This window comes from Streptomyces sp. NPDC042346 (assembly GCF_055581845.1).
In genome coordinates this window covers 1-222661 of sequence record NZ_JBVJEH010000007.1, presented here as the reverse complement: position 1 = coordinate 222661, position 222661 = coordinate 1, and the positions used below count along the sequence as shown (strand labels likewise).

Below are 222661 nucleotides of genomic sequence, written 5' to 3'. Positions count from 1 at the left end.
CGGAGGTCGGGAGCGCCGCCCGGGGCCGTGAAGGTGACGTCGGCGGCGGGCACGGTGACCTCCGCGTCGCTCCCGAGGGCGTACGCCGCGACCCGGGAGACCGTCGCGGCCGGTACGGCTTCGCTGACGCCCGGGACCGCCGGGCAGTCCTGGGTCGCGTGGGCGTCGTACGGCACGACGACGCGGTAGCCGCGCGCCAGGGCCGTACGGGCGGTCGCCTGTACGCACATCTCGGACATCACGCCGCAGACGGCGACGGACCGGACGCCCGCGTCGGTGAGCACGCCGCCCAGCGGGGTCTCGTGGAAGCCGTCGTCCCGGGGCTTGCGGATCACGAACTCCCGGGGGCCCGGCTCGACGGGATGGTGGAGCTCCCAGCCCGGTGTGTGGGGTTCGTCCTCCGCTCCGGGCTGCCCGTCGTTCTGGAGGTGGACGACGAGCGCGCCGTCCCTCCGCGCCCGGGCGATCAGGTCCGTCGTCCGGTCGACGAGCCGGCCGGCCGCGGGCACGGCCCCGTCACCGACGACGAAGGCGGACTGCACGTCCACGACGATCAGGGCGTCCACGGGCTGCGTGTGCTGGGTCATCCGGCCATGATCGCGCCCACGGGCTCCGCGGCTCCACAAGATTTCGGCCGACCGCGGGCCTGATCCTGGCGCCGGGATCCGGCGCCAGGGACGCGTACGTCACCGGCCCGGCCTGACGCGTGACCACCACGGTCCACGGCCGGAGTCGGATCCCCCTTCTCCGCCGGCGTTCGCCTGCGCCAGGAGACGGCGGCCCGAGACTCCGGTCGCGAGCAGGCCGGTGACGAGGGCGAGGAGCGAGATGCCGGGGCCCGACGTCCAGTCGACGGACCGGGCGTGGACGGCGAGGACGACGGCGGTCGCGAGGGCCACCGCCGGGACGGCCGTGAGGGCGGGGCGGATACGGGCCAGGTCGTCCTCGACGAGGGAGCCGAGGACGCCGACGCCGAGCGCCAGGGCCCACACGCCGAGGCCCTGCGCGTCGGCGCGGTTCACCGTCCACGGCACGAGGGGCCCCCAGAAGGCGGGAAAGGCCAGCAGGCCCGCGCCGATGCCGAGCCATCCGGAGCCGAGGACCGCGAGCAGCGGCTTCGACCAGCCGGGCAGCGGTGCGACGCGCGGGCGCTCGGCCCCGGCCGACGGGGCGGGCCTGCGGTACTGCGCGGCGAGGCACACGACGGCGGCGAGCGCGAGCAGCCCGAGCGTGGCGACCCAGCCGAGGCTGAACAGGGCGAGGAACAGCGGGCCGCCGTGGACGGCCTGGAGGGAGCCGCCGTTGAGCAGGCTCACCGCGAAGAGGCCGACGAGGACGATCACGAGCGGCAGGACGAGGGTCCGCGCCTCCTCCCAGACGCGGGCCCGGCCGAGCGTGAACAGCGCGGGCGCGACCCCCGCCATGGCGGCCCCGAGAAGACCGGGGCTGAGCGCCGCCGGGGACACCCAGGCGCCCGCGACGTGGCCGGCCAGGCTCGTGACGGCGAGCAGGGCGCCCACGGTGAGGCTGATGCCGCCCACGACGCCGCTCAGGATCACCACGGCGGGCGAGAGTTCCCTGCCGTCGACCGCCGGGCCGGCGACCGGGGCGGCGACCGGGGCGGCGGCCGCGCCCGCACCGTGACCGTGGACCTCCGGCGCATCCGCGGTGCCCATCAGTGGTCACCTTCCTTCGTGGCAGTGGCAGTGGCGACGGCAGGGGCGGTGGCGGCCGCGACGGACAGCGCGTCCGGGGCCTCCTCCGCACGTCCGGACGGGGGCGGCGGCGGCGGCGGCGGCGGCGTGAACGCCCGCTGCCGCTTGAGGAGTTCACGGGCGTACAGCACGCGCAGGCTCACCACGGTGACGGCCGCGTAGGCGAGCATGCCGCAGCCGATGCCGACGCCCGCGATCAGGGCCGTGAGCCGGTCGAGGCCCATGGTCCGCTCCAGTACGGGCACCGCCACCGCCGAGAACGCGGGGGCCAGGCACAGCGCCGCCAGGTGCAGGCGCCACTCCTCCCGCGCCCAGTGCGCGCCCCGCGCGCCCGCGCGTGCCGCCCGCACCGCGATGACGCCGTACGTGACGGCGTACGGCACGGCGTAGGCGAGGAGCAGTCGGCGCCCGCCGGCCCCCTGGTCGAGGAAGGCGACCGTGATCCAGGCCAGTCCGGCGGCGCCCGCGAGGTGGACGGCGACCAGGACCGGCCGCGGGCACCACGTTCCGGTCAGACCGGGGACGGTGCCGCGCCGGTCGAGCGCGCGGGACGCGAGCAGCGCGCCGAAGGAGACGAGGGACCCGAGGTGCATGATCGCGACGCGGTTGACGTCCTGGAGGGAGAGCCCGGGATAGAGCGCGGGCAGGAACCCCCATTCGAGGCGGAGCAGCGGCGCGGTCATCAGGAAGCCGTAGCAGAGCAGCATCCAGCGCTGATGCAGGTCCGGGAGGCCGCGGACGGCGGCGAGGACGCCGAGGGTCACGCTGCCGACGGTGCCGATCAGGATCGTGGCGAGGACGATCCAGAACGCGGCCCCGCTGAACGCCTGTTCCGGCGGGGTGCGGACGAGGTACAGGGCGGCGCCGGCCATCGACACGTACACGGTGACGGCGAAGACGGTCCCGGCGATCCGGTGCAGCCGGATCCGTCGCCGTACCGCCGAGAGCAGCTGTACGGGGCCGAGCAGCATCAACAGGCCGCCGAGGACGGAGTGCAGGATCAGCGGGGCGAGGCTGCGGCTGTACGGTCCCATCCGGTCGCGCACGGCCTCGGCCACGAACTCCGGGGAGACGGACCGGCCGAGGAGCCACTCGCCGACGGCGGGTGCCCCGGGGCTGGCGTAGGGCCAGAGTTCGGTCGCCGCGATCGGCGCGTACGCCAGGCAGACGACCGTGACGGCGAGGGCGGCGGCCCTGCCTCGTCTCGTGCTTGTCGGACGCCCCACGGCGGATCCCCCTCCGAACGCGCGATAGTCCTATCTGGACTATGGAGGAAGGTAGAGCGGGGGACGACCGGGGTCAACCGGTCGGTAACAAAGTCGGGCGACAAAGTCGGGCAACGAAGGGGTCAGGGCTCACGGGACTCGACCCATTGCCAGAAATCGACCATCATCCGCTCGTACCGGATACCGAACTCCAGCGCCTCGCGCTGCCCGCGCGTCAGCAACTCCCCCACGCCCTCAGCCAGTTCCTCGTACTCGCCGAGGGTCCGCCGGTGCTCCTCGACCTGGACCGGGGCGTGGACGCGCGGGCTCGCGCCGAACCACAGCTTGAGGATGCCGCGTTCACGCGCTTCGACCGGGACGAAGGAGGAGTCGGCGAGCCAGCCGCGCAGGGCCGCCGCCCCCTCCTCCGTCAGCTTCATCAGGCGCCGGTTCCGGCCACCGGGCTGACGGACCTCCGACAGCAGACCGGCCTCCAGGAGCCGGTCGCACTGGGCGTAGACCTGCGCGTGGGGCATCGACCAGAACGGGGCCACGGTCCGCGCCGCCTCGACCTTCACGTCGTACGGACTGGCCTCGCCCAGCTTGTCGATGATGCCGAGCACGAGGAAGGAGGGCGTGGTCAAGCGGACTTCAGACATGCCGCGACGGTATCGCGGCGGTCATCGGGACCGGCCGCGGAAGCGGTCACGGGTCCGGTCACGGAAGCGGTCGCGGGGACCGGCCGCAGAAGCAGTCGCGGAAGCGGTCTCGGGGACCATCCTCGGAGTACGTCACTCCGCCCGCAGCGCGCGCGCCGTGCTCGTGCGGGCCGCCCAGCCCGCCGGGAGCAGCGCGCCGGCCGTCGCGATCACCACGCCGGCGGCGGCGAGGAGCGCCAGCAGCGGCGTCCCGTACACGTCGATGTCGGCGGGCGGGATCGTGGTGCCGACCGCGCGGCCCATCGCCGGCATCACCCAACGGTGCAGCCCGACGCCCAGCGGGACGCCGACCGCGCCCGCCACCAGGCCGATGCCGCCGACCGAGGTGAGGACCTGGGCCACCGCCTGACGCGGGGTCATCCCCAGGGCCTTGCAGACGCCCAGGTCGCGGACCCGCTCACGGGTGTCGAGGACCACCGTGTTGAACACCCCCAGACAGGCCACCACGACCAGCATCACCGTGAGCATGACGATCAGTGCCTGCATGGCCCGGATCACGCTCGACTTGCCCTCCTCGGTCACGGCGGCCCGTGCGCCGAGCGGGGACACGGCGGCGTTCAGGCGCTCCGCGTACGCGGCGGGGTCCGTGCCGGGGGTGACGGTGACGGCGAAGTCGCCCGGCAGGTACCGGGGGTCGAGCGGGGCGACGGAGGCGGCGGCCGTCCGCAGGGTCATGCCGCCGTCGCCCAGGTCGAAGACCTCGCCGACGATCCGGACGCGAACCGTCCGCCCCTGTTCGGACAGGGCGACCGACTCCCCCACCCGCAGGCCCGTGGCGCGCAGGAACCGCGTCGCGGCGACCGCCTCCCCGGTGGCCCCGAACCATCGGCCCGTGACCATCGTGTGGCGGCTCCCCGCCGTGTCCCCCTCGTACGCGACCAGCGGCGCGCCGCCCTTGAGCCCGGCCACGCCGATCTGCGTGCGGGCGGTCCGGTACACGGACCCGGTCCCCGGGAGCGCGGCGGTGGCCGCCGCCACGGCCGCCGGGTCGGCGGGCTTCCCCGGCATCCCCGTGCCAGGACCCGTGCCCGGACCCTCGCCGGAACCCTCGGGCGGGGCCACGGTGCGGACGGTGACGTCGCCGCCCCGGTCGGGATCCCCGTCGGCCTTCACGGCGACGAGCGTGCTGCCGAGCCCCACCGCGAAGGTCACCGCGAGCGCGCCGAACGTCACCGCAGCGGCCGTCGTCACCGAGCGCGCGGGGCGGGCGAAGGGCGCGGCGAGCCCCAGGGTGACCGGGCGGGGCAGCGGCAGCCGTCCGAGGAGTCCGCGGATCCGGCGGCCCCGGGCGCCGCCGGCGGCCGGACCGACGCGCAGGGCCGTCGCGGTCGGGAGCCGGGCCGCCCTCAGCGCGGGGCCGAAGGCGGTCACGGCCACGACGGCGAGGGCGGCGGCGGGCACCACGAGGTCCACCCAGAGGGGAATCGGCTCCGTGCCCGTGCCGTACGCCTCCGCCACCTCCGCCATGAGGGGCACGGCGAGGACGTTGCCGAGGGCGACGCCGAGCACGGCCCCCACCGAGCCCGGGAGCAGGGCCTGGGCGACGTACGCCCGCCCGATCTGGAGCGGGGTGAAGCCGACGGACTTCAGGATGCCGATCCGGCGGGTCGCGGCGCTGACGGCGCCGCTCACCACGACGGAGATCACGAGGATCGACATCGCGAGACCGAGGAGGGCGAAGGCGGCGACGAAGGGGACGAAGGCCGCCGTGTTCTCCTGGGCGGCCTCACGGACGTCGAGGTACGACTGGGTCCCGGCGACCGCGCCCGCGGGGACGGCGGCGACGACGGCCTCCCGCCCCGCCGCGACCTCGGCGCGGGTGTCGGCCCCGGTGAGCCGGTAGAGCATCTGGTACGCGGGGGATCGCGCCCCGGCGAGGGCCGTGAGCTGGTCGGGTACGACCCAGGCGTCGGCGCTCGCGCCGGCGGTCGCGGCGATGCCGACCACGGTGAGTTCGGTCGTACCGGCCGTCATCCGGTCGCCGAGGACGAGACCCGGCGGGCGGGCCCCCGCCTCCAGGACGATCTCCCCGGCCGTCCGGACCCATCGGCCCTCGGACAGGCTCACCGCGTCCACCGGCGCGTCGGCGGAGGACCGGCCGACCACGGTCAGGGGCGGCGGTTCGAAGCCGGGCGGCACGTCCCCGTCGCCGCGCAGGCGTACGGAGACGAGGGCGAAGGGACCGGCCGCCGCGGCCACGCGGGGCGCCCGCGCCGTGGCGGCCAGCCGGTCGGCGGTGACGGCGGAACCGTCGAACTCCACGGTCAGATGGGCCCCGTGCTGGCGGGCGAAGGCCCGGTCGAAGGGGGCGGCGGAGGCGACGAGGAGGCCGACGGCCAGGACGGCCGCGGCGACCGAGAGCAGCGTCGTCAGGACCATCACGGCGGTCTGCGTCCGGCGCCGGCCGACCCCGGCACGGACGACCCGGCCGAGGGCCCCGCCACGAGCACGGCCCGAGAGGGCAGCCGCATTCGTCCCGACACCGCCGACACCGGCACCGCCCGCACCACCCGCACCACCCGCACCGGCACCGCTCGTACCGCCGCTCATCGGGTCACCGCGCTGACGTCCCGGGCGATCCGGCCGTCGACCAGCTCGATCGTGCGGGTGGCGCACGCCTCGGCCAGGGCCAGGTCGTGGGTGACGAGGACGATGGTCTGTCCTTCGGCGTTGAGCTCGCGCAGCAGCTCGCGGACGTCCGCGCCCGACGCGCTGTCCAGCGCGCCCGTCGGCTCGTCGGCGAGGAGCAGCGGCGGACGGTTCATCAGGGCGCGGGCGACGGCCACCCGCTGCCGCTCGCCTCCGGAGAGGCGGCCGGGGTGGGCCCGGGCGTGGCGGGCGATGCCCAGCCGGTCGAGGAGTTCGGCGGCCCTGGCGGTCGCCCCTGCCCGGTCGGTGCCGGCCAGTTGGGCCGGGAGCAGCACGTTGTCGAGGACGGTCAGGTCGTCGAGGAGGTTGAAGAACTGGAAGACCATGCCGATGCGGCTCCGCCGGTACTTCGCGCACGCGGCCTCGCTCATCCGGTCGACGCGCAGTCCGTCCACGGTCACCCGCCCGCTGCTGGGGCGGTCCAGTCCGGCGAGGAGGTTGAGCAGGGTCGACTTGCCGCTGCCGGAGGGCCCGAGGACGGCGAGCGCCTCGCCGCGCCGGACCCGCAGGGTCAGCCCGGTGAGGGCGGCGGCTCCGTCGTCGTACGTCCTGCCGACCTCGCTCAGGTCGATCAGGTCTGTCGGATCCATTGGCTCCCTCGGATCCCCCGGCTCCATCGGATCCTTCGGGCGGCGGGGTGGGACGGACACGGGCACGGGTGCTCCAGGGCTCAGGGGCCGGCAGGGGGACGCCCCGACGCTAGGAGCGGCCGGGCCGCGGGCGCGTCGGTCGCGGTGCCGAAGATCCGTACCGCCCGCGGCGGAGGCGTGGCGGCGTCATCCCCGCGATGTACGCCTCCGGGCCGCGGACCTGCGTCCCTGGGGTGATCCGCTCGCACCCCGCCCTTGCCACACTGGCCCGGTGAGCAGGTACGAGGCATTCATCGGGCGGGTACGCGGGCCACGGAGCCCGGGGGCGCCGACCCCGCTGTCCCGCTGGGCGTGGGCGGCCGACGGGCTGCTCGCCCTGGCGCTCGCGGTCGCGACCGTCATCGGCGACCTCAACCGCTCGTGGGTGGAGGTGCGGGACGACCCGGCCGACCTGCCGGCCCCGGCGCTGGTCCCGGCCCCGGTCCCGACCCCGGTACACGGCGAACTGCCCTCGCTGCCACCGCTTCCCGCGGTCCCGGTCCCGGGCAATCCGGCGACCGCGCCCCGTCCCGTGCCCGCCGTGGAGTACGTGCTGCCGCCGGTCGAGGCCTGGGAGATGGCGGCGGCGGTGCTGACGGCCCTGCCCCTGGTGCTGCGCCGGCGGTTCCCGCTCGCCGTGTACTGGGTGGTGACCGGGGCGGCGGTCCTGTTGCACCTCGGCGACGTCTCGGCGGACGCGACGAAGGTCACCTTCGTGTCGGGTCTCGTCGCGGCGTACAGCGCGGCGATGTACAGCCCGCACCGGAAGTCCGTCCTGGTCTCGCTCGCGGCCGGTGCGGTGCTGTACGCCGTCGTGCCGCTGGTGCCCGAGGTGGACGACGGCCTCGTGCTCGTCCTCGTCCTGCTCCCGCTGGCCCTGGCCACGCACGGCGTCCATCTGTGGCGACAGCGGACACGGGCGCTGCGGGCCGAGCAGGAGGCGGCGCTGCGCCGGGCGGTGGAGGCGGAGCGCGCCCGGATCGCCCGGGAGCTCCACGACGTGGTCACCCACAACGTCAGCATGATGACGATCCAGGCGGGTGCCGCGCGCATGGTCCTCGACGGCTCTCCGGAGCAGGCACGGGAGGCGATACGGGCGGTGGAGGAGGCGGGGCGGACGGCGATGTCGGAGCTGCGGCACGTGATGGGGCTGCTGACGATGGCCGCGGAGGGTCCCGATCCGGCGGCCGACGCGGACCTCGCGCCGCAGCCGGGGCTCGACCGGCTGGCGGAGCTGACGGACCGGGTGCGTTCCTCGGGGGTGCCGGTGGAGGTGGAGGTCCGGGGCGTCCCGTACGCACTGTCCGCCGGAGTCGACCTCGCCGCGTACCGGGTGGTGCAGGAGGCTCTGACCAATGTGGTGAAGCACGCGGAGGGCGCCGGGGTCTCCGTCGCCGTCGAGTACGGCCACGAGCGGCTGCTGGTGGACGTATCGGACACCGGCGGGCGGCCGCGGCTGACGGCCGAACCGGAACCCGGCGGCGGCCACGGCCTGCTCGGTCTGCGCGAACGGCTCTCGATCTACGGCGGTACGCTGCACGCCGGCGGCCGCCCGGGCGGCGGCTACCGGGTCCACGCGACGATTCCCCGGGAGGCTCCGTGACCGTGACCGACACCGGCGCACCGCGTGTGGTGATCGCCGACGACCAGGCCCTGGTGCGGACCGGTTTCCGGATGATCCTCGCCGCCGACGGCATCGAGGTGGTCGCGGAGGCGGCCGACGGCGACGAAGCCGTTTCGGCGGTCCGCAGGACGCGGCCGGACGTCGTCCTCATGGACATCCGGATGCCCGGCACCGACGGCCTCGAGGCCACGCGCCGGATCCTCGCGGAGGAGACCGCGCCGCCGAGGATCGTCGTCCTCACCACGTACGACCTCGACCGGTACGTGTACGCGGCGCTCGGCGCCGGCGCGAGCGGCTTCCTGCTGAAGGACGTCACGCCCGAGCACCTGACGGCGGCGGTCCGGCTCGTCCGCTCCGGGGACGCCCTGCTGGCACCGGCGATCACGCGCCGGCTGGTGGAGCGGTTCGCCGGGCCCGGTACGCGGACGGCTCCCCTGCACCGCGATCTCGCCACGCTGACGCCGCGTGAGCTGGAGGTCCTCGAAGCGCTGGCGCGCGGGCACACCAACGCCGAACTGGCCGCGCGGTTCCGGTTGAGCGAGGCGACGGTGAAGACGCACGTCGCCCGCATCCTGTCCAAGCTCCGCCTGCGCGACCGCGCGCAGGCGGTCATCGCCGCCTACGAGACCGGGCTCGTCACCCCTGGCTCGGAAGGCCGGACCCCGGGCGCTCCCGGGGCCCCGTAGCCGCCGGACGGTCCCCGGGCGCCGCCGCCTCGGGACGGAGGAGCTCGCCGAGCGCCGTCAGGCGGATGAGCCGGAGGATCCACGGCTGGTCGCAGATCAGCCGCCAGCGGGCGCCCCGCGCCTGGACCCGCCCTGCGCAGTGGGCGAGCAGGCCCAGACCGGTGGCGTCGCAGAAGGTGAGCCGGCGGATGTCGACGGTCAGGGCCTCGGACTCGCGGACGAGGGCGTCGAGCTCGGGCCGCAGGTGCCGCACCAGGACGAGATCGAGCTCACCGTGGAGCACGGCGACGGTGAGTCCGCCGGTCGAGCGGACGACGAGGTGCGGGTCGTGACGGGGAATCAGGTGCATCGGACGCTCCACAGGGTGGGTCCATGTGTCCCGTCGAGCCTGGCCGCGTCCGCGCCGGGAGGGACGTTTCGCCTCGGCCACTGTCACCTGAACCGGTGAATAAGCGGGCCGCTCGGAGCGGCCGGCCTTCGCGGTTCCGCACACACGAGCGAACGGGCGCGCCCGGTGCTCGCGGACCTCAGGAGCGCCGCAGGGGCGGCCGGGTCAGCGTCGTCCATGCCCGCAGCAGCCATTCGAGCGGTCCGTACCGGTACCGGCGGAGCCACCATCGTGCCCCGACGGCCTGCGCCGCGAAGAGCGCGAGGGCGATCGCGAGGACGCCCGGCGGCGGCACCCGGCCCACCAGGGCGGCGCCGTAACCGGTGAACAGCAGGGCGCAGACGAGGGACTGGGTGAGGTAGCCGGTCAGGGTCATGCTCCCCACGGGCCCGAGCACGGCGGTCGTCCGCCCGCCGTGCCGCCCCACGGCCAGCCGGAGGACGGTCGCGGCGTACGCGGCGGCCAGCAGCGGGGCCGTGGCGACGTCGATCCCGAGGGCCAGGACCTGATAGGCGCCGCCGGGGTGCACCAGGCTCGCGTGGGCGTACACCAGGCCGCCGAGCAGTCCGACCGTGAAGCCCGCCCACTGGAGCCGGACCAGGGTCCTGCGGTGAGCGGCGAGGTCTCCGAGCACCCGTCCCCGCCCGGCGGCGAGGCCGAGGAGGAAGGCGGCCAGCGCGGCCGGGGCCTGGAAGAGGACGAGCAGGAAGGCCACGTCGGGCAGCTGGTCCAGATGGGCCCCGATCACGGACGCGGGTCCGCCGCGCAGCGCCTCGGCGGCCCGCTCGGCACCGGCCGCCGCACCGGGATCCGCTCCCGCGCCGCCCGCCGCGTGCACGGCGAGCGCGAGGAGGACGTACGCCGCCGCCGTGGCGGCGAAGAGGACGACGGCGGTACGGACGGCGGCACGGGGCCGGAGCCGCCGGGCGGCGAGCAGGACGAGGCCGAGGACCGCGTACGTGGTGAGGATGTCTCCGGGGAAGAGGAGGACGGCGTGCAGCGCGCCGAGCACGAAGAGTCCGGCCAGGCGCCGCAGGAAGCGCGGGGCGAAGGGGGCGCCGCTCCGCTCGGCGGAGTCGAGCTGGAGGGTGAAGGCGTAGCCGAAGAGGAACGAGAACAGCAGGAAGAACTTGGCCTCGAAGAACACGGCGACGAACCACCGGACGGCCCCGTCGAGCGGCGCGTCGAAGCCGGGGTCCTCGATCCCGGTCCCGTGGTAAGTGGAGGCCAGGTAGCCGATGTTGACGACGAGGATGCCCAGGAGCGCGAATCCGCGCAGGGCGTCGACGTGGGCGAGCCGCGGCGCGGCTCGGGTGGCCGGGGTGGCCGGGGTGCCGGCCGGGTGATCGGTCGCGGCGTCGGGTGTGGTGGTCACGGGGCTCCTCCGGGGCGGTGCGTCGAACCCTCGACGGGAAAACTATCGAATCAGAAACGCTCGTATCAAGAATGAACGTTATAGACTCGATCAGGCAAGGGGCGCACGCACAGGACCGCAGCGCCCGAACCGCGACGAACGAGGTGCTCCGATGAACGCGACGACGGTGGTACGCCGGGGCGTACCGGAGGGCGGTGCGGCACCTGTCGCCGCGCTGTACTGGGAGGCGTTCGGGCGGAAGCTCGGCGCCGCGCTCGATCCGCCGGACAAGGCCCGTGCGTTCCTCGCCGCCCACCTCCACCACGACCGGGCCGTCACCGCCGTCGTCGACGGCGAGGTGGCCGGGGTCGCCGGCTACCGGCTCGGCGGGCGCGGCCTGGTGGGCGGCGGTGCCGGGGACGTCCTGTCGGCGTACGGCGTGCTGCGCGGACTGCACCGGGTGGCCCTGCTGGCGCTCCTCGAACGACGCCCCGCCCCCGGTGAGCTCGTGATGGACGGCATCGCCGTCGCGCCCGGACACCGCGGCGCGGGCATCGGCACGATGCTGCTGCGCGAGATCGCGGCCGTGGCGGCCGAGGCCGGCTGCCGCCGGATCCGGCTCGACGTCATCGATGTGAACCCGCGGGCCCGCGCCCTGTACGAGCGGCACGGCTTCACCGCCGTCCACACCGAACGGACGCCGTACCTGCGCGAGTTGATGGGCTTCGGCGCCGTCACCACCATGCACCGGCCGGTCACGGCGGCCGACGCGTCCCCCGGCCGGGAGGCGCGATGACCCCGGACGCCGCAGCCCCCGACTCGTCCCCCGACTCCTCCGCGGTCCCCGGCCCCTCCCCCGTCCCCGACCCCGCCCCCGTCCCGACGCGCATGCTCGTCCACGCCCTCGTCCGCGAGGACGGCACCGTGGACGCCGGCGAGCTCTACACGGTGGCCGGTCTCCTCGGCATGACCGACCAGCAGGTGCGGCTCTGTGTGAAGCGGCTCGTCGCCGAGGGACGGTTCACCCACGAGGGCCGCGGCCGCAAGGCGGTGCTCCGCGCGGTCGCCGACGCCACCGGCGCGTACGCGCCGGACGCCGCGTACGTCCGCCTCGCCTACCGGCAGGACCACGGGCTCGCCCCGTGGGACGGCGTGTGGCACCTCTTCGCCTTCGCCGTCCCCGAATCCGAGCGCGCCGCCCGCGACGCGCTCCGCGACACGCTGCTCCACCTGGGGGCCGCCCCGCTCCACGGCGGTCTGTACGCGTGCGCCCACCCGATCGGGCCGCTCGTCGAGGCCCGGGCCCGCGAGCTGGGAGTCGCCGCCGCGGTCACCTCTCTGACCAGCACCGATCTCCGTGTCGGCGGGGTCGTCGACCCGCCGGCCCTCGCCGCCGCGCTCTGGCCGCTGGACGGGATCGCGGCCCGCCACGACGAACTCGCCGACTTCGCCCGCTCGTGCCTCGACCGCCTCGGCCGCCCGGAACCGCTCGCGTCCGCCGAGCGCCTGAGCCTCGCGGTCCGGCTCGCCGCGGTCTTCTCGTACGCGATGACGCCGGATCCGCTGCTGCCCGCCGAGCTCCTCCCCCGGCCCTGGCCGGGCACCCGGGCCCGGCACCTCATGGCGACCTGCTGGACCGCGCTCGCGCGCCACCCCGCCACGAACGGCAGCACCCCCCTCCCGCGTCTCTTCGCCCTCTACGAGGACCTCGCGGGATAGGGGGTGCCGGGAAACGCCGTACGGCTCCGGGATCAGCCGGCGAACTCGGCCATCCACGCCTCGACCTCGTCGGAGGTGCGCGGCAGGCCGGCGGACAGGTTCTCGTGGCCGTTCTCGGTGACGACCAGGTCGTCCTCGATGCGGACGCCGATGCCGCGCCACTCCTCGGGCACGGTCAGGTCGTCGGGCTGGAAGTACAGGCCGGGCTCGACGGTGAGCACCATGCCCGGCTCCAGGAGGCCGTCGACGTACTCCTCGTTCCGCGCGTGGGCGCAGTCGTGGACGTCCAGGCCGAGCATGTGGCCGGTGCCGGCCATCGTGAAGCGGCGCTGGAGGCCGAGCTCGTACGCGCGGTCGACGGGGCCCTCGATGAAGCCCCACTCGACCAGCTTCGCGGTCATGCTGCGCTGGGAGGCCTCGTGGAAGTCGCGGTACCGGGCGCCGGGCTTGACGGCGGCGAAGCCGGCGGCCTGGGCCTCGTACACCGCGTCGTACACCTTGCGCTGCACGTCGGAGAAGGTGCCGCTGATCGGGAGGGTGCGGGTGACGTCGGCGGTGTAGAGGGAGTTCGTCTCCACGCCGGCGTCGAGCAGGAGCAGCTCGCCCGGGCGCACCGGTCCGTCGTTGTCCGTCCAGTGCATGATCGTGGCGTGCTCGCCGGCGGCGCAGATCGAGCCGTAGCCGAGGGCGTTGCCCTCCAGGCGGGCGCGGCGGAAGAAGGTGCCCTCGATCCACCGCTCGGACGTCGCGACGGCGCGGGAGAGCTCCGCGACGCAGTCGGTGAAGCCGCGCACGGTGGAGTCCACCGCCTTGCGCATCTCGCCGATCTCCCACGCGTCCTTGACGAGGCGGAGGTCGCTGAGGGCCTCCTCCAGCTCGTAGTCGCGGTCCTCGTCGGTGGTGACGGCGGCCTCCAGGGCCGGGTCGTGACCGCGCACGATGCGGGTGGGGACGTCGGTGGAGGCGGCGGACAGGTCCGCGGCGATCGTGCGGACGTCGCGACAGGGCAGGCCGAGGACGATCTCCGACTCGGCGAGCGAACGGCGTCGGCCCATCCACAGCTCCGCCGTGTAGCCGATCCAGAACTCGTCGTTGTCCCGGCTGTCGCGCGGCAGCTGGTAGCAGTAGGCGTCGTGGCCGCCGTCCGCGCGGGGTTCGAGCACGAGGGCGCCGTCGCGGGCCTGGTCGCCGGTCATGTGCACGTAGCCCGTGTACGGGCGGAACGGGTAGGTGTCGTCGTTCGAGCGGGTCTTGAGGTTGCCGGACGGGATCACCAGGCGCTCGCCCGGGAAGAGGGCCGAGAGGGCGGCGCGGCGGGCGGCCGCGTACGGGGCCTGCTCGTCGGCCTCCAGGCCGTGGCGCTCGGTGTCGGCCCACCCGGTCCGCATGAGGGCGGAGAGCTCCTCGGAGACGCCGTCGTAGAGCCCGTTCTTTCGACGCTTCGCCATGCGACGCACCTTCTTCTCGCTGGGTTCCTCGGCCGCCGGTCCTTGGCGGCTCACGGACAGTACTGCGCCGAACGCGCGCCGGGTGCCCAGGACCGCCAGTGGCACAGATCGGCCATCGGGCAGCCCTCCCATGGGTGCGGAGGGGCTGCCGGGCCGTCGATAATGCGGTGCATGGCGAACGCGAAACTCGGCGAGGCCCTCCGGCTGCTCGGGATCGACCACGACGCGGGACGGGTGTACCTGAAACTCCTGGAGCTGGCGCCCGCCCCGCTGAGCGCGGTCGGTGCGGCGGCCGGTCTGGAGGGTGCGGCGCTCTCGGCGGCGTACGGGGCCCTGGTCGACGCGGGTCTCGCGAGCGCGGCGGTGGAGGGCGAGGACGTCGTGGCGCCGGTGCCGCCGGCCGCCGGTCTGGAGATCCTCGGCCGGCACCGGGCGGCCGAGCTCGACGAGTCCCGCATCACCGTCGGGGGCGCGTTCGAGGCGTTCCGGAGGCAGCGGCTCGCCGGGGAGACCGACCACCTCGTAGAGATCGTCACGGGCGAGGCGATCGGTCTCCGGATGCGTCAGGCGTGGGCCAGTGCCCGCCATCAGATCCGGCAGCTGGACTCCCCGCCGTACTTCCCCCTGCCCGGCGCCACCGAGGACGCGCTGGCCACGCTGGCGCGCGGGGTCACGCAGCGCGTCGTGTACTCGACGGAGTCGCTGGAGCTGCCGGGGAACCTGGAGTCGGCGATCGAGCCCTGCATCGAGGCCGGCGAACAGGCGCGGGTGCTGCCGTCGGTGCCGGTCAAGCTGGTGATCATCGACGATGCGTACGCGCTGGTGTCGCTGTCGATCAAGGAAGCCGACGTCCACAACACGATGCTGGTCGTGCAGCCCTGCGGCCTGCTCTCGGCGCTCGTGGCGCTGTTCGAGCAGGCCTGGCAGAGCGCCCTGCCCTTCCACGGCCACACCGCCCGCCCGCGCGGTCTGCTGCCCGCCGACCGGCGTCTGCTGTGGCTGCTCGCGGGCGGCGCGGGCGACGACGTGATCGCCCGCGAGCTGGGCATCAGCCGCCGCACGCTGTTCCGCCGGATCCAGATCCTCATGGCCCGGCTCGGCGCCACGAGCCGGTTCCAGATGGCCCTCCAGGCCCAGCGCTCCGGCTGGCTGTGACGCCGGGCCCGGTCGGCGCGCCGTAGGGGTCGGCCGGCGGCCGGGCCCGCTCGGCTCGCCGCAGGGTCAGCCGGCGGCCGGGCCCCCGAGGCGCTGCCACAGGAAGGTGTGGACGAGGGCGCTGTTGTGCGCGGCCTGTTCGTTGTCGCCGGCGCCCGCGTGTCCGCCGCCGGTGTTCTCGTGGAAGAGCACCGGGTGGCCGAGCTCCCGCAGCCGCGCCGCCGTCTTGCGGGCGTGGCCGGGGTGGACGCGGTCGTCGCGGGTCGACGTCATCAGGAGCACCGGCGGGTAGGCCGCGTCCGCCGTGAGGCGGTGGTACGGGGAGATGTCGCGGAGGTGCGGCAGATCGGCCTCGTCGTCGGGGTCGCCGTACTCGGCGATCCAGGAGGCGCCCGCGAGGAGCTTGTGGAAGCGGGTCATGTCGAGCAGCGGCACCTGGGCGACGATCGCGCCGAAGAGGCCGGGGTGGCGGGTGAGCATGGCGCCCATGAGCAGGCCGCCGTTGCTGCCGCCGGAGGCGCCGAGCATCGCCGGGGTGGTGATGCCCCGTGCGACGAGGTCCTCGGCGACGGCGGCGAAGTCCTCGAAGGCCCGGGGCCGGTCGGCGCCCAGCGCGGCCTGGTGCCAGTCCGGTCCGTACTCGCCGCCGCCCCGGATGTTCGCGAGCACGTACGTGCCGCCGCGCTCCAGCCACGCCCGGCCGGTCACGGAGCCGTAGTAGGGGGTGAGGGAGACCTCGAAGCCGCCGTAGCCGTAGAGCAGGGTGGGGCCGGGACCGGTGGTGGCGTGGTCGGGGCCGATGACGAAGTACGGGACGCGCGTGCCGTCCGGGGAGGTCGCGAAGTGCTGCTCCACCGTGAGTCCGGCGGCGGCGAAGCGGTCGGGGGCCTGCTTGAGGATCTCGGTGTCGCCGCCGATGCTCCCGCGGTACAGGGTGGAGGGCTGGAGGAACCCCGACACGTCGAGGAAGTACTCGTCGGAGACGTCGGGGTCGGTGTCGACGACGCCGACGGCGGAGAGCGGCGGTACGCCGACGAGCGGTTCGCGGGTCCAGCCGCCGTCGGGGGCGGGGGTGAGGACCTCGATGCGGGTGCTGACGTCGTGCATCGTCTCCAGGATCAGGTGGTGACGGGTCCACGCGTGCCCGGCCAGGGCCGTCCGCTCGTCCGGGGTGAACAGCACCTCGGGGGTGCGGTCGCCCGCCAGGAAGGCGTCGAAGTCGAAGGCGAGGAGGGAGCCCGTCGGCTGCCCGAGCCACGCGGACTTCAGGGTGACGATGAGGTGGCGGCGGTGGGCGTAGGCGACGGCGTCGTCGGGGACGTCGATCCTGACGAGCGTCGCGTCGGGCCGCAGGAGGTACGTCTCGCTGCGGAAGAAGTCGAGGGCGCGGCCGACGAAGTCCCGTTCGAAGCCGGGTGTGGTGTCGCGGTATCCCCAGGCCGACACGTCGCCCTGTTCCGCCTCGTAGACGAGCTCGGCCTGGTCGACCGGGGTGCCGCGGCGCCATCTGCGGACCTGCCGGGGGTAGCCGGAGTCGGTCAGCGAGCCGGGCCCCGTGTCCGTACCGACGAAGAGGGTGTCGTCGTCGATCCAGCCGGCCCGGGTCTTCGCCTCCGCCATCCGGAAGCCGTCCTCGACGAACCGCCGGGTGCCGAGGTCGAACTCCCGGACGACGACGGCGTCCCCGCCGTCGCGCGACAGCCGCACCAGCGCCCGGTCGTGGTCGGGGCGGCGTACGCGGGCCCCGTCCCAGACCCACTTCTCGTCCTCGGCGGCGGCGAGCGCGTCGACGTCGAGGAGGATCTCCCACTCGGGGGCGTCCTTGCGGTACTGCTCCAGGGTGGTGCGCCGCCACACGCCGCGGACGTGCTCGGCGTCGCGCCAGAAGTTGTAGAGGTGGGCGCCGCGCCGGACGGTGTACGGGATGCGGTCGGCGGCGTCCATCACCTCGCGGACGCGGTCCTTGAGCGGGGCGAACGCGGGGTCGGCGACGAGGACGTCGGCCGTCTCGGTGTTCCGCTCGGCCACCCAGGCGAGCGCGGCCTCGCCGGACACCTCTTCCAGCCACAGGTACGGGTCGTCGTCGCTCACACGCTGCATGGACTCAGTTCCCGTTCTCGCGTCGGAGGTGTGCCGAAAGGTGGTACTGCAGGGGCTGTCCGACCGCGGCGAGGTCGTGGCGGAAGTCGAGCGTGCCCTCGTCCGTGAGGGTGTAGCGGCGCCGGGTGGCGGTCACGTCCTTGGCCGTGGGGGTGAGCGCCACCTGATGGGTGGTGAGGTCGACCGCGCCGTCGGCGGCGGCGCCGACCAGGATCTCGGCGATGCCGGTGGGCTGGGTGATCAGCGCCTCGACGCGCCCGTCGGGCTGCAGCCGCCACCAGCCGCTTTCCCGGGCGGCGGGCCGCTGCGGCGTGCCGTCGGCGTCGACGATCCAGGCGCGGGCCTCGTAGTGGAGGAAGGGGCGCCCGTCGTGGCTGAAGGTGACCTCCTGCTCGTACGTGAACTCCTCGGCCAGCGTCGGGTACGCGCCGCGGCCCCGGCCGGTCCAGGTGCCCAGGAGACCGGTCACCGGAGCGAGCAGCGCGTGCGGCGCGGGCACCGTGTCCGGGCGGAGGGCGTCGGGGTACGGGTGCTTCCGGTCGCGGTCGAACATGAGGTGCGCTCCTGGGTCGGGGCCTGTGCCTGTGCCTGTGCCTGTGCCGGATCGCAGCTTAGGGGGTGTCCTGCCGATCGGGCCGCGAGCACGGCCTGATCGACAAGACACCCCCTCGGGCCTGTCCGTGGCTATCCCCGGCTGCGTATCAGCAGGTAGAGGAAGTACGGGGTGCCGATCACGGCCGTCATGAGGCCGGCGCCGAGCTGGGCCGGGGCGATGACGGTACGGCCCACCAGGTCCGCGGTGCAGACGAGGGCGGCGCCGAGGAGCACCGCGACGGGGACGACGCGGGCGTGCTGCCGGCCGACGAGGGCGCGGGCCGCGTGGGGTGCCACGAGTCCGACGAAGCCGATCGTGCCGGCGGCGGCGACGGCGGTGGCGGTGAGCAGGACGGCGAGGGCGAGGAAGCCGAGGCGGGCGCGTCCCAGGCCGAGGCCGAGGAGGCGCGGGGTGTCCTCGTCGAGGGAGACGAGGTCGAGTTCGGTGCGCCGGGCGAACCCGACGGCCGTGCCCACGGCGAGGACCGCGACGAGGGGGACCACGTCGGGCAGGGTCCGCCCGTAGGTGGAGCCCGAGAGCCAGGTGAGGGCCTTCGTCGCGTTGAACGGGTCGGTGAGGATGATGAGGAGGCTGATCAGGGCGGAGGCGGCGATGGCGACGCCGAAGCCGACGAGGACGAGCCGGTTCTGCTGGAATCCGCCCCGCGCGGCGAGTCCGAAGACGAGGACGGAGCTGGCGGCGGCGCCCGCGAACGCGGCGCCCGCCATGCCCCACGAACCGGCCACGGGCACGGTCGTCACGAGGAGTACGGCGCCGAGCGCGGCCCCGCCGGAGACGCCCAGGATGCCGGGTTCGGCGAGCGGGTTGCGGGTGACGGCCTGGACGAGGGTGCCGGCCAGGGCGAGTGCGGCGCCCGCGAAGAGGGCGGCGAGGACGCGGGGCACGCGGGTGTCGAGGACGAAGGTGACGGTCCGCCCGGCCTGGCCCTGGGCCCAGTTCACGACGTCGCCGAAGAGCAGCTTGCTGTCGCCGAGGAGCACGCCGGCGATGCCGACGCCGATCACGACGGCCACCAGCACGGCCGTGACGGTGAGGAAGCGGGCCCTGCTCCTGATGCGGAGCCGCTCGGTGGCGGTGGCTCCGGCCGTGTCCCGGACGCGGGTGGCCATGACGATCAGGAAGACGGCGCCGACGAGGCTGGTGACGACGCCGGTCGGCACGGAGACGGCCACGTCCGCCGGGACGAGGGCGCGCAGGAGCACGTCGGAGCCGAGGACGAGCGCGGCACCGGTGAGTCCGGCGACGGGCAGGAAGCCGCGCGACTTCGTGAAGCCCCGGAACCTGCGGGCGAGGGGCCGGACGAGCGCGGGGGCGCAGAGGCCGACGTAGCCGACGGGTCCGGCGAGGGTGACGGCGGCCGTGGAGAGCAGGGCGGCGAGGACGACGGCGGTGACCCGGGTGGCGCGGACGGGCACGCCGAGGCCGCGGGCGGCGTCGTCACCGAGGGCGAGGGCGTCGACCCGGCGGGCGAGGAGCAGCAGTCCGACGAGGCCGATGACGGCGATCGGGGCCATCTGCAGGATGCCGTCGAAGCCGTTCTGGCCGATGCTGCCCTGGTTCCAGTTGTAGAGGCCCTCGGTCTGCCGGGGGAACAGCAGGAGCAGGCCCTCGGTGACGGCGGTGAGGCCGAGGGTGAGGGCGCTGCCGGCGAGGACGAGCCGGACCGTTCCGGCGCCCAGGCCCGAGAGGGCGAGGACGACGGCCGCCGCCGCGAGGCCGCCGGCGAAGGCGAGGGCGGAGGAGGCGAACAGCGGGAGCGAGAGGCCGAAGGCGGCGCCGAGGCCGAGCGCGAAGTAGGAGCCCGCGTTGACGGCGAGGGTGTCGGGTGAGGCGAGGACGTTGCGGCTGACGGCCTGGAGGGCGGCGCCCGCGATACCGAGGACGGCGCCGACCAGGAGGCCGGCGGTCATCCTCGGCAGGCGGGAGGCGATGACGACGGAGGCGTCGGCCGGATCGGCCCGGCCCGTGAAGGCCTTCCAGACCTCCGGGGCGCCGACCGCGGCCGTGCCTTGCGTGATGTCCACGAGCGCGAGGGCCGCGACGAGGAGGACCAGGGCGGCCGTCACCGGGGCCGCGCCCGTCCGGGACGTGGCCGTCGGCGGACGGGTGGCGGGGGTGGTTGCGGTGACGGCCATGGTGTTACTTCGTCAGCGCGGTGACGACGGAGTCGACGTACGTGCTCATCGACTGGGGGCCGCCGAACATCCAGATGCCGTCGGGGAGTCGGTGCACGTTGCCCTTCTTGACGAACGGCAGGGAGGTCCACACCTTGTCCTTGGCGAGGACGCCGGTGAACGGCGTGCTGCCGGCGTCGCCGTCGTTGCCGACGTAGGCGAACTGCACGTCACCGAGCGTGGTGAGGCCCTCGACGTCGGTGGTGCCGAGACCGTAGGCGGGGTCGCCCTTGACGGTCCAGGCGTTCTTCAGGCCGAGCTTCTCGTTGACCGCGCCGATCAGCGAACCGCTGGTGTAGGGGCGGATGGAGACCTGGTTGGACATGACGTAGCCGTCGGCGAAGGCGTACTTCGTGCCGGCGAGACCGGCGTCGGCGAGCTTCTTCCTGCCCTCGTCGAGCTTGGCCTGGAACTGCTTCTTGAGCTCCTCGGACTTCTGCGTGGTGCCGGTGGCCTTGGCGATGGCGTCGAGGTCGGCGTTCATCCGGCCGATCGGGTCGGCGGCGTCGGCGGCCTTCAGCGTCAGGACCGGGGCGACCTTGCGCAGCTGCTTCACGGCGGCCGGCGGCAGGTCGGTGGTGGCGACGATGAGGTCGGGCTTCAGTGCGGCGACGGTCTCCACGCTGGGCTCGCCGCGGGTGCCGATGTCCTTCGGCTCGTTCTTGAGCGGGACGGCGGTGTCCCAGGTCTTGTAGCCCTTGACGTCGGCGACGCCGACCGGGTCGACGCCCAGGGTGATCAGGTGCTCGACGACGTTCCACTCGGTCCCGACGACCTTCTTGGCGGGGCCGTCGAGTTCGACCTTCTCGCCCGTGTCGTCGGTGAGGGTGATGGGCTCGGCGGACTTCTTCGCGTCGTCGGCGGCGGGCTCGGTGGTGCCGCAGGCCGTGAGGGCCAGGGCGGCGGCGGTCGCGATCGCCGTGGTGCTGAGGAGGCGCTTCATGAGGTGGTGCTGAGCCTTTCGCTTCGCGAGTGGTGCCGGCCGATGGCGCGGGTGCGCAGCCGTCCGGTGAGAGGGTCGGTGTCGACCTCGATGCGGATGCCGTACGTGTCGGTGAGCCGCTGCGGTGTCAGGACGTCCTCGGGGTCGCCGTCCGCGACGACCCGGCCCGCGTCGAGGAGGACGATCCGGTCGGCGACGGCCGCGGCCTGGTCGAGGTCGTGGAGGACGGCGCCGACGGCGATGCCGTGGTCGTCCGCCAGATCGCGCATGAGGTCGAGGAGTTCGACCTGGTAGCGGAGATCGAGGTAGGTGGTGGGTTCGTCGAGCAGCAGCACGCCCGTCTGCTGCGCGAGGCAGCCGGCGAGCCAGACGCGCTGGAGCTGGCCGCCGGAGAGGTGCTCGGCGCCGCGCTCCGCGAGTTCCGTGACGCCCGTCATGGCGAGCGCGCGGTCCACGGCTTCCGTGCCGCCCGGGTCGGCCCTGCCCCAGCGTCCCCGGTACGGGTAGCGGCCGAACTCGACCACGTCCCGCACGGTGAGCCCGCTGGGGGTGGGGCGTCCCTGCGTGAGCAGGGCGACGTGGCGCGAGAACTCACGGGGGCTCAGCGCGAGACCGTCGGTGGCGCCGTCGAGGACGAGCGTGGCCGTCCGTGGCTGCTGGAGGCGCGCGATGGTGCGCAGCAGCGTCGACTTGCCGCTGCCGTTCGGGCCGACGAGGACGGTCACTTCGCCGGGACGCAGCGTCATGGACGCGTCGTGGACGACGTCGACGCCTTCGTACGCCACGGTGACACCCATGGCCGAGAGTTCATGACCGTGGGGGCCGGGGGCCGCGGAGGTCTGTTCACCTGCTTGCACGTCCCGAAGGTTAGCCTAACCTTAGCGAGCGGCAAAAGAGGGGTCCGGCATCCGACCACAAGGCGAATTCCGGCCAAGCGGGCGGGTCCACGCCCCGGGACGGCCGTTGACCCGGCCCACGGGGGCGGCTACGTTCGCGTCCATGTTGCGTACAGCTCTGCTCACCACGCGCGGTCACATCGACCTGCTGCGGGTGGCCTCCGCCGCGTGTCGCCGCGGCCGCTGACGCCCCTTCACCCTCACCACCCTCACCACGTCTCCCTTGTGACGCCCTGACGCCCTGCGCCCCGGCGCCGTGCGCGCGTGCCCGCTCCGCGCCCACGCCCGCCGAGGCGCACCGTCGACGCGCTGACGGAAAGGCCCCCTCATGACCGTCCACCTGCACTGGTTCCTGCCGACCGGCGGCGACGGCCGGACCCTCGTCGACCGGCACGCCTACGCGGACGGTGGGATCACCCGGAACGGCACCGTGCCCGGCCTGCGCGCCCCCGACATCACCTACCTGACCCAAATAGCCAAAGCGGCCGAGCAGTTGGGCTTTGAAGCGGTACTGACGCCGACCGGGACCTGGTGCGAGGACGCCTGGCTGACCACGGTCGCGCTCGCCCAGCACACCGAGCGCCTCAAGTTCCTGGTCGCGTTCCGGCCGGGAGTCGTCTCGCCCGTGCTGGCGGCGCAGATGGCGGCCACGTACCAGCGGATCACCCGGGGCCGGCTGCTCCTCAACGTGGTGACCGGCGGGGACTCCGTCGAGCAGCGCCGCTTCGGCGACCGCCTCGACCACGACCGCCGCTACGCGCGCACGGCCGAGTTCCTCTCGGTGGTGCGGGGCGTCTGGAGCGGGAAGCCGTACGACTTCGACGGCGAGCACTACCGGATCGAGGGCGGGCTGACCGCCCTGCCGCCGGACCCGCTGCCGGAGGTGTTCTTCGGCGGCTCGTCCGCGGCGGCGGGCCCGGTCGCGGCGGAGCACGCGGACGTGTACCTGACCTGGGGCGAGCCGCCGTGGCAGGTGAAGGAGAAGATCGACTGGATCCGCCGCCTCGCGGAGGAGCGGGGGCGGACGGTCCGCTTCGGGATCCGGATGCACACGATCTCGCGCGACTCGGCACGCGAGGCCTGGGCGACCGCCGACCGGCTGCTCGCCGACCTCGACGCCGGGACGGTCGCCTCCGCGCAGGCGGCGCTCGGCCGCACCGAGTCCGTCGGCCAGCAGCGGATGCTGGCCCTGCACGGACGCGGCTCCCTCGACCGGGACAAGCTGGAGATCTCGCCGAACCTGTGGGCGGGGGTCGGTCTCGTCCGGGGCGGGGCCGGCACCGCGCTGGTCGGCAGCCACACCGATGTCGCGGACCGGATCGAGGAGTACCACGACCTGGGCGTGGAGCACTTCGTCCTGTCGGGCTACCCGCACCTGGAGGAGGCGTACTGGTTCGGCGAGGGCGTGACTCCGGAGCTCGTGGCGCGCGGGCTCGTCGCCCGGCGGGAAGATCCCCGACCCCCGACGAGTTAGTAGAACCGTGAACGAATTCGGTGGAGCAGCGGACCAGGCCACACCCGTGGACGTCGTCGTCATCGGCGCCGGACAGGCGGGCCTCTCGGCCGCCTTCCACCTGCGGCGCGCCGGCCTGGAACCCGACCGGGACTTCGTCGTCCTCGACCACTCCCCGCACGCGGGCGGCGCCTGGCAGTTCCGGTGGCCCTCACTCACGTACGGGAAGGTCCACGGCATGCACGCGCTGCCCGGCATGGAGCTGACCGGCGCCGACCCGGCGCGCCCCTCGTCGGAGGTGATCGGCGCGTACTTCGACACGTACGAGCGGACCTTCGACCTGCGCGTCCACCGGCCCGTCGACGTCACCGCCGTCCGTGAGGGCGACGGCGGACGGCTGCTCGTCGAGACCTCCGAGGGCGGGTACGCCACACGCGCCCTGATCAACGCGACCGGCACCTGGGACCGCCCCTTCTGGCCCCGCTACCAGGGGCAGGAGACCTTCCGGGGCCGCCAGCTCCACACGTCCGGCTACCCCGGCCCCGCGGAGTTCGCCGGGAAGCGGGTGATCGTCGTCGGCGGCGGGGCCTCCGGGACCCAGCACCTCATGGAGATCGCCGACGTCGCCGCCGCGACGACCTGGGTGACCCGGCGCGAGCCCGTCTTCCGCGAGGGCCCCTTCGGCGAGGCCGAGGGCCGGGCGGCCGTGGCGCTCGTCGAGGAGCGCGTACGCCTCGGACTGCCGCCGCAGAGCGTCGTCTCGGTCACCGGCCTCCCGCTCAACGACGCCATCCGCGCGGCCCGCGAGCGCGGCGTCCTGGACCGGCTGCCGATGTTCGACCGGATCACCCCGACCGGGGTGGCCTGGGACGACGGGCGGACCGTCGACGCGGACGTGATCCTGTGGGCGACCGGCTTCCGCGCCGCCATCGACCACCTGACGCCGCTGCGCCTGCGGGAGCCGGGCGGCGGCATCCGGGTGGAGGGGACGCGGGCGGCCCGGGACGAACGCGTCCACCTCGTCGGCTACGGCCCCTCGGCCTCCACGATCGGCGCCAACCGCGCCGGACGCGCGGCCGTCTCCGACATCCTCCGCCTCCTGGAGCGCGAGCCGGCCGTCGTGCGCTGAACGGCGTCCTTCCCGCCCGCCTCGTTCCGCGCTCCCTAGAACTTCCGGGAGAGCCGGTTGGCGTTGAACTCCGCGACGTTCTCCTGGTGGAGCGCGTAGTCGGCGGTGAAGCGGGTGTCCCCCGGGGCCACCGTGACGAAGTACAGCCAGTCGCCGTCCGCCGGGCGGATCACCGCGTCCATCGCCTGCTCCCCCGGGTTCCCGATGGGCGTCGGCGGCAGGCCCTTCCGCTCGTACGTGTTGTACGGGCTCTCGATCCTCGTGTCCGCGGTGGTCGTGTCGACGGTGCTGCGGCCCAGTGCGTAGTTCAGGGTCGAGTCCATCTGCAGGGCCATGCCCCGGGCGAGCCGGTTGTGCACGACCCGGGCGACCTTGGCCATGTCCTCGGGGCTGTCGGCCTCCGCCTCCACGATGCTGGCGGCGATCACCGTCTGGTACACGCTCATCCCGTGCGCCCGGGCGCCCTCGGCGATCCGCTCGGTGCCGAATCGTTTGCCCGCGGTCTCCGCCATGTAGCGGAGGAGCCCCTCCGGGGTGGTGGCGGCGACGACCGGGTAGGTGGCGGGGAAGAGGTAGCCCTCCGGGTTGCCCCCGGCCGCGGCGGGGAGCGGGAGGGCGGCGCCCGGTGCGGACGCGGCCTTCCGTGCCGTCCCCTCGGGGAGGCCGAGCACCCGGTCGACGGCCGTGTAGACCTGCCCCGACCGCCACCCTTCCGGGACGAGGAGGGTGCGGGGCTGTTCGGCGGCCGGTTCGTCGCCCCGGACCAGCAGGAGCGGGACGGTGATCACGGCGGCCACGGCGGCCACGGCGCCGAGCAGGAGCGCCAGGCGTCCGCGCCGGGTGAGACGGGCGCGGCGGGGAGGCCGGGGAAGTGAGGGGCGGCGGGGACTGCGCGGGGGTGCGTACGGTGACGGCTGCCGGTACGTCATGGCCGCACGCTAACCCGCCCCGTGCGGGATTCCGGGGAACCCCGCGCACGCGGCGGCGCCGCCGGCCCCCTGGGACGGGGAACCGACGGCGCCGGGCACTGCGATCGTCAGACGAGCCAACCCAGGAAGTGGAGGACGCCGGCGAGCAGATCGGTGATGACGTTCATGGTGGTGCTTCTCCTCGTACAGGTACATCAGTGGGACGGTGCGGTCGCGGTCTGCAGCCCGTCGCTCGCACTCCGTAATCTTCCGATGCCGTACGGGAGTGGGGCAACGATTCCCGGCACGATCACACGTTCTGGGGAACAACCGATCCCGCGTTCGTTTGTTCGCCCTGCCCGGCGTCCTGCCCCGCGTCCCGCTCGGCGTCCTGCCCGGTGTCCTCGGCGGCGCCCGTCACGGCGGCGCGGGCGTCCCTGCGGACCAGGGCGGCGTACCGCCCGTCCCGGGCGAGCAGCTCCTCGTGCGTCCCGCGCTCGGCGATCTGCCCCGCCTCCAGGACGACGATCTGGTCGGCGTCGCGGACCGTGGAGAGCCGGTGGGCGATGGTGATGGTGGTGCGGCCGGCCGAGAGCGCGTCGATGGCCTGCTGCACGGCGTGCTCCGTACGGGTGTCGAGGGCGCTGGTCGCCTCGTCGAGGATGAGCACCGGCGGGTCGCGCAGGATCGTGCGCGCGATGGCCAGTCGCTGCTTCTCGCCGCCGGAGAAGCGGTAGCCGCGCTCGCCGACGAGGGTGTCGTACCCCTCGGGCAGCGAGGCGATGTGCTCGTGGATCTGCGCGGCGCGCGCGGCGGCCTCGATCTCCTCGTCCGTGGCGTCCGGCTTGGCGAAGCGCAGGTTGTCGGCGACGGAGGCGTGGAAGAGGTAGGTCTCCTGGGAGACGACGCCGACGGCACGGGCCAGGGTGTCGAAGTCGAGGTCGCGCACATCGACGCCGTCGAGGGCGACACGGCCGCCGGTGACGTCGTACAGCCGGGGCACGAGATAGCTGAGGGTGGACTTCCCGGAGCCGGTGGGGCCGACGACGGCCAGGCTGCCGCCGGCGGGGACGGTGACGTCGATCCCGTCGAGGGTCGCGCGGTCCTGGCCCTCGGGGTCGTAGTGGAAGGTGACCTTCTCGAAGGCCACCTCGCCCCGGACCTCGGCGAGCCGCACGGGCTCGGCGGGCTCGGTGATGTCGACGGGCAGGTCCAGGTACTCGAAGATGCGCTGGAAGAGGGCGAGCGAGGTCTGCATCTGCACGCCGGTGGAGAGCAGGCTCACGGCGGGCCGGAAGAGGCCCTGCTGGAGCGAGACGAAGGCGACGAGCGTGCCGAGGGATATCGCGGGGCCGCCCGACTGGAGGGCGATGCCGGCGGCCCAGTAGATCAGGGCGGGCATGGCGGCCATGACGATGCCGATGGTGGACATGCGCCACCGCCCGGCCATGGAGGAGCGCACTTCGAGGTCGACGAGGCGCTCGGACTCCTCGGCGAAGGACCTGGTCAGGGAGTCGGCGCGGCCCATGGTGCGGCCGAGCAGGATGCCGCTGACCGAGAGGGACTCGGTGACGGTCGCGGCCATGGCGGCCATCTGCTTCTGGCGCTGGGTGGTGATCGCCTTGCGCTCGCGGCCGACGCGGCGGCTGATCCAGACGAAGACGGGGAGCAGGAGCAGGGAGACGACGGTGAGCCGCCAGTCGAGGGCGAGCATGGCGACGACGGTCGCGACGACGGCCGTGAGGTTGGAGACGAGCGAGGTGGCCGTGGAGGTCACGGTCGCCTGCATGCCGCCGATGTCGTTGGCGATGCGGGACTGGACCTCGCCCGTGCGCGTGCGCGTGAAGAAGGCGAGGGGCATCCGCTGGAGCTGCTCGTAGACCCCGGTGCGCAGGTCGTGCATGACGCGTTGGCCGACGGTGGTGGAGATCAGGGTCTGGAGCACGCCGAAGACGCTGGTCAGCACGGCGGTGGCGATCATGCCGAGGGCGAGCAGGCTCAGCAGCCCCGTGCGGCCCTCGGGGATCGCGGTGTCCAGGATCTCCCTGAGCAGGAACGGCGAGGCGACCGAGACCAGCGAGGCGGCGCCGACGAGGAGGCCGACGAGCGCGAGGCGGGCGCGGTAGGGACGGAAGAGCCGCAGGATGCGCCGCAGCTGCGCGGGCTCCTTGGGCTGGGCGGAGTCGCGTGGCGGAGGCGTCCAGTCGGACTGGTCGTGGGGGCGCATAGGCTCCTTCTGGAGTCAGCGGGCGGGCGATCGGCGATCGGCGATCGGGAGCTCAACGGTCGGGAGTTCGACGACCGATACAGACCCTAGCTCATTGTTACCTATACTCACAATGAACATGGTCCTGATAATGTTCCCGCTATGAGCACCTCCGACCGCCTGAGCGCGTCCGACGTCGACGGCCTCCTCGCCGAGCAGCTCCTGCGGCTCACCCGGCGCCTGCACCGCATCCAGAAGCACCACCTGGAGCCGGTCGGCATCACTCCCGCGCAGTCTCGGCTCCTGCGGACGGTCGCGCACTTCGGGGAGCCGCCCCGGATGGCCGATCTCGCGACCCGGCTCGAAGTCGTCCCGAGGGCCGTGACCAGCCTCGTCGACGGCCTGGAGGCGGTGGGGCGGGTCCGCCGGGTCCCCGATCCGAGCAACCGCCGCGTGGTCCGGATCGAGCTCACCGACGCCGGACGCGCCACGCTGCGGAAGCTGCGCAGCGCGCGCCGGGCCGCCGCAGAGGACATTCTTGCTCCATTGACCGTCGAACAGCGCGAGGTGCTCGGAGGTCTGCTGTCCGCTCTGGTCGACCGCGTTCCGGAGAGCGGCTGCTGATCCCCCGGGCGATCCCCCGGGCACGGGGGCCGCGCCGAAGGGGAGTCGTGACATGCCGCTGCTTGAGCCGAATCCGCAGGCGCTTCGTCCGGGTGTGGAGCGGAGCCCGGCGCCGGACCGGGTTGCGGAGGTGCAGTCGCGGGGGACGCCACGGCGGTTGCGTGAGGAGCTGTCGGAGCTGCTGGGTGCGGGGAAGGTGTTGTCGAAGATCTCCGATCTGGTCCGGTACGCCTCCGACGCCAGTCCGTACCGGTTCGTGCCGCAGGTCGTGGTGGTCGCCGAGGACATCGACGACATCTCCGCGATCCTGTCCTACGCACACGGCAAGGGCCGAGAGGTCGTCTTCCGGGCCGCCGGCACGAGTCTGAACGGGCAGGCGCAGGGCGAGGACATCCTGGTGGACGTCCGTCGGCACTGGGCGGGCGTGGAGGTCCTGGACGGCGGTGCTCGTGTCCGGATCCGTCCGGGAACGACGGTGGTGCGGGCGAACGCGGCGCTCGCCCCGCACGGCCGGGTCCTGGGCCCCGACCCGGCGAGCGCGATCGCCTGCACGCTCGGCGGGGTGGTGGCCAACAACGCCTCCGGCATGACGGCGGGGACCACCCGGAACTCGTACCGGATGCTGGCCTCGCTCACCTTCGTCCTGCCGTCGGGGACGGTGGTCGACACGGCCGACCCGGCCGCCGATGAAGAGCTCGCGCGCGCGGAGCCGGGGCTGTGCGCGGGGCTGATGGAGCTGAAGGCGGAGATCGAGGCGGATGCGGAGCTGACGGCCCGGATCCGGTCGAAGTTCGCGATCAAGAACACCAACGGCTACCGCCTCGACGCCTTCCTGGACGGGGCGACGCCGGTGGAGATCCTGCGGGGGTTGATGGTCGGCTCGCAGGGCACGTTCGGTTTCATCGCCGATACCGTCTTCGACACCCTCCCCCTGGACCGGAAGGTGTCCACCGCCCTGCTGTTCTTCCCCTCCCTGCCCGCCGCCGCGGCGGCGGTGCCGCTGTTCAACGAGGCCGGGGCGCTGGCGGTGGAGCTGATGGACGGCAACACCCTGCGCGCATCCGTCAGCGTGGCCGGGGTGCCGGCGGACTGGGCGCAGCTGCCGAAGGAGACCGCGGCGCTGCTCGTGGAGTTCCGGGCCCCCGACACCGCCGCCCAGGAAGCCTACGAACACGCCGCCGCCGGAGTCCTGGCCGGGCTTGATCTGGTCGCCCCGGTGGCCTCGGTGGAGAACGCGTTCACCCGCGACCCGAAGACCGTCAACGGCTACTGGAAGGCCCGGAAGGCGTTCGTGACGGCGGTGGGTGGCTCGCGGCCTTCGGGGACGACCCTGATCACGGAGGACTTCGCCGTCCCGCCGGCCCGGCTCGCGGAGGCCTGCGCCGAGCTGCTCGACCTCCAGGCCCGGCACGGCTTCGACGCCGCCGTCGCCGGCCACGCGGCCCACGGCAACCTCCACTTCCTCCTCGCCTTCGACGCCGCCGCACCGGCCGACGTCGAGCGCTACGCCGCGTTCATGGACGAGTTCTGCAAGCTCACCGTCGAACGCTTCGACGGCTCCCTCAAGGCCGAACACGCCACCGGCCGCAACATCGCCCCCTTCCTCGAACTGGAATGGGGCACCAAAGCCACCGAGCTGATGTGGCGGATCAAGGAAGTCATCGACCCCGACGGGATCCTCGCCCCCCGGATCGTCCTCGACCGCGACCCCCAGGCCCATCTGCGCGGTCTGAAGACCATCCCGAAGGTCGAGCTGATCGCCGACCCGTGCATCGAGTGCGGGTTCTGCGAGCCGACCTGCCCCAGCCACGACCTGACGACCACCCCTCGCCAGCGGATCGTCCTGCGCCGCGAGATGATGCGCCAGCCCGACGGCTCCCCCGTCGAGGCCCGGCTCCTGGAGGCGTACGGCTACGACGCGATCGACACCTGCGCCGGCGACTCCACCTGCAAACTCGCCTGCCCCGTCGGCATCGACACCGGCGCCCTGATGAAAGAGTTCCGGCACGAGAGGCATTCACCCCGCGAGGAGAGGATCGCCGCTCTCGCCGCGACGAACTTCCGCGCCGTCGAGGCCTCCGCGCGGCTCGCCGTCGCCGCCGCCGACAAGATCGGCGACCGCGTCCTGGCCAAGGTGACCGGCGCGGCCCGCAAGGCGATCCGCCCCGACCTCATCCCCGAATGGCTGCCCGAGATCCCCGGTCCGGCCGCCCGCCGCCTGCCCCGGACCCACCGGCCCGCCGCGACCGCCGTCTACTACCCCGCCTGCGTCAACCGCATCTTCGGCGCACCCGACGCCCACCACGGCCCCTCCCTCCCCGAAGCCGTCGTCACCCTCTCCGCCCGCGCCGCCCGACCCGTCTGGATCCCCGACGACGTCACCGGCACCTGCTGCGCCACCATCTGGCACTCCAAGGGCTACCGGCAGGGCAACACGATCATGGCCAACCGCATCGTCGAAGCCGCCTGGGGCTGGACCGCCGGCGGCAAGCTCCCCCTCGTCGTCGACGCCTCCTCCTGCACCCTCGGCATCGCCCACGAAGTCGTCCCCTACCTCACCGACGACAACCGCCAACTCCACGACGAACTCACCGTCATCGACTCCCTCGTCTGGGCGGCCGACCACCTCCTCCCCCGACTCGACGTCCGCCGCCGCGTCACCTCCGCCGTCGTCCACCCCACCTGCTCCATGCACCACCTCGGCGACGAGGAACACCTGACCAGACTCGCCGAGGCCTGCGCCGAAGAGGTCGTCGTCCCCACCGACGCCGGCTGCTGCGCCTTCGCGGGCGACCGGGGCATGCTCCACCCCGAGCTGACGGCCTCGGCGACGGCCCGCGAAGCCGCCGAAGTCACCGCCCGCCCCTTCGACGTCCACCTCTCCGCCAACCGCATGTGCGAGATCGGCATGGACCGCGCCACCGGCCGCAGCTATCAGTCGGTGCTGCTCTCCCTGGAGCGCGCGACCCGCCCCTGACCTGCCGTCAGCCTGCCGCGCCGCCCTCCGAAGTGGCCCCTCACCCCGCATGGTGAGGGGCCCTTCGTATGTTCGGGTGACGCGTGGTGTCCGGTTCGGCGCGACTCGATATCCGGAACAGTAAGGTCCAACTACCCGTCGCAAGAGTCCTCTCCGCGCCCTTGCGCACTGTCGTTCACCGGGGCCGGGGGGCCTGTGCGGGATTCATGAAACAGCCGTGCACACAGCTCCTGGAGGTTCCATGAACGAGCAGCTACCGCACCCCCCGAGCCGCCGCACGGTCCTCAGGACCACCGTCGGGGCGGCCGGAGCGGGGCTCGGCATCGGCGCCGTCGGCGCCCCGGCCGCCGAGGCCGCACCGGCCCCCCAAGCCGCACCGGCCGCCCAGGCCGCCGCCGGATCCGCACCGGCCGGGTCGAGGCGGCTCGGAGCGACCATGGCCGGGGTCCCGTTCGAGGGCCGTTCCACGGTCCGCGTCGGGATCATCGGCCTCGGCAACCGGGGCAACGGCATGATCGGCCTCTTCCTCGCGCTGCCCTGGGTGCGGGTGGTGGCCGTCTGCGACCCGGTGCGGGAGAAGGCCGAGCGGGCCGCCGCCAAGGTCGTCGCCGCCGGGCAGCCCGCCCCCGCCGTCTACACCCACGGCGAGGACGACTACGAGAACCTGTGCGCCCGCTCCGACCTCGACTTCGTGTACGTGGCCACCCCCTGGGACCTCCACTTCGCCATGGCCCGGGCGGCGATGCTGAACGGCAAGCACGTCGGCGTCGAGTGCCCGATCGCGATGCAGATCGACGAGCTGTGGGAGCTGGTCGACCTGTCCGAGCGGACCCGCCGCCACTGCATGCAGCTGGAGAACTGCTGCTACGGGCGGAACGAGATGCGGGTCCTGCGGATGGCGCACGCCGGGAAGTTCGGCCGACTGCTGCACGGCGCGGGGGCGTACAACCACGACCTGCGCGGCCTGATGTTCTCGCCGACGTACTACGAGGGGCCCTGGCGCCGGCAGTGGCACACGCGGCTGCGCGGCGACCTCTACTCCAACCACGGCTTCGGCCCCGTCGCCAACTACATGGACGTCAACCGGGGCGACCGGGTGGTGAGCATCAGCAGTTTCGGCACCCCGGCGCTCGGCCTGGCCGAGTACCGGGCGGAGCACATGCCGCCCGGCGACCCGAGCTGGAGCGAGACGTACATCGAGAGCGACCGGACGATCAGTCTGGTCCAGACGGCGAAGGGACGGCTCATCCGGCTGGAGCACGACGTCTCCACCCCGCACCCGTACAGCCGGATCAACAGCCTGGGCGGGACGAAGGGCGTCTTCGAGGACTACCCGCCCCGGATCTATCTGGAGCCGGACCACACGAACGACGAGTGGGCCGACTTCTCGTCCTACGCCGACGAGTTCGACCACTGGCTCTGGAAGGAGCACGCCAACCCGCCCGGCGGCCACGGCGGCATGGACTACATCATGCTCTACCGGCTGATGCAGTGCGTGCAGCTGGGGCTCGTCCCCGACTTCGACGTGTACGACGCCGCCACCTGGACGGCCCCGGTGCCGCTGAGCCACGCCTCGATCAGGGCACAGGGCGCGCCGCAGGAGATCCCCGACTTCACCCGCGGCGAGTGGTCCAGGGCCCGCCCGGGGGTGGACTCGGTCAGGCCCTCCTGAGGATCAAGCCCTCCTGAGAGGGGCGGTGCCCGGTCCCCGCGGGCGGGGGCCGGGCACCGTCGTGTTCAGCAGCGCCGCCGGTCCTCGGTGAGCGTTCCCTGAACCGTCGTCACGGTCCGGTCGTGGCACCCGTCGGAGCCGTACAGCCGGTAGCGCTCGGTCGTCGTGGCGACCGCGTGCCGCTGGTCGCGCGGGACGCCGGTGGTGTACGTCGCGTCCCCGGTGTACGTGTCGTCCAGGTGCGACCAGGAGAGGCGCCGGCCGTCGCGCAGGACGAGGGTGTCTGCGCGGTCCCCGAGGGTGAGGACCGTCCGCAGCCGGTCGCCCGCGCCGATCGTCGTCTCGCCGTCCATGGTGTACGCGCGGTCGGCGCGGGTGACGGTACGGCCGTGGGTCACGCTCTCGCGGTCGGTCCAGCGCGCGGTGAAGGCGTCCGGGTTCTCGTCCTCGCCCCAGCGGTGGACGGAGGTGTGGCCGACGGTCCGGTCGACGGCGGTGGCGACCCTGCCGTGCGAGGTGTTCAGGTGCCCGGCGACGGTGAGCCGGTGCCCGGCCTCGGTGTCGACGCGCTGCGGCGCGCTCCCGGAGGCCGCCGTGTACACGGAGGAGTTGCGCGGGACGCTCTCCTCGTGCCGGTCGAGCCCGCCGGTGACGACGCGGCTGCCCTCGTCCTGCCAGAGCAGCACGTTGGTGGGGAGGGACCAGCCGCCCAGCCCGGCCGGGACGCCGGCGACCGAGACCTCCACGCGGTGGGCGCGGCCGTCGTTGAGGACGGCGGCGAAGGGGGTCAGGTCGTAGACGATCGGCTGGACGTCGAAGGCGCGCGGGCCGGGGGTGACGTACCAGAGGAAGGGGTTGGACCAGCCGCCGGTCCAGACCGTGGGGAAGGGGGCCGCGATGCCCGCGAGCCGGCCGTCCACGGAGACGCGGACCTCGCGGTGGGGGCCGTCGGTCGCCCGGCAGGAGTACGGGGCGGCGTCGGGGACGGAGAGGTACCAGTACTCCTCGCAGCCGCCGCCGGAGCCGGTGGCGTACACCTCGGCGAGCAGCCGTTCGGTGTTGCGCGGGGTGGTGAGGGTGGAGTCGGTGAGGGGGATCACCCGGTCGGGGGTACCGGCGGCGGGTCTCACGCGGCCTTCCGCGGTGTGGAAGGTGAGGGTGACGCGGACGTCGAGGACGCCCGTGTACGTCTCGTTCACGACATTGCCGATCAGCATCTCGACGGGCTGCGGGCGGCTGAGGGTGTCGCGGTAGCGGGTGACGTCCTTCTCGACGGACCAGGTGATGCCGTCGGGCGAGGGCTGGGGCGTGGAGGTGCGGAGGATCTCCACGCCGCCGACGGTGACGTAGCCGAGGCGGTCGTACTGGCGGCCCTTGACGCTTCCTTCGAGGCGGAGGACGACCTTGTTCCAGCGGGTGCCGCACTCCTCGGGCGGGGTGTATCCGCCCTGGTACGGGGTGAAGTCGCGGAACTGCGCGGCGGCGAGGGTGACCTCGCAGCTGCGGGTGCCGGGGGTCTCGACGGGCGGGGCGGCGGTGACCGGGTCGTGCCAGTCGCTCGTGAACTCGGCGGGGGGCGTCGGGCCGTTCGGACCGTCGGCGGCGGCCGGGTGGGCGGTGAGCAGTGCTCCGGCGGCCAGGACCAGACCGCTGAGCATGCTCATGATCTTGTGTGATCTCATGGGGCGGAAGTGAAGCGCGGTCACCAGGGCTCGGTCCAGAGGACGATGAGCGGACATGGCGCGATCTGTTCCCTCTTGGGGAAAATCGATTGCCGTGCAGCGGCGAAAAAGCGAACCTTGCACGGTTTCCTCCACCGCCGCCGGGCACCCGTATCCGCGCACCCCCGTGTGCGACCCCCCGGACAGACCCGAAGACTCTGGGACGCCATGCAGATTCACGACCTTCCCTACGCCGATCCAGGGGTCCCCGATGTCCGCTCGGGCACTCGGCTCCTCCTCTGGCTCGGCCGCAACCAGCTCGGCGGGCAGGTGAAGGCCCTGCTCTGGGGGCTTCTCCTCCAGTTGGGCATCGCCGGGCTGCCGCTCGGCGTCGGCGTCGCCGTGCAGGCGGTCGTGGACCGTGACGGCGGGCGGCTCGCCCTCGCCGGGGGCCTGCTCGTGGGCTTCGGGCTCGCGATCGCGGTCGGGGACACGATGCTGCACCGCACCGCCGTCACCAACTGGATCACGGCCGCCGCCCGGGTCCAGCAGCTCCTCTCCCGCAAGACCGCCGAACTGGGCTCCGTCCTCACCCGCCGGGTCGCCGCGGGCGAAGTGGTCTCCGTTTCCACAGGTGACGTCGAGAAAATTGGATGGTTCGTCGAGGCGCTGTCCCGGTTCGCCGCGGCCGCCCTCTCCCTCGTGATCGTCTGCGTGGCCCTCGTCGTCTACCAGCCCGCCCTCGGCATCGTCGTCGCCCTCGGCGTCCCGGTCCTCGCCCTCGCCGTGCTGCCGCTCCTCCCCCGCGCGACGCGCCGGGCGGACGTCCAGCGCGAGAAGGCGGGCAAGGCCACGGAGCTGGCCTCCGACACCGTCGCCGGGCTCCGCGTCCTGCGCGGCATCGGCGGCGAGGAGCTGTTCCTCGGCCGCTACCGCGCCGCCTCCCAGGAGGTCCGCAAGGCGGCCGTGCACAGCGCGCGGATGTGGGCGCTGATCGCCGCGATCCAGGTCGTGCTGCCCGGCATCCTGCTCATCGTCGTCGTGGCGTACGGGGCGCGGCTCGCGCTCGACGGGCGGATCACGGTCGGCGAGCTCGTCACGGTCTACGGGGCCGTGGCCCTCACCCATCATCCGATGCGGAACTTCGAGGAGATCGCGATGGCCTTCTCCTTCTCCCGGCCGTCGGCGAAGCGGGCCGCCCGGGTCCTCGCGCTGACCCGCACGACCACCACCACGGACACCGCGGGCGAGGAGCGCGAGGCGACGGGCGATCTGTACGACCCGCTGACCGGGCTCCTCGCCCCGGCCGGCCGGTTCACCGCCGTCGTCTGCGGCGACCCGGACATGGCCGGACGGCTCGCGGACCGGCTCGGCGGCCACCCGACCGAACCCGACAAGGACCACACCTCGGTCCTGCTCGGCGGCGTCCCGCTGGACGAGCTGCCGCTGCCGGCGGCCCGTACGGCCGTCCTCGTCCAGGACAAGGAGCCGGTCCTGCTGTCGGGCACGCTCCAGGACCTCTTCGACGTGCCCTCATCGGGCGCGGTCCGGGCCGAGGAGGCGCTCGCCGCCGCCCAGTGCGGCGACGTCCTCGACGCGCTCGCCCAGGCCTCCGTCGACACCGAAGGGGACCCGATGCGGACCCGGATCACCGAGCGGGGCCGGTCGCTCTCCGGCGGTCAGCGCCAGCGGCTCGCACTCGCCCGCTCGCTGGTGACCGACCCGGAGGTGCTCGTCCTGGACGAGCCCACCTCGGCGGTCGACTCGCACACCGAGTCCCGGGTGGCCGAGGGCATCGCCCGGCTGCGCGAGGGCGGGACCACCGTGGTCCTCGCCTCCTCGCCGCTGCTCCTGGACCGCGCCGACCGCGTGGTCCTGGTCCACGAGGGGCAGGCGGTCGCCGTCGGCACCCACCGCGAACTGCTCGCCAAGGAGCCCCGCTACCGCGCGGTCGTCACCCGCGAGACGGACGAGGAGCTCGCCACCGCGAGCCGCCTCGACGACGAACTCGAAGCACTGGAAGGGGAAACGGCATGATCGGCCTGGCGCCACCGGAGTACGACCCGGCGGCCCCCACGACGGCGACGACGCTGCCCGTCGCGGCCGGCGCGACCGTACGGATCTACGTACGGGAGCTGCTGCGCCGCCACCGCAGGGCGTTCACCCTGCTCATCGGGGTGAACGCGGTCGCCGTGATCGCCTCGATGGCCGGCCCGTACCTCCTCGGTTCGGTGGTGGACGAGCTGAGCGCCGGGGCCCGCGACCTCCATCTGGAGCGGACGGTCGCGCTGTTCGCGGTCGCCCTGCTCGTCCAGACGGTCTTCGTGCGGCTCGTCCGGCTGCGCGGGGCGATGCTCGGCGAGGAGATGCTCGCCGATCTGCGCGAGGACTTCCTCGTCCGCTCCGTCGCCCTGCCGCCCGGCGTCCTCGAACGGGCCGGGACGGGCGACCTGCTCTCCCGGATCACCACGGACGTCGACCGGCTCGCCAACGCGATGCGCGAGGCCGTGCCCCAGCTGGCCATCGGTGTCGTCTGGGTGGGCCTGCTCCTCGGCGGGCTCGCGGTGACCGCTCCCCCGCTCGCGCTCGCGGCCCTGCTCGCGGCCCCGGTGCTGATCGTGGGCTGCCGCTGGTACTTCAAGCGGGCGCCGTCCGCGTACCGCTCGGAGTCCGCGGGGTACGCGGCGGTGGCCGGCGCGCTGGCCGAGACGGTCGACGCGGGCCGCACGGTGGAGGCACACCGCCTGGGCGCGCGCCGGATCGCCCTCTCCGACCGGCGGATCACCGAGTGGGTGGCCTGGGAGAGGTACACGCTCTTCCTGCGTTCGGTGCTCTTCCCGGTCGTCACGCTCACGCACACGACGGTGCTGTGCGGCGTCCTCCTCCTCGGCGGGGTCTTCGTCTTCCAGGGCTGGATCGACGTGGGCCAGCTGACGACGGGCGCGCTGCTCGCGCAGATGCTGGTGGACCCGATCGGGATCGTGCTCCGCTGGTACGACGAACTCCAGGTCGCGCAGGTCTCGCTGGGCCGGCTGGTCGGCGTCCGGGACATCGAGCCGGACGCGGGGGACCACGAGGTGCGGCCGGACGGGCGTGCCGTCAGCGCGGACGAGGTCCGGTTCGGCTACCGCGAGGGCGTCGACGTGCTGCACGAGGTGTCCCTGAAGGTGGCGCCGGGCACCCGGCTCGCCCTCGTCGGCCCCTCGGGCGCGGGCAAGTCCACGCTCGGCCGGCTGCTCGCGGGCATCTACGCCCCGAGGACGGGCTCGGTCACCCTGGGCGCCGCCGAGCTGGCGAAGATGCCCGCCGAGCGGGTCCGCGAGCACGTGGCCCTGGTCAATCAGGAGCATCACGTCTTCGTCGGCTCGCTCCGGGACAATCTGCTGCTGGCGAGGAACGACGCCGCCGACGCCGAGCTGTGGGAGGCCCTCGCCGCGGTGGACGCGGAGAGCTGGGTCCGGGGCCTCGACGAGGGCCTGGACACCGAGGTCGGCTCGGGCGGCCGTTCGCTGACGCCGGCGCAGGCCCAGCAGGTGGCGCTGGCCCGGCTCGTCCTCGCGGATCCGCACACGCTGGTCCTGGACGAGGCGACCTCGCTGCTCGACCCGAGGGCGGCCCGGCACCTGGAGCGGTCCCTCGCCCGGGTCCTGGACGGACGGACGGTCGTGGCCATCGCGCACCGGCTGCACACGGCGCACGACGCCGATCTGATCGCGGTGGTCGAGGCCGGCCGGATCAGCGAGCTCGGCAGCCACGACGAGCTGGTGGCGGCGGACGGCGCGTACGCGGCGCTGTGGCGGTCCTGGCACGGCTGACCCGCGCGGGTGGGGGCGCGCCGGCAGGTGCGCCCCCACCCCCTTGCCGGCCGTTCGCTCAGTAGCCGATCGTGAACCGGCGCTGGACGAAGCGGGGCAGCTCCGCCTCGTCGACCAGCGCCACGGCGGCGTCCTCCGCCGAGACGCGGCTGCGCCCGTCGGCGTCCCGGACCGGCTGGTCCTCGCCGACGCGGAAGCGGCCGGTGCGCTCGCCGGGGGCGATGTCCTCGGCGGGGCTGAAGTAGGTCCACCGGCGGTTGGAGGTGCGCAGCACGTTCAGGGCGTCCCGGTGGCCGCGTACCGCCGCCGCGTAGGCCCGGGGCAGTCCGACGGAGTCGAGGGTCTCGTGGAGCCGCTCCTCCGCGTCGGCGAGGACGACGCCGGGCTCGATCTCCAGGCTGCCGGCGCCGCCGATGACGATCAGCCGGGTCCTGGGGTGGGTCTCCAGGGCTTTGAGCAGGGCGCGGGCCGCGGTGGCGTAGACGCCGGCGTCGGCGATGGAGCGCCGCACGGTGTCGGTGAGGTCCCGGGCGGCGTTGCCGGGCTGGAAGGCGCTGATCAGGACGTCGAGCCCGGGCAGGACGGCGGCGACGGCGTCCGGGTCGAGGACGTCGAGGCTCGCCCAGGTGATGTTCTCGCGGGTCTCGGCGGCCGCCGCCCCGGTGGTGTCGCGGCCGAAGGCCCTGATGTCGTGCCCGCGCTCCAGGGCCTCCGCGACGACGCGGCTGCCGATGGTGCCGGTGGCTCCGATGACTCCGATGCGCATGACTCTCCCCTGTGTCCCCGGTGATCAGCTTCACGGCGTCGCGAGCGTGACGCCGTGAGAAAACTATACGCCGTGAAGTTCACGGCGTGCAGTTTTCCTACACCCCTCAGTGGAGCGGTAGGGTTCCCGGATGACCGGGACATCGGAAGCACGGACAGGAACGCCGCCGGCCGGCCGGGGACGCCGCGAGCGGCTACGGGCCGAGACGACGGCCGAGATCAAGGACACGGCCCTGCGGCTGATGGCCTCCGGCGGGCCCGACGCGATCACCCTGCGGGCCATCGCCCGCGAGATGGGCATGACGGCCAACGCGATCTACGGCTACTTCGCCACCCGCGACGACCTGGTCACCACGCTCATCGACGACGTGTACTCGGCGCTGGCCGACGCCGTGGACGCGGCCTGGGCGACCGCCCCCGCCGATGACGCGGCCGCCCGGATCCTGGCCTGGTCCCGCGCCTTCCGCGCCTGGGCCCTGGCCAATCCCGAGGGCTTCCGGCTGATCTACGGCGACCCCGTCCCCGGCTACCGGGCCCCGGAGGGCGGCCCCGCCCCGGACGCGGCCCGCCGGGTGTGCACCGGCCTCGCCGGGCTCGCCGCTGCGGCCTGGCCGTACGCCGAACCCCAGTACCGGGACAGCGCGTTCGCCTGGTCCGACTTCGACGCCGGACTCCTCGACAAGGTGCGGCCGGCCTTCCCCGAGCTGCCGCCCGCCGCCGTCGCGCTGGCCCTGCGCCTCTGGGGGCGTCTGCACGGCCTGGTGACCCTGGAGGTGTACGGGCACCTGCGGCGCCAGACCACGAGCCCGGACAAGCTCTTCGCGGAGGAACTCACCCAGCTCGTCCGGACCCTGGACGTCCCCGCGGCCGGCGCCTGAAAGAGCTAGAAGAAGCCGAGCGCCGAGGCTCCGCCGACCCCGCCGAGCACCATGAAGGCGGGCATGAGGACCTTGAGCTCGACCCAGCTGCCGGCCCGGAAGCGCATCCCCTTCGGCGGTCCGATCGGGTACCAACGCTTGCGGCCCACCGGGATGGGCCACAGGACCGGGCAGCCGGAGACCGTCAGGGCGTCGCCGATGTCGTGGACGAGGGCGCCCAGGACGATCGGCAGCCCCAGCCACAGGTACTCCTGGCCGGGGCCCGTGAAGAACCAGTCCGCGCCGTTGCCCGGCTTGTCGAGGACGCCCGCGAGGATCCAGGCGCTGGTCGCGCCGAGCAGCCACACCAGGACGTCGCTGGACATCCGCGCGGCCCGCCACAGCAGGCCCTCCACGGCGAGGACCAGGTGGACGAAGAGGATGGCCAGGACCGCCCACCGGCCGCCGGTGACCGCCGCGGCAGAGGCGCCCGCGCCGATCAGGACGGCCCAGAGCCAGGTGTGGGTGAGGGTGCGGTGCCCGCCGGACCTGCGGGGGTCGGCCGAGGAGCGGGTGGCCTTGTAGACGGCGTACGAGAGCTTGTCGACGATCTCGCAGAGGCCCCGGGAGACCGGCCCGAAGGCGCGGGAGATCGTCGCCGACTTGTGGTCGAGGTCGGGGGCGAGGGCGGCGCCCGCGCAGATGAGGGCCCCGACGAGCAGGACCGGCCACGGCATGGGCTTGTCGAAGGCGGCGGCAGCCGCTCCCACACCCAGCCAGGCCGCCGCTCCGGACAGTGAGTGCGCCGGTCCCATCATGGTTGCTGCCGCCCCGTTTCTCCTGCGCCGGCGCTCAGTTGACGACCGGTCGACGGACGAGCCTACCGTCCGTGATCAAGGAGGCCGGCGGCCGGTTCCCTCATCCGAGCGGAATCCAGGCAAGATGGGGGGCGTGACCCTTATCGATCAGCTTCCGCCGACCGCCGACCCCGACGCCCTCTTCGAGGCCTTCTCCTCATGGGCCGAGGACCAGGGCATCACGCTCTACCCGGCCCAGGAGGAGGCGCTGATCGAGGTGGTGTCCGGGGCGAACGTGATCCTGTCGACCCCGACCGGCTCGGGGAAGTCGCTGGTCGCGGCGGGGGCGCACTTCACGGCCCTCGCGAACGACCAGGTCACCTTCTACACGGCGCCGATCAAGGCGCTCGTGTCGGAGAAGTTCTTCGACCTGTGCAAGCTCTTCGGCACGGAGAACGTCGGCATGCTCACCGGCGACGCCTCCGTGAACGCGGACGCGCCGGTCATCTGCTGTACGGCCGAGGTCCTCGCCTCGATCGCCCTGCGGGACGGCAAGCACGCCGACATCGGCCAGGTCGTCATGGACGAGTTCCACTTCTACGCGGAGGCGGACCGCGGCTGGGCCTGGCAGATCCCGATCCTCGAACTGCCGCAGGCGCAGTTCATCCTCATGTCGGCGACGCTCGGTGACGTGGCGATGTTCGAGAAGGACCTGACCCGGCGGACCGGAAAGCCGACCTCGGTGGTCCGCTCGGCGACCCGGCCGGTGCCCCTCTCGTACGAGTACGAGCTCACACCGATCACGGACACCCTGACGGAGCTCCTGGAGACCAAGCAGGCCCCCGTCTACATCGTCCACTTCACGCAGGCCCAGGCCGTCGAGCGGGCGCAGTCGCTCATGAGCATCAACATGTGCACGCGCGAGGAGAAGGACCGGATCGCCGAGCTCATCGGCAACTTCCGCTTCACCACCAAGTTCGGACAGAACCTCTCGCGGTACGTCCGCCACGGCATCGGCGTCCACCACGCGGGCATGCTGCCCAAGTACCGGCGGCTCGTCGAGAAGCTCGCCCAGGCCGGTCTGCTGAAGGTGATCTGCGGGACGGACACGCTGGGCGTCGGCGTCAACGTGCCCATCCGTACGGTGCTGTTCACGGCGCTGACCAAGTACGACGGCAGCCGGGTGCGCACGCTGCGGGCCCGTGAGTTCCACCAGATCGCGGGCCGGGCCGGCCGGGCCGGCTTCGACACCGCCGGTTACGTGGTCGCGCAGGCGCCCGAGCACGTCATCGAGAACGAGAAGGCGCTCGCGAAGGCCGGCGACGACCCGAAGAAGCGCCGCAAGGTGGTCCGCAAGAAGGCTCCGGAGGGCTTCGTCGCCTGGAGCGACACCACCTTCGAGAGGCTGATCGGCTCCGAGCCGGAGCCCCTGACCTCGCGCTTCAAGGTCACCAACATCATGCTGCTGTCGGTGATCGCCCGCCCGGGCAACGCCTTCGACGCGATGCGCAAGCTCCTGGAGGACAACCACGAGCCGCGCAAGGCGCAGCTGCGGCACATCCGCCGGGCCATCGCGATCTACCGCTCGCTGCTGGACGGCGGTGTGGTGGAGCAGCTGGAGACCCCGGACGCCGAGGGCCGCACGATCCGGCTGACCGTCGACCTCCAGCAGGACTTCGCGCTCAACCAGCCGCTGTCGACGTTCGCGCTGGCCGCCTTCGACCTGCTGGACCCCGAGTCCCCGTCGTACGCCCTCGACATGGTGTCGGTGGTGGAGTCGACGCTCGACGACCCGCGCCAGATCCTCGCCGCGATGCAGAACAAGGCGCGCGGCGAGGCCGTCGGGCAGATGAAGCGCGACGGCGTCGAGTACGAGGAGCGGATGGAGCGGCTCCAGGAGATCTCGTACCCGAAGCCGCTGGAGGAGCTGCTCTGGCACGCGTACGACGTCTACCGGAAGTCGCACCCGTGGGTCGGCGACCACCCGGTCTCGCCGAAGTCGGTCATCCGTGACATGTACGAACGCGCCATGACGTTCACGGAGTTCACGTCCTGGTACGAGCTGGCGCGGACCGAGGGCATCGTCCTGCGCTACCTCGCGAGCGCGTACAAGGCGCTCGACCACACCATCCCGGACGACCTGAAGACCGAGGACCTGGAGGACCTGATCGCCTGGCTGGGCGAGATGGTGCGGCAGGTGGACTCCTCGCTGCTCGACGAGTGGGAGCAGCTGGCGAACCCGGAGGTCCAGACGGCCGAGGAGGCCCAGGAGAAGGCCGACCAGGTCAAGCCGGTCACGGCGAACGCCCGCGCCTTCCGGGTCCTCGTGCGCAACGCGATGTTCCGCCGGGTGGAGCTGGCGGCCCTCGACAACGTGGACGCGCTGGGCGACCTCGACGCCGAGTCCGGCTGGGACGCGGACGCGTGGGGCGACGCGATGGACGCGTACTGGGACGAGTACGACGACCTCGGCACGGGTCCCGACGCGCGCGGCCCGAAGCTCCTCGCCATCGAGGAGGACGCGGCACACGGTCTGTGGCGCGTCCGGCAGACCTTCGCCGACCCGAACGGCGACCATGACTGGGGCATCAGCGCGGAGGTGGATCTCGCGGCCTCCGACGAGGAGGGGCGGGCGATCATCCGCGTGACGTCCGTGGGACAGCTCTGAGGATCGGCCGGCTCTAAGGAGAGATGACGGTGACCAACCCCGCCGAGAAGCTCGTCGATCTGCTCGATCTGGAGCGGATCGAGGTGAACATCTTCCGCGGGCGCAGCCCGCAGGAGTCCTTGCAACGGGTCTTCGGCGGGCAGGTCGCCGGGCAGGCCCTGGTGGCGGCCGGCCGGACCACCGACGGCGACCGGCCGGTGCACTCGCTGCACGCCTACTTCCTGCGGCCGGGCCGGCCCGGGGTGCCGATCGTGTACGAGGTGGAGCGGGTGCGGGACGGCCGGTCGTTCACGACCCGCCGGGTCACGGCGGTCCAGGAGGGGCGCACGATCTTCAACCTGACGGCCTCCTTCCACAAGCCGGAGGAGGGCGCCTTCGAGCATCAGCTGCCGCCGCGGCACCTGACCGACCCGGAGAGCCTGCCGAACCTGGCGGACGAGATCCGCGAGCACCTGGGGGCGCTGCCGGAGGCCCTGGAGCGGATGGCCCGCCGGCAGCCCTTCGACATCCGGTACGTGGACCGGCTGCGCTGGACCGCGGAGGAGGTCAAGGGCGCGGACCCGCGCTCCGCGGTGTGGATGCGGGCCGTGGGGCCGCTGGGCGACGATCCGCTGGTCCACACCTGCGCGCTGACCTACGCCTCGGACATGACCCTCCTGGACGCGGTCCGGATCCCGGTGGAGCCCCTGTGGGGTCCGCGCGGGTTCGACATGGCGTCGCTGGACCACGCGATGTGGTTCCACCGGCCGTTCCGGGCGGACGAGTGGTTCCTGTACGACCAGGAGTCGCCGATCGCGACGGGTGGCCGGGGGCTCGCGCGGGGCCGGATCTACGACCGCGAGGGACGGCTTCTCGTGTCGGTGGTCCAGGAGGGGCTGTTCCGCCCGTACGCCGGCTGACGGTCAACCGTCCATCCGGGCGATGCGGGGTCCGTGCTTTCGACACCGTGGCAGGACACGTCGTTGCCTGTCTCCAGCATGATCGATTGTCCGGTCCCCTCGTTCGCCCGATGAAAGTGTGCAGTCATGTCGACCTCGACCGACCTCAAGGTCCGCGCCGTCCGCGCGGAGGACTTCCCGCAGTGGCGCGCGCTCTACCGCGGCTACGCCGACTTCTACAAGGTCGAGCAGACCGAGGAGGCCGCCGCACGCGTGTGGTCGTGGGTGAACGACCCCGGCCACGAGGTCGAGGCGCTCGTGGCCGAGGACGGCGACGGCAGGCTGGTCGGCCTCGCGCACTACCGGGCCTTCGCCCGTCCGCTCTCGGCGACCACCGGCGGCTTCCTCGACGACCTGTTCGTCGCCCCGGAGAGCCGCGGGTCCGGCGCGGCCGACCTGCTGCTCGCCGCGCTGCGCGGGATCGCCGCCGAGCGCGGCTGGAGCGTCGTCCGCTGGATCACCGCGGACGACAACCACCGGGCCCGCGCCAAGTACGACCGGCTGGCGACCCGCACGATGTGGGTCACGTACGACATGACGCCCGGCGCCTGACACCCCTACGGGGTCTGGTCGAAGCCCGGGAGGGTGTCCTGGGCGACCTCGTGGCGGCGGGAGCGGATGTCGGGGCCCGGCGGGTGGAGCTTGGCGTCACAGGTCGGCCCGAGGCCCGTACGGCGGGAGTCCGCGCCGGTCAGGGGGCGGCCGCAGAGCCGGCAGCACACCCGGTCGGATTGTTCCTCCGACGCGGAATCGATCGCGATGGCCAGTCGTTCGTCACCCATGTGGAGATCAAACCCCATTTCGACGAGGAGCGGCCCGCATGAGCCTGTACGACATCCCCCTGAAGACCCTGACCGGGGAGCCCGTCTCCCTCGCCGACTACCGGGACCACGCGGTCCTCGTCGTGAACGTGGCCTCGAAGTGCGGCCTGACCCCGCAGTACGCCGGTCTGGAGCGGCTGCAGAAGGCGTACGGGGAGCGCGGCTTCACCGTGCTCGGCGTGCCCTGCAACCAGTTCGCGGGCCAGGAGCCGGGCAGCGCGGAGGAGATCCAGACCTTCTGCTCGGCGACGTACGGGGTGTCCTTCCCGCTCCTGGAGAAGGCGGACGTGAACGGTGAGGCCCGTCACCCGCTCTACACGGAGCTGACCCGGGTCGCGGACGCCGAGGGCGAGGCCGGGGACATCCAGTGGAACTTCGAGAAGTTCCTCATCGGCAAGGACGGCGGGGTCACCCGGTTCCGTCCGCGCACCGAGCCGGAGGCCGCGGAGGTCGTCTCCGCGATCGAGGCGCAGCTCGCCTGAGGCGGAGCGCTGCCCCCGGACTCCGTCGGCCGACGGGGTCCGGGGGCAGCGGCGTTCTCAGGGGGTACGGGGGGTACGGGCGAGGAGCCGGCAGCGGGCCGGGCCCGCCGCCTGGAGGGTGATCGCGGGCGCGACCGGGACCTCGGCGTCGACGGCCTCGAACGCGTGCCGCTGGAGGATCATCGCCAGGGCGACGACCGACTCCAGCATCGAGAAGTGCTGGCCGATGCAGGCGCGCGGCCCGCCGCCGAAGGGGAACCAGGCGTACCGGGGGCGGGCGGCCTCCGCCTCGGGCGTGAAGCGGTCGGGGTCGAAGCGCTCCGGGTCCTCCCAGTAGGCCGGGTGCCGGTGGGTGACCCAGGGGGCCACGATGACGTCCGCGCCCGCCGGGATGGCGACGCCGTCGATCTCGGTGGCGGCGACGGCGCGGCGGCCGATGGCCGGCGCGGCCGGGAAGAGCCGCATGGCCTCCTTGAGGACCTGGGTGACGTACGGCAGGGAGTCCAGGTCGGCGGCGCCCGGAGTGCGGCCGTCGAGCACCCGGTCGACCTCCTCGTGCGCCCGCGCCTGGATCTCCGGGTGACGGGCGAGGAGGTGGAGGGCGAAGCCGAGGGAGGTCGCGGTCGTCTCGTGGCCGGCGACGAGGAAGACGAGGACCTGCTCGCGCAGCTCGGTGGCGCTGAAGCTGCCGTCCTCGGCGCTCTCGGCCTCGGCGAGGAGCGTGAGGAGGTCCTGTCCGTCGCCGGGAGCGCGGCCGGACTCCCGGCGGTCGGCGATGATCCGGTCGCAGACCTCGTAGAGCGCCTGGTGGACGGCTGCGGCCCTGCGGTTGCCGGGGGTGGGCCAGGTGCGGGGCGTGTTCAGCGGGGAGTAGCCGCGGCGGAGCACGTAGGCGCCGACCTCGGGGAAGCAGCGCTCGACGACCTCGACGGCCGCGTCGACGTCGGTGCCGAAGAGGATGCGGGCGACGGCGCGGAGGGCGAGGCGGGTCGTCTCCTGGAGGACGTCGACGGCGAAGGCCGCGTCCTCGTGCCACTCGTCCATGAGGGCGGTGACCTCGGCGGCGATGGCGGCGGCGTAGCCGTCGACGCGGCGCTTGGTGAAGAGCGGCTGGACGAGCCGGCGCTGCCGGAGGTAGTCCTCGTCCTGGCTGGTCAGCAGGCCGTTGCCGAAGGACTCGCGAATCTCCTGGTAGAAGGCGTTGTCCTTGCGGAAGTTGGCCGATTCGCCGGCGAGGACCTGCTGGGCGCCCTCGGCGGAGAAGACGCCGTAGACGGTGGCGCGGATGCCGGGCGGTCCCGCGGTGATCCGGACGACGTCGCCGTGCTCCCGCTGGGCGCGCAGGAAGGTGCCCAGGGAGTCGTTCTTGAGGTCGAACATGGAGCCGAGCAGCGGTAGTCCCGCGAGTTCGGGCGCTTCGGCCCGGGCGGTGGTGGTCATGATCGGTTCCCCCTTGATCGTCACCGGCGGGGCGATTCTCCCCCAGGACGCAACCCACGAGTAGACCGGGCTGAACACCCGTCCGGATATGGCCGGTTGGTCCGGCCACCGACGGCCGCAGGGCGACTGTCAGTGGCTTCTGCGAGGCTCGTTCCATGGACCGACCCGAGCTCACCCTGCAACTGACGATCGACTGCGCCGACCCCCAGCGCCTCGTGCCCTTCTGGCTGGAGGCCCTGCGGTACATCCCGGATCCGCCGCCCGCGGGACACGCCACCTGGCGGGAGTACTGGCAGTCGATCGGCGTGCCCGAGGACGAGCTGGGCGAGGACGCCGGAGAGCTGCCGGAGTCCATCGTGGACCCGAAGGGCGTGGGCCCCCGCGTCTGGTTCCAGCGGGTCCCGGAGCCCAAGACCGTCAAGAACCGCGTCCACCTCGACCTGAAGGTCGGCGGCGGCCGCGACGTCCCGCTGGCGCTGCGCCGCGAGCGGGTGGACGGCGAGGTCGCCCGTCTGACGGCGCTGGGCGCCACCATCCTGTACCCGATGGACGAGCCGAACGGCATGGACTACTACGCGGTGGTCCTCCAGGACCCGGAGGGCAACGAGTTCTGTCTCGTATGAGCCGGAGGTCAGGGGGGGCGAGGCCGGGCGGGGCGGGGCGGGTGTCCCGGGACGGCCCGCCCCGTCCTGCCTCCGCTCGTCCGCGCCCCCGCTCGTCCCCTACTTCGCCAGCGCGCGGCTGATCACCATGCGCTGGATCTCGCTCGTGCCCTCGAAGATCGTGTAGATGGCGGCGTCGCGGTGCATCCGCTCCACCGGGTACTCGCGGGTGTAGCCGTTGCCGCCGAGTATCTGGATGGCCTGGCCGGTGACCTTCTTGGCGACCTCGCTGGCGTACAGCTTGGACATCGAGCCCTCGGCCGCGGTGAAGGGCTTGCCGGCGGTCGCCATCCAGGAGGCGCGCCAGACGAGGAGGCGGGCCGCGTCGATCTGGGTGGCCATGTCGGCGAGCTGGAAGGCGACGCCCTGGTTCTCGATGATCGGGCGGCCGAACTGCACGCGGGTCTTCGCGTAGTCGAGGGCGACCTCGTACGCGGCGCGGGCGGTGCCGACGGCCATGGCGCCGACCGCCGGGCGGGAGGCCTCGAAGGTGGCCATGGCGGCGTTCTTCACGCGCTCGCCGCCGCCCGCCTTCGCCTTCTCGCGGGCCCGGGCGAGGCGCTCGTCGAGCTTGTCCTTGCCGCCGAGGAGGCAGTGGCCGGGGACGCGGACGTCCTCCAGGACGACCTCGGCGGTGTGGGAGGCGCGGATGCCGTGCTTCTGGAACTTCTGCCCCTGCGAGAGGCCGGGGGTGTTCGGCGGCACGATGAAGGAGGCGTGGCCGCGGGAGCCGAGCTCGGAGTCGACGACGGCGACGACGACGTGGACGTTGGCGATGCCGCCGTTGGTCGCCCAGGTCTTGGTGCCGTTGAGGACCCATTCGTCCTTGGCCTCGTCGTACACGGCCCGGGTCCGCATGGCGGCGACGTCGGAGCCGGCGTCGGGCTCGGAGGAGCAGAAGGCGGCGACCTTGACGTCGTTCGCGTCGCCGTACATCTCCGGGACCCAGGTGCCGATCTGCTCCTCGGTGCCGTTGGCGAGGACGCCGACGGCGGCGAGGCCGGTGCCGACGATGGAGAGCGCGATGCCCGCGTCGCCCCAGAAGAGCTCCTCCATGGTCATCGGGACGCCGAGACCGGTCGGGTCGAAGAACTGCTGGGCATAGAAGTCGAGGGAGTAGATTCCGAGCTTGGCGGCCTCCTGGATGATCGGCCAGGGGGTCTCCTCACGCTCGTCCCATTCGGCCGCGGCCGGACGCATCACATCGGCGGCGAAACCGTGCAGCCAGTCGCGGACCTGCTTCTGGTCGTCGTTGAGATCGAGCGTGAACTCGGCCATAGTTCCCTCCCAGCAGTACGTTACTTGCGGTAACAGCAGTGTGTTACCGGCGGGTACGGGCTGTCAACCTGCGGCGGAGCGGTTCGGGCCGCCCGACACCGGACACCGCGCGGGTGTTACGTTGCGACAGCCTCACGGAATCGCACGGGCGGGGAGACACGCTTATGGACATCACACACCGGACCACCGACCAGCAGAAGCCCGTGGAACAGAGGCGGCGCGAACTGCTGGAGGCGGCGGACCGGGTGGTGCTCCGGGACGGACCCAAGGCGTCCATGAACGCCATCGCGGCGGAGGCCGGCATCACCAAGCCGATCCTCTACCGGCACTTCGGCGACAAGGGCGGCCTCTACCGCGCCCTCGCCACCCGCCACACCGACGCGCTCCTCGCGGCGCTCCGGGCCGCGCTCGACGCCCCCTCGGACCGGCGCAACCGCGTCGAGTCCACCCTCGACACCTACCTCGCCTCGATCGAGGCGATGCCCCAGGTGTACCGCTTCCTCATGCACCCGGCGGAGGAGTCGCACCAGTCCGAGCAGGGCTTCGACGTCGGCCGCCACTCGGCCCCGCTGCTGCGCCGCATGGGCGAGGAGCTCGGCCAGGTCATCGCCGAGCGCGTCGACCTCGGCCCCGCCGCCGAGGTCCAGGCCCGGATCTGGGGCCACGGCATCGTCGGCATGATGCACGCGGCCGGCGACTGGTGGCTCGGCGAACGCCCCTGCTCCCGCGCCGACCTCGTCAGCAGCCTCGCCGACCTCCTCTGGGGCCGGCTCGCGGAGGCCGACGACCTCCCCGGCGGGCCCGGTTTCTAAAAGGCTCGGTTCGCCTCCGGGGCGCTCAAGCCGGGCTCACTCGCCAGGTCCCGCTGACAGGCCCCCGCGGGGTCAGCGGGAACCCTCCAGCGCGGACGCGTCGGCGCCCCACGGCTGCTTGCGGATCGTGCGCAGCAGACGTGACTTGCGCCACCCCGTCACGTGGTCGGCGTAGACCCCGCCCTCCAGGTGGTCGGTCTCGTGCTGGAGGCAGCGGGCGAAGAAACCCGTGCCCTCGATCCGTACCGGAGTGCCGTCCAGCCGGACGCCCTCCACCACGGCGCGGTCGAAACGCGGGGTCGGCGCCTCCAGGCCCGGCAGCGAAAGACAGCCCTCGGGGCCCCGGATCACGTCGCCGTCCGCCTCGACCAGCGTCGGATTCACCACATGGCCCAGGTGGCGCGTGTCCTCGTCGTCGGGGCAGTCGTACACGAAGACCCGCAGGCCCACACCGACCTGGTTCGCCGCCAGACCCACGCCGTGCGCCGCGTACATCGTGGCGAACATGTCCTCGACGAGCCGGGCCAGTTCGGGGCCGAAGTCGGTGACGGGCGCGCAGGGCGCGTGCAGGACGGGGTCGCCGAGCAGAGTCATCGCTCGAACGAGACCGGAACTGCCGGGGATGGGGCGGTTTCGCATGGCCGTAAGGGTACGGTCCGCCGTGACCAGCCTGTTTCGCACGGCCTCTCGGCGGTGCCGCTGTTCGGGCTGCTGGCCGGATCTCGATAGGCTGAGCCCGGACCGACGCAAGGAGGAACAAGAACGATGTCAGGACACCCCGGTAATCCAGAGCCGCTGTCGCCGCGCGCCAAGCTGGCCGTGACGGCGGGCAAGGCCGCGGCCGCGGTGTCGCGTGCGGCAGGTCGCGGCAGCGGATCCGTGATCGGCGGCAAGGTGGCGCTGAAGCTCGACCCGGACCTCCTCGGGCGGCTCGCGCAGCACCTGGACGTCGTCCTGGTGTCGGCGACCAACGGCAAGACGACGACGACCCGGCTGATCGCCGAGGCGCTCCGCGCCGCCGGCCCCGTGGTCTCGAACGCCCTCGGCGCCAACATGCCCGCGGGCATCACCTCGGCGCTGGCCGGCGGCTCGGACTCCAAGTACGGCGTCATCGAGGTCGACGAGAAGTACCTCGCCGGCGTCGCCCGCGACACCACGCCCAAGGTGATCGCGCTGCTCAACCTCTCCCGCGACCAGCTCGACCGCGCCGCCGAGACCCGGATGCTCGCCGAGAAGTGGCGCGAGGGCCTCAACGGCACCAAGGCCGTGGTCATCGCCAACGCCGACGACCCGCTCATCGTGTGGGCCGCCTCCTCCTCCCCCAACGTGGTGTGGGTGGCCGCGGGCCAGGAGTGGAAGGACGACGCCTGGTCGTGCCCCGCCTGCGGCGGTGTGATGCAGCGCCCGGGCGACGACTGGTTCTGCGGCGAGTGCGGCTTCCGCCGTCCCGCGCCGAGCTGGGCGCTCAACGGCGACCACGTGCTCGACCCGCACGGTTCGGCCTGGCCGATCCGTCTCCAGCTGCCCGGCCGCGCCAACAAGGCGAACGCCGCCACCTCCGCCGCGGTCGCCGCGGTCTTCGGGGTGCCGCCGCAGGTGGCCCTGGAGCGCATGTACCAGGTGCAGGCCGTCGCCGGACGCTACGACGTCGTCTCGTTCCAGGGCCGCGACCTGCGGCTGCTGCTCGCGAAGAACCCGGCCGGCTGGCTGGAGACCTTCTCGCTCATCGACGCGCCGCCGACCCCGGTGATCCTCTCCGTCAACGCGCGCGGCGCCGACGGCACGGACACCTCCTGGCTGTGGGACGTGGACTACGGGCGGCTCGCGGGCCACCCGATCATGGTGATCGGCGACCGGAAGCTGGACCTGGCGGTCCGCCTGGAGGTCGCGGGTGTGGACTTCCGCGTCTGCGAGACGCTCGACGAGGCCGTCACGATGGCCCCGCCCGGGCAGATCGAGCTGATCGCCAACTACACCGCCTTCCAGGACGTCCGCCGCCGCGTCGGCAACTGACCCGTAGAGGACTTGCAGCATGAGTGACAGCAGCCTGCGCCTGGTCTGGGTCTACCCGGACCTGCTCAGCACCTACGGCGACCAGGGCAACGTCCTCGTCGTCCAGCGCCGCGCCGAGCAGCGCGGCCTCCACGTCGAGCGCGTCGACGTCCGCAGCGACCAGCCGGTGCCGACCTCCGGCGACATCTACCTGATCGGCGGCGGCGAGGACCGTCCGCAGCGGCTCGCGGCCGAGCGGCTGCGGCGGGACGGCGGCCTCAGCCGGGCCGCGTCCAACGGCGCGATCATCTTCTCGGTCTGCGCCGGCTACCAGATCCTGGGCCACGAGTTCATCAACGACCTCGGCGAGCGCGAGGCCGGCCTCGGCCTGATCGACGTGATCTCGACCCGCGGCGAGGGTGCCCGCTGCGTCGGCGACGTCCTCGCGGACATCGACCCGCGCCTCGGCCTGCCCCAGCTCACCGGCTTCGAGAACCACCAGGGCATCACCCACCTCGGCCCGACGGCCCGGCCCTTCGCCCGGACCGTCTTCGGCAACGGCAACGGCACCGGCGACGGCACCGAGGGCGCGTACAACGACACCGTCTTCGGTACGTACATGCACGGCCCCGTCATGGCCCGGAACCCGCAGATCGCGGACCTGCTCCTGAAGCTGGCCCTCGACGTGAACGCGCTGCCGCCGACCGACGACCGGTGGTACGAGGCGCTGCGCGCCGAGCGCATCGCGGCGGCCACGCAGCCCGCCTGACGCACCCTCACGGGCTCGTACGAACGTACGGTGTCCACTGTGCGGACATCCGTTTCGGCCCCGCCACCCTGCACCGATAGGGTGGCGGGGATCCAGCCGGACGACGTGGTCCGGGAGTCGGCCCACGTTGCAAAGGTTTTTGGGCTATGCGCATTGGTGTGCTCACCTCCGGCGGAGACTGCCCCGGTCTGAATGCCGTCATCCGTTCCGTCGTGCACCGCGCCGTCGTCGACCACGGTGACGAGGTCATCGGCTTCCACGACGGGTGGAAGGGCCTGCTGGAGTGCGATTACCGCAAGCTCGACCTCGACGCGGTGGGCGGCATACTCGCCCGCGGCGGCACCATCCTCGGCTCCTCCCGGGTCCAGCCCGCGCATCTGGTCGGCGGCGTCGAGCGCGCCCGCGGCCACGTCGCCGACCTGGGCCTCGACGCCATCATCCCGATCGGCGGCGAGGGCACCCTGAAGGCGGCGAACCTCCTCTCCGAGGCGGGCCTGCCGATCGTCGGGGTCCCCAAGACCATCGACAACGACATCGCCTCCACCGACGTCACCTTCGGCTTCGACACGGCCGTCACCGTCGCCACCGAGGCGCTCGACCGGCTGAAGACCACCGCCGAGTCCCACCAGCGGGTCCTCGTCGTCGAGGTCATGGGCCGCCACACCGGCTGGATCGCGCTGCACTCCGGCATGGCCGCCGGCGCGCACGCCGTCGTCGTCCCCGAGCGCCCCTTCGACATCGACGAGCTGACCGCCCGGGTCGGCGCGCGGTTCGAGGCCGGCAAGCGGTTCGCGATCGTCGTCGTCGCCGAGGGCGCGAAGCCGGCCGAGGGCTCGATGGACTTCAAGACCGCCGGCACGGACATCTACGGCCACGAGCGGTTCACCGGCATCGCCAACCAGCTCTCCGTCGAGCTGGAGCAGCGCCTCGGCAAGGAGGCCCGCCCGGTCATCCTCGGCCACGTCCAGCGCGGCGGCACCCCGACCGCGTACGACCGCGTCCTCGCCACCCGCTTCGGCTGGCACGCGGTGGAGGCGGCGCACCGCGGCGAGTTCGGCATGCTGACCGCGCTGCGCGGCACGGACATCGTCATGGTCCCGCTGGCGCAGGCCGTCGAGTCCCTGAAGACGGTCCCCGAGGACCGCTACGCCGAGGCGGAGTGCGTGCTCTGAACCACGCCACGAGGCGAGAACCGCCCCCGGTCGCAGTCGCGGCCGGGGGCGGTTCTAGTCTGGTGCGGACAACAAGCGCGAATCGGGCTCCAGGAGTACGCAGATGGATCACAGCGGGCACGGCATGACCATGGATCTGCCGCCGTTCACGCTGGAGCGGGGCCTCGAGTTCTCTCCCGACCTCTTCTTCCTGATCGGCTGCCTCACGGCGCTCGGTCTGTACGGCTGGGGTGTGGCGCGGCTGCGGCGGCGCGGTGACGCGTGGCCGGTGAGCCGGACGGCGTTCTTCACCGTCGGCGTGCTGTCCATCGCCCTGGTGATGTGCACCAAGCTCAACGACTACGGCATGGTCATGTTCAGCGTGCACATGGTGCAGCACATGGTGATCTCCATGCTGTCGCCGATCCTGCTGCTGCTGGGCGCGCCGGTGACGCTGGCGCTGCGGGCGCTGCCGGTGGCGGGCCGGGGCGCGACGGGGCCGCGCGAGCTGCTCCTGAAGCTGCTGCACAGCCGGTACATGAAGGTGGTCACGCACCCCGGCTTCACGATCCCGATGTTCATCGCGAGCCTGTACGCGCTGTACTTCACGCCGCTGTTCGACTTCCTGATGGGCTCCAAGCCCGGGCACATCGGGATGATGGTGCACTTCCTGATGGTCGGCCTGGTCTTCTTCTGGCCGATCATGGGCGTGGACCCGGGCCCGCACCGGCCGGGCTACGTGATGCGGATGCTGGAGCTGTTCGCGGGCATGCCGTTCCACGCGTTCTTCGGCATCGCGCTGATGATGGCGAGCCAGCCGATGGTCAAGGTGTACGAGAACCCGCCCGCCTCGCTGGGGATCGACGCCCTCGCCGACCAGAACGCGGCGGGCGGCATCGCCTGGGCGTTCAGCGAGATCCCGTCCGTGCTCGTGCTGATCGCGCTGGTCTACCAGTGGTACCACTCCGAGCAGCGGCAGGCGGTCCGCATGGACCGGGCCGCCGACCGGAACGGGGACAAGGACCTGGAGGAGTACAACGCCTACCTGGCCTCGCTCCAGGCCCGGAGCCGCTGACCTGACCGCGGTCCCGGCGTACGCCGGGGCGTCCGGGGAGTAGCGCGCGCCCCCCTTCCGGGGTCACGATGGGGACGACGACTTCCGCGGCTCCGGCCGGGAGGAGGCGGATCGATGTCCGGTCCCACGAAGACGATGGCGGCGCTCACCGGCGCGGCGCTGGTGCTGACGACGACCTACACGGTGGCGCTCGGCAGCAGCGGCTGGCTCTGGTTCGGTCTGGTGGTGCTGGTGGTGGCCACGATCGGGATGGCGGCCGCCGACAGCTCGATTCCGACCGCTCCGCCCCGCCGACGCCCACCGGGCCGGCCGGGCACGACGCAGCCCTGACCGCTGACTCGCTGAGCCGCTGAGCCGCTGAGCCGCTGGGCCATTGACTCGCATGCCCGCGCCCCGCTGACCCGCGCGGTGTCTAGCCGCGCGGTGCGAGGACGACCCAGGTCTGTCCCGGGGCGAAGGTGAGGGGCGCTCCGTCCGGGGTGGTGAACGTGGTGTCCGCCGCGGCCGACGGGCGGGACCAGCGGGCCTCGTACGAGCGGCCGTCGCGCAGGACGACAGCGGTGCCGCTGCCGGTGGTCTCGGTGTACGGGGAGACCGCGCCGAACCGGTCCTGGAAGCGGGACGGACGGATCGTGACGCGCTGGACGACGACCGTCTCGGGGGTGAGGGGGCCGGAGTCCGTGGCGCGGGCCTCGCGGCCGTCCATCGCGACCCGCCAGGCGCGGTCGGCGGCGGACCAGGTGAAGGTGTAGCGGGCGGCGGGGAAGCGGACGGTCGAGGAGTCGACCGGGGTGCCGCCGCCCGGGGCGGGCCCGAAGCGGAATCCGATGTCCTGGGCGTTCTGGGCTCCCGGGTCGGTGGCGAGGGCGCGTTCCGGGAGGACGTAGAGGTTGTGCGGGGCGGCCCGGTCCGGGGAGCGCCGGAACGCCCCGGGCGCGGTGGACTCGGTGACGAGGTGCAGCGGGGCGGCGTTCAGGAGGGGGTTCAGGGCGGACTGCGCGCCCGAGTAGGCGAGCACCGGCCGGCCGAAGGGGGCGAGGAGCGAGATGTCGGATTCCCGGGCGCTGCGGACGGGTCCGGTGAGCTCGGGGAGCCGGGAGGAGTAGACGGCCAGGAGCCGGGTCACGCCGCCCTCGACCTGTTCGACGTAGACGACGTCGGCGGAGCCGAGCCCGGTGTGGGGGCGGGCCGCCGGCACGTTGTCGATCTTCACGGCGAGGACGGGGGCCGGGCGTGCGGGGAGCCCGGTGAGCGGTGAGCGGGCGGTGGGCGCGGGGGCCGTCGTGGGCGGCGTGGTGCCGGGCACGGGGGCCGTGGTGGCCGGTGGGGGCGTCGGGGTGGGGCTCGGCTCGCGCGGGCCGGGGTCGGAGCAGCCGTACAGCCCGGCCGCCGTCATCGCGCAGAGCAGCGCGGTGAGGACACGGCCGGGGCGTCTGGTCCCTCGGTGGTCCGTCATGGTGACGCTCCTCCACCAGTGGACCACGGGCCCGCGTGCCGATACAACGGGCATGACGGACGACGAACGGGGGTCGCGGGTGTTCTACCACCTGTTGAAACACGTACTGCTGGGTCCGCTCCTCAGGCTGCTCTTCCGACCGCGGATCGAGGGGCTTGAGCACGTGCCCGCCGAGGGCGCGGCGATCGTCGCGGGCAATCACCTCTCCTTCTCCGACCATTTCCTGATGCCGGTCGTGCTCGACCGGCGGATCACCTTCCTGGCCAAACAGGAGTACTTCACTGGTCCGGGCATCAAGGGCCGGCTCACGGCGGCCTTCTTCCGGGCCGCCGGGCAGATCCCGGTGGACCGGTCCGGGAAGGAGGCCGGTCAGGCGGCGATCCGTGAGGGGCTCGGCGTCCTGGACAAGGGCGAGCTGCTCGGCATCTATCCCGAGGGGACGCGCTCCCACGACGGGCGGCTCTACAAGGGCAAGGTGGGGGTGGCCGTGATGGCGCTGACCGCCGGGGTGCCGGTGGTGCCGTGCGCGATGGTCGGCACCTTCGAGATCCAGCCGCCGGGGAAGGTCGTGCCGCGGATCCGCCGGGTCACGATCCGCTTCGGGGCGCCGCTGGACTTCTCGCGCTTCGCGGGGTCGGCGGGCGAGCGGGCGGTGGTCCGCGCGGTGACCGACGAGATCATGTACGAGGTCCTGCGGCTGTCAGGGCAGGAGTACGTGGACGAGTACGCGGCCGTCGTGAAGGCGGCGGAGGCGGGTGACGACGTGCCCGCGCGAAAGTTCCGCCGCCGAGAACGCTGAGGGCGGATCCGCGCACGGCGGAATCCCCTGGGCCGGTGCTCCTGCCGGCCGTAGCGTCGCGATCATGACCAAGGGAAACGCGTTCGTACTCGGTGGATCGGGACAGGTGGGGCGGGCGGCCGTGCGGGCCCTCGTCGCGGACGGCTGGGAGGTGACGGCCGCCTCGCGGGGCGGCGCCAGGGACGAGAGGTGGCCGGACGAGGTCCGGTCGGTGCGGCTCGACCGGACCGAGGAGGGCGCGCTCGCGGCGGGCCTGGGCGACGGCTGTGACGTGCTCGTCGACATCGTCGCGTACGACGGCGGGCACGGCAGGCAGCTGACGGGTCTCGCCGACCGGATCGGCTCGGCGGTGGTGGTGTCGAGCGGCGCCGTCTACGAGGACGCGCAGGGCCGCAGCTTCGACACCCAGGACCGGCCCGACGGCTTCCCCGCCTTCCCGGTGCCGACCCCGGAGGAGTGGCGGACGGTCGCGCCCGGCGACACGACGTACGGCACGCGGAAGATCGCCCTGGAGCGGGAGCTGCTGGCGGCGGGCGACGCGCTGCCGACGACGCTGCTGCGCGCGGGCGCGATCCACGGTCCGTACAGCCCGGGTCCGCGCGAGCTGTGGTTCGTCAAGCGGGTGCTCGACGGGCGGCCGGTGCGGATCCTCGCGTACGGCGGTACCTCGCGGTTCCACCCGGTCCACGTGGACAACCTCGCGGAGCTCGTCCGGCTCGCGGCGGCGAAGCCGGGCAGCCGGGTGCTCAACGGCGGCGACCCCGAGGCGCCGACGGTGGCGGAGATCGGGGCGGCGATCGACGCGGTCATGGGGGTGTCGAGCGAGACGGTCCTGATGGACGGGGAGCCGGACGGCACGGTGGGGGCCACGCCGTGGACCGCGCCGCATCCCATCGTCTACGACATGACGGCGGCCGAGCGGGAGCTGGGGTACCGGCCGGTGGTGTCGTACGTCGAGACGCTGCCGGAGACGGTGGCGTGGCTGACGGCGCACCTGGGCGACCGGGAGTGGCGGGAGGCCTTCACGGGGCTCGCGAAGTACGGCGTGGACCTGTTCGACTACGCGGCGGAGGACGCCTGGCTGGCGTCCCGGGGCTGACGTACGGGGAAGAGGGGCGGCCGTCGGACGGCCGCCCCTCTTCTCATCGCTGCGCGAAGGCTGTTACGGCTTCGGGGTGGCGTGCGGGGCGCACGTCTGGTCCGTCGCGTCCAGCTTGCCGCTCAGCAGGTAGGCCTCGACCTTGGTGTTGATGCACGGGTTGAGGAGGCCGGTGATGCCGTGCGAGCCGGCGTCCTTCTCCGTGATCAGGCGCGAGCCCTTGAAGCGCTTGTGCAGCTCGACCGCGCCCTCGTACGGCGTGGCGGCGTCGCGCTCGGACTGGGCGATGAGCACGGGCGGCAGGCCCTTGCCGGTCTTCACCTCGGTCGGGCGCTGGCGCGGGGCGGACCAGGTCGCGCAGGGGAGGTTCATCCACGCGTTGGCCCAGGTCATGAACGGGTACTGCTCGTGGAGGCGGGAGTTGTCCCGGTCCCACTTCTTCCAGCTGGTCGGCCAGGGGGCGTCGGCGCACTCGACCGCGGTGTAGACGGCGTTGCCGTTCTCCGAGGCGATGTTGCCGGCCGTGTCGGTGGGGTCGGAGGCGGCCGACTCGATCAGCGGCTGCGGGTCACCGGCGGCGTACGCGCTCCAGGCCTGGGCGACCGGGGCCCACATGGAGTCGTAGTACGGGGCGTTCTGGAAGAAGCCGATGAGCTCGGCGGGTCCGACCTTGCCGCCCAGGGGCTCCTTCTTGGCGGCGGCGCGCAGGGTCTCCCACTGCTGCCGGACCTCCGCCAGGGTGTCGCCCAGGTGGTAGGTGGCGTCGTTCTGGGCGACCCAGGTCATCCAGTCCGTGAGCCGGCCCTCGAAGGCGATGTCCTGGCCGAGGTTGGCCCCGTACCAGATCGAGCGCTTCGACGGGTTGACGACGCTGTCCAGGACCATGCGGCGGACGTGCGTCGGGAACAGGGTGCCGTAGACCGCGCCGAGGTAGGTGCCGTACGAGACGCCGACGAAGTTCAGCTTCTTCTCGCCGAGGGCGGCCCGGACGACGTCGAGGTCGCGCGCGGTGTTGGGCGTGGTCATGAAGGGCAGCATGTCGCCGCTCTTCTCCTCGCAGCCCTTGGCGTACTCGGCGGCGAGCTTGCGCTGCGCCTGCTTGTCGGCCTCGCTGTCGGGGACCGGGTCGAGCTTGGGGCCCTTGACGAACTCGGTCGGGTCGACGCAGGAGATGGGGGCGGAGTGGCCGACGCCGCGGGGGTCGAAGCCCACGAAGTCGTACGCCTTGGCGGTGTTCGCCCAGATCGCGTTCTTGGTGGTGACGCGGCGCGGGAAGCGGAGGCCGGAGCCGCCGGGGCCGCCCGGGTTGTAGAGCAGCGCGCCCTGGCGCTCGGCGGGGGTGCCGGTGGCGTTGATGCGGTCGACCGCGATCTTGATCTTCTTGCCGTTGGGCTTGGCGTAGTCGACCGGAACGGTGACCCAGCCGCACTGGATCGGCTTCTCCAGGCCCCAGTCCGCCGGACAGTCCTGCCAGTCGATGCCCGTCTGGGCGGCGCGGGCCGCGGCGACGGCGACGCCGATCGCTTCCGCGTCGCGCAGGTGACGGTTGCTGTCGGCGTTCGCCGCCGGGGCCGCGAGCGCGCCCAGGACGAGCGTGCCCGCTATCAGGGTGCCGGCCGAGCCGAGCATTGCCGTACGTCTCATGTGTCTCCCCCAGGATGGGCGCCGCCCCCGTGGCAGCGCCGCTGTGTCGGGCTGTCCGGGGGATCCTTTCGTCCCTGGGGCACACGAGGTAAGGGCGTACATGTGTTTCTTTACCGAACCAATAACCGGAGAGGCGTGTACCGCTGAGCGGTGACCTTCCGAAACCGCGTCACCGCGGGGCGAGTTCGGCCACGGCGGTGTCGAGGAGGCGGCGCAGCGCGAGGGCGTCGGGGGCGACGGCGGTGACGAGGGCGGCGGGGCCGGCGAGCGGGGCGATGACGGCCCCCTCGCCGAGAAGTCGGGCTTCCACCGGTTTGTCCGTGAAGTCGGGGTCGACGACGAGCAGTTGGCCGGTGGCCCGGTGACCGCCGAGGACCGCGCCGCCGTCCCAGCCGTCGGGGGCCCCCGGCCCGTACGCCAGCTCCTGGTCGAGCAGGGGCCGGCCGGCGCGGCGGACGGTGAGGCGGGTGACGAGGGTGCCGGGCGGTTCGCCGTGCCGGCCGAGGATCTGTTCCTCGCGGAGGACGAGCCGGGCCGTGGGGGCGAGTTCGACGGTGGTGCGCATCCGCAGGTCCGAGCCGTGGGCGGAGACCAGCTGCTCGGGCAGCCAGCGCAGGACGCCGTCCTCCCCCACGGCGATCCGGACGTCGTACGTGGCGGGCTCGGCGCTCCGGCCCGGCAGGGCGAGGGTGGCGGCGGCCGAGTCGACCAGGAGCCGGGCCCCGTCCCGTACCTCGGTCTCGATCGCGAGCCGGTCACCGCCGAGCGGGGCGCTCATCGCCCCGACGACGGTGACCCGGGTCCAGCCGGCGGCGGCCCGGGTGCGGCGCAGGGCGAGGGGGCCGTCGCTCTCCAGGAGCGGCAGCCCGCCGTCGGCCGCGGCCGCGATCCGTGCGGTGGCGCGCAGGCTCACGCGGTCCGCGCCCCGGCCGCGGTCCATGCGTCGAGCCGGCCGCGGACCCAGTCGGCGACGGGCCCGACGCCGTTCTCGGCGCGCAGGGAGGTGAAGGCGACGGGCAGGTCGCCGCGCTGCTCCTTCGCGTCGCGGGCCATCCGCTCCAGGTCGGATCCGACGTAGGGGGCGAGGTCGGTCTTGTTGACGACGAGGAGGTCGGCGGTGGTGACGCCGGGGCCGCCCTTGCGGGGGATGTCGTCGCCGCCGGCGACGTCGATGACGAAGATCTGGGCGTCGACGAGGCCCTTGGAGAAGGTGGCGGTGAGGTTGTCGCCGCCGGACTCGACGAGGATGAGGTCGAGGGGGCCGACGGTCTCCTCCAGCTCCTCGACGGCTTCGAGGTTGGCGGAGATGTCGTCGCGGATGGCGGTGTGCGGGCAGGCGCCGGTCTCCACGGCCTGGATGCGCTCGGGCGGCAGGACGGCGTTGCGGAGGAGGAACTCGGCGTCCTCGCGGGTGTAGATGTCGTTGGTGACGACGGCGATCGAGAGGGTGTCGCGCAGGACCCGGCAGAGGGCGGCGACGGTGGCGGTCTTGCCGGAGCCGACCGGTCCGCCGAGGCCGATGCGCAGGGCGCGGCGGGTGCCGTCGGGGCGGTGGGCGTCGGCGGAGACCGCCGTGTGGTGGCTGTGGCCGTGGTCGAGGTGCATGGGGCGGCTCCCTTGGGGGCGGTTCGGGTCAGGAGGCGAAGAGGCGGACGGGCCAGGTCGCGTGCTGTTCGGCGGTGAGGTCGAGCAGCGGCGCGGAGGCGGCCGGCAGCGCGTCGACGCCCTGCCGGGCGGCGGCGGCCGCGCGTGCGGCGACGCGGTCCATCTCGGGCGCGAGGCGGGCGAGGACGGCGGTCGCCTGGTAGGGGTCGAGGCTGAGGAGGCGTACGGCGGCGGTGGCGGGGCCGCCGACCGTCTCGTAGGCGACGCAGTGGGCGGCGTCCTCGGGGTCGAGTCCGGCGGCCCGGGCGGTGGTGCCGAGGACGACGGGCTGATGGGCGCCGCGCGGGAAGGCCGCCGCCAGGGCGTCGAGTTCGGGGCTCGGCCAGGTGGCGCGGGCGGCCCGCATCAGCTGGCGGCCGAGCTTGCGGGCGGCGGCGCGCAGGGCGGGTGAGGCGGTGCGGGCGTCGGCGGCCGCGTCGAGCTCGTACGGGTCGAGTCCGAGGGCGGCGGCCGCGGCCAGGCCCGCCGAGGTGAGCCCGGTGGTGTGGAGCCGGCCGCGGCAGAAGGCCTCCAGACCGGCCGCGTCGGTGATGCGGCCGGCCTTGACCGCCGCCTCCGCGCCGCCGGAGTGGGCGTGCCCGCCGGCGGGGAAACGCCCGTCGGCGAGCACGAGAAGGGCCGAGCGTGACGTCATCGGGACCACGTCAGAAGAGGAAGTAGCGCTGGGCCATGGGCAGTTCGGCGGCGGGCGCCGGCTCCACGGGGTCGCCGTCGATGGTCACCGTGAAGGTGTCGGCGTCGACCTCGACCCGCGGCAGGGCGTCGTTCTCCCGCATGTCGGCCTTGGTGACCCGTCGGGTGTCGCCGATCGCGGTGAACTCCTTGTGGAGGCCCAGCTTCTGGGGCAGGTCGTCCTCGATCGCCGCCCGAGCCGTGAAGTTGAAGGAGCCGGCCGCGGCCGCCCTGCCGAGCGCGCCGAACATCGGGCGGGGCAGGACGGGCTGCGGGGTGGGGATGGAGGCGTTGGCGTCGCCCATCTGCGCGTACGCGATCTGGCCGCCCTTGACGACGACGAGCGGCTTCACGCCGAAGAAGGCGGGCTCCCAGAGCACGAGGTCGGCGAGCTTGCCGGTCTCGACCGAGCCGATGAGGTGGCCCATGCCCTGGGCGACGGCCGGGTTGATCGTGTACTTGGCGATGTAGCGGCGGGCCCGGTGGTTGTCGGCGCGACCGTCGCCGGGCAGGGCGCCGCGCCGCTTCTTCATGACGTGGGCGGTCTGCCAGGTCCGCATGATCACCTCGCCGACACGGCCCATGGCCTGGGCGTCGGAGGAGATGATCGAGATGGCGCCCAGGTCGTGGAGGACGTCCTCGGCGGCGATCGTGGAGGGCCGGATGCGGGACTCGGCGAAGGCGAGGTCCTCGGGGACGGCCGGGTTGAGGTGGTGGCAGACCATCAGCATGTCGAGGTGTTCCTCGATGGTGTTGACGGTGTGCGGGCGGGTCGGGTTGGTCGAGCTGGGCAGGATGTACGGCTCGGAGACGACGGTGATGATGTCGGGAGCGTGCCCGCCGCCGGCGCCCTCCGTGTGGTACGCGTGGACGGTCCGGCCCGCGATGGCGGCGAGGGTGTCGTCGACGAAGCCCGCTTCGTTCAGGGTGTCCGTGTGGATGGCGAGCTGGGCGCCGGTCTCGTCGCAGACGCTCAGACAGGCGTCGATGACGGCCGGGGTCGCCCCCCAGTCCTCGTGGATCTTGAACCCGAGGGCGCCGCCGCGGAGCTGGGAGTGCATGGCCTCCCGGGACATGGTGTTGCCCTTGCCGAGCAGACCGATGTTGACGGGGAAGGTGTCCAGGGCCTCGAACATCCGGGCGAGGTGCCACGGGCCGGGCGTGATGGTGGTCGCCTTGGTGCCCTCGGCCGGTCCGGTGCCGCCGCCGACGAGCGTGGTGACGCCGGTGGCGAGCGCCTGCTCGATGACGGTCGGGGAGATGAAGTGGACGTGGGTGTCGACGGCGCCGGCGGTGACGATCCTGCCGTTGCCGACGATGATCTCGGTCTCGGGGCCGATCACGAGGTCGGGGTGGACCCCGTCCATGGTGTCGGGGTTGCCGGCCTTGCCGATGCCGGTGATCCGGCCGTCGCGGATGCCGATGTCGGCCTTGACGACGCCCCAGTGGTCGATGATCACGGCTCCGGTGATCACGGTGTCGGGGGCGCCCTCGGCACGGGTCGTACGGGCCTGGCCCATGGACTCGCGGACGACCTTGCCGCCGCCGAAGACGGCCTCCTCGCCGGCGCGGCCGGGGCCGCCGCTGCGGTCCTCCTCGATCTCGACGAGGAGGTCGGTGTCGGCGAGCCGGATGCGGTCGCCGGTCGTGGGGCCGAACAGGTCGGCGTAGACGGCGCGGTGCAGGTCAGGCACGGGGGCCTCCGTTCGGGCCGGTGACCCCGGCGGAGTGGGCATCGGCGCCGAAGGAGCCCTGGGCGTCGCCGTCGAGGGGTCCCGCGGTCTCACCACGCAGGCCCGGGACGATCCGGCGGCCCGCGATCGGGACGAGCTCGACCTCGACGGGGATGCCGGGTTCGAAGCGGACGGCGGTCCCGGCGGCGATGTGGAGCCGCTGTCCGCGCGCGCCGGCCCGGTCGAACTCCAGGCCGGGGTTGACCTCGGCGAAGTGGTAGTGGGAGCCGACCTGGACGGGCCGGTCGGCGGCGTTGAGCACGGTCACGCGGGTGACGGGACGCCCCTCGTTGAGGGCGACGGGGTCCTCCGCGTACAGGATCTCTCCGGGGATCATCGGCGCGTCCCCGTCAGATGATCGGGTCGTGGACGGTGACGAGCTTGGTGCCGTCCGGGAAGGTCGCCTCGACCTGGACGTCGTGGATCATCTCGGGGATGCCGTCCATGACGTCCGCCCGGGAGAGCACCTTGCGACCGGAGGCCATGAGTTCGGCGACGGTGCGGCCGTCCCGGGCGCCTTCCAGGATGTGCGAGGTGATCAGGGCGACGGCCTCGGGGTGGTTGAGCCTCACACCCCGCGCTCGGCGCTTCTCGGCCACGTCGGCAGCGACATGAACGAGCAGGCGTTCCTGTTCGTGCGGGCTCAGTTGCACTCTTCCACCTCACAGTCGTCGACCGGGACGGGACCCGGACAGCTGCGGACCCTACCCAGCTTCAACACTCTGTTGAGCTGCGAAGAAGCGGTGCGCGGCGAGACATTGCACGTTAGGGCGGAAGTTTTTCCGGCTCGTTAACTCCGGCTTTGCGATTTCATGATCATCGCGCGGAGGGGCGGCAAGACACCCCCTAGGAGACTCCGGGGTCGCGGTGGTGGGCGGCGATGCCGAAGCGGCGCTGTTCGCCCGTGGCGGAGTCGATCGGCCGCAGGGCGGAGACCGAACTGATCACCCGCTCCTCCGCCGGCTCGCCGGCCGTCTCCAATGCCTCCAGGTCAGCGGCCGAGACCAGGGCGACGAGCGGCTTCCCGTGACGGGTGACGACCACGCGCTCACCGCCGTATACGACGCGGTTGATCAGGTCGGCGAGCTCAGCCCTCGCTTGCGTCACCGGGATCTCGTAGGTCATGCTCCCCATCTTACGGGCTGTACGTCCTGTACATTTTTTACAGACAGACCGATGGAGGCTCTCAGCCATGGACGCTCGCTACGTTCTGCCCGAGTTCACGGAGCGGACCAGCTTCGGGACCCGGACCCTCGACCCGTACTCGAAGCTTCTCGAATCGCGGATCGTCTTCCTCGGCACGCCGGTCGACGAGACCTCGGCCAACGACGCCATCGCCCAGTTCCTCTACCTCGACCACGCGGCCCCGGGGCAGGACATCTCGCTCTACATCAACTCCCCCGGCGGCTCGATCAGCGCCATGACCTCCATCTACGACACGATGCGGACGCTCTCCTGCGACGTGGAGACCACCTGCCTGGGCCAGGCCGTCTCCACCGCCGCCGTCCTGCTCGCGGCCGGCACCCCGGGCAAGCGCCTGATCCTGCCCGGCGCCCGGGTCACGCTCCGGCAGCCGACCCTGGACGAGCCCCTCCAGGGACAGCTCAGCGACCTCGACCTCCAGGCGGCCGAGTTGCTGCGCCTGCGCGAGCTGGTCGCCGGGATGCTCGTCGAACACACCGGGCAGGACCGGGAGCGGATCGACGCCGACATCGACCGCCTGACCGTCCTGGACGCACCCGCGGCCGTCACCTACGGCCTGGCCGACCACGTCGTCACGAGCCGGCGCGCGGCCGCCGGCGGCACGGCCCGGTGAGCCGGCCGTGGTCCCCGAGCTGCCGCCACTGCCGGCCCTGACCCGGGCCGAGGGTGAACTCGTCGACGCGTACCTCGAAGTCGTCGACCTCCTGGGAAAGATCAATCCATCCAGAGGTACGCATACCTATGGGGCGTTGCGCGCGGCCCAGGCCCTGGTGGGGCGGGCGGAGGCCCTGCGCGAGGCGCTGACGCTCATGCATAAACGGGGCGAGAGCGAGGTCCACGCGGACACATTGGCGCGCGCCCTAAGGGTGTTGGACGGGGAGCGCCGGGCGGACCGCGTCACCGTCCGCCGGACTCGGGCGAGTTGACATATCCGCGTGTCGTGTCGAGGTCCGGTCGGCCGACACGCACCGCAGAAACCCTCCCCCGTTCGGCGTAGTCGACGAGTCGACATATGCAGCGGGCGAGTTGCGCAACAGGTGTACGCATCTGGCGGAATCGAACGTTCCATCGCTGGTACGGGGCTCGTCGGCCAAACCTCCGAAGATCACAAAGGGGTGCTGTCCACCCGAACGGATCAGTCGTGAGGAGCCTCACATATCGCCGTTTCAGCTCGGTTTTCGCCCATGTCGTGGGTCAAGATCCGTGTCGACGACAAGCCCCCGCCACCGCGGCGGGGCGGTCCGGGCGGACGCCGAGTCCTGCCGCTGTCCCGGACGTCTGGTCGACAGGAGTGGATCGGCAGGAGTGGAGGACCCAATCAGTACGGAACGTTCGCGCTGTCCCAGCGAGGCCGTTCCTTGGGGTGAAGCCGCAGCCGCGGCCGGGCATCTTCGCCAGCCCGAACCCGACAGGTCATCCTTCGCAGGCGGCTGACGAAGGGTTGCGCATGACCGCGCAGATGCATGTCCCGTCCCTGCTGTCCCGGGCCGGAGCCGTCTCGGCTCTCACCCTCGCCGCCGTCGGCGGCACGCTGTTCGCCCCAGGTGCGGCAACGGAGGCCCAGGCAGCGACGACACACGCGAACAAGGCACTGAGCGTCGCCGCCGCGAAGAAAGGATCGCCGTACCGGTACGGAAGCACCGGACCCACCCGGTTCGACTGCTCCGGTCTGACGCTCTACGCGTACAAGAAGGCGGGCAAGTCGCTGCCCCGCACCGCGCAGCAGCAGTACAACAAGACCCGGCACATCTCCTCGGCCAGCCGGCAGAAGGGGGACCTGGTCTTCTTCCACTCCGGTGGGAGGGTCTACCACGTCGGCATCTACGCCGGCAGCGGCAAGATCTGGCACTCGCCCAAGACGGGCTCCTGGGTGAAGCTCGACAAGATCTGGTCGTCGAAGGTCTACTACGGCCGCGTCCGGTGACGATACCCGGGCGCTGACGCCCGATGAGGGGTGCGGTGGCGCCGCCGCACCCCCGCTGGGGACGAGCCCTACACCGGGGCCACCCGGGCCGCCGTCCACGGGAGGGTGATCCAGACCGTCTTGCCGCCCTCCTCGGTCGGAGTGACCGAGAGGCGGCCGCCGGCCTCCGCCGCGAGGACGCGGATGATGACCATGCCGCGCCCGTTGTCCTGCTGGACCGCTGCCGGGAGACGGCGGGGCCAGCGGGGATGGCTGTCCGTCACGCCGAGGTGCAGGCGCTCCTCCCGCTCCAGGCGGAGGTCGATCGTGAAGGTCGGCGACTGCCCGAACGTGTGCTGCACGGCATTGGTGGCCAGTTCCGAGACGATCAGCCGGATGGAGTCCGCGATCTCCGCGGCGCCGTCGAGCCCCCAGTCCCCCAGGACGTCCGCGACGTATCTCCGCGCCGTGGGGACCGAGGCGGGATCGCTCGGCAGAGTGACGGATGCTTCCTGATGGTCTGCCATGGCGGCGCTGTCCCTTTCCCGCCGGGGACACCACCCCGGATTGCGCTTCGCGTCAGAGTGCTCCGATCGTCCCGCCCCGTCCGGCGTTCCACCACGATATGTGCGCATCTATCGCCCGAAGCGGTGAACTCTGCTCCCCGGAAACGCTCTTGGGTAGCGGAGTTCACCCGGTCAGACGGCGGCGGGCGCGGTCCGCAGGATGGTGTCGACCGCCCGTTGGAGCTCGGCGTCCGTCAGATCGGCGCGGGCCGTGAGCCGCAGCCGCGAGATGCCGTCCGGCACGGACGGGGGCCGGAAGCACCCGACCGCCAGACCCTGTTCCCGGCAGTCGGCCGCCCAGCGCAGCGCCGCCTCCGGCGAGGGGGCGCGCACCGAGACGACGGCCGCGTCCGGCCGCGCGGCGGTCAGACCGGCCGCCGTGAGGAGCTCGTACAGGGTGGTGGCGACGGTCCGTGCCCGGCCGGCGAGCGCCGGTTCGCCGGCGATCAGACGCAGGCTCGCGAGCGCGCCGCCCGCCGCTGCCGGGGCCAGCCCGGTGTCGAAGATGAAGGTGCGCGCCGTGTTCACGAGGTGCTCGACGACCCGGGCCGGGCCGAGGACCGCGCCGCCCTGGCTGCCGAGGGACTTGGAGAGGGTGAGGGTGGCGACGACGTCCTCGTCGCCCGCCAGGCCGGCCTCGTGCAGGGCGCCCCGGCCGCCGTCGCCGAGGACGCCGAAGCCGTGGGCGTCGTCGACGACGAGCCCGGCGCCGTGCGCCCGGCAGGCGTCGGCGAGCTCCGGCAGCGGCGCCTTGTCCCCGTCGACGGAGAAGACGGAGTCGCTGACCACGAGCGCCCGGTGCTCCGGCCGCGCCTCCAGGGTCTTGCGTACGGCCTCGGGGTCGGCGTGCGGGACGACGGCCGTCTCGGCGCGCGCGAGCCGGCAGCCGTCCACGATCGAGGCGTGGTTGGAGGCGTCCGAGACGATCAGCGAGTCCCGGCCGCCGAGGGCCGTGAGCGCGGCCAGGTTGGCGGCGTAGCCGGAGGAGAGGACGAGGGCCGCCTCGAAGCCGCAGAACTCGGCGAGTTCGCGTTCGAGCCGGGTGTGCAGCCGGGTCGTGCCGGTGACGAGGCGCGAGCCGGTGGCGCCCGCGCCCCAGCGCCGCGCGGCCTCGGCCGCCGCCTCGGTGACCTCCGGCCGGCGGGTGAGGCCGAGGTAGTCGTTGCTCGCCAGGTCGAGGAGCTCCGACTCGGCCGCCCGGGGCCGCAGCGTACGGACGAGACCGGCCGCCGCCCGGCGGCGCGCCTCTGCGTCGGTCCAGTCGAAAGCGGTCCGGCGCGGGCCCTCGGCCCTGGCGTCGTCGGCCTGTGGCATGCGGCGATCCTTTTGTAGGCAGCGCACAGACCCTAACCGGAGTATGCGGAGGTCGGGATGTGGTCATCCACACACCTCGTTCGGGGGCGTTTGTTCGGATCCTCCTTGGCCCGGGGGTGGGCGGTAGGCAAGGATCAGCGCTTATGGACCTGCTGAACACGCTGGTGGAGAAGGGGCTGCGGCGCGAGCTGCCGACCCGTGAAGAAGCGCTCGCCGTACTGGCGACCTCCGACGACGAGCTGCTCGATGTGGTGGCGGCGGCCGGCAAGGTGCGCCGTCAGTGGTTCGGGCGGCGGGTGAAGCTCAACTACCTCGTCAACCTCAAGTCGGGGCTGTGCCCCGAGGACTGCTCGTACTGTTCGCAGCGGCTCGGCTCGAAGGCCGAGATCCTCAAGTACACGTGGCTGAAGCCGGACGAGGCGTCCCAGGCCGCCGCGGCGGGTGTCGCTGGCGGAGCCAAGCGGGTCTGCCTGGTGGCGAGCGGGCGCGGCCCGACGGACCGGGACGTCGAGCGCGTCGGCAGGACCATCGAGGCGATCAAGGAGCAGAACGAGGGCGTCGAGGTGTGCGCCTGCCTCGGTCTGCTCTCGGACGGCCAGGCGGAGCGGCTGCGGGACGCCGGCGCCGACGCGTACAACCACAACCTCAACACGTCCGAGGCGACGTACGAGGGGATCACCAAGACCCACACCTACGCGGACCGGGTCGACACCGTGCAGAAGGCGCACGCCGCCGGTCTGTCGGCCTGCTCCGGGCTGATCGCGGGCATGGGCGAGACCGACGAGGACCTGGTCGACGTCGTGTACGCGCTGCGCGACCTCGACTCGGACTCGGTGCCGGTCAACTTCCTCATCCCCTTCGAGGGCACGCCGCTCGCCAAGGAGTGGAACCTCACCCCGCAGCGCTGTCTGCGGATCCTCGCGATGGTGCGGTTCGTCTGCCCGGACGTCGAGGTGCGGATCGCGGGCGGGCGCGAGGTGCACCTGCGCTCGATGCAGCCGCTGGCGCTGAACATCGCGAACTCGATCTTCCTCGGCGACTACCTGACGAGCGAGGGCCAGGCCGGTCAGGCCGACCTCGACATGATCGCGGACGCCGGCTTCGAGGTGGAGGGCGCGGGCACGACGACGCTGCCCGCGCACCGGGCGGACGCGCTCGCGGCGGCGGGCGCCGTCGCGGCCGGCGGCTGCGGTTCGCACGGCTCGGTGGAGGGCGCGGGCTGTGGCTCGCAGGCTCCGGCGGAGGGCGCGGGCTGCGGCTCCGCCGGCGGGGGCTGCGGCCCCTGCGGCGGTCACGCGCCCGCCGCGGAGGTTCCCGCGGCCGAGGCCGCGGCGAACACCGCGCGGACGGACCTGGTGGCGGTACGCCGCCGGGGCGCCGGTACGGACCTCGCGCCGAATGCGTAACGACGAACTCCTCGCCCTGGACCGGGCCCACGTCTGGCATCCGTACGGCCCCATGCCGGGCCGTACGGACCCCCTCGTCGTCGAGTCCGCCTCCGGGGTGCGGCTGCGGCTCGCCGAACCCGCCGAGGGGCACGCCGAGTTGATCGACGGCATGTCCTCGTGGTGGTCGGCGATCCACGGCTACAACCACCCCGTGCTCAACGAGGCGGCGCGCGGTCAGCTCGACAAGATGAGCCACGTCATGTTCGGCGGGCTCACCCACGAGCCGGCCGTACGGCTCGCCGCCCGCCTCGTCGAGATCACCCCCGAGCCGCTGAAGCACGTCTTCCTCTCCGACTCGGGTTCGGTCGCCGTCGAGGTCGCGGTGAAGATGTGCCTCCAGTACTGGCGCTCGGTGGGCCGCCCCGGCAAGCAGCGGCTGCTCACCTGGCGCGGCGGCTACCACGGGGACACCTGGCAGCCGATGTCGGTGTGCGACCCGCAGGGCGGGATGCACGAGCTGTGGTCGGGGGTGCTCCAGCGGCAGGTGTTCGTGGACGCCCCGCCCGCCGCGTACGAGGAGTCGTACGCGGAGCTGCTGCGGACCGAGATCGCGCGTCACGCGGACGAACTGGCCGCCGTGATCGTGGAGCCGGTCGTGCAGGGCGCGGGCGGGATGCGGTTCCACGACCCGGCGTACCTGACGGTGCTGCGGGAGGCCTGCGACGCGCACGGCGTGCTGCTCGTCTTCGACGAGATCGCGACCGGCTTCGGACGGACGGGCACGCTCTTCGCCGCGGACCAGGCGGCGGTCTCCCCCGATGTCATGTGCGTGGGCAAGGCGCTGACGGGCGGTTATCTGTCGATGGCCGCGACGCTCTGCACGAGCCGCGTCGCCGACGGGATCTCCCGGGGCGATGTCCCGGTGCTGGCCCACGGGCCGACGTTCATGGGGAACCCGCTGGCGTCGGCGGTGGCCTGTGCCTCCCTCGACCTCCTGCTGTCGCAGGACTGGGCCGTGGACGTCAAGCGGATCGAGGCGGGTCTCCGGGAGGGGCTCGCTCCGGTCGCCGGCGTCCCGGGCGTGCGCGAGGTGCGGGTGCTCGGCGCGATCGGCGTCGTGCAGCTCGACCACGACGTCGACATGGCGGCGGCGACGCGGGCGGCGGTCCGGGAGGGCGTGTGGCTGCGCCCGTTCCGGGACCTGATCTACACGATGCCGCCGTACGTGACCGGTGACGAGGACCTGGCCCGGATCTGCGCGGGGGTCCGCGCGGCCGCCGCGGCGGGCTGACAGGACGGAAGGACAGGAACACAGTGGGAATCGTCGTGGTCTCCGGTACGGGGACGGAGATCGGCAAGACGGTCGTGACCGCGGCGGTGGCCGCCGTGGCCACGGCCGCGGGGCGGTCGGTCGCGGTCCTGAAGCCCGCGCAGACCGGGGTCGGGCCCGACGAGACGGGCGACGCCGACGAGGTGGTCCGGCTTTCGGGCGCCGCGGCCTCGGTCGAGCTGGGGCGGTTCCCGGAGCCGCTGGCTCCGGGCACGGCCGCCTTGCGGGCCGGACTCGCCCCGGTCGGGCCCCGGCAGGTCGCCGAGGCCGCCCGGGCCCTGGCCGCCTCGCACGACCTGGTGCTCGTGGAGGGGGCGGGCGGACTGCTCGTCCGCTTCGACGAGGAGGGCGGCACGCTCGCGGACGCGGCGGCGCTGCTCGGCGCCCCGGTCCTGTGCGTGGTCCCGGCGGGTCTTGGGACGCTCAACTCGACGGCCCTGACGGCCGAGGCGCTGGCGGCGCGCGGCATCGAGCAGCTGGGCGTGGTGGTCGGCAGCTGGCCGGCCGCGCCGGACCTGGCGGCCCGCTGCAACCTGGCGGACCTGCCGGAGTCGGCGGGCGCGCCGCTGCTCGGGGCCGTACCGGAGGGGTCGGGCGCGCTCGACCCCGAGGAGTTCCGCGCGGCGGCGGGCGGCTGGCTGGCGCCGGCGCTCGGCGGGACGTGGGACGCGGAGGCGTTCGCTGCGGACCACGCGGCGGACTTCGGGACGGGCTTCGGGACGGAGCTCGCGTCGGAGCGTGCGTCGGGACTCTCGACGGACCTCGCGGCGGATGTCGCGGCGGACGTGCCCGCCTGATGCCCGCCTGATCCGGGGCCGACTCCGTACGCTGGGGCCATGCGTGCTCACGTTCAGGAGATCGTCTTCGACTGTGCCGATCCGGCCGCCCTCGTCCGCTTCTGGGCGGGGCTCCTCGGCGGTGATCCGGTCGACCGCTCCGGCGACTGGTCGTACGTCGATCCGCCGGAGTTCGTCCGGCTCGCCTTCCAGCGCGTGCCGGAGGGCAAGTCGGTGAAGAACCGGGTCCATCTCGACCTGGAGGTGGCGGACCCGGACCGGGCCGCCACGGAGGCCGGGCCCGCCGGCGCGGTCCGCGTCGGCGGCCTCGTGACGGACGAGCAGGGCTCCTTCCAGGTCATGCGGGACCCGGAGGGCAACGAGTTCTGCTTCGTGACCGGGTGAGGGGCGCACCGTGACCTCCCCGCGCCCCGGACTCCCGGCGCCCCGCGTCCACCACCCCCTCTTCGCACGCTTCTACGCCCGCGTCAGCGTGTCGGCCGACACGCGCGGCGGGCTCGGTGCCCTGCGCGAGGAGCTGCTCGCCGGGCTCACCGGCCGGGTGATCGAGGTCGGTGCCGGGAACGGGCTGAACTTCGCGCACTACCCGGCCGGCGTCTCCGAGGTCGTGGCCGTCGAACCCGAACCCCGTCTGCGGCGGCTCGCCGAGGAGGCCGCGCTGCGGGCGCCCGTCCCGGTGACCGTACGGCCGGGCACGGCGGAGGCTCTGCCTGCGGAGGACGGTGTCTTCGACGCGGCCGTGGCCTCGCTGGTGCTCTGCACGGTGCGGAGCGTGCCGCAGGCCCTCGCGGAGGTACGGCGCGTCCTGCGCCCCGGCGGCGAGCTCCGTTTCTTCGAGCACGTGGCGGCGGGGACACCCGGGCTCGCGCGCGTGCAGCGGGGGCTGGACCGTACGGTCTGGCCGTTGTTCTTCGGCGGCTGTCACACCGCGCGGGACGCGCTCGGGGCGATCGGGGCGGCGGGTTTCGCCCTCGGCCCGTACCGCTCCTTCGACGTCCCGGAGAGCGGGCCGCGCCTGCCGTCCTCCCCGTGCGTCCTGGGCGTGGCCCGGCGGTGAGCGGCGTGTCCCATCCGCCGGAACTCCCTGGCACGGGCGCTGCCCCGCGTGATGGGATCCGGCCATGATCGATCTGCAGATACGTGCCGCCCTGCCCGACGAGGCCGAGGCCGTCCTGGACTTCTGGAAGGAGTCCGCCGAGGGGACGTCCATCTCGGACGACGTGCACGGGGTGACCCGGCTCGTCGGGCGGGACCCTGACGCGCTCATCCTCGCGCTGGCCGACGGTCTGATCGTGGGGTCCGTGATCGCCGGCTGGGACGGCTGGCGCGCCTCGCTCTACCGGCTCGCCGTGCTGCCCTCCCACCGTCGGCGGGGGATCTCCACGGCGCTGCTGCGCGCGGCCGACGAGCGGTTCGCCGCGCTCGGGGGCCGGCGCGTGGACGCGATGGTCCTGGAGGCGAACGAGACGGGCCGCCGGCTCTGGACGGCCGCCGGGTACGAGCGTCAGGACCAGTGGCGCCGGTGGGTGAAGCCGCTCGACGCCTGACCGTCCTCCTGCGGGCGAAGCACCTCGGCGGCCGATAACCACACTGCTTTGCTCGTCCTTTACCATGGTTCTTCATCCCGACGACCGAAAGGTGTGAGCGTCCGCCCATGGGCGAGCCTCCCAGTAGCACTGGTTCCACGTTCCGACATCGAGCGATCCCCTCCCCTCTGGCTGATCATGGGACGGAGGTGAACCGATGACCGAAGTGCTTCTGCTCGTCCTCGCGCTGCTGCTCTCGCTGGCGTGCGGCGCCTTCGTCGCGGCCGAGTTCTCGCTGACGACGGTCCAGCGCGGCGAGCTCGAAGAGGCCGCGGAGCGCGGCGAGCGCGGGGCGGCGAGCGCGCTCAAGGCCGTCCGTTCGCTGACGTTCCAGCTCTCCGGCGCCCAGCTCGGCATCACCGTCACCAACCTGGTCGTCGGCATGCTCGCCGAGCCCTCGGTCGCCAAGCTGATCCGGGGCCCGGTCGAGGCCCTCGGCCTCTCCCCCTCGGTGGCCTCCTCGGTCGCCCTCGTCCTCGGTACGGCCCTGTCGACCGTCGTCCTGATGGTCGTCGGCGAGCTGGTCCCGAAGAACTGGGCGATCTCCTCGCCCCTCGCGGTCGCGAAGGCGGTGGCGACCCCGCAGCGGGTGTTCACCGCCGCGTTCAAGCCGCTGATCAGCCACCTCAACAACACCGCGAACCGGATCCTGCGCCGTCTCGGCATGGAGCCGGCCGAGGAGCTGGCCTCCGCGCGTTCCCCGCAGGAGCTCGTGGCGCTCGCCCGGCACTCCGCGAAGGAGGGCGCCCTGGAGGCGGACACGGCCGAGCTGTTCGTCCGGACCCTCAACCTGGCGGAGCTGACCGCCGAGAACGTGATGACGCCCCGCGTCCAGGTCACCGCCCTGGAGGTGCAGGCCACCGCGGAGGACGTCGCGAACGCGACCCGCGCGACCGGGCTCTCCCGCTTCCCCGTCTACCGGGGCAACCTCGACTCGGTCGTCGGCATCGCGCACATCAAGGACGTGCTCGCCATACCGGCCGACGAGCGGGCGCGCCGCCGCATCGGCGAGATGCTGCGCGAGCCGCTGCTCGTCCCGGAGACCCTGACCGTGGACCGGCTGCTCGACCGGCTCTCCGGCAAGCAGACGATGGCCGTCGTCATCGACGAGTACGGCGGCACGGCCGGGGTCGTGACCCTGGAGGACATCGTCGAGGAGGTCGTCGGCGAGGTCCGCGACGAGCACGACCCGCACGAGACGCCGGACCTGGCGCGGGCGGGCGAGGACGCGGACGGCCGCGAGCTCTGGTCCGCCGACGGCGCCGCCCGTACGGACCAGGTGGGGGCGATCGGCCTCCGCGTGCCGGACGGCCCGTACGAGACGCTCGCGGGTGTCCTCGCGACCGAGTTGGGCCGTATCCCGGCCGTCGGCGACAGCGTGGAGCTGGCCGGCTGGCGGCTCGACGTGGTGGACGCCTCGGGGCGGCGCGCGGCGCGCGTGCTGCTGCACGCCCCCGCGCACGACACCACTGAGGACGAGACCGAGGAGGCCGGCCGATGATCGTCATCCAGCTGTTGATCGGTCTGCTGACCCTGGTCGTCAACGCGTTCTTCGTCGGCGCCGAGTTCGCCCTGATCTCGGTGCGCCGCAGTCAGGTCGAGCCGCTGGCCGAGGCCGGGAACCGGAAGGCGCGCAGCGTCATCTGGGGCCTGGAGCACGTCTCCGCGCTGCTCGCGGCGGCGCAGCTCGGCATCACCCTGTGCACCCTGGTCCTCGGCATCGTCGCCGAGCCGGCCATCGCGCACCTCCTGGAGCCGGTCTTCGACGCGGTGGGCGTGCCGCACGGCCTGGTCCACCCGATCTCGTTCGTGATCGCGCTGTCCGTGGCGACGTACCTGCACATGCTGCTGGGCGAGATGGTGCCGAAGAACATCGCGCTCGCGGAGCCGACGCGCACCGCGCTGCTCCTCGGCCCGCCGCTCGTGACGCTCGCGCGGGCGCTGCGGCCGGTGATCTTCACGATCAACGCCTTCGCGAACGCGCTGCTCAGGCTGTTGCGGGTGGAGGTCAAGGACGAGGTCGCGGCGACGTTCTCGGACGACGAGCTGGCCCGTATGGTCACCGACGCGGGCCACGCCGGGCTCCTGGACGACCGGGCCGCCGAGCGGCTGCACGACGCCCTGGAGCTGGGCCGCCGTCCGGTCCGGGACGTCGTGATGCCGGCGGAGAAGGTCGTGTACGCGCAGGTCGGCACCACTCCCGAGGAGCTGGAGGCGCTGTCGGCGTCGACGGGCTTCTCGCGTTTCCCCGTGGTCGACTCGGAGCGCCGGATCCTGGGCTATCTGCACGTCAAGGACGCCCTGGACGTCTCCCCGCGCGATCTGCCGTTCCCGGTGACGGCGCTGCGGCCGATCGCCCGGGTCCGGGCGGCCACGCCGCTGGACGACGTGCTGACCGCGATGCGCCGCAGTCGTACGCATCTGGCGGCGGTCCTCGACGAGGACGGCAAGCCGGCCGGTCTCGTGGCGATGGAGGACGTGCTGCGCGAGCTGGTGGGGCGTCCGGCGGCGCCGTGACACGTTCCCGTACGCGTACGGGATGACGAAGGGCCCCGGGAGTCTTCCCGGGGCCCTTCGGGCGTCTCGGAGGGCCCCTGTCGGAGCCGTGGTGTCAGAGTGCGGTGGCGGTCAGCCAGGCGTCGAGGAGGCCGCGGTCCCCGGCATGGGCGAAGCGCGGGTCGTCGGCGGCGTACCGGCGGTGCAGGAGGAGCAGCAGCTCGTCGCTGTCGGCCGTGACGCCCGCGGTCGGTTCCGCTTCCGCCGCTTCCGTACGCGCGGCGGACGCCGTGCTTCCGCGCCGCCAGGTGAAGCCGCCCCCGCCGAGCGTGAGCGTCCAGACCGTCCCGGTGTCGCGGGCCGTGAGCCGGAGCAGGTCGCCGTCGCGGTCGAGCTGGGCGATCCGTTCGGCGGTCCGGGGGACGTACAGGAGGGTGGCGAGGTGGTGCTCGATTCCCTCGGCCGCCGTGCCGGGGTCGATCGGTCCGGCCGTGCCGTCGAGGGCGAGCTCGGCGTCGGCGAGGTGCACGACGGCCTCGTGGAGCACATGGCGCGGGTAGTACCCGGCGCGCGGTTCGGGCCCCGGGGACCAGAGCGGGGCGTCCGGGTCGGCGGCGCGCAGGGTCGCGACGAGGGTCTCGGCGCCGGCGGCGAACCAGCCGGGGTACGCGGCGGGGTCCTGCGGCAGGTCGAGCGGGACGTCCCGGGCGGGGACCCGAGCGGTGGCCCCGGTGCGGACGAGGTGCTCCGCCCAGCGCTGGACGGTGCCGAGGTGCCGAGTCAGCTCGGCGAGGGTCCAGCCGGGGCAGGTGGGCACGGGGGTGGCGGGGTCGGCGTCCCGGACGGCGGCGACGAAGCGGCGGGCCCGCTCGGCGACGGCCTCGCAGGCGGCGTCGTGGGTGTCCTCGGTGAGGCCGAAGCCCTCCGAGACCTTGAGCAGCTCGTCCCGCCAGGGGCCCTCCGGCCGGCGCAGGGCCGCCGCGCGGAAGTGCCCGTCGAGGGCGCGCCGGTCGGCCGCCGGGAGCCCGGCGAGGGTGTCCGCCGTGACCTCCAGCCACGCCACCGCCGTGTCGGGGTCCAGGGTCTCGTCGTCGCTGGTCTCGACGGCCGTCACCAGCTCGGCCAGGGCCTCGGCCAGTGTGCTCAGCAGCGCGTCGCTCATCGGGTCTTCCCCTCCCGGGTTCTCCACGGCACCCCGCGCATACCGCGCGGTATGATCTCTCCGCCATGGAGATCAATGCCACCTACACCAGTCTCGTCGCCCTCGGCGACAGCTTCACCGAGGGTATGTCGGACCTGAAGCCCGACGGTTCCTACCGGGGCTGGGCCGACGTCCTCGCGGGCCGCCTCGCCGCCCGTACGCCCGACTTCCGCTACGCGAACCTCGCCGTGCGCGGAAAGCTCATCGGCCAGATCGTCGACGAGCAAGTCGACCTGGCCGCAGGCATGAAGGCCGATGTGGTGACCCTCGTCGGCGGGCTCAACGACACCCTCCGCCCCAAGGTCGACATGGTCCGGGTGCGGGACCTGCTGACCGAGGCAGTGGAACGCCTCACACCCTCCTGCGGACAGCTGGTCCTGATGCGCAGCCCCGGCCGCGAGGGGCCGGTCATGGAGCGCTTCCGCCCCCGCATGGAGGAGCTCTTCGTCCACCTCGACGAGCTCGCCGCCCGGCACGGCGCCCTCGTCGTCGACCTGTACGGGTCGTCGACGCTCGGCGATCCCCGGCTGTGGGACGTGGACCGGCTCCATCTGACCGCCGACGGACACCGGCGGGTGGCCGAGGCCGTGTGGCAGACGCTGGGCCTGCCGCCCGAGGACGACTGGCGGGCACCGCTGCCCCCGGCCGGGCGGCCCGGCTGGGCGACCCGGCGGATCGCGGACGCCCGCTTCGCCAAGGAGCACCTGGGCCCCTGGATCGGACGGCGCCTGACGGGCCGCTCCTCCGGCGACGGCCGCGCCCCGAAGCGTCCCGAACTCCTGCCGTACGAGGCGCCGGCCGGCCCGTGAGCCGGGCGCCGCGCGGGCGCGCGGCTCGGCCACAAGTTGGTCACCGATCCGCGACCGGCGCACAGGAACACTCGCCGCCGGGCAAGATCCCTGCCATGCCGGCCCCAACCCAACACGACGAGGCACGTGCGGTGTACCACCGCTGTCGACTCGGCAAGAGCGAACTCAACCGCCTCTTCAGCCTTGCGCCAGAAGGAATCTCTTCAGCCGCCGTCACCATCTCCACGCAGCGCAACAGCACCCGGTACACCGCGAACACCCTCACGGACCTTGTCGATCACGTCCGCAACTCCAACGTCCGTCGCGCCAACCGAGCCGTGCTCCAGCCGACCGTGGACATCCCGCAAGGATCCTGGTGGAGCCGGGCCTCCAGCGGCGACAAGATCGCCCTCGGCGCCCTCGGCGTCGGCTTCCTCAGCTTCCTCGTAGCCCTCGCCACTCTCGGCAAAGACCTCATTGAGTAGATCGGCCCCGAGACGCTCGAACCGCCTCGGGGCCCACCCGCGGCCTGGCCACGACGAAACCCGCCACCAGGAGGTGGCGGGCTTGTTTGCGTGGGTGATCGGCTACGAGTGGGTTCGACCTGCGCCACCGACCCGGGAAACCTCAGGTCGGAGAGTTCGATCGGCACGACCGGATGCTAAGCGGCCAGCTCCTGCTCGGCGCCCTTCGCCTCGGTCCAAGCCGCCACGAGTACCTGATAGATCCGCTGTTCGTCGGCGGTCAGTGCTCGCCGCTGTTCGCCGGCGCGGACCCACAGGGTGCGGATGGCATTGTTCAGGGCGTCGGGACTGGGAGTCTCTCTGTGGTGATCGGACATGAACACAAGGCTAGGCCGCGGACCTGACAAAGCCGGCACGCTGCGGGCGTGCGTTCCGCCACGCTGCCGCGATGACCAGGGGTGGCAAGCAGCCGAGAACGACATCCTTGGCCACACCACTGCGATCGGTAACCGAAACGCACCGAGTGCGAACGGAGTGCGGAATCCCACTCGCACCCCCGTCCCCGGACATATGGCCCCCGCTGCCGTGCGGCTGCCGACGCCCGCGCCTCCAGGACGACACGAGCATGGCCGGCCGACCGCCGGGGTCCAGCCGCTCCACGGTCTCGTGCCGCAGCGAGACTCCGACCGGCACGCCGCCGAGCAGCCCCGTCCACCGAGGGGGCGCCTTCGTGGGTTGCTACGACCGGCGTCTCACCTGCGCCTCACGGGCAGGCACACGAAGGCGCATAGATGTGCCCCATGACCTGCGACTTCAGCCACACCATGGACGTGTAACTACCTACATGGACGCCGGGTAAACTCTGTCCACGTGACTGCTGTGACTGCGAAGCCCCGCATCCCCAACGTTCTGGCCGGCCGCTACGCCTCCGCGGAGCTCGCCGTCCTCTGGTCCCCCGAGCAGAAGGTGAAGCTGGAGCGTCAGCTCTGGCTCGCCGTGCTGCGTGCGCAGAAGGACCTCGGGATCGAGGTTCCGGACGCCGCCCTCGCCGACTACGAGCGCGTTCTCGACCAGGTCGACCTCGGTTCCATCGCCGAGCGCGAGAAGGTCACCCGGCACGACGTGAAGGCCCGGATCGAGGAGTTCAACGCCCTCGCCGGCCACGAGCACGTCCACAAGGGCATGACCTCGCGCGACCTCACCGAGAACGTCGAGCAGCTCCAGATCCGCCTCTCCCTGGAACTGATGCGGGACCGTACGGTCGCCGTCCTCGGCCGTCTCGGCAAGCTCTCCGCCGAGTACGCGGAGCTGGTCATGGCCGGCCGCTCGCACAACGTCGCCGCGCAGGCGACCACCCTCGGCAAGCGTTTCGCGACCGCGGCCGACGAGCTGCTCGTGGCGTACGGGCGGCTTGAGGAGCTGCTCGGCCGCTACCCGCTGCGCGGCATCAAGGGCCCGGTCGGCACCGCGCAGGACATGCTGGACCTGCTCGGCGGGGACGCGGGCAAGCTCGCGGACCTGGAGCAGCGGATCGCCGGTCACCTCGGCTTCGCGCACGCCTTCACCTCGGTCGGCCAGGTCTACCCGCGCTCGCTCGACTACGACGTGGTCACCTCGCTGGTGCAGCTGGCCGCCGCGCCGTCGTCGATCGCCAAGACGATCCGCCTGATGGCGGGCCACGAGCTGGTCACGGAGGGCTTCAAGCCCGGCCAGGTCGGCTCCTCGGCGATGCCGCACAAGATGAACACCCGCTCCTGCGAGCGTGTCAACGGCCTGATGGTCATCCTGCGCGGCTACGCGTCGATGACCGGCGAGCTCGCCGGCGACCAGTGGAACGAGGGCGACGTGTCCTGCTCCGTGGTCCGCCGCGTCGCCCTGCCGGACGCCTTCTTCGCGCTGGACGGCCTCCTGGAGACCTTCCTCACCGTGCTCGACGAGTTCGGCGCCTTCCCGGCCGTCGTCGCCCGCGAGCTCGACCGCTACCTGCCCTTCCTGGCGACCACCAAGGTCCTCATGGGCGCCGTGCGCGCCGGGGTCGGCCGCGAGGTCGCCCACGAGGCCATCAAGGAGAACGCCGTCGCCTCCGCCCTCGCCATGCGCGAGCAGGGCGCCGAGCGCAACGAGCTCCTCGACAAGCTGGCCGCCGACGACCGGATCCCGCTGGACCGGGCGCAGCTCGACGAGCTGATGGCGGACAAGCTGTCCTTCACGGGCGCCGCCGCCGACCAGGTCGCGGTCGTGGTCTCCCGTATCGAGGAGATCCTCAAGCAGCACCCCGAGGCCGCCGCCTACACCCCCGGCGCGATCCTCTGACCGGGACTCCCCGGTTCACTCAGCAGGAGCTGGAGGCCGCCCGCGACCGCGTCGTTCCCGACGTGGCCGCGGGCGGCCTTTCCGTGCTCTTCTGCGGGATCAACCCGGGGCTCATGACGGCGGCGACGGGCCACCACTTCGCCCGTCCCGGCAACCGCTTCTGGCCGGTGCTCCACCTGTCCGGGTTCACCCCGCGGCAGCTGCGGCCCGACGAGCAGGAGGAGCTCCTGTCGTACGGGCTCGGGATCACGAACGTGGCGGCGCGGGCGACCGCGCGGGCCGACGAGCTGAGTCGGGAGGAGTACCGCGAGGGCGGGCGGATCCTGGTCGAGAAGGTGGAGCGGCTCGCGCCGCGGTGGCTCGCGGTCGTCGGTGTCACGGCGTACCGGACGGCCTTCGGCGAGCCGAAGGCGGCCATCGGGCCGCAGGAGCGGGTGATCGGCTCCACCCGGGTCTGGGCGCTGCCGAACCCGAGCGGTCTCAACGCCCACTGGACGGCGGCGACGATGGCCGAGGAGTACGCCAGGCTGCGGGAGGCCGCGCGGGCGACCGGTCCGTGAGCCGGGCCCTACGCCCGGGGCGGATCCGCGGTGGTCACGAGGGCGAGCAGTTGGAGCGGCAGCTCCTTGTCCCACTGGGAGACGCCCAGACCGATCCACCGCTCGCCGTCCCGCCACAGGATCAGCTCCGGGGTGTGGGCGCAGAGGGTGCCCCAGGGCTCCGGTAAGGACCCACCGGCCAGGCTCCGCTCCAGGACGGGCCAGAGGTCCAGCTCCGTCGGCGGGCCCCAGCGGGCGGTGAGCAGGGCGGCCAGCCCGTCCCGTTCCGCTTCGTACTGCTCCTCGGCGAGCGCCCGGCGGGTGCCGTCGTCCTCCCAGAAGTCCTCGCTCGTCGCGAGCTCCGCCAGGTGGAAGCCCGGAGCGCCCTCGGGACCGCCGGAGGGGCGGGCGCGGAGCTCGTCGATCGTCGCCAGGTGACGTGCCGTGGTCATGAGGCCAGTAAAGCGGCCGGCACTGACAGTTGGCGGCGCGTCAGGCGGTCCGGCGGGGGTTCGGTGGGCGTCCGGCGGGCGCGGTCCGGGGGCGGCACTCGCCGCACCCCGGACCATTGAGTACCATCCGCCGAAGAGGTGCACGAGCTGGGAGGACACACTGTGGGGCGGCTGACCGGCGGGGATCCGTCTCTGCTGCGGCGGATCAACTCCGCGGTGGTACTTCATGCCCTGAGGGGCGCCGACGCGCCGACGCTCACGGATCTGACCCGGATCACGGGTCTGTCGCGGCCGACGGTCGAAGGCGTCGTCGAAGGGCTCATGGAGGGCGGGCTCGTCGTCGAGTCGGCTCCCGAGGAGGGCGAGGCCCGGCGCCAGGGGCGTCCGGCACGGAGGTTCCGCTTCCGCGCGGAGGCCGGTCATCTCCTCGGCATCGAGATCGGCCCGCACCGCGTGGCCGCCCTGCTCTCGGGTCTGGACGGCCGGATCATCGGCGCCGGGTCCCGCGAGGTGTCGGAGACGGCCCCCGAGGACGAGCGTCTGGACAAGGTGCGCACGGTCGTCGCCGACGTGCTGCGCAGGGCCGGGGTCGCCCGGTCCAATCTGCGGGCCGTCGGCGTCGGAACGCCCGGCATCGTGGAGGCCGACGGCACCGTCCGCCTCGGCACGGCGCTGCCCGGCTGGACGGGCCTCGCGCTCGGCGAGCGGCTGCGCCGCTCCTTCCGCTGCCCGGTGATCGTCGAGAACGACGCGAACGCGGCGGCGGTGGCCGAGCACTGGAAGGGCGCCGCGACCGACTCGGACGACATCGTCTTCGTCCTCGCGGGGCTGAGCCCGGGCGCCGGTTCGCTGATCGGCGGCCGGCTGCACCGCGGCTACGGCGGGGCGGCCGGGGAGATCGGCGCCCTGCACCTGCTGGGCCGCGGGGTCACCCCCGAGCACCTCCTGTCGACCACCGACGAGCCGCTGCATCCGCTGGACGAGCAGGCGGTCGCCGAGGTCTTCGCGCTGGCCCGCAAGGGCGACGCGCGGGCGGAGGCGGCAGTGGACCGGTTCATCCAGCGGCTCGTGCACGACGTCGCGGCGCTGGTCCTGGCGATCGACCCCGAGCTCGTGGTCGTCGGCGGCTGGGCCGCCGGGCTCGACGGCGTCCTCCCGCCGCTCCGCGAGGAGCTGGCGCGCTTCTGCCTGCGGCCGCCGCGCGTGGTGCTCTCGCTGCTCGGCGAGGCCGCCGTGGGCACGGGTGCGCTGCGGCTGGCCCTGGACCACGTCGAGGAGCAGCTCTTCGCGGTCGACGGAACGGTGACGGCCCGCCGCTGAACCGCCGGAGTGGCGGTCCCTCGACGGGCCGTCGCGCGGAGCGCGGGGTGTCAGGAGGCCATGACCAGGTCGACCGAGTCGCCGAAGGTGAGGCGGCAGGTGTCGGCGCGGTACGTGGCGACCGAGACGGCTGCGGTGCGCCCCTCGGAGAGGTAGCGGGTCGTCACGACGAGGACGGGCGCGCCCGGCAGCCGGTCGAGCTCCTTGGCGTCGTCGGCGCGGGCGGAACCGAGCTCCACGGAGCGGTCCTGGCCGTCGAGGGCGAGGTGCTGGAGCTCGCGGAGCACCGTACGGGCGCGGGCGGGGCCCACGGGGGCGTCGATGGCGCTGAGGCCCGGCACCGAGGAGGCCGGCACGTACAGCAGCTCGGCGGCGACCGGCTGGCCATGGGTGACGCGGATGCGGCGCACGACGTGCACCCGCTCGTCCGCGGCGGTCTCCAGGACGCGCGCGACGGCGGCCGGGGCCACGTCGCTGGCGGAGTCCTGGGACTCCCAGGTCTCGTCGCCGACGCCGGGCCAGGCGTGCTGGGCGGTGGAGACGTCCACGCCGACGCGCGGCGGGGCGACCGTGGTGCCGACGCCCCGGCGGCGCTGGAGGCGGCCCTCCAGCTCCAGCTGCTCCAGGGCCTGGCGGAGCGTGGCCCGGGCGACGCCGAAGCGCGCCGCGAGCTCCCGCTCGTTGGGCAGGATCTCTCCGACGGCGAAGTCCGAGTCGAGCGCTTCGCCGATCACTGTCTTGAGGTGCTGGTACTTCGGCTCCGGTACCGTTTCCAGCTGCGTGGTCCCCACCCTGATCCTCCGCAATTCGCCGTGTCCCGCGGCGTTTTTCCGCGCCCTTGTTTATTAAAGGTTCCTGCACTAACTCTGTGACCATAAGGCGAGCCACCCCCTTGGTCAAGACCAATCCTCCGCCAAACGGCCCCGAATGTGACCCTCTGACCTAGATCGTTCACAGGACGTTCGCGCCCCCGTGAGCCCTGCGCAGCAATGCGCAGCAAAAGGCCCCGCCACCCGGGGACGGGAGGCGGGGCGGTACCGCGGTGCTCGCCGGGGGTCAGGGGCCGGCGAGGCCCTGGAGCTTGTCGGGGTTCCGGATGATGTAGACGCACTGGACGCGCCCGTCGCGCACCTCGACCTGGAAGACCGAGTCCGGCCTGCCGTCCACGAAGGCGATCACGGCGGGAGCGCCGTTGAGCTCGGCGAAGCGGTACTCGTAGACGGTCTCCACTCCCGTCGCCACGCCCCGGAAGAAGCGGCCGATCTTGTCGGCGCCCTCGATGATCCGCAGCGGGGCCTTGGACTTGCCGCCGCTGTCACCGACGAGGCGTGCGTCCGGGGCGAGCAGGGCGAGGAGCTCGCCGAGGTCGCCGCCGGAGGCGGCGGAGAGGAAGCGCTCGGTGAGGTCCCGGCGCTCGGTCGGGTCGACGTCGTACCGCGGCTTGCCCTCGTCGACGTGGCGCCGGGCCCGTCCCGCGAGTTGGCGCACGGCCGCCTCGGAGCGGTCGAGCGCGGTGGCGATCTCGCCGAAGGGGAAGCCGAAGGCCTCGCGCAGCACGAAGACGGCCCGCTCCAGGGGGGAGAGGGCCTCCAGGACGACGAGGACCGCCAGCGAGACGGAGTCGGCGAGGAGGGCGCGCTCGGCGGTGTCGGGGGCGGTCGGGCCGAAGTCGGTGACGACGGGCTCGGGCAGCCACGGGCCGACGTAGGACTCGCGGCGCGCCTGGGCCTGCCGCAGCCGGTCGATGGCGAGCCGGGTGGTGGTCCGTACGAGGAAGGCGCGCGGCTCGCGGACGGCGGCGCGGTCCTGGGCGGTCCAGCGGAGCCAGGCCTCCTGGACGACGTCCTCGGCGTCGGCGGCACGCCCGAGCATCCGGTAGGCGACGCCGAGGAGCATCTTGCGGTGTTCCTCGAAGACGTCGGTCAGGGTGTCGCCGGTCAGGACGTCGTCGGCCAGGACGTCGGTCGGCGTGGTCGGGATATCGGAGGGCACACGTCCATCCCAGCCGACCGTCACCGTCCTGTCCAGTTTCCGCCCCTGGGTCTTGAACTCCTCGCTACTGGTCGGTACTTCTTGCCGCCGAGCCGCCCGAAGAGCATCAGGGGGCGTCCGCGCCGAGCACGCCCTGCCCGCCGCCCGGCTCGTGCGGCTGCCCGGCTGCGGTCACGTGCCCGTGAACGACGACTCGGCTCTCGCCGCCCGCGTGCTCCTGGACGGCGGCCGCCGAGCTCCGGCGCGTGAACAGACCGGTGCCCAGGGCCGCCCCGGCGCCCACGAGGAGGCTGCCGGCCGCCTGCGGGAGGCCGAAGGCGGCGCCCGCGACGACGGCGGCGCTCAGCGCGGCGGCGACCGGGATCGCCCCGGTGTAGAGGGTGGCCCGCTCCATGCCGATCCGCTGGACGCCCATGTAGAAGAGGACGAATCCGACGACCGTGGCCAGGGCGGCCTGCCAGACCAGGGCGCCCGTCTCCACGGCCGTCGGCGTCCGGACGAACGCGGCCCCGTCGACGGCCAGGCCGAGGAGTGTCGCCTCGACCGCGCCGACCCCGCACACGGCGGCGGTCAGCAGCTTCGGCCCGAGCAGACGCAGCACCGGCACGGCGAGCACGGTGAACCCCACCTCGCCCGCGAGCGCCGCCACCGACCAGCCGATGCCGGCCAGGTCCGTCCGCCCCCAGCCCTGCACGGTGAAGGCGCCCGCGGCGACGAGCAGGGCCCCGTACAGGACGGCGGGGGCGGGCTTGCGGCCGTCGGCCAGGGGGACGAGGACGGCGACGACGACCGGGGCGCAGCCGACCAGGACACCGGGGACGGCCGGTTCGGCGGTCCGCTCGGCGGCGAGCACCGCGAGGTTGAAGCCGACCATGCCGACGCCCGCGACCGCGCCGAGCCGCAGCCAGTGGCGGAGCGTCAGGGTCCGGAGCGGGGCGAGGCCGCCGCGGCCGAGCAGCGGGAGCAGGAGCAGACAGGCGGCCGCGTAGCGCAGCGCCTGTCCGCCCGCGTACGGATAGGCGCCGAGGAGGCTGTTCGCGGTGAAGGAGGCGCCCACCAGGGCGTAGGCGAGGGTCACGAGGAGGACGCCGCGCAGGGAGTTCGCGTTCATGGTCCCGACGCTAGGAAGCGGGGCGGTCCCGGTTAAGGGCCACTTTCCCCGCGCCATCGGGGACCACTTCGGCTCCTCTTCCGTTCCTCTTCGACTCCTCCTCCCTTCTTCGCCCGTTCCTCGCTCGTTCCTCGTCTTGGTGCGGGGCGTGTCACCCTTGATCTCCGCACGTCAGGAACTCGTCAAGACGTGCAGGGCAGGGGGTGGAGGGTCCGTGTCGGAGAGGGAGCCGGCCGAGGGGTACCTGGAGGGGTACGCCGAGATGCTGACGGGCGTGTGCGCGGCGGGCCGCAGGCTCACCCGCGACGAGCGCGAGGCCCTGCGCTCCGGGGGCGAGCGGGCCGCGGAGGCGGGCGTCGGCCTGCGGGTCCTCGTCCGCGCCCATCTGTCGGCCGCGCAGCGGGTCCTTCCGGACGTGCCGCACTCCGCCGTCCGTGATCTGCTGAGCGCCGTGGAGCAGGCCGTCGACGCCCTCGCCGAAGGGCACGAGCGGGCGCAGCGCCTGGCGATACGCCAGGAGGAGGCCGCGCGGCGGGAGTTCGTCGACGACCTCCTCTACGGGCGCAGCGACCTGGGGAGGCTCGCCGAGCGCGCGGTGCGCTTCGGGCTGCTCCTGTCGCACGCCCATGCCGTGGCCGTGGCGCGGGGCCCGGAGCCGTACGACGACGGCTGCGCGGTCACGCGGGCCGTCGAGTCCTCGCTCTTCGCCCGCTTCGGCGACCGCCGGATCCTGCTCACCACCAAGGACGGGCGGCTGATCTGCCTGGCCCCGGCGGACGAGCCCGAGGTGCTCGCCCACTTCGCCAAGCAGGCGTACGCGGCGACCGACGGCGGCCAGGTCGCCGTCGGCCGCGCGCACCCGGGCGCCGGCGGCGTCGTCCACTCGTACGAAGAGGCCCTCAACGCCCTCGACCTCGCCACCCGCATGGACCTGGACGACCCGGTCCTCCACGCCGCGGACCTCCTCGTCTACCCGGTCCTCGCCCGCGACCGGCAGGCCATGGCTGATCTCGTCCACACCGTCCTGGGCCCGCTCCAGCAGGCGCGCGGCGGCCCGAAGCCGCTGCTCGACACCCTTGCCGCGTACTTCGACACCGGCTGCGTCACCGCGCAGGCCGCCCGCCGTCTCAGCCTCAGCGTGCGGGCCATGACGTACCGCCTCGACCGCATCCACCGTCTGACGGGCTCGGATCCCGGCGACCCGGTCCAGCGCTACACCCTCCAGACGGCCGTCGTCGGTGCCCGGCTCCTCGGCTGGCCCGACCGGCCGCTGTGACGGCATCAAGAACGCGTAAAGACTGCCGGGATCCGGCAATGAACAGGCGTGCTGTTCCGTGAAAACCTCCTCGTAGGGGCCGAACAGGGCCGTACGGGACGGGGTGGCGCGCATGGGGTGGTTTCTGGGTCTCGGCAGCGCGGGCCTCGTCCTGCTGGCTCTCTCCCTGATCTTCGACGGCGTCCTCGAAGGGATCGCCGACTCGTTCGGCGGCGGCCTGGCCGGCGGGCTCGACGGGCTCCTCTCGCTGCCGGTGATCGCCGGATTCGTCTCCGCCCTGGGGTTCACGGGGGCCATCGCGACGGGCGCCGCGGGCGCCGGGCCCCTGGCCGCGACCCTCACGGGCGTCGCCGTGGGCGCCCTCGTGGCCTGGCTCACCTGGCGGTTCAGCCGGGCGCTGCTCCGGGACGGCGCGGCGCCGGCCCCGCGGGGCGAGGACCTGACGGGTACGTCGGGTGCGGTGGTCACGGCGATTCCCGCCGGAGGCTACGGCGAGGTCCTGCTGCATCTGGGCGGGCAGCCGGTCAAGTACGCGGCGAAGGCCGCGGAGCCGGTGGCGCGGGGCGCCGAGGTGTGGGTGGAGTCCGTGCTGTCGCCGACGTCGGTGACCGTCCGCCCCGTCGAGCGCTGACCCCCCTCCCCCGCCGCCCTTCACGTTTCTTCCATCCCAGGAGAGTTCACCATGAGTCCTGTTCTGGCCGCCGTCGTGGGCATCGTCGTCCTCGTCGTGCTCCTCGGCCTCGCCGTCGTCACCCGCTACAAGGTCGCCGGGCCCAGCGAGGCGTTCATCATCACGGGCCGGCGCGGCAAGCAGGCGACCGATCCCGCCACCGGCCGGGTGTTCACCGACAACAGCGGCCAGAAGGTCGTGGTCGGCGGCGGAGTGTTCGTCGTGCCGTTCGTGCAGCAGAAGTTCACCCTCGACCTGTCGAGCCGGCACATCCCGGTCGCGGTACGCGGCGCGGTCACCCTGCGCGGCGTGAAGGCCAACCTGGAGGGCGTCGCGATCGTCAAGGTCGGCGGCACCGAGGACTCGATCCGGGCGGCCGCGCAGCGGTTCCTCATGCAGCAGGACGGCATCGTCGGCTTCACCCAGGAAGTGCTGTCCGGCGCGCTGCGGTCCATCGTCGGCCGCATGTCGGTCGAGGACATCATCCGGGACCGCGCGGCCTTCGCCGGGCAGGTCGCCGAGGAGGCCGAGGCCAGCCTGTCCGGGCAGGGCCTGGTCCTCGACGCCTTCCAGATCCAGGACATCACCACCGAGGGCTCCTACCTGGAGGACCTCGGGCGCCCCGAGGCCGCCCGGGCCAAGCAGGAGGCGGACATCGCCGAGGCCGTCGCCCGCCGGGCCGCCGAACAGGCCCGGCTGAAGGCGGAGGAGGAGATCGCGATCGCACAGCGGACCCTCTACCTGAAGCAGGCCGAGATCAAGGCCCAGACCGACGAGGCCGCTGCCCAGGCGAACGCGGCCGGACCGCTCGCCGACGCCGCCCGGCAGCAGGACATCCTGGCCGAGCAGGAGAAGGTCGCCGCCCGCCAGGCCGCGCTCACCGACCGCCAGCTCGACACGCAGGTCCGCAAGCCCGCCGACGCCGCCCGCTACCAGGCCGAGCAGGAGGCGGAGGCGCGCCGTATCGGCCTGGTCAAGGAGGCCGAGGCGGACGCCCAGCGGGCCAGGCTCACCGGTGAGGGCGAGAAGGCCCACCGCGCGGCGCTCGCCGACGCCGTACGCATCGAGGGCGAGGCGCAGGCCGCGGCCATCGCGGCGCGGGGCTCCGCCGAGGCCGAGGCGATGGAGAAGAAGGCCGACGCCTTCGCACGGTACGGCGACGCCGCCGTCCTCCAGATGGTCGTCGAGGTCCTGCCGCAGGTCGTCGCCAAGGCGTCCGAGCCGCTCGCGGCCGTCGACAAGATGACGGTCATCTCCACGGACGGGGCGAGCCGGCTGACCCGTACCGTCACCGACAACGTCGCCCAGGGCATGGAGCTCCTCTCCTCCACGACCGGCGTCGACCTCGCCCAGCTCCTCCAGGGCCTCACGCAGCGGAAGCCCGTACCGGCGCCGACCGTGCCGTCCGACGACGGATCGATCGAGATCAACGGCTAGGCCGCCCTGTCCGCGGCCCTCGGCAGGTGGCGGAGGGCGAAGGCGCCGAGTGCGGCGTGGAGGACGGCCGCGACGACCGCGGCGGTGTGCAGACCGGTGACGAAGGCCGACTTCGCGTCGTCGACGACGACGGGTACGAGGCCGGGGATCCGGAGCGTCTCGGGGAGGGTGCCGGCGAGGTCGGGGCCCTGCACCCGGAAGACAAGGGCCGCCAGCGAGCCGAGGAGCGCGATGCCGAGGGCGTTGCCGAGCTCGTTGCCGGTCTCGGCGATCGCCGCCGCGGCCCCGGCGCGTTCCGCCGGGACCGCGGCGATGGCGGTGTCGGCGACGACGCTGAAGGAGATGCCGTATCCGGCGCCGGCGACGACGGTGGAGGCGACGTACCAGCCGATGCCGCCGGAGACGCCGGTGGCCGGCAGCAGGAGGAGGCCCGCGGCGATGAGGAAGTGGCAGGTGACGAGTGCGGCCCGGGTCCCGACCCGCGCGGCGAACGCCGGGGTGACGACGCAGGTGACGGTGAGCACCGCGGCGCCGGGCAGCGCGACGAGAGCGGCGTCGAGGACGGTCAGCCCCAGGACCGACTGGAGGTAGACGCCGCCGAGGTAGGCCACCGCCGACCACGCGGCCAGCGGCAGGAACCCGGTGACGGCCGCGATCGCGAACACCCGGTCGCGGAAGAGGCGGAAGTCGATCAGCGGGTGTTCGAGGCGCAGTTGGCGCCGGACGAACCGCCCCAGGGTGACGAGCCCGACCGCCCCCGCGACCACCGATGTCGCCGTCGGCCCGTCCGCGGCGGCGGACTTGACCGCGTAGACGGTGAGCAGGATGCCCAGCGCGGAGAGCGGAACGCTCAGGACGTCGACGCGACCGCTCCCGGTGGGGCGCACCTCGCGGAGCAGGACCGGGGCCAGGACCAGGAAGAGGAGGACGACGGGGAGATTCACGAGGAAGACCGACCCCCACCAGAAGCTGCTCAGCAGCCGTCCGCCGACGACCGGACCGATCGCGAAGCCGGCGGCGAAGGTGGCCGCGAAGACGCCGATCGCCCGAGCCCGCCGGCGCGGGTCGGGGAAGAGTTCGCCGAGGACCGCCAGCGCCGACGGCAGCAGCGTCGCACCGGCGACACCCATCAACGCCCGGAAGGCGATGAGCAGTTCCGGCCCGGGGGCGAAGGCCGCTCCCGCCGAGGCCGCGCCGAACACCGCCGCCCCGGTCATCAGGAGCCTCAGCCGCCCGTACCGGTCGCCGATGTTCCCGAAGGCGATGAGCAGGGACCCGACGGCGAATCCGTAGACGTCGAGGATCCACAACGCCTGACCGGCGGTGGGCGACAGGGCCTCGGAGACCGAGGGCATCGCCAGGAACAGGACCGAGCCGTCCATCGCGACCAGCAGCACCGGGCCGAGTACCACCAGCAGACCGAGCCGGGCCCGCAGCCCGGAGGAGGGGGAGACACGCTGTGCGTCCATGTGTCGTGTGTTCATGCGTCCGACGGTGCGGTGCCGGCCGCGCGGCAACCATCCCCGTGGCGTGGGTACACCTCACAGGTGCACCCACGCCAGGACCGCGGCGCCTAGGCTCGCGGTCATGGAACGGGAGAGCCTCGGGGCCTATCTCAAGACCCGCCGCGACCGGGTCACACCCGCCGACGTCGGACTCCGCGTCTACGGCACCGCCCGTCGCGTCCCCGGCCTGCGCCGCGAGGAGCTCGCCCAGCTCGCCGGCGTGAGCGCCGGCTACTACACGCGGCTGGAGCAAGGGCAGGGCGGTACGGCGTCCGAGCAGGTCCTCGACGCGCTGGCGGGCGCGCTGCGGCTCGACTCCGCCGAGCGGGCCCACCTGCACAACCTGGCGCGTCAGCCCACCACGCCCCAGCTGGTCCGCCCCCGCCCGGAGAAGCCCCACCGGCGGGTGCTGTCGCTCCTGGCGTCCCTGGGGGAGAGCACGCCCGCCGTCGTGCTCGGCCGCCGCGGCGACGTGCTGGCCTGGAACCGCACCGGACACGCCCTCGTCGCGGAACACGTCGCCTTCGACGCACCGCACGATCCCGCGCGGCGGCCGTCCGTACCCCGCATGTTCTTCCTCGACTCCCTCACCCGGGACCTGCACGGGAACTGGGACGAACTCGCCCGGATCCACGTCGCCTACCTGCGGCTCACCGCGGGCCGGTACCCCACCGACGCCCGGCTCGCCGAACTGATCGGCGAACTCACCATGCGCAGCCGGGTCTTCGCCGGCCTGTGGGCCAAGGGCGACGTCGCGGACTGCACGGTGGGCACCATGCGGCTGCGGCATCCGACCGTCGGCGGCGTCGACGTCGACTACCAGGTGTGGCTCCAGCCCGAGAGCCCCGACCACCGGCTGGAGATCTACACGCCGAACGACAGCGCGTCGGCCGAGGCTCTGCGGACGCTGTCGCAGCAGGTCGCCGAGGGGCGGGAGCCCGGCGGCGCCGGGGCCGGCCCGCCCGCCGACTGCACGTCCCTCGACGGCCCGTCCTCCGACGGCCTGTCCTCCGACGGCCCGTCTCCCGAGGGGCAGTTCCCGCCGCAGCAGGAGCCGCGTACCGCGCACGGCATACTCGTCGGGAGTGGACCCCGGACAGGATCGTGAGGCGGACGTGCCCGTACCCGACCGGCCCGGCGGTACGCGCCAGGGCGCCCAGCCGGCCTGGGAGTTGCTGCTTCCGGCGGCCGGCGCGCCCGCGCGGCGGCGGGGGCGGGCCCTCCAGGAGGCGCTGCGGGACGCGGTGCGCTCGGGGCGGCTGACCCCGGGGACCCGGCTGCCGTCGAGCCGTGAGCTCGCCGCCGACCTCGGCGTCTCGCGGGGCCTGGTCACCGAGGCGTACGAGCAGCTCACCGCCGAGGGGTACCTGCGCAGCGACCGGGGCGCGGGGACCTGGGTGGGCGGCGCGGCACGCTCGGCCGTGCGCGGCGCCCACGACCTGGCGCCCGGGATGACCGGCGTCCGGGTGGACTTCCATCCGGGCACCCCGGACCTGTCGCTGTTCCCGAGGGCCGCGTGGGCGGCGGCCCACCGGTCCGTCCTGGCGCGCCTGCCGCACCCGGCGCTCGGCTACCCGGACCCGCGCGGGCTGCCCGAGCTGCGCGAGGCCCTGGCCGGGATGCTGGCGCGGCGGCGGGGCGTGGTGGCCGACCCGGAGCGGCTCGTGGTGTGTTCGGGCGTGGCGCAGGCGTCGACGCTGCTCGGTTTCGTGCTGCGGGCGCGGGGGCTGCGCACGGTCGGCGTCGAGGATCCGGGCAGCCCCGAGCACGGGCGGCTGTTCGCCTCGACCGGCATGGACACGCGGTGGCTGCCGCTGGACGAGGAGGGGCTGCGACCCGGGCCGCTCGCCGACTCCGGGGTGCGCGCGGTGGTCGTGACGCCCTCGCACCAGTTCCCGTCCGGGATCAGCTGGTCGGCGGAGCGGCGCGCCGCGCTCCTCGACTGGGCGCGGCGGGTGGACGGCTACGTCCTGGAGGACGACTACGACGGCGACTTCCGGTACGACCGGGCGCCGGTCGGCGCGCTCCAGGGGCTCGACCCGGAGCGCGTCGTCTACGCGGGGACGGTCAGCAAGTCGCTGGCGCCGGGGCTGCGGCTCGGCTGGATGCTCGTCCCGGGGGCGCTGCTCGGCGAGGTCGTGGAGCGGAAGCGGACGATGGACCTCGGCAATCCCGTACTCGATCAGGCGGTGCTCGCGGAGTTCGTGACGCGCGGCGGGTACGACCGGCAGTTGCGGCGCTGTCAGCGCGCCTACCGGGAGCGGCGGGACGCGCTGCTCGCCGCGCTCGACGAGCATCTGCCGGGCACGCGGGTGAGCGGGATCGCGGCCGGGCTGCACGTCATCGCGCGCGTGCCGGGCCGGTTCGGGCCGCCCGCGCGGTTCCTGGCGCGGGCGGCGGAGACGGGTGTGGCGCTGCGGCCGCTGGAGGACTACGGCACGGCGCGGCCGGACGACGGGGACGTACGGCTGGTCGTCGGGTACGCGCATCTGTCGCCGTCGGTCATCGCGCGGGGCATCCGGCTCGTGGCGGAGGCGGTGGGCCGTCCCGGCCGGGAGTGATCTGTTCACGCGGGGTTGGTGTGGGCGCCGCCCCCGGCCGTTAGGCAGGGGGCGGCGGCGCGACTCCGCGCCCGGACGCGTCCTTGGAGGTCTTCGATGTCCCACCCCGTGCCCGGTTCCTCCCCCTCCCCCGCGCGGCGCGGTGTGCTGCGCGGGTCGCTGGCCGCCTCTGCGGCAATCGCGCTCGGCGGCGCCGGCCTGGCGGCGCCGGCGTTCGCGCTCTCGGGGCGGCCGCGGGCCGCCTGGGGCGTGCAGACGGGCGACGTCACGGCCTCCTCCGGCCTGGTGTGGGTGCGGTCGGACCGGCCCGCGCGCATGCTCGTCGAGACGTCGGCGAGCGAGTCGTTCCGGCGGGTACGGCGCCACCACGGGCCGCTGATCGGCGCGGACACGGACCACACCGGCACGGCGGCGCTGCGCGGGCTGCCGGCCGGCGAGCAGATCCACTACCGGGTGACGCTCGCGGACCCGGACGATCCGCGCCGGACGGGCGAGCCCGTCGTCGGCACCTTCCGTACGGCCCCGGAACGGCGGCGCGACGGCGTCCGTTTCCTGTGGTCGGGGGACATCGCCGGGCAGGGCTGGGGCATCAACCCGGACATCGGCGGCTTCCGCGCGTACGAGGAGATGCGCCGTCTCGATCCGGACTTCTTCCTGTGCAGCGGCGACTCGATCTACGCCGACGGGGTCGTCCAGCCGAGCGTGACGCTGCCCGACGGGCGGATCTGGCGGAACGTCACGACACCGGAGAAGTCGAAGGTCGCGGAGACGCTCGACGAGTACCGGGGCAACTTCCGTTACAACCTCCTCGACCACAACGTCCGGGCGTTCAACGCGCAGGTGCCCTCGGTGGTGCAGTGGGACGACCACGAGGTGCGCAACAACTGGTACCCGGGCCAGATCCTGGACGACGCGCGCTACACGGAGAAGGACGTGGACGTCCTTGCCGCCCGTGCGCTGCGGGCCTTCGGCGAGTACACGCCGGTCTCCACCCTGCACGCGCGCGGGAAGGACCGTCGCATGCACCGGGTGGTGCGGTACGGGCCGCTGCTCGACGTGTTCGTGCTCGACATGCGCTCGTACCGGAACGCCAACTCCCCCGGCCGGCAGGCCGACGACACCACGGGCATCCTGGGCGCGGAGCAGCTGGCCTGGCTGAAGCGGGAACTGGCCGCGTCCACGGCGGTGTGGAAGGTGCTGGCGGCGGACATGCCGCTCGGCCTGGTCGTACCGGACGGTTCCGCGAACTTCGAGGCGGTCGCGCAGGGCGACCCGGGCGCTCCGCTGGGCCGCGAGCTCCAGATCGCAGAGCTGCTGCGGTTCGTGAAGCACCGCCGGATCACCGGCACGGTGTGGCTGACGGCGGACGTGCACTACACGTCGGCGCAGCACTACGCGCCGGAGCGGGCGGCCTTCCAGGACTTCGCGCCCTTCTGGGAGTTCGTGTCGGGTCCGCTGGCGGCGGGCGGGTTCCCGGCGAACGCGCTGGACGCGACCTTCGGTCCTGAGCGGGTGTTCGTCCGGGCGCCGGAGCGGGCGAACCTGTCGCCGATGGAGAGCCCGCAGTACTTCGGCGAGGTCGACATCGACGGACACAGCGGCGAGCTGACGGTGCGGCTCCGGGCCGAGGGCGGATCGGTGCTGTTCAGCAAGGTGCTGCGGCCGGGGCTCGTCGGGCAGTAGGCCAACGGGCCGCGACCGGGTCTCGTCGGGCGGTAAGTCCTGGTCGGAGGCGGTACGGAGAAGGCCCCGCGCTGATTGTCAGTGGGGGGCTCTACCGTTTTCCCATGACGCGATCCGTACATGCGCTCGCCTACGCACGCCCTTCCGCCCTGGCGGCGACGGGCTCCGGCCGGCTGCTCGGACTGGAGACGGCGGGGGGTCTCACGCCCCGGGGCGCCGAGGCCCATCCCCGCTTCTTCGCCGGCTTCCTGGCCGCTCCGCAGGTCGCCGCGCGCGGTCTGCTCGCGGTCGCCGACGTGGCGGCGGCCCGCTATCACCAGCGGATACGGCCGGGTTCGCTGGACCCGGTGGTGACGGGGAACGGGGACCGGCTGCGGTTCGAGTCCTTCTCGGGCTGCGGTGGGGTGTACGCGCGCCTGGACGTGCTCGACGAGGGGCTCGGCGGCGCGGAGACGGGTCACGGCACGACCAATGTGGACGTCAACGATCCGCTGCGCGAGGCGCTGTCGCGGATGACCGGCGACGATCCGCTGCATCTGCGGGTCGGCCCCGAGGAGATGGCGGTGACCACCCTCGCGGGGGCGGTCGTGGAGAAGAAGGTCCCGCTGCCGGACCGGTGGCTGCGGGGCTTCGCCGAGGCGCAGGTCGCCTCGGCCCGGTTCGACCTGCGGGCCGAGCTGACGGGGGCGGAGGCCGTCCGCTTCCTCCGGTCCCTGCCGCGCGGGCAGGCCCGGGGGCGCGGCCCGCTGTGGATCGTCCCGGCGGGCCGGACGCTGCGTCCGACGACCCGGCCGGGTCCGGGTGCGGTGTGCCTGCCCGGTCCCGACCGGCTGGTCGCCCTGGAGCGGGTGCTGCGGCACGCGACGGGGCTGCGGGTGTACGGGCCGGTGCCGGACGGCGCGGCCACGGCGAGCGCCTGGGAGGTGACCCTGCCGGGCATGCGGCTCACGCTGACGCTCTCGCCCGACCCGGCGCGGGGCTTCTCCGGCGAGGGCGGGGTCCTGGAGGCGCTGGCGACGGAGGACGCGGCGGGGGACGCGGAGCTGGTGGCCGTGCTGCTGGCCTGGGAGCCGCGGATCGACCCGGCGGACCTCGCGGCGCAGGCCGGGCTCACGGCCGACCGGGTGCGCGCGGCGCTGACCCGGCTCGGCACGGCGGGCCGGGTGGGGTACGACGTGGCGGAGGCGGCCTACTTCCACCGCGAGCTGCCGTACGACGCGGACCGCGCCGAGCGGCACAACCCGCGGCTGGTGAGCGCCCGCCGCCTGGTCGCGGAGGGCGCGGTGGAGCTCGAAGGGCAGCTGGCGACGGTGGCCTCGGGCGAGCGGCGCTACCGGGTCCGGGAGGCGGGCGGGGCGCTGAACTGTACGTGCCAGTGGTGGGCGGACCATCAGGGACGGCGGGGTCCGTGCAAGCACGCGCTCGCGGTGCGAATGGTCCGGCGGGGCGCGTCGGCCGCCGAGCCGGTGCCGGGGGCGGAGCCGCAGGTGATGCCGACGGCGGAACCGGAGGTGGAGCCGCAGGCGGGGCCGGTGCGGTGACGGAGCCCGAGGCGGAGGAGCGGAAGATGGGGGCGGGGGCAGTGACGACAAGGACGGAGAAGGCCGTGGGGACGACGAAGGCCGAGGGGGAAGGGCAGTCCGTGGGGATCGAGAAGCTGATCGAGGCGGTGCGCGGCGGGCGCGCCGACGAGGTGCCCGCGCTGCTGGAGGGGCTGGGAGCGACGGAGCGCGCCGCGGTCCTCGCGGAGCTGAAGTCGCTGCGCACCGAGGTGCGGAGCTGGGAGGCGAAGCGCCCGCGCGAGGCGGCCGACGTCCGGAGCGCGCTGTACGTCGCGGGGGCCGGCTGCCACCCGGGGGCGTCGGCGGCGGCGACCTGGCTCGGCGGCCGTGAGCTGGCGCCCTGGCGCTCGGAGGGCAGTGCCCTGGCGCTCCGGGCGGTCACCGACCGGTCTCCGGAGTGGCTGGCCGACGTGGCGGGCCGACTGGCCTCGCGGCCGGCCGTGGCGGAGCACAGTTACGAGCTGATCCGCGGCCTGGTGGAGCGGTCCGGCTGCGCGGTGCCGACGACCGACGGCTATGTCCTCGGCTGGGCGTGGCAGTTCCGCGAGGGCAGCCGCTGGAGGCAGTCGTTCGAGGGCCCCACGCTTCTGGAGCGGCTGCGGGAGGATCCGCAGACGCCGGCCCTGGTGATCCACGCCCTCTCGATGGCCGAGAGCCCCGAGGGGCTGACCTGGACGCTGACCGAGGCTCCCCACGCGCACTGGCCCACGGCGGTCGCGGCGCTCGTCGGGGAGGGCGTGCTGGACCGGGCCGCGGTCCTGGACGCCGCCGTCTCCCGGCTGTTGCGGGGCGGCCGTCCGCGCGACCTGCGGTTCCCGCTGGACGTGCTGCGTCTCGTCGAGCCGACCGCGGCGGAGTTCCGGGAGCGGATCCCGGACCTGGTCGGGATGACGGCGGACACGCCGTCGCCGATCGCGGGGTACGCGCAGGAGGTGCTGGCGGAGCTGGCGGAGGAGGGGGCGCTGTCGACGGCCGCGCTGGCCGAGATGACGAGTGCGGTGCTCTTCCGGACCGAGAAGAAGCTCGTGCGGGCCCAGTTGACGCTGGTGGGCAAGGCGCTGGCGCGGGATCCGGGCGCGGCGGACGAGCTGCTGCCCCCGGTGGCGGAGGTCTTCGGGAACGAGGACACCGACCTCCAGGGGCGCGCGCTGAAGCTGGTGGCCCGTCATCTGTCCGCCGTGGACGACTCCGTACGGCGGGAACTGGCCGCTCAGGCCGGGCTGCTGAGCCCGGGGCACCGGCCGGCCGCCGCGGCGTTGTTCGGGGAGGCCCTGGAGGAGGAGACCGGCTTCCCGTACGAGGAGATCCTGCCGCCCGTGCCCGAGGCGCAGCCGGTCGGGCCCCCCGCGTCGACGGTCGAGGAGCTGGTGGAGGACATGCTGGCGAAGGGGGTCTCCGACGACCCGGTGCGGTTCGAGCGGGCCCTCGACGGAGTGGTGCGGCACGCGCACCGGGACCGGGAGGCGGTGGCGCGCGCGGTGCGGGAGGCGTTCACCATCGCGAGCTGGCAGGAGCCGTACCACTTCTTCTACGACTTCCGCGCGCTCCATGCGGTGCTCGCCGGGTTGCTCGGACTCCTTGAACCGTCGTGGATCGAGGACCGGCGGGCACGGGAACCGGAGGGCGCGACCTGCTTCCACGAGGCACTGACGGGGATCAGGGACGCCCGGCTGTGGGAGGCCGCCGCCCTGATCGGCACCGGCGCCCTGCCGTTCCTGCTCGCCGCGCCGACCGTGAGCACCGGCGGTATCGATCCTCTGGTGCTCGTCGAGCGACTGCGCGCCTACCGGGACGCGGGCGTCGAGCCCGCCCCCGCCGATCTGGCCCAGGCCCTGCTGCGGGTCCTGCGGACCGGCCCCGACGCCGGGCGGGCGGAAGAGGAGGCGTCGGCCCTCGGCACCGTGGCCGGGCGGCGGCTCGGCGCGTGGCTGCGGGCGGACGAGCCGCTGGCGGCGACCGTACGGTTCCTCGGGCGGGAGGAGGACCGGACCCTGGAGAGGTGGTTCGTCTTCCAGCGGGTGGAGGTCGAGCTCGCCGACCGGGCCGTGGTGCGGGAGGAGTTCCCGCCCGCCTTCCGGTGGCTGGGCGGCACGCTGGAGACGGCGCCCCGCCGCTGCTACCACTGGGTCACCGGCGGGGAGCACTGGGCCCCGATCCTGCCGGCCGACCGCGAGGTGCTCGCGGCCTGCTTCGTACCGTCGGTCGCGCGAGGCGGCAGCTCGCGGCAGGCGACGACCGAACCGCTGACCGGGATGGCCGAGGCGGAGGGCCGGGTGGGCCGGGCCGTCGCCGTCTCCCTCGCGCTCGCCCTGGGCGCCGGGGACGCCGACGACCGGCTGCGGGCGGTGGACGCTCTGCTCGTGCTCGCGTCCCGGGGCGATCTGGACGCGCGACAGGTGGGCGAGGAGCTCGGGTGGCTGGTCGCCGAGGGATCGGTGAAGCCGAACCGGCTGGCGGACGCGGCCCGGACGGCGGCGGCCACGGGGGCGTACGCGACGGTCTGGGCGGTGCTCGGCGCGGCGCTTCCCGCCCTGCTGGGCGGCGGGAAGCCGGTGCGCGGCCTCGGCGACGTCCTCGCGGTGGCGGCCGACTGCGTGGAGCGGTGCGGGGCGCGGGGCGAGGTTCCCGGGCTCGACGGGGTCGCCTCGGGCAAGGGCTCCACACAGCTGGTCGTCCAGGCGAGGCGGCTGCGCGACGCTCTCGGCTAGGGCCTGTCCGACCCTGATCGGCAAGACACCCCCTAGGGGTGTCCCGGGAAAGTCGGCCAGGGCTCCGGAGAAAAGGGCTGCTCAAGGGGCCGATCAGACTCTGACCCAAACGGTCTGAATCGGCCCCTAAGGCACCAGATCGGCGCTTAACCCGTCAGTCACAGAACGTTCGTGATCACGCAACACCGCTGGGTCACAGTGAAGGCATGACCGATGTGACGTCTTCGAAGACCGCCCGCCGCCCGCACCACTGGCGGCACGACCTGATCGAGCTCGCCGCCCTGTTCACCGCCGTGGTGGTGGCCGACACGATCGCCAAGACCATCGTCAAGGGCCCCGACGGGCACTACCTCCTGGTCTTCTCGGCGATCGCGCTGGTCGCCACCGCCGCGTTCCACACGTGGTGGGCGCGGCGGCACAGCCACAGCCATGCGCCGCCCGCCGGTGATACCGGCGGGCCGCCCGCCCACACTGCCCGCACCACGGCGGCGGCCGACCCGAGCGACCAAGAGGCGGCCACGTCCCGGCCGCCCGCCGAGACGGTCCTCTGGCGCATGCGGACCACCGTCGAGGACACCCCGGGCAGCCTCGCCGCCCTGTGCACGGTCCTCGCCCGGCTGGGCGTGGACATCCTGACCCTCCAGACCCATCCGCTGGCCCGGGGCACGGTCGACGAGTTCCTGCTGCGCGCCCCCGCCGACCTCTCCGCCCAGGCCCTCGCCCGCGAGACCGCGGCGGCCGGCGGCCGCGACACCTGGACCGAGCGGGCCGACGCCCACGACCTGGTCGACACACCCACCCGGGTCCTCGGCCTCGCCACCCGTACGGCGCTCGACGCGGCCGAACTGCCGCTCGCGCTGCGCCAGCTCCTCGGCCGCTGCACCCTCCACTCCGTGCCCGCGCTCTCCCTCACCGGCCGTCCCACCGGCGAGCAGGCCCCGGTCGAAGGGGTCCTGGAGGAGACCGTGATGCGGCTGCGCGACCCGCACGGCGGCACGCTCATCGTCGAGCGGCCCTATCTCCCCTTCACCCCGACCGAGTTCGCCCGGGCCCGCGCGCTCGTCGAGCTCGACGCCCGGCTCGGCCCGCGTCTCCCCCGCAGCCAGGACGTGCTGACCCTGCCGGAGGGCAACGAGATCACCGTCCGCCGTGCGGACCAGCGCGACCTGCGCGCCGCGCGGGCCATGCACGACCGCTGCTCGGCCCGCACCCTCGGCCTGCGCTACCACGGCCCGGTCGGCGACGCCGACCGCTACCTCGACCACCTGCTCAGCCCCCGCTTCGGCCGCACGCTCGCCGTGCAGACGACCTCCGGGCGGCTCGTCGCCCTCGGCCACCTCCTGTGGGACGGCGACGAGACCGAGGTCGCCCTGATGGTCGAGGACGACTGGCAGCGGCGCGGCATCGGCTCCGAACTGCTCGGCCGGCTGGTGGCGATGGCCGAGGAGGCCGGCTGCGAGAGCGTGTACGCCGTGACCCAGGCGTCCAACACCGGGATGGTGGCCGCCATGCGGGCGCTCCAGCTCCCCCTCGACTACCAGATCGAGGAGGGCACCCTCGTCATCACCGCGCGACTGGCCGCAGCACCGCGCCGGAGCCCTCGCTCGCCGTCGCAGCCGCTGCCTCACGAGGAGGTCCGGCGGGCGGAGCGCTGAGCGCCTGCGTCAGGTCGCGCCACAGGTCCTCGACGTCCTCCAGGCCGACCGACATGCGCAGCAGCCGGTCGCTGACGCCCGCCGAGCGCCGGTCTCCTTCGGCCACGATCCGGTGGCTGATGGAGGCCGGGTGCTGTATGAGGGTGTCGACGCTGCCGAGGCTGACCGCCGGGGTGATCAGCCGCACTCCGGCGATCACGTCGTGCGGGTCCCCGTAGACCTCGAAGGCGATCATCGCGCCGCCGATCCGCGGGTAGTGGACGCGGGCGATCCGGGGGTCGGTGGCGAGCCGCCGGACGAGCTCCGCGGCCGAGTTCGACGCCGCCTTCACCCGTACGGGAAGGGTGGACAGGCCCCGCAGCAGCAGATAGCCGGCGAGCGGGTGGAGCACCCCGCCGGTGGCGAAGCGGACCTGGCGGAGGGTACGGGCGAACTCCTCGTCGCAGGCGACGATCCCGCCCATGACGTCGCCGTGCCCGCCCAGGTACTTGGTCGCGCTGTGCAGCACGATCCGCGCACCCTGTTCGACGGGACGCTGGAGGACCGGCGTGGCGAAGGTGTTGTCCACCAGGAGCGGCACGGAGCCGCAGGAGTGGGCGAGGGCGCGGATGTCGGCCTCGGCGAGGGTCGGGTTCGCCGGGGACTCGACCATGACGAGGCCGGTGTCGGGGCGGATCGCGTCGGCGATGCCCGCCGGGTCGGTCCAGGTCACCTCGGTGCCGAGCAGCCCGGCCTCCAGGAGGTGGTCGCTGCAGCCGTACAGCGGACGGACCGCGACCACGTGGCGCAGTCCCTGGCTCGCCCGGGCGAGGAGGACGGCGGTGAAGGCCGCCATGCCGCTGGCGAAGGCCACGGCGGACTCGGTGCCCTCCAGGCGGGCGAGGGCGTCCTCGAAGCGGGCCACGGTGGGGTTGTCGAGCCGGGCGTAGACGGGCGGGCCGTCGAGCCGGGCGCCCGTGGTGGCGAACTCGTCGATGCGCGCGGCCTCGGCCCGGGCGTCGTACGAGGGGTAGGTGGTCGACAGGTCGAGCGGCGGGGCGTGCACTCCGAGCGTGGCGAGGTCCTCGCGGCCGGCGTGCACGGCTTCGGTGGCGAGCGCCCTCGGGGTGGCCGAGGGGTCGCGGTCCATGGCGTCCATGGCGGCACTGTGAACGTTTACCGGAAGGTAGCGGGAAGAAGCCGTGCTACGTTCGACCGATGGCCGAATCTGTCGTACTGGACGCGGTCGATCTGCACATTCTTCGCCTCCTGCAGAACGACGCCCGGACCACCTATCGCGAACTCGCCGCAGAGGTGGGTGTGGCGCCGTCGACCTGCCTGGACCGAGTGGCCCGGCTGCGCCGCACGGGCGTGATCCTCGGTCACCAGCTACGACTGGATCCGGCCAAACTCGGTCGTGGGCTGGAAGCGCTTCTCCTTGTGCAGGTCCGGCCCCACCGGCGGGAACTGATCGGTCCGTTCGTCGACCGGATCCGGGCCCTCCCCGAGTCCCGGGCGCTCTTCCATCTGACGGGCCCCGACGACTACTTGGTGCACGTGGCCGTGGCGGACCCCGCCGACCTGCAACGACTCGTGCTCGACGAGTTCACCTCGCGCCGCGAGGTGGCCCGGGTCGAGACCCGGCTGATCTTCCAGCAGTGGGAGTGCGGCCCGCTCCTGCCGCCCGGGACGGGCCCTTCCTTGTCGGCCGACTGAGATCGAACGAGGGTGACGGGGCCACCGGGAGACGCCAGGATGGCCCCCATGCCAGAGACTTCCAGCAGCCTGCTGCCCCGCCAGGTCGCCGACGCCCACGTCGACGCACTCATCGCCCTCGACCCGATCACCGGTACGTACCTGGGAGTCAAGGAGAGCGCCGGTCATCTGCCCGACTTCTCGCCCGCCGGGCAGAAGGCCGTGGCCGATCTCGCGCGACGCACGCTCGTCGCCCTCGACGCGGCGGAGCGCGTCCCGGGCGCCGAGGGCGACGCGGAGCAGCGGTGCGCGCGGCTGCTGCGGGAGCGCCTGACGGCCGAACTCGCCGTGCACGAGGCCGACGAGGGCCTCTGCACGGTCAGCAACATGCGGTCGCCCGCCCACAGCGTGCGCATCGTCTTCACGATGATGCCGACGGAGACCGCGGAGGACTGGTCGGCGGTCGCCACCCGGCTGCGGGCCGTCCCCGCCGCGCTGGAGGGCTACCGCTCCGCGCTCGCGCTCGGCCTGGAGCGCAAGCTGTACGCCGGGCCGCGCCCCACCGCCACCTTCGTCGGCCAGCTCACCGAGTGGGCGGGCGGGGAGGGCGGAGGGCCGGGCTGGTTCGAGGAGTTCGCGGCGGCCTGTCCCGACGCGCTGCCCGAGGAGCTCAGGGCCGAGCTCGCGGCGGCGTCCCGTGGCGCCACGGGGGCGGTGGCGGCGCTGCGGGACTGGATGCGGGACGTGTACGCGCCGACCGTCGCGGACGCGCCGAACACCGTGGGCCGTGAGCGCTACCAGCGCTGGACCCGCTACTTCAACGGCACCGACCTGGACCTCGACCAGGCCTACGCGTACGGCTGGTCCGAGTACCACCGGCTCCTCGGCGAGATGCGGGCCGAGGCCGAGCGGATCCTGCCCGGCGCGGGCCCCTGGGAGGCGCTCGCCCACCTCGACGAGCACGGCACGCACGTCGAGGGCGTGGAGGAGGTGCGGGTCTGGCTCCAGGGGCTGATGGACGAGGCCATCGAGGCGCTCGACGGCACCCACTTCGAACTCGCCGACCGCGTACGGCGGGTGGAGTCCCGGATCGCCCCGCCCGGCGGCGCCGCCGCGCCGTACTACACCGGCCCGTCCGAGGACTTCACGCGCCCCGGCCGCACCTGGCTTCCGGTGGACGGCACGACCCGCTTCCCCGTGTACGACATGGTGTCGACCTGGTACCACGAGGGCGTTCCGGGCCATCACCTCCAGATCGCGCAGTGGGTACACGTCGCCGACCGGCTCTCCCGCTACCAGGCGACCATCGGCAAGGTGAGCGCCAACATGGAGGGCTGGGCGCTGTACGCGGAGCGCCTGATGGACGAGCTGGGCTTCCTGCCCGACGCGGAGCGGCGCCTCGGCTACCTCGACGGCCAGATGATGCGCGCGTGCCGGGTGATCGTGGACATCGGCATGCACCTGGGCCTGGAGATCCCGGCGGACTCGCCCTTCCGGCCGGGCGAGCGGTGGACCCCGGAGCTCGCGCAGGAGTTCTTCCAGCTGCACAGCAGCCGCCCGCCGGCCTTCGTGGAGAGCGAGATGACCCGCTACCTCTCGATGCCGGGCCAGGCGATCGGCTACAAGCTGGGCGAGCGGGCCTGGCTGCTGGGGCGGGCCAACGCGCGGGCCGCGCACGGCGACGCGTTCGACGCGAAGGCCTGGCACATGGCGGCCCTCTCGCAGGGCCCGCTGGGCCTCGACGACCTGGTCGACGCGCTGTCGCGGCTCTAGGCGCGCGCTGCCGCGTCTCCAGGGAGGGCGGGCCGTGTCGACACCGGGCCCCGTACCACCGCGTGAGAATCCCCGGCCGTTCGGTTGATCAGCCGGGGATTCCCCTGCTATTTCTCCTCCATGACCACCGCATACACTCCGGACGCCACCGACTGGCGCATTCTCGAAGCCCTCCAGTCCGAGGGCCGGGCGAGCTTCGCCGAGCTGGCGCGCGCCGTGTCGATGTCGCCGTCCGCCGTGACCGAGCGGGTGCGGCGTCTGGAGGACGCCGGGGTGATCGCCGGATACACGGCGATCGTCGACCGGGACCGGCTCGGGCTGCCCATCCTCGCCTTCGTACGGTTGCGCTACCCGCACGGCAACTACAAGCCGTTCCACGACCTCATCGCCTCCACGCCGGAGGTCCTGGAGGCCCACCACGTGACGGGCGACGACTGCTTCGTCCTCAAGGTCGCGGCCCGGTCCATGCGGCACCTGGAGGAGATCTCCGGGAAGATCGCCACGCTCGGCTCGGTGACGACGAGCGTCGTCTACTCCTCGCCTCTGCCCCGGCGCTCCATCAGCCGCTGAGCGCGTCCCCGCCGGTGCGCAGCCGCACCGCGGAGCCGTGCCGCGCCTTGACGACCTCCAGCTGGGCGGGGATGCGGCGGCGCAGGTCGCCGACGTGGCTGACGATGCCGACGCTGCGGTCGCGTTCGCGCAGCGAGTCGAGGACGTCGAGGACCTCGTCGAGCGTCTGCTCGTCGAGGCTGCCGAAGCCCTCGTCGATGAAGAGGGTGTCGAGCCGGACGCCGCCCGCCTCGTCCGTGACGACGTCGGCGAGGCCGAGGGCGAGCGCGAGGGAGGCGAAGAAGGTCTCGCCGCCGGAGAGCGTGGCGGTGTCGCGTTCGTTGCCCGTCCAGGCGTCGACCACGTGCAGCCCGAGGCCGGCCCGCTTGCCGCCGGAGCGCGCGTCGGAGTGGACGAGGGTGTAGCGGCCGGAGGACATGCGCTGGAGGCGGGCGGTCGCGGCGGCGGCGACCTGTTCGAGGCGGGCGGCCAGGACGTACGACTCCAGGCGCATCCGGCGCTCGTTCTCCGCGGAGGTGCCGGCGGTGAGGGCGGCGAGCCGGGCCACCCGGTCGTACTCCTCGCGGAGCGGGCCGAGCCGGTGGACCTCGGTGGCGGCCTGCCGGGAGAGGCCGGTGAGGCCGGTCGCCCGTTCGCGGGCCGCCGCCAGGTCGGACGCGGCCTGCCGGAGTGCGCGGTCCGCGGCCGTGTGGGCGGCTCCCGCGGCGGCCGGGTCGGCGGGCGGGAGCGCGGCGGCAGCGGCGGTGCCGGGCTCGGCGAGCCGGTCCGCGACGGCCGCCGCCTCGGCCTGCCAGGCGTCCACGCGCTGCTGGAGGGCGCGGCGTTCGGCCTCGCCGACGATGGCGTCGCGGGCCTCGGCCGGGGTGGCGAAGCCCGCGCGGTAGGCGGCGTCGGCGAGCCGGTCGTCGGCCTCCTTGAGGCGCTGGGCGGCCAGTTCGGCGGAGCGTACGGCCTGGACGGCCTCGACCAGGACGGCGATCTTCCGCTCCAGGCGGGTGGCGTGCTCGGCCACGCTGCCGAACGCACCGCGTCCGCGCACGAGTTCCTCGTCGAGGGTCGCCTGCTCCCCGTCCAGCGCCTCGCGGCGCGAGGTGCGCGCGGCGACCCGCCGCTCGGCCTCGCGCTGCGCGCCGACCCGCTCCTCGTACTCCCGCTCGGCCCGTGCGAGCGCCTCACGGGCGTGGTGCGTCTGCCCGGCGAGCGCGTGCGCCTCTCCGTGCAGCCGGGTCAACTCCTCGACTTCCCGAGCGAGTTCGTCGACGGTGGGGTGCGCGGCGGTCGCGGCCTCGGGACCGGCGTCGTGCGCTGTCGGCAGGACCTCCGCGCGGGCCGTGGACCAGGCCTCCCGGGTGACGGCCAGCTCGCGTTCGACGGCGGTACGGGACTCGTCGGCGCGGGTGTAGGCCGCGTAGGCGGCGTCCTCCGTGGCCCGGTCGACGTGGTCGTCGGTGGTGCGGGCCGGGTCCGGGTGGGCCGTGGAGCCGCAGACCTGGCAGGCGTCGCCGTCGGCGAGGGTGGCGGCGAGTTCGGCGGCGATGCCCCGCAGACGGCGGGACTTGACGTCGAGCCAGGCCTCGTGGGCGGTGTTCCGGCGCTCGCGGGCGTCCGTGAGCCGCGCCTCGGCGGCCGCGGTGTCCCGCTCCAGGGCGTCGCGGCGGCGGGCCGCGGCGAGGCGGCGGCGGGCGGGCTCCAGGCGGCCGGCGAGGTGCTCGGCGCGGGCCGCCGCGTCCGTCGCGGCCTCGACGCGTTCGGTGAGGGCGGTCCTGCGGGATTCCCAGTCGGCGAGCCAGCCGGCCGCGTCCTGGAGGGCGCCCTCGTCGGCCCGGGCGTCACGCGCGAGCGCGGCGCGCTCCTCGGCGAGCGCGGCGGCGCGGCGCTCGGCGCGGCGGGCCGCGTCGAGCCCGCCGAGCTCCCCGCGCAGCCGGTGTTCGAGGGCGGAGAGGTGCTCGGCGCCCTGGTCGGCGAGGTCGGGGGGAAGGTGGGCGCGGGAGCGCTCGCGGGCCGCCCGCGCGGTGGCGTGCTCGCGCTCGGCGTCGCCGCGCAGCCCGAGCGCGGGCGCGACGCGCTCGGCCTTGAGGGACCGGTCGAGGGCGGCCTGATGGCGGTCGCGCTCGGGGGCGCGGGCGGTGAGCTGCTCGCGGCGCCGCAGGGCGTCGGCGTGCCGGGCCTGGCGGTCGGCGAGCTCCTTCTCGGCGTCGAGGGCGGCGCGCGCGGCGGCCTGGCCGTGCTCGGCCGCGGCGAACCGTACGCCGGCGATGTCGAGGGCCTCGCGGGCCTCGGTGCGGGCGACGGCGGCCCAGGTCAGGACGGACTCGGCGAGGCCGGGGTCGCCGGGGCGTCCCTCGACGGGGGCGCGGGCGGCGTCGAGGCCGCCGGCGGCCTGCGTCATGCGGTGGGCGAGGGTGAGGAGCCGCTCGTCCCCGTCGCGTACCTGCTGCTCGGCGGCGCGCCGGAGGTCGGCGAGGCGTTCCTCGACGGCGGCGAAGCGGCGGGTGTCGAAGAGACGGCCGAGGAGCTTGCCCCGGGCCTCGGCGTCGGCACGCAGGAACTTCGCGAAGTCGCCCTGCGGAAGGAGGACGACCTGGCAGAACTGCTCGCGGCTCATGCCGACGAGCTGGGTGATCTCCTCGCCGATCTCCTGGTGGGAGCGGCTGAGCCCGGCCCATTCGCCGGTGGCGGGGTCGTACTCGCGCAGCCAGGTCTGGGCCTTCTCGGTGGTGAAGCCGCCGCCGCGCTTCTTGGGCCGCTGCTGGGCGGGGCGCCGGGTGATCTCCAGGCGCCGCTCCCCCACGGTCAGTTCGAGGAGGACCTCGGTGTACGTGCCGACGGGGGCGTGGTCGCTGCGCAGGGAGGTGCCGGGGCTCTGGCGGACACCAGGCACGCTGCCGTACAGGGCGAAGCAGACGGCGTCGAGGACGGAGGTCTTCCCGGCGCCGGTGGGCCCGTGGAGGAGGAAGAGCCCGGCGGAGGAGAGGGTGTCGAAGTCGACCGTCTGCGGAGTCCCGAAGGGCCCGAACGCGGTGATCTCCAGGCGGTGCAGCCTCACCGGCCCACCTCGCGCTCGGCCGCGTCGACACGTACGTCGTCGAAGGCCCCGTACAGCACCGTCCGCTCCCGGCCGTCGAGCCCCGCGCCGCCGCGTACGTGGGCCACGAAGTCCTCCGCGATCTGCTGGTCGCTGCGGTCCCGGAGCCGCTGGGCGTAGGAGGCGCCGGCGTCGCCGTCGGTCCGCTCGGGGTCGAAGACGAGGTTCAGGGTGTGCGGGAAGCGGTCGGCGAGCCGGGCCATGGGGTCGGCGGGGCGTACGGGGTCGGTGAGGGTGGCCTCGACCCAGGACTGCTCGTGGGGCGCGAGCGCGGGGTCGGCGAGGAGGTCGTCGAGGCGTCCCCGGATCCGGGCGAGGGGGCGCGGGACGGGGCAGTCGAGGCGCTCGGCGGTGCGGACCGCGCCGTCCGCTCCCAGGTCGACGAGCCACATCGTCTTGCGGTGGTCGGCCTCGGAGAAGGAGTAGGCGAGGGGGGAACCGGAGTAGCGCACCCGCGGGGTGAGGGTCTGGCTGCCGTGGAGATGGCCGAGGGCGACGTAGTCGACGCCGTCGAAGACGCCGGTGGGGACGGCCGCGACGCCGCCGACGGTGATGTCCCGCTCGCTGTCGCTGGGGGCGCCGCCCGCCACGAAGGCGTGGGCGAGGACCACGGAGCGGGTGCCGGCGGGCCGGGCCGCGAGGTCGGCGCGGACCCGGTCCATGGCGGCGGCGAGGACGGCCTCGTGGCCGCCCTTCGCGGCGCCGAGCTGTTCGCGCACGAGGGCGGGTTCGAGGTACGGCAGGCCGTAGAGGGCGACGTCGCCGTGGGCGTCGGCGAGGACGACGGGGGTGCCGATGCCGGCCGGGTCGGTCCGGAGGTGGATGCCCGCGCGCTCGATGAGCCCCGCGCCGACGCCGAGGCGGCGGGCCGAGTCGTGGTTGCCGGAGATCATGACGGTCGGCACCCCGGCCTCGGCGAGGCGGTGGAGCGCCGTGTCGAAGAGCTCGACGGCGGGGAGGGGCGGCACGGCCCGGTCGTAGACGTCCCCGGAGACGAGGACGGCGTCCACCCGGTGGGCGTGGACCGTCGCCACGAGGTGGTCGAGGAACGCGGCCTGGGCTTCGAGGAGCCCGACGCGGTGGAAGGACCGGCCCAGGTGCCAGTCCGAGGTGTGCAGGAGCCTCACGATGCCGTCCCACCCCGCATGTGTGCCGCTCCTCGCCGCCGCTTCCCGTCGTGTGCGCCCTCCACGCTATCCCGGCCGGGGGTGTGGGTGAGGCCGTACGGGATTCCGGCCGGGGGCTCCGGGGTGGATCGGTGGGCTGGGGGGAGGGCGCTCAGATGCTCGGTGCCGCTCAGATGCTCGGTGCCGCTCAGAGGCCCGGTGCCGCTCAGATGCTCGGTGCCGCTCAGAAGCCCGGTGCCGCTCAGAAGCTCGGTGCCGCTCAGATGCTCGGTGCCGCTCAGAAGCCCGGTGCCGCTCAGATGCTTGGTGCCGCTCAGAAGCCCGGTGCCGCTCAGGCTTCCCCGTACGCCTCGCCGCCGAGTGCGAGGGAGGCCGTGCCCGCCGTGGTGTCGGCGAGCCAGGCCTGGAAGGCGGGAACGTCCGCGTCCGGGAGGCCGATCTCGATCGTGACGGCCTCGGCGTACCGCACGTCCCGGACGGCGCGCCCGGTCGCCCGCAGGTCGTTCTCCAGCTTCCCGGCCCGCTGGTGGTCGACGGTGACGGTGGCGAGCCGGAAGCGCTGCCGGGTCACGGTGCCGAGCTCGTCCAGCGCCTCGCCGACGGCCCCGCCGTACGCGCGGATGAGTCCGCCGGCGCCGAGCTTCACGCCGCCGTAGTAGCGGGTGACGACGGCGGCGACGTAACGCATCTCACGGCGCAGGAGCATCTGGAGCATCGGGACGCCCGCCGTGCCGCCCGGCTCGCCGTCGTCGCTCGCCTTCTGGACGGAGGCGTCGGCGCCGAGGACGTACGCGAAGCAGTTGTGCGTGGCGGTGGGGTGCTCCTTGCGGATGCGCGCGACGAACTCCTGCGCCTCACGCTCGTCGGCGACGGGGGCGAGCGCGCAGAGGAAGCGCGAGCGGTTGATCTCGGTCTCGTGCACACCCTCGTGGGCCAGCGTGCGGTACTGCTCCTGCATTCCGCCAGCCTACGTTCCGTCCGCCTCGTACTCCCCGGCGGCCGGTTCGGGGGCGTCCGCGAGGCCCGCGTACGGCAGCGCGCGCAGCGCGAGGGCCCAGCCGAGGCGGGCCTCGCCGGACTCGCTGGAGCGGCCGGTGAGCTCGGCGATGCGGCCGATGCGGTTGAGGACGGTGTTGCGGTGGCAGTAGAGCAGTTCGGCGGCCCGGGCGGCCGAGCAGCCGTGGTCCAGCCAGACCCGGAGGGTGGTCAGGAGCGCGGCCCGCTCACCGCCGGTGGCGAGGACGGGCCCGAGGTGGACGGTGACGATCCGCTCGGCGATGTCGGCGCGCCCGCTGAGGAGCACCTGCGCGAGCCGGTCGTCGAAGGCGGCGGCCTCCCCGCTGGCCGCCGGGAGGGTACGGAGGGTCTGCTCGGCGAGCCGCAGGGCGCGGCCCGCGTGGGAGAGCCGCTCGAACTCCGGGGAGATCCCGGCGGTCGCGCCGGTGAGGTCCCGCAGGACGTCGAGGAGGGCGCGCGCGGCCGGGTCGGCGGCGCCCCGGGGGCCGGCGGCGGGGCGGCCGGGCGGGGTGTCGCGGCGGGGCAGCCGGACGATCCCGGCGTAGCGGCCGGAGCGGGGCCGCCAGAACGACCACATCCCCCGGGCCTCCAGGACGGGCGCCGGGTGGGGCGGGGCGGCCGGGTCCTGGGCGGCGACCACGACGACGTACCGGTCGTACGCGGGGACGCCGAGCGCGGCGGCCGCGGCCGAGGCGACCGCGGGGTCGTCGGCGCGGCCGTCGAGCAGCGCCTCGAAGAGGGCGACGCGCCGGGTGTCCTGGCGGCTCTGGAGCTCCAGCTGGGCGAGCCGGTACTCGTCGGCCATCGCGACGGAGTAGCGGTCGATGGTCTCCCAGACGCCGCTCGCCATGTCCAGCTCGACGTCCCTGCTGTCGGCCTCCCGGCCGGCCCGGGCCCTCAGGTGCTCGGCCATGACCTGCCAGAGGACCCGGCCGCCGCGCCGGTAGGCCTGGAGGACGGTGTCGAGGGGGACGCCCTGCTCGGCGCGGCGGCGGCCGGTCGCGCGGGCCGCCCGCTCGAAGTCGCCGCCGGTCGGGGCGAGGCCGCCGAAGTCCTCCAGGGCGCGCAGGAGGTTGTCGCGGCAGATCTCCCAGAGGTCGTCGCGGGTGACGGGGGCGTCGGACGCGTACGTACCGGAGTGGGCGCGGATGTCGTCGACGGCCCGGTCGGTGAGCCGGTCGACGCCGGCGAGGATCGCCGTGGAGAGGGCGCGCCGGAGCGCCCCGGAGCCGGCGTCGGATCCCAGGGGCGTGTGGGCGCCGCCGGGGCGGGGGGCGGCCGGGCTGTGCGTCATGGCTCGCACCGTAGCCCCGGGATTTGGCGAATGCCACGGGTCGCGCGCGGCAGCGGGGCCACTGCCCACCTCCGTACGCCACATGATGGGCACCTGCACATGGCATCCGGGCGGTGCGGCGGCGGATTCTGTGCCGTGTCACCCGATCGTTTACAGCGCTGTTAACTCCGCGCCTCTGGAGCGTGTCATGTCACTGAGCGTCGCCGGTGTCCTCGGCGAGTCGGCCCGTCACTTCCCCGACCGGATCGCGGTCGTCGAGGGCGCGGCCCGGGTCACGTACCGCGAGCTGTGGACGGAGGCGCTGCGCTGTGGCGCCGGGCTGCGGGAGGCGGGTCTGAAGCCGGGCGACCGGCTGGCCGTGCTGCTGCCGAACACCACCGAGTTCCTCCGCGTGTACTACGGCGCGCTCGCGGCGGGCGTGACCGTCGTGCCGGTGCACGCGCTGCTCGTCGCCGACGAGGTGCGGTACGTCCTGGAGCACAGCGGCGCGGTGGGGATCGTCAGCGGCGGGCCGCTGTGGGCGGTGGCCGACGAGGCCGCACGCGCGGCCGGGGTGCGGGCGTTCCAGGGAGCGCCCTCGGCGGCCGAGCCGCTGGAGGCGAGCGAGCCGGCCGACCCCGCGGACGTCGCCGTGATCCTCTACACGAGCGGGACGACGGGCCGCCCCAAGGGGGCCCTGCTGACCCACCTCAACATCGTCATGAACGCCTCGGTGGCCGCGCAGGACCTCCTCGGGCTCGGCGAGGGCGAGGTCGTCCTCGGCTGTCTGCCGCTCTTCCACAGCTACGGCCAGACCTGCGCGATGAACGGGACGCTGCGCGGGGGCGCGACGCTCGTGCTCATGCCCCGGTTCAGCGGCCCGGCCGCCCTGGACGTGCTCGCCGACGAGGGCGTGACGGTCTTCATGGGGGTGCCGACGATGTACCACGCGCTGGTGGAGGCCGCGGCGGTCTCCGGCCGGCGCCCGACGGCCCTGCGCGCCGCCGTCTCGGGCGGTGCCGCCCTGCCGGTCGCCGTCCTGGAGCGCTTCGAGGAGACCTTCCGTACGCAGGTCCTGGAGGGGTACGGCCTGACGGAGACCTCGCCGATCGCCACCTTCAACCAGCCGCATCTCGGCCGCCGGCCGGGGACGGTCGGGCACCCGGTGTGGGGCGTGGAGGTGGGGATCGCGGACGCGGCCGTGGAACGGGAGGTCCTGCTGCTCGCGGACGGCGAGGTCGGCGAGGTCGTGGTGCGCGGGCACAACGTCTTCGCGGGGTACCTCGACGACGCGGAGGCGACGGCGGCGGCGGTCGTGGACGGCTGGTTCCGCACGGGCGATCTGGGCGTCCTGGACGAGGACCGCTTCCTGCGGATCGTGGACCGGAAGAAGGACCTGGTCATCCGGGGCGGCTTCAACATCTACCCGCGGGAGGTCGAGGAGGTGCTCGTGCGCCATCCCTCGGTCTCGGAGGTCGCGGTGATCGGCGTCCCCGACGAGGCGAAGGGCGAGGAGGTGTGCGCCGTGGTCGTACGCCGGGAGGGCGCCGCCCCGCTCTCCGAGGACGAGCTCGTGGAGTGGTCGCGGGAGCGCCTCGGCCGCCACAAGTACCCCCGGATCGTGCGTTTCGTCGACGCGCTGCCGCTCGGCCCGACGGGCAAGGTCCTCAAGCGCGCGCTGGTGTCGGGGGGTTGACCGCGGGCCCTGCCCTGGCCGCATGATCTGGACGGTGCGTCACCGTCGACCGAGGAAAGGTGAATCGAGTGTCGGAGTACGTCGCGGAACGCGCCCAGGACGGTCCCGGGGCCCGCACGAGGAACGGCGTTCTGCGCGGCGCCCTGAAGGACGGCGTGGCGTCCTTCCTCGGGGTCGCTTACGCGCAGGCCCCCGTCGGGGCGCTGCGGTTCCGCGCGCCGGAGCCGGTGGAGGCCTGGGAGGGGGTACGGGAGGCCACCGCCTTCGGGCCGACGGCACCCAAGCGTCCCTACGCCCCGCCGCTCGACGCGCTGCTCCCCGACCCCGAGGTGGCGGGCGACGACTGCCTCAACCTCAACGTCTGGGCTCCCTGGCCGGCCGCAGGCGACGGCGACACCGCCGACGGCGGGCGCGCTGTCATGGTCTGGATCCACGGCGGGTCGCTGATCCACGGCTCCTCGGCGGTCCCCGTCTACGACGGCACCGCCTTCGCCCGGGACGGGGTGGTCCTCGTCTCGGTCAACTACCGGCTCGGCGTCGAGGGCTTCGGCGTCTTCCCCGACGCGCCCGCCAATCTGGGCCTGCGCGACCAGATCGCCGCGCTGGCCTGGGTGCGGGAGAACATCGCGGCCTTCGGCGGGGACCCGGACCTTGTCACCGTCTTCGGCGAGTCGGCCGGCGCGATCTCGATCGCCGCCCTGCTGGCCTCGCCGCTCGCGAAGGGCCTGTTCCGGCGGGCCGTGGTGCAGAGCGGCGCGCCGATCGCCCAGCCGCTCGCCACGGCCCGCCGCACCACGGAGGCGGTGGCCGCGCGGCTCAAGGTGCCGGCGACGGCGGAGGCGTTCGCGCGGGTGGACCGGGATCGGCTGCTCGCGGCGCAGACCGAGGTGACGGGCAAGGGCTCGCCGCTGAGCGGCGGGCACTCCTTCCAGATCGTCGTGGACGGCGAAGTCCTGCCGCGCGATCCGGCGGAGGCGCTCGCGGACGGCGCCTCGGCGGAGGTGGACCTGCTGATGGGCACGACCACGGAGGAGTACCGGCTGTGGTTCGTGCCCAGTGGAGTCACCGACCGGGTGGGGCCGTGGGTGCAGCGGCTGCTGCTCCGGAAGGCGAAGGTGCCGTCCCGGACGGCAAAGGTGTACCGCGCGGGCCGACCGTCGGAGAAGCCGGGCGAGGTCCTGGGGGCGCTCGCCACGGACAAGCTGCTGCGGATCCCGCTGAACACGCTCGCGGACGCCCGGCTGCGCTCGGACGCACCCGCAGGAACGTATCTGTACGAGTTCGGCTGGCGCTCGCCCGTCCTCGATCTCGGCGCCTGCCACGCCCTCGAACTGGGCTTCGTCTTCGACACGCTCGACCTGCCGGAGACCCGCGCGCTGACCGGCCCGGAGGCTCCCCAGGAGCTGGCGACGGCGATGCACGCCGCCTGGGTGGCCTTCGCCGCGACGGGCGAGCCGGGCTGGCGGCGGTGGGACCCGGCGCGGCCGGTGATGGCCTTCGGGCCGGACCTGCCGTCCCTGGTCGAGGCGCCGCGCGAGGCGGAGCGGCGCGCCTGGGAGGCCTGAGACTCCCAGGCGCGTCACGCCCCGTGCACTCCCGCGACATCACACCTCGTTCACTCGCGCGACGTCACGGCCCGTGTACTCGCGCGGCGTCACGCCCCGTTCATTCCCGCGGTGTCACGACCCGTTCCGGCACGCGTCGGCGAACTCGTCGCTGTCGCCGGCCCGGTCCTTCTCGGCGTTCGTCGGTCCGCGCTGGGCGAGTGCGCAGAGCCGCTCGATCGACTCGTCGGCGTCGAGAGGGACCGTGTAGGCACGGGAGCCCTCGACCGCGGTGATCCGGTCGCCGCCGGCGTTCGGCGACAGCGTGGTGTCATAGCGCACCCAGTAGCGGTACCGCACGTCCTTCTTCCGGGTGTCCCAGACCACTTGCTCGCCGGCCCGGGTCGTGGTGTGCAGCGTGTCGCCCCGTGCGTCGAGGAAGCGGCCCAGCGCGTGGACGCCGTCGTCGGTGAGGACACCGTCCCACTTCCTGCGCTCGATGTTCCAGAGGCGGACGGATCCGTTCGCGTACTGCACGGCGAGACGCCTCCCGTCCGGGGAGACGAGTAGCCCGCGGGCGGATTCGCCGTGCTCCTCCCGGGCGATCCACCGGGTGTACTCGCCGGTGTCGAAGTCCCATGCGCCGACCTCGCCGACGGTCCGCACGACCGCCTTGCGCGTGCCGGGCAGGGCGACGCCCCAGGTGCCCGCCGCCGCGTTGGCGAGGGCTCCCTTCTCCTGTTCCGAGGGCTGGTACGGCCGGCCGTCCTGCCTGCCCGTGCCGAGGTTCCAGCGGGACATGTAGGACAGGCCCGAGATCACGGCGTGCTCGTCGTCGGCGAAGGAGGTGGTGATCCAGGCCGGGGTGAGGCCGGTCAGCGGGTCGGGTCCCTGGGCGGTGAGATCGGGCGGGGACGGCAGGGTCAGCTCGTGCTCCACGGCCAGGGTGTGCGTGGTGCCGGACCCCGGACCACCGTCGGTGAGGCGCCAGACGAGCACGCTCCGCTGGTCCTCCGTGACGGTCAGGACGCGGGTGCCGCCGGGGCTGAAGGAGGCGTAGAAGCGGGCCAGCGGCTTCGGTGACCGGGCCAGGCCCATCAGCCGGCGGGTCTTCAGGTCCCACAGCTCCAGCACGTCGCTCCGGGCGGAGACGACCGCGAGGCGCTCGTGTTCCCCGTCGGCGGTGCGGAAGCCGCCGAGCAGGACATGGGTGTCGAAGGAGTCCGGGGGGCGTACGCGTACGGTGACGATGCTGCCGCCGGCCGACACAGCGGCCCGCAGGTCGTCCGGCGGGCCGGTGAGGGCGACCGCCGGAAGGCCGTTCCGGCCGGTGATGCCGGCGTCCTCGGGTGCGGGGGACGGCACGTCGAACGTCCCCGGCCACCCCTTCTCCAGGTCGACGACGAGGAAGCGCATCCGGCCGAGGTCGCCGCCCATCCGGCCCACCGGGTTGACGAGGTAGCGGCCCGTGGCGTCGAGGCGGGGCACCCGGAGCGGACAGAGCTGCACCGCCGTGGTGGCGTACGACTGCGTGCGCCGCGGCCGGCTGCCGAGTCGCCACACTTCGAGAGCGCCCTGCGCGGTGCAGGTCACCAGGGTCCTGCCGTCACCGCTCACGGTCGCGGAGGCGGTCGTCAGGTCGCCCCAGGGGCGATGCGGTTCCCCCGTCGCGAGGTTCCAGGTCAGCAGGCGGCCCCGCGTGTCGTCCCGGCTCGCTCCGGCGGGCACGATCCGGCCCACCACCGTGCTGTCCGCCCCGAACCACGCCTCGACCGCGTCCCAGTCCTTCGGCGGGGTGAGCGTCCGGCCGACGCGGCCTCCGTCGCCGGTACGCCACACCAGCACGCCCTCCCGGCGGATCGCCGCGAGGACCCGGTCCCCTGCACCGTCGAAGCGGAGGTCGCTTGCGGGGCGCGGGTTCCGCTTCACGGCCTCGGTCCCGCGCAGCGAGACGTACCGGGCCTTGGCCTTGGGGTCGAAGGCCGCCTCCTCCGAGGCGTGGACCCCCAGGGAGACGACGCCCCACCCGCTCGACCGTGCCATGACACGGCCGTCCGGCGAGACGACGAACCGCGCGTTGTCGCCGGTACGGGTCCGCGCCCGCGGCACGGGCCGTGCGACGTCCGCCTCGCGCAGGTCGAGCGGAATGACGTCGCCGTTGTCCAGCAGGGAGTACAGCTGCTCACCGGAGCCGGTGAAGGAGAGGTCCTCGACGTCGGACAGGCCCTCCATGACGACGTGCTCGACGTCCTTCATCCGGAGGTGTTGGGCGATCAGCGTCGATCGGGCCGTCTGCCGGTCCTCGGTCTCGAAGGCGGCGACGGCGAACAGCGACGAGGCGGCGAGGGACACGCTGTCCAGCGCGGCCGCCTGCTGGGCCAGCCGGTCGGAGGTGAGCCGTCGCTGCTCCGCCTCCATGCCCCGGTAGAGGACCGCGCCCACGAGGAGTCCCAGGGTGGAGACGACGGCGACGAGCGCGGTGAGCTGCCGCACCCGCCGTGCCCGGGTGGCGCTCCGCGCGGCCTCCCGGCTTCTGCGGTCGCGCAGTTCCGCACCGCACCGCACCGGATGAACGCGCGGTCGTCCGCCGTGAGTTCCTCCCCGCGCGCCGCGAGGCGCTCTTCGGCCAGGGCGAGGGCGGGATCCTCGAGGAGGAGGCCGTCGGGCCTGCCGTCCTCGCGCCAGCGCTGCCCGTCGTACCGCAGCGTGCCCAGCCACTCCAGGAAGGCCCGGTCCTCGGCGAGCAGCTCGGCGAGGGGGTGCCAGTGTTCGATGAGCGCCTCGTGCGCGAGCTCCACCGTCTCGTGCCCCTCCTCGTCCGCGCCGAGCACGAGGATGCGGGAATCGGCCAGTTCGCGGGCCACGGCCCACCGTTCCTCGCCCGCGTCGCTCCGGAGCAGCCGCGCTCGCAGCGGCGTCCGTGTTCCCGGCGGGATGCTCACCAGGGCGCGCAGCAGGCTCGTCGCGGCCGGCGAGGGCGCATCGCCCTGTGCGGCGTTCCAGGCCGCGTCCGCCCGCTCGCCGAGGGCGCGGCCGACGCCTCCGAGCCGTTCGTAGACGTCGAACCGGAGGCGGCCGTCCCGGCGCTGCTCCCACAGCGTCTCCAGCAGGAAGCCGAGCAGTGGCAGCGCCCCGGGACGCCCCACGGTGTCCTCGACGATCCGCGCGGCGAGACCGGCGCCGTACCGGACGCCGGGTATCCCGTCGAGCGGCCGTACGACGGCGTCGGTGAGCTGCTGAGCGGTCATCGGCCCCAGTTGGTGGGCGGGCGCGCCGCCGACGAGGCGGCCCAGGTCCGGATGGCTGAGCATCGCGTCCTGGAAGTCGGAGCGGACCACCGTGAGCACCCGGGTGCCGGGGCGCGCCGCGGCCTCCAGGAGCCGGTCGACGGTGGCGCGCAGCTCGGCTTCCGGGAGGGCGAGGAGGGCTTCGGCCTGGTCGACGGCGACGACGACGCGCCGCTGTCCGCCGGCCACCTCCGGTGTGATCGGCCGGCCGGAGACGGCGCGCACCAGGACGACCTCGACGCCCTGCTCCCTGAGGCGGGGCAGGACACCGGCCATGAGGAGGGAGGACTTGCCGGATCCCGAGGGCCCGGTCAGGGTGACGCAGCCCGTCGGCCCGTCGGTCTCCAGGAGCCCGAGGACGGCCGCGACATCGGCGTCCCGGCCGAAGAAGTCCCGGGTGTCGTGCTCGGTGAACGCGTGCAGTCCGGGGAACGGGGACCGTGGGGCGAGGAGCCCGGAGAGCGCGGGGATCTGGGCGGTGATGGTGCGCGTCGGGATGCAGAAGCTCTGGCCGCGCGCCTGGGAGGCGGTCGCCGTGACGACGCCGACGACGGCCCCTGTCACCTTGTCCCACACGGCCGCGCCGCTGAAGCCTGGGCGGATCGGGTCCGAGGGGCCGTCCGGGGACATCTGCAGCCAGCCGACGCCGGTGCGTCCGTGGAGCGTGGCGTTGTGCCAGCCGCCCTCCGCCACGTTGTCGGGCAGCCCGAGGACGACGGCCGGGTGCGCCATGGTCGACGGCGGATCGGCCATGGTGACCGGCCGCGCGCCGGGCAGGGCGCCGGCGAGCCGGAGCACGGCGAGGTCCCCGCGGCCGTCCGGGTGCTCGGGGACCCAGTCCCGGATCCGCGCCGTGACGGTCGCCGCTCCCCCGCCGGCCTGGAGGAGCCGGACGTCCAGCGTGGCGGGTGGCCGCTCGGTGTGTCCGCGCGGCAGGCCGGCCGCGTCGGTGACGACGTGGGCGCAGGTGAGGACGAGGCGCGGGGCGATCAGTACGCCGACACCGGCGACGCCGGACGGGCCGGCGATCCGCACCGTGGCGGCGGAGAGCATCTCCTCGGCGATCTCGTCGGCGATCTCGCCGTGGGAGTGGGGCGGCCGCTCGGTCATGACTCGTCCGCTCCCTCTCAGCCGGCCCGGCGCGCGATGTCCGACCAGTTCAGGGTGACGGTGAAGTTCGCCTCGGTCCCCGTCGTCGCGATGACGACATCGGCACCGGCGGTGAGCGAGATGCCGAACTCCAGGCCGATCTCGTCCGGAGGGTTGTCCATCTGCGTGAACCGGGACACGAAGCTCTCCGCCACGGGCCGTACGGCGTCCAGCATCTGGTCGAGCGTGCGCGTCGCCTGGACGGCGGCGCGCGTACCGCGTCCGACCCGGGTGACCGCGTCCTCGGTCTCCCTGATCCGTACCAGAACCGGCTCGTCGCCGGGCCGCCCCGTCGGGACCTGCACCGTCACCTCGGCCATCGTGTGCGCACTCCTGTTCCCGTCGGCCACTCGAACGACACGAGCTGACATCAGAGGGAGCGGCGCAGTCAAGGCCACGGGGAGCCAACTGCTGTCCGGGACAGCCCAGTTGGCATTGCGGGAATCCCCTCGCCGCCGCGTCTGTTGGACTGTCCGACGGCGCCGGACCGGCGCCGTCGAGTCACGGTCCTCAGGAGGCAGAGCGTGTACGGCACCCCAGAGACAATCCGCCAGATCCTCACCCAGAGCGGCGAGACCTGGGCGGTCGTCGGTCTGTCGTCGAACGAGCGGCGGGCGGCCTACGGAGTCGCGGCGGTCCTGCAGCGCTTCGGCAAGCGGATCGTCCCCGTGCACCCGAAGGCCGAGACGGTCCACGGCGAGCAGGGCTACCCGTCCCTGGAGGCCATCCCCTTCCCGGTCGACGTCGTGGACGTGTTCGTGAACAGCGAGCTGGCGGGCCAGGTCGCCGACGAGGCCGTCGCGATCGGCGCCAAGGCGGTCTGGTTCCAGCTGGACGTGATCGACGAGGCCGCGTTCGCCCGTACCCGTGAGGCGGGGCTGGAGATGGTCATGGACCGCTGCCCCGCCATCGAGATCCCGCGCCTCGGCTGACGGGGCGGGAGCCCGGGGGCGGGACCCCCAGCTTCTCCGGGACCCCGCGCCACGGGACCCGCCTCAGGCGACCGGGACGCCGAGGCCCTCCAGGACGACCGCGCCGGGGAGTTGAGCGAAGGCCTTCCCCGGGACGATGAGCTTGCCGCGCCTCCGGCCGCTGCCGACGAGGACCCACTCGGTGTCCACGACGGCGGCGTCCACGAGGAGCGGCCAGTCGGCCGGGAGCCCGACGGGGGTGATCCCGCCGTACTCCATGCCGGTCTCGCCGATCGCGGTGTCCATGGGCGCGAACGAGGCCTTGCGGGCGCCGAGGTGCTTGCGTACGACGCCGTTGACGTCGACCCGGGTCGCCGACTTCACGACACAGGCGGCCAGGGTCGTCGTCTCGCCCCGCTTGCCCGCGACGACCACGCAGTTGGCGGACTCGTCGAGCAGCGTGGGCCCGTAGTGCTCCACGAAGACGGCGGTGTCGGCGACGGCCGGGTCGGTGTCCACGTACAGGAGCCGGTCGGCCGGTACGGGGCCCTGCCAGGCGCGGAGTGCGGCGGCGACGGGCCCGGTCAGCTCGTCGAGGCAGTCGGGGGCGGGGCGGGCGTTGTCGAAGTCTCCGATGGGTGCGCGCATGCACCGCACGCTAACAACGGGCGCCCGGGTCGTGGACGCCCGTCTCAGCGTGCGGGCGGGATGGAGACGGCCATCGTCATCTCGACCGGCTCGTCGCCGTCGTTGCGGTAGGTGTGCGAGACGCTCGCCTCGAAGACCGCGGACGTACCGGCCGGCAGGGTGTGCTCCGCGTCGTCGACGACGAGCGTGAGGACTCCGGTGGTGACGTGCAGGAGCTCGGTCGTGCCCTCGGGGTGCGGGTCGGAGGCGCTGCCCTCGCCCGGCATGAGGGTCCAGGACCAGAGTTCCAGCGGGCCGCGGGCCTCGGTGCCGACGAGGAGGGTGGTGTGGCTGCCAGTAGAGGTGGACCACATGCGGACGGCCTGGTCGGGCGGGACCAGTCGGACCTGGGGGCCCTGCTCGTAGTCGAGGAGGGTCGTGATGGAGACGCCGAGGGCGTCCGCCAGCTTCACGGTGGTGCCGACGCTGGGGTTGGTCCTGGCCTGTTCGATCTGGATGATCATGCCCCGGCTGACCCCGGCCCGGGCGGCGAGCGCGTCCAGGGTGAAACCCCGCTCCTTGCGCCAGCGCTTCAGGTTCCGGGCGAGCGACTGCGTGAGCTGATCGAGGTCCGACACATTCCGTCCAATATTTTGGATGACAGAGTTCAATGCATTGAACTACGGTGGGCTGTACCCGACTGTTCACTGCACTGTACTGCGTGCCGCCGCACGCGACTGCGAGGATCCATGACCGCCCTGTTCGCCCTGGCCACCGCCCTGCTGTGGGGCCTCGCCGACTTCGGCGGCGGGCTGCTCACCCGCCGGATCCCGGCCCTCACGGTCGTCGTGGTCTCCCAGATCCTCGCGGTCCTCGTCCTCGGCACCCTCGTCCTCGCGACCGGAGCCTGGACCGAGGCGGGCCCCCAGCTCTGGTACGCGGTCGGGGCCGGCGTCGTCGGCCCGGCGGCCATGCTCGCCTTCTACAAGGCGCTCGCCCTCGGCCCCATGGGCGTGGTCTCGCCGCTCGGTTCGCTCGGCGTCGTCGTCCCCGTCTCGGTCGGCCTGTTCCTGGGCGACCGACCCGGGCTCCTCCAGCTCGCCGGCGTCGCCGTGGCGATCGTCGGGGTGACCCTCGCGGGCGGCCCCGAGCTGCGCGGCGCCCCCGTCCAGCGCCAGGCCGTCCTGCTCACCCTGTTCGCGGCCTTCGGCTTCGGCTCGGTGATGGCCCTCATCGCGGAGTCCTCCACCACCGTCACGGGCCTGTTCCTCGCCCTCCTCGTACAGCGGGTCACCAACGTCCTGGTGGGCGGCGGCGCCCTCTACGTCTCCGTGCGCCGCGGCGGCCGGGCCCTCCCCGAGGGCGGCCCCGCCGTCATCCGCGCGGCGCTCCCGGCCCTCGCCTTCGTCGGCCTCGCGGACGTCGCGGCCAACGGTACGTACGCGATCGCCGCCCAGCAGGGACCGGTCGTGGTCGCGGCGGTCCTCGCCAGTCTCTACCCGGTCGTCACGGCCCTGGCGGCGTTCGCGTTCCTCAAGGAACGCCTCCGCCCGGTCCAGGCGGCGGGCGCGGCCCTCGCCCTCGGCGGCACGGTCCTCTTGGCAGCGGCCTGACGGACCGGGAAGCACGACCGGCGGCACACCGCTACGAGGACGTGCCCGCCTGCTCGACCTCCCAGGCCGCGAGCGCCGCGAGCTGTTCCGCGGTCACGTCGGCCGGGAGCGGGACCGGGGCCGGGGTGCGCAGCGGGGGCTGCCAGCCCTTCTCCGGGTCCCAGCTGCGGACGACCCTGGCCGGGGCGCCGGCGACCACCGAGTGGTCGGGCACCTCGCCGCGGACGACCGCGCCCGCGGCGACGACCACGTTCCGGCCGATGCGCGCGCCGGGCAGGACGACCGCTCCCGTACCGAGCCAGCAGCCGGAGCCGATGGAGACCGGCTCCGAGCGGGGCCACTGGCGGCCGATGGGCTCGTCCGGGTCGTCGTAGCTGTGATTGGTCGAGGTGATGTAGACGTACGGGCCGCAGTAGGTGTCCGAGCCGATGGTCACCGTCGTGTCGGCGATGACATGGCTGCCGCGGCCGAGGACCACCCCGTCCCCGAGGGTCAGGACCGTCTCCGTGCCGAGGTCGAGGCCCGGCAGCATCCCCGCCGTCAGCGTGACCTGCTCGGCGATGATGCAGCACTCGCCGATCTCGATCCACCGCTCGCCGAAGACCGTGCCCTGCGGGAAGGCGAGCCGGGTCCCGGCGCCGAGGCGGCGGAAGCGCAGCCTGCCCGGGTGCTCGGCGGTGACGGAACCGGCCTGCTGCGCCCAGCGCCAGCAGCCCTGCACGGCGCCGGCGACGACCCTGCGCCGCCAGGCGGCGAGGGAAGAGAACGTGTTTCTGTTCCTGGGCACCCGGCCACGGTAGTCGGCGGCGTCGTACCTGATCAGTGCGGTGCGCTGTGATGTCCGTCATGAGCACGGCATAGGGTGCGGCCGGGGGCGACCCCGGGCGTGACACGACGGCTGACGATCAGGAGCGAACCATGACAGAGGCGTTGATCAAGGGTGTGGGCGGCAAGGAGCCGCAGATCGACCCGACCGCGTTCACGGCCCCGACCTCCGTGGTGCTGGGCGAGGTGACGCTCGGCGCCCGCGCGAGCATCTGGTACCACACCGTGCTGCGGGCGGACTGCGGTCCCATCGCGATCGGTGAGGACTCCAACATCCAGGACAACAGCACGGTCCACGTCGACCCCGGCTTCCCCGTCTCGATCGGGGCCCGGGTGACCGTCGGCCACAACGCCACCGTGCACGGCTGCGTGATCGAGGACGACGTCCTCGTCGGGATGGGCGCGACGGTCCTCAACGGGGCGCGGATCGGCGCGGGCTCCCTCGTCGCCGCCCAGGCGCTCGTCCCTCAGGGCATGGAGATCCCGCCGGGCTCGCTGGTCGCGGGTGTCCCGGCGAAGGTGCGGCGCCCGCTGACGGAGGAGGAGAAGGCGGGCATCAAGCTGAACGCCGAGATGTACCTGCTCCTTGCCAAGGGCCACGCGGAGGCCTTCGAGGACTGAGCCACGAAGGACCTGAGCGGCGGAGGCCTCAGCGGCGGAGGCCTGAGCGGCGGACGACCTAGCGGCAGACGACCGAGCCGCACACGAAGAGGGCGGCACCCTTCACGGGTGCCGCCCTCTTCCGCTTCTGCGCCTGTCGTCAGTCCGCGACGGCGACCGGCTCCGGGTCCGCGGTCTCCGGCCGCTCCGCCGCCGCCTTCTTGGCACGGTTCTTGATGATCAGCATCGACGCGACACCGATCAGCACGGCGAGGACGAGACCCAGCCAGGAGAAGCGCTTGAGCCAGGCCTCGGCGACGATGCCGACCGAATAGATGACGGCCGTGGTGCCGCCGGCCCACAGGATGCCGCCGAGGACGTTGGCGATGAGGAACTTCCAGTACGGCATGTGCAGGACGCCGGCGAGGGGCCCGGCGAAGATGCGCAGCAGGGCGATGAAGCGGCCGAAGAAGACCGCCCACATGCCCCACTTCTGGAAGGAGCGCTCGGCGAGTGCGATGTTCGCCTCGCCGAAGTGTTTCGGGAACTTCTTCCCCAGCCAGGCGAGCAGCGGCCGGCCGCCCTTGCGGCCGATGGCGTAGCCGATCGAGTCGCCGATGATCGCGCCGGCGGTGGCGCAGGCACCGAGGACGTACGGGTTGATGTCGCCGTGCTGCGAGGCGAGCAGCGCCGAGCTCACGAGCACGATCTCGCCGGGCAGCGGGATGCCCAGGCTCTCCAGCCCGATCACCACGCCCACCAGCGCGTAGATCGCGACCGCCGGGATCGTCTCCAGCCATTCCTGCACGTGCAACGCGGTTCCTCCCGTGTCGGCCGCCCGGCGTGCACCGCGTCGGGCACGCCGGGGCAGCCTACCCGGTCAGGAGGGTCGGACCTCGACCCCGACGGTGAGGCCGGGGTCGGCCGAGGAGGCGCCGACGCGGACGGTCCTGCGGCCCGTTCCGAGGAGCCAGTCGTGCCGTGCGGTGTCCCAGGAGGACAGGGTGCGCGCGGTGACGTGGACGGTCACCCGTCGGCGTTCGCCGGCCGCGAGCTCCAGGCGGCGGTAGCCGGCGAGGGCGGAGACGGGCTGGTCGATGCCGAGGCCGGTGAGGTCCGGGGAGGGACCGACGTAGACCTGGGCGACCTCGACGCCGTCCCGCCGGCCGGTGTTGCGGACGGTGAAGGTGACGTCGAGTCCGCCCGCGCCGGCCTCTCCCCCGGGGCCGACGGTCAGGCCCTCGTACCGGAAGGTCGTGTACGAGAGCCCGTGCCCGAACGGGAAGAGCGGGGTGACGCCCTGCGCCTCGTACCAGCGGTGCCCGACGTGGACCCCCTCCCCGTACTCCTCCACCCCGTTCTCGCCCGGGTAGCGGCGCGGGTTCCCGGCCGTGGGGTGGCGGTCCTCGGCGGCCGGGAAGGTCTGGGTGAGGCGCCCGCCCGGGTCGGCGTCGCCGAAGAGGACGGCCGTGGTGGCGGCGGCGCCCTCCTGCCCGGGGTAGTACATCTGGAGGACGGCGGCGGTCCGTTCGAGCCAGGGCATGGTGACGGCCGACGAGGTGTTGAGGACGACGGTGGTACGGGGGTTGGCGGCCGTCACGGCCTGGATCAGGGCCTCCTGGTGGCCGGGGAGGGCGAGGGTCACGCGGTCCTGGCCCTCGGTGGCGTCCTCGTAGGCGAAGAGCACGACGCTGTGCGCGGCGCGCGCGGTCCGTACGGCCTCGGCCACGTCGGCGGCCCGGTCCGCCCCGGTCACCGCGCGGAGCCGGAAGCGCTGACCGGCGGTTCCGCCGCGGGCGGTGACCGTCAGCTCGTGCGGTCCGGCGGCGAGGCGCACGGTGGCGCGCCGGACGTGGAGTCCGTCGGGGGCGCGGCCGAGGAGACCGCCGACGAAGTACTCGGTGATGCCCTGCTTGACGGGGAAGAGCTCCGTGCCGTCGAGGGTGACGGTGGGGCGGGGCCCGCTGTAGTGGACGAGGAAGGTCCACTCGTCGGGGTCGGTGGCGGTGAGCGTGACCGTACGGGTCCAGGTGGCGTCGGCGGCGACGTCGACGCCCTCCAGGTCGAGGGCGGGTGTCAGCGGTGGCAGCGGCCGTCCGACGAGGTCCTCACCGACGGCGTACGCGACGGAGCCGCCCGCCCCGGCCGCCGCCTCCGCCCTGGCGCGGATCGCGTCCAGGGGGCTGGGCGCCGCGTCGGGGACGACATGGGCGCTGCCGCCGCCGCTGACGAACGGCACGGCCGCCGTGGGCCCGACGACGGCGAGGGAGCGGGCGGCGCGGGCGGTGAGCGGCAGCGCCGCGCGCCGGTTGCGCAGGAGGGTCGCGCCGGCGGTGGCGACGCGGAGGGCGAGCCTGGCCCCGGACGCGGCGTCCCTTGCCGGGCGCGAGGGCGTGTCGTCGAGGAGCCCGAAGCGCTCGCGTACGGAGAGGACGCGGCGTACGGAGCGGTCGACGGCGGCCTCGTCGATCCGGCCCGCGCGGACGGCGTCGCGGAGCGCGGTGCCGAAGCGGCGGCCGCCGGGCATCTCCATGTCGAGCCCGGCGGCGAGCGCGGGGCCGGTCGTATGGGTGGCCTCCCAGTCGCTCATGACCCAGCCGTCGAAGCCCCAGCGGTCCCGCAGGATCGCGGTGAGCAGGGTGGCGTTCTCGGTGGCGTGGACGCCGTCGACCTTGTTGTACGCGGCCATCACGGCGCCCGCTCCGGCGGCGACGGCCGCCTCGAAGGCGCGCAGCTCGGTCTCGTGCAGGGTCTGTTCGCCGGCGCGGACGTCGACGGTGGTGCGGTCGCGTTCCTGGTTGTTGAGGGCGAAGTGCTTGACGGTGGCGACGAGGCCCTCGGCCTGGATGCCGCGGATCTCCTCGGCGACGAGGTCGGCGGTGAGGAGCGGGTCCTCGGAGAAGGTCTCGAAGTTCCGGCCCGCGTACGGGGTGCGGATGAGGTTCGCCATCGGGGAGAGCAGCACGTCCTGGCCGAGGGCGCGGCCCTCGCGGCCGATGACCCGGCCGTAGGCGCGGGCGAGGCCGGGGTCGAAGGCGGCGGCGAGCATGACGGGCGCGGGCAGGGCGGTCGCGGTGCGGCGGACGCGGATCCCGGCGGGGCCGTCGGCGAGCCGGAGCGGCGGGATGCCGAGCCGGGGCACACCGGGGACGTGGCCGGCCTGGCCGAGGCTCGCGGGGTCGGTGGCGCCGTGAAGGAGGGAGACCTTCTCGTCGAGGGTGAGCCGGGCGAGGAGGTCGTCGACCCGACCGGCGAGAGTGACCGTCCGCCGGGACCGCGTTCCGGCCGCCGCCACGGGCGAGGCGACGGCCGCGAGGGCGGCACCACCGGTGAGGGCGAGCAGCAGCGCCCGCCGGGAAAGCCCCGGCCCGCGCCGAAGGGACCGGACGGCTGCGGCGGGTCCCGGTTCCACCGAGGCGGCGGGGTCGGCTGACGGTTCGTCGAACACGCGGCGGCTCCTCGGCACGGGGGTACGGGCCCGGCCCGGATCCGTCCGCGCCCTGACCGCACTATGCGCGACGGGATGTCCGTTTCCGCGTCGGCGACCCGGAACACGACCGCCCCGGCACCCGAAGGGGGGTGCCGGGGCGGTGCGCGGGGTGCCCGGTCAGGCGTTCGGGCGGAGGGTCCAGACGACGGTCATCTCGCCGGTCACGGCGCCGTCCGCGCGGGTGATGTCGATGCGTACCGGGAACTCCGGCCGCTGACCGGCGTCGAGTTCGGCGACGACCTCGGCCGCGGGGCGGCCCAGGGTCGCGGTGGCCGTGACGACGCCCATGGCCAGCTTCTTGTAGCCGATCTCGGCGCTGACGGCGAGCGGGACGGCGCGGCTCAGCTGGTCGCCGAAGGCCGCGAGCACGATCGCGCCGCTGGCGGACTCGGCCAGGGTGAACATCGCTCCGGCGTGCGGGCCGCCGACGTGGTTGTGGTAGGCGGGCTGGTCCGGAAGGCGCACGACGGCGCGCTCGGCGGTGGTCTCCAGGAACTCCAGGTTCAGGGTTCCGGCCATGGGGACCGTGGCGGCGAGCATCTCGCCGATGGTCATCTGGTCTGCGCTCATGGCCGTGATGTTACCCACCGGTAGCAGCCTTGGCCATCCCTCTCGTGGCTCCGCCGACCCCGCACCTCTATCGTTACTGGCCATGTGGCCAGGACAGCAGCCGCCCGGGGGCGAGCAGAACCCGCAGGACCAGAGTCAGAACCCGTACCAGCAGCCGGGGTACCCGCAGCAGAACCCTTATCAGCAGCCGCCGACGCAGCCCGGTTACCCGCAGCCGCCGACGCAGCCCGGCTATCCGCAGCAGCCCGCGCAGCCGGGCTACCCGCAGCAGGGGTACGGACAGCAGGGTTACCCGCAGCAGCCCGGATACGGGCAGCCGAACCCGTACCAGCAGCCGACCGTGCCGCAGTACGCGGTACCCGGGCAGGGGCAGGTGCCGGGGCAGCCCGGTGCGCCCGGTCCCGGCGGCCCCGGCGGCAAGAAGAAGCAGACGACCCTCATCGCGATCGTCGCGGCGACCGCCGTGGTCGTCGCGGCCGGCGTCACCGGTTTCCTCGTCCTCTCCAATGACGACGACACCAAGCCGGTCGCCGACGACAAGAAGCCGACCGCCACGGCGACGGCTTCCGGTCAGCCGTCCGGTCAGCCCTCCGAAACCGACGAGTCCTCCGCGCCGCCGATCGACAACCCGCGTGACGGCGCCGCGCAGCAGCCGACGATCCCCGGCTGGAAGGTCGTCCACAACCCCAAGTACGGCACCCTGTTCGACGTACCGCCCGAGTGGCAGGTGCTGAAGCCGGGGATGATCACGTACTTCGAGGACGAGAAGAAGGAAGGCGGCGCCCCGCTCGTCACGATGTCCAGCCCCAGCCGCCTCAAGAGCAACTGGTGCTCCTACGACGTCGACAAGAACGGCACCCCGGACACCTGGGGCCTGGCCACCGCGGGCACCAAGGGCGGCCAGGGCGCCAAGAACACGGCGGACGCCGCGCGCGGCGAGGCCGGCACGTGGGTGTGGGGCGGCTACGCGCAGCACATGCCCAAGAGCATCATCAAGATCTCCAAGCCCGTGCCGTACACGACGGCATCCGGGCTCAAGGGCAGCATGGCCACGGCCACGGCGCCGGGCGTCAAGAAGCGCAACAAGTGCGAGACCGACGGCAAGTCGATCGCCTTCACCTTCAAGAACGCCAAGGGCGACTTCTCGACCTGGGTCCTCTACGGACCCGACGGCGTCAAGGACGAGCTGCCGGACGCCACCATCAAGAAGATCCTGTCCACGGTCAGGCTCACCACACCGTCCTGACGACGGCGTTCGCCGTCCGGATATCGGTTTGGCAGGAGGGGGAGGCGACAGGGATAGTCCCGGAGTGACGAATCCCGCCGCCTCCCCCGGCCGTACCCCCTTCGCCTCCCGCCGCCCCGAGTGGGCGGGCCGCAACTACGTCCTGCTCACGGCCGCCACGGTCGTGACCAACCTCGGCGCGCACGGCGCGCTGATCGCCACCACGTGGGCGGTCTTCGAGAGCGGCGGCAGCGCGGGCGACGTGGGGCTCGTCGCGATGGCCCGTTTCCTGCCGCTCGTGCTCTTCCTGCTCATCGGCGGCGCGGTGGCCGACCGCATACCCCGGCACCGCGTGATGGTCGCCGCCAACGCCCTCAACTGCGTCTCGCAGGCCGTCTTCGCCGTGCTCGTCCTCTCGGGCGGGGCGCAGATCTGGCAGATGATGGTGCTCACCGCGCTCTGCGGCACCGGGCAGGCGTTCTTCAACCCGGCGGCCGAGGGCATGCTGATGACCAGCGTGACCGGGGAGCAGGCCGGCCGGGCGTTCGCCGTCTACCGGATGGCCATGCACGGCGCCGGGATCGGCGGCGCCGCGCTGGGCGGCGCACTGGTCGCGTTCGTCGGGCCCGGCTGGGTCCTCGCGATCGACGCGCTCGCCTTCGCCGTCGCGGGCGGGCTGCGCGCCTTCCTCGACGTGAGCGGCACCCCCGAGCGGGCGCCGAGCGGCGGGCTCTTCGCCGATCTGCGGGAAGGCTGGCAGGAGTTCGTCGGCCGGCCGTGGCTGTGGTCGATCGTCGCCCAGTTCTCGGTGGTCGTGGGCCTGATCGGGGCGGTCGAGGCGGTGTTCGGTCCGCTGGTCGCGAAGGACGAGCTGGGCGGCGCCCGTCCCTGGGGCATCGCCCTCGCCGCGTACGGCGTGGGGACCCTCGTCGGCGCCGTCCTGATGGCCCGGTGGAAGCCGCGCAGGCTGCTGTTCGTCGGCACGCTCTGCGTCTTCCCGATCGCGCTGCCCTCGGCGGCGCTCGCCGTACCGATGGACGCGGTGGGGCTCACGGTCGCGATGTTCATCAGCGGCGCGGCCATCGAGGTCTTCGGCGTCTCGTGGATGACGGCCCTGCACCAGGAGATCCCGGAGGACAAGCTCTCCCGGGTCTCCGCCTACGACTGGTTCGGCTCGACCGCCCTGCTGCCGCTGTCCACGGCGCTCGCGGGCCCGGCCGAGAGCGCGTTCGGCCGGAGCGAGGCCCTGTGGGGCGCGGCGGCGCTGATGGTGTTCGTCACCGCGCTGGTCCTGCTGGTGCCGGACGTACGGAACCTGACCCGCCGTACGCATACGAAGGAGGTCACGGGCACGGCCCCGGAGACCCTGAAGGAGAGCGCCGCCGCGACCGCGACGGCCGTCTCAGCCGATGCCGAAGGCGCCGTCCGGCGGAACGGGTGACGGTACGGCCCCCGAGTCCAGGACCGGTTCCGCGTTCCCCGTGAACCGGTCGAGCGTCGCCCCGTGCTCCACGCGCGCGGGGAAGGCGTCGGCGGCGGCCCGCCGGGCGAGGTGGGCGATGTCGATCTCCCGGCCCGAGGCGACCAGGACCGCGTTCCCGAAGCGGCGGCCGCGCAGCACGGCCGGTTCGGCGACGAGGGCCAGCTCGGGGAAGACGGCGGCGAAGGTGGCGAGCTGGGAGCGGAGGAACGCGAAGGGCGCCCCGTCGGCGAGGTTGGCGGCGTAGAGCCCGCCGGGCCTCAGGACCCGCCGGACCTCCCGGGCGTACTCGACGGAGGTGAGGTGGGCGGGCACCCGCGAGCCGCCGAAGACGTCGCCGACGATCAGATCGGCCGACGCGTCCGGCGCCGCCTCCAGCCAGAGCCGGGCGTCGGCGCCGTGCACGGTGACGCCCGAGCCCTCGGGCAGCGGCAGGTGCTCGGCGACGAGGGCGAGCAGCTCCCGGTCCGCCTCGACGACGTCCTGGCGCGAGCCGGGCCGGGTGACGCAGACGTACCGGGGAAGCGAGAGCGCCCCGCCGCCCAGGTGCAGGACGTCCAGCGGTTCGCCCTCGGCGGCGGCGCCGTCGACGACATGGGCGAGCCGGCGCGCGTACTCGAACTCCAGGTACGCCGGATCGTCCAGGTCGACGTACGACTGGGGTGCGCCGTCGACCGTCAGGAGCCACGCCTGCTCCCGGTCCACGTCGGGCATGAGGCGCGCGGTGCCCTGGTCGACCTCGCGGATGACGGGGATGTGCTCGTTCACGCTCTCATTGTGCCGGTGCGGTCGGCACCGTCCGGTACGGGCCGTCCTGTACGGCCGTCCCGCCGTCAGCCGAGGTTCTTGAGGGCCTCGCGGACGGACAGCGGGGAGAGCAGGGAGCGGTTGCCTGCCACGAAGGCGCGCACTTCGCCGGGGGCCGTCTTGCCGTACTCGCGCAGGCTCCAGCCGATCGCCTTGCGGACGAAGAAGTCGGGGTGCGCGGCGCGCCGCAGGCAGTAGGCGAAGAGCCGGTCGGCGTCGGTCGCGTCCTTGTAACGGAGCTGGTGGAGGAGCGCGGTGCGGGCGACCCACAGGTCGTCGTCCTCGATCCACTCGTCCATACGGGCCGCGAGGGACGGGTCGGCCGCGACGAGGCCGCCGACGACGTGGGCGGCGAGGTGGTCGACGGTGTCCCACCAGGAGACGGTGGTGACGAGCCGGCGGGCGACGGGGAGGAAGCCGGAGGAGCAGCGCTTCACGTGGCGGCGGAGGTAGTCGACGGCGAAGTAGTGGTACTCGCGCTCGGGGAGGGCGAAGCAGCGCAGGGCGATCGCGGCGCAGTCCTGCTCGTCGGGGCGCGGGGTGCCGTCGAGGACCGTGCGGGACAGGATGCGGCGCTCGGGGGTGCGTACACCGAGGAAGGGGGCGACGCCCTTCATGTACGCGACCATCTCCTGGGCCCGGAAGGGGTTCCCCGCGGCGGGGTAGACGGTGGTGAGCCGGTCGAGGACGGTGTCGGCGAGGGCGCTCTCGGGGACGTCGTCGCGGACGCTGCAGGGCGGCGCGGTGTCGGACGTGTCGGACGTGGTGGCCATCGGAGGTCTCTCTGTCACGGCGCGGTACGGGCTCCGGCCCGGACGGACATGACACACATTACGGCGATCATACGGACGCGTCCGCTACTCTCCCCGAATGCTCGCTCCCGTGCCCCGGCCGCCGGGCTCCCTCGCCGTCCGCTGCTCCCGGGCCCTGCTCTCGCCCCGTGCGCGGCTCTCGATGCTCGCCCTGCTGCTGCTCTGCGCGGCGGGGCTCGTGCTGCTGTACGAGCCGCAGCGGATGCTCTCCTCTGGCTGGCCGCAGCAGACGGACGGCGCGGGCGCGGTGATGCTCTTCGGCCTCGCGTACGGCGTGTGCACGGCGGCGTTCGTCCCGCGGCCGGTGCTCAATCTGGCGGCGGGCGCGCTCTTCGGCTCGGCCTTCGGTCTGACGGCGGCGGTCGCGGGGACGGTGCTCGGCGCCGGGATCTCCTTCACCCTCGGCCGCTTCCTGGGGCAGGACGCGCTGCGGCCGATGCTGCGGGGCCGCTGGCTGACGGCGGCGGACGGGCAGCTGAGCCGGCACGGCTTCCGCTCGATGCTGGCGATCCGGCTCTTCCCGGGGGTCCCGTTCGCGGCGGCCAACTACTGCGCGGCGGTCTCCCGGATGAGGTACGTGCCGTTCCTCCTGGCGACGGCGATCGGCACCGTGCCGAACACGGCGGCATACGTGATCGCGGGCGCCCAGGCGGGTTCGCCGGGGTCGCCGGCCTTCCTCTTCTCGGCGGGGTTCATCGTCCTGTCGGGTCTCGGCGCGGCGGTGGTGGCCTGGCGCAAGCGCCACGGTCTGCGGGCCCCGGCACCACTCACGGCTCCCGCTCTGGAGGAGCGGGAGCCGGTCGGTACGGCCCCGTAGTTCGATACGGCCCTCAGAGCGCCTCGACGATCATCGCGTTGGCGAGGCCGCCCGCCTCGCACATCGCCTGGAGGCCGTAGCGGGCGCCGCGGGCCCGGAGGGCGTGGACGAGGGTCGTCGCGATGCGCGTGCCGCTGGCGCCGATCGGGTGTCCGAGCGCGATGGCCCCGCCGTGGACGTTGACCCTGGCCGGGTCGGCGCCGGTCTCCTGCTGCCAGGCGAGCACGACGCTCGCGAAGGCCTCGTTGATCTCGAAGAGGTCGATGTCGGCGAGGGAGAGGCCCGCGCGGCGCAGGACCTTCTCGGTGGCGGGGATGACGCCGCTCAGCATCAGCAGCGGGTCGGAACCGGTGACGGCGAAGCTGTGCAGCCGGGCGAGGGGCCGCAGGCCGAGGCTCCGGGCGGTGTCGGCGGCCATGACGAGCACGGCGGACGCTCCGTCGTTGATCGGGCTGCTGTTGCCGGCGGTGACGGACCAGTCGATCTGCGGGAAGCGGGCGGCGAAGCCGGGGTCCTCGAAGGCGGGCCGGAGACCGGCGAGGATCTCCGGGGTGGTCGCCGGGCGCACGGTCTCGTCACGGCGGACGCCCTCGTACGGGACGGCCTCGGCGTCGAAGAGTCCCGCCTCCCAGGCGCGGGCGGCCTTGGTGTGCGATCCGGCGGCGAACTCGTCCATGGCCTCGCGGCCGATCGACCACTTGGCGGCGATGAGCTCGGCGCTGATGCCCTGCGGGACGAGGCCCTCGGGGTAGCGCTCGGCGACGCCGGGGCCGAAGGGGTCGGCGCCGGGCGGCACGTTGGACCACATGGGGACCCGGCTCATGGACTCGACCCCGCAGGCGACGGCGATGTCGTACGCCCCGGAGAGGACGCCCTGGGCGGCGAAGTGGACGGCCTGCTGGGAGGAGCCGCACTGCCGGTCGACGGTGGTGGCGGGCACGGACTCGGGGAATCCGGCGCCGAGCCAGGCGTAGCGGGTGGTGTTCATGGCCTGCTCGCCGACCTGGTCGACCGTTCCGCCGATCACGTCGTCGACGAGGGCGGGGTCGATGCCGCTGCGTTCGATCAGGGCGCGCAGGGTGTGGGAGAGGAGGGCGACGGGGTGGACGTGGGACAGGGCTCCCCCGGCCTTTCCCTTTCCCATCGGGGTACGGACGGCTTCGACGATGACGGCGTCACGCATGACCAACTCCTGAGTTGGAAAACTGGACCAACACTCATCGGTAACATAGCCCAGTGAGTTGGATTTTCAAACCCTCTTCGCCCCGCTGCCCTAGGCTGACCCCATGAAGGCCGCCCCCCGCCCCTGCTCGATCGCCGACACCCTCGCGCTCGTCGGCGAGAAGTACGCGCTGCTCGTCCTCCGCGAGGTCTCCCTCGGCGTGCACCGCTTCGACCGGATCGCGCGCAACACCGGCGCCCCGCGCGACATCCTCACCGCCCGCCTCAAGCGGCTCGTCGAGGCGGGGATCCTGGAGCGGGTGCCGTACAGCGAGCGCCCGCAGCGCTTCGAGTACCGGGCCACGGCCGCCGGCGAGGAACTCCAGCCCGTCCTGGTCACCCTCATGGCCTGGGGCGACCGCCACCTCAACGCGGACGACCGCCCCGTCGTCCTGGAGCACGACTGCGGCGAGGTCCTCAGCCCCCGGCTCGTCTGCGCCCACTGCGGCGGCGAGGCCGACCGGCGGAGCCTCAGCGCCCACGTCCGGGCGCCCGGGTGGACGGCCGCGGGACCTCGCGAGCCGTGATCCGGACCCCGTGAGCCCTGATCCGGACCTCGCGAGCCCTGATCACGAGAGCATCACGGACCTGACCACGGGCCCGTCACTTTGGGGCGGTACGCTGCGCTCGACCTTCTGACCGCACACGTACATAACGGGACGGCCCTAGCCCCATGAGTTGGTTCGAATCGTTCATCCTCGGACTCGTACAGGGGCTGACGGAGTTCCTTCCCATCTCCTCCAGCGCGCACCTCCGGCTGACCGCGGCCTTCGCGGGCTGGGAGGACCCGGGCGCGGCCTTCACCGCGATCACCCAGATCGGTACGGAGACGGCCGTCCTGATCTACTTCCGCAAGGACATCGCGCGGATCCTCTCGGCCTGGTTCCGCTCCCTCACCGACAAGGCGATGCGCTCCGACCACGACGCCCAGATGGGCTGGCTGGTCATCGTCGGCTCCATCCCGATCGGCGTCCTCGGCATCACGCTCAAGGACCAGATCGAGGGCCCCTTCCGCGACCTGCGGCTGATCGCGACCACCCTGATCGTCATGGGCATCGTCCTGGGCGTCGCCGACCGGCTGGCCGCGCGGGACGAGGCCGGCGGCCGCCACCGGGTCGTCCACGAGCGCAAGTCGCTCAAGGACCTCAGCGTGAAGGACGGCCTGATCTTCGGCCTCTGCCAGGCGATGGCCCTGATCCCGGGCGTCTCCCGCTCGGGCGCGACGATCTCCGGCGGTCTGCTCATGGGCTACACCCGCGAGGCGGCCGCCCGCTACTCCTTCCTCCTCGCGATCCCGGCGGTCCTCGCCTCTGGCGCGTACGAACTGAAGGACGCGGGCGAGGGGCACGTCTCCTGGGGCCCGACCATCTTCGCCACGATCATCGCGTTCGTCGTCGGCTACGCGGTGATCGCCTGGTTCATGAAGTTCATCACCACGAAGTCCTTCATGCCCTTCGTGATCTACCGGATCCTGCTCGGCATCCTGCTGTTCATCCTGGTCGGCGCCGGCGTCCTGAGCCCGCACGCGGGCGAGTCCGCGGGCTGACGGTCCCGGCCGTCAGCCCTGGTAGGGCACCCGGGCGATCTCCTTGATGCCGCCCAGGGTGCCCCACTCGTTCTTGCCGAGCCGGGTGAGCGGGCGCATGCGGGTCATCTCGGGGTGGCCGTCGGTCATGACCGACTCGTCGACCGCCGCGTGCACGACCCGGCCGAAGACCACCGTCGAGTCGCCGATCCGCACCGTGCTGTGCAGCTCGCATTCGAGTGCCACCGGCGACTGAGCCACGCGCGGCGGCTTCACGCGCAGGCTCTGCTCGCGCGCGACCCCACAGGCGTCGAACTCGCTCACCCCGCGCGGGAAGTCGGTCGCCGTGGCGTTGATCTGCTCGAAGAGCCCTTCGGGGGCGAGGTTGACCACGAACTGGCCGGTCTCCTCCACGTTCCGCAGCGAGTCCTTTCGTCCCACCGACGTGAACTGCACGACCGGCGGCGTGACCGAGGCGATGGTGAAGAAGGAGTGCGGGGCGAGGTTGTCCGTCCCGTCGGCCGAGGTCGTGGAGACCCAGGCGATCGGCCGGGGTACGACGGTGGCCGTGAGCAACCGGTAGAAGGAGGTCCGGTCGGTCGTTTCGGGATCCATGTGCACGCGCATGCCGGACAGTATGACGGCGCCCCGGAAGCCACCGCCCGCACGCCCCTTGGCGCCGGGCCCCCGCTGCCCGAGACTGAACCGATGACGCAGCGCGTGGACCTCGCGACCGTGATGGACCGGCTCGCCCTCGACGACCTCATCACCGGCTACGCGGCGGCCGTGGACGATGCCGACTGGGCCGGCTACCGGGCCCTGTTCACCCCGGACGGCCGGGCCGACTACCGCGGCTCGGGCGGGATCGAGGGCCCCGCGGCCGAGGTCGCCGACTGGCTCGCCGAGACCATGACCCTCTTCCCCGTACGCCAGCACCTCATCGTGAACCGACGGGTCCTCTTCCGTGAGGCGGGCGGGTACCAGGAGTCCGGCGACGGCGCGGACGTCCGCGCCGACTACGTGAACCCGATGCGCTTCGCCACCGGCGAGGACTTCATCTGCGGCGGCCGCTACGCCTTCACGGCGCTGCGCACCGCCGACGGCTGGCGGCTCCGCTCGGTCGTCGTCGACGAGCGGTGGCGCCGGCACTGACGGCGGGACGCGCGGGGACCGGGCACGTCCGACACTGAAGGCAAGGGCGGGAGGCCGCCATGAGCATGCCGTTCGTGAACCGCGACCGGGACCGCGAGCCCGTACCGGGCCGGGGCCGCTTCCCGGTGCCTTGGCACGGGTTCGTGCGCTCCCTGCTCGCCGTCGTCTGCGGTGCGCTCCCCGCACTCGCCTTCCCCGCGCCCGGCCTCTGGTGGTGGGCGTACCTGGCGCTCGTCCCGTGGCTGCTGCTGATCCGTACGGCCCCGGGGGCGCGCCGCGCGGCGCTGGACGGCTGGCTGGGCGGGGCCGGGTTCGTGCTCGCCGTCCACCACTGGCTGCTGCCGAGCCTGCACGTCTTCCTCCTGCCGCTGGCCGCGCTGCTCGGGCTGCTGTGGGTGCCGTGGGCGTGGCTCGTGCGCTCCCTCCTCTGCGGTGTGCCGTCACCGCCGAGGGCCGTCGCCGCCCTGCTCGCGGTGCCCTCGGGCTGGCTGCTGATCGAGCTGGTCCGTTCCTGGGAGGGGCTCGGCGGGCCGTGGGGGCTGCTCGGCGCGAGCCAGTGGGAGGTGCCGGCGGCGTTGCGGCTCGCCTCGGTCGGCGGGGTGTGGCTGGTGAGCCTGCTCGTGGTCGCGGTGAACACGGCCGTGGCGCTGCTGGTCGCGGTGCCGGGGCCGCGTGCCGCGGGGGTCGCGGGGCTGCGTGCCGCGGGGGTCGTAGGGCTGCGTGTCGTCGGCGTCGCGGGGCTCGTGGCCTGCGCGCTCGTGGCGGGTGCGGCGGCCTGGGGTGTCGGGGCGCCGAGCGAGCACGGGACGGTGCGCGTGGCCCTCGTACAGCCCGGGGTGTTCGACGGTCCGGACGGGGCCGAGCGGCGGCTCGCCCGCGCCGAGGAGCTGACCCGTTCGCTCGCGGGGCAGCGGCTGGACCTGGTGATCTGGGGCGAGAGCGGCGTCGGCGCCGATCCGGCCGGACGGCCCGAGCTCGCCGCCCGGCTCACCGCCCTGGCGCGGGCGGTCGACGCGCCGCTCCTCGTGAACGTGGACGCGCGCGGCGCCGATCGCCCGGGCATCTACAAGAGCGCCGTCCTGGTCGGCCCGGCGGGGCTGACGGGTCAGCGCTACGACAAGATGCGGCTCGTGCCGTTCGGCGAGTACGTCCCCGCGCGCGGCGTCCTGGGCTGGGCGACCTCGGTCGGCCGGGCGGCACAGGAGGACCGGCGGCGGGGCACCGAGCCGGTCGTGATGACGCTGCCCGCGGCGGCGGGGTCCGAGGGGCTGCGGATCGGACCGTTGATCTGCTTCGAGTCGGCCTTCCCCGACATGAGCCGGCGGCTCGTCCGGGACGGCGCCGGACTCCTCGTCGTCCAGTCGTCGACCAGCACCTTCCAGGAGAGCTGGGCGCCCGCCCAGCACGCGTCCCTGGCGGCGCTGCGGGCGGCGGAGACGGGCCGGCCCGTCGCGCACGCCACGCTCACCGGGATCAGCGCCGTGTACGGCCCCGACGGCCGCCGGATCGGGCCCGTCCTCGGCACGGACGCGAGCGCCGTCGCCGTACGGGAGCTGCCGCTCTCGACGGCGACGACGGGCTACGTCCGGTGGGGCGACTGGCCGTTGTACGGGGCGTTCGTTGTGGTGGGTGCCGTGTGCGCCGCCGAGGGCGCGGGCGCGCTCAGGAGGCCTGGATCAGGGCCTCGCGGACCACGCGCTCGCACAGCTCGTGGGTCAGCAGGGCGTCGCGGGCGCTGAGCACCCGCCCCTCCCGTACGGCGTCGAGGAAGGCGAGCACGGCCTGCTCGATGCCGCGCTGGCGGGCCACGGGCACCCAGTCGCCGCGCTTGCGGACGGTCGGCTGGCCCTTGTGGTCGATGACGTCGGAGAGGTTGAGGACCTGGCGCTTGGTGTCCTGCCCCGAGACCTCCAGGATCTCCTCGGTGGAGCCGTTCAGCCGGTTCATCATGCCGATGGCGGTGAAGCCGTCGCCGGAGAGCTGGAGCACGACGTGGTGCATGAGCCCTTCGCGGATCCGGGCGCGCACGTCGACGTGCTCGATCTCGCCGGGGACGAGGAAGCGCAGGGTGTCGACGACGTGGATGAAGTCGTCGAGCACGAGGGTGCGGGGGTCCTCGGGCAGGCCGATGCGGTTCTTCTGCAGGAGGATCAGCTCGCGCGGGTGCTCGGCGCACTGGGCGTAGGAGGGGGCGAGGCGCCGGTTGAAGCCGACGGCGAGGCTGACCGCGCGCTTCTCCGCGAGCTCCACGATCCGCTCGGAGTCCTCGTACTCGTAGGCGAGGGGCTTGTCGACGTACGTGGCGACGCCCGCTTCGAGGAGGCGGCCGGCGATCTCGGCGTGGGCGGCGGTCGGGGCGTGGACGAAGGCCGCGTCGAGTCCGGCGGCGAGCAGCGAGTCGAGGTCGCGGTGACGCTGCGCGGCGGGCAGGTGATGGACGTCGGCGACCCGGTCCAGGGTCGCGGCGGTGCGGGTCTGGAGGTGGAGTTCGACCCCGGGGAGGGTGGCGAGGACGGGCAGGTACGCCTTCTGCGCGATGTCGCCGAGTCCGATGCAGCCAACCTTCACGGGGTCTCCCTTGTCGAGGTGTTCGTGTCGTTCGTGTCGTTCGTGGCACTCGTGTCACTCGTGTCCACAGGCCCCTCTCGCGCGGGCCGTTCGCGCCGGTCAGCTTACGCGGGACGGGCCGGTGCCACCGGCGGCCGCCAGTCGGCGATGCCGTCGAAACCACGCAGGACGAGGCCCGGACCGAAGCGGGAGACGGCGCCGACGAGTGCCGAGCGCAGGGCGACGGCGGGCCGGGCGGAGAGGAGCGTGACCGCGCCGGTGCGGGCGGCCTTGCGCCCGATGGCGGTGGTGCGCGGCAGGCGGTCGGCCGTGTAAGCGGCGAGCGCGCGGCCGGGGTCGAAGTCGGGTCCGGAGCGGGCGTGGTGGGCGAGGACGACGGCGTCCTCGACGGCCTGGTTCCCGCCCTGGCCGAGGCTCGGCATCATCGCGTGCGCGGCGTCGCCGAGGAGGGCGACCCGGCCCCGGTGGAAGGCGGGCAGCGGGTCGGGCAGGTGGTGGACGTCGTGGCGCAGGACCTGGGCGGGGTCGACGGCGGCGAGGATCTCGGGGACGGGGTGGTGCCAGTCGCCGAAGAGGCGCAGGAGTTCGGCCTTCTCGTCGTCGGCGGCGTGGGCCCCGGCGGGGGCGGTGGCCATGGCGTACGCGTAGATCCGGCCGTCCTTGAGGGGCTGGGTGCCCCAGAGGCGTCCGGCGCCCCAGGTCTCGTGCGGGGCGAAGGGCCGTGCGGGGGCGGGGACGACGACCCGCCAGGTGGTGCAGCCGGCGTACCGGGGTCCGGGGTGCCCGGGGAAGAGCAGGTGCCGCGTCGCGGACCGGATGCCGTCGGCGGCGACGACGAGTTCGGCCTCGGTCTCGCCGTCCGGGGTGGTCAGGCGGGCGGGGTGCCGGTCGTCGCCGGGATCGGCGAGGACGGCGGCCGCTCCGGTGCGGACGGTGCCGTCGGGGAGCGCCGAGGTGAGGATCTCGACGAGGGTGGCGCGGTGGAGGAGGACGAGCGGTCCGCCGAAGCGCGCGGCGGCGGCCCGGGCGTCGGTCCGGGCGAGCCAGCGGCCGTCGGGGGTCCGCATGCCGCCGTCGCCCTGCCACGCGGCGAGGGCGCGGACGCGGTCGCCGAGGCCGATGACGTCCAGGGCGCGCTGGGCGTTGGGGGCGAGGGCGATGCCGGCGCCGACGGGCGTGAGGTCGGCGGCGCGCTCCAGGACGGTGACCTGCCAGCCGTTGCGGTGGAGGGCGACGGCGGCGGTGAGCCCGCCGATTCCGGCTCCGACGACGACGGCACGGTGCTGCTGTTCCATGGCTGCTCCCCGGAGTCCGTAACTACAGGTGTAGTGAGTCGACATCGCGACCGTACTACAGGTGTAGTCGGGCCGGTAGTACGTTGTCCCCATGAGCGCACCGACCGCCGACTCCGCGGACACCCCCGCTTCCCCCGCTTCCCCCACCTCGCCCGCCTCGCCCGCCTCCTCCGCCTCCCGCGCCGAGCGGATCGGGGACGCCGCCCTCGACCTCCTCGTCGAGCGCGGCATGCGCGGCCTGACGCACCGCGCCGTGGACGAACGGGCCGGGCTGCCGCAGGGGTCGACCTCCAATCACGCCCGCACCCGCCAGGCGCTCCTGGAGACGGCCGTGCGCCGCCAGGTCCACTGGGAGGCGCGCGTGCTGACTCCGGACGAGCTGCCGGGCGCCGGCGGGACGGAGACCCACCATGACGCCGACACGCCCCCGACCGCCGGCGCACTCGTGGACGCCCTCGTGGACGCGTTCGCCCTCGCCCTGCACCGCTACCTCACGGACCACCGCGCGCTGCTCGTCTCCCGCTACGAGCTGGCCCTGGAGGCCACCCGCCGCCCCGAGCTCCGCGCCTTCTTCGACGCCGCGGGCTCCGCCTTCCACGGACCGCTGGTCGCGGCGATGACGGCGGCCGGCTCGCCGGAGCCCGAGCGGCACGCGCTCTCCCTCGTCGCCTGGTGCGAGGGGCTGATGTTCTCCTGCGCCGCTGGTTCCTTCCACGCGGCCGTGCCCAGCCGGGCGGAACTGCGCACCGGCTTCGACGAGTTGCTGCGGGGCATGCTCGGCCCCCGCTAGACCGCGTCCCACGTCCCGTGTCCCGCGTCCCGGGGACCGGAGCCGGGCGGGAAAGCGCTGGCGCGGTCGGTGATCATGGGGGACGATGCCGCGCATGACCACCGAACGCACCGATTCCGTCCCCCGCGTCGACCCGTCCACCACCTCGGGCGAGCGCGAGGCGCTCGAGCAGTGGCTCGACTTCCATCGCGCGACCCTCGCGATCAAGTGCGAGGGCCTCGACGACGCCCAGCTGCGCACCCCGTCCGCTCCGCCGTCCGACCTCAACCTGCTGGGTCTCGTCCGGCACATGGCCGAGGTCGAGCGCGGCTGGTTCCGCCGCGTTCTCTCCGGTGAGAAGGCGGACTGGATCTACTCCACCAAGGAGGACCACGACCGGGACATCCACGCCACGGACGAGGACACCTACGAGGAGGCGTACGCGACCTGGCAGGCCGAGATCGCCCACGCGCGCACCTTGGCCGCCCCGCACGGCCTCGACGACCTCGGCGTCGGCGAGCACCGCACCGGGGAGACCTTCAACCTCCGCTGGATCTACCTGCACATGATCGAGGAGTACGCCCGCCACAACGGCCACGCTGACCTGCTCCGGGAGCGGATCGACGGCGCCACCGGCGACTGAGCAGGTCAAGGCGGGGCCCGCGACGGCTCACCCGTGCGGGGCATTCCCGGCCGGTAGGGGCGCGAAGATCGCCGCCGGACCAGCAGAGTGGCGCGGTGCATCGAACCCGAACCACAGCGAAGATCCTGGTCGGGGCGGCGGTCGCCGCCCTGGCGGGCTGCGTCCCGGTGGACGCGCAGCCGCCGGCGCCCGCGCCCGCGGCGGAGTCCTCCGTCCTCCCCACCCAGGAAGCGGCGCCGCAGATGGTCGAGGGCCCGGCCCGCGAGGCCCTCGAAGCGGCGCTTCCCGCTCCCCCGCCCTCCGCCGCGCCCCAGGGGTCCGCCGCGCCCCGCGCGACGCCCTTACCCGCCCCCGCGGCCGATTCCGTACCCGAGCGGCACCGGCGGACGGCGGCCCCGCCACGCCCCTCGCCGCCGCGCCCCACCGCCACCCCCCGGCACCGCGAGGTGTCGCGCCCGGAGCCCTGGCCGGCCGTGCCGGAGCTGCCGGGACTCGCGGAGCTGCCGAAGGAACCGCCGCGCTCCCGGGCGGACGTCTGCGACCTGGGCGAACGGTACGGGGGCTGGGACCCGGGCAGCGATCAGGCCAGGATCTGCCACGGCACGTACGGCCGGTGAGCCGCCGCGGCATCCAGACTCCCGGTCACATGCTCCGGAGCCGCACGTCCAAGCGCTCGATCGCGGCCCGCACCCCGTTCCCGTAGCCGTCGTCGTCGAGCGTGTCCGACGCCGCGCGGGCCCGGTCCAGGTGGACCCGCGCGGCGTCCGGCCGCTGGAGCTTGACGTAGTCGGCGGCGAGGTTGAGGTGGAGCGACGGGTACAGCGCGCGCAGTGCGACCGCCGAGCCGTGCTCGGCGAGCCGCTCGTCCGCGAGCTCCCCGGCCGCGCCCAGTGCCCGCAGGTCCCAGGCCAGCTCGGCGTCGGGGTCGTCCTGGGCGTCGGCCATGTAGTGGGCGAGGGTGCAGCGGTGCAAGGGGTCCCCTTCGGGACCGATCTCCTGCCACAGCACCCCGAACCGGTTGCGGGCCTCTTCGCGGTCGCCGCCGTGCAGCAGCATCGTGGCCTGCCCGATCCTGGTCATGACCCCGTCGTCCGCCGCCTGCTGCTGCTCGGTCACGCCGACCTCCACCCGCTCACCCATTGGGAGAGCCGACGCTAGCCGCACCCGGACCCGATCCGGCCGAGGCTCAGCCGAGGTCCGGAACGCGCCAGTCGATCGGGTCGTGTCCCTGGGCCGCGACGGCCGCGTCGATCTGGCCGAAGGGGTGCGAGCCGAAGAACTTCTTCGCCGACAGGGGCGAGGGGTGGGCCCCCTTCACGACGACGTGCCGCTCCTCGTCGATGAGCGGCAGCTTCTTCTGCGCGTAGTTGCCCCAGAGGACGAAGACGGCGGGGTCGGGCCGCGAGGCGACGGCGGTGATCACCGCGTCGGTGAACTTCTCCCAGCCCTTGCCCTTGTGCGAGTTCGCCTCGCCGGAGCGGACCGTCAGGACCGCGTTGAGCAGGAGGACGCCCTGCTCGGCCCACGGCATCAGATAGCCGTTGTCCGGGATCGGGTGGCCCAGCTCCGCCTGCATCTCCTTGTAGATGTTCCGCAGGGAGGGCGGGGTCTTCACGCCGGGCCGGACGGAGAAGCAGAGGCCGTGCCCCTGCCCCTCGCCGTGGTAGGGGTCCTGACCGAGGATCAGGACCTTCACCTTGTCGTACGGGGTGGCGTCGAGGGCTGCGAAGACCTCGTCCTTCGGGGGGAAGACCGGTCCCCTGGCACGCTCCTCCTCGACGAACTCGGTGAGCTGCGCGAAGTACGGCTTGCGCAGCTCCTCGCCGAGAACACCCTGCCAGGACTCGGGCAGCATGCTGGTGTCGGTCATGGTCAACAACCTCCGGTGGACGTTCCTGTTCTACGTCCCAGAACCTACCGGGGGCCACTGACAGTGACCCCCGCAGGCCGCCCACCGGGGCCGGTCACGGGCTACCAGCTGGCGCGGCGGTGCAGCTCCCACAGCTGCATGACCGTCTGCGGGTCGAGCGCGCGCTCGGCGCCGCCGATGTCCTCACCGGCCGCGATGTACAGCTTGCCCTGCCACAGGGGCAGCAGGCGGACGTCCTGGACCAGGATCTCCTGGGCCTCCACGAACTCGTCCGTGACCGTCCCGCGGTCGCTCTCGCGGCGGGACTTCGGGAGCAGCTCGCCGGTGATCCGGTTGCTCTCGTAGGGCGTGCCGAGGACGTTCTCCTTGCCCACGAAGGGGGCGACGAAGTTGTCCGGGTCCGGGAAGTCGGGGAACCAGCCGCGCCCGAAGACCGGGTACTCGCCCTTCTGGTAGCCCGCCTGGAACTCCTTCCACGGCTTGCCGTGCAGCTCGACCTTGAAGAGCTTGGACGCCTCCAGCTGGCGCTTCAGCTCGGTGAACTCGGCGGCCGTCGAGGAGCCGTACCGGTCGGTCGTGTACCAGAAGTCCAGCTCGACGGGTTCTTCGATCCCGGCGCTCTTCAGGATCTTCTTGGCCTTGGAGACGCTCGGCGTGCCGTAGCGGTCGTAGAACTTGGTGGTGTGCGCGGCGATGCCCTTGGGCACCATCGAGTACAGGGGCTCGGCGGTGCCCTGGTAGACCTTCTCGACCAGCGCGTCGCGGTCGACGAGCTGGGCGATGGCCTTGCGGACGGCCGGCTTGGCGACCGAGGGGTCCTGGGTGTTGAAGACCAGGTAGCGGATGTCGGCGCCGGTGGACTCGACGATCTGGAGGCGCTTATTCTCCGGCTTGTCCTCCTGGAGCGCGACGACCTCCTCGGCGCTGAGGCCGCGGTAGGTGGCGTCGATCTCGTCCTTCCGGAGCGCCGCGACCATCGCCGCGGAGTCTTCGTAGTACCGGATCGTCGCGCCGCCGTTCTTGCGGGCGGCGAACCCCTTGTAGGTCGGGTTCTTGGTCAGCTCGGCCGTCTTCCGCTCCTCGTAGGAGTCGAGGACGTACGGGCCGGAGCCGACGAGCTTGCCGTCCGTGCGGAGCTTGTCCGCCGGGTACTCGGCCGGGTCCACGAGCGACATCGCGGGGGTCGCGAGGACGAACGGGAAGGTGGCGTCCGACTTGTTCAGGCGGAAGACGACCGTGCGGTCGCCGACGGTCTCGATCTTGCCGAGCGAGCCGAGCATCCCGTTGGGGCCGCCCTTGTGGTTGATCGTGCGGATGCGCTCGATCGAGTACCGCACGGCCTCGGCGTCCAGCTTGTGCCCGTTGGAGAACTTGAGGCCCTCCTGGAGCTTGCACTCGAAGATCCGGCTCGACGTGTCCGTGAACTTGCAGTCGGCGGCGTCGGACTGCGGCGCCGTGCTGCCTGTCGGGAAACTCACCAGGGTCTGGAAGACATTCCGGAAGAGCTCCCAGGAATTGTCCCAGGCCGCGGCCGGATCAAGCGTGGTGGGAGAACTCATCGTACCGATGACGATTCTCTGATCCCCGGCGGATTCGCTGTCCGAAAAGACACCGCATCCGGCCACCAGGGATATGGACGCAAGGGCTGCAGCGGCCTGCAGACTGGTCCGGTTGAACACGTGCACGCTCCTCGTTCAGCCACGGGTCGGCCGACGATACCGCAGCACCCCGTCAGGTCAATCTTTGAGCCTGACGGGGCACTTGAGGCATTCGACGTATAACCGGGGCCAATCCGGACATGAAATCCGGAAAGTGTCCGGATATCGGTCAGCCGACTCCGGCGTTCAGGAAAATCCCGCCGTCGACGACGAGGGTCTGGCCGGTGATCCACTCCGACTGCGCGGAGGTCAGGAACGCTGCCGCGCCCCCGATGTCCTCGGGGAGGCCGAGCCGGCCGAGCGGATAGGCGGCGGCCGCCTCCGCCTCACGGCCCTCGTACAGGGCCTGTGCGAACTTCGTCTTCACCACGGCCGGGGCGATGGCGTTGACCCGCACGAGCGGCGCGAATTCGTGCGCCAGCTGGAGGGTCAGATTCACCATCGCGGCTTTGCTCATCCCGTACGCGCCGATGAAGGGAGAGGCCGAGATGCCGGCGACGGACGCGATGTTCACGATTGCACCGCCGTGATCCTTCTGCCAGGCGTGCCAGCTCCGCTGGGCGAAACCGAGCGCGGAGATCACATTGGTCTCGAAGACCTTACGGGCCACGCCCAGGTCCAGATCGGCGATGGGGCCGAAGACCGGGTTCGTCCCGGCGTTGTTGACCAGGAAGTCCAGCCGGCCGAAGCCGTCCATGGCCGCCTCGACGGCGGCGGCCTGGTGGGCCAGGTCGTGGGCCTTGCCGGGGACGGCGATGACCCGGTCGGCACCGAGCCGCTCCGCGGCCTCCTTGAGGGCCTCCTCGCCGCGCCCCGTGATGACGACCCGGTCGCCGCGGGCGACCAGCGCCTCGGCGATGCCGTAGCCGATGCCCCGGCTCGCGCCGGTGACGAGGGCGACCTTGCCGGAGAGCTCCGGCCGTTCGTTCGCGGTCATGACCGCCTCCTCTCGCTGCTGCGCCGGTACGTCAGTTGAGCGGGCCGCCGGCCACGTACATGACCTGGCCGGAGACAAAGCCGGCGTCGTCGCCCGCGAAGAAGGCGATCGCGTTCGCGACGTCCTCGGGGCGGCCGACGCGCTGGACGGGGATCATGGAGGCGGCGGCGGCCTGGAACTCCTCGAAGCCCATGCCGACGCGCTCGGCGGTCTGCGCGGTCATCTCGGTGACGATGAAGCCGGGGGCGACGGCGTTGGCGGTGACGCCGAACTTGCCGAGCTCCTTGGCGAGCGTCTTGGTGAGGCCCTGCAGGCCCGCCTTGACGGCCGAGTAGTTGGCCTGGCCGCGGTTGCCGAGCGCCGAGGAGGAGGAGAGCGAGACGATCCGGCCGAAGCCCGCGTCCACCATGTGCTTCTGGCAGGCCTTCGCCATCAGGAAGGCGCCCTTGAGGTGCACGTTCATGACGAGGTCCCAGTCGGACTCGGACATCTTGAAGAGCAGGTTGTCGCGGAGCACGCCGGCGTTGTTGACGAGGATCGTCGGCGCGCCGAGCTCGGCGGCGATCCGCGCGACGGCGGCCTCCACCTGGGCGCCGTCGGAGACGTCGCAGCCGACGGCGAGGGCGGTGCCGCCCGCGGCCGTGATCTTCTCGACGGTGTCCTTGCAGGCCGCCTCGTCGAGGTCGAGTACGGCGACGGCGCGGCCCTCGGCCGCGAGGCGGAGCGCCGTGGCGGCGCCGATGCCTCGTGCGGCACCCGTGACGACGGCTACGCGCTGCTCGGTGGTGGACATGCTTGGTTCTCCTCGCCCTTGGATCGACCCTGACCGCGGACGGACCGCCCGCCCCGCTCACGCGTCCCGCACATGAGCGACCGCTTAGTATCGTCCGCAGAACGAGACGCTAGAAGCGATGGCACCCGGTGTCAACGGCCCACCGGGTGCACCTGGTCACTCCCCGTGGCGGGAGGGAGACATCGGTGGGCTCAGCGGACCAGCAGATCCAGGAGGCGTTCCACCTCGGCCTCGGGGTCGGCGGTGAGTCCCGTGTGGACGGGGCCCGGCTGCACGACCGTGGAGCGCGGGGCGATCAGCCAGCGGAAGCGCCGGCCCGCGTCGTCGCGGGCGGCCTGCCCGGCGTCGTCGCCGCCGAGGCAGACGCCCTCGACGGCGCGCAGCGCGGCCCGGACGCCCGTGACGTCCGCCGCCGGGTCGAGGACGGCCAGCTTGGCCTCGTCCAGATGGGTGCGGGCGGCCACGTAGGACTTGGCGCGGCAGTAGACGACCACGCCCGCGTTGAAGCACTCGCCGCGTTCGACCCGCGGCACGACGCGCAGCAGCGCGTACTCGAAGACATCGCGGTCGGTCACGTGGTGCTGTCCTTCTCGGTGGAGTGCGCCCGGGGCGCGAGGCGCTCGGCCAGCCAGCCGGGGGGTTGCTGGGGCCGGTTCTCGGTGCGGGGGCCGAGCGTGATCCGCTCGTGGATGGTGGCGGCGCGGGGCAGGAGCGCCTCGACGTAGGCGGCGCGCACCTCGTCGGTGGTGGAGAAGCCGGGTTCGTCGACGAGCCACTCGTCGGGCACGTCGGCGGCGACCTCGTCGAGCAGCTCGCGGGTGACGAGCGGCGCGAGTTCGGCGGCCGCGGCGGCGACGTCCGGCGCGAAGGGCGCGAGGGCGTGGTCGGAGGCGTCGTACGGCTTGGCGGCGGAGGCCTGCGCGCCCGGCCAGTTGTGGTGCCAGATCATGGTGGCGCCGTGGTCGATGAGCCACAGGTCGCCGTGCCAGACCAGCATGTTCGGGTTCCGCCAGGACCGGTCGACGTTGTTGATCACTGCGTCGAACCAGACGACCTTGCCGGCCTCCTTGGGGTCGACCTCGTACGCCAGCGGGTCGAAGCCCAGCGAGCCGGGCAGGAAGTCCATGCCCAGGTTGAGCCCGCCGCTCGCCTTGAGCAGCTCCTGGACCTCCTGGTCGGGCTCGGAGAGCCCGATGACCGGGTCGAGCTGGATGGTGACGAGCTCCGGGACGCGCAGCCCGAGCCGGCGGGCGAGCTCCCCGCAGACGACCTCGGCGACGAGGGTCTTGCGACCCTGTCCCGCGCCCGTGAACTTCATGACGTACGTGCCGAGGTCGTCGGCCTCGACGATCCCGGGGAGCGAGCCGCCCTCACGCAGGGGCGTGACGTAGCGGGTCGCTGTCACTTCTGTAAGCATTCGCCCAGGCTATCCAGTCCTCCACCTGGCAGAGCGCCGGCCCGGGCGTCGCTGCGAGGCCCGGGCCGGTTGTTCAGCTTGTTCGGTTCGTTCAGCGGGTGGGCTCCTGCATCGTGACGCAGTGCGCGCCACCGCCGCCGTTGCCGTAGAGGTTGTCGAGGTTGAGCTGGACGACGGGCCGGCCGTAGGCGGCCGCGATCGCCGTCTTGGCCGCCGCGTCCTTGGCGGTGTCGCCGAACTGGGTGGTGATCACCGCGCTGTTGGTCACGGTCCAGTTCATGTACGAGCTGAGGAAGTCCTGTCGCTTGCCCGCCGAGATGCGGGGCAGGGTGTCGGGGCCCTCGATGGTGAGGACCTGGAGGCGGCGGCCCTTGGCGTCGGTCGCGTTGACCAGGACGTTGTGCATGGCCTGGGCGTTGGCCGTCCAGACGTCGGGGCGTACGGCGCCGGCCAGCTGGACCATCACCACGCCGGGCTTGATGTACCGGGCGGTGCCGTCGATGTGGCCGTCGGTGACGTCCTGCCCGGTGACGCCGGGCAGCCAGATCATCTTCGTGGCGCCGAAGCGGGACAGCAGCTCCGCCTCGACCTGGCTGCGCGACTTGCCGGGGTTGCGGTTGCTGTTCAGCCAGCAGCTCTCGGTCGCCATGAGGGTGCCGTCGCCGTCGTACTCGATGCCGCCGCCCTCCCCGACCACGGACGCCTTGGCGAACGGGACGGCGTTGTAGGCGGCCACCTTCCCGGCGAGCACGCGGTCCTTGGCGTAGGCGGAGGCGGGGAGGCCGTAGAAGGTCGTGGCGTTCTCGCCCCAGGCGTTGAAGTTCAGGCCGAAGGCGTCGAGACCGCCGGCCCCGTCCACCCGGAACAGCGGGCCGGTGTCCCGCATCCAGCAGTCGGAGACCGGTATCGAGCTGATCACCGTGACGGTGGATCCGCAGGCCGTCCTGGCCTGCGAGGCGGCCGACGAACCGTCCGCGCACATGATCACCGGCTCGTACTTGGCGATCTCCTTGGCGAGCTTGGCGATGTCGGCCTGGATCTTGGACAGCAGGTTGCCCCAGATCGTGTAGCTGGACGGCCAGGCCATCCAGGTCCGCTTGTGCGGGGCCTCTTCCCCGGGAACGCGCCAGGACGCGGCCTGGGCCGGCTGGATGCCGCCGAGTACCGGTCCCACCGCCAGACCGGCCGCGACCGCTCCGGTGCGGGTCAGGAGAGTTCTGCGGTTGATGCCCGGGGTGCCGCCGTCGTGCTCTGTCTTCACGTGGTGCTCCTTCTCGCGGAGGTTCTGTACGTGCGGGGCGGGACGTTCAGTGGAGTGGCGCCAGGAGCCCCTCCTCCCGGACCAGCCGGCGCTCGGTGGCCAGATCGAGGCTCCGGGCGAAGGCCCAGTAGAGGGCGCCGGCCACGGGCAGGCCGACGAAGATCGAACAGTCCACGCCGCCGAGGAGCTTCGCGACGGGACCGACGTAGAGGCCGGTGATGACCATGAACGGCGCCATGCACGCGAGACCGATGCCGTAGGCGAGGTTTCCCCGCCAGCCCCACCGGCCGTAGATGCCGTGCGGGTCGAAGATCTCCTTGACGACGTACTGGCCGCGCCGGACGAAGAAGAAGTCGACCAGGTTGACGGCCGTCCACGGGATGAACAGGTACGTCAGGACGACGACCACGTTCGCGAAGAACCAGTTGAACTGGTCGATGCCGACGGCGGTGGAGACCGTCCCGACGGCCACGAGCATGATCCCGATCGTCGCGACCCTTATGGTCCGCGTCGGCTTGACCGGCCGGAACGAGTCCATGATCGAGATCATGGTGAGGCTGCCGCCGTACTGGTTGATCGCCATGATGGAGAGCAGCCCGACCAGGAGGACGACGACCGCGACCGTGCCGAACCCGCCGAACAGCCGATCGGCGGAGAGTTTCAGGGCGGTGACCGGGTCGGTGCCCTCGGGAGCTCCGGCCGAGACCACGGCGCCGAGGAGGAACACCCAGATCCCGGAGACCGCGCTGGGCAGGTAGGTCCACCAGAAGGTGCTGCGCACGGGGACGTCGGGTCTGAGGTAGCGCGAGTAGTCCGAGACGTACGGCGCCCAGCCCAGCTGGAAGCCGGCGACGAAGACGAACACGAGCATGAACGGCGCGAGGTCGAACGGGCCGGCGTCCCAGACGCCGTCGGGCAGCCCCCCGCCGAAGAGGGCGGACACGGTGACGGCTGCGGTGACCACGACGAACGGCCAGGTGAGCCACTTGTTCAGCCGGTGGATCCACTCGTATCCGAACAGGGCGATGACGGTCGCCACCGCGGCGGCCAGCACATAGCCGAGCCCGTTGGGGATCCCGGTGAGCAGGTTCATGGCCTGACCGGACAGCAGGGCGTCGGAGGTGTTGAAGGCGATGTAGTTGACGAGGGCGAACACCCACACGGTGAGCGCGGCGCCGAGGTATCCGAACTGCGCTCTCGACTGGACCAGTTGGGGAAGGCCCAGCCGGGGCCCCTGGGCCGAGTGGAACGCCATGAAGAACGTCCCGAAGAGCGATCCGAGGACGGTGGCGACCACCGTCCAGACGAGCGAGGCCCCCATCGACAGCGTCACCACACCGGTCGCCAGACCGGTGAGGTTGAGGCTGCCGACGAACCAGATGGCGCCGACGTTCGAGGGCGTGCCGTGCCGTTCGGAGAGGGGCACCCAGTCGATCGAGTGCTGTTCGATGCCCGCAAGGGGTGCGGAGTCGTGCGGCTGCGAGGCAACTGGCCCCATGTGGGCTCCTGTTCAGGGGTGCTTCCATGAATCCGCGCGGCGGCCCCGAGCTTCCGGGGGCCGATCGGGTGCGCTCACAGTAGGGACTGACCTAAATTTCAGTCAATGCTTCTGACAGGCTGGACTGACGGAAATTTCAGCAGGGGTCCCGGCCGCGATGACGCCGGTGCCAGTTGCTTCTCGTGGGACCTCGGTTACCGGACGGGCTGCTGCTGGGTGACGCAGTGGATGCCGCCGCCGCCCGTGCCCAGGCGGTCGATGTTCAGCTGCTCGACGACGCGGTCCGGGTAGAGCCGGGCCAGGGTCGCCTTCGCCGCCTCGTCCGCCCGCCGGTCGCCGAACTGGGCGCTGATGACGGCGTCGTTGCAGAGGTAGAAGTTGGCGTAGGAGGCGAGGAAGTCCCGGTTGGTGGAGCGGATCTTGGTGTAGTCCGGGCCCTGGAGCCGCATCGTGTCCATGGCGCGGCCGGTGGCGGTCGTCGAGGCGGACAGGATGCCGTACTGCTGACGCGCGTCGCGGGCGTAGGCGTCGGTGTCCGCGGCGACGGGCATCTGGACGAGCGCCTCCCCCGGGGCGAGGAAGCGGGACGTGGCGTCGACGTGGTCGTCGGTGATGTCCTGGCCGCGGACGCCGTCGAACCAGATCACCTTGGAGGCGCCGTACGCGTCGCACATCGCCGCCTCCACCTGGCGCTCCGACATCCCGGGGTTGCGGTTGCGGTTCACCAGGCTGCTGCGGGTGGCCATGAGGGTGCCCGCGCCGTCCTGCTCGATCGCGCCGCCCTCGCCGACCAGGTCGGCGTAGGTGAACGGGACGCCGGCGTAGGCGGCGACGCGCTCGGCGACGAGGGCGTCCTTGGCGTGGGTCTGCTTGTCGCCCCAGCCGTTGAAGTTGAGGCCGACGGCGTCGAGGCCGCCCCGGCCGTCGGTCCGGAAGACGGGGCCCGAGTCGCGCATCCAGCAGTCGTCGACCGGGACGGTGCTGATGACGGTGACCGTGGATCCGCACATCTGGCGGGCCTTGGCGGCGCTGCCGGGGTTGGCGCACATGACGACGGGTTCGTACGTCGCGATCGTCCGGGCGATCAGGGCGATGTCCGCCTGGACGCCGCTCAGTTTGCCCGGCCAGATCGCGGTGCTGTCCGGCCAGGCCATCCACGTACGGGTGTGGCGGACGTCCTCGACGGGGACGCGGAAGGCGCCACCGGCCGCGTCGGCCCGTTCGGGGAGGGTCGTGGCGAGGGCGGCGCCCGCGGCGGTCAGTCCGGCCGCCGCGAGGAAACGACGCCTGGTGAGACCACGGCCCGCGTGTCGGGCGACAGCGTGATCGTTCATGGTTGACCTCCAGTGTCAACGTGCCTGTGCGGTGTGGGGGTTCGCGAAGGAGGGTGGGCATGCCGGACACCGCTCGGTCCCTCGTGACCGGGCGAGGTGCGGTGATGCGGTGGCGTGGTGATGCGGTGGTTCAGCAATGCGGTGGTGCTGTGCTGCTGCGGGCTGTGGTGCTGTGGTGCGGTCAGAGCGCCCGGCGGGCCGCGGCGATCGCCTCCGGGTCCCAGCCGGGGCGGGGTACGGATTCCAACAGCAGTCGGGTGTACGGGTGTTGGGGCGCGGCGAGCACCTCGGCCGTGGGTCCCGCCTCGACGACGCGGCCCCGGCGCATGACGAGGACCTCGTCGGTGACGCAGCGGACCACGCCGAGGTCGTGGGTGATGAACAGGTAGCCGATCGCGGTCTGTTCGCGGATGTCGGCGAGCAGGTTGAGGATCTGCGCCTGGACGGACACGTCGAGGGCGGCGACGGCCTCGTCGAGGACGAGGACGGCCGGTTCGACGGCGAGGGCGCGGGCGATGGCGACGCGCTGGCGCTGCCCGCCGGAGAGCTGCCGCGGCCGCGCGTCGGCGGCGCGGGTGCCCAGGCCGACCTGGTCGAGGAGTTCCCGGACGCGCCGGTCGTGGTCGGTGCCGGGGAAGTGCAGGCGCAGGGTCTCGCGCAGGACCTGTTCGACGCTGGTCCGGGGGTCGAGGGAGAGGTAGGGGTCCTGGAAGACCATCTGGACCTCGCGGGCCCGGGCCAGCCGGGCGGACCGGCCGCCGCTGCGCGCGCCGCGGGCCCGACCCCGTACACGGACCTCGCCGGCGTCGGCGCGTTCCAGACCGACGACGATCCGGGCGGTGGTCGTCTTGCCGGAGCCCGACTCGCCGACGATGCCCAGTGACCCGCCCTCGGGAAGGGTGAAGGACACGTCGTCGACGGCGCGGACGCTCCCGTAGGCGCGGTGGAGGCCGGCGGCCTCCAGGACGTACTCAGGCATCGACGGGGCTCCCTTCGAGACGGTCGCTGTGGTGACAGGCGGCCTGGTGGTGCGGCAGGCCCGGTGCGGGCCGCGGCTCGGGAGCCTGCTGCTCGCAGATCTCGGTGGCCAGGTGGCAGCGGGCGGCGAACGGGCAGCCGGGCAGCTCCTGCCGGAGGTCGGGGGGCTGGCCGTCGATGGCGTCGAGCCTTCCCCGGGGGGCGTCGAGGCGGGGCGTGGACGCGAGCAGCGCCGAGGTGTACGGGTGCCGGGGCCGCGCGAAGAGGGCTTCCGCGGGGCCGCTCTCCGCGATCCTGCCGGCGTACATGACGTACACGCGGTCGCTGATGGCGGCGGCGAGGTCGAGGTCGTGGGTGACGAAGAGCAGACCGGTGCCGAAGCGTCGGCGGAGTTCGGCCAGGAGGGCGATGACCTCGGCCTGGGTGGTGACGTCGAGCGCGGTGGTGGGCTCGTCGGCGAGGAGGAGGGCGGGGTCCCCCATCAGGGCGGCCGCGATCATGACGCGTTGCAGCATGCCGCCGGAGACCTGGCCGGGGTACTTGCGCAGGGCGGAGTCGTCCAGACCGACCGCCCGGAGGAGTTCGGCGGCCCGGGCCGTGGCGTCCGCCCGGCTCATGCTGCCGGTCAGCGTCACGCTCTCGGTGAGGAAGTCGCCGATGCGGCGCAGGGGGTTGAGGGCGGCGCGGGGGTCCTGGAAGATCATGGCCACCGTGCCGGTGCGCAGGGCGCGCAGCCGGTCGGCGTCCATGGTGAGCACGTCCTCGTCGCGTACGCGGACGGAGCCCTCGACGACGGCGCCGGGCGGCAGCAGGTTGAGCGCGCTGCGCGAGGTGAGGGTCTTGCCCGACCCCGACTCGCCGACGAGGGCGACGGTCTCTCCGGCGGCGACGTGGAGGTCGACGCCGTCGAGGACGGGGCGGGCCGTGCCGGGCAGGGTGATGCGCAGCCCTCGGACGTCGAGCGTGTGCGGGGAACTCGGGGAACTCGGGGAACTCGGGGAACTCATGGGGGTCATCGGTCTCTCCTGGCGACGCGGTCGGCCCAGCGCTCTCCGACCACGTTGAAGGCGACGACGGTGAGCACGATGAACGCGCAGGGCAGGATCGCGGACAGCGGGTAGCCGTGCTGGACGGCGGTCTGCCCGTCGAAGACCATGCGGCCCCAGTCGGGGGTGAGCGCGGGGACGCCGAGGCCGAGGAACGACAGGCCGGCGAGGTCCATCAGTGCGTAGCCGAAGTTGATGGTGGACTGGGCGAGGACGACGGGGGCGATGTTGGGCAGGACGTGGCGCAGGCAGATCTGGAGGGCCGAGTGCCCTTGGACCTGGTAGGCGCTGACGTAGGGGCGTGCGCGTTCGGCCAGGACGAGGGAGCGGGTGAGCCGGCTGACGTACGGCAGGTAGGCGATGGAGAGCGCGATGACGGGGGCGAGCAGGCCTTCGCCGTAGATCGAGATGATCAGGATCGCCAGGAGCATGCCGGGGAACGCGAAGACCAGTTCGGTGCTGCGTGACAGGACGGAGTCGAGCCAGCCGCCCCGCCAGGCGGCGGCCATGCCGACCGCGACGCCGGCGACGGTGGAGAAGACCACGACGCCGAGGGGTCCCAGGAGCGAGGTGCGGGCGCCGAGGATCAGCCGGGAGAGGGTGTCGCGCCCGGCGGCGTCGACGCCGAGCAGGTGTTCCGGGGAGGGGGCGGCCAGCGCGTTGCCGAGGTCGATGGCGTTGGGGTCGTACGGCACGAGCCAGGGCGCGAGGAGCGCGGCGGCGGTGACGAGGGCGACGAAGCCGAGGCAGACCAGGTAGAGCGGGGACCGGGCGGTGCGGACCTTCGCGAGGCCGGGCCTGCGGGTCAGGACGGCGGTCATACGGAGGAACTCCTCGATCCGAGGGTGATCCGCGGGTCGACCAGCGGCAGCAGCAGGTCGACGATGAGGTTCACGGCCATGAAGAGAGCGACGATGATCAAGGAGATCGCCTGGACGGTCGGGAAGTCCTTGGTCGTGGTGGACAGCTCCAGGAGCTGGCCGACGCCGCCGATGCTGAAGGCGGTCTCGACGAGGATCGTGCAGACCAGCAGGGTGGAGACGATCAGGCCGCCGGTGGTGAGGACGGTGCCCAGCGAGTTGCGGAAGACATGGCGGCGGATGACCTGGCGTTCGGGGACGCCACGGCTGCGGGCGACCGTGACGTGCTCGCTGTCGAGGGCTTCGGCCATGGCGGACCGGGTGACCCGGGCGAGCATGCCGATCAGATAGAGCGCGAGGGCGATCGCGGGGAGGGTGAGGTGCCAGATCTTGTCGAGGAAGCCTTCGCCGGAGCCGCTGCTGGGGAACCAGCCGAGGTTGACGGCGAAGAGTCCCTGGAGCAGGACGGCCGCGACGAACGACGGGGTGCCGACGGCGAACGTGGTCCCGACGAGGATGGCGGAGTCGGTGCGTCCGCCGCGTACGGCGGCGACCCGGCCCAGGACCAGGCCGATCACCGTGACCACGGCCAGTGCCATGACGACGAGGAGCAGCGTGGTGGGGAGGCGGTCGGCCAGGAGGCGGGAGACGTCGGTGCGGTAGGTGATGGAGCGCCCGAAGTCCCCTTGGACGATGTCGCCGAGCCAGCTGAGGTACCGGACGAAGAAGGGGTCGTCCAGGTGGTACTGGGCGTTGATCGCGGCGAGGGCCTCCGGCGAGGCGGAGCGTCCGGAGAGCAGGAAGCTGGCCGGGTTGCCCGGTGCCAGGTACATGGCGCCGAAGACGACGAACGACGCGGCGAGCAGGGTGGCGGCCATCTCCGCCACCCGGCGTGCGGCGAATCTGACGAAGTTCACTTCGCGGCCCCCGCGTCCGCTGCCCCGACGTCCGCGGCCCAGGGGTAGTACATGTACGCGATGGTGGTGGGGGCGCCGGTGATCCGCTTGTTGAGGAAGACGGCGGTGGGCCACTCGGCGACCGGGATCCACAGGAGCTGTTCGGCGGCGTGCTTCTGCAGCTCGGCCTCGATCTTCAGCCGCTGGTCGGGCTGGTAGACGGCGGTGGCCCGGTCGACGAGGGAGTCGTAGCCCTTGTCGCTGTAGCCGGCGAAGTTCATGTACGCGCCGGTCTTGAAGTTCGTCAGCAGGTCCAGCGGGTCGGTGATCGAGTCGTAGTAGGTGAGCGGGAACATGTCGATGCCCTCGCGCGCCTCGGGGTCGGTGAAGAGCGCCGTGAACGCGTTGGGGGCGATCGTCTTGAGGTTGATCTTCAGCCCGATCTGGCTGCCCGCGGCCTGGACGGCGGTGGCGAGGAGGGAGACGTCCTGGCCGATGGAGCTGGTGGCGACGGTCAGGGACGTGCCGGTGGCGCCGGCCTCCTTGATCAGTGCCTTGGCCTTCTCGATGTCCTGGGCGGCGGGCGGCAGTGCGCCGAAGGCGGCCTGCAGGGTCTGCTCCGAGGCTCCGGCCCAGGCGGCACGGGTGGTGAGCGAGGTGGTGACGGTGCCCGCACCGCCGAGTCCGGCCTTCACGAACCCGGTCCGGTCCAGCGCCAGGGACAGCGCCTTGCGGACCCGGATGTCGCCGAGCGGGCCCTTTATGTTCGTGATGTTGACGTTGACCGTGCTCAGGCCCTCGCCGAAGTACAGGGTGCCGAGGCCGCTGTCGCGCAGGCGGCCGTAGCTCTCGGTGGGGATCAGGTAGCCGCCGTCTACATCCCCGCTGAGCATGGCGTTGGTGCGGGCCGAGGGATCGGTCAGGACCCGGAAGACGGCCTTCTTCGCCTTGGCCTTGGTGCCCCAGTAGCCGTCGAAGCGCTCCAGCTCGATCGACTGGCCCTTGCTCCACGTGCCCAGCTTGAACGGGCCGGTGCAGGCGAGGTCGCCGGTGGTGCCGTAGTCCTTGCCCGCCGCCTCGACGCCGGCCTTGGAGGCGACGACGCCCGCCGCGGTCGCCATGTACTGGGGGAACTGGGAGTCGGGCTTCTTGAGCTTGACGGTGACCTGGAGCGGGCCGGTCTTCCGCAGGGAGGCGACGTTCTGGAAGTTCTGCGCCCAGGCGGCGGCGTTGTTCGGGTCCCGCTGTCGGCCGAGGCTGTAGACCACGTCGTCGGCGGTCATCACCTTGCCGTCGTGGAAGCGCACGCCGGGGCGGAGGTCGTAGACCCAGGTGGTGGGGTCCGGGTTCGACGCCTTCCGCGCGAGGCCGGGCCGGAGGGTCAGCTCCGGAGTCCAGCGCATCAGGCTCTCGCACACGTTGGACAGGATCGTGTTCTGCGGGTAGTCGAACGCGAGCGTGTAGTCGAGGGTGGGCGGCTCGGCGTAGACGGCCCAGCTGAAGGAGTCGATCTCGCCGCGGGCCTGCGGCGTCGAGGCGGAGATCTTGACCTGGGCGCCGGTGACGTCGGCGCCCTTCGGCGGGCCGGAGCAGGCCGCGAGGGCCGCGAGGGAGGTCAGGGCGGCCGTCGTCACCGCGATCCGTCCGTGCGTGCCGCGGGGGCGTCTGCTGCCGGGGGGCAGGGGTGTGGTCATCGTCGCGCTCTCTTTCCGTGAGGGGTGCGGGGGCGGGAGGGCCGCTGGAGCGGCCCTCCGTGAGCGGTCCGTTCGCGGATCAGGCCGTGGCGGGTACGGCGGGGATCTGCTGCGTGATGCAGTGGACCCCGCCGCCGCCGTAGGCGATCGCGGGCGCCCGCACCCCGACGACCTTGCGGCCGGGGTACGCCGCGGCGATGACCGCGAGCGCTTCGTCGTCCTGGGGCACGCCGGCCACCGGGACGACGACGCCGCCGTTGGCCACGTAGTAGTTCAGGTAGGACACCTCGACCTCACCGCCGGCGACGTCGGCGAACGCGGTCTGCGGGATGTCGACGATCTCGAACGGGCGGCCTTTGGCGTCGGTGGTGGCCGCCAGCACCGCGCGGTTGGCGCGCATCCGGGCGTAGTCGGGGTGGGCGGGGTCGTCGGGCAGGGAGACGACGACCTTGCCGGGGGCCGCGAAGGCGCAGACGCCGTCGACGTGCCCGTCGGTCTCCGTGTCCAGCAGCCCGCCGTACGGAAGCCACACAACCTTGTCGACGCCGAGCCGGGATGTCAGTTCCGTCTCGATCTCATGCCGGTTCATCCCGGGGTTCCGGTTGGGGTGGAGCAGGCACTGCTCGGTGGTGATCAGGGTGCCTTCGCCGTCGACCGTGATCGCTCCGCCTTCGAGGATCATGCCGGAGGCGATGCGCTCGACGCCGAGGTGCTCCAGGAGGAGGGCGCTGACCCGGTCGTCGGAGTCGTACGGGTGGTGCTTGCGGCCCCAGGCGTTGAAGCGGAAGTCCACTCCGGCGCGGTTGCCGTCGGCGTCGAGGACGAAGATCGGGGCGGAGTCGCGGAACCAGGAGTCGTCCTGCGCCAGCTCCACCACGGTGATCTCGCCGCCGCACGCCGCCCGGGCCTCCTCGCCGTGGCCGGGCGGCGCGACCATGGTCACCGGTTCGAAGGCGGCGATCGCGCGGGCGACGTTCGCGTACTCCTCCTTGACGTCGTTCAGCACGCTGCCCCACAGGTCCTCCCTGACGGGCCAGGCCATCAGGCACCCCTCGTGCGCGGACCACTCGGCAGGCATACGGAATGCAGTCATCACGGGTCTCTCTTCGTTTCGCCAGAAGTACCCGTCGGCGGCGGCCGGCTCAGCCTGGCGGGAGCGCGGGACAGGTACGCGGTGTGAACAGCATCCTTCCTTCGACTGAAAATTCAGTCAAGAGAAGGGACACGGCTTTGGAGATTCAGCCAGCAAGGCCGGAATCAGAGGAAGTACAGCCTGCTCAACGAGACCTCCTGCGCCGGCTCGGAGCGCATCGGGGCGCCGTCGAGGGTCACCAGGCCACTGCGCGGATCGACGTCCACCTGCCCGAGACGGGCGTTGTGCAGCATGTCGGCCGGGCCGATGCCACGGGTTCCCCGTACGGCGACGCGGCGGCGGCGGGTACCCAGGGTGTCGTACGGCGAGCCGAACGAGCCCGCCTCGGCGGCGGCGCGGCTGACGAAGGCGACGGAGAGATCGGCCGGCGCAGCCCCGTGTGCGCCGAAGAGCGGGCCCAGGACCAGGGGCTCGCAGGTGTCGGTGGCGGCGTTCGGATCGCCCGTGACGCCGTAGGCCGGGAACCCGGACTTGAGGACCATCTGCGGCTTGGCCCCGAAGAAGGGCGGGCGCCACAGCACGATGTCGGCCAGCTTGCCGATCTCGATCGAGCCGACCTCGTGGGCGAGGCCGTGGGCGATCGCCGGGTTGATGGTGAGCTTGGCGATGTACCGGAGGACGCGCGCGTTGTCGTCGTGTGCGCCGTCGCCCTCCAGCGGGCCCAGCTCTGCCTTCATCTTCCCGGCCATCGCGAACGTGCGCCGGACGGTCTCCCCCGCCCGGCCCATGCCCTGCGCGTCGGATGAGGTGATCCCGATCGCGCCGAGGTCGTGCAGGACGTCCTCCGCGCCCATCGTCCCGGCCCGGATCCGGTCGCGCGCCATCGCGGCGTCGCCCGGAAGGTCCGTCTTGAGCGCGTGGACGGAGACGATCATCCCGTAGTGCTCGGCGATGGCGTCCCGGCCGAAGGGCAGGGTGGGGTTGGTGGAGGAGCCGATGACGTTCGGCACGCCCGCCATCTTCAGCACGTTGGGTACGTGCCCGCCGCCGCAGCCCTCGATGTGGAAGGCGTGGATGGTCCGGCCGTCCAGGACCCGCAGGGTGTCCTCCACCGACAGACACTCGTTCAGGCCGTCACTGTGCAGCGCGACCTGTACGTCGTGCTCCTCGGCGACCCGCAGCGCGGTGTCCAGGGCCCGGGTGTGGGCACCCATGTCCTCGTGCACCTTGAAGCCGCAGGCACCTCCCTCCGCCAGCGCCTCGACCAGGGGCGCCTCGTCGGAGGCGGACCCCCGGGCGAGGAAGCCGATGTTGACCGGCCAGGCGTCGAAGGCGCCGAACCCGAGCTTCAGCGCCCAGGGGGAGTTCACGCCGACGCCCCAGCTCGGACCGATCTCCTGGCCGATGATCGTGGTGACGCCGGAGGCCAGTGACGCCTCCATGATCCGCGGCGAGAGCAAGTGGACGTGGGTGTCGATCGCACCGGCCGTGGCGATCAGGCCCTCGCCCGGAATCATCGTGGTGCCGGTGCCGACGACGACGTCGACACCGTCGAGGGTGTCGGGGTTGCCGGCCCGGCCGATCGCGTGGATCCGGCCCTCGCGGATGCCGATGGACACCTTCCGCACGCCCTGGACGGCGTCGATCACCAGGACGTTGGTGATCACGACGTCACACGTGTCGCGGACGGCCGCGGCCTTCAGATGCATGCCGTCCCGGGCGGTCTTGCCGAAACCGGCCAGGAACTCGTCGCCGTACGCCTGCGCGTCCGACTCCACCCGTACGACGAGTCCCGAGTCGCCGAGCCGGACCCGGTCCCCCGCACGGGGGCCGTGCACGGTGGCGTACTCGTGCGGGTCGATGTGCCGGCTGCTGCCCGGCGCGCAGTGGTCACTGTGTCTGCTGGGCTTGCTCATCGCTCTGCCTCTTCCGCTCCCAGGTAGCCGCAGGCGGCGGCGCGCTTCAGGGCCTCGGTCTTCGCGCCGGGCGCGTCCAGCGGCCCGTCGACCAGGCCCGCGAAACCGATGACGATCCGGTCCCCGCCCATCGGGACGAGTCCGACCTCGACGTCGGCACCGGGATCGAACCGGGTGGACGACCCGGCCGGGGCCGCGAGCCGCATGCCGAACGCGGCGGCGCGGTCGAAGTCGAGCCGGGGGTTCGACTCGAAGAAGTGGAAGTGCGAGGTCACGCTGACCGGGACCTCGGCCGTGTTGCGGACCCACAGGGAGGTCACACGCTCCGGCTCCGGCAGGACGTCCGTGTGGGGCAGGACCGCACCGGGTGCGCCCTCGCCGTGCTCCACGTCGCCGAAGGGGGCGCTGATGACGGCCAGTCGGGTGCCGTCGTCGAACACCGCCTCGACCTGGATCTCCGTCACGATGTCGGTGACGCCGGGGAGGACGTCGTCCGGACCGAGGACACCGCGACCGCAGTCGAGGGCCTCGGCCAGCCGGAGGCCGTCCCGCGCGGCCTCGCAGACCGTGTCGGCGATCAGCGCCGTCGCTTCCGGCACGTTGAGCCGCAGCCCGCGCTCCAGGCGCGTCCGCGCGAGCTGGGCGGCGGTGAAGAGCAGCAGCCGGTCCCGCTCGGTGGGTGTCAGAGGCATGCCGCCCCCTGACGTACGGGCCTGGTCACACGCATGAGGTCCCTTCCTTTCTCCGGAATGCCGGGGACGCGGGGTGTGCGGCCCACTGTGACACTGACTGAAATGTCAGTCAAGATCGAAGACCCTTATGTGCCCGGGAGCAAGAGCTCTCCCGGGCACAGCGCAGGGCTCCAGCCGAGCGCAGGGCGTCTCAAGCCGAGCGCAGGGCGTCTCAAGCCGAATACATGGCGTCTCAAGCCGAGCGCAGGGCGTCCGTCGGAGATGCCCCGGCCGCGCGCAGGGCCGGGTAGATGCCGGCGACGGCGGCCACGAGGACGGAGACCGTGGGACCGGCGGCGAACGTGTAGAGAGGGATGGAGACCGGCCACCCCTGCGCGAGCGCGTAGCCGTAGACGGCGAGGCTGCCCATGATCAGCCCGCCGATTCCGCCGATGAAGCCCATCAGTACCGCCTCCAGCAGGAACTGCGCGGCGATCTGTCCGCCCCTCGCACCCAGCGCACGGCGCAGCCCGATCTCACCGCGGCGTTCCATCACGCCCACCACCATGGTGTTGGCGATGCCGACACCACCGACGAGCAGGGCGACCGCGGCGAGGGAGAGGACGAGGCCGGTGAGCGCGCCCTTCGCCTCGCCCCGTGCCGTGAGGAGGTCGGAGGGCCGGCTGACGGCGACGTTGCTCGGGCTGGCCGGATTCGCGGTGGCCCCGGCCACGGCCTGCACGTCCGGGACGCGTTCGGGATGGGACCGCAGGTAGACGGTGGCGGCGCTGCCGTCCGCGCCCAGATGGGCTGTGGCCTGGGGCCAGCCGACCAGGGCGGCCGTACCGAGTTCGGGTGCCAGGTCGTTCGGCGCCAGAATCCCCCGGACGACGTACGGCTGTCCGCCCAGCCAGACCCGCTCGCCCGGCGCGGTCACGCCGAGGCGCTGGGCGGCCTGGTCGCCGAGTACCGTCACCGGGAGTCTTTCGCCGGCCCGGTCCAACCACTGCCCGCTCAGCATGGTGGCGTGCAGGACGTCGAGCAGGTTCAGCCGCGTGGCCAGCACGCTGATGCTGCCGGTCTGCTGCTTCGGCACCAGGTCGTTGCGGTAGACCTCGGCCTTGGTGGCCCCCGTCGCGGTGACCTGCTGCACCGGGGCTATGCCGGCGAGCATCTTCTCGGCCGTGGGCGGCAGCGGTACGAGCCGCTGCTCGGGATCCTTCCCCGGGGCGACCGTGATCAGGTTGGAGCCGAGCTCGTCCAGGCGGGCCAGCAGGTGCGCCTGGTTCGACGAGGAGATGCCCGTCACGGCGATGACGGCGGCGATGCCCAGGGAGATGCCGAGGGCCGAGAGCGCGGAGCGCGTCTTGCGCGTGCGCGGTCCGATCATGCCGAGGCGCAGCAGGTCCGTCGGGCGCAGCCGGGTGCGCCGCTGGGGGGATGTCATGGAGCGGCTCCTGCGGGGTGCGGGCGGCGCTCGTCGAAGTCGATGCGGCCGTCGTGGATGCCGATGCGCCGGGGGAAGGAAGCGGCGAGGTCACGGTCGTGGGTGATGACGACGACGGTGGTGCCGCCGACGTTCAGGGCACGCAAGAGGTCGACGACGGATCTGCCGGAGGTGCTGTCCAGAGCCCCGGTGGGCTCGTCGGCGAGCAGCAGTGCCGGGCGGCCGACGAGGGCGCGGGCGATCGCGACCCGCTGCTTCTCGCCTCCCGAGAGCTGGTCGGGGTGGTGGCCGAGCCGGTGTCCGAGGCCGACCTCGCGCAGGGCTTCGACGGCCGCCTCACGCCTGCGAGCGGCGGGGACGCCGCTGTAGAGGAGACCCGTGGCGACGTTCTCGACCGTGGTGAGTCCCGCGAGCAGGAAGAACTGCTGGAAGACGAAGCCGATCCGGTGCGCGCGCACGGCGGCCAGCTCGGGGTCGGAGAGGTCGGACAGGTCACGTCCTTCGAAGCGCAGCCGGCCGGAGGTGGGCCGGTCGAGCGAGCCGAGAAGGGCGAGCAGGGTGGACTTGCCCGAGCCCGAAGGGCCGACCACGGCGAGGAGTTCGCCGGCTTCGACGGTGAGGTCGAGTCCGTGCAGCACGCGCAACGGCGGCGATCCCGGGTACTCCTTGGTGACACCGGTCAGCTCCAGCACCGGTGCCCGCCCCTGGGCCTGTGGCGGCGTCACGTGGGGATCACCACCCGGTCGCCGCTCTTCACGTCCCCGGTGATCTGAGCCCTGGCGTCGGCCACCAGCCCCAGCTGCACCTTGACGAGCCGGGTGGTGGTGCCGTCGAGGACCTTGACCCCGTAGCCGCCCCCGTCCAGGGCGAGCAGCGCGGTGACGGGGACGATGAGCGCGTCGGTGGCGGTGTCACCGACGACGCCGACCGTCACGGAGGAGGGTCCGGACTGTCGGGCTCGCCGCTGGTCGTCCAGCACGATGGTGACGGTGGTCTTCTGCCCACCGCCGCCGGAACCGTCCTGCCCGCCGCCCCCCTCGTCGCCGTCGCCTCCGCGGATCAGCGAGCGGATGCGTCCGTGGACGGTGCCGCCTTCGGCGAGCTTCACCACCACTTTGCCGTCGGGTGTGAACCGGGACAGCTGGTTCTCGGCCGGCTGCACCACGGCGACGAGATCGGTGCCGCTCACCGTCAGGACCGAGGTCGCGCCCAGGGGCGACCCCAGCTGCGCGCTCAGCTTGTGCACCCGCACGGCGGCCTGCGGCAGCATCACGACGCTGCCGAGCGGGACCGTTCCGGTCTGCTTCACGCCCAGGGCCTTCTGCCAGCGCTTGACGGCGGTGGCGGTGCCCGGCGTGAACTTCTCGTCGACGGCGATGCCGAGGCCCTCCGTGTGGCCGAGCGCGACCAGGTTGCGCTTGAGCTGCTCGACGTCGGGGCCTGCGCCGACACCCTGTCCCAGGTCACGCCAGAGCGGCCGGTTCCCTGTCATGAGGACGACGGGCCGTCCGTCGACCTCGTAGAGCCGCCCTCCCGCCTTCACCTCGGATCCCACCGGGGGCAGCGCGGTGACCGTTCCGCGCCCGGAGGCCATCACCGCGGTCGGCGCGTCGTACGCGAGCGCCCCGGCGACCTGGATGCTGCTGGACAGCGACCCCTTCTCCACCACCGCACTGCCGTGGCCGAGGGCCGGCTTCTCGGCGACGGAACCCCGGGGTTCCCAGGGGCGCGTCGCGCCCAACGCCGCAGCCCCTCCGATCGCGACGACGAGGACGAGCGGGACGACGACTCGGCGGCGCTTCCGCCGGGTGCCGCCGGACGCGCGCTTCGCAGGAGGGGAGGGATCCGCGGGCTCGATGGGAGCGATGGGAGCGATCGGTTCGATGGGCTGGGTGGGTTGGGTGGGCTGGGTGGGCTGGGTGGGCTGGGTGGGCTGGGCCATGGTCACTCGCCGATCCGGTAGCCGGGCAGGGGCAGCTTGCTGCACGCGGGCTGGACGGCGTCCCACTTGACCGGGTCGAACGACTGCCGGGGGATGACGAGGACGCCGCTCTTCGGGTCGGGGTCGGGAAGGTCCGGGTAGCCGTGCTTCCGTCCGCACTCGACCCAGGCGCGCGCCTGCTCGACGAACTTCTGGTCGTTCTTCGCCTTGGCCTGGTGGATGCCGGGATTCTTCGCGTCGCAGACCTTGACCGCCGCCTCGTACGCGTCGACGGAGGAGGAGTCGGCTCCGACCTGGCCGGCGGGGGTGAAGATGTTGCCCTCCTTGTCCTGCTGCACTCCGTTCTGTCCCTGCCCGTGCATGCAGGTCACCCAGGCCCGGCGGACCACGTTGTCGTCCTGCGGCGCTGCGGCGCCCGACCCGTCGTCCCCGGCGACCCTGGGAGCGGAGTCCTCCGAGGAACAACCGCTCATCACCAGTGCCGCGGTCACGGCGGCTGCCGCCACGAGGGCCCGTACGGTTCGACTGCGCATGTTCTGCTCCCTGCTCGATCTCGACGATGACGTCCAGCAGTTCTACGGAGCGTCCGGTGAGCCACGGGTGAGCGTGTGCCTAACCGCCGGCTAACGCGCCTGGGGGCATCCTTGGGCGGGCGGTTCCGAGGACAGGGCCGCGCGGTGCACGGTCGAGTGGAGTGGGTCGGATTGCGGGTGCTCATCGTCGAGGACGAGGCGGAGCTGGCCACGATGCTCGCCGAGGGCCTGCGGGAGGAAGGCATGGTGTGCGAGGTCGCCCACGACGGGCCACGCGCGCTCGAGATGACGGCCGCCGCCTCGTACGACGTCCTCGTCCTGGACCGGGACCTGCCCACGCTGAGCGGGGACGCCGTCTGCAGGGCGCTGAACACGGCCGGCTACCCGGCCAGGATTCTGATGCTGACCGCCGCCGGCGCCCTGTCCGACCTGGTCGACGGTCTCGGCCAGGGCGCCGACGACTACATGGCGAAGCCGTTCTCCTACCTGGAGCTGGTCGCGCGCCTCCGCGCCCTCGGCCGACGCGCCCCCACCGGCAGCACCGCGACGGTACTGAGCCGGCACGGCATCAGTCTGGACACCGTCCGCAGGGTCGCCGAGCGCGACGGCCGCCCGCTGAGACTGACACCCCGAGAGCTCGGCGTACTGGAGCTGCTGCTGGCGGCGGACGGCGCTCCCGTCAGTACGGAGGAACTCAAGGACCGGCTGTGGGACGCTGCGCTCGACCCGGCCACCACCGCGGTCCGGGTCACCGTGCACGCGCTGCGCCGCAAACTGGGCGACCCCGCGCCCATCCATCACGACCCGGGCTTCGGGTACCGGCTGTGAGCCGCCCGTACCGACGTCGTACGGCTCGACGCACCTCACCGTACCGACTGCCCCTGCGCGGCCGGCTGACCCTGACGACCACCTCGGTCTTCGTCGTCCTGGGTGCCGGACTGCTCCTGCTGAACTGGCTGAGCTCCCGTCAGCTCATCGAGGACAACCGCTCCGTCCTCGTCCCCGGGGCCGTCACGCCCGCCGTCCAGGCCACCGGAACCCCCGAGCCGGGACGGAGTCCCACCCCTCTGCCGCCGGGCAGCTCACCGGCCGCGACCACCACACCCGCCCAGGCCTTCGAGGACTTCCGGGACAGGATCCTCGACGACCTGCTCGTCCGTTCCCTGCTCCTGCTCGTCCTCTTCACCGCCCTCGCCGCGCTGCTCGCGTGGTGGGCCGGACGCCGCTCGCTGCACCGCCTCACCCAGGTCACGGCGACCGCCCGCCGCATCGGCGCCGGCAGCACCCTCGACGAACGGCTCGGCCTGGGCGGACCGCACGACGAGGTCCGCGAACTCGGCGACACCTTCGACGCCATGCTCGACCGGCTCGACCGCAGCTTCACCGCCCAGCGGCACTTCACCGCCCACGCCTCGCACGAACTGCGGACACCGCTCACCCTGCAACGCACCGCGCTGGAGATCCCCCTGGCCCAGGGCCGTGTCCCCGCCGACCTGGAACCGTCCCTCCGGCGTGCGCTGGACGCCAACGCCCGCACCGAGCGCCTGATCGACGCCCTGCTGACCCTGGCCCGCGGCGAGAGCGAGACCCAGACTCCGCATCCGGTCGATCTGGCGGACGTCGCCGGGAGCGCCACCGAGGATCTCGCCGGGGAAGCCCGGACCGCGGACGTCCACGTCACGGCGCACCTCGCGCCCGCGCCGGTCGCCGGCGACCCGTCCCTGCTCCGGCACATCGCCCTGAACCTGCTGGCCAACGCCGTACGCCACAACCACGCGGGCGGTACGGCGACGGTGACGACCGGCGTCCACGGCGAGGTCGCCTTCATCGAGGTCGTCAACACCGGCCCCGTACTGGACCCGGATACGATCCCCACGCTCTTCGAGCCGTTCCGGCGCGGCGCGGAGCCCCGGGGCAAGGGCCTGGGACTGGGGCTCGCCGTGGTGCGCGCGATCACCCTCACCCACCAGGGCGAGGTCACCGCGAAGGCCCGGCCCGGCGGCGGACTCGCGGTGCGGGTCGACCTGCCGTGCCGGGCTCCGGGTGATGCCCGGGACAGGGCCCAGGGCCTGTCCGGCGGGTCAGGGTCGGGATCAGGGTCAGGGTCGGACAGGCCCTAGCGGCCGAGCCGTTCGACCTCGGCGTCGACCGCTTCGCTCATCAGGGTCCGGGCGTGGGAGATCTGGAGCGTGCCGCTGAGCCAGCGCATGCTCAGGCCCTCCAGGAGGGCGGTGAGCCGCTCGGCGGACGCCGTGAGGGCGACCGCGGGGGCCATCGGCCGGACCTGGCCGAGCAGGGCCGCCACCTCCTGGACCCACACCAGGGTGGCCCTCGCCAGGTCCTCGCGCAGGAGATCGTCGAAGACGGCGCTCGCCCTCAACTCACCCCAGGCGCTGCTGTTCTCCCTGACCTCGGTCGAGTCCTGGAGTTCGAGGAGGAGCGTCTGGTCGAGTTCCTCGCGCGGGGTGAGCGGTTCGGCGTCCGGATCGCGGTCGGTCGTGTAGCGCTCGGCGCGGTCGTTGATGAACTCCAGCGTCTTGCTCAGGATCCCGGCGCGGTCCTTGAAGTGGTAGTAGATCAGCGCGGTGGACACGCCCGCCTCGGCGGCGAGCTCCTCCACGCGCAGGCCGCGTACCCCGCGCCGGGCGATCACCCGGGCGGCGGCTTCGAGGATCTGAGTGCTGCGAGACGCCATGGCCCGAACCTTACCGGGCGCCTTCCGTCGGTGGCATCACAGCCCTGACCGGTGGGTGGTGGCCCGGCCCGCGCGCGTCGTGACGGTGTCGCCCGGTCAGAGAACCGGGGGAACGACCGGCTGGGACTGGGTGGCGCAGTGGATGCCGCCACCGCCGCTCGCGATGCTGTCGATGTCCAGCTGGACGACGGTCCGGTCGGGGTACGCGGTCCGCAGGATGCCGGCGGCCACGCCGTCGGCGTATCCGTCGCCGAACCGGGGCACGAGGACGGCGCCGTTGGCGGTGTAGTAGTTGGTGTAGCTGGACAGGAAGCCGGTGCCCCTGCCGCGGATGGCGCGGCGGTCCGGGCCGGGGAGTTCGGTGACGGTCAGGCGGCGGCCCTGGGCGTCGGTCGCGCTCAGCAGCGCCTGCTTGGTCTCGTCGTAGACGGCGACCCACTTGCTGTCGGTGCCGGGGCCGGGCTGGTCCAGGATGACCTGCCCCGGTGCGACGAAACGGGCCAGACAGTCGATGTGGCAGTCGGTGATGTCCTGGCCGGCGAGTCCCGGCACCCAGATCACCTTGTCGATGCCGAGCGCCGCCTTCATCGCCTGCTCGACCTGGTCCTGGGTCATGCCCGGGTTGCGGTTGGCGTTGACGAGCGAGCTGACCGTGGCGAGCAGGGTGCCCTGGCCGTCGGTCTCCAGCGAGCCGCCCTCCCCGACGAACCCGGCCCGGACGCGAGGGATGCCGTACTGGCCGAGCAGGGTCGCGGCCGCGGCCGCGTCGTTCGCGTAGGGCTGCGCGTACGGCGTGCCGGTCTTGCCCCAGCCGTTGAAGTCGGTGTCCACGCCGGCGACGGCGCCGGGGGCGACCACGAAGGTGGGGCCGAAGTCCCGGATCCACAGGTCGTCGTTGGCGATCTCGACGACCTCGATGCCGTAGTAGGCGCCTGCTCCGCAGGCGTACCGGGCGTCGGCCGCCTGCTCGGGACGGGCGAGGACCACGACCGGTTCGAAGCGGGATATCGCGTCGGCCACCCTCGCGATGTCCCTGCGGACGCCACCGAGCTGAGTGGACCAGACGGACGACAGGGCGGGCCAGGCCATGAAGGTGCGGACGTGGCGGTCGTGCTCCGCGGGCATGCGCAGCGTGGCGCCCGACGGGCTGGTGGCGGCGCGGGCCACCGTGGGCAGTGCCGACCCGAGGGCCGCGAGCGGCAGGGCCGCCGCGCCGAGCTGGAGCAGTCGGCGCCGGGAGGTCGTGGGCGTGTCCATGGGACTCCTACCTGAGGGAGGGGAGGCGGGTCTTGCCCGCATGGTGGGCATCGTGACCCAGACTGAAAATTCAGTCAATGATCTCGAACGGACCATGGCGGCGGGGCGACGGCCTCGGGACGACCGCCCTCACAGCACTGACGGCGCTCGGACCGGCACTCGGACCGGCACTCGGACCAGCACTCGGACCAGCGCTCGGACCCGCGCTCGATGCCGGACGCCCTCGGCTACCGGGCGCGGCGATAGTGCTCGAACGCCGCGGTGACCGGCCCGCCGTCGGCCCGCGCCTCGATCAGCCGCACGATGACGATGTCCTGACCGTCGGCGCTGCGGACGCAGAAGGGGCGCTCGTCGACGACATCGGCGAAGGCGATCCTGGTGACCGGCTCCGTGTCGATGCCCCGCACGCAGTCGGCGGGGCCGAGCTCGTCCCCCGCGGACACGAAGGCGTCACTGTCCTCGGGCAGGACGAACTCCGAAGCGTCGCGCGCCAGATACCAGGTGGCGGTGTCCGCGGGAACGACCTTCCCGGCCTTCAGGTCGAACTCATAGGTGGCATCGGGCGAGGTCAGCTCGACGGTCTTGTCGCCGGGCACATAGGCGGCCGAGGGCGACGGTGCGACGGAGGCGGGCGCGGAGTCCTCGGCCGAACCCTCCGCCCGCCACGGGGAGTCGAGCAGATACACGGCACCGCCGACCAGTACGAGGACCGCGAGCGCCGCCAGAGCCGTCACCACCCCTCGACGCCCGCCCTTCGGCGCCCGCCGCGAGGGAGGCGCGACGCCGGTCTCGGGCCGGGGCGCCGGAGGAGGCGTGGCCGGGGCCGCGAGGGTGGGCTGCGCGTGGACCGGTGCCGGACGTACGGGCCGACCGTCCGTCGACGGCACGGCGGAAGCCGGGGCGGCCGGCATGGGGGTGGCCGGCGTCGGGGCGGCCGACATCGGGGCGGCGGGCATCGGGTGCCCGGCCTCTCCCGCCACCTCGCTGGTGACCGACTGGGGCAGCCAGCCCTCGGCGAACTCCGGGCGGGGACCCACCAGGGGATGGGCGTGGACGGCCGCGATCAGATCCACGGTCGCGGGGCGGTCCTCCGGCCGCTTGGCCAGACACCACGCCACCAGGTCCCGCAGTTCGTGCGGTACGCGAGCGAGGTCGGGCTGTTCGTGGACCACCCGGTACAGCGCGGCCGACTCCGGCCCCGCCCCGAAGGGACCCTCGCCGCCCGCCACGTACGCGATGAGCGCACCGAGCGCGAAGACGTCGGTGGCCGGGGACACCGGCCGGCCCAGTGCCTGCTCGGGAGCCATGAACGCCGCCGTGCCGATGCTCAGGCCCGTACCGGTCAGGGCGGTGGCGTCGGCCGCGCGCGCGATGCCGAAGTCGATGACGCGGGGCCCGTCCTCCGCGATCAGCACGTTGGCGGGCTTCAGGTCGCGGTGCACGACGCCCGCCCGGTGGATCACCTGGAGGGCCTCGGCGATGCCGGCCACGAGGAGCAGCACCGTACGCACCGGCAGCGGGCCGTGCCGCTGGACCACCTGGTGCAGGGACGGTCCGGGGACGTAGGCGGTGGCGAGCCACGGGGTCGGGGCGTCCACTCCCGAGGCGACCACCTGCGCGGTGAACAGGCCGTGGATGCGCTCGGCGCTGGCCACCTCCTGGGCGAAGCGCTGCCGGAACTCGGGGTCTCCCGCGAACTCCTCCCGTACCGCCTTCAGTGCGATCGGCCGGCCGCCGGGCGTGTGGGCCAGGTACACCACACCCATGCCGCCCGAGCCCAGCCGGGCCTGGAGGCGGTAGCCGCCGATCTCGCGAGGGTCGTCGGCCGACAGCGCCGTACGGGCGGGCCGTGCACCAGGAAGCTGAGCGGACATGCGGTGGCTCTTTCGACGGTACGGAACGACTGACGACTGACACAACTGGCGCATCGTGCCTCTAACTAAAGATTCAGTCAATATGCGACACTGTTGGTTCAGACCACTCGCGAGGGGGAACACGTGGCGACGGACCGCCGAAGGGCCATCCTGGAAGGTGCCGCGCGCGTCATAGCGCGGCGGGGGGTGCGCGGGCTGCGCATGGAGGAGCTGGCGACCGAGGCCGGGGTGTCCACCGCGCTGATCTACTACCACTTCAAGGACCGGGCCGGCATCCTGCGCCACACCCTGGAGTTCATCAGCGACCGGGCCGACCGCTACACCTCCGATCAGGGCGAGGGCGAGGGCGAGGACGAGAGCGAGGACGGGAGCGAAGACGGGGACGACGCCGTGCGGGAGCTGGAGCGCTCCTTGCTGCTGGAGTTCCAGGATCTCCCCGAAGTCCGCGAGAACAGCACGGCGTGGGGCGAACTGCGGGCCAGCGCGATCTTCGAACCCGAGCTCCGGGGAGACCTCGCCCGAGCCACCCTGGCCTGGATCCACGACGTCGCGGACCTGCTCGGCGGCATCCGGCCGACCGCACCCGCCCCAGCCCTCACGGCCTCCGCGGAGCGACTCACCGCCCTCCTGGAAGGGCTCAGCACGCGCTGGCTGAGCGGCGCCCTGCCCCTGACCCATGCCCGCGAACTGACGAAGGAAGCCGTGGCCGTGGAGCTGGAGCGGCTCGCGAAAATTGACTGAATCTTCAGTCAGTGTCAGAGTGGCGACACGAAGGCCGTGCCCGCCCTCGCGGTACCGGCGATTCACGGGGCAAGGCGTGCACCCTGTTCACGGGCACGGGCCTCGATCCACTCCCCTCCCCCTCTGATACCCCCCACCGCCGGATCCCTGGTCCCGCGAGCTCACGATCGGAGACCCCCATGTCCGTCCCCCCCTCCCGCCGCTCGGCTCTGCGCGTTCTCGCCGGAGTCGGCGCGTTCGCCCTCGGCACCTCCGCATGCGGCCCCGGCGACGCCGGTGACCCCGGCCAGGCAGCCGGCGCCAGCCCGTCGGCCGGCGCCGCCACCGGGTCGGCCGCGCCGAAGGACGAGGACCGGCGGATGCCCGCCGAGTGGGAGAGCCACGCCCGCACGTTCATGTCGTGGCCCGCCCTGGAGTCCGTCTGGGAGGACGACCTCCCCTACGTACGGCAGGACATCGCGCGGGTCGCACGGGCCATCGCGAAGTACGAGTACGTCGTGATGATGGCCCGGCCGAGCCAGCGGGCCGCCGCCCAGAAGGCCTGCGGCTCCGGGGTCGAGGTCATCGACCTCCCCGTCGACGACCTGTGGGCCCGCGACACCGTCCCCGTCTTCGTCGAGCAGGAGGGCGAGGTCGTCGGAGTCGACTTCAACTTCAACGGCTGGGGCAACAAGCAGACGCACGACAACGACGCCCTCGTCGGCCGGCTCCTGCTGCGCAAGTACGGGATCCCCCGCGTCCAGGCGCCCCTCGTCGCGGAGGGCGGCTCCTTCGAGACGGACGGCGAGGGAACCCTCCTCGTCACCGAGAGCTCGATCGTCAACGACAACCGCAACCGCGGGAAGTCGCGCGCCCAGATCGAGGCCGAGCTCAAGGAGCTCCTGGGCATGGAGAAGGTCATCTGGCTGAAGGGCGTGCGCGGCGAGGACATCACCGACGCCCACGTCGACAGTCTCGTACGGTTCACGGCGCCCGGAGTGGTCCTCCTGGACCGGGCGTTCCCCGGGACGCCCGCCGACTCCTGGTCGCGCTCCTCGGATCAGGCCATGTCCGTACTGAGCGAGGCGACCGACGCCCAGGGCCGCGGCTTCGAGATCATCGACCTCCCGCAGCCCGACCCCGACCTCATCACCGGCTACAGCGACGACTTCCTGTCGACGTACGCGAACTTCTACGTCGGCAACGACGCCGTCTACATGCCCAAGTTCGGCGACAGGAAGGCCGACGACCGGGCGCGCGGAATCCTGCGGGAGCAGTTCCCCAAGCGGGACATCGTGCAGCTGAACATCGACACCATCGCCACCGGAGGCGGCGGGATCCACTGCGCCACCCACGAACAGCCCGGCAAGCCGGTCGACTGATCACGATCCGAGGAGCCTCCGTGTCCGACACCCGCCGTCACCGACCGAGCCGGGCCCGCCTCTTCCCCGCCGTACTGGCCTGCGTCCTGATCGCGGCCGCCATCGCCCTGGGCGCGTGGCTCCAGTTCGGCGAACGCCAAGCCCTGGACACGGTGTACAGCACGGGCAGTTCGGCTCCCGACCGGGTGGACGTCGACGCCTCGATCCAGCGCGTCGACGCCTCCGGCCGGGAGCTGGTCCTGCGCGTCCTGGTCACCCCGCGAGGAGCGCTGGCCGAGGCCGGCGGCGTCTCCCCCACCGAGGACCTGACGCTCCAGACGTCGACCTCCACCCGGGGCGACCTGTCCTTCACGGCACACAGCCGCATCGCGACCATGGACCTGCCCGTCACCGTGACGGGAGGCCCGATCACGGACTACCCCTTCGACGCCTACGACGCCGCCATCGAGTTCAGCGCCACCCAGGGAGGCGAGAAGGTCCCCGTCCACATGACGCTGACCAACAGCGACGCCCTCTTCTCGGCGACGGTGGACGCCTCGGACGACCACGGGACCGCGGTCTTCGACGTCGGCCTGGGACGCTCCACCAGCGTGCTCGTCTTCGCCGTCTTCATGATGGTCGCCATGTGGGCCCTCGCCGCCTCGGTCCTCACCGGAGCGTGGTTCCTCGTCACCCGGCGCAAGGGGCTGACCTGGCCCGCCCTCGGCTGGATGGCCGCCACGCTCTTCGCCCTGGCGGCCTTCCGCAACACGGCCCCCGGCACGCCGCCGATCGGCTGCCTCATGGACTACCTCGCGTTCCTGTGGGCCGAGACCGTCATCGCCTTCTGTCTCGTCACCGTGGTCGTCACGGGCTTCAAGGCCGAGCGCCGGGCGGCGAGTACGGACTGACCGCGGGGGGAAAGAGCCGTCCGGGGTGCGCCCCCACGATCGGCGTGCGTCCGCCAGTATGAGGACCGGTCGGCCCACGGCTCTGCCTGCGCACCGATGGCCTCGGGGCGCCCGACACTGAGCGCACTCTTTCGCACGAATTCGCATGCATTCACCTTCATTCGCATGCTTCGTCGCCTTCCTCGATCAGGGAGCCGGATGGCCAGTCGTCTGCACCTTCGATGCCGTCGCGTCCTCGTCGTCGCGGCGGTCGCCACGCTGACGGCGGTCTCACCGGCCGCCACGGCACCCGCGCCCGCCGTGACGACGGCAGCCTCCGCCCCCGGACGACCGGCTCCCGCCCCCGGCTTTCCCGCTCCCGGCTTTCCCGCTCCCGCCCCCGCTCCGCTCGCGTCCGCCTTCGATCCGGCGCCCGCCCGGGCGAGCCTGGAGCGTCTGCTGCCGTCCGTGGCCGGGCAGTTCGACCTGGTCGCTGTCGAGGAACCCGCCACCGGCGACTACTTCGAGGTCTCCGGAACGGCCGGCGAGATCCGCGTACGCGGCACGTCGCCGGCCACGCTGCTCACCGGAGTGGGCTGGTACCTGGAGCGGGTCGCCGGGGTCGACATCGGCTGGCCGGGCGACAGCCTCGGCCGGCTGCCCTCGACGCTCCCGGCGGTCACCGGCACCGTCACCCGGAGCGCGACCGTGCCCCACCGCTACGCCCTCAACGACACCGACGAGGGGTACTCCGGCGCGTACCGCGACTTCGACGCGTACCGGCACGAGATCGACCTGATGGCGCTGCACGGCGTGAACGAGGTCTTCGTGCCGACGGGGGCCGAGTACCCGTACTACCAGGCCCTCCAGCAGTTCGGTTACAGCTCGGCGGAGTTGCGCGACTGGATCCCGGGACCGGCCCATCAGGGCTGGTGGCTGCTGCAGAACATGTCGGGCTTCGGCGGCCCGGTCTCCGAGCGGCTGATCGAGGCCCGCGCGGCGCTGGGCAGCCGGATCGCGGGACACCTGCGGTCGCTGGGGATGGCCCCGGTGCTGCCGGGCTTCTTCGGCACGGTGCCTCCGGAGTTCGCCGCGCGGAACCCGGGCGCGGTCACGGTCCCGCAGGGCCGGTGGGTGGGGTTCGCCCGGCCCGACTGGCTGGATCCGACCGGGCCGGTCTTCGATCGCCTCGCCGCGACCTACTACGGGTTCCAGCAGCGGCGGTTCGGTGACAGCGACATGTTCAAGATGGACCTGCTGCACGAGGGCGGCACCCCGGGCTCCGTCGACGTGGCGGCGGCGGCCGGGGCCGTCCAGCGGGCCCTGGAGGCGGCGCACCCCGGCGCGACCTGGGTCATGCTCGGCTGGCAGACGAACCCCTCGGCGGCTCTCCTGGGCGGCGTGGACCGCAACCGGCTGCTCGTCGTCGACGGTCTCTCCGACCGCTACGACGGTCTCGACCGCGAGACCCAGTGGGGCGGCACGCCGTACGCCTTCGGTGCGATCGGCAACTTCGGCGGCCACACCAGCATCGGCGCCAACACCGGCGTGTGGGTGGACCGTTTCCCCGCCTGGCTGACCAAGCCCGGCAGCGCGCTGCGCGGCATCGCCTACCTCCCGGAGGGCACCGGCGGGAACCCCGCCGCGTTCGACCTGTTCACCGAACTCGCCTGGCAGCCGGGCCCGATCGACCACCGGACCTGGTTCGCGGAGTACGCCGCCCGGCGCTACGGCGGCGCCGACCCCCACGCCGCCGCCGCGTGGGAGCAGCTGCGCCTCGGCCCGTACAGCATGCCCTCCGGTACGTGGAGCGAGCCGCAGGACAGCCTCTTCACCGCGCGGCCGAGTCTGACGACGACCAGGGCCGCGCGCTGGAGCCCGTCCGCCATGCGCTACGACGCGGCCACCGTGGAGCAGGCGCTCGCGGAGCTCCTGAAGGTGGCTCCCGAGCTGCGGACCACCGACGCCTACCGCCACGACCTCGTGGACGTGGCCCGGCAGGCGCTGACCAACCGCGGCCGCGTCCTGCTGCCGCGGATCAAGGCCGCGTACGAGGGCAAGGACCTCGCGGCGTTCCGGGAGCGGGTGGCCGAGTGGAACGCCCATCTGGAGCTGCTCGGGCGGCTGGTCGCCTCCGACCGGCGGTTCCTGCTCGGTCCGTGGCTCGCCGCCGCCCGCGCCTGGGGGGCCGACCCCGCCGAGCAGGACCGGCTGGAGTACGACGCCCGCTCGATCCTCACCACCTGGGCCGACCGGGGACCGAGCGACACGGCCGGGCTGCACGACTACGCCAACCGGGAATGGGCCGGTCTCGTCCAGGACGTCTACGCGCCGCGCTGGGCCGCGTACTTCGCGACGCTCGACAGCGCGCTGGTGAACCGTACGGAACCGGTCGCCGTCGACTGGTTCGCGCGGGACGACGCCTGGGCGCACGGCCACGAGCCGTACGCGACGACGCCGACCGGCGACCCCGTCGCCCTGGCGGGCGAGGTACAGGCGGCCCTGACGAGGTGATCCGTGACGGCGTCTCTAGTCTGGGGAGGTGCTTTCCCTCCCCCGGACCCTCCTCGCGAGCCCGTCCCTCGCCGACGCCGCCCTGCTCAGCCACACGGAACAGGGCCGTGCGTGGCCCCTCCTGGTGTGGGCCCCGGGACCGGGCGTGCGGATGGTGTCGAGCGCCGTCCTCGGCGGCGGCATCGGGGAACGGGCCTGGGTGCTGAACGCGCAGGTCCCGCCCGGCTACGACCGGCTGGATCCCGTCGCCCACCTCCGCGCGCTGGCCTCCGGCGCCGGGCTCGAAGGCCCCGGGGTGGGGCTCATGACGGCGGCCTCGGTCGAGAACCGGCGGCACGCGGCGGACGGGGGCGCCGAGGCCTTGGTGACCGCCGGGATCGGCGTACGGGGCTGGGCGGCCGTACCGGGGGCCGGCGGCGTCGCGGCCCCGCGCCCGGGGACGATCAACATCATCGTTTCGCTGCCCGTGCCGCTCACGGACGCCGCCCTCGTCAACGCGGTCGCCACCGCCACCGAGGCGAAGGTCCAGGCCCTCGTCGAACTCGGGGCGGACGCCTCGGGCACGCCGACGGACGCCGTCTGCGTGGCCGCGCCGGCTCCCTCGCCTGCCGGGAGCGACGGAGGGTCGACGGCCGAATCGGCCGCCGCGCCGTCGGTCGCGCCGTCGGTCGCGTCGCCCGTCGCGCCGCCGCTCTCCGATTCGTTCGCCGATTCGTTGGCCGAGTCGTTCGCCGGGCCGCGGTCGCTCTGGGGCGCGCGGCTCGCGCGCGCCGTGCACCGCGCGACGTACGAGGCCTGCGCCGGCCTCGTCGGCCGCGTCGGTTCGTAGAAGGCGCGTCAGGCCGCTCAGCCGTGTGAGAGCAGGGCCGCCGTGAGTTCCGCCGCCCGGCGGTGCCAGAAGCCGGCGCCCCGGAGCATGGCGTGGCCGCCGGTCGGCATCGGGATGCCCGCGGCGTCGGCGCCCGCCGCCCGCGCCCTGCGGACGAAGTCCCAGGACTCGCGGGCCGAGGTGACGCGGTCGGTCTCGTCGTGCAGGAGGTACAGCCGTCGGCCGCCGAGGTGGTCGACGGGCTCGCCGGTGGGGCACCAGGGCGCGAGGGCGACGACACCGCGGACGGCCGGGTCGCCGGCGGCGCTGAGTGCGGCGCGCCCGCCCATGGAGTGGCCGAGGAGCACGACGGGCACGGGCCCGACGCGCTCCCGGAGCCGGACGAGGGCGGCCTCGGCGTCCCGGGCCGCGTCGGCGCGCGGGCCGTTCCAGCCTCGGTGGCGGTAGCGCACCTCGGCGACCAGCACGTCCCGGCCCCGGACGGCCCGGGTCACGGCGGTGACGAAGGGCCGCATGCGCAGGGCGGGCAGGTTGAGCGCGGGCGGCGGCTCCGGCCCGTCGGCGCGGCCGCCGTGGAGCAGCAGAACGGCCGCGGCGGGGACCGCCGGCGCGCTGCGGACGAGAAGCGTGCCGGGCTCGGTCGGCCGCGCGCGGCAGCAGGCCCCCGGGGTCAGCGACGTCATCGGGGATCCGCGCAGCTCGTACGGGACGCGTGGGCCGTACTTGACGCGTGGTTCGAACGTGCCTCGTGGGCCTCGCGGTTCGTGTGGTTCGCGTGTCCGGGTCGCCGCGCCATGGGTGCCTCCAGGAGTCGCCTGCCGTTCCCCGCGATGGACGGTCCGCCCATGCCGCGCGGGGAGACGACCGTGAGGGCCGCAGTCTGCCATCACGGCGTCCCGGGCGTCCCGACGGGCCCGGGTGGGGCCGGGCAGGCGACCGTGCCGGGTCGGACGGCGAGCCTGAGCTTCGGTGCGGTGAGGAGGCCCGGGATCTGGAAGTCCTGGGCGGTGCCGACGATCCGGTCGAACTTGGCGTAGCGGGCCTGGATGCCGAAGCGGTGCTGAGGGCTGTTCAGCGGGTTGGCGAGGTACGCCCCGGACGCGTCCTTGACGGTCTTCACGTCGGCGCCGTTGACGTTGAGGTCGACGACGCCGTCCATGTCGAGGACCCCGGTGGCGTTCCGCAGGTCGAGGACGGTGTTCTTCGTCCGGATCTCCCACGAGCCGGGATCGTCGTCGCCGAGGGTGAGCATCAGCGTGTACGTCGCTCCCGCGATCTGCTGCCGCTGGCTGAGGCACAGGCCGTTGAGCACGCCGTCCGCGAAGCCCATGCGGAGCACCCGCACGGTGGCGGCGGTGCCGTCGGGCCGGACGACGGGCTGGTCCACGACCGCGGCACCGTACTGCGTCCCGTACAGGCTGCTGGTGGTGAAGTCGACGGGACGGTCCTGGATCCGCAGGCCGACGGCGAGCGCGCCGCTCGCCATGGCGGACCCGAGGCCGGCCGCCGCGAGGAGCGCGGGCACGGCGACGGCGAGCGAGCGGCGCCAGTGGGTGCGCCCTTCCGGGGAGGAGCGGTCGCCGGGGCTCACGGGACGGTCACCGTGATGGTTCCGGGGAGGTGGACGGGGTTGTCGGTGGAGTCGAGGGCCGCGTGGTCGTCGACCGTACGGATGGCGTAGATGTCGCCGACGAAGTCCTCGGCCCCCGCCGTCAGCGGGATCAGGGAGCCGAAGAAGTCGAGCAGCCCCTGCACCCCGCAGATCTTGACGAGGACGCGGACGCAGACGTTGGTGATGGTGCCCCACATCGTGGTCGTCTCGGGTCTCCCCGCGCTGTCGTGGCCGCCGAGGGACCCCTCGTCCGGCACGTCGATGGTGACGGTGTGCCCGGCCGCCCGCTGGGTCACGTTCATGTGCGAGCGGATCTTGAGCTTGGTGAAGGTGTACTGGGTCGTCGTGCGGGTCGTGCCGTCCGAGAGCCGGACGGTGACGTTCCTGTCGACGGTCATCGAGACGGCGACCATGCTCGCGATGGTCACGTGCAGCGGGTCCGGCGCGGGCAGGAAGGGCGCGCCCAGCGGCTCGGGCGCGGCGGCCGTCCGGCCCGCGGCGCTGCTCGGCTGCCCGGACCAGACGGCCGTGGTGACGGCGAGCAGCAGGGCGGTCGTCACGGCGACGAGCGGGGACCGTACGGCGCGGATCACGCTTCCACCGCCAGGTCCGCTGCCACCCGGTCCGACACCGCCCGGTCCGCTGCCACCCGGTCCGCCGCCGTACGGTCCGCCGCCGTGCGACGCGGGCGTTTGGCACCCCAGCCGACCGTCATCGAGCCGCCGAGGACGCCGAGCGCCATGCCGACGAGGAACCCGCCGAGGTTGGAGACGACGAGCGAGACGACCGCGAGGACCACGCCGAGGAGCCCGAAGGTGTAGCGCTGGCCGGGCAGCGCCATCGGGATCAGACCGCAGAGGATCATCCCGCCGCCGACGAGGTATCCGGCCACTCCCCCGAAGCCCGTGCTCACGATCAACTGGAGGGAGCTGAGCGAGAACTTGAGGACGGTCCACCCGCCGGCGACCAGCCACACCCCGCCCCAGAACGGCCGGGTCCGGCGGAAGGCCCGGAACCACCCGTACGCGGACCTCAGTCGGCTCAGCATGTCGTCGCCGTTCCCGGGACGACCTTGATCCTCAGGTCGGGCAGGACGAGCGCCCCGGCCATCTCGGCGTCGTACGCCGTCGCGTGGAGTCCGTGCAGGGTGATCGAGCTGCCGCCCTCCCCGCCCGCCGAGCCGAGTCCGAACCCGCCGGGCAGCGCGCCCGTGAGCGGCTTCCCGGCCACGGTGACCTGGTCGGCGGACTGGCCGAGTACGGCGTTCTCAAGGGTGGTCGGCCCGTACGCCTGGAGTTCGGTGGCCTGGATGTAGAGGTTCGACGCGTCGATGTCGGTCGTGAACGTGCCGGGCGGCGCGGCCGTCACCTTCTGGCCGCCCGTCAGGAGCAGCGAGTACGGGACGCCCGCGATGGTCTGGTGGACGATGCCGCACAGCCCGGCGAGCCCGGCGCTCGCGAAACCGACGCGTGCCATCGCCGTGTTCGTGGTCGTGGTGCCGTCCGGGCGTCCGACGGCCGGGGTGTTGACGATGGCCCCGAAGCCGGAGCCCTCGACCCCGTTGGAGGTCAGGGTGAAGGGCTGCCCGGTGACGCTGAAGTTGGCGGCGAGGGCGCCCTGCGCCAGGGCGGTGCCGAGGACCCCGACGGCGAGCGCCGAGGGGACGAGGGCGAGTGCGCCGCGCCCCCAGCGGGTGCCGCGCCGGGTGCCGTCGGACGCCTCGGCGAGCATCCGGGCGTTCCAGTCGGCGGCAGCGCGGGTACCGGTCGCGCGTACCCGGCGGAGGGACGGGCCGAGACGGATGGTCCCGCGGTTCATACGGATCCACTCCTCACGGGCGCTCCGGGCCGTGTGCGGCGCAGCGGTCCGCCGCGCCGCCGGGCCGGCTTCTCGGGGAGCCAGGCGAAGGCCATCGATCCGCCGAGGACGGAGAGGGCCATGCCCGCGAAGAGGCCACCGAGGTTCGACAGCGGGAAGGAGGCGACTCCCGCGATCACCGCGATGACGCCGGCGGTGTGGCGCTGTCCGGGGAGCAGCAGGATCAGCAGGGCCATCGCCATGAGGACGACTCCGCCGGCCATGCCCGCGATGCCTCCGACGCCGACCTGGAGGATCTTGCCGAGCGGTGCCATCGGCAGGAAGAAGATGACGAAGCCGCCGGCCCCGGTCCAGAGGGCCGCCCAGAACGGGCGGGTGCGGCGCCAGCGCCGGAAGGCGAGGCGCGCGCCGCGCGGAGTGGGGGCGGGAGCGGACGCTTCGCGCGGCTCGGGCGGCGGATCAGTGGTCATGAGGCGAGCCCTCGCAGTCGGGGGTCGAGTGGGAAGGGGAACCGGAGAACCGGCGGGAACCAGGGAACCGGCGGGAACCGGAGAACCGGCGGGAACCTGGAACCGGGGAACCGGGGATCCTCGTCCTGCGCGCCGCTGGGCGCGGATCCCCGGCTTCCGGCGTCGTCAGGCCGGGCTCAGCGCGGCTGTCAGCAGGGCTTGTCGCCGTGGGCGATGCCGATGGCCAGGTCCGGCAGGGTGATCGCGCCGGAGATCGTGGCGCCGTTGGCGTCGGCGTTGAGGTTCCTGATGTCGGTCCGGCCGCCGGTGGCGTCCAGGCCGAACTGGCCGGGGGTGCCGTCGTCGATGCCGGCGCCCTTGATCCCGGCGCCGTCGGCGGCGGCGCCGATCACGTTCGGGGTGGTGTCGCTCGCGTTGAGCGTGGCGGTGGCCGCCTTGAGCGCCTGGGCGTCGAGGACCAGTTTGTTCGCCTGGAGGCCGGCTCCGGCGACGAGCTGGTCGCTGGTGAGCGGGGTCGCCGCCGCCGGGGAGGAGATGTTGAGCGACCAGGTGCCGAGGCTGCCGATGACCGGGAGGTCGACCGACTGGACGGCGTGGACGCAGATGCCGTCCAGACCCGCCTTGGCGATGCCGACCTCGGCGGCGCCCTTGGCCCCGCCGGCGTCGATGGTGTGCATGACCGCGCCGATGCCCTGCGGGGCGGCGACGGTCTTCGAGCTGAGGGTGAAGGGCACGCTCGTCAGCGAGAGGTTCGCGGCGAGCGCGCCCTGCACCATCGCCGTGGCCATGGCCGCCACGGCCGCGGTCGCGGGCAGGGCCAGGAATGCCGATCTGCGCCAGCGGGTGACGCCTCTGCTCTCTTCCTGTCTGTTCTCTTCCTGCATGTGAACTCCCACCGTCGTCCCGCGCCGTCGGCGCGGGGGGATGTGAACCCGGCAGCGGTGCGTCTCGCGGCCGGACGACCGGAGACGGATGACACTTCACTGCTACCTGTTCGAGAATTGGACAGTTCTTAAGGATGTGTCAACACTCTGGACAATCCTGGGGAGAATTCCGGCTGGACTAGGCTGGGCCGATGGCACGGTTCAGGGAGACGGTCCGGACACTGCTGCGCGAACGTCTCCTGGACGCCGCGTACGACGCGGTCGCGGACCGCGGCTTCGACAAGCTCCGGATGGCACACCTCGCCGGAGCCGTCGGCGTCAGCCGTCAGACGCTGTACTCGGAGTTCCCCTCCAAGGAGGCGGTCGGCGAGGCCCTTTTCCAGCGCGAACTGGAGCGCTGTCTGCTCGGCATCCAGCAGGGCCTGGACGCACACCGGGACGACCTCCGCGCGGCCGTCGAGACCGCCGTCGGCTTCACGCTCACGCTGGCCGGCCGGAACCCGCTGGTCAAGGCCGTACTGACGAGCACCGGCGAGGACGGCCTCCTCCCCTACCTCACCACCCGGTCCGCGTCCGCGTTCGAGATGGCGACGGCGATGGCCGACGCGTACGTCACGGAGGCCTGGCCCGGTGTGGACCCGGTCGCACGCGAGCTGGCCGTGGACGCGGCGGTCCGGCTGACCGCGAGCCACATCGTCCAGTCGACCGCCTCACCCGAGGAGTCGGCCCGCCGCATCGCCGACACGGTGGTCCGCGTCGCCCTGAGCACGGGCCACGAGAGCCTCGCACCGACGCAGTAGACGGGCTCACGGCCCCGGCGCCTGCTCCCACGCGGGCCCCGAGCCTCACGGCCCCGGCCCCGGCCACCGCTCCATGACCGGCCGACCGTCGAGGCCCCGCGAGGCCGATACGGGGAAGGCCCGCAGGCCGACCCGCCCCTCGACGCGACGGAGGTCCCCCCAGCCGTACGCCCGGGAGTCGTCCGAGAGATCGGGGTTGTCCCCCAGGTAGAAGAACGCGCCCTCGGGCACGGTCACGAGCTCCGGCCGCGCCGACCGCGTGCCGTCCGGTGCGCAGCAGGCTCCCGTGCGGTGCGCCTGCGCCGCCCACTGCGCCGCCGCCAACCGGCGGACCGGGCCCTGACCTCCCTCCTGGAGGAGGACGTCGAAGGGCCGTTCCGGCGTGGAGGCGATGGCGACCCGGTCGCCGGGCAGCCCGATCACCCGCTTGACGAGCAGCGCGTCCCTGCCGGTCGCCCGGAGCAGGACGACGTCGAAGCGACGCGCCTCGCCCGTCGAGCCCGGCGCGACGAGCACCCGGTCCCCCTCCTTGAGGGTGGGGGCCATGCTGGTGCCGTCGACGCGGACGCTCAGCGCCGTGACGGCCACCGCCGCGAGGAGGCAGAGCAGGGCACCGGTACCGAGGACGGCGCCGGCCGCCCGGCGCGCGCTCACCGGCGGTCGGCGGAGTCCGTGGTCCGGTCGGCGCCGGACCGGTCGATTGCGGTCATGGCGGGACGGTAGGCCCGGCGGCGGGCGGCGGCCGTGACCGTACCGCTCACGGTTCCTGACCGTGCGCCGCGACCGTCACACACCCACCAGAGTGACCTGCGTCACGTCGTGTCACAGGGTCCGATCGAGCGGTGTCTTGTGCACGAACCGCTGGAAACGAAGGAGACACCGCGATGGGGAACACCGAGATCGTCGTGATCGGCGGCGGGTACGCCGGAGTGATGGCCGCGAACCGCCTGACGCAGCGCGCCGACGTGACCGTGACGCTGGTCAACCCGCGCCCCGACTTCGTCGAGCGGATCCGCCTGCACCAGCTCGTCGGCGGGTCCGACGACGCCGTCGTCGCGTACACCGAGGTCCTGCGTCCCGGCGTCGGCCTGCTGGTCGACTCCGTGACACGGATCGACGCGGCCGGGCGCGGCGTGACGCTCGCGAGCGGCGACACCGTCCGCTACGACTACCTGGTCTACGCGGTGGGCAGTGGCAGCGCCGACCCGCGCGTGCCCGGAGCCGCCGAGTTCGCCTATCCGATCGCCGACCTGGAGGAGGCGCAGCGGCTGCGGCCGGTCCTCGACGCCGCGCCCATGACGGCCCCCGTGACGGTGGTCGGTGGCGGTCCGACCGGCATCGAGACCGCCGCCGAGCTGGCGGAGGCGGGCCGCGCCGTGACCCTGGTCTGCGGGAAGGTGCTCGGCCCGTACCTGCACCGGCGCGGCCGCCGCTCGGTCGCCAAGCGGCTCGCGGCCCTCGGGGTGACCGTCGTCGAGGGCCCCGGCGCGAAGGTGACGGCCGTGACGCGCGATGCCGTGCGGCTCGACGACGGCCGTGCGCTGCCGAGCACCGTGACCATCTGGACCGCCGGCTTCGGCGTGCCGGACCTGGCCGCGCGCAGCGGGCTGAGCACCGACGCCCTGGGCCGCCTGCTCACGGACGAGACGCTGACGAGCGTGGACGACAACCGCGTCCTCGCGGCCGGGGACTCGGCTGCGCCGTCGAACCTGCCGGCGCGGATGAGCTGCCAGGCCGCGACGCCGCTGGGCGCGCGGGCCGCCGACACGATCCTCAGCCGGATCGCGGGAGAGGAGCCCGAGCCCCTCAACCAGGTGTTCGCGGGCCAGTGCATCAGCCTCGGCCGAGGCGGCGGCATCTTCCAGTTCGCGCACCGGAACGACATCGCCCTGTGGTTCCACATCGGCGGTCGCACCGGCGCGAAGGTCAAGGAGATCGTGTGCAAGGGCACCGTGAAGCACTTGGCCGCCGAGGCGCACGAGCCGGGCGCGTACGGTCTGCACCGCGTCTCGGGAGGCGGCCAGCGCGAGAAGTTGCTGCGGGCCGAGCGCGAGCGCCTGGAAGGGGTGGGTCATGATCGGACTCCCACCGACGAAAAGGATCTTGCCGTGGATGCGTACGTACGGGCCGACGGCGCCCAGGGCCGGCCGACGGGGAGCGGGGTGAAGGCATGACCGACCCCACCGCCGACCGGGCGACCGAGATGTTCGTCGCCCACCGCAACCTCCTCTTCACCGTCGCCTACGAGATGCTCGGATCGGCGGCCGACGCCGAGGACGTCCTCCAGGAGACCTGGCTGCGCTGGGTCGAGGTCGACCTGGAGCAGGTACGCGACGAGCGCGCCTATCTGGTCCGGGTCACGACCCGCCAGGCGCTCAACCGGCTGCGCAGCGCCACTCGGCGCAGGGAGTCGTACGTGGGCCCCTGGCTGCCCGAACCGATGCTCACGACGCCGGACGTGGCCGAGGACGTGGAGCTCGCCGAGAGCGTGTCGATGGCGATGATGCTCGTCCTGGAGACGCTGTCGCCGACGGAGCGCGCCGTCTTCGTCCTCCGCGAGGCCTTCGGCTTCGGGTACGAGGAGATCGCGGCCGCCGTCGACAAGACCCCCGCGGCCGTCCGTCAGATCGCGCACCGCGCGCGCCGGCACGTCGACGCCCGCCGCCCCCGCCGGACGGTCTCGGCGAGCGAGACCCGGACGGCCCTGGAGTCGTTCCGGCGCGCGTTCGAGACCGGGGACGTGCAGGGCCTCCTCGACGTCCTCGCGCCCGAGGTCGTCTACATGGGCGACGGCGGCGGGGTCAAGCACGCCGCCCTGCGGCCCGTCCTCGGGGCCGACAAGGTGTCCCGTCTCATGGCGGGCTTCACCGGCAGGGCCGGCGGGGCCGGCATCGCGCTCACCCTCGGCCCGACCGTGGCCAACGGCAGCCCGGCGCTCCTCGTCCACCTGAACGGCGAGGTCGACGGCGTCATGGCGGTCCACGTCGAGGACGCCCGGATCACGGGCATCTACTTCGTCCGCAACCCGGAGAAGCTGTCCCGCGCCACGTCCGAGACGCCGCTCACCCTGCACTGAGCTCCCGTCGGCGACTCCCGCCGGCGAGGAGCCTCCTCACCCACCGCCCCGGGCCCGGAAGGCCCGGGGCGTCTCGCCGGTCCAGCGCCGGAACGCCCGATGGAACGCGCTGGGTTCCGAGAAGCCGAGCTGCCGTGAGAGCCGCTCGATGGAGACCCGGCCGCCGGCGAGTGCGGCGAGGGCGTGGTCGCGGCGCACCTGGTCGCGCAGCCGCTGGTACGTGGTTCCCTCGGCGGCCAGCCGGCGGCGGAGGGTCTGCGGGCTGACGGACAGCCGGTCGGCGAGCTGCTCGGGCGTCGGCAGCGGCTCCGCGGGCAGGGCCTTCCCCATCAGGTGCCGTACGCGGCCGGTCATCGCGCTGCCGTGGTCCGCGCGGACGAGCACGTCGGCCGGGGCGCGGCGGAGGAAGGCCCGGAGGGCCGCCGCGTCCCGCAGGACGGGTGCGTCGAGGTCGGCCCGGTCGAAGACGGCCGCCGTCCGCCGGGCGCCGAAGACGCAGGGCGCCCCGAACAGGAGGGCGTACTCATGGGCGTGCCGGGGCTCGGGGTGGGTGAACTCGACGCGTCGCAGGCCGATGCGGCGGCGGATGAGCCAGCCCGCGAAGCGGTGGGCGACGAGCACGGTGGACTCGGCGCCGAAGTGGAGCGGGTCGTCGTACCCGGCGACGTCGAACTCCATCCGCGCCTCGTCGCCCCGGCCCTCGTCACTCTCCCCGCCCTCTCCGGGCTCTCCGGGCTCCACGAGCCGGAAGCGCGGCCCCGAGGGGAAGAGGGAGTAGAAGGCCTGGCCGCGCCGGAGCGCCTCGCGCAGGTCCCGGCTGCCGTGGACGACGACGTGGCCCATCATCGCGAAGGTCCCGACCTTGCTGGGCGCTCCGCCGAGACCGATCAGCTCGTCGTCGAGGAGGGACCACAGCAGCCTGACGAGCCGTCCGAACTGTTCCGTCGGCACCCTGGCCTGCGCGTCCCCGAGGAGTCCGGAGGGCAGACCGGCCCGGGCGAGCAGGGACGCGGGGGCGACTCCGCGCCGTTCCCCGGCCAGCAGCACGGCCCGGACGTGGTGGGCGCTGACCGATCCCGTTGACACTTTCATCGCAAGGTGTCCATGTTCCGACACTCTACTCAGAACTGTAAGGCTGTCGAAGGCGTGATCCTGTGAACGGGGCACAGGTCACACCCGTACCGTCAGGTGCCAACACACCAGTGCGTGAAGGAAAGAGGGGCAGCACATGAGCGGAGTGGCACGCAGGACGGTGGTCTCGGCGGCGGGCGCCGCGGGCCTGGCGGCGGCGCTCGCGGCCTGCGGTGGCGGCGGCACCGAGGACAAGGGCACGGAGGAGCAGGCGGGCGCCACCCTCGCGCGGACCGGGGACATCCCGGTGGGCGGCGGCAAGGTCATCGCCGGTCAGGGCCTGGTGATCACCCAGCCGAAGGCCGGCGAGTTCCACGCCTTCTCGTCCAAGTGCACCCACGCGGGCTGCACCGTCAGCAGCGTCAAGGACGGCGTCATCGTGTGCCCGTGCCACCAGAGCCACTTCGACGTGTCGGACGGCAGCGTGAAGTCCGGCCCGGCGACCGGTCCGCTGCCGCCGACGCCGATCCAGGTGGTGGGCGACGAGATCAGTCTCGGCTGACGGAGCCCCCGGCCGGCCTCGCACGCCGGGGGGTCTTCCAGCAGCCCAGCACCTCGTCCGTCGTCGTGATCGTGGCGACGAGCGCGAGGGTGTGGCGGATCATCGCGGGGGTGTAGTCGGCCGGCACCCCCGCGATGGCGTCCCCGGGCACGACGACCGTGTAGCCGAGGTTCACGGCGTCGAAGACCGCGTTGGGCACGGCCACGTTGGCGGAGACGCCGGTCACGATCAGCGTCCGGCAGCCGAGGTTGCGGAGGAGCGCGTCGACGTCCGTGCCGGCGAGCGGTGAAAGCCCGTGGAGGCGCCGGACGACGATGTCCTCCTCCGTGACCTGGATCGGTTCGGCGATCCGTACGGCCGTGCTGCCGCTGTGCTGCTGCACCGGCAGCCGTGCGGCGGCCCGGAACAGCCGGGCGTTGCTGTTGGCGCCGCGCCCGTCGGGGCGCCGCTCGGCGACGGCGTGGATCACCTGGACGTCGGCCTCGTGCGCGGCGGCCACGAGCCGCGCCACGTTGCGCAGGGCGCCCGACCTGCGGGCCGCCGCGGCGAGTTCGGGCAGGGCGCTCTCGGCGCCGACGACCCCCCGCTGGCACTCGACGGTCAGCAGCACCACCCCGCCGTCCGGACGGATCGACTCCCCGAGCCGGTCTCTCGCACTCTCACCCATGGTCTCCCCTTGCCTGTGCGCGCATGGCCCTCCATGCTTTCTGACGTCTCATCAGAAATCCAGAAGGGTGCGGACGATGACCGTCGCACAGCGCCGTGGACGCCGGATCATGATGACCCCGGCGGAGCTCGACTCCTTCCTCGCCGAACAGCGCACCTGCCGGGTGGCGACCGTGTCCGCCGACGGCCGCCCGCACGTGAGCGCGCTCTGGTTCGCCTGGGACGGCTCCTCGCTGTGGCTGTACTCGCTGACGCGCAGCCGCCGTTGGGCCGAGATGCGTGCCGATCCGAGGATCGCGGTGGTGGTGGACGACGGCGAGGAGTACGGCGAGCTGCGGGGCGTGGAGCTGTCGGGCACGGTCGAGTTCGTCGGCGAGGCGCCGCGTACCGGCGAGCCGGTCCCCGCGCTCGACGCGCCCGAACAGCTCTTCGCCGCCAAGAACTTCGGCCTGGACGCGATGCCGCACGACGGCCGCCACGCCTGGGCGAGGCTGACCCCGGACGCCGTCGCGTCCTGGGACTTCCGCAAGATCTAGGGGGTGTCTTGTCGATCGGGCCGGATCAGGGAGCGGCGTCTGGTGCCATGGATCGCAAGGCGGAGGAGGGAGTCAACGCGGAGCGTTGGCGACCGACGACAACGCGGCGAGGCGCGGTGCCGGACGCCGCGAGCCCGGCCTGATCGACAAGCCACCCCCTAGGGGTGTCCGAGGGCCGGCCGTCAGCTCCCGAGGGGCTCGGCCGCCGCCCGCAGGGCCCCCACGACCGCCCGCACGGAGGGACGGCGGCCCGCGTCGGCGCGCCAGGTGGCGTAGATGTGGCGCCGCATCTTCTGCCGTACGGGCACGAAGACGACGCCTTCCGGCAGCGGGCGGCCGAGGCGGGGCGTCACGCACACCCCGAGCCCTGCCGCGACGAGCGCGAGCTGCGTGTGGTGCTCGCCGGCGAGGTGGCCGATGCGCGGCTCGATGCCCTGCGAGCGCAGCGTGAACATCAGCCAGTCGTGGCAGAACTCGCCCTCGGGCCAGGACACCCACTCCTCGTCGGCGAAGTCCACCAGGTCCGCCGCCTCCCGCCCGGCCAGGCGGTGCCCGGCAGGCAGCGCGACGTCCGCCGAGTCGTCCAGGAGATGGGCCCGCTCCAGGCCGCCCGGCACGGGCGCCCGCTTGTTACTCCAGTCCAGGACGATCGCGAGGTCCGCGTCGCCGCGCAGCACCGCGCGGACGCCCGGCTCGGGCTCCAGCTCGGTGGTTCGCACGCGGAGTTCGGGATGGCCGGCTCGCAGGGAGGCGAGTGCGCCGGGGATGAGCCCGCGGGCCGCCGTCGGGAAGGCCGCGAGCCGCACCTCGCCCACGACCCGGCCGCTCTGGGCCTCGATGTCGGCCTGGGCGAGCTGGACCTGCGAGAGGATCCGGGCGGCGTGCTCGGCGAGCAGCAGTCCGGCGTCGGTGAGCCGCACGCCCCGGCCGTTCTTGGCGAGCAGTTGCTGGCCCACCTCGCGCTCCAGCTTGGACAGCTGCTGCGAGACGGCCGAGGTGGTGACGTGCAGGCCGTCGGCCGCGCCGCTCACCGAACCGTGCCGCGCGACGGCGTCGAGGGTCCGCAGGCGCTCCAGATTCAACATATAAGCAATACTAAGGGGAGGGGTCGAAGAATTCTCACTTGTTCTACGAGGTCGGTGCCGTCACCCTGAGTGCATGAGCCCCGCAGCCCCGCCCTCCCCGTCACCCGCCCGTTCCGCCTCCCCCACCGGCGCCCCGCTCCCCTCGCGCGGCTCCCGGCTGCTCGACTGGCGCGTCCGCTTCGGCGCCCTGGCCCTCATCTGGGGGTTCAGCTTCCTCTTCATCAAGGTCGGCACGGAGGGCTTCGCGCCCTTCCAGGTGACGTTCGGGCGCCTCCTGTTCGGTACGGCGGTGCTCGCCGCCGCCCTGGTCGTGAAGCGCGACCGGCTGCCGCGCGGCGCCCGTGTCTGGGGCCATCTGACGGTCGCGGCGTTCCTGCTCAACGCACTGCCGTTCTCGCTCTTCGCGTACGCGGAGCTGACGATCCCCTCGACCCTGGCGGGCATCTGCAACGCGACGACACCGCTGTGGGGCATGCTGCTCTCGCTCGTCGCGCTCTCCGAGGACCGTCCGACCCGGGTCCGCGCCGCCGGTCTGGGCATCGGCTTCATGGGGGTGCTCACGGTGCTCGGCGCCTGGCAGGGCTTCTCCGGTCTCGACGTGACGGGCACGGCGCTGGCCCTGCTGGCCTCCTTCAGCTACGCGGTGGGCTGGATCTACGTCCGCAGGACGCTGAGTGACACGGGCGTCTCGCACCTCGCGCTCGCCGGTTCGCAGGTGGGCCTCGCGACGCTCCAACTGGCCGTGGTCACGCCCCTGTTCACCTCGATGCCGGAGTCGGTGGAGGTCGTTCCGCTGCTCGCCGTGATCGCGCTCGGCGCACTCGGCACGGGGTACGCGATGCTGCTGCAGTACGGCGTGGTGGCGGAGGTCGGCCCGACGACGGCCTCCATGGTCACCTACTTCATCCCCGTCATCGCCACGGCGGCGGGCGTGGCGGTCCTGGGCGAACAGCTCACGTGGAACACCCCGGTCGGCGCGGTGATCGTCCTCGCGGGAGCCGCGCTCACCCAGACCCGCACGTCTCGCCGTACGGCTCCGAGGACTGCGGCGACAACGGCCCCGCCGAAGACCCCGGCACCGACCCCCGCGCCCGACTTCCCCGCCGCACCACAACCGGCGACCCGCACCTGAGCACGCCCCCGGCCCGCACCGGGACAGACCGCACAGCCCTGCCCCTTACCCGTAACTCCGCGCGGGCGCCGGCCCCGCCGCCCGCGCGACCGCCTCGGCGAGGTCCTCGACGTCCCCGACGGCGAGGCCGGAGACGGTGACCCGGACGCCCGGCCCCGCGTTCATCCGGAAGCGCGCGCCCGGCGCCACCGCCCATCCGTCGGCCATGAGCCGCGCCACCGCGCCCGTCTCGTCCGCGACCGGCACCCAGACGTTCATGCCGCTGCGCCCGTGCGCCTCGACGCCCCGCCGGGCGAGCGCCCGCACCAGGCCGTCGCGCCGCTTCCCGTACGAGCGGGCGACGGCGGCCGGGTCGACCGCCTCCGTCGCCCACAGGTGGGCGACGGCCTGCTGGAGCAGCCGACTGACCCAGCCGGGGCCGAGCCGCTGCCGTCCGAGGACCCGGTCGACGGTCTCCGCGTCGCCGGTGAAGGCCGCGATCCGCAGGTCCGGCCCGTACGCCTTCGCGACCGAGCGCACGAGCACCCAGCGGTCGGTGACCCCGGCGAGCGGATGGAGGGGCTGCGCGACGATCCCGTGCCCGTGGTCGTCCTCCACGAGCAGGACGCCGGGGTGCGCGGCGAGGACCCGCCGCAGCTCCCGCGCCCGCTCCTCGGTCACGCACGCCCCGGTCGGGTTCTGGGCCCGGTCCGTGACGATCACCGCCCGGGCTCCGTCGCGCCGGATCGCCCGCTCGACCTCTTCCGCCAGCGGCCCCTCGTCGTCGACGGCGACGGGCACGGGCCGCAGCCCGAGCGCCGGTACGAGGTCGAGCAGGCTGCCCCAGCCCGGGTCCTCGACGGCGACGGCGTCCCCGGGCCTGAGGTGCACGGCGAGCACCCGCTCGATGGCGTCGAGGGAGCCCGAGGCGACGCCGACCGGCCCGACGGGCACGCCGTCCGTGTCGAAGGCGGCCCGCGCGAGCCGCCCGAACTCCTCGTCGACAGGGGCCTCTCCGTACAGCCCGGGCCGCTCGGCGTACCGCCGCCCGACCTCGGCGAAGGCCTCGCCGAGCGGTGGCAGCAGTGCCGTGTCGGGGCTTCCGTTGCTCACGTCCCGGACCCCGGAGGGGGCGTCCATCCGGATCGATCCGCGCGCGGTGGTGGCGGGCCGTGGCCGCACCCGGCTCCCACGCCGGCCGTCCGTCTCGATGACCCCGCGCTCGCGCAGGGTGCGGTAGGCGGCGGCGACCGTATTGGCGTTCACCCCCAGGGTCAGCGCCAATTCCCGCATGGGCGGCAGCAGTTGCCCGGGCTCCAGAGCCCCTGCGCCGACCCCGCGCTCGACGCTGGCGGCGATCTCCGATGCGCGACGACCTTCGATCCGATACTCTCCTAGCACAAAAGTGATTATGCACTAGTGCAATGGAGTTCGCAATGACCACCGCCGCCGACAGCGACACCAAGACCGACAGCGGCACCGGCACCGGCACCGCCTACGCGCCGACCGACCGGACCGTCCCCACCCGCAACCGCGACCGCGCGTCGTACGACAAGGACCTGGTCCACTCGATACTCGACGGGACCTCCCTCTGCCACCTCGGCTTCGTTCGCGACGGCGCGCCGGTCGTCCTCCCGACGCTCTACGGCCGTGTCGGCGACCGGCTCTACGTCCACGGCTCCACCGGCTCGCGCCCCCTGCGCACGGCGGGCGACGGCGTGCGGGCCCCCGGGCTGCCCGTCTGTCTGACCGTGACCCACGTCGACGGCCTGGTGCTCGCGCGCTCCGCCTTCCACCACTCCATGAACTACCGCTCGGTCGTCGTCCACGGCACCGCCCACCAGGTCACCGACCCCGAGGAGCTGCGGACGGCCCTCGACGCGCTCGTCGACCACGTCGTCCCGGGCCGCTCCCGCGACTCGCGCCCGGCGAACGCCAAGGAGCTCGCCGCCACCGCCGTGATCCGGCTCGACCTGGACGAGGTCTCGGCGAAGGTCCGCGCCGGCGGCCCCAACGACGACGCCGAGGACCTCGGTCTCCCCCACTGGACCGGCGTGGTCCCCGTCCGCACGGTCCACGGCACCCCGGTCCCGGCCGACGACCTCGACCCGGCCGTCGCCCTGCCCGACTACCTCTCCGCGCTCTGAGGACGGGAGCACCACGATGCTGATCCACCCCTGGGACGCCGCCCACGACGAGGGCGAGTGGCGCGACTGGCTCGCCCGCCACGACTTCGGCCAACTCGCCGTCAACGGCCTGCCCGGCGAGCCTCCGTGGGTGCAGCCGATGCACTTCCGGTACGAGGACGGGCCCGGCCCGTACGGCCGCGTCCTCGCCCACCTGGCCCGCCCCAACCCCGTGTGGCGAGCCGTCGAGGCGCAGCCGACGGTGCTCCTGAGCGTGGTCGACGACTACGTCTTCGCGCCGGGCCCGTGGACGGCCCCCGAGGGCACCCCGCCCGCGCACGGAACGCCGACCTCGTACTACGCCGCCGTCCAGCTGCGATGCACGGCGCACGTCGTCGACGACCCGGCGGAGAAGGCCGAGCTCCTCAACCGCCAGGTCGCCCACTTCCAGCCGGACGGCGCCACTGCCCTCGCGGCCCCGGGCGAGGCCCCGTTCGGCCGCCTCCTCTCGGGCATCCGCGTCCTGGACCTGGAGGTGACCCAGGTGCGGGCCAAGTTCAAGTACGCGGGCAACAAACCGCAGGAGGTCCAGGACCGGATCGCGGACCGGCTGGCCGAACGCGCGGGCCCCGGCGACCTCGCGGCCCGCGCCCACCAACTGCGCCGGCGCACCACGAGCTGACCGGGGCGCGGCCACGCATTACACCGCCACGGCCTCCACGGCCTCTTCCCGCCGCCGTACCGCCGCCGTCCTCGCCTCGGCGAAGGCGAGGCCGGTGACGGCGGCGAGCAGCAGCAGGGTCCCGAGGACGATCGCTCCGGTGAGCCGCTCGCCCAGGAGCGAGACGGCGATCAGGGCCGCGCTCACCGGCTCCAGGAGCATGATCACGGAGACGGTGGCGGCCCGGACGACGGCCGCACCGGCGAAGTAGAGGGCGTACGCGAGGGCGGTCGGCACGGCCGCCACGTACACCAGCAGGAGAACGACCCGCACCGGCGCGTCGGTGTGCGGTACGAGTCCTTCCGCGGCTGCCAGCGGCAGGAGGCCGACCGCTCCGATGGCGAAGGCCCAGGTGGTCGTAGCGAGGGCGTCCGTCCCGCCGCCGTCGCGGCCGAGCCACCGGGTGAGCAGGGTGATCGCGGCGTACCCGGCCGCCGAGACGACCGCGAGGATCACGCCGAGCGGCCGCACCTCCGCGGCCCCGCCGCCCAGGACGAGGACGGCAAGACCGGCGAGGGCCCCGGTGGCGGCGACGACGCCGCCGCGGCCGAGGCGTTCGCCCATGGTCAGCCGGGCGCCGACGGCGATGAGGACGGGCCCCGCCCCCAGGGTGACGACGGTCCCGACGGCGAGGCCGGTGTTCTGGACGGCGGCGAAGTAGGCGCTCTGGAAGACGGTCAGCCCGATCCCCGTACCGAGGATGCGGGCCGTCCGCCGGCCGCGCGGTTCCCCGGCGGTGCGGGCGACGGCCCGGCGGGGCCGCAGGGCCAGTGCGCCGAGAAGCAGGACGAGCCCGCCGACGCAGCGCCAGAAGGAGAGGGCCAGCGGGCCCATGTCGCTGACACGGAAGATCAGCGAGGCGGCGGCACCGGCCGTGCCCCAGGCGATCCCGGCGACGATCAGATAGAGCAGGCTCCGCCCGACGGACAGGGCGGATTCCGAGGAGTTCGGCACGTGACTTCTCCGAGGAGGAAGAGGGAAGGGTGGTCGCTCGGCTCCGCGCGCGGACAGCGACGAACCGCTCGGGGCGGAGATCCGCTCACCCGAGCCCGGTCCTCGTCGGAAGGTGTCGCCGCGCGCGCTAGGCGGTGGGCGGCGGCGTCGAACGTGCGATCACGTGCATGAGCGCCACGCTAGGGGGCGCTCCGCCCGGCCGACAACTCCTTTTCGTCCCGCCCGACGACTCCGGCCCCGGAATCGCCCCCGGAGGCCGCCACGGGATCGGCCGGCGGCGCCTTGGGCGTCGAGGACTGCGCGATGAAGGCCCCGACCAGGACCAGCGCTCCGCCGAGGATCTGCGGCGCGTCCAGGTGCTCGCCGAGCAGCACCCAGGCCAGGACGGTCGCGACGACGGCCTCCAGGCAGGCCACGACCCCCGCGACCTGCGGCGAGAGCCGACGGACCGAGATGACGCCGGTGACGTACGCGAGGACCGTGGCGATCAGCACGATCCAGCCGAGCAGCAGCCACGCGGGCACGCCGGTGCCGTCCATGTCGGCGCTGCCGCCGAGGATCGCCCAGTCCATGCCCCACGGGCGGGCCACGACGGTGAGGACGAGCGCGCCGATGAGCAGCCCGTACGCGATGACTCCGAGCGGATCGGCCTGCTCGGCCTCGTCGGACCCCTGGTCGGAGAGGACGAAGTAGCCGACCTGGCAGCAGGCGGCGGCGAGGGCCAGGAGCAGCCCGACGAGGTCGAAGCTCAGCCCGGACCAGACCTGGACGACGCACGTGAGGCCGCCGACGGCCAGGACGACGCCGAGGGCGGCGGCGCGGGTGACGGGCCGGCGCTGGACGAAGCGGACCCAGCCGAGGACGAGGGCCGGGGCGAGGTACTCGATGAGCAGCGCGACGCCGACGGGGATGCGGGAGATCGAGGCGAAGTAGAAGGCCTGGACACCGGCGACGGCGAGCAGGCCGAAGCCCACGAGGAGGGCGGGTTTGCGGCGCAGGAGGTCCCGGTGCCGCCAGGCCACCGGGAGCATGACGAGCGCGGCGCCGGCGACCCGGAGCCACACCACGTGGAGCGGGTCGAGTCCCGCCTCGATGAGCGGCTTGGCCGCCACTCCTGAACCACCGAATGCGAAGGCCGAGGCCAGGGCAAGTCCCAGGCCGGCGCTTCTCCCCTGAGACGCGTGCATCGGGCCATCATGACAGGACGCGGTCAGGTGCGTAACCCCCGTTACACCTGTTGAGACGGCCCCTCGCCCAAGGCCACGATCCGCCCCTCACCGAGGGCCTCACGACGCCCCTCACCGAGGGCCTCACCACGGCTCTCACCGAGGGCCTCACCACGGCTCTCGTCTCGAGCGTCGATACGGGCGACCAGCGCGATCGGATCGACCCCGGCCCGCCGCAGCACCTCGACGGCCCGGCTCTCGGGGTCGGCGGCGACACCGACGAGCAGATCAACTCCGCGCGCGCGTTCGTCGCCCCGCCCGGCGGCCCGCCGGAAGGCGCCCTCCAGGGCGGCGACCGCGGCCGGCGACCAGCCGGAGGCCCGTCCGCCGCCACCCTGCGGCTCGGCCTCGCGCACGGCGGGCAGCAGGCGCCGGGCACCCGACTGCTCGACCGAGCGCTGCCAGCGCAGACCGTAGCCGATGGACCGCTGGGCGAGGTAACCGAGGACGCGGGCGAGCTGATGGTCGCCCTCGAAGACGGCGCCGACGTCCGGGTCCGACTCGACGAGCGAGTGCAGGAGGTGCGCGGTGTCGATCTGACGGTCCCCGTCCCGCAGGGCTCTGCGCCGCGCGCCGGCCACGACCGCCGCGAGCGACGGCGTCAGGAAGGACGCGAGCTCGGCACGCGGGGCGGCGGGCTGCCGGGGCGGCTGGGGCAGTGACTGCTGGAGAGGAACGGGACGGTGCACCCTTCCACCTCATCAGGCCGGGGCGGCCGGAACATCACCAGGGAGAAGCATGTCCGCATCCCACCGGAGTTGGGCACGGGCGCACGGTTCCTCCTCCTTACGGAGGAGATTGCCCGCGTTCGCCTCCGGGGGCGCGCGCCGCCTTGCATTGCGCCCCCGTTGCAACCGCGGGCCCGTTGCCGTTCGTCTTCCGGTCGTGTTCTGGATGGTGGCCCTGCTCGCACGCGACGGCCGGCAGTACGTGTACCGGGTGTACGCACCCCGGGAGGCGTTGCCGGCCGACCTGTTCTGGGCCGCGTTCCACTGCCACGAGGAGGACGGGGGGCCGCGCGCCTCCGACTGCTTCGACTCCGCCGAGATCTGGTGGATCGGCGACGGCGCGGGGCCGGCCGCCGCAGAACTGACGGTTCATCAGTATTGAATGTTCACGCCCGCCCGGCTACGTTCCGCGACACCGGAACCAGTTGGCACGCCTGAAGGAGTGGTCGCATGGCCGAAGTCAGCGCGGAGGCACGGATCGAGGCCCCGGCCGGAAAGGTCTGGGCGCGCCTCATGGACTTCCCCTCGTACGGCGAGTGGAACGCCACGCACACCAGCTTCCCGAGCGGCGGCCCGGCGGCCCTGGAGGCGGGAGCCACCTTCACCGAGAACATGAAGCTGATGGGCTTCCCCGCCGAGGTGCTCTGGACGGTCGAGGAGCTGGAGACCGACCGGGCGCTCGCGATCCGGGGCAAGGGCCCGATGGGGGTGACCGTGACGACGCGCTACTCGCTCGCGGCGGACGGCGACGCGACGACGCTGCGGATCGACGGCGAGTTCACGGGGGCAGCCGTCTCCCTCATGGCAGGGAAGCTCAAGGACTCGGCGACGGCGGCGCTGACGGAGTCGCTCCGCAAACTGTCGGGCCTGGTCGCCTGACCGCACGCACGCGAAAGGGCCCCGCGGCACACGCCACGGGGCCCTCACACCATTCAGCCGTCACCCTTGAGACCCTCAGTCCTCAGCCTTGAGACCCTCAGTCCTCATCGGCAAGGATGAGATACAGCCTCTTGCGGGCGTCGTTGATCACGCCGACCGCCTTCTGCCGCTGCTCGGCCGTGCCGGTCTTCCAGACCTGCCCGAACGCCTCCATCAGACCGAAGCCGGCCTGCCGGATCTCGTTCACGGCCTCCCAGTCGACGCCGCGCCCGGCCTCTTCCCACGGGGCCTCCGGCCCTTCCTCGGCCTCGGCGCGCCCGGTGTCGGTGAGCGTGAACAGCTTCTTGCCGCCCTCGCTCGCGCTGGTGATCAACCCCTCGTCCTCCAGCATCTGGAGGGTGGGGTAGACCGAGCCGGGACTGGGCTTCCAGGCCCCGTCGCTGCGCTCGCCGATCTCCCGGATCATCTCGTAGCCGTGCATGGGGCGGTCCTTCAGGAGCGCCAGGATCGACGCACGCACGTCACCGCGCCGCGCCCTCCCCCGGCCACCGCCGCGACCCCGCCCGCCCCCGCCGAAGCCGCCCCCGAAGGGGCCACCGCCACCGAAGCCGGGCCCGAACGGCCCGAACGCGGCCCGCCGCCCCTCGCGGTCCCCACGAGGCCCGGGGCCGCAGCCCCCACGACCGGCTCCGTGTCCGTTTCCGTACTCGTGTCCTTGTGAACGCATCACAACGCTCCTTCCATCGGGTTTCCATCGTTGCACTGTCGCGATACCTCAACGATATATCGGAACTGTTCGTCGAGCAAGAAGCGACTACGGAAGTCGTGTGACCTGCGACAGCGAACCTCGACCGGTCGCCACCGAAGATCGACGCACGGCGATCCGTGCCATCCACGAGTGACTGCTGGGCAGTTCGTGTCGGTGAAGTCGATCGACAAAGGTCCCGGGTGACACGCCCAAGGGACACGCCCAAGGGACACGCACGCTGTTCTGCCAGTGGCAGAACACCGGCCGGACCGGGCTCGACGATCACTACAGTCCCGTCTCATGACGACGATCACGACACGTACGGTCGAGTACCCGGCGGACGGTTTGACGATGATCGGGTACCTCGCGCTCCCGGCCGGTGTCGACCACCGGCCCGCGGTGCTGCTCGGACCGGAGGGCACGGGACTCAGCGACGTCGAGCGCCGCCGGGCCGATGCCCTCGCCGAGCTGGGATACGTAGCGCTGGCCTTCGACCTTCACGGCGGGCGCTATTTGGGCGACCCCGAGGAGATGCTGGCCCGTTGCATGCCGCTGCTCGCCGACCCGGACCGGATGCGGGGCATCGGCCATGCGGCGCTCGACGTGTTGCGCGCCGAACCGCGGACCGACCCCGACCGGATCGCCGCCGTCGGCTACGGCACCGGGGGCGCCATCGGGCTGGAACTCGGGCGCGGCGGCGTCGACCTGCGCGCGATCGGGACAGTCAACGCAACGACCACGGGCCGACCGGGCGAGGCGGCGCTCATTCGCTGCCCGGTGTGGGCCGGCGTCGGGTCGGAAGACCCGATCATGCCGCCCGCGCAACGGAACGCGTTCACCGCCGAGATGCAGGCCGCGGGCGTCGACTGGCGCCTCACGGTCTACGGCGGCGCCTTGCACGCCTTCCATCACCCGCCGGTCGACCACCCCACGGTCCCCGGCGTCGGCTACCACCCGCAGCACGCGCAGCGAGCCTGGCGCGACGTCGTCGACCTGCTCGCCGAGTGCCTGCCCGTGACGGAGGATCCGGGGGCATGACCCCGGCAAACAGCCTGGCGCCAGGCCCCTGACCGCCGGGCGCAGGACACCGTCCTAGGCTGGTGGAGTAGTGGGGGGCATTCGGGGGGGGCGACCACGAGAAGGCAGGTGGAACCACCCATGCAGGCGAGCGAGATCACCGAGATCCTGAGCCGACCCGTCAGCCAGGAACTCCTGGCCCGCGACATCACCCGACTGGCGTACGTCGCCCAGGACGGCACGCCCCGCGCCATCCCGATCGGCTTCTCGTGGAACGGCGCGGAGATCGTCATGTGCACACCGACGAACGCCCCGAAGCTGGCGGCCCTGCGCCAGAACCCGGCGGTCGCCCTGACGATCGACACCGAGGTGCACCCGCCGAAGATCCTCCTCCTGCGCGGCCGAGCCGAGCTGGACCTGGTCGAGGGCATCCCCGACGAGTTCCTCAAGGCGAACGGCGCCTACACGATGACGCCCGAGCAGCGGGTCGAGTGGGAGGCCGAGGTCCGCTCGCTCTACGACGGAATGGTCCGGATCGTCGTGACCCCGACATGGGCGAAGATGATCGACTTCGAGACGACCCTCCCGACCGCGGTCGAGGAGCTGATCCGGCGGCGAGACGAACGACACGCCTGACGACCGGAGACCCCGGTCGTGATCATGCTCATCATGATGACCATGATCACGACCGGGGCCGACGACGTCCTCTACACACAGCTCGCCACCGCCGACGCGGTGACCGGCCCACTCGCCACGGCCCTCACCGCGTGCTGGATCGAAGTGAGCGACGCCGGCGGCGCCGCCGGATTCCCCTTCCCTCCGGTCGATCCCGCCGAGGTCGCCGCCGCGGTCGACCGCATCGTCACGGGCCTCGACCCGGGGCACAGCCGCCTCGTCGTCGCGACCGTCGGCGGCGCCGTCGCGGGCTGGCTGAACCTCCGCCGCGATCCACACCCCCTGGTCGCGCACTGGGGCACGCTGCACCACGTCCAGACCCGCCTCCATGCACGGAGCCGGGGCATCGGAGCGGCTCTGGTGCGGCAGGCCCGGGTGATCGCCCGCGACGAGATGGGCCTGGAGCAGCTGCGGCTCGCGGCACGCGGTGGCGTCGGCCTCGAAGAGTTCTACGGCCGCCTCGGCTGGCAGGAGATCGGCCGCTGGCCCGGAGCCCTCCGGCTCGCGCCCGACGACGACCGCGACGAGGTCCTCATGATCCTGTCACCCCTGTGACCCGCGTGATGCGGCTGACCTCGGTGATCCGGCTGGCCCCTGTCACCCCTGTGCCCCCTGCGCCCGCCGCCGGGCCCGCACCGCCCGCACCCCCCGCGTGATCCCCCACCCCAGCAGCCACGGCAGCACCGTGATGCCGAGGACGTACACGAGGAGATAGCCCACGAGGTCGTCGGTACGGGTCGGCTGACCCAGCGGCATCACCATCGCGACCGCGGAGACCGTCACGGGAAGCAGCGGCAGCAGTACGGACCACAGCCGCGCCCGCAGGCCGGGCCGGAAGGCGCACCACACGCCCATCCCACCCATGACGAAGGGCCCGAACGGCACCCACAGCACCACCGGAACGAAGAACAGCGTCCACCAGTCGTCCGCGTACCCGAACATCATCGAAGCCCCCCGAGGCCGCCGTAGATCCCCCTCGGAGGACGCCGGACAACACGGTCCAGTTCTCCGCGATTGGCCTTGGCCCGTGCGTTTCCGCACCTTGTACGGTCGGCGGCATGCGGATCCGAATCGTCGACGCCTTCACCGACCTGCCCTTCTCCGGAAACCCGGCCGGCGTGCTCCTCCTCGACTCCTTCCCCGAGGACTCCTGGCTCCAGAAGGTCGCGGCGGAGGTCAACCTCTCCGAGACGGCCTTCGCCCACCCCCTGCCCGCCGGCGGCGAGGCGGACTGGGCCCTGCGCTGGTTCACCCCGACCACCGAGGTCGACCTGTGCGGCCACGCCACGCTCGCCACGGCCCACGTCCTGCACACCACCGGCGCGGCGAGCGGCACGATCCGCTTCGCCACCCGGTCCGGCGTCCTGGGCGCCACCGCCGCCGAGGACGGCACCATCACGATGGACTTCCCGACCTCCGCCCTCCTCCCCGTCCCCGTCCCCGACGGGCTGGCGAAGGCGCTCGGCGCCGAGGTCCTCGCCGTCCACGACACGTCCGCCCACATCGGCGACCTCGTGGTCGAGCTCCGCGACGAGGCCACCGTGCGCGCCCTCACGCCGGACTTCGCCGCCCTCGTGGGTCTCTCCTCTCGCGGGATCATCGCGACCGCCGCCGCCGCGAACCCCGATGGCGGCTACGACTTCGTCTCCCGCGGCTTCTTCCCCAACGTCGGCATCGAGGAGGACCCGGTGACCGGCAGCGCCCACACCGCGCTCGCCCCCTACTGGTCGGCCCGCTTCGGCCGCGACGAGCTCACCGGTTTCCAGGGCGGCGCCCGTACCGGCCTCGTCCGCACCCGGCTGCGCGGTGAGCGCACCCTGCTGACCGGCCACGCGGTGACGGTCATCGACGGCGATCTGCACGCCTGACGCAAAGGAGAGGGGCGTACGGCTCAAGCCGCACGCCCCTACCTCCCGCATCCCGTCACGTGGTGGGCAACCAGCCCACCTTCCCCGCCAGCAGCCCGTACCCGACGAAGGCCACGATGTCGAGCAGCGCGTGCGCCACGACCAGCGGCCCGACCCGTCCCCAGCGCCGGTACAGCAGGACGAAGACGACGCCCATCACCACGTTGCCGAGGAAGCCGCCGATCCCCTGGTAGAGGTGGTACGAGCCGCGCAGCACCGAACTCGCGACGAGGGCCGCCATCGGCGTCCACCCCAACTGCCCGAGCCTGCGCAGCAGATAGCCGACGACGATGACCTCCTCCAGGACGGAGTTCTGCACCGCCGAGAGGATCAGTACCGGGTACTTCCACCACACGTCCGGCAGGGACTCCGGCACGACCGTCAGGTTGAAACCGGACGCCTGAGCCGCCAGGTAGAAGGCGAGCCCCGCACTCCCGATCCCGGCCGCGACCAGCGCCCCGCGCCCCAGGTCCGGCCAGGGCCGGGTCCGGTCGAAGCCGATGGCCCGGAGTCCGACGCCCTCCCGCAGCAGCAGATGGGCGACGAGGACGACCGGCACCAGCGCCGAGGCGATGCCGAAGAGCTGCCAGGACAGGTCGAGCCACGGCCGCCCCGGCGCGTACGAGCCGTTGAGCGTCGCCGCCTGGTCCTTCAGCGCCCCCGGCCGGGTCAGGGAGCCGATGAAGCTGATGAGGGACGACAACGCGCTCGCGCCGAGCGAGAGCGCGAGCACGATGAGGGTCTCGGAACGCAGCACCTTCCGCGGCAGACCTCCGGGGGGCAGGGAAGCGTCCCTCACGTCTTGCTCCGACACCACACCTGTCTCCACTTCCCCGCCGCGGGCCCATGCCGTTCCGGCAGTCGCGTCCGGCCTCGACTACCTTGACATGATCACCCATGCCCGGGGATGCCGCCCCGGACCGCCGCCCCGAGCGCGTGGAACAGAGCTCAGCCGATCCCCACCGGCCAGGTGTGCACCGGCTCGCCCTCGTGCGTGAGCGTCCGGTAGCGGCGGGTGGTCGCCGCGAGCGCCGCCTCCCTGTCGAGGCCCGACTCCAGGGCCTGGTGGAAGGTGTCGGCCTGCCAGGAGGCGCCGTTCACCTTCCGCAGACAGCGCTGCTCGATCACCCCGAGGTAGAAGTCCCGGTCCGCCGGCTCGATGTGCCACGCGTCGAGACCGGCCGCGGCGAGCGGCAGCAGCTCGTCGAGGACGAGCCGTACCGCCGGCAGGGTCGCGACACCGCCCGCGCGGCCCGAGCGGGGCCACCGCAGCTCGGCCTCGATGCCGTGCCGGCACGCCGTGTCGAAGTTGGCCTCCGCGTCCTCGAAGGCCATCCGCTTCCAGACCGGCCGCGGCTCGTCGGCGAGCGAGCGCACGAGTCCGTAGTAGAAGGCCGCGTTCGCGATCACGTCGGTCACGGTCGGCCCCGCGGGCAGCACCCGGTTCTCGACGCGCAGGTGCGGGACCCCGTCGACCCAGCCGTACACGGGCCTGTTCCAGCGGTAGACCGTGCCGTTGTGCAGGACGAGTTCCGGGAGCTTCGGTACGCCGCCCTCGTCGAGCACGAGCAGCGGGTCCTCCTCGTCGCAGATGGGCAGGAGGGCGGGGAAGTAGCGGAGGTTCTCCTCGAAGAGGTCGTACACCGAGTCCACCCACCGCTCCCCGAACCAGGTGCGCGGCCGGACGCCCTGGGACTGCAGCTCGGGCGGCCGGGTGTCGGTGGCCTGCTGGAAGAGGGGCGGCCGGGACTCGCGCCACACCTCGCGTCCGAAGACGAAGGGCGCGTTCGCGCCGAGGGCGATCTGGACGCCCGACACCGCCTGCGCCGCGTTCCAGACGGCGGCGAACCGGGCCGGGGTGACCTGGAGATGGAGCTGGACGGAGGTGCAGGCGGCCTCCGGCACGATCGACTCCGAGGTGCACAGGAGCCGTTCGACCCCGTGGATGTCGAGGGTGAAGTCCTCGCCCCTGGCGGCGAGGATCTGGTTGTTGAGGAGCGTGTAGCGGTCGGCGGCCGACAGGTTCTCGAAGACCAGGTCGCTCTGGGCGAGCGTGGGAAGTATGCCGATCATGACGACGCCGGCGTCGAGCTCCTTCGCCTTGCGGTCGGCATATCCGAGTCCGGTGCCGATCTCTTCCGCGAGCCGGTCGAATACCCTCCCGCCGAGCCGGTGGGGGGCGATGTTCACTTCCAGATTGAACAATCCGAGTTCCGTCTGGAAATCGGAGCTCGCGATCCTTTCCAGAACAGGCGCGTTGAGCATCCGGGGCAGTCCGTCGGCGCCGGCGAGATTGAGTTCGATCTCCAGCCCCATGAGATTGCGGGGCCGGTCGAACCTCTTCTCCGCCAGCAGCCTCGCGAGCCCCGCGAGACACTGCTGGAGTTTTCTCCGGTACTGCTGCCGGTCGGCCGGGCCGAACCCGTCCGCGTCGACCTTCTCCCCCATCGAAGCCGTCCCTCCCGCCATGGGCGGCCGCGGCGACGGCCGCGCGTCACGGACCATGATGCCCACCTCTCTGATCCACAACGCCTGCGGAACGGGGCCGTCGGGCGATAGGCTGGAAGCAGCGCTCCACCGGCACATCCCGAAGGCATGACACGGTCGACATATACCAATGTCATATTGCCCCGGGGCAGGGGATGGGAATTCAGCCGTCCGACTCGGCGAGGAATACGCAGGTGAGGGCGGTGCGGCCGTCATGATTCCGCTTGAACAGCCCCTCGAATAAGGCCGGATGACGCCTTGCCAGGAATATCGGTGGCGTCTAGCGGAAACACTCTGTGAACACGTGTCGTATAAACTCCGCGAACGAGGCAGAGTGTTGGTGCCCCGGCCATGGCCCCATGGCCCCTCTCTGGCCGCGCCGCCGACAGCGCCGTCGTACCTGCCCACGCATCACCGTGTCTCCTGAGTGAGAGGCGACCCATCATGCTCCGACCCTCCCCGGCCCCCGTGCCGGCCCTCCGCAGTGTCCTCGCGGCACTCGGCTCACCGACCGCCGTCCGTGAGGCGCGCACCCCCGCCCTGCGGGCCGCGCAGGGACCACTGAGCCCCGAACTCCCGCTGCCCGTCCACGTCCTCGGCGTCACGGGAGCTCCGGGACGGACACCGTCACCCCGCACCCGGCTCACCGGCTGGCGGTTCCTGATCCGGAACGGGGACCGGGCGATCGCCGCCGCGGACACCAGGCTCACCCCGGACGGCTGGACCTTCTCGCACTTCTTCGAGGGGCCGTACGTCACCGCGACGGAACGGGCCCTGCTCCACGCCGAGGCGCTGCCCACCCCGTACCAGCCCCGGCTCCTCTCCGTACCGGAGCTCTACATGCTGACGCTCTGGCTGCACGCCGACCTGGAGGCGGACGGCACGACCGTCGCCCCGGCATCGGCCGATCTCCTGGTGCCCCTGGCCCCCGCGCCGCCGGGGATCGCGGCCCACCGGCCGTACCAGGTCGCCGACCTCCTGCCCGTGCTCAGCACGCGCCTCGCGCCGCCGCCCCTCCTGGGCTCGGCGGCGCCCGCCTGATCCACCGCACCCGCCGCCCCGCCCCGTGACCCGACCGGGTCACGGGGCGCACTGCTGTCCGAGCACCCGCCCGAACGCACTACCCGAACACCCCTCCCGTACGGACTAGCCCGCTCGGACCACTTCGAACCACCCGAAGAGACCGTGTAGTTGGCCTGAACCGCCCCTGCGGGTGATGCGTCTTCCCCGGAGAGGACGAGCTGCCGCGAAATACCTGCGGAAGACCGTCCATGGGGCAAGACTGGGACCGGAACCGAACCGACCGACGGGGGCGGCGATGAGCGCGAAGAGCCGCAGGACATCCACCACGACGCAGCGAAAGAACCCACCCATGTGCCAGCACCAGCCTGCCTGTCCCACCGCCGACTCCAACGACCGGGAGGCAGCCCGCCTGATGGCACACCATCCGGAACAGGGCTGGAGCCTGCTGTGCAACGGCGTCCTGCTCTTCGAGGACACCGGTGAACTGCTGCCGGACGGGCAGATCATCGCCCCGCACCGGCCGCTGACGGCGGGACAGGTCACGACCGCCGCCTGAGCGGCGCGCGGAGATCGCCGTACGAGGGAGAGCAACGCCGAGGGCCGGCCCGGAGGACATCCTCCGAACCGGCCCTCGGTCCGTACGCGGCGCCTGAGTGGTTCAGCCACTCAGGCACTCAGCGACTCAGTGGTCGTACTCGTCCATCGGCGGGCAGGAGCAGACCAGGTTCCGGTCGCCGAAGGCACCGTCGATGCGGCGCACCGGCGGCCAGTACTTGTCGGCCGGCGAGACACCGGCCGGGAAGACCGCCTCGTCACGGCTGTACGCGTGGTTCCACTCGCCGCCCAGCGCGGCCGCGGTGTGCGGGGCGTTGTGCAGCGGGTTGTCGTCGGCGGGCCACTCGCCCGAGGCGACCTTCTCGATCTCGGCCCGGATCGCGATCATCGTGTCGCAGAAACGGTCCAGCTCGGTGATGTCCTCGGACTCGGTGGGCTCGATCATCAGCGTGCCGGCCACCGGGAAGGACATCGTCGGCGCGTGGAAGCCGTAGTCGATCAGGCGCTTGGCGATGTCGTCGACCGTGACGCCCGTCTCCTTCGAGAGCGGACGCAGGTCCACGATGCACTCGTGGGCGACCAGACCGGCCGGACCGGTGTAGAGCACCGGGAAGTGCGGCTCCAGGCGCTTGGCGATGTAGTTCGCCGCGAGCACGGCGACCTGCGTGGCGCGCTTGAGGCCCTCGCCGCCCATCAGGCGCACGTACGACCAGGAGATCGGCAGGATGCCGGCGGAGCCCCACGGGGCGGCCGAGATCGGGCCGACGCCGGTCTCCGGGCCCGCGGTGGGCTGGAGCGGGTGGTTCGGCAGGTACGGGGCGAGGTGGGCGCGGACGCCGACCGGACCGACACCCGGGCCGCCGCCGCCGTGCGGGATGCAGAAGGTCTTGTGCAGGTTCAGGTGCGAGACGTCGCCGCCGAACTTGCCCGGCTTCGCGAGCCCGACCAGCGCGTTGAGGTTGGCGCCGTCGACGTACACCTGACCGCCGGCCTCGTGGACCTCGGCGCAGATGTCGGCGACGTGCTCCTCGAAGACGCCGTGCGTCGACGGGTAGGTGATCATCAGCACGGACAGCTCGTCGCGGTACTGCTCGATCTTGGCGCGCAGGTCGACGACGTCGACCTCGCCGTCGTCGGCGGTCTTGACGACGACGACCTTCATGCCGGCCATCACCGCGGAGGCGGCGTTGGTGCCGTGCGCGGAGGACGGGATGAGGCAGACGGTGCGCTGGAGGTCACCGTTGGCGCGGTGGTAGGCGCGGACGGCCAGCAGACCGGCCAGCTCGCCCTGCGAACCGGCGTTGGGCTGGATCGACACCTTGTCGTAGCCGGTGACCTCGGCGAGGCGCTCCTCCAGCTCGGTGATGAGCGTGAGGTAGCCCTGCGCCTGGTCGACCGGGGCGAAGGGGTGGATCTGGCCGAACTCGGGCCAGGTCACCGGCTCCATCTCGGTCGTCGCGTTCAGCTTCATCGTGCAGGAGCCGAGCGGGATCATGCCGCGGTCGAGCGCGTAGTCGCGGTCGGCCAGCTTGCGCAGGTAGCGCAGCATCGAGGTCTCGGAGCGGTGCGCGTGGAAGACCGGGTGGGTCAGGTACGCGTCGGAGCGCAGCAGCCCGGAGGGCAGCGTGTCCCCGACGGACGCGTCCAGGGCCTCGACGTCGCCGTCGACACCGAAGGCGCCCCACACGGCGGCGAGCTGCTCGCGCCCGGTGGTCTCGTCGCAGGAGATCGAGACGAGATCGGCGTCGACGCGGTAGAGGTTCACCCCGGCCTCGCGGGCGGCGGCCACGACCGAGTCGGCGCGACCGGGCACCCGGACGGTGAGGGTGTCGAAGTACGAACCGTGCACGACCTCGACGCCACCGGCGGTGAGACCCGCGGCGAGGAGGGAGGCGTACCGGTGGGTCCGCTGCGCGATGCCCTTCAGCCCGGCCGGCCCGTGGTAGACGGCGTACATGCCGGCCATGACGGCGAGCAGCACCTGGGCCGTACAAATGTTGCTGGTGGCCTTCTCGCGGCGGATGTGCTGCTCGCGGGTCTGCAGGGCCAGGCGGTACGCGCGGTTGCCGTCGGCGTCGACGGACACACCCACCAGGCGGCCGGGCAGCGAGCGGGCGTGCTTGTCCTGGACGGCCATGTAGCCGGCGTGGGGACCGCCGAAGCCCATGGGGACGCCGAAGCGCTGCGTCGTGCCGACGGCGATGTCCGCGCCCAGCTGGCCCGGCGAGGTGAGCAGGGTCAGGGCGAGCAGGTCCGCGGCGACGGTGACGATGGCACCGAGCTCGTGGGCGGCGTCGATCAGCGGCTTGATGTCGCGGACGGCACCGGAGGCACCCGGGTACTGGATCAGCACGCCGAAGACACCGCGCTCGGCGATCTCGGCCGGGATCCCCTGGCTGAGATCCGCGACGACGACCTCGACACCGGTCGGCTCGGCGCGGGTCTCGATGACGGCGATCGTCTGCGGCAGGGCGTCGGCGTCGACGAGGAAGACGCCGTTCTTGACCTTGCCCACGCGTCGGGCCAGGGACATGGCCTCGGCGGCGGCGGTGCCCTCGTCGAGGAGGGAGGCGCCCGAGGTGGGCAGACCGGTCAGGTCGGCGACCATGGTCTGGAAGTTGAGCAGCGCCTCAAGGCGCCCCTGCGAGATCTCGGGCTGGTACGGCGTGTACGCCGTGTACCAGGCGGGGTTCTCCATCACGTTCCGGAGGATCACCGGAGGCGTGAAGGTGCCGTAGTACCCGAGGCCGATCATCGGCGCGAGGACCTGGTTGCGGTCGGCGAGCGTGCGCAGCTCGGCGAGCACCTCGGCCTCGGTGCGCGCGGCCGGCAGGCCCAGCGCCTCGGCGTTCTTGATCACGTCCGGCACCGCGGCGGCCGTGAGCTCGTCGAGCGAGCCGTAACCGACCTGGGCGAGCATCTTGGCCCGCGCCTCGGCGTCGGGCCCGATGTGCCGCTGCTCGAACGGGATGCCCTGTTCGAGTTCGGAGAGCGGAATGCGGTTGGCGGTCATGTACGGAGGCCTCCTGGTCGTCACGACCTGCGAGGGGCACCACGGCGCGGGTACCCGGACGGCCTCCCCCTCTGTCATCTCAACCTGAGAGTTTCACCGGCACGCCTCGCGGCACGCCGGCTTTCACCGTCGGTGAGAGCGCATGCCGTGGACACCGCTCTGCTTTCCAGAGTGACCTCGTCCGCGCGGTACAGGGGCCTGAGAGATTCCGGGGAGGATTTGCTCCTTCGGCGCCCTCCGGAAGGTTTCTCCGGGGGACTCTCCCGCACAGGGTCGACAGCCACAGCCAGCCTACCAGCGAGGTTGCGGCTCCCATCGCTCAAGTGGCCGACATCCCAGTTGTGCACTTTCGTAGGGGTGTAGAGCAGTTGCGACCAGTTGGAGGGACCGTGCAGACCGACATCGATCCGCGCAGCCTGATCGGCCGCAAGGCGTTCGACCGGAACGGAAACAAGATCGGAACCGTGGACGAGGTGTACTTGGACGACGCGACCGGCATCCCGGAATGGGCCGCGGTCCGCACCGGCCTGTTCAGCCGGGACGCCTTCGTCCCGCTGGAGCCGAGCGACCTGCTCGACGACGGCCTCCACATCCCGTTCGAACGCGCCCTCATCAAGGACGCCCCCGACTTCGGCGTGGGCCGCCACCTCTCCCCCGAGCAGGAGCTCCAGCTCTACCGCCACTACAGCCTCACACTCCCACCTCCGCCCCAGAACCCCGAAGACACCGACTTCGGCCACCTGGCAGGCCAGGAGGGCCCGTAACACCCACGCACAAGCACGACGGGTACGCGCCCCTCAGGCAAAGCCGCACCCGGGAAGGCCAGCCCACCCGCCACCAACACAAACGGCACCAGCCCGGCCCGCCCGGCACCAGCACAGGCGGCTGGGCTCGGCCTCACGGCACGGCACGGTCTCAGGCGGCACGAGCCCAGGCCTGCCAGCACCAGCGGCAGCGGCAGCGGCCGCGGCCGCGGCACGAGCCCAACCCGCCCGGCGCCAGCACAGGCGGCACCAGCCCAGTCCGGCCCGGCACAGGTGGCTGAGCCCAGCCCGCCCCGCCACCAGCACAGGCGGCTGGGCTCAGCCTCACGGCACCGTCACAGGCGGCACGAGCTCGGCCGGCCCGGCACCGTCAGGGCCGGTACGGGTCCCAGCCGCCAACGGCGCGGAACTCCCCACGCCAAAACCCGCACCTCTGCTTCCCCACCCGCACGGGTGGTGCGGGTGGGAACCCCAGCCCGGCCGCAAGGCCGGGCGCACCCCCCACAACCCACGCCCAGCCACCGCCACGCCACGGCACCGTCACGCCCCCGCCCGACACTCCCCCCGCACCAACGGCAACGGCTCCGAAGGCTCCAGTTCCGGATCGTCCACCGAGAACGTCCGCACCCGCCCCGGTGCGGACCACGGTTCCTCGAACCGCACCGTGACCCGCCCGACGCCGCTCCCCTGCACCCACCCCGCCCCGTGCACCGCGTGCCGCACGTCGTGCCCGGGCGCCCACCGCCGCTCGACGGCGACGGCGCCGGCGCCGGCGCCGGGCGCGTCGGAAGCGGACTCGTCCGGCACAGCCCCGGCGCCGGCCACACCACCCCCTGCCGCACCGCCCCCGCCCGACTCCCCCGCCACGGCAGCCACGGCCGCCGCCGCCCGTTCCTCCTCCGCCTGCGCGGACTCCGCCTGGGCGAACAGATCCTCTTGCGTGTAGTCCGCGAGCCCGCTCACGCCCACCCCGAGCAGCCGCACACCCCCGGTCGTGTCGACCGCCTCCAGGAGCCGCCCCGCGGCCTCCCGCACGACCCCCGGGTCGTCCGTGGGCCCCCGCAGCGTCTCGGACCGGGTCAGCGTCGAGAAGTCGTACCGCCGCACCTTGAGGACGATCGTGCGCCCCGAGTGCCCGGAGGCCCGCAGCCGCGCCACGCACCGCTCCGCGAGCCGCTCCACCTCGGTCCTGATCCGCACGCGGTCGTGCAGGTCGACGTCGAAGGTGTCCTCGACCGACACCGACTTTGCGTCCCGCTCGGCCACCACGGGCCGGTCGTCGTACCCCTGGGCCATCCGATGGAGCGAGGCCCCGTGCGCCCGCCCCAGGAGCCGTACGAGCTCGTCCTCGCCCGCCTCCGCCAGGTCGGAGACCGTGGTCATCCCGGCACGCCGCAAGTGCTCGCCCGTCGCGGGCCCGACCCCCGGCAGGATCCGCACCGACCGGGGCCCGAGCAGCTCCCTCTCGGTGCCCGGCTCGATGAGGACGAGCCCGTCCGGCTTGGCCTCCTCGGAGGCGATCTTCGCGATCATCTTCGACCCGGCGAGCCCCACCGACCCCGTCAGCCCCGTCGTCGCCAGGATGCCCGCCCGCAGCCGCTCGCCGACGGCCCGCGCGCTCGCGCTGTCGTCGGCGAGGCCGCCGGCTTCGAGGTCCACGAAGGCCTCGTCGAGGCTGAGCGGCTCCACGAGCGGCGAGAGCCGCCCGAGCAGCTCCATGACCTGTTCGCTGATCGACCGGTAGAAGGCGAAGCGCGGCACGAGATAGGCCGCGTTCGGCGCGAGCCGCCGCGCCTGCCCCATGGGCATGGCCGAGTGGACCCCGAAGCGGCGTGCCTCGTACGAGGCGGTGGCGACCACTCCGCGCGGCCCGAGGCCGCCGACGACGACGGGCTTTCCGCGCAGGCTGGGCTTCGCCGCCTGCTCGGCGGCGGCGAAGAACGCATCCATGTCGAGATGCAGGATCGTCGGCGCGGCTCTCACATGTCCGATGCTGCCCCATGCCACTGACAACGGCCGGAATCGCTGACGACCCACGAGCCACAGACACCCCACAGGAGCCACAGACGGCCGCCCCGCAGAAGAACAAGCCACACGGAGGACAAACAGCCCTCACGAGCCCCTCACGAGCCCTCACAGGCCCCAGAGCGCCCCAGAAGCGCGCCGGAGCGCGCCGAAGCGCCCGTCAGACCGCCTTGTCGCGCCGCCGCCTCGCCAGCTCGTCGCCCGGATTGTGCCCGACCAGCGTCTCGCCCGTGTCGACCCGCTCCCCGTGCAGCTGGGAGAGCGCCGCCTCCACGTCCCGCCAGACGACCCCGACGGCGATCCCGAAGACGCCCTGACCGCCCTGGAGCAGGTCGACGACCTCGTCGGGCGAGGAGCACTCGTAGACCGTGGCCCCGTCGCTCATGAGCGTCATGCGCTCCAGATCGCGGAAGCCCCGGGCGCGCAGGTGCTGCACCGCCGCCCGGATGTTCTGCAGGGCCACCCCGGTGTCGAGGAAGCGCTTGACGATCTTCAATACGACGACGTCGCGGAAGCTGTAGAGCCGCTGGGTCCCCGACCCGTACGCGGGCCGCACGCTCGGCTCCACGAGCCCGGTGCGTGCCCAGTAGTCCAGCTGGCGATAGGTGATGCCGGCGGCCGCGCAGGCCGTGGGGCCGCGGTAGCCGACCACCTCGCCCGCCGGGCCTGAACTCGCGTCCGTTCCGAAGTCGCCCACACTGCCGTGAAGCGGATACGGACCGGACTCCCCGGACATGTGCCCGAGAGAACTCCCTGCCGTACCGTCCGCGCTGCTCATCACGCCGACCCTCCGTCCTTGACCTGCCCACACGAAGGTAGGCAGTCACTCGGGGTGCGTCAACGATCGCCACACTCGGCACGCCGAGTGATAATCACCCTGAGAGTGGTTTGCCGTGTCTCTCCCCGGGGAAAGGCTACTCGAATGCTCTGACAGCACCCCGCGAACGGCGCGCAGACGGGCCCTCACGACCGGCCCGCACGACGGCCTCGCAAGCGGCCTCCGGCCGCACGTCTCACTGACTGTTGGTCCCGAAGTCCTCCGGTGAGATCTGGTCGAGAAACTCGCGGAACTTCTCCACCTCGTCCTCCTGCTCGTCCGGAATCGCGATACCGGCGTCGTCCAGCACACCGTCGCTGCCGTAGATCGGCGTCCCGGTCCGCAGGGCCAGTGCTATCGCGTCGGACGGCCGGGCGCTCACCTCGACGCCGCTGGCGAAGACCAGCTCGGCGTAGAAGACCCCGTCACGCAGATCCGTGATGCGGACCTCGGTGAGCTCCTGCCCCACGGCTTCCAGCACGTCCTTGAACAGGTCGTGCGTCAGCGGCCGCGGAGGGGCCATCCCCTGCTGGGCGAAGGCGATCGCGGTCGCCTCACCCGGTCCGATCCAGATAGGGAGGTACCGATCGCCTCCCACTTCCCGCAGGAGCACGATCGGCTGGTTGGAGGGCATTTCCACCCGGACACCCACAACGTCGAGCTCGTTCACACAGCAACCCTAGGACGTGCCCGACCGGTTTGGATAGTCGGGCCCGTCCAAGATCACGGGAGCCGGATGCCCAGAGCCGTCTGAACGAAGGCCGCGTGGAGCCTCACGGAGAGCTCGGCGAGCTCCTTCGCGGTGGCCTCCGCATGTGCTCTGGTCTGCGGATTACGGTGCCGGCGCAGCGGCGCGACCATCTGTTCGAGGAGTCCGGCCTCCCGGTCGGCGGCCGCCTTCACACCCCGCAGATGCCGGGGTTCGAGACCGAATCTCCCCAGATCCGCGACAAGTCTGGCGATGGTGACGGCCTCGGCGTCGTAGCCGCCGCCCCGCACCTCGGCGATCAGACCGAAGGACTCCCACTCGGTGAGCTCGGTCTCGGTCACCTCGGCGGCGGCGAGCAGCTCGGCCCGGCCGATGCGTACGGCGGTGGGACGCTCGCCCTCCTGGTCCCAGGGCCCGTCGATCAGCTCCCCCCGGCGCCCGGGCGCCGGGAGACTGACCTGCTCGCCCCGGGCGAGAGCGTCAAGATGCTCACGGATGACCTTCAGCGGAAGATAGTGGTCCCGCTGCATCCGCAGGATCTGAGCGAGCCGCTCCACGTCCTGCGGGCTGAACTTCCGGTACCCGGACGCCGTCCGGCGGGGCTCGACGAGCCCCTCGGCCTCCAGGAACCGGATCTTGGAGATCGTCACTTCGGGAAATTCGTCGCGCAGCTGGTTCAGCACCGTGCCGATGCTCACCAGCCGGTCGCCCTCGGTGGCGGTGCCGGATCCGGCACCGCCCGTCGGTGTTCGCAGCATGGACCTTCCCTGAAGGCTTCTCCGAGGCGTCACACGCCCCGCTGGCTCGAATAGAAGACCAGCCGGTACTTGCCGATCTGCACCTCGTCGCCGTTGGACAGAACGACCGATTCGATCGGCTCACGGTTGACGTACGTGCCGTTGAGGCTGCCGACATCGGCGACGGTGAAGCTGCCGTCCTGGGCCCGCCGGAACTCGACATGGCGCCGGGAGACGGTGAAGTCGTCCAGGAAGATGTCGCTCTGCGGGTGACGGCCGGCCGTCGTCAGCTCTCCGTCGAGCAGGAACCGGCTGCCGGAGTTCGGCCCCCGGCGCACCACGAGGAGCGCGGAACCGAGAGGCAGGGCCTCCACGGCCGCGAGCGCCTCGGGAGACAGCGACGGAAGCGCGGTCTGGCCGGTGACCTCCGCGTCGTACGCCTCGAGCCCCGAGATGGAGATCGTCGACGTCGTCTCGGACGGACGCTCGGCGGCGACCCCGCCCCGCAGCGGCGTACCGCAGTGGGAGCAGAAGCGGCTGTCGGCCGTGTTGCGGTGACCGCACCTCGTACACACCGGCATGGACGCATCCTCCCCCCGCGGCAGGCCCGCGGAGGTCTGTGTCGCGTACGGGTCGGGGGTAAACCCTCCACCCGTACTTGAGGTTGATGGTTCCCCGAAACCTATGCGTCCGGCCCCGGCGGGGTCAACAGAAGACGCGCCCTGCGCGCCCGAAATGTCACCGCCCTGACCGTCGACCTCATCGCGGAAGAGCGGGCGCTCGCCGCCCTGCTCCTCGCTCTGGGCATGGCGCGGCGCGCGGTGCCTGGCGTTGCCGCCGTCCTCGCGTGCGCTCTTGCCGAACAACTTCGCAAACAACTTCACGGGCGATTCCCCTTGACCGAAACAGACCCGCCCGTGGGGCAGGACGAACCGAAATCCATCACACCTGCCGACCCGGACACCTTCACAACGTCCGTATCCTCCGGACAGTTTCCACCACGCACCACCGTTGTGGTGCGCCGACCCCCCGCAACGTCATGCCCTTGTCGCGGGACCCCCTCGTCCCCCGTCTCACTGCGAGGACGACTGAGCGTAGTCAGGCCGCTTCGCGGGTCGCAAGGCGTCGACGACGATCTTCGGCGCCCGCTCCACCGCGGCTGTGGCCTGCTCCTTCTCGAGGGTCTGCACGACACCGCCGGGGATGTTGAGCGCGGGCTCGAGATCCTCCGGCTTGCCGATGACCTTGAAGACGTACGGAGCGGCCACCTTCGTTCCATCGATCCGCATGTCGTCACCACTACCGGTGAAATAACTGTCCGCCACCACCCGCACGCCGTTGACCTGGATCGCCTCGGCACCCGCCGCGCGCAGCTCCTGGATGGCGTCGAGCAGCATGTCGGACTCGACGGCCCCGCTGGGGTCGCCGACGGTCAGGGTGATCCCCGGCCCCTCGGCGGCCACCGTGCCGGCCAGGATCCCGAGCTGTCGCTCCTTCTCCTGGGTCTGCTTCCGGGCCTCCTCGGCCTGGTCCGAGCTGGACTCCAGCTCGGTGCGCTGCTTCTCCAGCCGCGCCTTCTCGTCCTCCAGGCGCTGCGTACGGTCGTCGAGCTCGTCGAGGATCCGCACCAGGTCCTCCTGCCGCGCCCCGCGCAGGGCACTGTTCTCGCTGGTCGAGGAGACCTGGATGGCAAGCCCCAACCCGAGGACGAACAGCAGCAGCGCGACGATGAGCTGGGCGCGGGTGACCCGCGGCGGCCACAGAGCGGCGGCGAGCCTGCGCCGCCCGCTCGGCCCGGCGGCGACGGGAGCCTCCGCCGCGGCCTGCTCGGCGGGCTCCCCCGCCTTCTCACCCTGGCGGGACTCCTCGGAGTCCTGCGAGCTCGGCGCCTTGGGGAGCTTCTCCGAGCTCACGGACTTCTCAGAGCCCTCGGGGTTCGCGGAACCCTCGGACCTCGCGGGCTGCTCAGGCCCGGCGGAGTTCTCGGGCCTGGCCGAGTTCTCGGGGTCCTCGGAGTTCTCAGGCATCTCGGGGTTCTCGCTCATCGGACTCACGCCCGGAAGACGTGGCGCCGGATGGCGGCCGCGTTGGAGAAGATCCGGATGCCGAGCACGACGACCACACCGGTCGACAGCTGCGCGCCCACGCCCAGCTTGTCGCCGAGGAAGACGATCAGCGCGGCCACGACCACGTTCGAGAGGAACGACACTACGAAGACCTTGTCGACGAAGATGCCGTCGAGCATGGCCCGCAGGCCGCCGAAGACCGCGTCCAGAGCGGCGACCACGGCGATCGGAAGATAGGGCTCGACCACCGCCGGCACTTCGGGCCGGACCAACAGTCCGACCACGACTCCGACGATCAGGCCCAGTACGGCGATCACGATGTGCCCTTCCCTGTGTCGGCCGTGGCCCGCCCGGACGGCGTCGCCGCCCCGGCCCCCCTCGGCTCTGCTGTACGTACGGTCAGGCTCGGCGCGGCCGGCAGGCGTACGTCGCCCTCGGCCGAGATGCTGCTCCTGATCCCGAAGTTCTCCACCAGCGCGTGCAGATACTGCCCGTCGGCGCTGTCCTGGAACGCTGTGCTCAGCCGCTGTCCGTCCCCGATCGCGAGGACGGTGTACGGCGGCACCAGCGGCTTGTTGTCGACCAGTATGGCGTCACCGGCGGCCCTGATCGCGGACAGCGACGTCAGCCGCTGGCCGTTGATCGAGACGGCTTCGGCGCCGGACTCCCACAGGCCGTTGACCACCCGCTGCATGTCCCGGTCGCGGACCCGGCCCGTGTCGGAGAAACCGCTGCTCTCCCGCGGCCCCCCGCCACCGGTGTCAGTGCCCTTGGCATCGTCGACGACGAGCTTCACCCCGGGACCGTGCACCGGGGTCGCACCCGAGAGCAGCGCGACGAGCTCGGCCTGGTCCCCGCCGTGCTCCTCCAGCGCCTGCCGCTGCCGGTCCCCGACCTCGACCCGGATCCGCTCGACATCGGCCTCCAGCTGATCGGCGGCGGAGGTCTCCCCCTCGATCCGGTCGATCAGCTCCTGCCGCTCCTTGGCCACCACCGGCGCCGAGAGCCGCGCCTCCGTCACACCCACGGTCACCACGGCGGCGGCGAGCACGAGACCCGCGGCGACAGCGAGATTCGCCCGCCGGCTACGGGGCCTGCCGCCGCCCTCGGCCGCGCGCCGGGCCGTTGCCTCGGCGTAGCCGTCGTCGAGCGCGTGGTCGATCACGTTGTTCAGCAGCGACATCGACGCGTCCGGGCGCGGCGGCGGTGATCCGGTGCTCCGAACGGGGGGCTGCTGCGACATGCCGCACATCGTCGCACGTCGCACGGCCTACCGCCGAATGGCCCCCGCAACGGACCGGGAGGCACCCCCAGAGCGCCTCCCGGCCGTACAGCCCGACCCCGTCAGCGACCTGCGCTGTCGACCACCTCGGCCCACTCGTCGAGCAGCGCCTGCGCGGAGGCGTCGTCGGGGCCCTCCGCCCACAGATGGGTGACGGCCTCAGCGGGGTCGGGCAGCACCATCACCCAGCGCCCGTCGGCCTCGACCACCCGCACTCCGTCGGTGGTGTCCACGGACCGGCTGCCCGCCGCCTCCACCACCCGACGCATGACGAGCCCCTTCACGGCCCACGGGGTCGCGATGTCCTTCTTCAGGACGTGCGCCCGCGGAATCCGCGCGTCGATCTGGCTGAGCGTGAGCTGCGTCCGCGCCACCAGCCCGATGAGCCGCACGAACGCGGCCGCTCCGTCGAAGACGCTGCTGAACTCGGGCACGATGAACCCGCCGCGCCCGTCACCGCCGAAGATCGTCGACTCCTCACGACCCACGCGCGTGAGGTCGTCGGGCGAGGTCGTCGTCCATTCGACCTGCGTGCCGTGGTACGCGGCGACCTGCTCGGCGATCCTCGTGGTCGTCACGGGCAGCGCGACCCGCCCCGAACGCCGCTCGGCCGCCACCAGGTCCAGCATCACCAGGAGCGCCCGGTCGTCCTCGATGATCCGCCCCCGCTCGTCGACGAGCGAGAGCCGCTCGCCCACGGGGTCGAACCGCACCCCGAACGCCGCCCGCGCCGAGGCCACGATCTCCCCCAGCCGTACGAGCCCGGCCCGCCGGCTCTCTGCCGACTCGGTGGGTCGGGACTCGTCGAGCCCGGGGTTGATCACCAGCGAATCCACCTGGAGCCGTCCGAGCAGGCTGGGCAGGACGAGCCCGGCACTGCCGTTGGAGGCGTCCACGACGACCTTGAGCCCCGCCTCGGCGATCCCGGAGGTGTCGACGTTCCGCAGCAGCGACCCGGTGTACGAGTCGAAGACGCTCGCCGGGAAGGAGAGGTCACCGATCTCCCCGGGGAAGGCCCGCCGGTACTCCTGCCGCGCGAACACCCGGTCGAGCTTCCGCTGCCCGGCCTGCGAGAGGTCCGCCCCGCGTTCGTCGAAGAACATGATGTCGACGGAGTCCGGCACACCGGGCGACGTCCGGACCATGATCCCGCCGGCGCTTCCCCGCGCGGTCTGCTGCCGGGCCACGGGCAGCGGTACGTTCTCCAGGTCCCGTACGTCGATGGCGCTGGCCTGCAACGCCGAGATCACCGCCCGCTTCAGCGCCCGCGCGCCCCGGGAGTGGTCGCGAGCCGTGGTGACGGTCGCGCCCTTCTTGAGCGTCGTGGCATAGGCGCCGGCGAGACGCACGGCCAGCTCCGGCGTGATCTCCACGTTGAGGATGCCGGACACCCCGCGCGCCCCGAAGAGATGCGCCTGCCCCCGGGACTCCCAGATGACCGACGTGTTGACGAAGGCACCGGCCTCGATCGTCTTGAACGGATAGACCCGGACGTTCCCCTGCACGATCGATTCTTCGCCGACCAGGCACTCGTCCCCGATCACGGCGCCGTCCTCGATCCGGGCGGCCCGCATGATGTCGGTGTTCTTGCCGATCACACAGCCGCGCAGATTGCTCTGCTGCCCGATGTAGACGTTGTCGTGCACGACGGCCTTGTGGAGGAAGGCGCCGCTCTTGACGACCACGTTCGACCCGATGACCGTGTGCTCCCGGATCTCCGCACCGGCCTCGACCTTGGCGTAGTCGCCGATGTAGAGCGGCCCGCGGAGCACGGCGTCGGGATGCACCTCGGCGCCTTCGGCGACCCACACGCCCGGCGAGATCTCGAAGCCGTCGATGTCGACCTGGACCTTGCCCTCGAGAACGTCCGCCTGGGCCTTCACATAACTCTCGTGCGTGCCGACGTCCTCCCAGTAGCCCTCGGCGACATAGCCGTAGATCGGCTTGCCCTCCTTCATGAGCTGAGGGAAGACGTCACCCGACCAGTCCACGGAGACGTCCGCGGCGACGTAGTCGAAGACCTCGGGCTCCATGACGTAGATGCCCGTGTTCACCGTGTCCGAGAAGACCTGTCCCCAGGTCGGCTTCTCCAGGAAACGTTCGACCTTTCCCTCTTCGTCCACGATGGTGATCCCGAATTCCAGGGGATTCGGCACCCTCGTGAGGCAGACGGTGACGAGGGCGCCCTTCTCCTTGTGGAAGGCGATGAGATCGGTCAGATCGAAATCTGTGAGCGCGTCCCCCGAAATGACGAGGAAAGCGTCGTCCTTCAACGCTTCCTCGGCATTCTTCACACTGCCCGCTGTACCGAGAGGCTTCTCCTCGTTGGCGTACGTGAGCTCCATCCCGAGCTCCTCGCCGTCGCCGAAGTAATTCCGGACGAGTGAGGCGAGAAACTGTACGGTGACGACGGTCTCGTTGAGACCGTGCCTCTTGAGCAGTCGCAGGACATGCTCCATGATCGGCCGGTTCACCACCGGCAGAAGAGGCTTGGGCATACTCGAGGTCATGGGGCGAAGTCGGGTTCCTTCGCCACCGGCCATCACGACGGCCTTCATGTCGGAAGCGTCCTCCTTGAAGAGACGACGGTCCTGCCGACTTCACCTGTCCGCTCGGTGGCCCTCGGGCGTCCTCGTCCTGCCGGCGACGTTGCTCGGCACGGGACGGACGGGCTCAATCGGCCGCGGTATCCGCCTTCACGAGTCGACGGACCTGGACCACGTAGAGGATCCCTGCCCACCAATACAGAGTTGTACCCCATCCGGCGAAGGCCCACCCGAAAACTTCAGCGAGTGACGAAAGCCAGCCCGTTCCGTCACTGAGAAGCAGCAACGGGAACGCGTACATCAAGTTGAAAGTCGCAGCTTTCCCGAGGAAGTTCACCTGCGGCGGCGGGTACCCGTGCCGCCGGAGGATCCACACCATGACCAGGAGCATCAGTTCGCGCGCCAGCAGGGCGGCGGTCAGCCACAACGGCAGGATCTCGCGCCAGGTGAGCCCCACGAGCGTGGACAGGATGTACAACCGGTCAGCGGCGGGGTCGAGCAGCCGGCCGAGGTTGCTGATCTGGTTCCAGCGCCGGGCGAGCTTGCCGTCGAGATAGTCGCTGACGCCACTGAGCATCAGGACGAGCAGCGCCCACCCGTCACTGTTCGGGCCGCCGAACTCGGGACGGAGAATGAGCCACAGAAACAGCGGCACGCCGAGAAGACGCGCCATGCTGAGAATGTTGGGGATGGTGAGAACCCGGTCGGTCTGAACGCGAGTCTCCTGGACCTCCACCCGGGGGCCTCCTGCTGGGATGGTACCGACGTTGCCCCCTGACCCTACCCTCAGCCATGACGCGGCCGCGCACAGGGTCCCGGCTGCCGGCAGAACGCAAAAATGCCTCAACCCCCGGACAGAAGTCCGGGGGTTGAGGCTAAAAATTGTTCGGCGGCGTCCTACTCTCCCACAGGGTCCCCCCTGCAGTACCATCGGCGCTGAAAGGCTTAGCTTCCGGGTTCGGAATGTAACCGGGCG

At 73.0% G+C, this 222661-nt stretch carries 209 protein-coding genes, 1 rRNA gene and 2 riboswitches (1 of these 212 cut by a window edge); of the genes, 94 read left to right on the top strand and 116 right to left on the bottom strand.

Annotated features, from left to right (window positions below; translation table 11 throughout):
* The 6 genes from ACZ6K0_RS27195 to ACZ6K0_RS27170 form a co-directional block, all read right to left on the bottom strand.
* On the bottom strand, positions 1 to 587 hold the 5' portion of the coding sequence (locus tag ACZ6K0_RS27195) for an isochorismatase family protein (protein ID WP_469232431.1). The gene continues 10 nt to the left of window position 1, outside the view; only the first 587 of its 597 coding nucleotides appear in the window; it begins with the start codon at positions 585 to 587; its stop codon lies beyond the left edge, outside the window.
* Positions 588 to 686: 99 nt separating this feature from the next.
* Entirely contained in the window at positions 687 to 1676 is a 990-nt protein-coding gene (locus ACZ6K0_RS27190; RefSeq protein WP_469232433.1) for a hypothetical protein, read from the bottom strand.
* Entirely contained in the window at positions 1676 to 2941 is a 1266-nt protein-coding gene (locus ACZ6K0_RS27185; RefSeq protein ID WP_469232435.1) for a DUF2306 domain-containing protein, read from the bottom strand. Before ACZ6K0_RS27185 ends, ACZ6K0_RS27190 begins: the two co-directional genes overlap by 1 nt.
* 122 nt (positions 2942 to 3063) lie before the next feature.
* Positions 3064 to 3579: a PadR family transcriptional regulator gene (locus ACZ6K0_RS27180; RefSeq protein ID WP_376396700.1), complete on the bottom strand. Its 516-nt coding sequence runs from the start codon at positions 3577 to 3579 to the stop codon at positions 3064 to 3066.
* Between the two features lie 132 nt (positions 3580 to 3711).
* Positions 3712 to 6189, bottom strand: coding sequence for an ABC transporter permease (locus ACZ6K0_RS27175; protein WP_469232437.1), 2478 nt, complete (start codon positions 6187 to 6189; stop codon positions 3712 to 3714).
* Complete coding sequence (locus ACZ6K0_RS27170) at positions 6186 to 6878, bottom strand: ABC transporter ATP-binding protein (protein WP_376396706.1); 693 nt, start codon at positions 6876 to 6878, stop codon at positions 6186 to 6188. Before ACZ6K0_RS27170 ends, ACZ6K0_RS27175 begins: the two co-directional genes overlap by 4 nt.
* A gap of 271 nt (positions 6879 to 7149) precedes the next feature.
* Between ACZ6K0_RS27170 and ACZ6K0_RS27165 the strand changes: the two genes are divergently transcribed.
* Positions 7150 to 8520, top strand: a complete 1371-nt coding sequence (locus ACZ6K0_RS27165) for a sensor histidine kinase (protein ID WP_469232440.1) — start codon at positions 7150 to 7152, stop codon at positions 8518 to 8520.
* 2 nt (positions 8521 to 8522) lie between these two features.
* Complete coding sequence (locus ACZ6K0_RS27160; protein ID WP_469232673.1) at positions 8523 to 9227, top strand: response regulator; 705 nt, start codon at positions 8523 to 8525, stop codon at positions 9225 to 9227.
* Here ACZ6K0_RS27160 and ACZ6K0_RS27155 read toward each other — a convergent pair.
* A complete protein-coding gene (locus ACZ6K0_RS27155; protein ID WP_469232442.1) occupies positions 9178 to 9576 on the bottom strand; it encodes an STAS domain-containing protein in 399 nt (132 codons plus the stop codon). The genes ACZ6K0_RS27160 and ACZ6K0_RS27155 overlap by 50 nt on opposite strands.
* A 178-nt stretch (positions 9577 to 9754) precedes the next feature.
* A complete protein-coding gene (locus tag ACZ6K0_RS27150) occupies positions 9755 to 10990 on the bottom strand; it encodes a DUF418 domain-containing protein (RefSeq protein ID WP_469232444.1) in 1236 nt (411 codons plus the stop codon).
* A gap of 151 nt (positions 10991 to 11141) precedes the next feature.
* Here ACZ6K0_RS27150 and ACZ6K0_RS27145 point away from each other — a divergent pair, with 151 nt between their 5' ends.
* Together ACZ6K0_RS27145 and ACZ6K0_RS27140 are read left to right on the top strand one after the other, a co-directional pair.
* A complete protein-coding gene (locus tag ACZ6K0_RS27145) occupies positions 11142 to 11765 on the top strand; it encodes a GNAT family N-acetyltransferase (protein ID WP_376396717.1) in 624 nt (207 codons plus the stop codon).
* Between the two features lie 92 nt (positions 11766 to 11857).
* The gene (locus ACZ6K0_RS27140) at positions 11858 to 12688 is read left to right on the top strand and encodes a PaaX family transcriptional regulator C-terminal domain-containing protein (protein WP_469232675.1); all 831 of its coding nucleotides are present in this window, start codon (positions 11858 to 11860) and stop codon (positions 12686 to 12688) included.
* A 32-nt stretch (positions 12689 to 12720) separates the two neighbouring features.
* Here the strand turns inward: ACZ6K0_RS27140 and ACZ6K0_RS27135 are convergent, their stop codons facing one another.
* Entirely contained in the window at positions 12721 to 14136 is a 1416-nt protein-coding gene (locus tag ACZ6K0_RS27135) for an aminopeptidase P family protein (RefSeq protein WP_376396722.1), read from the bottom strand.
* A 171-nt stretch (positions 14137 to 14307) separates the two neighbouring features.
* Between ACZ6K0_RS27135 and ACZ6K0_RS27130 the strand changes: the two genes are divergently transcribed.
* Entirely contained in the window at positions 14308 to 15291 is a 984-nt protein-coding gene (locus ACZ6K0_RS27130; RefSeq protein WP_376396724.1) for a LuxR family transcriptional regulator, read from the top strand.
* 66 nt (positions 15292 to 15357) lie between these two features.
* Here the strand turns inward: ACZ6K0_RS27130 and ACZ6K0_RS27125 are convergent, their stop codons facing one another.
* The 5 genes from ACZ6K0_RS27125 to ACZ6K0_RS27105 all read right to left on the bottom strand — a co-directional run bounded on the left by ACZ6K0_RS27125 (position 15358) and on the right by ACZ6K0_RS27105 (position 21921).
* Positions 15358 to 17391, bottom strand: coding sequence for a prolyl oligopeptidase family serine peptidase (locus tag ACZ6K0_RS27125; protein WP_376396727.1), 2034 nt, complete (start codon positions 17389 to 17391; stop codon positions 15358 to 15360).
* Between the two features lie 4 nt (positions 17392 to 17395).
* Entirely contained in the window at positions 17396 to 17944 is a 549-nt protein-coding gene (locus ACZ6K0_RS27120) for a nitrobindin family protein (protein ID WP_469232447.1), read from the bottom strand.
* 131 nt (positions 17945 to 18075) lie between these two features.
* The gene (locus ACZ6K0_RS27115) at positions 18076 to 20142 is read right to left on the bottom strand and encodes an iron ABC transporter permease (RefSeq protein ID WP_376396733.1); all 2067 of its coding nucleotides are present in this window, start codon (positions 20140 to 20142) and stop codon (positions 18076 to 18078) included.
* Between the two features lie 4 nt (positions 20143 to 20146).
* The gene (locus ACZ6K0_RS27110) at positions 20147 to 21124 is read right to left on the bottom strand and encodes an ABC transporter substrate-binding protein (RefSeq protein ID WP_469232450.1); all 978 of its coding nucleotides are present in this window, start codon (positions 21122 to 21124) and stop codon (positions 20147 to 20149) included.
* Positions 21121 to 21921, bottom strand: coding sequence for an ABC transporter ATP-binding protein (locus ACZ6K0_RS27105; protein WP_376396739.1), 801 nt, complete (start codon positions 21919 to 21921; stop codon positions 21121 to 21123). The genes ACZ6K0_RS27110 and ACZ6K0_RS27105 overlap by 4 nt, the downstream gene beginning before the upstream one ends.
* Before the next feature lie 202 nt (positions 21922 to 22123).
* Here ACZ6K0_RS27105 and ACZ6K0_RS27100 point away from each other — a divergent pair, with 202 nt between their 5' ends.
* The 3 genes from ACZ6K0_RS27100 (at position 22124) to ACZ6K0_RS27090 (ending at position 24602) form a co-directional block, all read left to right on the top strand.
* Positions 22124 to 22207: a putative leader peptide gene (locus ACZ6K0_RS27100; RefSeq protein WP_352027631.1), complete on the top strand. Its 84-nt coding sequence runs from the start codon at positions 22124 to 22126 to the stop codon at positions 22205 to 22207.
* Between the two features lie 141 nt (positions 22208 to 22348).
* Positions 22349 to 23494 carry an LLM class flavin-dependent oxidoreductase gene (locus ACZ6K0_RS27095; RefSeq protein ID WP_376396742.1) on the top strand — a complete coding sequence of 382 codons (1146 nt, stop codon included), beginning with the start codon at positions 22349 to 22351 and terminating at the stop codon, positions 23492 to 23494.
* 7 nt (positions 23495 to 23501) lie between these two features.
* Entirely contained in the window at positions 23502 to 24602 is a 1101-nt protein-coding gene (locus ACZ6K0_RS27090; RefSeq protein ID WP_469232452.1) for an NAD(P)-binding domain-containing protein, read from the top strand.
* 35 nt (positions 24603 to 24637) lie between these two features.
* Here the strand turns inward: ACZ6K0_RS27090 and mltG are convergent, their stop codons facing one another.
* Complete coding sequence (gene mltG / locus ACZ6K0_RS27085) at positions 24638 to 25531, bottom strand: endolytic transglycosylase MltG (RefSeq protein ID WP_469232454.1); 894 nt, start codon at positions 25529 to 25531, stop codon at positions 24638 to 24640.
* 289 nt (positions 25532 to 25820) lie between these two features.
* Positions 25821 to 27737 carry an ABC transporter ATP-binding protein gene (locus tag ACZ6K0_RS27080; protein WP_469232456.1) on the bottom strand — a complete coding sequence of 639 codons (1917 nt, stop codon included), beginning with the start codon at positions 27735 to 27737 and terminating at the stop codon, positions 25821 to 25823.
* 141 nt (positions 27738 to 27878) lie between these two features.
* Between ACZ6K0_RS27080 and ACZ6K0_RS27075 the strand changes: the two genes are divergently transcribed.
* From ACZ6K0_RS27075 to ACZ6K0_RS27065, 3 genes are all read left to right on the top strand, one after another.
* A complete protein-coding gene (locus ACZ6K0_RS27075; RefSeq protein ID WP_469232458.1) occupies positions 27879 to 28340 on the top strand; it encodes a MarR family winged helix-turn-helix transcriptional regulator in 462 nt (153 codons plus the stop codon).
* Positions 28341 to 28392: 52 nt separating this feature from the next.
* Positions 28393 to 31317: an FAD-binding and (Fe-S)-binding domain-containing protein gene (locus ACZ6K0_RS27070; RefSeq protein ID WP_469232459.1), complete on the top strand. Its 2925-nt coding sequence runs from the start codon at positions 28393 to 28395 to the stop codon at positions 31315 to 31317.
* 241 nt (positions 31318 to 31558) lie between these two features.
* Positions 31559 to 32989 (top strand): Gfo/Idh/MocA family protein, encoded by a 1431-nt coding sequence (locus ACZ6K0_RS27065; protein ID WP_469232461.1) that lies wholly within the window; start codon positions 31559 to 31561, stop codon positions 32987 to 32989.
* 65 nt (positions 32990 to 33054) lie between these two features.
* Here the strand turns inward: ACZ6K0_RS27065 and ACZ6K0_RS27060 are convergent, their stop codons facing one another.
* Positions 33055 to 34671 (bottom strand): peptide-N4-asparagine amidase, encoded by a 1617-nt coding sequence (locus ACZ6K0_RS27060; RefSeq protein WP_469232463.1) that lies wholly within the window; start codon positions 34669 to 34671, stop codon positions 33055 to 33057.
* A gap of 207 nt (positions 34672 to 34878) precedes the next feature.
* Here ACZ6K0_RS27060 and ACZ6K0_RS27055 point away from each other — a divergent pair, with 207 nt between their 5' ends.
* Together ACZ6K0_RS27055 and ACZ6K0_RS27050 are read left to right on the top strand one after the other, a co-directional pair.
* A complete protein-coding gene (locus ACZ6K0_RS27055) occupies positions 34879 to 36687 on the top strand; it encodes an ABC transporter transmembrane domain-containing protein (RefSeq protein WP_469232465.1) in 1809 nt (602 codons plus the stop codon).
* Positions 36684 to 38465, top strand: a complete 1782-nt coding sequence (locus tag ACZ6K0_RS27050) for an ABC transporter ATP-binding protein (RefSeq protein ID WP_469232467.1) — start codon at positions 36684 to 36686, stop codon at positions 38463 to 38465. Before ACZ6K0_RS27055 ends, ACZ6K0_RS27050 begins: the two co-directional genes overlap by 4 nt.
* Before the next feature lie 58 nt (positions 38466 to 38523).
* On the opposite strand, the gene ACZ6K0_RS27045 is transcribed toward ACZ6K0_RS27050, so the two are convergent.
* Entirely contained in the window at positions 38524 to 39231 is a 708-nt protein-coding gene (locus ACZ6K0_RS27045; RefSeq protein WP_469232469.1) for an NAD(P)-dependent oxidoreductase, read from the bottom strand.
* Between the two features lie 130 nt (positions 39232 to 39361).
* Here ACZ6K0_RS27045 and ACZ6K0_RS27040 point away from each other — a divergent pair, with 130 nt between their 5' ends.
* Positions 39362 to 40108, top strand: a complete 747-nt coding sequence (locus tag ACZ6K0_RS27040) for a TetR/AcrR family transcriptional regulator (RefSeq protein ID WP_469232471.1) — start codon at positions 39362 to 39364, stop codon at positions 40106 to 40108.
* Between the two features lie 5 nt (positions 40109 to 40113).
* Here ACZ6K0_RS27040 and ACZ6K0_RS27035 read toward each other — a convergent pair whose 3' ends face one another.
* The gene (locus ACZ6K0_RS27035) at positions 40114 to 40905 is read right to left on the bottom strand and encodes a metal-dependent hydrolase (protein ID WP_376396779.1); all 792 of its coding nucleotides are present in this window, start codon (positions 40903 to 40905) and stop codon (positions 40114 to 40116) included.
* A 133-nt stretch (positions 40906 to 41038) separates the two neighbouring features.
* Here ACZ6K0_RS27035 and ACZ6K0_RS27030 point away from each other — a divergent pair, with 133 nt between their 5' ends.
* From ACZ6K0_RS27030 to ACZ6K0_RS27020, 3 genes are all read left to right on the top strand, one after another.
* Complete coding sequence (locus ACZ6K0_RS27030) at positions 41039 to 43552, top strand: DEAD/DEAH box helicase (protein ID WP_376396781.1); 2514 nt, start codon at positions 41039 to 41041, stop codon at positions 43550 to 43552.
* 29 nt (positions 43553 to 43581) lie between these two features.
* Positions 43582 to 44451: an acyl-CoA thioesterase gene (locus ACZ6K0_RS27025; protein WP_376397284.1), complete on the top strand. Its 870-nt coding sequence runs from the start codon at positions 43582 to 43584 to the stop codon at positions 44449 to 44451.
* 126 nt (positions 44452 to 44577) lie between these two features.
* On the top strand, positions 44578 to 45042 hold the full coding sequence (locus tag ACZ6K0_RS27020) for a GNAT family N-acetyltransferase (RefSeq protein ID WP_376396784.1): 465 nt from the start codon (positions 44578 to 44580) through the stop codon (positions 45040 to 45042).
* Between the two features lie 5 nt (positions 45043 to 45047).
* Here the strand turns inward: ACZ6K0_RS27020 and ACZ6K0_RS27015 are convergent, their stop codons facing one another.
* Positions 45048 to 45272, bottom strand: a complete 225-nt coding sequence (locus ACZ6K0_RS27015) for a DUF6011 domain-containing protein (RefSeq protein WP_376396787.1) — start codon at positions 45270 to 45272, stop codon at positions 45048 to 45050.
* Positions 45273 to 45310: 38 nt separating this feature from the next.
* Here ACZ6K0_RS27015 and ACZ6K0_RS27010 point away from each other — a divergent pair, with 38 nt between their 5' ends.
* On the top strand, positions 45311 to 45793 hold the full coding sequence (locus ACZ6K0_RS27010; RefSeq protein WP_376396790.1) for a glutathione peroxidase: 483 nt from the start codon (positions 45311 to 45313) through the stop codon (positions 45791 to 45793).
* Positions 45794 to 45850: 57 nt separating this feature from the next.
* Here ACZ6K0_RS27010 and ACZ6K0_RS27005 read toward each other — a convergent pair whose 3' ends face one another.
* The gene (locus ACZ6K0_RS27005; RefSeq protein WP_469232473.1) at positions 45851 to 47233 is read right to left on the bottom strand and encodes a cytochrome P450; all 1383 of its coding nucleotides are present in this window, start codon (positions 47231 to 47233) and stop codon (positions 45851 to 45853) included.
* A 155-nt stretch (positions 47234 to 47388) separates the two neighbouring features.
* On the opposite strand from ACZ6K0_RS27005, the gene ACZ6K0_RS27000 reads away from it, so the two are divergent.
* Positions 47389 to 47856 carry a VOC family protein gene (locus ACZ6K0_RS27000; RefSeq protein ID WP_469232475.1) on the top strand — a complete coding sequence of 156 codons (468 nt, stop codon included), beginning with the start codon at positions 47389 to 47391 and terminating at the stop codon, positions 47854 to 47856.
* A 99-nt stretch (positions 47857 to 47955) separates the two neighbouring features.
* Here the strand turns inward: ACZ6K0_RS27000 and ACZ6K0_RS26995 are convergent, their stop codons facing one another.
* Positions 47956 to 49173 carry an acyl-CoA dehydrogenase family protein gene (locus ACZ6K0_RS26995; protein ID WP_376396799.1) on the bottom strand — a complete coding sequence of 406 codons (1218 nt, stop codon included), beginning with the start codon at positions 49171 to 49173 and terminating at the stop codon, positions 47956 to 47958.
* A 164-nt stretch (positions 49174 to 49337) separates the two neighbouring features.
* Here ACZ6K0_RS26995 and ACZ6K0_RS26990 point away from each other — a divergent pair, with 164 nt between their 5' ends.
* Complete coding sequence (locus tag ACZ6K0_RS26990) at positions 49338 to 49985, top strand: TetR/AcrR family transcriptional regulator (RefSeq protein ID WP_469232477.1); 648 nt, start codon at positions 49338 to 49340, stop codon at positions 49983 to 49985.
* 72 nt (positions 49986 to 50057) lie between these two features.
* Here ACZ6K0_RS26990 and def read toward each other — a convergent pair whose 3' ends face one another.
* Positions 50058 to 50624, bottom strand: coding sequence for a peptide deformylase (def, locus tag ACZ6K0_RS26985; protein WP_376396805.1), 567 nt, complete (start codon positions 50622 to 50624; stop codon positions 50058 to 50060).
* Positions 50625 to 50750: 126 nt separating this feature from the next.
* On the opposite strand from def, the gene ACZ6K0_RS26980 reads away from it, so the two are divergent.
* The 5 genes from ACZ6K0_RS26980 (at position 50751) to ACZ6K0_RS26960 (ending at position 55302) form a co-directional block, all read left to right on the top strand.
* Entirely contained in the window at positions 50751 to 51998 is a 1248-nt protein-coding gene (locus ACZ6K0_RS26980; RefSeq protein WP_376396808.1) for a Mur ligase family protein, read from the top strand.
* Between the two features lie 19 nt (positions 51999 to 52017).
* The gene (locus ACZ6K0_RS26975; RefSeq protein ID WP_356682405.1) at positions 52018 to 52746 is read left to right on the top strand and encodes a type 1 glutamine amidotransferase; all 729 of its coding nucleotides are present in this window, start codon (positions 52018 to 52020) and stop codon (positions 52744 to 52746) included.
* A 146-nt stretch (positions 52747 to 52892) separates the two neighbouring features.
* Entirely contained in the window at positions 52893 to 53918 is a 1026-nt protein-coding gene (locus tag ACZ6K0_RS26970) for a 6-phosphofructokinase (RefSeq protein ID WP_376396812.1), read from the top strand.
* 103 nt (positions 53919 to 54021) lie between these two features.
* On the top strand, positions 54022 to 54972 hold the full coding sequence (locus ACZ6K0_RS26965) for a cytochrome c oxidase assembly protein (RefSeq protein WP_469232480.1): 951 nt from the start codon (positions 54022 to 54024) through the stop codon (positions 54970 to 54972).
* Positions 54973 to 55086: 114 nt separating this feature from the next.
* The gene (locus ACZ6K0_RS26960) at positions 55087 to 55302 is read left to right on the top strand and encodes a hypothetical protein (RefSeq protein WP_469232679.1); all 216 of its coding nucleotides are present in this window, start codon (positions 55087 to 55089) and stop codon (positions 55300 to 55302) included.
* A gap of 82 nt (positions 55303 to 55384) precedes the next feature.
* On the opposite strand, the gene ACZ6K0_RS26955 is transcribed toward ACZ6K0_RS26960, so the two are convergent.
* On the bottom strand, positions 55385 to 56428 hold the full coding sequence (locus ACZ6K0_RS26955) for a DUF3048 domain-containing protein (protein ID WP_376396818.1): 1044 nt from the start codon (positions 56426 to 56428) through the stop codon (positions 55385 to 55387).
* Between the two features lie 79 nt (positions 56429 to 56507).
* Between ACZ6K0_RS26955 and ACZ6K0_RS26950 the strand changes: the two genes are divergently transcribed.
* Entirely contained in the window at positions 56508 to 57227 is a 720-nt protein-coding gene (locus ACZ6K0_RS26950) for a lysophospholipid acyltransferase family protein (protein WP_376397287.1), read from the top strand.
* Positions 57228 to 57291: 64 nt separating this feature from the next.
* Entirely contained in the window at positions 57292 to 58326 is a 1035-nt protein-coding gene (locus tag ACZ6K0_RS26945) for an NAD-dependent epimerase/dehydratase family protein (protein ID WP_376396821.1), read from the top strand.
* A gap of 63 nt (positions 58327 to 58389) precedes the next feature.
* On the opposite strand, the gene ACZ6K0_RS26940 is transcribed toward ACZ6K0_RS26945, so the two are convergent.
* The 8 genes from ACZ6K0_RS26940 to ACZ6K0_RS26905 all read right to left on the bottom strand — a co-directional run bounded on the left by ACZ6K0_RS26940 (position 58390) and on the right by ACZ6K0_RS26905 (position 65165).
* Positions 58390 to 59970 carry an alpha/beta hydrolase gene (locus ACZ6K0_RS26940; RefSeq protein ID WP_376396824.1) on the bottom strand — a complete coding sequence of 527 codons (1581 nt, stop codon included), beginning with the start codon at positions 59968 to 59970 and terminating at the stop codon, positions 58390 to 58392.
* Positions 59971 to 60139: 169 nt separating this feature from the next.
* Positions 60140 to 60883 carry an urease accessory protein UreD gene (locus ACZ6K0_RS26935; protein ID WP_376396827.1) on the bottom strand — a complete coding sequence of 248 codons (744 nt, stop codon included), beginning with the start codon at positions 60881 to 60883 and terminating at the stop codon, positions 60140 to 60142.
* Entirely contained in the window at positions 60880 to 61575 is a 696-nt protein-coding gene (gene ureG / locus ACZ6K0_RS26930) for an urease accessory protein UreG (protein WP_376396830.1), read from the bottom strand. Before ureG ends, ACZ6K0_RS26935 begins: the two co-directional genes overlap by 4 nt.
* A 28-nt stretch (positions 61576 to 61603) precedes the next feature.
* Positions 61604 to 62269 carry an urease accessory protein UreF gene (locus tag ACZ6K0_RS26925; RefSeq protein ID WP_469232483.1) on the bottom strand — a complete coding sequence of 222 codons (666 nt, stop codon included), beginning with the start codon at positions 62267 to 62269 and terminating at the stop codon, positions 61604 to 61606.
* 10 nt (positions 62270 to 62279) lie between these two features.
* Complete coding sequence (locus ACZ6K0_RS26920; RefSeq protein WP_469232494.1) at positions 62280 to 64001, bottom strand: urease subunit alpha; 1722 nt, start codon at positions 63999 to 64001, stop codon at positions 62280 to 62282.
* On the bottom strand, positions 63994 to 64377 hold the full coding sequence (locus ACZ6K0_RS26915) for an urease subunit beta (RefSeq protein WP_469232496.1): 384 nt from the start codon (positions 64375 to 64377) through the stop codon (positions 63994 to 63996). Before ACZ6K0_RS26915 ends, ACZ6K0_RS26920 begins: the two co-directional genes overlap by 8 nt.
* A gap of 13 nt (positions 64378 to 64390) precedes the next feature.
* Entirely contained in the window at positions 64391 to 64693 is a 303-nt protein-coding gene (locus ACZ6K0_RS26910; protein WP_351816053.1) for an urease subunit gamma, read from the bottom strand.
* 193 nt (positions 64694 to 64886) lie between these two features.
* Positions 64887 to 65165: a type II toxin-antitoxin system Phd/YefM family antitoxin gene (locus tag ACZ6K0_RS26905; RefSeq protein WP_376396840.1), complete on the bottom strand. Its 279-nt coding sequence runs from the start codon at positions 65163 to 65165 to the stop codon at positions 64887 to 64889.
* A 67-nt stretch (positions 65166 to 65232) separates the two neighbouring features.
* Here ACZ6K0_RS26905 and ACZ6K0_RS26900 point away from each other — a divergent pair, with 67 nt between their 5' ends.
* The 3 genes from ACZ6K0_RS26900 (at position 65233) to ACZ6K0_RS26890 (ending at position 67167) form a co-directional block, all read left to right on the top strand.
* Positions 65233 to 65856, top strand: coding sequence for an ATP-dependent Clp protease proteolytic subunit (locus tag ACZ6K0_RS26900; RefSeq protein WP_469232498.1), 624 nt, complete (start codon positions 65233 to 65235; stop codon positions 65854 to 65856).
* A 7-nt stretch (positions 65857 to 65863) separates the two neighbouring features.
* Entirely contained in the window at positions 65864 to 66169 is a 306-nt protein-coding gene (locus tag ACZ6K0_RS26895; RefSeq protein ID WP_376396846.1) for a hypothetical protein, read from the top strand.
* A gap of 339 nt (positions 66170 to 66508) precedes the next feature.
* Positions 66509 to 66687, top strand: a riboswitch (cyclic di-AMP (ydaO/yuaA leader).
* Positions 66688 to 66690: 3 nt separating this feature from the next.
* Complete coding sequence (locus ACZ6K0_RS26890; RefSeq protein ID WP_376396849.1) at positions 66691 to 67167, top strand: C40 family peptidase; 477 nt, start codon at positions 66691 to 66693, stop codon at positions 67165 to 67167.
* Between the two features lie 68 nt (positions 67168 to 67235).
* Here ACZ6K0_RS26890 and ACZ6K0_RS26885 read toward each other — a convergent pair whose 3' ends face one another.
* Both ACZ6K0_RS26885 and ACZ6K0_RS26880 read right to left on the bottom strand, forming a co-directional pair.
* Complete coding sequence (locus ACZ6K0_RS26885) at positions 67236 to 67673, bottom strand: ATP-binding protein (RefSeq protein ID WP_376396851.1); 438 nt, start codon at positions 67671 to 67673, stop codon at positions 67236 to 67238.
* Between the two features lie 171 nt (positions 67674 to 67844).
* Positions 67845 to 69026: an 8-amino-7-oxononanoate synthase gene (locus ACZ6K0_RS26880; protein ID WP_469232501.1), complete on the bottom strand. Its 1182-nt coding sequence runs from the start codon at positions 69024 to 69026 to the stop codon at positions 67845 to 67847.
* Between the two features lie 143 nt (positions 69027 to 69169).
* On the opposite strand from ACZ6K0_RS26880, the gene bioB reads away from it, so the two are divergent.
* The 8 genes from bioB to ACZ6K0_RS26840 all read left to right on the top strand — a co-directional run bounded on the left by bioB (position 69170) and on the right by ACZ6K0_RS26840 (position 76644).
* Positions 69170 to 70432 (top strand): biotin synthase BioB, encoded by a 1263-nt coding sequence (gene bioB, locus ACZ6K0_RS26875; RefSeq protein ID WP_469232503.1) that lies wholly within the window; start codon positions 69170 to 69172, stop codon positions 70430 to 70432.
* Positions 70425 to 71705 (top strand): adenosylmethionine--8-amino-7-oxononanoate transaminase, encoded by a 1281-nt coding sequence (locus tag ACZ6K0_RS26870; RefSeq protein WP_469232505.1) that lies wholly within the window; start codon positions 70425 to 70427, stop codon positions 71703 to 71705. Before bioB ends, ACZ6K0_RS26870 begins: the two co-directional genes overlap by 8 nt.
* A gap of 23 nt (positions 71706 to 71728) precedes the next feature.
* Positions 71729 to 72541 (top strand): dethiobiotin synthase, encoded by an 813-nt coding sequence (gene bioD, locus ACZ6K0_RS26865; RefSeq protein WP_469232507.1) that lies wholly within the window; start codon positions 71729 to 71731, stop codon positions 72539 to 72541.
* Positions 72542 to 72580: 39 nt separating this feature from the next.
* Positions 72581 to 72925 (top strand): VOC family protein, encoded by a 345-nt coding sequence (locus ACZ6K0_RS26860; protein ID WP_376396865.1) that lies wholly within the window; start codon positions 72581 to 72583, stop codon positions 72923 to 72925.
* A 10-nt stretch (positions 72926 to 72935) separates the two neighbouring features.
* Positions 72936 to 73598, top strand: a complete 663-nt coding sequence (locus ACZ6K0_RS26855; protein WP_469232510.1) for a class I SAM-dependent methyltransferase — start codon at positions 72936 to 72938, stop codon at positions 73596 to 73598.
* A gap of 64 nt (positions 73599 to 73662) precedes the next feature.
* The gene (locus tag ACZ6K0_RS26850) at positions 73663 to 74088 is read left to right on the top strand and encodes a GNAT family N-acetyltransferase (RefSeq protein ID WP_376396871.1); all 426 of its coding nucleotides are present in this window, start codon (positions 73663 to 73665) and stop codon (positions 74086 to 74088) included.
* Positions 74089 to 74284: 196 nt separating this feature from the next.
* Positions 74285 to 75628, top strand: a complete 1344-nt coding sequence (locus tag ACZ6K0_RS26845) for a hemolysin family protein (RefSeq protein WP_376396874.1) — start codon at positions 74285 to 74287, stop codon at positions 75626 to 75628.
* Complete coding sequence (locus tag ACZ6K0_RS26840) at positions 75625 to 76644, top strand: hemolysin family protein (protein ID WP_376396877.1); 1020 nt, start codon at positions 75625 to 75627, stop codon at positions 76642 to 76644. The genes ACZ6K0_RS26845 and ACZ6K0_RS26840 overlap by 4 nt, the downstream gene beginning before the upstream one ends.
* A gap of 94 nt (positions 76645 to 76738) precedes the next feature.
* Here the strand turns inward: ACZ6K0_RS26840 and ACZ6K0_RS26835 are convergent, their stop codons facing one another.
* On the bottom strand, positions 76739 to 77785 hold the full coding sequence (locus ACZ6K0_RS26835; RefSeq protein ID WP_469232513.1) for a maleylpyruvate isomerase N-terminal domain-containing protein: 1047 nt from the start codon (positions 77783 to 77785) through the stop codon (positions 76739 to 76741).
* A gap of 65 nt (positions 77786 to 77850) precedes the next feature.
* Between ACZ6K0_RS26835 and ACZ6K0_RS26830 the strand changes: the two genes are divergently transcribed.
* Both ACZ6K0_RS26830 and ACZ6K0_RS26825 read left to right on the top strand, forming a co-directional pair.
* Entirely contained in the window at positions 77851 to 78633 is a 783-nt protein-coding gene (locus tag ACZ6K0_RS26830; protein WP_469232514.1) for an SGNH/GDSL hydrolase family protein, read from the top strand.
* 95 nt (positions 78634 to 78728) lie between these two features.
* Positions 78729 to 79097: a hypothetical protein gene (locus ACZ6K0_RS26825; RefSeq protein WP_469232516.1), complete on the top strand. Its 369-nt coding sequence runs from the start codon at positions 78729 to 78731 to the stop codon at positions 79095 to 79097.
* A gap of 176 nt (positions 79098 to 79273) precedes the next feature.
* On the opposite strand, the gene ACZ6K0_RS26820 is transcribed toward ACZ6K0_RS26825, so the two are convergent.
* Positions 79274 to 79453, bottom strand: coding sequence for a hypothetical protein (locus ACZ6K0_RS26820; protein ID WP_376396901.1), 180 nt, complete (start codon positions 79451 to 79453; stop codon positions 79274 to 79276).
* Between the two features lie 493 nt (positions 79454 to 79946).
* Between ACZ6K0_RS26820 and purB the strand changes: the two genes are divergently transcribed.
* Both purB and mug read left to right on the top strand, forming a co-directional pair.
* On the top strand, positions 79947 to 81389 hold the full coding sequence (purB, locus tag ACZ6K0_RS26815) for an adenylosuccinate lyase (RefSeq protein WP_376396904.1): 1443 nt from the start codon (positions 79947 to 79949) through the stop codon (positions 81387 to 81389).
* Positions 81390 to 81451: 62 nt separating this feature from the next.
* Positions 81452 to 81949, top strand: coding sequence for a G/U mismatch-specific DNA glycosylase (gene mug, locus ACZ6K0_RS26810; RefSeq protein ID WP_376396907.1), 498 nt, complete (start codon positions 81452 to 81454; stop codon positions 81947 to 81949).
* 8 nt (positions 81950 to 81957) lie between these two features.
* Here mug and ACZ6K0_RS26805 read toward each other — a convergent pair whose 3' ends face one another.
* Entirely contained in the window at positions 81958 to 82380 is a 423-nt protein-coding gene (locus ACZ6K0_RS26805) for a hypothetical protein (RefSeq protein WP_376396910.1), read from the bottom strand.
* Positions 82381 to 82542: 162 nt separating this feature from the next.
* On the opposite strand from ACZ6K0_RS26805, the gene ACZ6K0_RS26800 reads away from it, so the two are divergent.
* A complete protein-coding gene (locus ACZ6K0_RS26800) occupies positions 82543 to 83700 on the top strand; it encodes an ROK family transcriptional regulator (protein ID WP_376396913.1) in 1158 nt (385 codons plus the stop codon).
* 50 nt (positions 83701 to 83750) lie between these two features.
* Here the strand turns inward: ACZ6K0_RS26800 and ACZ6K0_RS26795 are convergent, their stop codons facing one another.
* The 3 genes from ACZ6K0_RS26795 to ACZ6K0_RS26785 form a co-directional block, all read right to left on the bottom strand.
* Positions 83751 to 84491, bottom strand: a complete 741-nt coding sequence (locus ACZ6K0_RS26795) for a GntR family transcriptional regulator (protein WP_376396915.1) — start codon at positions 84489 to 84491, stop codon at positions 83751 to 83753.
* A 265-nt stretch (positions 84492 to 84756) separates the two neighbouring features.
* Positions 84757 to 85641: an RNA polymerase sigma-70 factor gene (locus ACZ6K0_RS26790; RefSeq protein ID WP_376397289.1), complete on the bottom strand. Its 885-nt coding sequence runs from the start codon at positions 85639 to 85641 to the stop codon at positions 84757 to 84759.
* 157 nt (positions 85642 to 85798) lie between these two features.
* Positions 85799 to 86803: an EamA family transporter gene (locus ACZ6K0_RS26785; RefSeq protein ID WP_376396918.1), complete on the bottom strand. Its 1005-nt coding sequence runs from the start codon at positions 86801 to 86803 to the stop codon at positions 85799 to 85801.
* Between the two features lie 262 nt (positions 86804 to 87065).
* On the opposite strand from ACZ6K0_RS26785, the gene ACZ6K0_RS26780 reads away from it, so the two are divergent.
* The 3 genes from ACZ6K0_RS26780 to ACZ6K0_RS26770 all read left to right on the top strand — a co-directional run bounded on the left by ACZ6K0_RS26780 (position 87066) and on the right by ACZ6K0_RS26770 (position 90186).
* Complete coding sequence (locus tag ACZ6K0_RS26780) at positions 87066 to 88079, top strand: PucR family transcriptional regulator (protein ID WP_376397292.1); 1014 nt, start codon at positions 87066 to 87068, stop codon at positions 88077 to 88079.
* A 112-nt stretch (positions 88080 to 88191) separates the two neighbouring features.
* Entirely contained in the window at positions 88192 to 88710 is a 519-nt protein-coding gene (locus ACZ6K0_RS26775) for a hypothetical protein (RefSeq protein ID WP_376396921.1), read from the top strand.
* A gap of 51 nt (positions 88711 to 88761) precedes the next feature.
* The gene (locus ACZ6K0_RS26770) at positions 88762 to 90186 is read left to right on the top strand and encodes a flotillin family protein (RefSeq protein WP_376396923.1); all 1425 of its coding nucleotides are present in this window, start codon (positions 88762 to 88764) and stop codon (positions 90184 to 90186) included.
* Here the strand turns inward: ACZ6K0_RS26770 and ACZ6K0_RS26765 are convergent.
* The gene (locus tag ACZ6K0_RS26765) at positions 90183 to 91670 is read right to left on the bottom strand and encodes an MFS transporter (RefSeq protein WP_469232519.1); all 1488 of its coding nucleotides are present in this window, start codon (positions 91668 to 91670) and stop codon (positions 90183 to 90185) included. The two genes, ACZ6K0_RS26770 and ACZ6K0_RS26765, sit on opposite strands and share 4 nt — an antisense overlap.
* A 103-nt stretch (positions 91671 to 91773) precedes the next feature.
* Here ACZ6K0_RS26765 and ACZ6K0_RS26760 point away from each other — a divergent pair, with 103 nt between their 5' ends.
* The 6 genes from ACZ6K0_RS26760 (at position 91774) to ACZ6K0_RS26735 (ending at position 101860) form a co-directional block, all read left to right on the top strand.
* Positions 91774 to 92799, top strand: a complete 1026-nt coding sequence (locus ACZ6K0_RS26760; protein ID WP_469232520.1) for a helix-turn-helix transcriptional regulator — start codon at positions 91774 to 91776, stop codon at positions 92797 to 92799.
* 7 nt (positions 92800 to 92806) lie between these two features.
* Entirely contained in the window at positions 92807 to 94252 is a 1446-nt protein-coding gene (pdxR, locus tag ACZ6K0_RS26755; protein ID WP_469232677.1) for a MocR-like pyridoxine biosynthesis transcription factor PdxR, read from the top strand.
* Between the two features lie 96 nt (positions 94253 to 94348).
* Positions 94349 to 95935: an alkaline phosphatase D family protein gene (locus ACZ6K0_RS26750; protein ID WP_376396932.1), complete on the top strand. Its 1587-nt coding sequence runs from the start codon at positions 94349 to 94351 to the stop codon at positions 95933 to 95935.
* Positions 95936 to 96039: 104 nt separating this feature from the next.
* The gene (locus tag ACZ6K0_RS26745) at positions 96040 to 97476 is read left to right on the top strand and encodes an SWIM zinc finger family protein (protein ID WP_469232523.1); all 1437 of its coding nucleotides are present in this window, start codon (positions 96040 to 96042) and stop codon (positions 97474 to 97476) included.
* 65 nt (positions 97477 to 97541) lie between these two features.
* Positions 97542 to 100205 (top strand): DUF7824 domain-containing protein, encoded by a 2664-nt coding sequence (locus ACZ6K0_RS26740; protein ID WP_469232525.1) that lies wholly within the window; start codon positions 97542 to 97544, stop codon positions 100203 to 100205.
* Between the two features lie 206 nt (positions 100206 to 100411).
* Positions 100412 to 101860, top strand: coding sequence for a GNAT family N-acetyltransferase (locus ACZ6K0_RS26735; protein ID WP_469232527.1), 1449 nt, complete (start codon positions 100412 to 100414; stop codon positions 101858 to 101860).
* Here ACZ6K0_RS26735 and ACZ6K0_RS26730 read toward each other — a convergent pair.
* Complete coding sequence (locus ACZ6K0_RS26730; RefSeq protein ID WP_376396942.1) at positions 101769 to 102998, bottom strand: trans-sulfuration enzyme family protein; 1230 nt, start codon at positions 102996 to 102998, stop codon at positions 101769 to 101771. The genes ACZ6K0_RS26735 and ACZ6K0_RS26730 overlap by 92 nt on opposite strands.
* Positions 102999 to 103057: 59 nt before the next feature.
* Here ACZ6K0_RS26730 and ACZ6K0_RS26725 point away from each other — a divergent pair, with 59 nt between their 5' ends.
* The 3 genes from ACZ6K0_RS26725 (at position 103058) to ACZ6K0_RS26715 (ending at position 105877) form a co-directional block, all read left to right on the top strand.
* On the top strand, positions 103058 to 103555 hold the full coding sequence (locus ACZ6K0_RS26725; RefSeq protein WP_469232529.1) for an Lrp/AsnC family transcriptional regulator: 498 nt from the start codon (positions 103058 to 103060) through the stop codon (positions 103553 to 103555).
* Positions 103556 to 103603: 48 nt separating this feature from the next.
* Positions 103604 to 105307, top strand: a complete 1704-nt coding sequence (locus tag ACZ6K0_RS26720) for a DUF885 domain-containing protein (RefSeq protein WP_469232531.1) — start codon at positions 103604 to 103606, stop codon at positions 105305 to 105307.
* A 120-nt stretch (positions 105308 to 105427) separates the two neighbouring features.
* A complete protein-coding gene (locus ACZ6K0_RS26715) occupies positions 105428 to 105877 on the top strand; it encodes an Lrp/AsnC family transcriptional regulator (protein WP_469232533.1) in 450 nt (149 codons plus the stop codon).
* Here the strand turns inward: ACZ6K0_RS26715 and ACZ6K0_RS26710 are convergent.
* From ACZ6K0_RS26710 to ACZ6K0_RS26695, 4 genes are all read right to left on the bottom strand, one after another.
* Entirely contained in the window at positions 105867 to 108923 is a 3057-nt protein-coding gene (locus ACZ6K0_RS26710) for an AAA family ATPase (protein ID WP_469232535.1), read from the bottom strand. The two genes, ACZ6K0_RS26715 and ACZ6K0_RS26710, sit on opposite strands and share 11 nt — an antisense overlap.
* Complete coding sequence (locus ACZ6K0_RS26705) at positions 108920 to 110089, bottom strand: exonuclease SbcCD subunit D (protein WP_376396957.1); 1170 nt, start codon at positions 110087 to 110089, stop codon at positions 108920 to 108922. Before ACZ6K0_RS26705 ends, ACZ6K0_RS26710 begins: the two co-directional genes overlap by 4 nt.
* 331 nt (positions 110090 to 110420) lie before the next feature.
* Positions 110421 to 111047 carry a YigZ family protein gene (locus ACZ6K0_RS26700; RefSeq protein WP_469232537.1) on the bottom strand — a complete coding sequence of 209 codons (627 nt, stop codon included), beginning with the start codon at positions 111045 to 111047 and terminating at the stop codon, positions 110421 to 110423.
* A 9-nt stretch (positions 111048 to 111056) separates the two neighbouring features.
* Positions 111057 to 112400, bottom strand: coding sequence for a PucR family transcriptional regulator (locus ACZ6K0_RS26695; protein WP_469232539.1), 1344 nt, complete (start codon positions 112398 to 112400; stop codon positions 111057 to 111059).
* 187 nt (positions 112401 to 112587) lie between these two features.
* Between ACZ6K0_RS26695 and ACZ6K0_RS26690 the strand changes: the two genes are divergently transcribed.
* A complete protein-coding gene (locus ACZ6K0_RS26690; protein WP_469232541.1) occupies positions 112588 to 114075 on the top strand; it encodes a long-chain-fatty-acid--CoA ligase in 1488 nt (495 codons plus the stop codon).
* 68 nt (positions 114076 to 114143) lie between these two features.
* Positions 114144 to 115640 (top strand): carboxylesterase/lipase family protein, encoded by a 1497-nt coding sequence (locus tag ACZ6K0_RS26685; protein WP_469232543.1) that lies wholly within the window; start codon positions 114144 to 114146, stop codon positions 115638 to 115640.
* A gap of 2252 nt (positions 115641 to 117892) precedes the next feature.
* Here the strand turns inward: ACZ6K0_RS26685 and ACZ6K0_RS26680 are convergent.
* Positions 117893 to 120016 (bottom strand): serine protease, encoded by a 2124-nt coding sequence (locus ACZ6K0_RS26680; protein ID WP_469232545.1) that lies wholly within the window; start codon positions 120014 to 120016, stop codon positions 117893 to 117895.
* Between the two features lie 17 nt (positions 120017 to 120033).
* A complete protein-coding gene (locus ACZ6K0_RS26675; RefSeq protein WP_376396974.1) occupies positions 120034 to 120375 on the bottom strand; it encodes a CU044_2847 family protein in 342 nt (113 codons plus the stop codon).
* A 204-nt stretch (positions 120376 to 120579) separates the two neighbouring features.
* On the opposite strand from ACZ6K0_RS26675, the gene ACZ6K0_RS26670 reads away from it, so the two are divergent.
* Positions 120580 to 120987, top strand: coding sequence for a CoA-binding protein (locus tag ACZ6K0_RS26670; RefSeq protein WP_469232547.1), 408 nt, complete (start codon positions 120580 to 120582; stop codon positions 120985 to 120987).
* Between the two features lie 63 nt (positions 120988 to 121050).
* Here the strand turns inward: ACZ6K0_RS26670 and ACZ6K0_RS26665 are convergent, their stop codons facing one another.
* Both ACZ6K0_RS26665 and ACZ6K0_RS26660 read right to left on the bottom strand, forming a co-directional pair.
* Complete coding sequence (locus ACZ6K0_RS26665; RefSeq protein ID WP_376396979.1) at positions 121051 to 121614, bottom strand: YbaK/EbsC family protein; 564 nt, start codon at positions 121612 to 121614, stop codon at positions 121051 to 121053.
* A gap of 44 nt (positions 121615 to 121658) precedes the next feature.
* Positions 121659 to 122231 carry a helix-turn-helix domain-containing protein gene (locus ACZ6K0_RS26660; RefSeq protein WP_469232549.1) on the bottom strand — a complete coding sequence of 191 codons (573 nt, stop codon included), beginning with the start codon at positions 122229 to 122231 and terminating at the stop codon, positions 121659 to 121661.
* A gap of 111 nt (positions 122232 to 122342) precedes the next feature.
* Between ACZ6K0_RS26660 and ACZ6K0_RS26655 the strand changes: the two genes are divergently transcribed.
* On the top strand, positions 122343 to 123206 hold the full coding sequence (locus tag ACZ6K0_RS26655; protein WP_469232551.1) for an EamA family transporter: 864 nt from the start codon (positions 122343 to 122345) through the stop codon (positions 123204 to 123206).
* Between the two features lie 31 nt (positions 123207 to 123237).
* Here the strand turns inward: ACZ6K0_RS26655 and ACZ6K0_RS26650 are convergent, their stop codons facing one another.
* Positions 123238 to 123993 (bottom strand): acyltransferase, encoded by a 756-nt coding sequence (locus ACZ6K0_RS26650; protein ID WP_376396986.1) that lies wholly within the window; start codon positions 123991 to 123993, stop codon positions 123238 to 123240.
* A 131-nt stretch (positions 123994 to 124124) separates the two neighbouring features.
* On the opposite strand from ACZ6K0_RS26650, the gene ACZ6K0_RS26645 reads away from it, so the two are divergent.
* Positions 124125 to 124652 carry a gamma carbonic anhydrase family protein gene (locus ACZ6K0_RS26645; protein ID WP_376396989.1) on the top strand — a complete coding sequence of 176 codons (528 nt, stop codon included), beginning with the start codon at positions 124125 to 124127 and terminating at the stop codon, positions 124650 to 124652.
* 139 nt (positions 124653 to 124791) lie between these two features.
* On the opposite strand, the gene ACZ6K0_RS26640 is transcribed toward ACZ6K0_RS26645, so the two are convergent.
* The 3 genes from ACZ6K0_RS26640 to ACZ6K0_RS26630 all read right to left on the bottom strand — a co-directional run bounded on the left by ACZ6K0_RS26640 (position 124792) and on the right by ACZ6K0_RS26630 (position 128676).
* Positions 124792 to 125445: a DedA family protein gene (locus tag ACZ6K0_RS26640; RefSeq protein ID WP_376396992.1), complete on the bottom strand. Its 654-nt coding sequence runs from the start codon at positions 125443 to 125445 to the stop codon at positions 124792 to 124794.
* 66 nt (positions 125446 to 125511) lie between these two features.
* On the bottom strand, positions 125512 to 128079 hold the full coding sequence (locus ACZ6K0_RS26635) for a beta-glucosidase (RefSeq protein ID WP_469232554.1): 2568 nt from the start codon (positions 128077 to 128079) through the stop codon (positions 125512 to 125514).
* 159 nt (positions 128080 to 128238) lie between these two features.
* Entirely contained in the window at positions 128239 to 128676 is a 438-nt protein-coding gene (locus tag ACZ6K0_RS26630) for a DUF4442 domain-containing protein (protein WP_376397298.1), read from the bottom strand.
* Between the two features lie 97 nt (positions 128677 to 128773).
* On the opposite strand from ACZ6K0_RS26630, the gene ACZ6K0_RS26625 reads away from it, so the two are divergent.
* Together ACZ6K0_RS26625 and ACZ6K0_RS26620 are read left to right on the top strand one after the other, a co-directional pair.
* Positions 128774 to 129937 (top strand): DUF8017 domain-containing protein, encoded by a 1164-nt coding sequence (locus ACZ6K0_RS26625; protein WP_469232555.1) that lies wholly within the window; start codon positions 128774 to 128776, stop codon positions 129935 to 129937.
* Between the two features lie 64 nt (positions 129938 to 130001).
* Positions 130002 to 131357, top strand: coding sequence for an MFS transporter (locus ACZ6K0_RS26620; RefSeq protein WP_376397001.1), 1356 nt, complete (start codon positions 130002 to 130004; stop codon positions 131355 to 131357).
* Here ACZ6K0_RS26620 and ACZ6K0_RS26615 read toward each other — a convergent pair.
* Both ACZ6K0_RS26615 and ACZ6K0_RS26610 read right to left on the bottom strand, forming a co-directional pair.
* The gene (locus ACZ6K0_RS26615; RefSeq protein ID WP_376397004.1) at positions 131319 to 132164 is read right to left on the bottom strand and encodes a spermidine synthase; all 846 of its coding nucleotides are present in this window, start codon (positions 132162 to 132164) and stop codon (positions 131319 to 131321) included. The genes ACZ6K0_RS26620 and ACZ6K0_RS26615 overlap by 39 nt on opposite strands.
* Positions 132165 to 132229: 65 nt before the next feature.
* The gene (locus ACZ6K0_RS26610; RefSeq protein WP_469232557.1) at positions 132230 to 132976 is read right to left on the bottom strand and encodes a DNA alkylation repair protein; all 747 of its coding nucleotides are present in this window, start codon (positions 132974 to 132976) and stop codon (positions 132230 to 132232) included.
* 97 nt (positions 132977 to 133073) lie between these two features.
* On the opposite strand from ACZ6K0_RS26610, the gene ACZ6K0_RS26605 reads away from it, so the two are divergent.
* Entirely contained in the window at positions 133074 to 133832 is a 759-nt protein-coding gene (locus tag ACZ6K0_RS26605; protein ID WP_469232559.1) for a TVP38/TMEM64 family protein, read from the top strand.
* 13 nt (positions 133833 to 133845) lie between these two features.
* Here ACZ6K0_RS26605 and ACZ6K0_RS26600 read toward each other — a convergent pair whose 3' ends face one another.
* Positions 133846 to 135015 carry a thiolase family protein gene (locus ACZ6K0_RS26600; RefSeq protein WP_469232561.1) on the bottom strand — a complete coding sequence of 390 codons (1170 nt, stop codon included), beginning with the start codon at positions 135013 to 135015 and terminating at the stop codon, positions 133846 to 133848.
* A 103-nt stretch (positions 135016 to 135118) separates the two neighbouring features.
* On the opposite strand from ACZ6K0_RS26600, the gene ACZ6K0_RS26595 reads away from it, so the two are divergent.
* Together ACZ6K0_RS26595 and ACZ6K0_RS26590 are read left to right on the top strand one after the other, a co-directional pair.
* Complete coding sequence (locus tag ACZ6K0_RS26595) at positions 135119 to 135580, top strand: winged helix-turn-helix transcriptional regulator (protein ID WP_376397015.1); 462 nt, start codon at positions 135119 to 135121, stop codon at positions 135578 to 135580.
* A gap of 146 nt (positions 135581 to 135726) precedes the next feature.
* Positions 135727 to 136599, top strand: a complete 873-nt coding sequence (locus tag ACZ6K0_RS26590; protein ID WP_376397017.1) for an undecaprenyl-diphosphate phosphatase — start codon at positions 135727 to 135729, stop codon at positions 136597 to 136599.
* A 12-nt stretch (positions 136600 to 136611) separates the two neighbouring features.
* Here the strand turns inward: ACZ6K0_RS26590 and ACZ6K0_RS26585 are convergent, their stop codons facing one another.
* Positions 136612 to 137205 carry a flavin reductase family protein gene (locus ACZ6K0_RS26585; protein WP_469232564.1) on the bottom strand — a complete coding sequence of 198 codons (594 nt, stop codon included), beginning with the start codon at positions 137203 to 137205 and terminating at the stop codon, positions 136612 to 136614.
* An 81-nt stretch (positions 137206 to 137286) separates the two neighbouring features.
* On the opposite strand from ACZ6K0_RS26585, the gene ACZ6K0_RS26580 reads away from it, so the two are divergent.
* A complete protein-coding gene (locus ACZ6K0_RS26580) occupies positions 137287 to 137730 on the top strand; it encodes a nuclear transport factor 2 family protein (RefSeq protein ID WP_376397023.1) in 444 nt (147 codons plus the stop codon).
* 59 nt (positions 137731 to 137789) lie between these two features.
* Positions 137790 to 139469 carry an apolipoprotein N-acyltransferase gene (lnt, locus tag ACZ6K0_RS26575; RefSeq protein ID WP_469232566.1) on the top strand — a complete coding sequence of 560 codons (1680 nt, stop codon included), beginning with the start codon at positions 137790 to 137792 and terminating at the stop codon, positions 139467 to 139469.
* Here lnt and ACZ6K0_RS26570 read toward each other — a convergent pair.
* Positions 139393 to 140298 carry a Gfo/Idh/MocA family protein gene (locus ACZ6K0_RS26570; protein WP_376397029.1) on the bottom strand — a complete coding sequence of 302 codons (906 nt, stop codon included), beginning with the start codon at positions 140296 to 140298 and terminating at the stop codon, positions 139393 to 139395. The two genes, lnt and ACZ6K0_RS26570, sit on opposite strands and share 77 nt — an antisense overlap.
* Before the next feature lie 104 nt (positions 140299 to 140402).
* The gene (locus tag ACZ6K0_RS26565) at positions 140403 to 141593 is read right to left on the bottom strand and encodes an FAD-dependent monooxygenase (RefSeq protein ID WP_469232568.1); all 1191 of its coding nucleotides are present in this window, start codon (positions 141591 to 141593) and stop codon (positions 140403 to 140405) included.
* Positions 141594 to 141684: 91 nt separating this feature from the next.
* On the opposite strand from ACZ6K0_RS26565, the gene ACZ6K0_RS26560 reads away from it, so the two are divergent.
* The 3 genes from ACZ6K0_RS26560 to ACZ6K0_RS26550 all read left to right on the top strand — a co-directional run bounded on the left by ACZ6K0_RS26560 (position 141685) and on the right by ACZ6K0_RS26550 (position 143622).
* Complete coding sequence (locus ACZ6K0_RS26560) at positions 141685 to 142383, top strand: TetR/AcrR family transcriptional regulator (RefSeq protein WP_469232570.1); 699 nt, start codon at positions 141685 to 141687, stop codon at positions 142381 to 142383.
* A 94-nt stretch (positions 142384 to 142477) separates the two neighbouring features.
* Positions 142478 to 143005: a DinB family protein gene (locus ACZ6K0_RS26555; protein WP_376397038.1), complete on the top strand. Its 528-nt coding sequence runs from the start codon at positions 142478 to 142480 to the stop codon at positions 143003 to 143005.
* Positions 143006 to 143100: 95 nt separating this feature from the next.
* Positions 143101 to 143622, top strand: a complete 522-nt coding sequence (locus ACZ6K0_RS26550; RefSeq protein ID WP_376397040.1) for a hypothetical protein — start codon at positions 143101 to 143103, stop codon at positions 143620 to 143622.
* Positions 143623 to 143647: 25 nt separating this feature from the next.
* On the opposite strand, the gene ACZ6K0_RS26545 is transcribed toward ACZ6K0_RS26550, so the two are convergent.
* The 22 genes from ACZ6K0_RS26545 to ACZ6K0_RS26440 all read right to left on the bottom strand — a co-directional run bounded on the left by ACZ6K0_RS26545 (position 143648) and on the right by ACZ6K0_RS26440 (position 166849).
* Complete coding sequence (locus tag ACZ6K0_RS26545) at positions 143648 to 144121, bottom strand: hypothetical protein (RefSeq protein ID WP_376397043.1); 474 nt, start codon at positions 144119 to 144121, stop codon at positions 143648 to 143650.
* 70 nt (positions 144122 to 144191) lie between these two features.
* Positions 144192 to 144875, bottom strand: coding sequence for a uracil-DNA glycosylase (ung, locus tag ACZ6K0_RS26540; RefSeq protein WP_376397046.1), 684 nt, complete (start codon positions 144873 to 144875; stop codon positions 144192 to 144194).
* 101 nt (positions 144876 to 144976) lie between these two features.
* Positions 144977 to 146554: an ABC transporter substrate-binding protein gene (locus tag ACZ6K0_RS26535; protein ID WP_376397049.1), complete on the bottom strand. Its 1578-nt coding sequence runs from the start codon at positions 146552 to 146554 to the stop codon at positions 144977 to 144979.
* Positions 146555 to 146702: 148 nt separating this feature from the next.
* Positions 146703 to 147470 (bottom strand): SDR family oxidoreductase, encoded by a 768-nt coding sequence (locus tag ACZ6K0_RS26530; protein WP_376397052.1) that lies wholly within the window; start codon positions 147468 to 147470, stop codon positions 146703 to 146705.
* A 31-nt stretch (positions 147471 to 147501) separates the two neighbouring features.
* On the bottom strand, positions 147502 to 148263 hold the full coding sequence (gene fabG / locus ACZ6K0_RS26525) for a 3-oxoacyl-ACP reductase FabG (RefSeq protein WP_125743463.1): 762 nt from the start codon (positions 148261 to 148263) through the stop codon (positions 147502 to 147504).
* 191 nt (positions 148264 to 148454) lie between these two features.
* Positions 148455 to 148838: a DUF3037 domain-containing protein gene (locus tag ACZ6K0_RS26520; protein WP_056642038.1), complete on the bottom strand. Its 384-nt coding sequence runs from the start codon at positions 148836 to 148838 to the stop codon at positions 148455 to 148457.
* Positions 148835 to 149680 carry a HipA family kinase gene (locus ACZ6K0_RS26515; RefSeq protein WP_376397057.1) on the bottom strand — a complete coding sequence of 282 codons (846 nt, stop codon included), beginning with the start codon at positions 149678 to 149680 and terminating at the stop codon, positions 148835 to 148837. Before ACZ6K0_RS26515 ends, ACZ6K0_RS26520 begins: the two co-directional genes overlap by 4 nt.
* Positions 149681 to 149771: 91 nt before the next feature.
* Positions 149772 to 150941 carry an agmatine deiminase family protein gene (locus ACZ6K0_RS26510; RefSeq protein WP_469232574.1) on the bottom strand — a complete coding sequence of 390 codons (1170 nt, stop codon included), beginning with the start codon at positions 150939 to 150941 and terminating at the stop codon, positions 149772 to 149774.
* A gap of 46 nt (positions 150942 to 150987) precedes the next feature.
* A complete protein-coding gene (locus ACZ6K0_RS26505; protein ID WP_469232576.1) occupies positions 150988 to 152439 on the bottom strand; it encodes a purine-cytosine permease family protein in 1452 nt (483 codons plus the stop codon).
* A gap of 194 nt (positions 152440 to 152633) precedes the next feature.
* Entirely contained in the window at positions 152634 to 153773 is a 1140-nt protein-coding gene (locus ACZ6K0_RS26500) for an agmatine deiminase family protein (protein ID WP_376397066.1), read from the bottom strand.
* 181 nt (positions 153774 to 153954) lie between these two features.
* Entirely contained in the window at positions 153955 to 154752 is a 798-nt protein-coding gene (locus ACZ6K0_RS26495) for an ABC transporter ATP-binding protein (RefSeq protein WP_376397069.1), read from the bottom strand.
* Entirely contained in the window at positions 154745 to 155767 is a 1023-nt protein-coding gene (locus tag ACZ6K0_RS26490; RefSeq protein ID WP_469232578.1) for an ABC transporter ATP-binding protein, read from the bottom strand. Before ACZ6K0_RS26490 ends, ACZ6K0_RS26495 begins: the two co-directional genes overlap by 8 nt.
* Positions 155764 to 156618, bottom strand: coding sequence for an ABC transporter permease (locus ACZ6K0_RS26485; RefSeq protein WP_469232580.1), 855 nt, complete (start codon positions 156616 to 156618; stop codon positions 155764 to 155766). The genes ACZ6K0_RS26490 and ACZ6K0_RS26485 overlap by 4 nt, the downstream gene beginning before the upstream one ends.
* Positions 156615 to 157574, bottom strand: a complete 960-nt coding sequence (locus ACZ6K0_RS26480; RefSeq protein ID WP_469232582.1) for an ABC transporter permease — start codon at positions 157572 to 157574, stop codon at positions 156615 to 156617. The genes ACZ6K0_RS26485 and ACZ6K0_RS26480 overlap by 4 nt, the downstream gene beginning before the upstream one ends.
* Entirely contained in the window at positions 157571 to 159247 is a 1677-nt protein-coding gene (locus ACZ6K0_RS26475; protein ID WP_469232584.1) for an ABC transporter substrate-binding protein, read from the bottom strand. The genes ACZ6K0_RS26480 and ACZ6K0_RS26475 overlap by 4 nt, the downstream gene beginning before the upstream one ends.
* A gap of 79 nt (positions 159248 to 159326) precedes the next feature.
* Entirely contained in the window at positions 159327 to 160340 is a 1014-nt protein-coding gene (locus ACZ6K0_RS26470) for an agmatine deiminase family protein (RefSeq protein ID WP_376397082.1), read from the bottom strand.
* Between the two features lie 164 nt (positions 160341 to 160504).
* On the bottom strand, positions 160505 to 162256 hold the full coding sequence (locus ACZ6K0_RS26465; protein WP_469232586.1) for an urease subunit alpha: 1752 nt from the start codon (positions 162254 to 162256) through the stop codon (positions 160505 to 160507).
* Positions 162253 to 162948 (bottom strand): urease subunit gamma, encoded by a 696-nt coding sequence (gene ureA, locus ACZ6K0_RS26460; protein WP_376397087.1) that lies wholly within the window; start codon positions 162946 to 162948, stop codon positions 162253 to 162255. Before ureA ends, ACZ6K0_RS26465 begins: the two co-directional genes overlap by 4 nt.
* 232 nt (positions 162949 to 163180) lie before the next feature.
* Positions 163181 to 164374, bottom strand: a complete 1194-nt coding sequence (locus ACZ6K0_RS26455) for an ABC transporter permease (protein ID WP_376397090.1) — start codon at positions 164372 to 164374, stop codon at positions 163181 to 163183.
* Positions 164371 to 165099 carry an ABC transporter ATP-binding protein gene (locus ACZ6K0_RS26450; protein ID WP_469232588.1) on the bottom strand — a complete coding sequence of 243 codons (729 nt, stop codon included), beginning with the start codon at positions 165097 to 165099 and terminating at the stop codon, positions 164371 to 164373. The genes ACZ6K0_RS26455 and ACZ6K0_RS26450 overlap by 4 nt, the downstream gene beginning before the upstream one ends.
* On the bottom strand, positions 165096 to 166316 hold the full coding sequence (locus tag ACZ6K0_RS26445) for a peptidoglycan-binding protein (protein ID WP_469232590.1): 1221 nt from the start codon (positions 166314 to 166316) through the stop codon (positions 165096 to 165098). Before ACZ6K0_RS26445 ends, ACZ6K0_RS26450 begins: the two co-directional genes overlap by 4 nt.
* Positions 166317 to 166318: 2 nt before the next feature.
* A complete protein-coding gene (locus ACZ6K0_RS26440; RefSeq protein ID WP_469232592.1) occupies positions 166319 to 166849 on the bottom strand; it encodes a hypothetical protein in 531 nt (176 codons plus the stop codon).
* Positions 166850 to 167020: 171 nt separating this feature from the next.
* Between ACZ6K0_RS26440 and ACZ6K0_RS26435 the strand changes: the two genes are divergently transcribed.
* Together ACZ6K0_RS26435 and ACZ6K0_RS26430 are read left to right on the top strand one after the other, a co-directional pair.
* Complete coding sequence (locus ACZ6K0_RS26435; RefSeq protein WP_376397304.1) at positions 167021 to 167677, top strand: response regulator transcription factor; 657 nt, start codon at positions 167021 to 167023, stop codon at positions 167675 to 167677.
* Entirely contained in the window at positions 167674 to 168969 is a 1296-nt protein-coding gene (locus tag ACZ6K0_RS26430) for a sensor histidine kinase (RefSeq protein WP_469232594.1), read from the top strand. Before ACZ6K0_RS26435 ends, ACZ6K0_RS26430 begins: the two co-directional genes overlap by 4 nt.
* On the opposite strand, the gene ACZ6K0_RS26425 is transcribed toward ACZ6K0_RS26430, so the two are convergent.
* From ACZ6K0_RS26425 to ACZ6K0_RS26415, 3 genes are all read right to left on the bottom strand, one after another.
* The gene (locus ACZ6K0_RS26425; RefSeq protein WP_376397105.1) at positions 168966 to 169544 is read right to left on the bottom strand and encodes a TetR/AcrR family transcriptional regulator; all 579 of its coding nucleotides are present in this window, start codon (positions 169542 to 169544) and stop codon (positions 168966 to 168968) included. The two genes, ACZ6K0_RS26430 and ACZ6K0_RS26425, sit on opposite strands and share 4 nt — an antisense overlap.
* A gap of 96 nt (positions 169545 to 169640) precedes the next feature.
* Entirely contained in the window at positions 169641 to 170801 is a 1161-nt protein-coding gene (locus ACZ6K0_RS26420) for an agmatine deiminase family protein (protein ID WP_469232595.1), read from the bottom strand.
* Between the two features lie 227 nt (positions 170802 to 171028).
* Positions 171029 to 172675 (bottom strand): serine/threonine-protein kinase, encoded by a 1647-nt coding sequence (locus ACZ6K0_RS26415; RefSeq protein WP_469232597.1) that lies wholly within the window; start codon positions 172673 to 172675, stop codon positions 171029 to 171031.
* A 123-nt stretch (positions 172676 to 172798) separates the two neighbouring features.
* Here ACZ6K0_RS26415 and ACZ6K0_RS26410 point away from each other — a divergent pair, with 123 nt between their 5' ends.
* The 5 genes from ACZ6K0_RS26410 (at position 172799) to ACZ6K0_RS26390 (ending at position 178989) form a co-directional block, all read left to right on the top strand.
* A complete protein-coding gene (locus tag ACZ6K0_RS26410; RefSeq protein WP_469232599.1) occupies positions 172799 to 173416 on the top strand; it encodes a TetR/AcrR family transcriptional regulator in 618 nt (205 codons plus the stop codon).
* A 179-nt stretch (positions 173417 to 173595) separates the two neighbouring features.
* Complete coding sequence (locus ACZ6K0_RS26405; RefSeq protein ID WP_469232601.1) at positions 173596 to 174777, top strand: agmatine deiminase family protein; 1182 nt, start codon at positions 173596 to 173598, stop codon at positions 174775 to 174777.
* A 20-nt stretch (positions 174778 to 174797) separates the two neighbouring features.
* A complete protein-coding gene (locus tag ACZ6K0_RS26400) occupies positions 174798 to 175667 on the top strand; it encodes a DUF4436 domain-containing protein (protein ID WP_469232602.1) in 870 nt (289 codons plus the stop codon).
* Positions 175668 to 175865: 198 nt separating this feature from the next.
* Complete coding sequence (locus ACZ6K0_RS26395) at positions 175866 to 178160, top strand: alpha-N-acetylglucosaminidase (RefSeq protein WP_469232604.1); 2295 nt, start codon at positions 175866 to 175868, stop codon at positions 178158 to 178160.
* A gap of 28 nt (positions 178161 to 178188) precedes the next feature.
* Positions 178189 to 178989 (top strand): adenosylcobinamide amidohydrolase, encoded by an 801-nt coding sequence (locus ACZ6K0_RS26390; protein WP_469232605.1) that lies wholly within the window; start codon positions 178189 to 178191, stop codon positions 178987 to 178989.
* Positions 178990 to 179006: 17 nt separating this feature from the next.
* Here ACZ6K0_RS26390 and ACZ6K0_RS26385 read toward each other — a convergent pair whose 3' ends face one another.
* From ACZ6K0_RS26385 to ACZ6K0_RS26355, 7 genes are all read right to left on the bottom strand, one after another.
* On the bottom strand, positions 179007 to 179672 hold the full coding sequence (locus tag ACZ6K0_RS26385; protein ID WP_469232607.1) for an alpha/beta fold hydrolase: 666 nt from the start codon (positions 179670 to 179672) through the stop codon (positions 179007 to 179009).
* A 203-nt stretch (positions 179673 to 179875) separates the two neighbouring features.
* Entirely contained in the window at positions 179876 to 180580 is a 705-nt protein-coding gene (locus ACZ6K0_RS26380; protein WP_376397131.1) for a DUF6230 family protein, read from the bottom strand.
* Positions 180577 to 181194, bottom strand: a complete 618-nt coding sequence (locus ACZ6K0_RS26375; RefSeq protein ID WP_469232609.1) for a hypothetical protein — start codon at positions 181192 to 181194, stop codon at positions 180577 to 180579. The genes ACZ6K0_RS26380 and ACZ6K0_RS26375 overlap by 4 nt, the downstream gene beginning before the upstream one ends.
* Positions 181191 to 181649, bottom strand: coding sequence for a DUF6114 domain-containing protein (locus ACZ6K0_RS26370; RefSeq protein ID WP_469232611.1), 459 nt, complete (start codon positions 181647 to 181649; stop codon positions 181191 to 181193). Before ACZ6K0_RS26370 ends, ACZ6K0_RS26375 begins: the two co-directional genes overlap by 4 nt.
* Complete coding sequence (locus ACZ6K0_RS26365; RefSeq protein WP_376397140.1) at positions 181643 to 182419, bottom strand: DUF6230 family protein; 777 nt, start codon at positions 182417 to 182419, stop codon at positions 181643 to 181645. The genes ACZ6K0_RS26370 and ACZ6K0_RS26365 overlap by 7 nt, the downstream gene beginning before the upstream one ends.
* A complete protein-coding gene (locus tag ACZ6K0_RS26360; protein WP_376397143.1) occupies positions 182416 to 182889 on the bottom strand; it encodes a DUF6114 domain-containing protein in 474 nt (157 codons plus the stop codon). Before ACZ6K0_RS26360 ends, ACZ6K0_RS26365 begins: the two co-directional genes overlap by 4 nt.
* Positions 182890 to 183077: 188 nt before the next feature.
* Positions 183078 to 183773 carry a cholesterol esterase gene (locus ACZ6K0_RS26355; RefSeq protein WP_376397147.1) on the bottom strand — a complete coding sequence of 232 codons (696 nt, stop codon included), beginning with the start codon at positions 183771 to 183773 and terminating at the stop codon, positions 183078 to 183080.
* Between the two features lie 191 nt (positions 183774 to 183964).
* On the opposite strand from ACZ6K0_RS26355, the gene ACZ6K0_RS26350 reads away from it, so the two are divergent.
* A complete protein-coding gene (locus ACZ6K0_RS26350) occupies positions 183965 to 184573 on the top strand; it encodes a TetR/AcrR family transcriptional regulator (protein WP_469232612.1) in 609 nt (202 codons plus the stop codon).
* 45 nt (positions 184574 to 184618) lie between these two features.
* Here ACZ6K0_RS26350 and lepB read toward each other — a convergent pair whose 3' ends face one another.
* The gene (gene lepB, locus ACZ6K0_RS26345; protein WP_469232614.1) at positions 184619 to 185227 is read right to left on the bottom strand and encodes a signal peptidase I; all 609 of its coding nucleotides are present in this window, start codon (positions 185225 to 185227) and stop codon (positions 184619 to 184621) included.
* Positions 185228 to 185457: 230 nt separating this feature from the next.
* Here lepB and ACZ6K0_RS26340 point away from each other — a divergent pair, with 230 nt between their 5' ends.
* Positions 185458 to 186747: an NAD(P)/FAD-dependent oxidoreductase gene (locus ACZ6K0_RS26340; protein ID WP_469232616.1), complete on the top strand. Its 1290-nt coding sequence runs from the start codon at positions 185458 to 185460 to the stop codon at positions 186745 to 186747.
* Positions 186744 to 187649 (top strand): RNA polymerase sigma-70 factor, encoded by a 906-nt coding sequence (locus ACZ6K0_RS26335; RefSeq protein WP_469232617.1) that lies wholly within the window; start codon positions 186744 to 186746, stop codon positions 187647 to 187649. The genes ACZ6K0_RS26340 and ACZ6K0_RS26335 overlap by 4 nt, the downstream gene beginning before the upstream one ends.
* Before the next feature lie 36 nt (positions 187650 to 187685).
* Here the strand turns inward: ACZ6K0_RS26335 and ACZ6K0_RS26330 are convergent, their stop codons facing one another.
* Positions 187686 to 188741, bottom strand: coding sequence for an AraC family transcriptional regulator (locus tag ACZ6K0_RS26330; protein WP_469232619.1), 1056 nt, complete (start codon positions 188739 to 188741; stop codon positions 187686 to 187688).
* A gap of 136 nt (positions 188742 to 188877) precedes the next feature.
* On the opposite strand from ACZ6K0_RS26330, the gene ACZ6K0_RS26325 reads away from it, so the two are divergent.
* A complete protein-coding gene (locus tag ACZ6K0_RS26325; RefSeq protein WP_376397164.1) occupies positions 188878 to 189282 on the top strand; it encodes a Rieske (2Fe-2S) protein in 405 nt (134 codons plus the stop codon).
* Here the strand turns inward: ACZ6K0_RS26325 and ACZ6K0_RS26320 are convergent.
* Positions 189269 to 189949 (bottom strand): cysteine hydrolase family protein, encoded by a 681-nt coding sequence (locus ACZ6K0_RS26320; protein WP_469232621.1) that lies wholly within the window; start codon positions 189947 to 189949, stop codon positions 189269 to 189271. The two genes, ACZ6K0_RS26325 and ACZ6K0_RS26320, sit on opposite strands and share 14 nt — an antisense overlap.
* Before the next feature lie 76 nt (positions 189950 to 190025).
* On the opposite strand from ACZ6K0_RS26320, the gene ACZ6K0_RS26315 reads away from it, so the two are divergent.
* Positions 190026 to 190484: a pyridoxamine 5'-phosphate oxidase family protein gene (locus ACZ6K0_RS26315; RefSeq protein WP_469232623.1), complete on the top strand. Its 459-nt coding sequence runs from the start codon at positions 190026 to 190028 to the stop codon at positions 190482 to 190484.
* 182 nt (positions 190485 to 190666) lie between these two features.
* Here the strand turns inward: ACZ6K0_RS26315 and ACZ6K0_RS26310 are convergent, their stop codons facing one another.
* The gene (locus tag ACZ6K0_RS26310; RefSeq protein WP_469232624.1) at positions 190667 to 191569 is read right to left on the bottom strand and encodes a LysR substrate-binding domain-containing protein; all 903 of its coding nucleotides are present in this window, start codon (positions 191567 to 191569) and stop codon (positions 190667 to 190669) included.
* Positions 191570 to 191642: 73 nt separating this feature from the next.
* Here ACZ6K0_RS26310 and ACZ6K0_RS26305 point away from each other — a divergent pair, with 73 nt between their 5' ends.
* Complete coding sequence (locus ACZ6K0_RS26305; protein ID WP_469232626.1) at positions 191643 to 192701, top strand: DMT family transporter; 1059 nt, start codon at positions 191643 to 191645, stop codon at positions 192699 to 192701.
* A 45-nt stretch (positions 192702 to 192746) separates the two neighbouring features.
* Here the strand turns inward: ACZ6K0_RS26305 and ACZ6K0_RS26300 are convergent, their stop codons facing one another.
* Positions 192747 to 194081 carry an aminotransferase class I/II-fold pyridoxal phosphate-dependent enzyme gene (locus ACZ6K0_RS26300; protein WP_469232627.1) on the bottom strand — a complete coding sequence of 445 codons (1335 nt, stop codon included), beginning with the start codon at positions 194079 to 194081 and terminating at the stop codon, positions 192747 to 192749.
* Between the two features lie 35 nt (positions 194082 to 194116).
* Between ACZ6K0_RS26300 and ACZ6K0_RS26295 the strand changes: the two genes are divergently transcribed.
* Entirely contained in the window at positions 194117 to 194827 is a 711-nt protein-coding gene (locus tag ACZ6K0_RS26295) for a pyridoxamine 5'-phosphate oxidase family protein (RefSeq protein ID WP_469232629.1), read from the top strand.
* A 16-nt stretch (positions 194828 to 194843) separates the two neighbouring features.
* Positions 194844 to 195488 (top strand): FMN-binding negative transcriptional regulator, encoded by a 645-nt coding sequence (locus ACZ6K0_RS26290; RefSeq protein WP_469232631.1) that lies wholly within the window; start codon positions 194844 to 194846, stop codon positions 195486 to 195488.
* An 18-nt stretch (positions 195489 to 195506) separates the two neighbouring features.
* Here ACZ6K0_RS26290 and ACZ6K0_RS26285 read toward each other — a convergent pair whose 3' ends face one another.
* The 3 genes from ACZ6K0_RS26285 to ACZ6K0_RS26275 form a co-directional block, all read right to left on the bottom strand.
* Positions 195507 to 196481 carry a DMT family transporter gene (locus ACZ6K0_RS26285; protein WP_469232633.1) on the bottom strand — a complete coding sequence of 325 codons (975 nt, stop codon included), beginning with the start codon at positions 196479 to 196481 and terminating at the stop codon, positions 195507 to 195509.
* Positions 196482 to 196660: 179 nt separating this feature from the next.
* Positions 196661 to 197668 carry an EamA family transporter gene (locus ACZ6K0_RS26280; RefSeq protein ID WP_469232635.1) on the bottom strand — a complete coding sequence of 336 codons (1008 nt, stop codon included), beginning with the start codon at positions 197666 to 197668 and terminating at the stop codon, positions 196661 to 196663.
* Between the two features lie 41 nt (positions 197669 to 197709).
* The gene (locus tag ACZ6K0_RS26275) at positions 197710 to 198396 is read right to left on the bottom strand and encodes a Clp protease N-terminal domain-containing protein (protein WP_469232637.1); all 687 of its coding nucleotides are present in this window, start codon (positions 198394 to 198396) and stop codon (positions 197710 to 197712) included.
* A gap of 196 nt (positions 198397 to 198592) precedes the next feature.
* Between ACZ6K0_RS26275 and ACZ6K0_RS26270 the strand changes: the two genes are divergently transcribed.
* Positions 198593 to 198817, top strand: a complete 225-nt coding sequence (locus ACZ6K0_RS26270) for a hypothetical protein (RefSeq protein WP_024756886.1) — start codon at positions 198593 to 198595, stop codon at positions 198815 to 198817.
* Positions 198818 to 198885: 68 nt separating this feature from the next.
* Positions 198886 to 199314 carry a type II toxin-antitoxin system Rv0910 family toxin gene (locus tag ACZ6K0_RS26265; RefSeq protein WP_376397196.1) on the top strand — a complete coding sequence of 143 codons (429 nt, stop codon included), beginning with the start codon at positions 198886 to 198888 and terminating at the stop codon, positions 199312 to 199314.
* A gap of 97 nt (positions 199315 to 199411) precedes the next feature.
* On the opposite strand, the gene ACZ6K0_RS26260 is transcribed toward ACZ6K0_RS26265, so the two are convergent.
* Positions 199412 to 200041, bottom strand: a complete 630-nt coding sequence (locus ACZ6K0_RS26260) for a PadR family transcriptional regulator (RefSeq protein WP_376397199.1) — start codon at positions 200039 to 200041, stop codon at positions 199412 to 199414.
* A gap of 321 nt (positions 200042 to 200362) precedes the next feature.
* On the opposite strand from ACZ6K0_RS26260, the gene ACZ6K0_RS26255 reads away from it, so the two are divergent.
* The 3 genes from ACZ6K0_RS26255 to ACZ6K0_RS26245 all read left to right on the top strand — a co-directional run bounded on the left by ACZ6K0_RS26255 (position 200363) and on the right by ACZ6K0_RS26245 (position 202309).
* Entirely contained in the window at positions 200363 to 201100 is a 738-nt protein-coding gene (locus tag ACZ6K0_RS26255) for a dienelactone hydrolase family protein (protein WP_469232639.1), read from the top strand.
* A 120-nt stretch (positions 201101 to 201220) separates the two neighbouring features.
* The gene (locus ACZ6K0_RS26250; RefSeq protein ID WP_376397204.1) at positions 201221 to 201715 is read left to right on the top strand and encodes a pyridoxamine 5'-phosphate oxidase family protein; all 495 of its coding nucleotides are present in this window, start codon (positions 201221 to 201223) and stop codon (positions 201713 to 201715) included.
* Positions 201716 to 201757: 42 nt separating this feature from the next.
* A complete protein-coding gene (locus ACZ6K0_RS26245) occupies positions 201758 to 202309 on the top strand; it encodes a GNAT family N-acetyltransferase (protein WP_469232641.1) in 552 nt (183 codons plus the stop codon).
* A 42-nt stretch (positions 202310 to 202351) separates the two neighbouring features.
* Here the strand turns inward: ACZ6K0_RS26245 and ACZ6K0_RS26240 are convergent, their stop codons facing one another.
* The gene (locus ACZ6K0_RS26240) at positions 202352 to 202699 is read right to left on the bottom strand and encodes a hypothetical protein (RefSeq protein WP_469232643.1); all 348 of its coding nucleotides are present in this window, start codon (positions 202697 to 202699) and stop codon (positions 202352 to 202354) included.
* A gap of 113 nt (positions 202700 to 202812) precedes the next feature.
* On the opposite strand from ACZ6K0_RS26240, the gene ACZ6K0_RS26235 reads away from it, so the two are divergent.
* On the top strand, positions 202813 to 203622 hold the full coding sequence (locus ACZ6K0_RS26235; RefSeq protein ID WP_469232645.1) for a PhzF family phenazine biosynthesis protein: 810 nt from the start codon (positions 202813 to 202815) through the stop codon (positions 203620 to 203622).
* Between the two features lie 55 nt (positions 203623 to 203677).
* Here ACZ6K0_RS26235 and ACZ6K0_RS26230 read toward each other — a convergent pair whose 3' ends face one another.
* On the bottom strand, positions 203678 to 204460 hold the full coding sequence (locus ACZ6K0_RS26230; protein WP_376397216.1) for a CPBP family intramembrane glutamic endopeptidase: 783 nt from the start codon (positions 204458 to 204460) through the stop codon (positions 203678 to 203680).
* Between the two features lie 149 nt (positions 204461 to 204609).
* A complete protein-coding gene (locus ACZ6K0_RS26225) occupies positions 204610 to 206109 on the bottom strand; it encodes a glutamate-cysteine ligase family protein (protein ID WP_469232647.1) in 1500 nt (499 codons plus the stop codon).
* A gap of 483 nt (positions 206110 to 206592) precedes the next feature.
* On the opposite strand from ACZ6K0_RS26225, the gene ACZ6K0_RS26220 reads away from it, so the two are divergent.
* Positions 206593 to 207189: a hypothetical protein gene (locus tag ACZ6K0_RS26220; RefSeq protein ID WP_469232649.1), complete on the top strand. Its 597-nt coding sequence runs from the start codon at positions 206593 to 206595 to the stop codon at positions 207187 to 207189.
* Between the two features lie 331 nt (positions 207190 to 207520).
* Positions 207521 to 207727 carry a DUF5999 family protein gene (locus ACZ6K0_RS26215; protein ID WP_024756896.1) on the top strand — a complete coding sequence of 69 codons (207 nt, stop codon included), beginning with the start codon at positions 207521 to 207523 and terminating at the stop codon, positions 207725 to 207727.
* Positions 207728 to 207853: 126 nt separating this feature from the next.
* Here the strand turns inward: ACZ6K0_RS26215 and gcvP are convergent, their stop codons facing one another.
* Positions 207854 to 210739 (bottom strand): aminomethyl-transferring glycine dehydrogenase, encoded by a 2886-nt coding sequence (gene gcvP / locus ACZ6K0_RS26210; protein WP_376397226.1) that lies wholly within the window; start codon positions 210737 to 210739, stop codon positions 207854 to 207856.
* Between the two features lie 176 nt (positions 210740 to 210915).
* Positions 210916 to 211015, bottom strand: a riboswitch (glycine riboswitch).
* Between the two features lie 113 nt (positions 211016 to 211128).
* Between gcvP and ACZ6K0_RS26205 the strand changes: the two genes are divergently transcribed.
* The gene (locus ACZ6K0_RS26205) at positions 211129 to 211503 is read left to right on the top strand and encodes a PRC-barrel domain-containing protein (protein WP_376397229.1); all 375 of its coding nucleotides are present in this window, start codon (positions 211129 to 211131) and stop codon (positions 211501 to 211503) included.
* Positions 211504 to 212043: 540 nt separating this feature from the next.
* On the opposite strand, the gene ACZ6K0_RS26200 is transcribed toward ACZ6K0_RS26205, so the two are convergent.
* The 11 genes from ACZ6K0_RS26200 to rrf form a co-directional block, all read right to left on the bottom strand.
* Entirely contained in the window at positions 212044 to 213486 is a 1443-nt protein-coding gene (locus ACZ6K0_RS26200; protein ID WP_469232652.1) for a DNA polymerase IV, read from the bottom strand.
* Between the two features lie 202 nt (positions 213487 to 213688).
* Complete coding sequence (locus tag ACZ6K0_RS26195; protein ID WP_376397235.1) at positions 213689 to 214306, bottom strand: MerR family transcriptional regulator; 618 nt, start codon at positions 214304 to 214306, stop codon at positions 213689 to 213691.
* A 235-nt stretch (positions 214307 to 214541) separates the two neighbouring features.
* Positions 214542 to 215015, bottom strand: coding sequence for a bifunctional nuclease family protein (locus ACZ6K0_RS26190; RefSeq protein ID WP_015032172.1), 474 nt, complete (start codon positions 215013 to 215015; stop codon positions 214542 to 214544).
* A 53-nt stretch (positions 215016 to 215068) separates the two neighbouring features.
* Positions 215069 to 215812 carry a transcriptional regulator FtsR gene (ftsR, locus tag ACZ6K0_RS26185; protein ID WP_469232654.1) on the bottom strand — a complete coding sequence of 248 codons (744 nt, stop codon included), beginning with the start codon at positions 215810 to 215812 and terminating at the stop codon, positions 215069 to 215071.
* Between the two features lie 29 nt (positions 215813 to 215841).
* Entirely contained in the window at positions 215842 to 216783 is a 942-nt protein-coding gene (locus tag ACZ6K0_RS26180) for an FHA domain-containing protein (RefSeq protein WP_376397307.1), read from the bottom strand.
* 81 nt (positions 216784 to 216864) lie between these two features.
* The gene (locus tag ACZ6K0_RS26175; protein WP_469577101.1) at positions 216865 to 217836 is read right to left on the bottom strand and encodes a DUF881 domain-containing protein; all 972 of its coding nucleotides are present in this window, start codon (positions 217834 to 217836) and stop codon (positions 216865 to 216867) included.
* A gap of 5 nt (positions 217837 to 217841) precedes the next feature.
* The gene (locus ACZ6K0_RS26170) at positions 217842 to 218174 is read right to left on the bottom strand and encodes a small basic family protein (protein ID WP_015032176.1); all 333 of its coding nucleotides are present in this window, start codon (positions 218172 to 218174) and stop codon (positions 217842 to 217844) included.
* A complete protein-coding gene (locus tag ACZ6K0_RS26165) occupies positions 218171 to 219100 on the bottom strand; it encodes a DUF881 domain-containing protein (protein ID WP_376397244.1) in 930 nt (309 codons plus the stop codon). Before ACZ6K0_RS26165 ends, ACZ6K0_RS26170 begins: the two co-directional genes overlap by 4 nt.
* Positions 219101 to 219201: 101 nt before the next feature.
* Positions 219202 to 221697 (bottom strand): sugar phosphate nucleotidyltransferase, encoded by a 2496-nt coding sequence (locus ACZ6K0_RS26160; RefSeq protein ID WP_376397247.1) that lies wholly within the window; start codon positions 221695 to 221697, stop codon positions 219202 to 219204.
* Positions 221698 to 221812: 115 nt separating this feature from the next.
* Complete coding sequence (locus tag ACZ6K0_RS26155) at positions 221813 to 222421, bottom strand: CDP-alcohol phosphatidyltransferase family protein (RefSeq protein WP_376397250.1); 609 nt, start codon at positions 222419 to 222421, stop codon at positions 221813 to 221815.
* 148 nt (positions 222422 to 222569) lie between these two features.
* Positions 222570 to 222661 (bottom strand): 5S ribosomal RNA (rrf, locus tag ACZ6K0_RS26150); the annotation flags it as partial.

Coding starts and splice junctions, on each gene's coding strand:
- ACZ6K0_RS27190 (WP_469232433.1), bottom strand. CDS start 1,676: ATGGGCACCGCGGATGCGCCGGAGGTCCACGGTCACGGTGCGGGCGCG.
- ACZ6K0_RS27180 (WP_376396700.1), bottom strand. CDS start 3,579: ATGTCTGAAGTCCGCTTGACCACGCCCTCCTTCCTCGTGCTCGGCATC.
- ACZ6K0_RS27175 (WP_469232437.1), bottom strand. CDS start 6,189: ATGAGCGGCGGTACGAGCGGTGCCGGTGCGGGTGGTGCGGGTGGTGCG.
- ACZ6K0_RS27170 (WP_376396706.1), bottom strand. CDS start 6,878: ATGGATCCGACAGACCTGATCGACCTGAGCGAGGTCGGCAGGACGTAC.
- ACZ6K0_RS27155 (WP_469232442.1), bottom strand. CDS start 9,576: ATGCACCTGATTCCCCGTCACGACCCGCACCTCGTCGTCCGCTCGACC.
- ACZ6K0_RS27145 (WP_376396717.1), top strand. CDS start 11,142: ATGAACGCGACGACGGTGGTACGCCGGGGCGTACCGGAGGGCGGTGCG.
- ACZ6K0_RS27140 (WP_469232675.1), top strand. CDS start 11,858: ATGCTCGTCCACGCCCTCGTCCGCGAGGACGGCACCGTGGACGCCGGC.
- ACZ6K0_RS27135 (WP_376396722.1), bottom strand. CDS start 14,136: ATGGCGAAGCGTCGAAAGAACGGGCTCTACGACGGCGTCTCCGAGGAG.
- ACZ6K0_RS27130 (WP_376396724.1), top strand. CDS start 14,308: ATGGCGAACGCGAAACTCGGCGAGGCCCTCCGGCTGCTCGGGATCGAC.
- ACZ6K0_RS27125 (WP_376396727.1), bottom strand. CDS start 17,391: ATGCAGCGTGTGAGCGACGACGACCCGTACCTGTGGCTGGAAGAGGTG.
- ACZ6K0_RS27120 (WP_469232447.1), bottom strand. CDS start 17,944: ATGTTCGACCGCGACCGGAAGCACCCGTACCCCGACGCCCTCCGCCCG.
- ACZ6K0_RS27115 (WP_376396733.1), bottom strand. CDS start 20,142: ATGGCCGTCACCGCAACCACCCCCGCCACCCGTCCGCCGACGGCCACG.
- ACZ6K0_RS27110 (WP_469232450.1), bottom strand. CDS start 21,124: ATGAAGCGCCTCCTCAGCACCACGGCGATCGCGACCGCCGCCGCCCTG.
- ACZ6K0_RS27105 (WP_376396739.1), bottom strand. CDS start 21,921: ATGGGTGTCACCGTGGCGTACGAAGGCGTCGACGTCGTCCACGACGCG.
- ACZ6K0_RS27100 (WP_352027631.1), top strand. CDS start 22,124: ATGTTGCGTACAGCTCTGCTCACCACGCGCGGTCACATCGACCTGCTG.
- ACZ6K0_RS27095 (WP_376396742.1), top strand. CDS start 22,349: ATGACCGTCCACCTGCACTGGTTCCTGCCGACCGGCGGCGACGGCCGG.
- mltG (WP_469232454.1), bottom strand. CDS start 25,531: ATGACGTACCGGCAGCCGTCACCGTACGCACCCCCGCGCAGTCCCCGC.
- ACZ6K0_RS27080 (WP_469232456.1), bottom strand. CDS start 27,737: ATGCGCCCCCACGACCAGTCCGACTGGACGCCTCCGCCACGCGACTCC.
- ACZ6K0_RS27075 (WP_469232458.1), top strand. CDS start 27,879: ATGAGCACCTCCGACCGCCTGAGCGCGTCCGACGTCGACGGCCTCCTC.
- ACZ6K0_RS27070 (WP_469232459.1), top strand. CDS start 28,393: ATGCCGCTGCTTGAGCCGAATCCGCAGGCGCTTCGTCCGGGTGTGGAG.
- ACZ6K0_RS27065 (WP_469232461.1), top strand. CDS start 31,559: ATGAACGAGCAGCTACCGCACCCCCCGAGCCGCCGCACGGTCCTCAGG.
- ACZ6K0_RS27060 (WP_469232463.1), bottom strand. CDS start 34,671: ATGAGATCACACAAGATCATGAGCATGCTCAGCGGTCTGGTCCTGGCC.
- ACZ6K0_RS27055 (WP_469232465.1), top strand. CDS start 34,879: ATGCAGATTCACGACCTTCCCTACGCCGATCCAGGGGTCCCCGATGTC.
- ACZ6K0_RS27050 (WP_469232467.1), top strand. CDS start 36,684: ATGATCGGCCTGGCGCCACCGGAGTACGACCCGGCGGCCCCCACGACG.
- ACZ6K0_RS27045 (WP_469232469.1), bottom strand. CDS start 39,231: ATGCGCATCGGAGTCATCGGAGCCACCGGCACCATCGGCAGCCGCGTC.
- ACZ6K0_RS27040 (WP_469232471.1), top strand. CDS start 39,362: ATGACCGGGACATCGGAAGCACGGACAGGAACGCCGCCGGCCGGCCGG.
- ACZ6K0_RS27035 (WP_376396779.1), bottom strand. CDS start 40,905: ATGATGGGACCGGCGCACTCACTGTCCGGAGCGGCGGCCTGGCTGGGT.
- ACZ6K0_RS27020 (WP_376396784.1), top strand. CDS start 44,578: ATGTCGACCTCGACCGACCTCAAGGTCCGCGCCGTCCGCGCGGAGGAC.
- ACZ6K0_RS27015 (WP_376396787.1), bottom strand. CDS start 45,272: ATGGGTGACGAACGACTGGCCATCGCGATCGATTCCGCGTCGGAGGAA.
- ACZ6K0_RS27010 (WP_376396790.1), top strand. CDS start 45,311: ATGAGCCTGTACGACATCCCCCTGAAGACCCTGACCGGGGAGCCCGTC.
- ACZ6K0_RS27005 (WP_469232473.1), bottom strand. CDS start 47,233: ATGACCACCACCGCCCGGGCCGAAGCGCCCGAACTCGCGGGACTACCG.
- ACZ6K0_RS27000 (WP_469232475.1), top strand. CDS start 47,389: ATGGACCGACCCGAGCTCACCCTGCAACTGACGATCGACTGCGCCGAC.
- ACZ6K0_RS26995 (WP_376396799.1), bottom strand. CDS start 49,173: ATGGCCGAGTTCACGCTCGATCTCAACGACGACCAGAAGCAGGTCCGC.
- ACZ6K0_RS26990 (WP_469232477.1), top strand. CDS start 49,338: ATGGACATCACACACCGGACCACCGACCAGCAGAAGCCCGTGGAACAG.
- def (WP_376396805.1), bottom strand. CDS start 50,624: ATGCGAAACCGCCCCATCCCCGGCAGTTCCGGTCTCGTTCGAGCGATG.
- ACZ6K0_RS26980 (WP_376396808.1), top strand. CDS start 50,751: ATGTCAGGACACCCCGGTAATCCAGAGCCGCTGTCGCCGCGCGCCAAG.
- ACZ6K0_RS26975 (WP_356682405.1), top strand. CDS start 52,018: ATGAGTGACAGCAGCCTGCGCCTGGTCTGGGTCTACCCGGACCTGCTC.
- ACZ6K0_RS26970 (WP_376396812.1), top strand. CDS start 52,893: ATGCGCATTGGTGTGCTCACCTCCGGCGGAGACTGCCCCGGTCTGAAT.
- ACZ6K0_RS26965 (WP_469232480.1), top strand. CDS start 54,022: ATGGATCACAGCGGGCACGGCATGACCATGGATCTGCCGCCGTTCACG.
- ACZ6K0_RS26960 (WP_469232679.1), top strand. CDS start 55,087: ATGTCCGGTCCCACGAAGACGATGGCGGCGCTCACCGGCGCGGCGCTG.
- ACZ6K0_RS26955 (WP_376396818.1), bottom strand. CDS start 56,428: ATGACGGACCACCGAGGGACCAGACGCCCCGGCCGTGTCCTCACCGCG.
- ACZ6K0_RS26945 (WP_376396821.1), top strand. CDS start 57,292: ATGACCAAGGGAAACGCGTTCGTACTCGGTGGATCGGGACAGGTGGGG.
- ACZ6K0_RS26940 (WP_376396824.1), bottom strand. CDS start 59,970: ATGAGACGTACGGCAATGCTCGGCTCGGCCGGCACCCTGATAGCGGGC.
- ureG (WP_376396830.1), bottom strand. CDS start 61,575: ATGCACCTCGACCACGGCCACAGCCACCACACGGCGGTCTCCGCCGAC.
- ACZ6K0_RS26925 (WP_469232483.1), bottom strand. CDS start 62,269: ATGACGTCACGCTCGGCCCTTCTCGTGCTCGCCGACGGGCGTTTCCCC.
- ACZ6K0_RS26915 (WP_469232496.1), bottom strand. CDS start 64,377: ATGATCCCCGGAGAGATCCTGTACGCGGAGGACCCCGTCGCCCTCAAC.
- ACZ6K0_RS26905 (WP_376396840.1), bottom strand. CDS start 65,165: ATGACCTACGAGATCCCGGTGACGCAAGCGAGGGCTGAGCTCGCCGAC.
- ACZ6K0_RS26900 (WP_469232498.1), top strand. CDS start 65,233: ATGGACGCTCGCTACGTTCTGCCCGAGTTCACGGAGCGGACCAGCTTC.
- ACZ6K0_RS26890 (WP_376396849.1), top strand. CDS start 66,691: ATGACCGCGCAGATGCATGTCCCGTCCCTGCTGTCCCGGGCCGGAGCC.
- ACZ6K0_RS26885 (WP_376396851.1), bottom strand. CDS start 67,673: ATGGCAGACCATCAGGAAGCATCCGTCACTCTGCCGAGCGATCCCGCC.
- ACZ6K0_RS26880 (WP_469232501.1), bottom strand. CDS start 69,026: ATGCCACAGGCCGACGACGCCAGGGCCGAGGGCCCGCGCCGGACCGCT.
- bioB (WP_469232503.1), top strand. CDS start 69,170: ATGGACCTGCTGAACACGCTGGTGGAGAAGGGGCTGCGGCGCGAGCTG.
- ACZ6K0_RS26870 (WP_469232505.1), top strand. CDS start 70,425: ATGCGTAACGACGAACTCCTCGCCCTGGACCGGGCCCACGTCTGGCAT.
- ACZ6K0_RS26860 (WP_376396865.1), top strand. CDS start 72,581: ATGCGTGCTCACGTTCAGGAGATCGTCTTCGACTGTGCCGATCCGGCC.
- ACZ6K0_RS26850 (WP_376396871.1), top strand. CDS start 73,663: ATGATCGATCTGCAGATACGTGCCGCCCTGCCCGACGAGGCCGAGGCC.
- ACZ6K0_RS26845 (WP_376396874.1), top strand. CDS start 74,285: ATGACCGAAGTGCTTCTGCTCGTCCTCGCGCTGCTGCTCTCGCTGGCG.
- ACZ6K0_RS26840 (WP_376396877.1), top strand. CDS start 75,625: ATGATCGTCATCCAGCTGTTGATCGGTCTGCTGACCCTGGTCGTCAAC.
- ACZ6K0_RS26835 (WP_469232513.1), bottom strand. CDS start 77,785: ATGAGCGACGCGCTGCTGAGCACACTGGCCGAGGCCCTGGCCGAGCTG.
- ACZ6K0_RS26830 (WP_469232514.1), top strand. CDS start 77,851: ATGGAGATCAATGCCACCTACACCAGTCTCGTCGCCCTCGGCGACAGC.
- ACZ6K0_RS26825 (WP_469232516.1), top strand. CDS start 78,729: ATGCCGGCCCCAACCCAACACGACGAGGCACGTGCGGTGTACCACCGC.
- ACZ6K0_RS26820 (WP_376396901.1), bottom strand. CDS start 79,453: ATGTCCGATCACCACAGAGAGACTCCCAGTCCCGACGCCCTGAACAAT.
- ACZ6K0_RS26805 (WP_376396910.1), bottom strand. CDS start 82,380: ATGACCACGGCACGTCACCTGGCGACGATCGACGAGCTCCGCGCCCGC.
- ACZ6K0_RS26785 (WP_376396918.1), bottom strand. CDS start 86,803: ATGAACGCGAACTCCCTGCGCGGCGTCCTCCTCGTGACCCTCGCCTAC.
- ACZ6K0_RS26780 (WP_376397292.1), top strand. CDS start 87,066: ATGCTGACGGGCGTGTGCGCGGCGGGCCGCAGGCTCACCCGCGACGAG.
- ACZ6K0_RS26775 (WP_376396921.1), top strand. CDS start 88,192: ATGGGGTGGTTTCTGGGTCTCGGCAGCGCGGGCCTCGTCCTGCTGGCT.
- ACZ6K0_RS26770 (WP_376396923.1), top strand. CDS start 88,762: ATGAGTCCTGTTCTGGCCGCCGTCGTGGGCATCGTCGTCCTCGTCGTG.
- ACZ6K0_RS26765 (WP_469232519.1), bottom strand. CDS start 91,670: ATGAACACACGACACATGGACGCACAGCGTGTCTCCCCCTCCTCCGGG.
- ACZ6K0_RS26760 (WP_469232520.1), top strand. CDS start 91,774: ATGGAACGGGAGAGCCTCGGGGCCTATCTCAAGACCCGCCGCGACCGG.
- ACZ6K0_RS26750 (WP_376396932.1), top strand. CDS start 94,349: ATGTCCCACCCCGTGCCCGGTTCCTCCCCCTCCCCCGCGCGGCGCGGT.
- ACZ6K0_RS26745 (WP_469232523.1), top strand. CDS start 96,040: ATGACGCGATCCGTACATGCGCTCGCCTACGCACGCCCTTCCGCCCTG.
- ACZ6K0_RS26735 (WP_469232527.1), top strand. CDS start 100,412: ATGACCGATGTGACGTCTTCGAAGACCGCCCGCCGCCCGCACCACTGG.
- ACZ6K0_RS26730 (WP_376396942.1), bottom strand. CDS start 102,998: ATGGACGCCATGGACCGCGACCCCTCGGCCACCCCGAGGGCGCTCGCC.
- ACZ6K0_RS26725 (WP_469232529.1), top strand. CDS start 103,058: ATGGCCGAATCTGTCGTACTGGACGCGGTCGATCTGCACATTCTTCGC.
- ACZ6K0_RS26720 (WP_469232531.1), top strand. CDS start 103,604: ATGCCAGAGACTTCCAGCAGCCTGCTGCCCCGCCAGGTCGCCGACGCC.
- ACZ6K0_RS26715 (WP_469232533.1), top strand. CDS start 105,428: ATGACCACCGCATACACTCCGGACGCCACCGACTGGCGCATTCTCGAA.
- ACZ6K0_RS26700 (WP_469232537.1), bottom strand. CDS start 111,047: ATGCAGGAGCAGTACCGCACGCTGGCCCACGAGGGTGTGCACGAGACC.
- ACZ6K0_RS26695 (WP_469232539.1), bottom strand. CDS start 112,400: ATGACGCACAGCCCGGCCGCCCCCCGCCCCGGCGGCGCCCACACGCCC.
- ACZ6K0_RS26690 (WP_469232541.1), top strand. CDS start 112,588: ATGTCACTGAGCGTCGCCGGTGTCCTCGGCGAGTCGGCCCGTCACTTC.
- ACZ6K0_RS26680 (WP_469232545.1), bottom strand. CDS start 120,016: ATGACCGAGCGGCCGCCCCACTCCCACGGCGAGATCGCCGACGAGATC.
- ACZ6K0_RS26675 (WP_376396974.1), bottom strand. CDS start 120,375: ATGGCCGAGGTGACGGTGCAGGTCCCGACGGGGCGGCCCGGCGACGAG.
- ACZ6K0_RS26665 (WP_376396979.1), bottom strand. CDS start 121,614: ATGCGCGCACCCATCGGAGACTTCGACAACGCCCGCCCCGCCCCCGAC.
- ACZ6K0_RS26655 (WP_469232551.1), top strand. CDS start 122,343: ATGACCGCCCTGTTCGCCCTGGCCACCGCCCTGCTGTGGGGCCTCGCC.
- ACZ6K0_RS26645 (WP_376396989.1), top strand. CDS start 124,125: ATGACAGAGGCGTTGATCAAGGGTGTGGGCGGCAAGGAGCCGCAGATC.
- ACZ6K0_RS26630 (WP_376397298.1), bottom strand. CDS start 128,676: ATGACCATCGGCGAGATGCTCGCCGCCACGGTCCCCATGGCCGGAACC.
- ACZ6K0_RS26625 (WP_469232555.1), top strand. CDS start 128,774: ATGTGGCCAGGACAGCAGCCGCCCGGGGGCGAGCAGAACCCGCAGGAC.
- ACZ6K0_RS26610 (WP_469232557.1), bottom strand. CDS start 132,976: ATGGCCACCACGTCCGACACGTCCGACACCGCGCCGCCCTGCAGCGTC.
- ACZ6K0_RS26605 (WP_469232559.1), top strand. CDS start 133,074: ATGCTCGCTCCCGTGCCCCGGCCGCCGGGCTCCCTCGCCGTCCGCTGC.
- ACZ6K0_RS26600 (WP_469232561.1), bottom strand. CDS start 135,015: ATGCGTGACGCCGTCATCGTCGAAGCCGTCCGTACCCCGATGGGAAAG.
- ACZ6K0_RS26595 (WP_376397015.1), top strand. CDS start 135,119: ATGAAGGCCGCCCCCCGCCCCTGCTCGATCGCCGACACCCTCGCGCTC.
- ACZ6K0_RS26590 (WP_376397017.1), top strand. CDS start 135,727: ATGAGTTGGTTCGAATCGTTCATCCTCGGACTCGTACAGGGGCTGACG.
- ACZ6K0_RS26585 (WP_469232564.1), bottom strand. CDS start 137,205: ATGCGCGTGCACATGGATCCCGAAACGACCGACCGGACCTCCTTCTAC.
- ACZ6K0_RS26580 (WP_376397023.1), top strand. CDS start 137,287: ATGACGCAGCGCGTGGACCTCGCGACCGTGATGGACCGGCTCGCCCTC.
- lnt (WP_469232566.1), top strand. CDS start 137,790: ATGAGCATGCCGTTCGTGAACCGCGACCGGGACCGCGAGCCCGTACCG.
- ACZ6K0_RS26565 (WP_469232568.1), bottom strand. CDS start 141,593: ATGGAACAGCAGCACCGTGCCGTCGTCGTCGGAGCCGGAATCGGCGGG.
- ACZ6K0_RS26560 (WP_469232570.1), top strand. CDS start 141,685: ATGAGCGCACCGACCGCCGACTCCGCGGACACCCCCGCTTCCCCCGCT.
- ACZ6K0_RS26555 (WP_376397038.1), top strand. CDS start 142,478: ATGACCACCGAACGCACCGATTCCGTCCCCCGCGTCGACCCGTCCACC.
- ung (WP_376397046.1), bottom strand. CDS start 144,875: ATGACCGACACCAGCATGCTGCCCGAGTCCTGGCAGGGTGTTCTCGGC.
- ACZ6K0_RS26530 (WP_376397052.1), bottom strand. CDS start 147,470: ATGACCGCGAACGAACGGCCGGAGCTCTCCGGCAAGGTCGCCCTCGTC.
- fabG (WP_125743463.1), bottom strand. CDS start 148,263: ATGTCCACCACCGAGCAGCGCGTAGCCGTCGTCACGGGTGCCGCACGA.
- ACZ6K0_RS26515 (WP_376397057.1), bottom strand. CDS start 149,680: ATGCTTACAGAAGTGACAGCGACCCGCTACGTCACGCCCCTGCGTGAG.
- ACZ6K0_RS26505 (WP_469232576.1), bottom strand. CDS start 152,439: ATGGGGCCAGTTGCCTCGCAGCCGCACGACTCCGCACCCCTTGCGGGC.
- ACZ6K0_RS26500 (WP_376397066.1), bottom strand. CDS start 153,773: ATGAACGATCACGCTGTCGCCCGACACGCGGGCCGTGGTCTCACCAGG.
- ACZ6K0_RS26495 (WP_376397069.1), bottom strand. CDS start 154,752: ATGCCTGAGTACGTCCTGGAGGCCGCCGGCCTCCACCGCGCCTACGGG.
- ACZ6K0_RS26490 (WP_469232578.1), bottom strand. CDS start 155,767: ATGACCCCCATGAGTTCCCCGAGTTCCCCGAGTTCCCCGAGTTCCCCG.
- ACZ6K0_RS26485 (WP_469232580.1), bottom strand. CDS start 156,618: ATGACCGCCGTCCTGACCCGCAGGCCCGGCCTCGCGAAGGTCCGCACC.
- ACZ6K0_RS26475 (WP_469232584.1), bottom strand. CDS start 159,247: ATGACCACACCCCTGCCCCCCGGCAGCAGACGCCCCCGCGGCACGCAC.
- ACZ6K0_RS26470 (WP_376397082.1), bottom strand. CDS start 160,340: ATGACTGCATTCCGTATGCCTGCCGAGTGGTCCGCGCACGAGGGGTGC.
- ACZ6K0_RS26465 (WP_469232586.1), bottom strand. CDS start 162,256: ATGAGCAAGCCCAGCAGACACAGTGACCACTGCGCGCCGGGCAGCAGC.
- ureA (WP_376397087.1), bottom strand. CDS start 162,948: ATGCCTCTGACACCCACCGAGCGGGACCGGCTGCTGCTCTTCACCGCC.
- ACZ6K0_RS26455 (WP_376397090.1), bottom strand. CDS start 164,374: ATGACATCCCCCCAGCGGCGCACCCGGCTGCGCCCGACGGACCTGCTG.
- ACZ6K0_RS26445 (WP_469232590.1), bottom strand. CDS start 166,316: ATGGCCCAGCCCACCCAGCCCACCCAGCCCACCCAGCCCACCCAACCC.
- ACZ6K0_RS26440 (WP_469232592.1), bottom strand. CDS start 166,849: ATGCGCAGTCGAACCGTACGGGCCCTCGTGGCGGCAGCCGCCGTGACC.
- ACZ6K0_RS26425 (WP_376397105.1), bottom strand. CDS start 169,544: ATGGCGTCTCGCAGCACTCAGATCCTCGAAGCCGCCGCCCGGGTGATC.
- ACZ6K0_RS26420 (WP_469232595.1), bottom strand. CDS start 170,801: ATGGACACGCCCACGACCTCCCGGCGCCGACTGCTCCAGCTCGGCGCG.
- ACZ6K0_RS26415 (WP_469232597.1), bottom strand. CDS start 172,675: ATGTCCGCTCAGCTTCCTGGTGCACGGCCCGCCCGTACGGCGCTGTCG.
- ACZ6K0_RS26405 (WP_469232601.1), top strand. CDS start 173,596: ATGTCCGTCCCCCCCTCCCGCCGCTCGGCTCTGCGCGTTCTCGCCGGA.
- ACZ6K0_RS26395 (WP_469232604.1), top strand. CDS start 175,866: ATGGCCAGTCGTCTGCACCTTCGATGCCGTCGCGTCCTCGTCGTCGCG.
- ACZ6K0_RS26385 (WP_469232607.1), bottom strand. CDS start 179,672: ATGACGTCGCTGACCCCGGGGGCCTGCTGCCGCGCGCGGCCGACCGAG.
- ACZ6K0_RS26370 (WP_469232611.1), bottom strand. CDS start 181,649: ATGCTGAGCCGACTGAGGTCCGCGTACGGGTGGTTCCGGGCCTTCCGC.
- ACZ6K0_RS26365 (WP_376397140.1), bottom strand. CDS start 182,419: ATGAACCGCGGGACCATCCGTCTCGGCCCGTCCCTCCGCCGGGTACGC.
- ACZ6K0_RS26360 (WP_376397143.1), bottom strand. CDS start 182,889: ATGACCACTGATCCGCCGCCCGAGCCGCGCGAAGCGTCCGCTCCCGCC.
- ACZ6K0_RS26355 (WP_376397147.1), bottom strand. CDS start 183,773: ATGCAGGAAGAGAACAGACAGGAAGAGAGCAGAGGCGTCACCCGCTGG.
- ACZ6K0_RS26350 (WP_469232612.1), top strand. CDS start 183,965: ATGGCACGGTTCAGGGAGACGGTCCGGACACTGCTGCGCGAACGTCTC.
- ACZ6K0_RS26340 (WP_469232616.1), top strand. CDS start 185,458: ATGGGGAACACCGAGATCGTCGTGATCGGCGGCGGGTACGCCGGAGTG.
- ACZ6K0_RS26335 (WP_469232617.1), top strand. CDS start 186,744: ATGACCGACCCCACCGCCGACCGGGCGACCGAGATGTTCGTCGCCCAC.
- ACZ6K0_RS26330 (WP_469232619.1), bottom strand. CDS start 188,741: ATGAAAGTGTCAACGGGATCGGTCAGCGCCCACCACGTCCGGGCCGTG.
- ACZ6K0_RS26325 (WP_376397164.1), top strand. CDS start 188,878: ATGAGCGGAGTGGCACGCAGGACGGTGGTCTCGGCGGCGGGCGCCGCG.
- ACZ6K0_RS26320 (WP_469232621.1), bottom strand. CDS start 189,949: ATGGGTGAGAGTGCGAGAGACCGGCTCGGGGAGTCGATCCGTCCGGAC.
- ACZ6K0_RS26315 (WP_469232623.1), top strand. CDS start 190,026: ATGACCGTCGCACAGCGCCGTGGACGCCGGATCATGATGACCCCGGCG.
- ACZ6K0_RS26310 (WP_469232624.1), bottom strand. CDS start 191,569: ATGTTGAATCTGGAGCGCCTGCGGACCCTCGACGCCGTCGCGCGGCAC.
- ACZ6K0_RS26305 (WP_469232626.1), top strand. CDS start 191,643: ATGAGCCCCGCAGCCCCGCCCTCCCCGTCACCCGCCCGTTCCGCCTCC.
- ACZ6K0_RS26295 (WP_469232629.1), top strand. CDS start 194,117: ATGACCACCGCCGCCGACAGCGACACCAAGACCGACAGCGGCACCGGC.
- ACZ6K0_RS26290 (WP_469232631.1), top strand. CDS start 194,844: ATGCTGATCCACCCCTGGGACGCCGCCCACGACGAGGGCGAGTGGCGC.
- ACZ6K0_RS26280 (WP_469232635.1), bottom strand. CDS start 197,668: ATGCACGCGTCTCAGGGGAGAAGCGCCGGCCTGGGACTTGCCCTGGCC.
- ACZ6K0_RS26265 (WP_376397196.1), top strand. CDS start 198,886: ATGGCCGAAGTCAGCGCGGAGGCACGGATCGAGGCCCCGGCCGGAAAG.
- ACZ6K0_RS26260 (WP_376397199.1), bottom strand. CDS start 200,041: ATGCGTTCACAAGGACACGAGTACGGAAACGGACACGGAGCCGGTCGT.
- ACZ6K0_RS26255 (WP_469232639.1), top strand. CDS start 200,363: ATGACGACGATCACGACACGTACGGTCGAGTACCCGGCGGACGGTTTG.
- ACZ6K0_RS26250 (WP_376397204.1), top strand. CDS start 201,221: ATGCAGGCGAGCGAGATCACCGAGATCCTGAGCCGACCCGTCAGCCAG.
- ACZ6K0_RS26245 (WP_469232641.1), top strand. CDS start 201,758: ATGATCACGACCGGGGCCGACGACGTCCTCTACACACAGCTCGCCACC.
- ACZ6K0_RS26240 (WP_469232643.1), bottom strand. CDS start 202,699: ATGATGTTCGGGTACGCGGACGACTGGTGGACGCTGTTCTTCGTTCCG.
- ACZ6K0_RS26235 (WP_469232645.1), top strand. CDS start 202,813: ATGCGGATCCGAATCGTCGACGCCTTCACCGACCTGCCCTTCTCCGGA.
- ACZ6K0_RS26225 (WP_469232647.1), bottom strand. CDS start 206,109: ATGGGGGAGAAGGTCGACGCGGACGGGTTCGGCCCGGCCGACCGGCAG.
- ACZ6K0_RS26220 (WP_469232649.1), top strand. CDS start 206,593: ATGCTCCGACCCTCCCCGGCCCCCGTGCCGGCCCTCCGCAGTGTCCTC.
- ACZ6K0_RS26215 (WP_024756896.1), top strand. CDS start 207,521: ATGTGCCAGCACCAGCCTGCCTGTCCCACCGCCGACTCCAACGACCGG.
- gcvP (WP_376397226.1), bottom strand. CDS start 210,739: ATGACCGCCAACCGCATTCCGCTCTCCGAACTCGAACAGGGCATCCCG.
- ACZ6K0_RS26195 (WP_376397235.1), bottom strand. CDS start 214,306: ATGAGCAGCGCGGACGGTACGGCAGGGAGTTCTCTCGGGCACATGTCC.
- ftsR (WP_469232654.1), bottom strand. CDS start 215,812: ATGCTGCGAACACCGACGGGCGGTGCCGGATCCGGCACCGCCACCGAG.
- ACZ6K0_RS26175 (WP_469577101.1), bottom strand. CDS start 217,836: ATGAGCGAGAACCCCGAGATGCCTGAGAACTCCGAGGACCCCGAGAAC.
- ACZ6K0_RS26165 (WP_376397244.1), bottom strand. CDS start 219,100: ATGTCGCAGCAGCCCCCCGTTCGGAGCACCGGATCACCGCCGCCGCGC.
- ACZ6K0_RS26160 (WP_376397247.1), bottom strand. CDS start 221,697: ATGAAGGCCGTCGTGATGGCCGGTGGCGAAGGAACCCGACTTCGCCCC.